The organism is Corynebacterium suranareeae (genome assembly GCF_002355155.1).
In the GTDB taxonomy this organism is placed as follows: Bacteria; Actinomycetota; Actinomycetes; order Mycobacteriales; family Mycobacteriaceae; genus Corynebacterium; species Corynebacterium suranareeae.
Genome location: NZ_AP017369.1, coordinates 230,686 through 461,371 on the forward strand (window position 1 = coordinate 230,686; position 230,686 = coordinate 461,371).

221 protein-coding genes, 7 tRNA genes and 1 other RNA gene (2 of these 229 running past the window's edge) are annotated in these 230,686 nt (G+C 52.8%); 126 read left to right on the forward strand and 103 right to left on the reverse strand.

What is annotated here, in order from left to right; translation table 11 throughout:
* Positions 1-305 carry the 3' portion of an MFS transporter gene (locus tag N24_RS01085; protein WP_096453563.1) on the forward strand. The gene continues 1,045 nt to the left of window position 1, outside the view, so only the last 305 of its 1,350 coding nucleotides appear in the window; the start codon falls outside the window, past its left edge; its stop codon occupies positions 303-305.
* Positions 306-328: 23 nt separating this feature from the next.
* On the opposite strand, the gene N24_RS01090 is transcribed toward N24_RS01085, so the two are convergent.
* On the reverse strand, positions 329-985 hold the full coding sequence (locus N24_RS01090; RefSeq protein ID WP_157736381.1) for a GntR family transcriptional regulator: 657 nt from the start codon (positions 983-985) through the stop codon (positions 329-331).
* A 40-nt stretch (positions 986-1,025) separates the two neighbouring features.
* Here N24_RS01090 and N24_RS01095 point away from each other — a divergent pair, with 40 nt between their 5' ends.
* Positions 1,026-1,826 (forward strand): carbon-nitrogen hydrolase family protein, encoded by an 801-nt coding sequence (locus tag N24_RS01095; protein ID WP_096453568.1) that lies wholly within the window; start codon positions 1,026-1,028, stop codon positions 1,824-1,826.
* On the opposite strand, the gene panC is transcribed toward N24_RS01095, so the two are convergent.
* From panC to N24_RS16690, 5 genes are all read right to left on the reverse strand, one after another.
* Positions 1,823-2,662 carry a pantoate--beta-alanine ligase gene (panC, locus tag N24_RS01100; RefSeq protein WP_096453570.1) on the reverse strand — a complete coding sequence of 280 codons (840 nt, stop codon included), beginning with the start codon at positions 2,660-2,662 and terminating at the stop codon, positions 1,823-1,825. The genes N24_RS01095 and panC overlap by 4 nt on opposite strands.
* Complete coding sequence (gene panB / locus N24_RS01105; protein WP_096459544.1) at positions 2,662-3,471, reverse strand: 3-methyl-2-oxobutanoate hydroxymethyltransferase; 810 nt, start codon at positions 3,469-3,471, stop codon at positions 2,662-2,664. Before panB ends, panC begins: the two co-directional genes overlap by 1 nt.
* Positions 3,472-3,532: 61 nt before the next feature.
* On the reverse strand, positions 3,533-4,453 hold the full coding sequence (locus tag N24_RS01110) for a Fic family protein (protein WP_096453572.1): 921 nt from the start codon (positions 4,451-4,453) through the stop codon (positions 3,533-3,535).
* Positions 4,454-4,667: 214 nt separating this feature from the next.
* A complete protein-coding gene (locus N24_RS16655; RefSeq protein WP_331713147.1) occupies positions 4,668-4,943 on the reverse strand; it encodes a type II toxin-antitoxin system RelE family toxin in 276 nt (91 codons plus the stop codon).
* A gap of 12 nt (positions 4,944-4,955) precedes the next feature.
* On the reverse strand, positions 4,956-5,096 hold the full coding sequence (locus tag N24_RS16690) for a hypothetical protein (protein ID WP_331713108.1): 141 nt from the start codon (positions 5,094-5,096) through the stop codon (positions 4,956-4,958).
* A 260-nt stretch (positions 5,097-5,356) separates the two neighbouring features.
* Here N24_RS16690 and N24_RS01125 point away from each other — a divergent pair, with 260 nt between their 5' ends.
* The 5 genes from N24_RS01125 (at position 5,357) to N24_RS01145 (ending at position 9,056) form a co-directional block, all read left to right on the forward strand.
* A complete protein-coding gene (locus tag N24_RS01125) occupies positions 5,357-5,806 on the forward strand; it encodes a helix-turn-helix domain-containing protein (protein WP_096453576.1) in 450 nt (149 codons plus the stop codon).
* The gene (locus tag N24_RS01130; RefSeq protein WP_096453578.1) at positions 5,803-6,369 is read left to right on the forward strand and encodes a PIN domain-containing protein; all 567 of its coding nucleotides are present in this window, start codon (positions 5,803-5,805) and stop codon (positions 6,367-6,369) included. The genes N24_RS01125 and N24_RS01130 overlap by 4 nt, the downstream gene beginning before the upstream one ends.
* Before the next feature lie 229 nt (positions 6,370-6,598).
* On the forward strand, positions 6,599-6,811 hold the full coding sequence (locus N24_RS01135; RefSeq protein ID WP_157736383.1) for a hypothetical protein: 213 nt from the start codon (positions 6,599-6,601) through the stop codon (positions 6,809-6,811).
* 219 nt (positions 6,812-7,030) lie between these two features.
* Entirely contained in the window at positions 7,031-7,501 is a 471-nt protein-coding gene (locus N24_RS16515) for a hypothetical protein (protein WP_231910793.1), read from the forward strand.
* 763 nt (positions 7,502-8,264) lie between these two features.
* Entirely contained in the window at positions 8,265-9,056 is a 792-nt protein-coding gene (locus N24_RS01145; protein WP_096453582.1) for an alpha/beta fold hydrolase, read from the forward strand.
* A 92-nt stretch (positions 9,057-9,148) separates the two neighbouring features.
* Here the strand turns inward: N24_RS01145 and N24_RS01150 are convergent, their stop codons facing one another.
* Both N24_RS01150 and N24_RS01155 read right to left on the reverse strand, forming a co-directional pair.
* The gene (locus tag N24_RS01150; RefSeq protein WP_167381978.1) at positions 9,149-9,718 is read right to left on the reverse strand and encodes a DNA-3-methyladenine glycosylase; all 570 of its coding nucleotides are present in this window, start codon (positions 9,716-9,718) and stop codon (positions 9,149-9,151) included.
* A gap of 119 nt (positions 9,719-9,837) precedes the next feature.
* Positions 9,838-10,842 (reverse strand): alpha/beta hydrolase, encoded by a 1,005-nt coding sequence (locus N24_RS01155; RefSeq protein ID WP_096453586.1) that lies wholly within the window; start codon positions 10,840-10,842, stop codon positions 9,838-9,840.
* Between the two features lie 89 nt (positions 10,843-10,931).
* Here N24_RS01155 and N24_RS01160 point away from each other — a divergent pair, with 89 nt between their 5' ends.
* Complete coding sequence (locus tag N24_RS01160) at positions 10,932-11,537, forward strand: HAD family hydrolase (RefSeq protein WP_096453588.1); 606 nt, start codon at positions 10,932-10,934, stop codon at positions 11,535-11,537.
* Positions 11,534-12,094, forward strand: a complete 561-nt coding sequence (locus N24_RS01165; RefSeq protein ID WP_096453590.1) for a gamma carbonic anhydrase family protein — start codon at positions 11,534-11,536, stop codon at positions 12,092-12,094. The genes N24_RS01160 and N24_RS01165 overlap by 4 nt, the downstream gene beginning before the upstream one ends.
* Here N24_RS01165 and N24_RS01170 read toward each other — a convergent pair.
* The 3 genes from N24_RS01170 to N24_RS16520 all read right to left on the reverse strand — a co-directional run bounded on the left by N24_RS01170 (position 12,078) and on the right by N24_RS16520 (position 15,650).
* Entirely contained in the window at positions 12,078-13,223 is a 1,146-nt protein-coding gene (locus N24_RS01170; RefSeq protein ID WP_167381979.1) for a winged helix-turn-helix domain-containing protein, read from the reverse strand. The genes N24_RS01165 and N24_RS01170 overlap by 17 nt on opposite strands.
* A 90-nt stretch (positions 13,224-13,313) precedes the next feature.
* On the reverse strand, positions 13,314-14,588 hold the full coding sequence (locus N24_RS01175) for an MFS transporter (protein ID WP_096453594.1): 1,275 nt from the start codon (positions 14,586-14,588) through the stop codon (positions 13,314-13,316).
* A gap of 36 nt (positions 14,589-14,624) precedes the next feature.
* On the reverse strand, positions 14,625-15,650 hold the full coding sequence (locus N24_RS16520; RefSeq protein ID WP_231910795.1) for a hypothetical protein: 1,026 nt from the start codon (positions 15,648-15,650) through the stop codon (positions 14,625-14,627).
* Positions 15,651-15,930: 280 nt separating this feature from the next.
* On the opposite strand from N24_RS16520, the gene N24_RS01190 reads away from it, so the two are divergent.
* The 5 genes from N24_RS01190 to N24_RS01210 are packed head-to-tail and all read left to right on the forward strand — an operon-like array spanning position 15,931 to position 23,769.
* Positions 15,931-17,853: a hypothetical protein gene (locus N24_RS01190; protein WP_231910797.1), complete on the forward strand. Its 1,923-nt coding sequence runs from the start codon at positions 15,931-15,933 to the stop codon at positions 17,851-17,853.
* 43 nt (positions 17,854-17,896) lie between these two features.
* A complete protein-coding gene (locus N24_RS01195; RefSeq protein WP_096453598.1) occupies positions 17,897-19,447 on the forward strand; it encodes a hypothetical protein in 1,551 nt (516 codons plus the stop codon).
* Positions 19,444-20,907 carry a glycosyltransferase gene (locus tag N24_RS01200; RefSeq protein ID WP_167381981.1) on the forward strand — a complete coding sequence of 488 codons (1,464 nt, stop codon included), beginning with the start codon at positions 19,444-19,446 and terminating at the stop codon, positions 20,905-20,907. Before N24_RS01195 ends, N24_RS01200 begins: the two co-directional genes overlap by 4 nt.
* A gap of 3 nt (positions 20,908-20,910) precedes the next feature.
* Positions 20,911-22,644 (forward strand): ArnT family glycosyltransferase, encoded by a 1,734-nt coding sequence (locus tag N24_RS01205; RefSeq protein WP_231910798.1) that lies wholly within the window; start codon positions 20,911-20,913, stop codon positions 22,642-22,644.
* A gap of 57 nt (positions 22,645-22,701) precedes the next feature.
* The gene (locus N24_RS01210; protein ID WP_096453600.1) at positions 22,702-23,769 is read left to right on the forward strand and encodes an ankyrin repeat domain-containing protein; all 1,068 of its coding nucleotides are present in this window, start codon (positions 22,702-22,704) and stop codon (positions 23,767-23,769) included.
* Here N24_RS01210 and N24_RS01215 read toward each other — a convergent pair.
* Positions 23,766-24,557, reverse strand: a complete 792-nt coding sequence (locus N24_RS01215) for a DeoR/GlpR family DNA-binding transcription regulator (RefSeq protein WP_096453602.1) — start codon at positions 24,555-24,557, stop codon at positions 23,766-23,768. The two genes, N24_RS01210 and N24_RS01215, sit on opposite strands and share 4 nt — an antisense overlap.
* Positions 24,558-24,713: 156 nt before the next feature.
* Between N24_RS01215 and N24_RS01220 the strand changes: the two genes are divergently transcribed.
* The 4 genes from N24_RS01220 to N24_RS01235 are packed head-to-tail and all read left to right on the forward strand — an operon-like array spanning position 24,714 to position 28,115.
* The gene (locus N24_RS01220; protein WP_003857197.1) at positions 24,714-25,349 is read left to right on the forward strand and encodes a bifunctional 4-hydroxy-2-oxoglutarate aldolase/2-dehydro-3-deoxy-phosphogluconate aldolase; all 636 of its coding nucleotides are present in this window, start codon (positions 24,714-24,716) and stop codon (positions 25,347-25,349) included.
* A gap of 2 nt (positions 25,350-25,351) precedes the next feature.
* Positions 25,352-26,671, forward strand: a complete 1,320-nt coding sequence (locus N24_RS01225; RefSeq protein WP_096453604.1) for an MFS transporter — start codon at positions 25,352-25,354, stop codon at positions 26,669-26,671.
* Entirely contained in the window at positions 26,668-27,300 is a 633-nt protein-coding gene (locus N24_RS01230; RefSeq protein WP_096453606.1) for an AAA family ATPase, read from the forward strand. Before N24_RS01225 ends, N24_RS01230 begins: the two co-directional genes overlap by 4 nt.
* A gap of 56 nt (positions 27,301-27,356) precedes the next feature.
* Positions 27,357-28,115 (forward strand): sulfite exporter TauE/SafE family protein, encoded by a 759-nt coding sequence (locus tag N24_RS01235; RefSeq protein WP_096453608.1) that lies wholly within the window; start codon positions 27,357-27,359, stop codon positions 28,113-28,115.
* 42 nt (positions 28,116-28,157) lie between these two features.
* Here the strand turns inward: N24_RS01235 and N24_RS01240 are convergent, their stop codons facing one another.
* On the reverse strand, positions 28,158-29,039 hold the full coding sequence (locus tag N24_RS01240; RefSeq protein WP_096453610.1) for an EamA family transporter: 882 nt from the start codon (positions 29,037-29,039) through the stop codon (positions 28,158-28,160).
* A gap of 125 nt (positions 29,040-29,164) precedes the next feature.
* On the opposite strand from N24_RS01240, the gene N24_RS01245 reads away from it, so the two are divergent.
* Both N24_RS01245 and N24_RS01250 read left to right on the forward strand, forming a co-directional pair.
* Complete coding sequence (locus tag N24_RS01245; RefSeq protein WP_096453612.1) at positions 29,165-29,902, forward strand: trimeric intracellular cation channel family protein; 738 nt, start codon at positions 29,165-29,167, stop codon at positions 29,900-29,902.
* Entirely contained in the window at positions 29,899-30,228 is a 330-nt protein-coding gene (locus N24_RS01250; RefSeq protein WP_096453614.1) for an META domain-containing protein, read from the forward strand. Before N24_RS01245 ends, N24_RS01250 begins: the two co-directional genes overlap by 4 nt.
* Here the strand turns inward: N24_RS01250 and panD are convergent.
* The gene (gene panD, locus N24_RS01255) at positions 30,225-30,635 is read right to left on the reverse strand and encodes an aspartate 1-decarboxylase (protein ID WP_096453616.1); all 411 of its coding nucleotides are present in this window, start codon (positions 30,633-30,635) and stop codon (positions 30,225-30,227) included. The two genes, N24_RS01250 and panD, sit on opposite strands and share 4 nt — an antisense overlap.
* Before the next feature lie 142 nt (positions 30,636-30,777).
* On the opposite strand from panD, the gene N24_RS01260 reads away from it, so the two are divergent.
* A complete protein-coding gene (locus tag N24_RS01260) occupies positions 30,778-32,439 on the forward strand; it encodes a DUF885 domain-containing protein (protein WP_096453618.1) in 1,662 nt (553 codons plus the stop codon).
* A gap of 874 nt (positions 32,440-33,313) precedes the next feature.
* Here the strand turns inward: N24_RS01260 and N24_RS01265 are convergent.
* Together N24_RS01265 and N24_RS01270 are read right to left on the reverse strand one after the other, a co-directional pair.
* On the reverse strand, positions 33,314-34,453 hold the full coding sequence (locus tag N24_RS01265; RefSeq protein WP_096453620.1) for an AbrB family transcriptional regulator: 1,140 nt from the start codon (positions 34,451-34,453) through the stop codon (positions 33,314-33,316).
* A gap of 35 nt (positions 34,454-34,488) precedes the next feature.
* Entirely contained in the window at positions 34,489-34,968 is a 480-nt protein-coding gene (locus tag N24_RS01270; protein ID WP_096453622.1) for a hypothetical protein, read from the reverse strand.
* Between the two features lie 133 nt (positions 34,969-35,101).
* Here N24_RS01270 and N24_RS01275 point away from each other — a divergent pair, with 133 nt between their 5' ends.
* Both N24_RS01275 and N24_RS01280 read left to right on the forward strand, forming a co-directional pair.
* Entirely contained in the window at positions 35,102-35,884 is a 783-nt protein-coding gene (locus N24_RS01275) for a TSUP family transporter (protein ID WP_096453624.1), read from the forward strand.
* Positions 35,885-35,951: 67 nt separating this feature from the next.
* A complete protein-coding gene (locus N24_RS01280; protein ID WP_167381983.1) occupies positions 35,952-36,329 on the forward strand; it encodes a hypothetical protein in 378 nt (125 codons plus the stop codon).
* A gap of 773 nt (positions 36,330-37,102) precedes the next feature.
* Here the strand turns inward: N24_RS01280 and hrpB are convergent.
* Both hrpB and N24_RS01300 read right to left on the reverse strand, forming a co-directional pair.
* Positions 37,103-39,493 carry an ATP-dependent helicase HrpB gene (hrpB, locus tag N24_RS01290; RefSeq protein WP_096453631.1) on the reverse strand — a complete coding sequence of 797 codons (2,391 nt, stop codon included), beginning with the start codon at positions 39,491-39,493 and terminating at the stop codon, positions 37,103-37,105.
* A gap of 614 nt (positions 39,494-40,107) precedes the next feature.
* Positions 40,108-40,746 carry a sugar O-acetyltransferase gene (locus N24_RS01300; RefSeq protein WP_167381984.1) on the reverse strand — a complete coding sequence of 213 codons (639 nt, stop codon included), beginning with the start codon at positions 40,744-40,746 and terminating at the stop codon, positions 40,108-40,110.
* A 26-nt stretch (positions 40,747-40,772) separates the two neighbouring features.
* Between N24_RS01300 and N24_RS01305 the strand changes: the two genes are divergently transcribed.
* The 7 genes from N24_RS01305 to N24_RS01335 all read left to right on the forward strand — a co-directional run bounded on the left by N24_RS01305 (position 40,773) and on the right by N24_RS01335 (position 45,302).
* Positions 40,773-41,465: an alpha-ketoglutarate-dependent dioxygenase AlkB family protein gene (locus N24_RS01305; RefSeq protein WP_096453637.1), complete on the forward strand. Its 693-nt coding sequence runs from the start codon at positions 40,773-40,775 to the stop codon at positions 41,463-41,465.
* A gap of 73 nt (positions 41,466-41,538) precedes the next feature.
* Positions 41,539-42,066: a DNA-3-methyladenine glycosylase I gene (locus N24_RS01310; RefSeq protein WP_231910799.1), complete on the forward strand. Its 528-nt coding sequence runs from the start codon at positions 41,539-41,541 to the stop codon at positions 42,064-42,066.
* An 11-nt stretch (positions 42,067-42,077) separates the two neighbouring features.
* Positions 42,078-42,758 (forward strand): LysE family translocator, encoded by a 681-nt coding sequence (locus tag N24_RS01315; protein WP_096453641.1) that lies wholly within the window; start codon positions 42,078-42,080, stop codon positions 42,756-42,758.
* Between the two features lie 34 nt (positions 42,759-42,792).
* Positions 42,793-43,086: an RNA-binding S4 domain-containing protein gene (locus tag N24_RS01320; protein ID WP_096453643.1), complete on the forward strand. Its 294-nt coding sequence runs from the start codon at positions 42,793-42,795 to the stop codon at positions 43,084-43,086.
* The gene (locus tag N24_RS01325; RefSeq protein ID WP_096453645.1) at positions 43,086-43,940 is read left to right on the forward strand and encodes a VOC family protein; all 855 of its coding nucleotides are present in this window, start codon (positions 43,086-43,088) and stop codon (positions 43,938-43,940) included. Before N24_RS01320 ends, N24_RS01325 begins: the two co-directional genes overlap by 1 nt.
* 27 nt (positions 43,941-43,967) lie before the next feature.
* Positions 43,968-44,318, forward strand: a complete 351-nt coding sequence (locus N24_RS01330) for an MGMT family protein (protein WP_096453647.1) — start codon at positions 43,968-43,970, stop codon at positions 44,316-44,318.
* Positions 44,319-44,408: 90 nt separating this feature from the next.
* On the forward strand, positions 44,409-45,302 hold the full coding sequence (locus N24_RS01335; RefSeq protein WP_096453649.1) for a hypothetical protein: 894 nt from the start codon (positions 44,409-44,411) through the stop codon (positions 45,300-45,302).
* Here N24_RS01335 and N24_RS01340 read toward each other — a convergent pair.
* Positions 45,299-46,207 (reverse strand): alpha/beta hydrolase, encoded by a 909-nt coding sequence (locus tag N24_RS01340; RefSeq protein WP_096453651.1) that lies wholly within the window; start codon positions 46,205-46,207, stop codon positions 45,299-45,301. The two genes, N24_RS01335 and N24_RS01340, sit on opposite strands and share 4 nt — an antisense overlap.
* Positions 46,208-46,382: 175 nt before the next feature.
* Between N24_RS01340 and N24_RS01345 the strand changes: the two genes are divergently transcribed.
* Positions 46,383-46,805 (forward strand): RidA family protein, encoded by a 423-nt coding sequence (locus tag N24_RS01345; protein ID WP_231910801.1) that lies wholly within the window; start codon positions 46,383-46,385, stop codon positions 46,803-46,805.
* Between the two features lie 652 nt (positions 46,806-47,457).
* A complete protein-coding gene (locus tag N24_RS01355; RefSeq protein ID WP_096453655.1) occupies positions 47,458-48,081 on the forward strand; it encodes a CG0192 family protein in 624 nt (207 codons plus the stop codon).
* Between the two features lie 79 nt (positions 48,082-48,160).
* Here the strand turns inward: N24_RS01355 and N24_RS01360 are convergent, their stop codons facing one another.
* The 7 genes from N24_RS01360 to N24_RS01390 form a co-directional block, all read right to left on the reverse strand.
* A complete protein-coding gene (locus N24_RS01360; RefSeq protein ID WP_096453657.1) occupies positions 48,161-49,000 on the reverse strand; it encodes an ABC transporter ATP-binding protein in 840 nt (279 codons plus the stop codon).
* Positions 48,997-50,058 carry a FecCD family ABC transporter permease gene (locus N24_RS01365; RefSeq protein WP_231910809.1) on the reverse strand — a complete coding sequence of 354 codons (1,062 nt, stop codon included), beginning with the start codon at positions 50,056-50,058 and terminating at the stop codon, positions 48,997-48,999. The genes N24_RS01360 and N24_RS01365 overlap by 4 nt, the downstream gene beginning before the upstream one ends.
* Positions 50,055-51,104 carry a FecCD family ABC transporter permease gene (locus N24_RS01370; protein ID WP_096453659.1) on the reverse strand — a complete coding sequence of 350 codons (1,050 nt, stop codon included), beginning with the start codon at positions 51,102-51,104 and terminating at the stop codon, positions 50,055-50,057. The genes N24_RS01365 and N24_RS01370 overlap by 4 nt, the downstream gene beginning before the upstream one ends.
* Positions 51,101-52,015 carry a siderophore-interacting protein gene (locus tag N24_RS01375; RefSeq protein ID WP_096453661.1) on the reverse strand — a complete coding sequence of 305 codons (915 nt, stop codon included), beginning with the start codon at positions 52,013-52,015 and terminating at the stop codon, positions 51,101-51,103. Before N24_RS01375 ends, N24_RS01370 begins: the two co-directional genes overlap by 4 nt.
* The gene (locus tag N24_RS01380) at positions 52,012-53,064 is read right to left on the reverse strand and encodes an iron-siderophore ABC transporter substrate-binding protein (protein WP_096453663.1); all 1,053 of its coding nucleotides are present in this window, start codon (positions 53,062-53,064) and stop codon (positions 52,012-52,014) included. Before N24_RS01380 ends, N24_RS01375 begins: the two co-directional genes overlap by 4 nt.
* A gap of 132 nt (positions 53,065-53,196) precedes the next feature.
* Positions 53,197-54,027: a helix-turn-helix domain-containing protein gene (locus N24_RS01385; protein ID WP_096453665.1), complete on the reverse strand. Its 831-nt coding sequence runs from the start codon at positions 54,025-54,027 to the stop codon at positions 53,197-53,199.
* A gap of 45 nt (positions 54,028-54,072) precedes the next feature.
* Positions 54,073-54,531 (reverse strand): YybH family protein, encoded by a 459-nt coding sequence (locus N24_RS01390; RefSeq protein WP_231910814.1) that lies wholly within the window; start codon positions 54,529-54,531, stop codon positions 54,073-54,075.
* Positions 54,532-55,375: 844 nt separating this feature from the next.
* Between N24_RS01390 and N24_RS01395 the strand changes: the two genes are divergently transcribed.
* Together N24_RS01395 and N24_RS01400 are read left to right on the forward strand one after the other, a co-directional pair.
* Positions 55,376-56,953, forward strand: coding sequence for an ABC transporter transmembrane domain-containing protein (locus tag N24_RS01395; RefSeq protein WP_096453669.1), 1,578 nt, complete (start codon positions 55,376-55,378; stop codon positions 56,951-56,953).
* On the forward strand, positions 56,950-58,659 hold the full coding sequence (locus tag N24_RS01400; protein ID WP_096453671.1) for an ABC transporter ATP-binding protein: 1,710 nt from the start codon (positions 56,950-56,952) through the stop codon (positions 58,657-58,659). The genes N24_RS01395 and N24_RS01400 overlap by 4 nt, the downstream gene beginning before the upstream one ends.
* Here the strand turns inward: N24_RS01400 and N24_RS01405 are convergent.
* Positions 58,645-60,573 carry a M13 family metallopeptidase gene (locus N24_RS01405; RefSeq protein WP_096453673.1) on the reverse strand — a complete coding sequence of 643 codons (1,929 nt, stop codon included), beginning with the start codon at positions 60,571-60,573 and terminating at the stop codon, positions 58,645-58,647. The genes N24_RS01400 and N24_RS01405 overlap by 15 nt on opposite strands.
* A gap of 89 nt (positions 60,574-60,662) precedes the next feature.
* Here N24_RS01405 and N24_RS01410 point away from each other — a divergent pair, with 89 nt between their 5' ends.
* A complete protein-coding gene (locus tag N24_RS01410) occupies positions 60,663-61,406 on the forward strand; it encodes a hypothetical protein (RefSeq protein WP_096453675.1) in 744 nt (247 codons plus the stop codon).
* Complete coding sequence (locus N24_RS01415; protein ID WP_096453678.1) at positions 61,403-62,338, forward strand: PrsW family intramembrane metalloprotease; 936 nt, start codon at positions 61,403-61,405, stop codon at positions 62,336-62,338. The genes N24_RS01410 and N24_RS01415 overlap by 4 nt, the downstream gene beginning before the upstream one ends.
* Positions 62,339-62,906: 568 nt before the next feature.
* Here N24_RS01415 and iolR read toward each other — a convergent pair.
* Complete coding sequence (gene iolR / locus N24_RS01425) at positions 62,907-63,668, reverse strand: GntR family transcriptional regulator IolR (protein ID WP_096453682.1); 762 nt, start codon at positions 63,666-63,668, stop codon at positions 62,907-62,909.
* 442 nt (positions 63,669-64,110) lie between these two features.
* Here iolR and iolC point away from each other — a divergent pair, with 442 nt between their 5' ends.
* From iolC to N24_RS01480, 11 genes are all read left to right on the forward strand, one after another.
* The gene (gene iolC, locus N24_RS01430; RefSeq protein ID WP_096453684.1) at positions 64,111-65,067 is read left to right on the forward strand and encodes a 5-dehydro-2-deoxygluconokinase; all 957 of its coding nucleotides are present in this window, start codon (positions 64,111-64,113) and stop codon (positions 65,065-65,067) included.
* A 1-nt stretch (position 65,068) separates the two neighbouring features.
* Positions 65,069-65,992 carry a class I fructose-bisphosphate aldolase gene (locus N24_RS01435; RefSeq protein ID WP_456297777.1) on the forward strand — a complete coding sequence of 308 codons (924 nt, stop codon included), beginning with the start codon at positions 65,069-65,071 and terminating at the stop codon, positions 65,990-65,992.
* 14 nt (positions 65,993-66,006) lie between these two features.
* Positions 66,007-67,521 carry a CoA-acylating methylmalonate-semialdehyde dehydrogenase gene (locus N24_RS01440; RefSeq protein WP_096453686.1) on the forward strand — a complete coding sequence of 505 codons (1,515 nt, stop codon included), beginning with the start codon at positions 66,007-66,009 and terminating at the stop codon, positions 67,519-67,521.
* A 15-nt stretch (positions 67,522-67,536) separates the two neighbouring features.
* Positions 67,537-68,421 carry a 5-deoxy-glucuronate isomerase gene (iolB, locus tag N24_RS01445; RefSeq protein WP_096453688.1) on the forward strand — a complete coding sequence of 295 codons (885 nt, stop codon included), beginning with the start codon at positions 67,537-67,539 and terminating at the stop codon, positions 68,419-68,421.
* A gap of 7 nt (positions 68,422-68,428) precedes the next feature.
* The gene (iolD, locus tag N24_RS01450; RefSeq protein ID WP_096453690.1) at positions 68,429-70,342 is read left to right on the forward strand and encodes a 3D-(3,5/4)-trihydroxycyclohexane-1,2-dione acylhydrolase (decyclizing); all 1,914 of its coding nucleotides are present in this window, start codon (positions 68,429-68,431) and stop codon (positions 70,340-70,342) included.
* A gap of 27 nt (positions 70,343-70,369) precedes the next feature.
* Positions 70,370-71,326, forward strand: coding sequence for a sugar phosphate isomerase/epimerase family protein (locus N24_RS01455; protein WP_096453692.1), 957 nt, complete (start codon positions 70,370-70,372; stop codon positions 71,324-71,326).
* A gap of 30 nt (positions 71,327-71,356) precedes the next feature.
* Positions 71,357-72,370 (forward strand): Gfo/Idh/MocA family protein, encoded by a 1,014-nt coding sequence (locus N24_RS01460; RefSeq protein WP_096453694.1) that lies wholly within the window; start codon positions 71,357-71,359, stop codon positions 72,368-72,370.
* Between the two features lie 12 nt (positions 72,371-72,382).
* On the forward strand, positions 72,383-73,255 hold the full coding sequence (locus N24_RS01465; RefSeq protein ID WP_096453696.1) for a sugar phosphate isomerase/epimerase family protein: 873 nt from the start codon (positions 72,383-72,385) through the stop codon (positions 73,253-73,255).
* A 96-nt stretch (positions 73,256-73,351) separates the two neighbouring features.
* Entirely contained in the window at positions 73,352-74,713 is a 1,362-nt protein-coding gene (locus tag N24_RS01470; protein WP_167381985.1) for an MFS transporter, read from the forward strand.
* 28 nt (positions 74,714-74,741) lie between these two features.
* Entirely contained in the window at positions 74,742-75,767 is a 1,026-nt protein-coding gene (locus tag N24_RS01475) for a Gfo/Idh/MocA family oxidoreductase (protein ID WP_096453700.1), read from the forward strand.
* Between the two features lie 84 nt (positions 75,768-75,851).
* Positions 75,852-76,310, forward strand: coding sequence for a type II toxin-antitoxin system Phd/YefM family antitoxin (locus N24_RS01480; RefSeq protein WP_096453702.1), 459 nt, complete (start codon positions 75,852-75,854; stop codon positions 76,308-76,310).
* A gap of 43 nt (positions 76,311-76,353) precedes the next feature.
* On the opposite strand, the gene N24_RS01485 is transcribed toward N24_RS01480, so the two are convergent.
* Positions 76,354-77,349, reverse strand: coding sequence for a LacI family DNA-binding transcriptional regulator (locus N24_RS01485; RefSeq protein ID WP_096453704.1), 996 nt, complete (start codon positions 77,347-77,349; stop codon positions 76,354-76,356).
* Between the two features lie 140 nt (positions 77,350-77,489).
* Between N24_RS01485 and N24_RS01490 the strand changes: the two genes are divergently transcribed.
* From N24_RS01490 to N24_RS01520, 6 genes are all read left to right on the forward strand, one after another.
* Positions 77,490-78,719 carry a Gfo/Idh/MocA family protein gene (locus N24_RS01490; RefSeq protein WP_096453706.1) on the forward strand — a complete coding sequence of 410 codons (1,230 nt, stop codon included), beginning with the start codon at positions 77,490-77,492 and terminating at the stop codon, positions 78,717-78,719.
* 15 nt (positions 78,720-78,734) lie between these two features.
* Positions 78,735-79,748 (forward strand): sugar phosphate isomerase/epimerase family protein, encoded by a 1,014-nt coding sequence (locus N24_RS01495; protein WP_096453708.1) that lies wholly within the window; start codon positions 78,735-78,737, stop codon positions 79,746-79,748.
* Positions 79,749-79,871: 123 nt separating this feature from the next.
* Complete coding sequence (locus tag N24_RS01500) at positions 79,872-80,303, forward strand: hypothetical protein (protein WP_096453710.1); 432 nt, start codon at positions 79,872-79,874, stop codon at positions 80,301-80,303.
* Positions 80,304-81,155: 852 nt separating this feature from the next.
* Entirely contained in the window at positions 81,156-81,359 is a 204-nt protein-coding gene (locus tag N24_RS01505) for a cold-shock protein (protein WP_074506186.1), read from the forward strand.
* A gap of 590 nt (positions 81,360-81,949) precedes the next feature.
* Positions 81,950-82,258: a winged helix-turn-helix domain-containing protein gene (locus tag N24_RS01515; RefSeq protein ID WP_074506185.1), complete on the forward strand. Its 309-nt coding sequence runs from the start codon at positions 81,950-81,952 to the stop codon at positions 82,256-82,258.
* A gap of 76 nt (positions 82,259-82,334) precedes the next feature.
* Positions 82,335-82,907: an O-methyltransferase gene (locus tag N24_RS01520; RefSeq protein ID WP_074506184.1), complete on the forward strand. Its 573-nt coding sequence runs from the start codon at positions 82,335-82,337 to the stop codon at positions 82,905-82,907.
* A gap of 108 nt (positions 82,908-83,015) precedes the next feature.
* Here the strand turns inward: N24_RS01520 and N24_RS01525 are convergent, their stop codons facing one another.
* Positions 83,016-83,432, reverse strand: coding sequence for a GNAT family N-acetyltransferase (locus N24_RS01525; protein ID WP_096453712.1), 417 nt, complete (start codon positions 83,430-83,432; stop codon positions 83,016-83,018).
* Complete coding sequence (locus N24_RS01530) at positions 83,429-84,445, reverse strand: LacI family DNA-binding transcriptional regulator (RefSeq protein WP_231910815.1); 1,017 nt, start codon at positions 84,443-84,445, stop codon at positions 83,429-83,431. Before N24_RS01530 ends, N24_RS01525 begins: the two co-directional genes overlap by 4 nt.
* A 105-nt stretch (positions 84,446-84,550) precedes the next feature.
* Here N24_RS01530 and N24_RS01535 point away from each other — a divergent pair, with 105 nt between their 5' ends.
* Positions 84,551-85,030: a hypothetical protein gene (locus N24_RS01535; RefSeq protein WP_231910817.1), complete on the forward strand. Its 480-nt coding sequence runs from the start codon at positions 84,551-84,553 to the stop codon at positions 85,028-85,030.
* 374 nt (positions 85,031-85,404) lie between these two features.
* On the opposite strand, the gene N24_RS01545 is transcribed toward N24_RS01535, so the two are convergent.
* Both N24_RS01545 and N24_RS01550 read right to left on the reverse strand, forming a co-directional pair.
* Positions 85,405-86,880: a sugar porter family MFS transporter gene (locus N24_RS01545; RefSeq protein WP_096453718.1), complete on the reverse strand. Its 1,476-nt coding sequence runs from the start codon at positions 86,878-86,880 to the stop codon at positions 85,405-85,407.
* Between the two features lie 788 nt (positions 86,881-87,668).
* Positions 87,669-88,106, reverse strand: a complete 438-nt coding sequence (locus N24_RS01550; protein WP_096453720.1) for a PAS domain-containing protein — start codon at positions 88,104-88,106, stop codon at positions 87,669-87,671.
* A 201-nt stretch (positions 88,107-88,307) separates the two neighbouring features.
* On the opposite strand from N24_RS01550, the gene gltB reads away from it, so the two are divergent.
* On the forward strand, positions 88,308-92,840 hold the full coding sequence (gltB, locus tag N24_RS01555) for a glutamate synthase large subunit (protein ID WP_096453722.1): 4,533 nt from the start codon (positions 88,308-88,310) through the stop codon (positions 92,838-92,840).
* Entirely contained in the window at positions 92,840-94,360 is a 1,521-nt protein-coding gene (locus N24_RS01560; protein ID WP_096453724.1) for a glutamate synthase subunit beta, read from the forward strand. The genes gltB and N24_RS01560 overlap by 1 nt, the downstream gene beginning before the upstream one ends.
* A gap of 740 nt (positions 94,361-95,100) precedes the next feature.
* Here the strand turns inward: N24_RS01560 and N24_RS01565 are convergent.
* From N24_RS01565 to N24_RS01590, 6 genes are all read right to left on the reverse strand, one after another.
* Positions 95,101-96,588 (reverse strand): glutamate-cysteine ligase family protein, encoded by a 1,488-nt coding sequence (locus N24_RS01565; RefSeq protein WP_157736384.1) that lies wholly within the window; start codon positions 96,586-96,588, stop codon positions 95,101-95,103.
* Between the two features lie 266 nt (positions 96,589-96,854).
* Positions 96,855-100,328, reverse strand: coding sequence for an arabinosyltransferase domain-containing protein (locus N24_RS01570; RefSeq protein ID WP_096453726.1), 3,474 nt, complete (start codon positions 100,326-100,328; stop codon positions 96,855-96,857).
* The gene (locus tag N24_RS01575) at positions 100,321-102,354 is read right to left on the reverse strand and encodes a galactan 5-O-arabinofuranosyltransferase (protein WP_096453728.1); all 2,034 of its coding nucleotides are present in this window, start codon (positions 102,352-102,354) and stop codon (positions 100,321-100,323) included. Before N24_RS01575 ends, N24_RS01570 begins: the two co-directional genes overlap by 8 nt.
* A gap of 154 nt (positions 102,355-102,508) precedes the next feature.
* Positions 102,509-103,270, reverse strand: a complete 762-nt coding sequence (locus N24_RS01580) for a decaprenylphospho-beta-D-erythro-pentofuranosid-2-ulose 2-reductase (RefSeq protein WP_096453730.1) — start codon at positions 103,268-103,270, stop codon at positions 102,509-102,511.
* 18 nt (positions 103,271-103,288) lie between these two features.
* Positions 103,289-104,755: an FAD-binding oxidoreductase gene (locus tag N24_RS01585; protein ID WP_096453732.1), complete on the reverse strand. Its 1,467-nt coding sequence runs from the start codon at positions 104,753-104,755 to the stop codon at positions 103,289-103,291.
* Positions 104,756-104,831: 76 nt separating this feature from the next.
* Positions 104,832-105,059 carry a hypothetical protein gene (locus tag N24_RS01590; protein WP_096453734.1) on the reverse strand — a complete coding sequence of 76 codons (228 nt, stop codon included), beginning with the start codon at positions 105,057-105,059 and terminating at the stop codon, positions 104,832-104,834.
* 35 nt (positions 105,060-105,094) lie between these two features.
* Between N24_RS01590 and N24_RS01595 the strand changes: the two genes are divergently transcribed.
* The 6 genes from N24_RS01595 (at position 105,095) to N24_RS01620 (ending at position 108,474) form a co-directional block, all read left to right on the forward strand.
* Positions 105,095-105,586 carry a hypothetical protein gene (locus tag N24_RS01595; RefSeq protein WP_096453736.1) on the forward strand — a complete coding sequence of 164 codons (492 nt, stop codon included), beginning with the start codon at positions 105,095-105,097 and terminating at the stop codon, positions 105,584-105,586.
* On the forward strand, positions 105,583-106,038 hold the full coding sequence (locus N24_RS01600) for a hypothetical protein (RefSeq protein WP_096453738.1): 456 nt from the start codon (positions 105,583-105,585) through the stop codon (positions 106,036-106,038). Before N24_RS01595 ends, N24_RS01600 begins: the two co-directional genes overlap by 4 nt.
* A 25-nt stretch (positions 106,039-106,063) precedes the next feature.
* Positions 106,064-106,960 (forward strand): hypothetical protein, encoded by an 897-nt coding sequence (locus tag N24_RS01605; protein WP_096453740.1) that lies wholly within the window; start codon positions 106,064-106,066, stop codon positions 106,958-106,960.
* A gap of 63 nt (positions 106,961-107,023) precedes the next feature.
* Positions 107,024-107,422, forward strand: coding sequence for a GtrA family protein (locus N24_RS01610; protein ID WP_096459571.1), 399 nt, complete (start codon positions 107,024-107,026; stop codon positions 107,420-107,422).
* Between the two features lie 10 nt (positions 107,423-107,432).
* Entirely contained in the window at positions 107,433-107,837 is a 405-nt protein-coding gene (locus tag N24_RS01615; RefSeq protein WP_096453742.1) for a hypothetical protein, read from the forward strand.
* A gap of 1 nt (position 107,838) precedes the next feature.
* Positions 107,839-108,474 (forward strand): MOSC domain-containing protein, encoded by a 636-nt coding sequence (locus tag N24_RS01620; protein WP_096453744.1) that lies wholly within the window; start codon positions 107,839-107,841, stop codon positions 108,472-108,474.
* On the opposite strand, the gene glfT1 is transcribed toward N24_RS01620, so the two are convergent.
* From glfT1 to wzm, 4 genes are all read right to left on the reverse strand, one after another.
* Positions 108,471-109,403 carry a galactofuranosyltransferase GlfT1 gene (glfT1, locus tag N24_RS01625; protein WP_096459574.1) on the reverse strand — a complete coding sequence of 311 codons (933 nt, stop codon included), beginning with the start codon at positions 109,401-109,403 and terminating at the stop codon, positions 108,471-108,473. The two genes, N24_RS01620 and glfT1, sit on opposite strands and share 4 nt — an antisense overlap.
* A gap of 21 nt (positions 109,404-109,424) precedes the next feature.
* A complete protein-coding gene (locus N24_RS01630; RefSeq protein ID WP_096453746.1) occupies positions 109,425-110,021 on the reverse strand; it encodes a VOC family protein in 597 nt (198 codons plus the stop codon).
* Positions 110,022-110,748: 727 nt separating this feature from the next.
* Positions 110,749-111,549, reverse strand: a complete 801-nt coding sequence (gene wzt, locus N24_RS01635; RefSeq protein WP_096453748.1) for a galactan export ABC transporter ATP-binding subunit Wzt/RfbE — start codon at positions 111,547-111,549, stop codon at positions 110,749-110,751.
* Between the two features lie 16 nt (positions 111,550-111,565).
* Positions 111,566-112,462, reverse strand: coding sequence for a galactan export ABC transporter permease subunit Wzm/RfbD (wzm, locus tag N24_RS01640; protein ID WP_167381986.1), 897 nt, complete (start codon positions 112,460-112,462; stop codon positions 111,566-111,568).
* A gap of 142 nt (positions 112,463-112,604) precedes the next feature.
* Between wzm and N24_RS01645 the strand changes: the two genes are divergently transcribed.
* Entirely contained in the window at positions 112,605-113,780 is a 1,176-nt protein-coding gene (locus N24_RS01645) for an aminotransferase class V-fold PLP-dependent enzyme (protein WP_167381987.1), read from the forward strand.
* Between the two features lie 7 nt (positions 113,781-113,787).
* Here N24_RS01645 and N24_RS01650 read toward each other — a convergent pair whose 3' ends face one another.
* Both N24_RS01650 and N24_RS01655 read right to left on the reverse strand, forming a co-directional pair.
* Positions 113,788-114,750: an NAD(P)H-quinone oxidoreductase gene (locus tag N24_RS01650; RefSeq protein WP_167382156.1), complete on the reverse strand. Its 963-nt coding sequence runs from the start codon at positions 114,748-114,750 to the stop codon at positions 113,788-113,790.
* Between the two features lie 20 nt (positions 114,751-114,770).
* Positions 114,771-115,298, reverse strand: a complete 528-nt coding sequence (locus N24_RS01655; protein ID WP_096453756.1) for a hypothetical protein — start codon at positions 115,296-115,298, stop codon at positions 114,771-114,773.
* Positions 115,299-115,391: 93 nt separating this feature from the next.
* Here N24_RS01655 and N24_RS01660 point away from each other — a divergent pair.
* A tRNA-Ser gene (locus tag N24_RS01660) sits at positions 115,392-115,476 on the forward strand.
* 53 nt (positions 115,477-115,529) lie between these two features.
* Positions 115,530-115,811 (forward strand): 2Fe-2S iron-sulfur cluster-binding protein, encoded by a 282-nt coding sequence (locus N24_RS01665; protein ID WP_096453758.1) that lies wholly within the window; start codon positions 115,530-115,532, stop codon positions 115,809-115,811.
* Here the strand turns inward: N24_RS01665 and N24_RS01670 are convergent.
* Positions 115,808-117,295, reverse strand: a complete 1,488-nt coding sequence (locus N24_RS01670) for an alanine/glycine:cation symporter family protein (RefSeq protein WP_096453760.1) — start codon at positions 117,293-117,295, stop codon at positions 115,808-115,810. The genes N24_RS01665 and N24_RS01670 overlap by 4 nt on opposite strands.
* Positions 117,296-117,954: 659 nt before the next feature.
* On the opposite strand from N24_RS01670, the gene N24_RS01675 reads away from it, so the two are divergent.
* Positions 117,955-118,848 carry a type IV toxin-antitoxin system AbiEi family antitoxin domain-containing protein gene (locus N24_RS01675; protein WP_096453762.1) on the forward strand — a complete coding sequence of 298 codons (894 nt, stop codon included), beginning with the start codon at positions 117,955-117,957 and terminating at the stop codon, positions 118,846-118,848.
* On the opposite strand, the gene N24_RS01680 is transcribed toward N24_RS01675, so the two are convergent.
* Genes N24_RS01680 through modA form a run of 7 tightly spaced genes read right to left on the reverse strand, consistent with a single transcriptional unit; the run spans position 118,840 to position 124,144 of the window.
* Positions 118,840-119,904, reverse strand: coding sequence for a ThiF family adenylyltransferase (locus tag N24_RS01680; protein WP_096453764.1), 1,065 nt, complete (start codon positions 119,902-119,904; stop codon positions 118,840-118,842). The two genes, N24_RS01675 and N24_RS01680, sit on opposite strands and share 9 nt — an antisense overlap.
* A complete protein-coding gene (locus N24_RS01685) occupies positions 119,901-120,359 on the reverse strand; it encodes a molybdenum cofactor biosynthesis protein MoaE (protein ID WP_096453766.1) in 459 nt (152 codons plus the stop codon). The genes N24_RS01680 and N24_RS01685 overlap by 4 nt, the downstream gene beginning before the upstream one ends.
* Positions 120,349-120,810: a MogA/MoaB family molybdenum cofactor biosynthesis protein gene (locus tag N24_RS01690; RefSeq protein ID WP_096453768.1), complete on the reverse strand. Its 462-nt coding sequence runs from the start codon at positions 120,808-120,810 to the stop codon at positions 120,349-120,351. Before N24_RS01690 ends, N24_RS01685 begins: the two co-directional genes overlap by 11 nt.
* Entirely contained in the window at positions 120,807-121,277 is a 471-nt protein-coding gene (gene moaC, locus N24_RS01695) for a cyclic pyranopterin monophosphate synthase MoaC (RefSeq protein WP_096453770.1), read from the reverse strand. The genes N24_RS01690 and moaC overlap by 4 nt, the downstream gene beginning before the upstream one ends.
* Before the next feature lie 16 nt (positions 121,278-121,293).
* Positions 121,294-122,478 (reverse strand): molybdopterin molybdotransferase MoeA, encoded by a 1,185-nt coding sequence (locus N24_RS01700; RefSeq protein ID WP_096453772.1) that lies wholly within the window; start codon positions 122,476-122,478, stop codon positions 121,294-121,296.
* 3 nt (positions 122,479-122,481) lie between these two features.
* Entirely contained in the window at positions 122,482-123,336 is an 855-nt protein-coding gene (locus N24_RS01705; RefSeq protein ID WP_096453774.1) for an ABC transporter permease, read from the reverse strand.
* Positions 123,317-124,144: a molybdate ABC transporter substrate-binding protein gene (gene modA, locus N24_RS01710; RefSeq protein WP_096453776.1), complete on the reverse strand. Its 828-nt coding sequence runs from the start codon at positions 124,142-124,144 to the stop codon at positions 123,317-123,319. Before modA ends, N24_RS01705 begins: the two co-directional genes overlap by 20 nt.
* 69 nt (positions 124,145-124,213) lie before the next feature.
* Here modA and N24_RS01715 point away from each other — a divergent pair, with 69 nt between their 5' ends.
* The gene (locus N24_RS01715) at positions 124,214-124,471 is read left to right on the forward strand and encodes a MoaD/ThiS family protein (RefSeq protein ID WP_096453778.1); all 258 of its coding nucleotides are present in this window, start codon (positions 124,214-124,216) and stop codon (positions 124,469-124,471) included.
* Positions 124,472-124,479: 8 nt separating this feature from the next.
* Here N24_RS01715 and N24_RS01720 read toward each other — a convergent pair whose 3' ends face one another.
* From N24_RS01720 to hisC, 3 genes are read right to left on the reverse strand one after another with little or no spacing between them, the layout of a single operon-like run.
* Positions 124,480-125,394: an ABC transporter ATP-binding protein gene (locus tag N24_RS01720; RefSeq protein WP_096453780.1), complete on the reverse strand. Its 915-nt coding sequence runs from the start codon at positions 125,392-125,394 to the stop codon at positions 124,480-124,482.
* Positions 125,395-125,396: 2 nt separating this feature from the next.
* The gene (locus tag N24_RS01725) at positions 125,397-125,819 is read right to left on the reverse strand and encodes a phage holin family protein (RefSeq protein WP_096453782.1); all 423 of its coding nucleotides are present in this window, start codon (positions 125,817-125,819) and stop codon (positions 125,397-125,399) included.
* Positions 125,809-126,834, reverse strand: coding sequence for a histidinol-phosphate transaminase (gene hisC, locus N24_RS01730; RefSeq protein WP_096453784.1), 1,026 nt, complete (start codon positions 126,832-126,834; stop codon positions 125,809-125,811). The genes N24_RS01725 and hisC overlap by 11 nt, the downstream gene beginning before the upstream one ends.
* 128 nt (positions 126,835-126,962) lie before the next feature.
* Here hisC and N24_RS01735 point away from each other — a divergent pair.
* Together N24_RS01735 and N24_RS01740 are read left to right on the forward strand one after the other, a co-directional pair.
* Positions 126,963-127,051, forward strand: a tRNA-Ser gene (locus tag N24_RS01735).
* A gap of 27 nt (positions 127,052-127,078) precedes the next feature.
* Positions 127,079-127,151 (forward strand) — tRNA-Arg (locus N24_RS01740).
* Positions 127,152-127,245: 94 nt separating this feature from the next.
* Here N24_RS01740 and N24_RS01745 read toward each other — a convergent pair.
* Together N24_RS01745 and N24_RS01750 are read right to left on the reverse strand one after the other, a co-directional pair.
* A complete protein-coding gene (locus tag N24_RS01745) occupies positions 127,246-128,535 on the reverse strand; it encodes a flavin monoamine oxidase family protein (RefSeq protein WP_096453786.1) in 1,290 nt (429 codons plus the stop codon).
* A 29-nt stretch (positions 128,536-128,564) separates the two neighbouring features.
* Complete coding sequence (locus N24_RS01750; protein WP_157736385.1) at positions 128,565-129,353, reverse strand: HpcH/HpaI aldolase family protein; 789 nt, start codon at positions 129,351-129,353, stop codon at positions 128,565-128,567.
* Positions 129,354-129,811: 458 nt separating this feature from the next.
* Here N24_RS01750 and N24_RS01755 point away from each other — a divergent pair, with 458 nt between their 5' ends.
* The 6 genes from N24_RS01755 (at position 129,812) to N24_RS01775 (ending at position 136,281) form a co-directional block, all read left to right on the forward strand.
* Positions 129,812-131,203, forward strand: coding sequence for an LLM class flavin-dependent oxidoreductase (locus tag N24_RS01755; protein ID WP_096459577.1), 1,392 nt, complete (start codon positions 129,812-129,814; stop codon positions 131,201-131,203).
* Positions 131,203-131,757 (forward strand): flavin reductase family protein, encoded by a 555-nt coding sequence (locus N24_RS16415; protein WP_197702366.1) that lies wholly within the window; start codon positions 131,203-131,205, stop codon positions 131,755-131,757. The genes N24_RS01755 and N24_RS16415 overlap by 1 nt, the downstream gene beginning before the upstream one ends.
* Positions 131,754-132,179: an ester cyclase gene (locus N24_RS16420; protein WP_197702367.1), complete on the forward strand. Its 426-nt coding sequence runs from the start codon at positions 131,754-131,756 to the stop codon at positions 132,177-132,179. Before N24_RS16415 ends, N24_RS16420 begins: the two co-directional genes overlap by 4 nt.
* Positions 132,180-132,191: 12 nt before the next feature.
* Positions 132,192-132,983, forward strand: coding sequence for a 2-keto-4-pentenoate hydratase (locus N24_RS01765; RefSeq protein ID WP_096453790.1), 792 nt, complete (start codon positions 132,192-132,194; stop codon positions 132,981-132,983).
* A gap of 20 nt (positions 132,984-133,003) precedes the next feature.
* Positions 133,004-134,473 carry an aldehyde dehydrogenase (NADP(+)) gene (locus N24_RS01770; RefSeq protein ID WP_096453792.1) on the forward strand — a complete coding sequence of 490 codons (1,470 nt, stop codon included), beginning with the start codon at positions 133,004-133,006 and terminating at the stop codon, positions 134,471-134,473.
* Positions 134,474-134,781: 308 nt separating this feature from the next.
* Positions 134,782-136,281 (forward strand): MFS transporter, encoded by a 1,500-nt coding sequence (locus N24_RS01775; protein WP_167381989.1) that lies wholly within the window; start codon positions 134,782-134,784, stop codon positions 136,279-136,281.
* 115 nt (positions 136,282-136,396) lie between these two features.
* Here the strand turns inward: N24_RS01775 and N24_RS01780 are convergent, their stop codons facing one another.
* Complete coding sequence (locus N24_RS01780) at positions 136,397-137,218, reverse strand: IclR family transcriptional regulator (RefSeq protein ID WP_096453794.1); 822 nt, start codon at positions 137,216-137,218, stop codon at positions 136,397-136,399.
* A gap of 162 nt (positions 137,219-137,380) precedes the next feature.
* Between N24_RS01780 and mgtE the strand changes: the two genes are divergently transcribed.
* From mgtE to N24_RS01795, 3 genes are all read left to right on the forward strand, one after another.
* Positions 137,381-138,691: a magnesium transporter gene (gene mgtE / locus N24_RS01785; RefSeq protein WP_096453796.1), complete on the forward strand. Its 1,311-nt coding sequence runs from the start codon at positions 137,381-137,383 to the stop codon at positions 138,689-138,691.
* A 383-nt stretch (positions 138,692-139,074) separates the two neighbouring features.
* Positions 139,075-140,634 carry an SLC13 family permease gene (locus N24_RS01790; RefSeq protein ID WP_096453798.1) on the forward strand — a complete coding sequence of 520 codons (1,560 nt, stop codon included), beginning with the start codon at positions 139,075-139,077 and terminating at the stop codon, positions 140,632-140,634.
* A gap of 127 nt (positions 140,635-140,761) precedes the next feature.
* Positions 140,762-140,834, forward strand: a tRNA-Arg gene (locus N24_RS01795).
* Between the two features lie 160 nt (positions 140,835-140,994).
* On the opposite strand, the gene N24_RS01800 is transcribed toward N24_RS01795, so the two are convergent.
* Complete coding sequence (locus N24_RS01800; protein WP_096453800.1) at positions 140,995-142,017, reverse strand: prephenate dehydrogenase; 1,023 nt, start codon at positions 142,015-142,017, stop codon at positions 140,995-140,997.
* Between the two features lie 37 nt (positions 142,018-142,054).
* Here N24_RS01800 and N24_RS01805 point away from each other — a divergent pair, with 37 nt between their 5' ends.
* The 4 genes from N24_RS01805 to N24_RS01820 all read left to right on the forward strand — a co-directional run bounded on the left by N24_RS01805 (position 142,055) and on the right by N24_RS01820 (position 143,828).
* Complete coding sequence (locus N24_RS01805; RefSeq protein ID WP_096453802.1) at positions 142,055-142,549, forward strand: tRNA adenosine deaminase-associated protein; 495 nt, start codon at positions 142,055-142,057, stop codon at positions 142,547-142,549.
* On the forward strand, positions 142,549-143,028 hold the full coding sequence (tadA, locus tag N24_RS01810) for a tRNA adenosine(34) deaminase TadA (RefSeq protein ID WP_096453804.1): 480 nt from the start codon (positions 142,549-142,551) through the stop codon (positions 143,026-143,028). The genes N24_RS01805 and tadA overlap by 1 nt, the downstream gene beginning before the upstream one ends.
* 100 nt (positions 143,029-143,128) lie before the next feature.
* Complete coding sequence (locus N24_RS01815) at positions 143,129-143,323, forward strand: CsbD family protein (RefSeq protein WP_096453806.1); 195 nt, start codon at positions 143,129-143,131, stop codon at positions 143,321-143,323.
* Between the two features lie 414 nt (positions 143,324-143,737).
* Positions 143,738-143,828, forward strand: a tRNA-Ser gene (locus tag N24_RS01820).
* 404 nt (positions 143,829-144,232) lie between these two features.
* Here the strand turns inward: N24_RS01820 and N24_RS16425 are convergent.
* On the reverse strand, positions 144,233-144,577 hold the full coding sequence (locus tag N24_RS16425) for a hypothetical protein (RefSeq protein ID WP_197702368.1): 345 nt from the start codon (positions 144,575-144,577) through the stop codon (positions 144,233-144,235).
* Positions 144,578-144,801: 224 nt separating this feature from the next.
* Between N24_RS16425 and N24_RS01830 the strand changes: the two genes are divergently transcribed.
* Both N24_RS01830 and tgt read left to right on the forward strand, forming a co-directional pair.
* Positions 144,802-147,207 carry an MMPL family transporter gene (locus tag N24_RS01830; RefSeq protein ID WP_096453811.1) on the forward strand — a complete coding sequence of 802 codons (2,406 nt, stop codon included), beginning with the start codon at positions 144,802-144,804 and terminating at the stop codon, positions 147,205-147,207.
* 11 nt (positions 147,208-147,218) lie between these two features.
* The gene (gene tgt / locus N24_RS01835) at positions 147,219-148,475 is read left to right on the forward strand and encodes a tRNA guanosine(34) transglycosylase Tgt (RefSeq protein WP_096459583.1); all 1,257 of its coding nucleotides are present in this window, start codon (positions 147,219-147,221) and stop codon (positions 148,473-148,475) included.
* Here the strand turns inward: tgt and N24_RS01840 are convergent.
* Positions 148,454-149,206 carry a queuosine precursor transporter gene (locus tag N24_RS01840; RefSeq protein WP_096453813.1) on the reverse strand — a complete coding sequence of 251 codons (753 nt, stop codon included), beginning with the start codon at positions 149,204-149,206 and terminating at the stop codon, positions 148,454-148,456. The genes tgt and N24_RS01840 overlap by 22 nt on opposite strands.
* A gap of 440 nt (positions 149,207-149,646) precedes the next feature.
* Here N24_RS01840 and N24_RS01845 point away from each other — a divergent pair, with 440 nt between their 5' ends.
* The 3 genes from N24_RS01845 to gluQRS are packed head-to-tail and all read left to right on the forward strand — an operon-like array spanning position 149,647 to position 153,052.
* On the forward strand, positions 149,647-150,729 hold the full coding sequence (locus N24_RS01845) for a DUF1611 domain-containing protein (RefSeq protein ID WP_096453815.1): 1,083 nt from the start codon (positions 149,647-149,649) through the stop codon (positions 150,727-150,729).
* Entirely contained in the window at positions 150,722-152,161 is a 1,440-nt protein-coding gene (locus tag N24_RS01850) for an ABC transporter transmembrane domain-containing protein (protein WP_231910820.1), read from the forward strand. Before N24_RS01845 ends, N24_RS01850 begins: the two co-directional genes overlap by 8 nt.
* Before the next feature lie 9 nt (positions 152,162-152,170).
* Positions 152,171-153,052 (forward strand): tRNA glutamyl-Q(34) synthetase GluQRS, encoded by an 882-nt coding sequence (gene gluQRS / locus N24_RS01855; RefSeq protein ID WP_096453819.1) that lies wholly within the window; start codon positions 152,171-152,173, stop codon positions 153,050-153,052.
* Here the strand turns inward: gluQRS and N24_RS01860 are convergent.
* A complete protein-coding gene (locus N24_RS01860; protein WP_096453821.1) occupies positions 153,046-154,026 on the reverse strand; it encodes an intradiol ring-cleavage dioxygenase in 981 nt (326 codons plus the stop codon). The two genes, gluQRS and N24_RS01860, sit on opposite strands and share 7 nt — an antisense overlap.
* Positions 154,027-154,704: 678 nt before the next feature.
* Positions 154,705-154,789, reverse strand: a tRNA-Ser gene (locus tag N24_RS01865).
* Positions 154,790-154,909: 120 nt separating this feature from the next.
* Here N24_RS01865 and ffs point away from each other — a divergent pair.
* From ffs to N24_RS01895, 6 genes are all read left to right on the forward strand, one after another.
* Positions 154,910-155,006: signal recognition particle sRNA small type (gene ffs / locus N24_RS01870), an RNA gene on the forward strand.
* Positions 155,007-155,078: 72 nt separating this feature from the next.
* Positions 155,079-156,377, forward strand: a complete 1,299-nt coding sequence (locus N24_RS01875; RefSeq protein WP_231910822.1) for an aminotransferase class I/II-fold pyridoxal phosphate-dependent enzyme — start codon at positions 155,079-155,081, stop codon at positions 156,375-156,377.
* 2 nt (positions 156,378-156,379) lie between these two features.
* Positions 156,380-157,012 (forward strand): suppressor of fused domain protein, encoded by a 633-nt coding sequence (locus N24_RS01880; RefSeq protein ID WP_167381990.1) that lies wholly within the window; start codon positions 156,380-156,382, stop codon positions 157,010-157,012.
* Between the two features lie 18 nt (positions 157,013-157,030).
* The gene (locus N24_RS01885; RefSeq protein ID WP_096453825.1) at positions 157,031-159,358 is read left to right on the forward strand and encodes a DNA polymerase III subunit gamma and tau; all 2,328 of its coding nucleotides are present in this window, start codon (positions 157,031-157,033) and stop codon (positions 159,356-159,358) included.
* A 125-nt stretch (positions 159,359-159,483) separates the two neighbouring features.
* On the forward strand, positions 159,484-159,795 hold the full coding sequence (locus tag N24_RS01890) for a YbaB/EbfC family nucleoid-associated protein (protein WP_096453827.1): 312 nt from the start codon (positions 159,484-159,486) through the stop codon (positions 159,793-159,795).
* A 102-nt stretch (positions 159,796-159,897) separates the two neighbouring features.
* Positions 159,898-160,554 (forward strand): recombination mediator RecR, encoded by a 657-nt coding sequence (locus tag N24_RS01895; protein ID WP_096453829.1) that lies wholly within the window; start codon positions 159,898-159,900, stop codon positions 160,552-160,554.
* A 928-nt stretch (positions 160,555-161,482) separates the two neighbouring features.
* Here N24_RS01895 and N24_RS01900 read toward each other — a convergent pair.
* The 5 genes from N24_RS01900 to N24_RS01920 form a co-directional block, all read right to left on the reverse strand.
* Positions 161,483-162,235: a type 1 glutamine amidotransferase gene (locus N24_RS01900; RefSeq protein WP_096453831.1), complete on the reverse strand. Its 753-nt coding sequence runs from the start codon at positions 162,233-162,235 to the stop codon at positions 161,483-161,485.
* Entirely contained in the window at positions 162,235-163,506 is a 1,272-nt protein-coding gene (locus N24_RS01905; RefSeq protein WP_096453833.1) for a Mur ligase family protein, read from the reverse strand. The genes N24_RS01900 and N24_RS01905 overlap by 1 nt, the downstream gene beginning before the upstream one ends.
* A gap of 29 nt (positions 163,507-163,535) precedes the next feature.
* Positions 163,536-164,618 carry a DNA polymerase III subunit epsilon gene (locus N24_RS01910; protein WP_231910823.1) on the reverse strand — a complete coding sequence of 361 codons (1,083 nt, stop codon included), beginning with the start codon at positions 164,616-164,618 and terminating at the stop codon, positions 163,536-163,538.
* A 546-nt stretch (positions 164,619-165,164) separates the two neighbouring features.
* A complete protein-coding gene (leuA, locus tag N24_RS01915) occupies positions 165,165-167,015 on the reverse strand; it encodes a 2-isopropylmalate synthase (protein ID WP_167381991.1) in 1,851 nt (616 codons plus the stop codon).
* Positions 167,016-167,273: 258 nt separating this feature from the next.
* Positions 167,274-168,143 carry a DMT family transporter gene (locus N24_RS01920; RefSeq protein ID WP_096453837.1) on the reverse strand — a complete coding sequence of 290 codons (870 nt, stop codon included), beginning with the start codon at positions 168,141-168,143 and terminating at the stop codon, positions 167,274-167,276.
* A 259-nt stretch (positions 168,144-168,402) separates the two neighbouring features.
* Between N24_RS01920 and N24_RS01925 the strand changes: the two genes are divergently transcribed.
* The 3 genes from N24_RS01925 (at position 168,403) to N24_RS01935 (ending at position 172,233) form a co-directional block, all read left to right on the forward strand.
* Positions 168,403-169,668: an aspartate kinase gene (locus N24_RS01925; protein WP_096453839.1), complete on the forward strand. Its 1,266-nt coding sequence runs from the start codon at positions 168,403-168,405 to the stop codon at positions 169,666-169,668.
* Between the two features lie 23 nt (positions 169,669-169,691).
* Positions 169,692-170,726, forward strand: a complete 1,035-nt coding sequence (locus tag N24_RS01930) for an aspartate-semialdehyde dehydrogenase (RefSeq protein WP_096453841.1) — start codon at positions 169,692-169,694, stop codon at positions 170,724-170,726.
* An 85-nt stretch (positions 170,727-170,811) separates the two neighbouring features.
* Positions 170,812-172,233 carry a hypothetical protein gene (locus N24_RS01935; RefSeq protein ID WP_231910824.1) on the forward strand — a complete coding sequence of 474 codons (1,422 nt, stop codon included), beginning with the start codon at positions 170,812-170,814 and terminating at the stop codon, positions 172,231-172,233.
* A gap of 310 nt (positions 172,234-172,543) precedes the next feature.
* Here N24_RS01935 and N24_RS01940 read toward each other — a convergent pair whose 3' ends face one another.
* Entirely contained in the window at positions 172,544-173,125 is a 582-nt protein-coding gene (locus tag N24_RS01940; RefSeq protein ID WP_096453845.1) for an RNA polymerase sigma factor, read from the reverse strand.
* A gap of 204 nt (positions 173,126-173,329) precedes the next feature.
* On the opposite strand from N24_RS01940, the gene N24_RS01945 reads away from it, so the two are divergent.
* Positions 173,330-174,880 carry a catalase gene (locus N24_RS01945; RefSeq protein ID WP_096453847.1) on the forward strand — a complete coding sequence of 517 codons (1,551 nt, stop codon included), beginning with the start codon at positions 173,330-173,332 and terminating at the stop codon, positions 174,878-174,880.
* 79 nt (positions 174,881-174,959) lie between these two features.
* Here the strand turns inward: N24_RS01945 and N24_RS01950 are convergent, their stop codons facing one another.
* Together N24_RS01950 and N24_RS01955 are read right to left on the reverse strand one after the other, a co-directional pair.
* Positions 174,960-175,253, reverse strand: a complete 294-nt coding sequence (locus tag N24_RS01950; protein WP_096453849.1) for a hypothetical protein — start codon at positions 175,251-175,253, stop codon at positions 174,960-174,962.
* Between the two features lie 51 nt (positions 175,254-175,304).
* Complete coding sequence (locus tag N24_RS01955) at positions 175,305-175,760, reverse strand: Lrp/AsnC family transcriptional regulator (protein WP_167381992.1); 456 nt, start codon at positions 175,758-175,760, stop codon at positions 175,305-175,307.
* 74 nt (positions 175,761-175,834) lie between these two features.
* Between N24_RS01955 and brnF the strand changes: the two genes are divergently transcribed.
* Both brnF and brnE read left to right on the forward strand, forming a co-directional pair.
* A complete protein-coding gene (gene brnF, locus N24_RS01960) occupies positions 175,835-176,590 on the forward strand; it encodes a branched-chain amino acid exporter BrnF (protein WP_096453853.1) in 756 nt (251 codons plus the stop codon).
* Positions 176,587-176,913: a branched-chain amino acid exporter BrnE gene (brnE, locus tag N24_RS01965; protein WP_096453855.1), complete on the forward strand. Its 327-nt coding sequence runs from the start codon at positions 176,587-176,589 to the stop codon at positions 176,911-176,913. The genes brnF and brnE overlap by 4 nt, the downstream gene beginning before the upstream one ends.
* Before the next feature lie 74 nt (positions 176,914-176,987).
* On the opposite strand, the gene N24_RS01970 is transcribed toward brnE, so the two are convergent.
* Together N24_RS01970 and N24_RS01975 are read right to left on the reverse strand one after the other, a co-directional pair.
* Positions 176,988-177,281 carry a hypothetical protein gene (locus tag N24_RS01970; RefSeq protein ID WP_096453857.1) on the reverse strand — a complete coding sequence of 98 codons (294 nt, stop codon included), beginning with the start codon at positions 177,279-177,281 and terminating at the stop codon, positions 176,988-176,990.
* A 108-nt stretch (positions 177,282-177,389) separates the two neighbouring features.
* The gene (locus tag N24_RS01975; protein WP_096459591.1) at positions 177,390-177,737 is read right to left on the reverse strand and encodes an ArsR/SmtB family transcription factor; all 348 of its coding nucleotides are present in this window, start codon (positions 177,735-177,737) and stop codon (positions 177,390-177,392) included.
* A 114-nt stretch (positions 177,738-177,851) separates the two neighbouring features.
* On the opposite strand from N24_RS01975, the gene arsB reads away from it, so the two are divergent.
* Positions 177,852-178,889, forward strand: coding sequence for an ACR3 family arsenite efflux transporter (gene arsB, locus N24_RS01980; RefSeq protein WP_096453859.1), 1,038 nt, complete (start codon positions 177,852-177,854; stop codon positions 178,887-178,889).
* On the forward strand, positions 178,886-179,275 hold the full coding sequence (locus N24_RS01985; protein ID WP_096453861.1) for an arsenate-mycothiol transferase ArsC: 390 nt from the start codon (positions 178,886-178,888) through the stop codon (positions 179,273-179,275). The genes arsB and N24_RS01985 overlap by 4 nt, the downstream gene beginning before the upstream one ends.
* 61 nt (positions 179,276-179,336) lie before the next feature.
* Here N24_RS01985 and N24_RS01990 read toward each other — a convergent pair whose 3' ends face one another.
* The 6 genes from N24_RS01990 to N24_RS02015 are packed head-to-tail and all read right to left on the reverse strand — an operon-like array spanning position 179,337 to position 185,200.
* On the reverse strand, positions 179,337-179,657 hold the full coding sequence (locus N24_RS01990) for a Na+/H+ antiporter subunit G (protein WP_096453863.1): 321 nt from the start codon (positions 179,655-179,657) through the stop codon (positions 179,337-179,339).
* Complete coding sequence (locus tag N24_RS01995; RefSeq protein ID WP_096453865.1) at positions 179,658-179,930, reverse strand: cation:proton antiporter; 273 nt, start codon at positions 179,928-179,930, stop codon at positions 179,658-179,660.
* 7 nt (positions 179,931-179,937) lie between these two features.
* The gene (locus tag N24_RS02000; protein ID WP_096453867.1) at positions 179,938-180,393 is read right to left on the reverse strand and encodes a monovalent cation/H+ antiporter subunit E; all 456 of its coding nucleotides are present in this window, start codon (positions 180,391-180,393) and stop codon (positions 179,938-179,940) included.
* The gene (locus N24_RS02005; RefSeq protein WP_197702418.1) at positions 180,393-181,919 is read right to left on the reverse strand and encodes a monovalent cation/H+ antiporter subunit D family protein; all 1,527 of its coding nucleotides are present in this window, start codon (positions 181,917-181,919) and stop codon (positions 180,393-180,395) included. The genes N24_RS02000 and N24_RS02005 overlap by 1 nt, the downstream gene beginning before the upstream one ends.
* Positions 181,920-181,925: 6 nt before the next feature.
* Entirely contained in the window at positions 181,926-182,309 is a 384-nt protein-coding gene (locus N24_RS02010) for a cation:proton antiporter subunit C (RefSeq protein WP_096453871.1), read from the reverse strand.
* The gene (locus N24_RS02015) at positions 182,306-185,200 is read right to left on the reverse strand and encodes a DUF4040 family protein (RefSeq protein ID WP_096453873.1); all 2,895 of its coding nucleotides are present in this window, start codon (positions 185,198-185,200) and stop codon (positions 182,306-182,308) included. Before N24_RS02015 ends, N24_RS02010 begins: the two co-directional genes overlap by 4 nt.
* A 174-nt stretch (positions 185,201-185,374) precedes the next feature.
* Between N24_RS02015 and N24_RS02020 the strand changes: the two genes are divergently transcribed.
* Entirely contained in the window at positions 185,375-186,838 is a 1,464-nt protein-coding gene (locus N24_RS02020) for an ABC transporter permease (protein ID WP_096453875.1), read from the forward strand.
* Here N24_RS02020 and madM read toward each other — a convergent pair.
* Positions 186,800-187,561 (reverse strand): malonate transporter subunit MadM, encoded by a 762-nt coding sequence (gene madM, locus N24_RS02025; RefSeq protein WP_096453877.1) that lies wholly within the window; start codon positions 187,559-187,561, stop codon positions 186,800-186,802. The two genes, N24_RS02020 and madM, sit on opposite strands and share 39 nt — an antisense overlap.
* A 9-nt stretch (positions 187,562-187,570) precedes the next feature.
* Positions 187,571-188,011 (reverse strand): malonate transporter subunit MadL, encoded by a 441-nt coding sequence (madL, locus tag N24_RS02030; RefSeq protein ID WP_096453879.1) that lies wholly within the window; start codon positions 188,009-188,011, stop codon positions 187,571-187,573.
* A 235-nt stretch (positions 188,012-188,246) separates the two neighbouring features.
* Here madL and N24_RS02035 point away from each other — a divergent pair, with 235 nt between their 5' ends.
* The gene (locus tag N24_RS02035; RefSeq protein WP_231910826.1) at positions 188,247-189,170 is read left to right on the forward strand and encodes a LysR family transcriptional regulator; all 924 of its coding nucleotides are present in this window, start codon (positions 188,247-188,249) and stop codon (positions 189,168-189,170) included.
* Here the strand turns inward: N24_RS02035 and N24_RS02040 are convergent.
* The 9 genes from N24_RS02040 to N24_RS02080 form a co-directional block, all read right to left on the reverse strand.
* On the reverse strand, positions 189,139-190,065 hold the full coding sequence (locus tag N24_RS02040) for an ACP S-malonyltransferase (protein ID WP_096453883.1): 927 nt from the start codon (positions 190,063-190,065) through the stop codon (positions 189,139-189,141). The genes N24_RS02035 and N24_RS02040 overlap by 32 nt on opposite strands.
* A gap of 2 nt (positions 190,066-190,067) precedes the next feature.
* Positions 190,068-190,697 carry a malonate decarboxylase holo-ACP synthase gene (locus N24_RS02045; protein WP_096453885.1) on the reverse strand — a complete coding sequence of 210 codons (630 nt, stop codon included), beginning with the start codon at positions 190,695-190,697 and terminating at the stop codon, positions 190,068-190,070.
* The gene (locus N24_RS02050; RefSeq protein WP_096453887.1) at positions 190,691-191,458 is read right to left on the reverse strand and encodes a biotin-independent malonate decarboxylase subunit gamma; all 768 of its coding nucleotides are present in this window, start codon (positions 191,456-191,458) and stop codon (positions 190,691-190,693) included. The genes N24_RS02045 and N24_RS02050 overlap by 7 nt, the downstream gene beginning before the upstream one ends.
* A 9-nt stretch (positions 191,459-191,467) precedes the next feature.
* The gene (locus tag N24_RS02055) at positions 191,468-192,595 is read right to left on the reverse strand and encodes a biotin-independent malonate decarboxylase subunit beta (RefSeq protein WP_096453889.1); all 1,128 of its coding nucleotides are present in this window, start codon (positions 192,593-192,595) and stop codon (positions 191,468-191,470) included.
* Positions 192,582-193,439, reverse strand: a complete 858-nt coding sequence (locus tag N24_RS02060; RefSeq protein ID WP_096453891.1) for a triphosphoribosyl-dephospho-CoA synthase — start codon at positions 193,437-193,439, stop codon at positions 192,582-192,584. Before N24_RS02060 ends, N24_RS02055 begins: the two co-directional genes overlap by 14 nt.
* A 5-nt stretch (positions 193,440-193,444) precedes the next feature.
* Entirely contained in the window at positions 193,445-195,106 is a 1,662-nt protein-coding gene (mdcA, locus tag N24_RS02065; RefSeq protein ID WP_096453893.1) for a malonate decarboxylase subunit alpha, read from the reverse strand.
* Positions 195,107-195,187: 81 nt separating this feature from the next.
* The gene (locus tag N24_RS02070; RefSeq protein ID WP_096453895.1) at positions 195,188-195,856 is read right to left on the reverse strand and encodes a response regulator transcription factor; all 669 of its coding nucleotides are present in this window, start codon (positions 195,854-195,856) and stop codon (positions 195,188-195,190) included.
* A complete protein-coding gene (locus N24_RS02075; RefSeq protein WP_096453897.1) occupies positions 195,834-197,327 on the reverse strand; it encodes a sensor histidine kinase in 1,494 nt (497 codons plus the stop codon). The genes N24_RS02070 and N24_RS02075 overlap by 23 nt, the downstream gene beginning before the upstream one ends.
* 37 nt (positions 197,328-197,364) lie before the next feature.
* The gene (locus N24_RS02080) at positions 197,365-197,766 is read right to left on the reverse strand and encodes a hypothetical protein (protein ID WP_096453899.1); all 402 of its coding nucleotides are present in this window, start codon (positions 197,764-197,766) and stop codon (positions 197,365-197,367) included.
* 190 nt (positions 197,767-197,956) lie between these two features.
* On the opposite strand from N24_RS02080, the gene N24_RS02085 reads away from it, so the two are divergent.
* Complete coding sequence (locus N24_RS02085; RefSeq protein WP_096453901.1) at positions 197,957-198,601, forward strand: DedA family protein; 645 nt, start codon at positions 197,957-197,959, stop codon at positions 198,599-198,601.
* 4 nt (positions 198,602-198,605) lie between these two features.
* Here N24_RS02085 and N24_RS02090 read toward each other — a convergent pair.
* Positions 198,606-198,679 (reverse strand) — tRNA-Pro (locus N24_RS02090).
* Between the two features lie 51 nt (positions 198,680-198,730).
* Positions 198,731-199,639, reverse strand: coding sequence for a metallophosphoesterase (locus tag N24_RS02095; RefSeq protein ID WP_096453903.1), 909 nt, complete (start codon positions 199,637-199,639; stop codon positions 198,731-198,733).
* A 36-nt stretch (positions 199,640-199,675) separates the two neighbouring features.
* On the opposite strand from N24_RS02095, the gene N24_RS02100 reads away from it, so the two are divergent.
* Positions 199,676-200,131: a GatB/YqeY domain-containing protein gene (locus tag N24_RS02100; protein WP_096453905.1), complete on the forward strand. Its 456-nt coding sequence runs from the start codon at positions 199,676-199,678 to the stop codon at positions 200,129-200,131.
* Between the two features lie 15 nt (positions 200,132-200,146).
* On the opposite strand, the gene N24_RS02105 is transcribed toward N24_RS02100, so the two are convergent.
* Positions 200,147-202,531 carry a transglycosylase domain-containing protein gene (locus N24_RS02105; protein ID WP_096453907.1) on the reverse strand — a complete coding sequence of 795 codons (2,385 nt, stop codon included), beginning with the start codon at positions 202,529-202,531 and terminating at the stop codon, positions 200,147-200,149.
* 517 nt (positions 202,532-203,048) lie between these two features.
* On the opposite strand from N24_RS02105, the gene whcA reads away from it, so the two are divergent.
* The 3 genes from whcA (at position 203,049) to N24_RS02120 (ending at position 204,318) form a co-directional block, all read left to right on the forward strand.
* A complete protein-coding gene (gene whcA / locus N24_RS02110) occupies positions 203,049-203,399 on the forward strand; it encodes a WhiB family transcriptional regulator WhcA (RefSeq protein ID WP_096453909.1) in 351 nt (116 codons plus the stop codon).
* 299 nt (positions 203,400-203,698) lie between these two features.
* The gene (locus tag N24_RS02115; RefSeq protein WP_167381993.1) at positions 203,699-203,854 is read left to right on the forward strand and encodes a DUF4177 domain-containing protein; all 156 of its coding nucleotides are present in this window, start codon (positions 203,699-203,701) and stop codon (positions 203,852-203,854) included.
* Positions 203,855-203,859: 5 nt separating this feature from the next.
* Positions 203,860-204,318 (forward strand): RidA family protein, encoded by a 459-nt coding sequence (locus N24_RS02120; RefSeq protein WP_096453913.1) that lies wholly within the window; start codon positions 203,860-203,862, stop codon positions 204,316-204,318.
* Positions 204,319-204,393: 75 nt separating this feature from the next.
* On the opposite strand, the gene N24_RS02125 is transcribed toward N24_RS02120, so the two are convergent.
* From N24_RS02125 to N24_RS02135, 3 genes are all read right to left on the reverse strand, one after another.
* On the reverse strand, positions 204,394-205,749 hold the full coding sequence (locus N24_RS02125) for an MFS transporter (protein WP_096453915.1): 1,356 nt from the start codon (positions 205,747-205,749) through the stop codon (positions 204,394-204,396).
* 37 nt (positions 205,750-205,786) lie between these two features.
* Positions 205,787-207,319, reverse strand: a complete 1,533-nt coding sequence (locus N24_RS02130; RefSeq protein WP_231910827.1) for an acyl-CoA synthetase — start codon at positions 207,317-207,319, stop codon at positions 205,787-205,789.
* A gap of 312 nt (positions 207,320-207,631) precedes the next feature.
* Entirely contained in the window at positions 207,632-208,099 is a 468-nt protein-coding gene (locus N24_RS02135; protein ID WP_167381994.1) for a MarR family winged helix-turn-helix transcriptional regulator, read from the reverse strand.
* Between the two features lie 191 nt (positions 208,100-208,290).
* Here N24_RS02135 and N24_RS02140 point away from each other — a divergent pair, with 191 nt between their 5' ends.
* The 5 genes from N24_RS02140 to N24_RS02160 all read left to right on the forward strand — a co-directional run bounded on the left by N24_RS02140 (position 208,291) and on the right by N24_RS02160 (position 212,874).
* Positions 208,291-209,226: an SDR family NAD(P)-dependent oxidoreductase gene (locus tag N24_RS02140; RefSeq protein ID WP_096453921.1), complete on the forward strand. Its 936-nt coding sequence runs from the start codon at positions 208,291-208,293 to the stop codon at positions 209,224-209,226.
* Positions 209,227-209,262: 36 nt separating this feature from the next.
* Positions 209,263-210,249: an amidohydrolase family protein gene (locus tag N24_RS02145; protein WP_231910829.1), complete on the forward strand. Its 987-nt coding sequence runs from the start codon at positions 209,263-209,265 to the stop codon at positions 210,247-210,249.
* Positions 210,242-211,438 carry an acyl-CoA dehydrogenase family protein gene (locus N24_RS02150; RefSeq protein WP_096453923.1) on the forward strand — a complete coding sequence of 399 codons (1,197 nt, stop codon included), beginning with the start codon at positions 210,242-210,244 and terminating at the stop codon, positions 211,436-211,438. The genes N24_RS02145 and N24_RS02150 overlap by 8 nt, the downstream gene beginning before the upstream one ends.
* 20 nt (positions 211,439-211,458) lie before the next feature.
* Positions 211,459-211,932 carry a MaoC family dehydratase gene (locus N24_RS02155; RefSeq protein WP_096453924.1) on the forward strand — a complete coding sequence of 158 codons (474 nt, stop codon included), beginning with the start codon at positions 211,459-211,461 and terminating at the stop codon, positions 211,930-211,932.
* Between the two features lie 114 nt (positions 211,933-212,046).
* Positions 212,047-212,874 (forward strand): MBL fold metallo-hydrolase, encoded by an 828-nt coding sequence (locus tag N24_RS02160; protein ID WP_167381995.1) that lies wholly within the window; start codon positions 212,047-212,049, stop codon positions 212,872-212,874.
* A gap of 504 nt (positions 212,875-213,378) precedes the next feature.
* Here the strand turns inward: N24_RS02160 and glxR are convergent.
* Together glxR and N24_RS02170 are read right to left on the reverse strand one after the other, a co-directional pair.
* Positions 213,379-214,062, reverse strand: a complete 684-nt coding sequence (gene glxR / locus N24_RS02165; RefSeq protein WP_096453928.1) for a CRP-like cAMP-activated global transcriptional regulator GlxR — start codon at positions 214,060-214,062, stop codon at positions 213,379-213,381.
* A 250-nt stretch (positions 214,063-214,312) separates the two neighbouring features.
* On the reverse strand, positions 214,313-214,498 hold the full coding sequence (locus tag N24_RS02170; protein ID WP_096453930.1) for a hypothetical protein: 186 nt from the start codon (positions 214,496-214,498) through the stop codon (positions 214,313-214,315).
* 45 nt (positions 214,499-214,543) lie between these two features.
* Here N24_RS02170 and nth point away from each other — a divergent pair, with 45 nt between their 5' ends.
* The 4 genes from nth (at position 214,544) to N24_RS02190 (ending at position 217,916) form a co-directional block, all read left to right on the forward strand.
* Positions 214,544-215,326 carry an endonuclease III gene (nth, locus tag N24_RS02175; RefSeq protein ID WP_096453932.1) on the forward strand — a complete coding sequence of 261 codons (783 nt, stop codon included), beginning with the start codon at positions 214,544-214,546 and terminating at the stop codon, positions 215,324-215,326.
* Positions 215,327-215,333: 7 nt separating this feature from the next.
* The gene (locus N24_RS02180; RefSeq protein ID WP_096453934.1) at positions 215,334-215,885 is read left to right on the forward strand and encodes a TlpA family protein disulfide reductase; all 552 of its coding nucleotides are present in this window, start codon (positions 215,334-215,336) and stop codon (positions 215,883-215,885) included.
* Positions 215,886-216,629: an NUDIX hydrolase gene (locus N24_RS02185; protein WP_096453936.1), complete on the forward strand. Its 744-nt coding sequence runs from the start codon at positions 215,886-215,888 to the stop codon at positions 216,627-216,629.
* Positions 216,630-216,719: 90 nt separating this feature from the next.
* Complete coding sequence (locus N24_RS02190; RefSeq protein ID WP_096453938.1) at positions 216,720-217,916, forward strand: MarP family serine protease; 1,197 nt, start codon at positions 216,720-216,722, stop codon at positions 217,914-217,916.
* Positions 217,917-218,323: 407 nt separating this feature from the next.
* On the opposite strand, the gene N24_RS02195 is transcribed toward N24_RS02190, so the two are convergent.
* The 3 genes from N24_RS02195 to N24_RS02205 form a co-directional block, all read right to left on the reverse strand.
* Positions 218,324-219,313 (reverse strand): alpha/beta fold hydrolase, encoded by a 990-nt coding sequence (locus N24_RS02195; protein ID WP_096453940.1) that lies wholly within the window; start codon positions 219,311-219,313, stop codon positions 218,324-218,326.
* Positions 219,314-219,329: 16 nt separating this feature from the next.
* The gene (locus tag N24_RS02200) at positions 219,330-219,881 is read right to left on the reverse strand and encodes a phage holin family protein (protein WP_096453942.1); all 552 of its coding nucleotides are present in this window, start codon (positions 219,879-219,881) and stop codon (positions 219,330-219,332) included.
* A 153-nt stretch (positions 219,882-220,034) separates the two neighbouring features.
* Positions 220,035-220,877 carry an HAD family hydrolase gene (locus tag N24_RS02205; protein ID WP_096453944.1) on the reverse strand — a complete coding sequence of 281 codons (843 nt, stop codon included), beginning with the start codon at positions 220,875-220,877 and terminating at the stop codon, positions 220,035-220,037.
* 478 nt (positions 220,878-221,355) lie between these two features.
* Between N24_RS02205 and ssd the strand changes: the two genes are divergently transcribed.
* Genes ssd through N24_RS02240 form a run of 7 tightly spaced genes read left to right on the forward strand, consistent with a single transcriptional unit; the run spans position 221,356 to position 225,724 of the window.
* The gene (ssd, locus tag N24_RS02210; RefSeq protein WP_096453946.1) at positions 221,356-222,423 is read left to right on the forward strand and encodes a septum site-determining protein Ssd; all 1,068 of its coding nucleotides are present in this window, start codon (positions 221,356-221,358) and stop codon (positions 222,421-222,423) included.
* Positions 222,420-223,556 carry a TadA family conjugal transfer-associated ATPase gene (locus N24_RS02215; protein WP_096453948.1) on the forward strand — a complete coding sequence of 379 codons (1,137 nt, stop codon included), beginning with the start codon at positions 222,420-222,422 and terminating at the stop codon, positions 223,554-223,556. Before ssd ends, N24_RS02215 begins: the two co-directional genes overlap by 4 nt.
* On the forward strand, positions 223,541-224,317 hold the full coding sequence (locus N24_RS02220; protein WP_096453951.1) for a type II secretion system F family protein: 777 nt from the start codon (positions 223,541-223,543) through the stop codon (positions 224,315-224,317). Before N24_RS02215 ends, N24_RS02220 begins: the two co-directional genes overlap by 16 nt.
* Positions 224,317-224,892 carry a type II secretion system F family protein gene (locus N24_RS02225; protein ID WP_096459594.1) on the forward strand — a complete coding sequence of 192 codons (576 nt, stop codon included), beginning with the start codon at positions 224,317-224,319 and terminating at the stop codon, positions 224,890-224,892. Before N24_RS02220 ends, N24_RS02225 begins: the two co-directional genes overlap by 1 nt.
* Before the next feature lie 20 nt (positions 224,893-224,912).
* The gene (locus N24_RS02230) at positions 224,913-225,113 is read left to right on the forward strand and encodes a DUF4244 domain-containing protein (RefSeq protein ID WP_096453953.1); all 201 of its coding nucleotides are present in this window, start codon (positions 224,913-224,915) and stop codon (positions 225,111-225,113) included.
* On the forward strand, positions 225,100-225,411 hold the full coding sequence (locus N24_RS02235; RefSeq protein ID WP_096453955.1) for a hypothetical protein: 312 nt from the start codon (positions 225,100-225,102) through the stop codon (positions 225,409-225,411). Before N24_RS02230 ends, N24_RS02235 begins: the two co-directional genes overlap by 14 nt.
* Positions 225,386-225,724, forward strand: coding sequence for an Rv3654c family TadE-like protein (locus N24_RS02240; protein ID WP_231910832.1), 339 nt, complete (start codon positions 225,386-225,388; stop codon positions 225,722-225,724). The genes N24_RS02235 and N24_RS02240 overlap by 26 nt, the downstream gene beginning before the upstream one ends.
* On the opposite strand, the gene N24_RS02245 is transcribed toward N24_RS02240, so the two are convergent.
* Positions 225,719-228,076, reverse strand: coding sequence for a DEAD/DEAH box helicase (locus N24_RS02245; RefSeq protein ID WP_096453957.1), 2,358 nt, complete (start codon positions 228,074-228,076; stop codon positions 225,719-225,721). The genes N24_RS02240 and N24_RS02245 overlap by 6 nt on opposite strands.
* A 315-nt stretch (positions 228,077-228,391) precedes the next feature.
* On the opposite strand from N24_RS02245, the gene N24_RS02250 reads away from it, so the two are divergent.
* Both N24_RS02250 and topA read left to right on the forward strand, forming a co-directional pair.
* Positions 228,392-228,595: a cold-shock protein gene (locus tag N24_RS02250; protein ID WP_003855831.1), complete on the forward strand. Its 204-nt coding sequence runs from the start codon at positions 228,392-228,394 to the stop codon at positions 228,593-228,595.
* A gap of 1,002 nt (positions 228,596-229,597) precedes the next feature.
* Positions 229,598-230,686, forward strand: partial view of a type I DNA topoisomerase gene (gene topA, locus N24_RS02255; protein ID WP_096453959.1) — the start only. Its footprint extends 1,908 nt past the window's final position; only the first 1,089 of its 2,997 coding nucleotides appear in the window; it begins with the start codon at positions 229,598-229,600; the stop codon falls past the right edge of the window.

A 230,686-nucleotide genomic window follows, 5' to 3' on the forward strand; every position in this document is an offset into this window, starting at 1 on the left:
CAGGTACTTGTCACTCATTTATGTTTGGCCCTCAAGCAGCGTTTGTGATTGAACAGTTTGAACCTAGACTCCGCTACACAGGTTCGTCCCTCGCCTACACAATTGGCGGCGTTTTTGGTGGTGCCATTGCACCGCTAATGTTCACTGTTGTTGCAGGTCCTGAAATTAACTTCTTACCAGTTTCCATTTACGTTACTGTTGCTTGCCTTCTGACTCTTGTGGGACTTTTTATCGGAAGAAACTCAGTGCCACAAGAGGACTTGGATTATATCGACAAGCTGCACGGTGCGAGGGTTCATCTGTGATGACATCTACCTCAGGCAGCGCATTAGTTGGGGAGATCTGCGAGCAGAACAGCAGTGGTCATTTCCAAGTGTTTGGAGATTGTTCGGTTAACTTGTTCTAAATCTCCTGACTCTAATGCATTCACAATTTGCTCGTGCTCTTCACATACTTCCCGCCAGCGAGATACGGCATAAAGTGCTTGAACACCCATGGCTCTTTGCCGAACTCGGAGGCGGTCATAAGTTTGGATGATTTCATCGTTGTCACAAGCTTTCAAGAGGTGAAAGTGAAACTCTCGATCAAGTCTGATGAATTCAATGGAGTCGGTGGCTTGAGGATCTTTGAGTATTTCTTCTTGCTGGCGCAGTGTTGCTCTCATTTGATCAATGGGAGGTTTGCCCTTGGAAATGCTCATTGACGCTGCGTGGTGCTCGAGAAGGTCTCGCAGTTCCATCACATCTAGGATTTGCTTTTTAGTAATCACAGGAACAAAAGTTCCTCGATTGGCTATTTGCTCGACCAGTCCTTCGGAAGCGAGCGTTCGTAGTGCTTCCCGAATGGGAGTTCTGGATACACCAATTTCTTCAGCGAGTTCCTGTTCATTAAGGAATTGTCCTTGCCTGGAGGGATCAACAAGAACTTTGGTGCATAAGTAGTCGTAGGCGCGACGCTGGCTGGTGGCTCGAGGAGCGGGTTTCATAAACATATTGTATACAACTCGTGTTAAGGAGAGGTTTATTTTGAAAATTGCACTTGCCCAAATAAATACAGACGATAACGTTGAACAAAATCTGGAGAAAGTCGCTGGCTTTGTCGAGCGAAGCTCAATAAGTGGCGCGAGGTTGGTTGTTTTTCCAGAAGCAACGATGACCGCCTTGGGGACTAATTTGGTTAGCGCCTGTAAAAACTATGGTTCTAGTTGGCGTGCATCTGTGGCGTCACTTGCCAAGCAGTTTGGCATCACGATTGTTATCGGAGAATTTGAAGAAGCCGCTGATGGCCGGGTTCGAAATTTGGCAGGTATCTACTTCCCAGATGGAACACGATCCGAGTATGCAAAGATTCATCTTTTTGATGCGTTCGGCAACAAAGAATCAGATGAAGTAGAACCTGGTACAACTCCCACAGTGGTAGAAGTTGATGGGGTTAAGGTTGGCGTGGCCATTTGTTACGACATCCGTTTTCCTAAACTATTCGCGGAATTATCGAGATCCGGCGCAGAAGTTATAGTTGCTCCCACATCTTGGGGAGCAGGTCCGGGAAAAATTGAGCAATGGGAAACCCTAGCCCGGAGCCGAGCATTAGACAGTAATAGTTTTGTTGTTGCGTTGGGGCAAGCTGATCCTGCCGTGACAGGAGTGAAAGCAGCTGCAAGCTCTCCCACCGGAATTGGGCACAGTTTAGTTTCGGATCCATTCGGACATGCAGTAATTGAGCTAGGAAAGGAAGAGTCTCTCGAGATCGTTGAACTTGACCTTGAACTTGTTCAGCGTGCTCAACAGACAATTCCCATTCTTGAAAATGCTCGGCTTGGGTACTAGAGCTCGATATTGTCGATCAACCGTACCGGCCCTACGAAGATTGCCGCGACCACCAACGCCGGCCTGGTGAGCGGTCCCTCGACTTCTAATGGTTCTAAGGTTGCGGGGTCGACGATTTCGAGGTGATCCAACCGCACGCCGTCGGCACTGGCCAAGGTGTCGCGCGCGCCTTGGATATCTAGTGCTTCACCAGCTGCTTTTCGACGCTGCAACTCACTCAACACACGCGGCAACACCAGGGCTTGAGCACGCTCATCTGCGGAGAGACGTTGATTGCGGCTGGATTCAGCTAAGCCATCGGCACCACGAATAATCGGAACGGGGCGGATCTCCACGGGAATGTCCAGGTCTGCAACCAAACGACGAATCACCGCAACTTGTTGAGCATCCTTTTGTCCAAAATATGCGCGATCAGGACGCACCAAATTAAACAGCTTCGCTACGACTGTCGCTACACCATCAAAATGCCCAGGCCTGCTGGCACCTTCAAGTTTCGATCCAATAGACCCGGTGCGCGCCCACACTAAAGGCAAGCCACCGGGGTACATTTCTTCTACATCTGGTGCGAACACAATATCGACACCAGCCTCTTCAAGGAGTGCTAGGTCGGCATCGAGCTGGCGGGGATAGTTGCGGTAATCATCGCAATCGCCAAGCGCTTCAAACTGTAAAGGATTAACAAAAATACTGGCGACAACAGTGTCGTTTTCAGCACGAGCCGCTTTAACCAACGAGGCATGTCCGCTGTGTAGTGCACCCATGGTTGGCACAAGCCCGACGGATGTGTGGTGGAGGAGGGCGTCGATAAGCGCCTTTTTAGTGGTTGCTACCTGCATTAAAAGGACTCCGCCTCGCCTGGGAAGGTGCCCGCGTGGATATCGGCGATGTAGGCCTGCGCGGCGTCGTGCAAGGAATCGCCCAAGGTGGCGTATTCGCGGACGAAGCGTGGCTTCTTGCCGCGGTTGAGGCCGAAGGCATCCTGCCACACCAAAACCTGCCCATCTGTGCCATTGCCGGCACCGATTCCGATAGTGGTGATGGACAAATCCTGCGTAACTTCACGCGCGGCCTCTGCCGGAACCATCTCCAACACAACCGCAAACGCACCCGCCTGCTCCACGGCGCGGGCATCGGCGATGAGCTTTCCAGAGCTCGCGCCACGACCCTGAACCACATGCCCACCCAGGGAATGCTCGGACTGCGGGGTGTAACCAATGTGGCCGACGACCGGAATACCTGCGTCAACAATGCGGCGAATCGTCTGCGCGATCTCTACGCCACCCTCGACTTTCACTGCAGCCGCACCGGTTTCACGCATGATGCGGATCGCGGACTCCACCGCCTGATTCGGGCTCACCTCATAAGTGCCAAACGGCAGATCAACCACTACAAACGCACGCTTAGCGGCGATCGTTACTGCCTTGGCCAGCACAATCATCTCATCCAACGTGATCGACAGCGTGGTGTCGCGGCCCAAAACAACGTTGGCGGCGGAATCACCAACAAGGAGCATATCGACGCCAGCCTCATCAAAAATGCGCGCCGACAGCGCATCATAGCTGGTGAGAACCGAAACTTTCTGGCCGTTTGCTTTAGCTTCACGGAAATGACGGGTGCGGATTTTCTTTGCATCAATGCCTGACATGGGCATGAGTATAGATGTGATAACCAGCTCAGAATAAATAAAATCCGATTTGATTCACTGTTTAGGGGTGGTGCTTGATTAAGTTCTCCAATTCTTGTTGTCCTGCGAGTTGTCCTGCGAGCAGAATTTCCAACAAGAAAATGACAAAAGGAGTGCAATCACTGCGGTTGAGCGGATGCTCAACATTTTGAAACGCCTTGTAGTACTTGCTGACATTCCGATTTATGGAGCTCGACAATGTCAGTGCAACGGCAGGGGAGAGCAGTTCGGACAAGCGCATGCTGAGGAGGAACCGACCAACCCTGCCGTTGCCGTCATAAAAAGGGTGCACTGTCTCAAACATGAAATGCGAAACAAGTGCATCGATGAGATTTCCGGTGTTTAAAAGATCAAGGCTTGTGTGGATACCATCAATGATTTTGACTTCGGGAAAGAAACCAGAGTGAACAGTTTTATGGTTGCCATCCACAATCTGAACAGGGTGTTTTCGGAAAAGCTCACCATCTAGTTTTTGATCAGGTGCCAACTCGTTGTGCATGAAAAGGTCATAGAAAGTACGCAGATCAGATGGTGTTTGAGGAATTATCGCGTTGTGGTGTGCGAGTTTTCCGTAGTGGTAGGAAATTCCATGAGTATTGGTGGCTTTTAATGAATCAGTGATGCTTGTTTGAGTTGTTGTAATTCCTTCAATTTCATTTGTTGCGATGACCTCGTGAATGACAAGTTTCTGCAGAATTTCTTCAGTTGTTTGATCGGGAAGTTTATTCCAGCTGTTTCGAAATTTAGAGTTGTGCGTATTTAGTTGTGCAGTTAGTTCCCGGATCTCTGGCGTAAGGATGTAAAACAGAGGATCGTTGTGAAGTACGAAAGGGTAGTGGACCGCATCTTCTGAATTGAACCGTTGTTGGTAGAGATCCTCCGCATAGGTTTTGCTTGAGGAAGAGGAGGAGTGGAATTCCTTTTGGAGAGTTTTGTACTTCATAAGCGGGTCTTAGTTTCTGGCCAGTTTTTGTGAGGATACCTTTGCAGCAAGAATTTTCCGGTGCTCTATGGCAGGTTTCCTCTGTTGAATCTGTCGATTTGGACCCCTGCCCTGCATTTACTAGTAGTGGTTTTGCCTAGTAGTGCAACAACCCCAAACGCAAGGCTTGGGGTTGTGAGGTAAGGCGCATCGACCTACATCGATGCTCACGGTGTTAAGGATAGTAGCAATATCGACAAGGTCCAAGGCGGAGCTGAAAGCTAACGTCATGTTCAGCTATCTTGAATTTTGAGCACTGCTGCGCGAATTGATTTTGTAGTGTGAATGAGCGTTTCCAGTAGATATCGTTGCGGTGTCCGAGACTTAAGACCAGGATAACCAGCTCACCGACTCTAGTGTCGTAGATTATTCGGTAGGAGCCCATCCTCAAACGGTATACATCTTCTCCACCGAAGAAGGTTTGTAGGTAATTGAATAGCGCGATTCTGATATCGGTGGGTGGTCAGCTCAGTCCGAGCTCAGCCTTTAGGTCTTCATGGGAGACTTCTTCAGCCTCTTGACGAGCAGTTGCTGCGGCGCGGATGTCTTCCATATCTTCTATCGCTTGGATCGCACGGTCATAGAAGCCAGGGGAGACAACCACCGCGCGACGATGAGTCCCGCGACTAAGGATGGTAACGGGCTCGCGTTGGGCGGCGTCGAGGAATCGACTTTGTTAGTTATGGAATTCGCTGGTGGTCGCGGTGATACTCATGATCCCCACCGGACATTTTGTACAAAATGTACATCAAGAGGTTCAGTTAAAATCACCGTAAAGACATTTCTCACAGAACTAATTATGCTGTCAGCTGTCTTTAAGTGGCGTACGTTTCGTTTATTTCATTTATTCGGTAATGTAAAGGCATGTCACACTTACAGGACAATGAACTCGCCAGCACGGCGGCAACAGCCCGTGAGGCTTTACAGAAAATCAACCGCGTCCTGAGAAATACATCTACCAACAAAGACGTCAAGGTCGCGGTGGAGGACTCTGATGAGGTCATCCGTCTACCCCGGGAGGTGGCCACTGTACTCCGGGAGATCCTGGTTAATTCAGCCGCCGGCAGATCAGTAGGCGTGATGCCCATGCGGGCCGAGCTGACCACTCAGCAAGCAGCTAACCTGCTTAATGTTTCTCGTCCGCATGTCATTAAATTGATGGATGACGGCATCTTGCCTGGACATAAGGTTGGCACTCATCGACGCATCTATGCGGCTGACGTGCAGGCCTACAAACACCAACGAGATATTGACACCCGCACAGCTGCAGACGATCTCACTGCCCTTACCGAGGAGATTGGGCTTTACGAGTGAGTGGTTTTACCGTTATCTACGACGCCAACGTCTTGTATCCCAATATGTTACGCGACATCCTAATCCGACTGGCAGGTACGGGCATTTACCAAGCCCGGTGGACCGAGGACATCTTGGATGAGGTCTTTCGCAACCTCCAGGCCAACCGACCAGATCTTGACCCCAGTAAGCTGCGCCGAACCCGGGAGTTGATGTGTCGGGCTGTGGATGACTGCCTGGTGACTGGGTATGAAGATTTAATTCAGTCATTGTCTTTGCCTGATCCTGAGGACCGTCATGTTCTTGCTGCTGCCATTAGATGTGGCGCCCAGGTGATTGTCACCGAAAATGCGCGGGATTTTCCTCAGGACGTGATGGAGCGATACGGCATCGAGATCCAGGGTGCTGATGAGTTTTTATGCGATCAGATTGATCTGTACGGTACTCGTGTCCATCAGGCTGTTACCTATGCCGCGGCAGCGTTTAAGAATCCGCCCAGGACCATTGACGATGTGCTTGATGCACTGGCTATAGCGGGAGCCCCGTCTGCGGCGGACTCCGACGATAGATTACCCTGCCTATGAGATGCTTAGGAGTTCTACTCCTATAAGCCACCCTGAGCTGGCTTCCCGTCTGGTTGAATGCTCTCGATGACGCTCCTCCCGTATCTGCGGCCTCCCACAGAACTTCCACACCCCCTCTAAACAGGCCTGTTTAGAAGGTGGGATCAACGCCCAGATTAAAGCCTTAGCCAGAAACCGCCGAGGAATGTTTGATGAGCACCAACGCATAGCAGTGGATTGGTGGTTATTGATGCATACGCAATTGCCTGGCGATCCAGTCGAGATCGCCAGGCAACAACACTGGGGTCAAGACAGACTCGCCAAAGTTGAAGTCTTGAGCAACCAGGAGGATCCGAGCTCCGGTCGTGAAGACGGGCGCCTGGCTAGGTATGACACCGGGGTCGATGCCACACCGACTAATTCTATCGGTATCAGACAGGGCTGGGTAGGGCGCTTCAACTAGCCAACTATGGGAGGATTCGTGGCGACCTGGGGAAAGTACACAAAATGTCCCTTATGGTCGACACTCCGTAAAAGCACACATTTTGTCCCTTAACCCACAAATAAAGCTAGCCGCCTCTCCATACGGAGAGAACGGCTAGTCGTGATAACGCCACTCTAGGTGATTCTTGCAGCATGGGCAATAGTACAGGTCCCGTGAAAGCTTGAGGAATAGCTTTTATTGAGTAGGGAGTGGGAAGGGGCGCAGGGGTTCCAGTCTTTCTCACTTTCTCTTGCCTTTTGGGGTATACCCCAAAAGGCTCGTGTGACGGACTCGCCCCAAGATGAGCTGCCTGATGGTGGAACCGATTTGGTAATTTTGAGAGTGACCTCAACTAACGAGCGGATGCGAAAAGCAGTCATCTTCCTACTTTTTCTTCTTGGATTAGTGGTCGGATTTTTTCTCCGCTATAGCCTGGTCTCACTCGAATCAGTTCTTGAGCAGAAAATGTTGTGGCTTTTAGGATTTTTCATCAACCAGATGATCTTGTTGAGCGTTGTAGTTGGCGCAGCTATCGTTTTGTACCATTTTCGTCGTGGGTACTATGCTGTCCGTGCTCTGGGGTGGGGAGTTTGGGCAGGGTTTCTGGTATCTAGCCTCTTTTTTATGGCGTTGATTCTAGCTGTGGCATTAGGTGGACTTACTCCCTGATGAAAAGAAAATTTAATTGCACAACTGGATTTAATCTGGCTCCTTACTGAGGAGAGGGAGTGAGCGCCTACGTTCAGTCGAATAATCTCGGCTGTGTTCCATCCCGCTCACTAGTGACAATGAGTGGGTATTTAGCTGACGCAGGCTTCACCTCCTTGCTAGCTGCGAAAAGACCGCCACAGGCCACACTAGTTTTACGGGCTTATTCCATTAGCACGGACATAGTGCTGATTCATTCTGAGCTGTTGATTTATACTCGCACCAAAACTTGATGATCTAGATTCAATCACTGCATCATCAATCGCAATGAACCCAAGCTGGCGGTTGGTGTCGTCAAGCGAGACTGCAAGTCGTCTAGCGAACTATATTTCTGGCTACTCCATATGCGTCCGCTGCGGAATACTTCAAGCTGCCATTGCGATCGTTGTGAAGTAACTCAAGTAGTTGCAGTGGTGCTCGCCATATTTATTAACCAAAGTAAGAAAAGTCATTGGTGTGTTATGTAGAACTTCTTATTCGCCGAGTTTCAGGGGGTGGGTATAATTTTGCATTTTTAAGGATCAAGCCTTAACTCAAGGCTCGATTTTGTCGAACAGACCAAAATAAGTGCAGTTAAACGCGCTTAAGGAAATTCTTTCCTAGTCAAATATTTGTAATTGCTCCAATGTTTCTACTTACCCCTGCTTGAATAATTTTTATCGAAACGTTCCCGTTATTTACCTAAAATTCGGGGGTACCTGAATCGTAAAGATAGGAGCTTTACATGAATGACGCCACCGTTATTTCGCCAGATGGTACCGAATTGAGTTATTTCCGAAAGGGTACTGGCCCCGCTCTGGTCATCACCCACGGCAGCATTGCAGATAAATCTGATTGGTTTCCTGTAATTGATCGCCTAGCTGATAACTTCACCTGCTTTGTCTATGATCGGCGGGGTCGCGGTGGCAGCATCGACACTGCGGAATATTCAATGTCCGCCGAGATCGCAGACATCAAGACCATGATGGAACTCGCCGGCGCAGATGCGCATCTTTTGGGACACTCCTACGGTGCCTTGTGCACTTTGGAATATGCATTACGAAATTCTCTTGGCAACGGCAGATTGGTTTTATTCGAGCCACCCCTCCCAGTGGATGGTCCAGTTGCCGGAGATGCACTACCAAAATACAAAGATGCAATTGAATCAGGAGATCCGGATGCAGCGCTGGGGATCTCTCTGAAAGAGATCGTGCGCGTATCTGATGCTGAAATTGCTGGTCTACGACAGTCTCCTGTTTGGCCACGACTGTGCGAACTGGCGCCAACATGGACTCGTGAACTAGTAGAAATTGACGCCTTAGGTGATGATTTCTCTCGTTTTAATGTGCTTGAGACCGCGAATGTTTCTGTCATCCGTGGCACGGCAACCTCGCCGATGCTCTTTGAATCTGCAACTGAAGTTGTTGATGCAGTTCCAGGATCACGACTTTATGAAATTCCTGAGGCCGATCACTTCGCGCACCTTATGGTTCCGGATACTTTCTCGGAAAATTTGAAACAAGCGCTCGGTGATTAATACTCGCTACACCGCGATGTGAAAGCCCTACTTCATGTGGGGCTTTTGCTCTGTTGCCACTCCTTCTAGATGTCTCAAGCAGAGTTGCAAAACTACATTTTCGGATAACCTCGGCGCCCGCTTACTGTTGGATCATTAGGAATCCAGAACCGTAGAAGAGCTTCGGTGTTTTTACTAATTCCAATACGAGGGCCTCGGACAACTTCAGGTACTTCTAACCGGTCAGTGATAAGAAATGAAGGGCCAAAAACTGAAGAATGATTATCACTGATTTCTAAACCTAAAGCTTGCCCCAAGTTTCCCGGACCTTGGGCAAGGCGTGCATGTGGAATGTTTTCCCCTCGACGACTTTGAGCAATGGATATGCCGGACACTACTTCTCCTGCGCGAAGCAGTACTCCTTGGCCTGTTCCTTCTGGCCCGCACACAATATTTCCTGCCCGATGGATGCCGTATGAGATATAGACATACATGTGTCCACCGGGACCAAACATCGCTGCATTTCTTGGGGTTTTACCTCGGTAAGTATGTGCAGCTTCGTCGGTCGAACCTAAATAGGCTTCAACTTCAGTAATCCGGATACCAACACCGGCATGGGTGAGTGTGCAGCCTAGAAGCTGTGGAGCAACAATATCGGCAGATTGAAGGAAGTCGATGGGCATGACACCGATCTTAGGTTGCGGTGATCAAGGGCCTCAAAGTGCAAAGCCGCGAATGCGTGCGCATGAACGATTAGTCAACCGCTGCTATCCCAAAAAGCAGACAAGCCGAACTCGGCCACTTAACAAAGCGCAGCTTCCAATTCTGCGCGGATAAACCGTCGAGCAGCCCTGGCGTCGGCGTTTATTCCTCCGAGGTTAATAAAAGCATGGATCTGTCCTTTGAATTCGGCCATCGTCACGGAGTTTCCAGCCTCTAGTAGAGCTTGCCCGTAGGCTTGCACTTCATGGGCTAAGACGTCGCATTCCCCGTACACAATGGTGGTTGGAGGTAGGTCGTTCAGGTCAGAAGCAAGTAGTGGTGAAAGCCGTGGGTCGGTGCGGTCATGTTCACCTGCATATTGGTTGATGTAGCGTTCCATCGCCTCTTTAGTCAGGTAGCAATCTTGGCCAAATTTGAGGTAGCTGGGTGTCGTTGTTGTGGAAACATCAGTCACGGGATAGATAAGAACCTGGTGAGCCAACGAAGGAGCCAATGCAAACCCCAACCCAGGCTCCACCCCAGATCCCAACATAGACCCCACCCCAGGCTCCACCCCAGGTCCCAACATAGACCCCACCCCAAGCGAAACAGCAGAATCCACAACACGTTTCCGCAGTTGTTGAGCAGTTACCGCCGCAATGTTTCCGCCGGCGCTATCTCCACCAATTGCCACGCGGAAAGTATCAATTTCTAGTCCGGACGCCCCACCCAACACAGCGTTGACCACCGCAAACGCATCGTCGATAGCTGCTGGAAAAGGGTGAGCGGGTGCAAGCCGGTAGTCCACGCTGATGGCGATGATCGGCAAGCCGACTACTAATGAGCGAACCGTGGCATCGATCATGTCCAAGTTGCCGCCGGACCAGCCTCCACCGTGAAAGTACACCAAGCACGGCAAAACACCGGCCCCAGCCTCCAGCGGCCTATACACCCTCACCGGCACCCCAGCGATATCTTGATCTACTGCCACATGAGTTGCATTAACCCCAGCGCCAACAGCGTCTTTACCGAAATTTACCTGCTCTTCCGCACTGAGCGTGGGCAAAGTGTCGATATAAAATTGGGCATCTGGATGAAGGAACATAACAGTAATCCTAGAACCACAAGAAAAACCACACGACACGTAATCACAATTCCACCTAGGCTTAGGTGCAGGTTAGAAAGGAGCCTTCGATGGCAAAGACTCGTACTTTTCTCTTTGATCTTTATGGTGTGCTCATCAAGGAACATGGTTCTGCACAATTTGAGCGGGTAGCTCGGGCGGTGGGTGAGCCGTCCAAGAACGATAAGTTGCATGAGGCTTATGAGTCGCTTCGCTTGGATCTTGATGCGGGTCGTGTGAGCGAGGTGAATTATTGGAATCAGGTAAAGCTGTTGGCGGGTTTGGAGTATTTGGATATCCAAGAGGTCATCGCTGCTGATTACAAGGGTTTGTATGAGTGCGATCAGGACATGGTTGATTATGTGTTGTCGTTGAAGGCAAAAGGCCACCGCATTGGAATTTTATCTAATATTCCAGAAGGGTTGGCCAAGATGTTGAAGGAGCACAATTCAACGTGGCTTGATCGGCTGGATGCGGTGGTTTTGTCGTGCGATATTGGGGCGGCGAAGCCGGAGCCGAAGTCTTTCCATGTAGCCCTTGAGGCTCTTGGTGAAAAGGCTGAGGATGTGACTTTTATTGATGATCGCCTGCGCAACATTGAGGCAGCGCGCGAAGAAGGTCTCAACACAATTCACTTCACTGGCTTAGATTCCTTAAAAGAAAGCATCCAGGAATGACACGTCAACCACTTATTTTGCCTTTCGGCGATAAGGTTCCGCGCATTCATGAAAGCGCATGGATCGCCCCGAATGCCACGATTATCGGGGATGTTGAAATTGGCCCGGATGCGTCCATTTTTTATGGCGTTGTCCTGCGTGGCGATGTCAACAAAATTACCATCGGTGCCCGCACGAATGTCCAGGACAATTGCGTGATCCATGTCGACGGCGATGCCCCGTGCACCCTCGGCGATGATGTCACGGTCGGCCACATGGCCCTCGTCCACGGCGCGACGGTGGGCAACGGCACACTCGTCGGCATGAAATCCGCGCTGCTTTCTGGCAGCATCATCGGCCCCGGTGCGCTCATTGCTGCTGGTGCGATCGTGTTGGAAGGACAAGAAATCCCGGCGCAAGCTTTAGCAGCCGGGGTTCCGGCCAAAGTGCGCAGATTGCTTGACGACGCCCAGTCCCAGTCCTTTATCCCTCACGCGGGTCGTTATGTGGAAACATCAAAAGCCCAGGCTTCCATCTCGGAAGCACTGAGCTTAGATGAGGTTAGGGTACGAGGGTAAGTGGTTCGTTGAGTAGTCGATCGAGTGCGACTGCTCGTGCTGCTGCGCGGACATTTTCCCGGTGTGTGGGAATCAACCGGAGTTCGATGTCTGCGTCGTATTCTTTCTTAAGCTGTGAAGCAAACACCGATCGTCCTTGAGGATCTTCCGAGAACGCGGATCCCGACAGCACTAGTGTGGATGGGCTAATTGTTTCGGCTGCTTCTGCGGCGGTATGGGCAAGTAGCGTCGCGCGATCATCTAGAAACGCGCGTGCTTTGTCATTATCTTTAGCGATGGTGACTAGCTCTCCAAGGCTATTGGCAAAAATACCTTGATCAGATACCCGGCTGAGGAAGCCTTGGGTGCTTAGTGCATCTTCAGCTGCCATACCTAAAGTATCCAGGCCAGATCCTTGGGTAGTAGCCAGTGATCCAATGACATGTACACCTAAGTCATTGCTGTAGGCAGCTCCCACAGAGTCATCGGCGTAGAACGTCAAGGTGATTGGCGTCGGCTGCTCAGGGTGGGGAAGCGGGGAAGCCTGTAGTTCAGAAGCAGCAATTGCGGGGATAGCCGAGGCAACAGTTGCTGGAACGCTGAATTGGTAGTTGAGCCGACCAGCGATATCCACGCTGTCCCAACCTAAGTTGTTGGCGGTGACAACACCAGCGTTGGTGACTTTGCCGGAGGTTGCCACACCAATGCCAACCAACGGCAGATCCAAGCCGGTGGTGAGGCGATTAACTCCAGCGATAAGGTGCTCGATGAAGGTGTCTGGATCAAGGTCTGCTGCAGAAATTTCCAGCATGGCATCACGAAGGGTGCGTCCCTTGGTATCAAACAATGCGACATAGGACGATTTCGTACCAATGGCTACGCCTGCATGAATCCATGGACTTGGTGCGAGCTCAAGTGGAATATTGGGACGACCAGGGCCTGAAGAGAGCGTGAGATCAGGGCGTTCACGCACCAAACCTGCCTGCATTAATGCAGTGACTGCACGTGTGACAGTGGGTTGGGACAGACCTGTGGCCTCGACCAGCTCATTTCTAATGAGTTGCTGGCCGAGGCGGATATGGTGCATACACTTTGCAGCCGGAGTAGATGGGCGGGCAAAGGACGCAGAGAAATGGGCCTGATTGGGCATAGGTAAACCATAGCCAATCATAGACAACGCTGTCTAATAAGTGCTCTATGATCTAGACCGCATAGTCTGTAAATGGGCAGGGATAAATACCTAGATGGCGGTCACCTTTGGTTTTTCATATTTCCAGAACTTAGGTACCGACACCATGCAAATTGCAGTCAATACAACTACTGCTACTCCGCCCCATAATACCGTCCAACCAGCACCTAGAGGCTCAGCTGCCCAGCCGTGTAAAACATCAGCCAGTCGTGGTCCGCCGACGACAACAATGATCCACACGCCTTGGATTCTGCCCTGGACATGCTCTGCCGCAGACTGCTGCAAAATAGCATTGCGTACTGCGGAGCTGAACATGTCAGCCATGCCGCCAATTACCATCATGATGATAAACATCCACGCCCAGGCAGTAACCGCGCCGGGGCTAACAACAATTGCCACACCTCCCAGCGCAACGGCTGCACCCCATGCAATGATGCACCAGTACACGGCAACACCTTGGCGGCTAATCCGGGAAACCCAACCAGATAACACACCACCCAAGACTGCACCGACAGCCATTGATGAATACATAAAGGCCAGCATCGTTGCACCGGCATCACCACCGCCGAAGTTGACTTCAGCAATTTCAGGATAAAGAGCTCGTGGCATGCCGAAGATCATGGCAATTAGATCCAAAACCATCACCATCATCAACACGGGTTGGCCAGCTAAGTATTTAAGCCCATCCACCACGCTGGCAAAACCGGCCTTCATCACCTTGCCTGAAGGCTTGATCGATGGCAGTGCCCATACCGCCCACAAGGTCGGGATAATAGAGACCACATCAAGGAAGTACAGCCAGCCAAAGCCAATCAGTGGAATCAGTGCACCTGCAATCAACGGCCCCACAATGGCACCGGTCTGCATCAGCAACATGTTCAACGACGTTGCGGACGCTAATTGATCAATCGGCAAAATGCTGCGCAAAATTGCAGTACGCGTGGGTTGGTTCACCGCGAAAAAGGCTTGTTGTAAAGCAAAGTTAATCAACAATAACCAGATATTATCATTGCCTAAAATGGTGAGAACCCAAAAACCAGCAGTGGTGACACACATGCCGATCGTGGTGCAGATAAGCACGATGCGCTTATCAAAAGCATCGGCAATCGAACCGCCATAAAGCCCGAAAATAATCAACGGGACAAGCCCGAACAGGCCAGTTAAACCTACATACCCTGACGAGCCAGTCATTTGGTAGATCTGGACCGGCACGGCAACAACGGTTAATTGGGCACCAATGACAGTGGCAACATTGCCTAACCACAGTCGTTTGAAGGCCGGTTCTTTCAGCGGTCTGGTGTCAGCGAAAATATCTCGGAAACTCACCAGGTAGAGCTTAGACCTCTTTGTTGGGCCTATTTGTTAGTAACCTCGGCGATCCTCCACAGACCAAGCGCCGCTGACAACGGCTGTGGTGTCACCGCGCAGCAGATCCTCAATTTCTGAGGCGGCGTGTAGAACAACATCTAGTCGGAAACCAGCAGGAAGTGGCGTCCCCTCTTTGAGAAGGGCATCGCCGAAGAAGGAACCACCTCGACGGGTCGGGCCGCCGACGCGAGCGATGGCCAATGCCCCAGCGGCCTCGGCTTCAATGAGCATCGTGGTGGGATCAGCGTCCTGAGATGCGCAGGTTGTCGACCATACCTGGGGGACATGATGGCAAAACACGTGGCCAAGGCACATGACGATTTCCGCGAACGCATCGCGACCAAGATGCTTGCCGACGCGAAACTGGTACCAGGCGTTGTCCGGCGTGACAGTCGAGGGCGGGGTATCCCCGACGATGACTGGTGGGTGGGGGAGTTCGGCCCAGCTTGCGGCGTCGACAAGCATCTTTTCCCAGGTGGCAACCGCGCCAATTTTGGCTATGTTGCCCAGCATGCGGGCGGTGTCGTCGGTAAATGAGGGGTGAAAGCCTGCGTAGCTGGGAGTGGCGTGGAAGGGACCGCGGCGGCGCCTGGAAGCGTCAATGTGTGGATCGGTGAGCGGAGCGTGGCGTGGATTGAGGTGGCACAGCAGTGGTGGCGTAAGGGGGTCGCGCAGGTCACTGAGCAAAATGGGCAGCGTGTCGGGGGATTCGGGAAATCCTATGATGTCCCATTCGAGGGCGGGGCGAAGATCGATTTGGTGGAGTGCGTGCTTGACGCCTTCAAAGCTCTGGAGCTCAAAAACCCGCATTGGCCTGGCTAATTGCACCGCGGCCTGGGCTGCGTGGGCAATGGGGTAGTGGGGCCAGGCGCTGGCGGTGGCGTAAATGAGCTGCTCGAGGCGGCTTTTACGGCGCGGATTGGTTTCGGTGCTAACCATGTCAGAGATGGAGCGAAGGACGGTTGCGGTCTCAGGGTGGTTCATGGCGGTGCGGGCTCCCAACTGTTGATTCACATTCATTGGGAATAAGGTTAGCCTAACCATTTTTTGTAGTCTAGGGATTTATTGAAGTTTCGCCGCGTGTGCGGTTTTTATTGTGTTTTTATGTATAAATAAGTTAATTACGCCTTTTTACCTAGGCCGACTAGCTGGTGATTCAGTAGGATTTCATTTCGAATAGATGTGGCTGAAGACAAGAATGAATAACATTCATCTCGTCGAATTTCATGTAGAAATTTGTCCCCTTTTTTTGATGTGAAAGTTGAATCGGTAAGCTCCTGTGAAAATTAAATCCGTATTTTTGAGCACCGCTTTAAGCGCTTCCTTACTGCTCGGGATCACCCCACCCGTGCTGGGAGCAACGATCAACCCCAGTTTGCCTCTTTCTGCGTTGAGCTCCTCGGACGATATCGCCGTACCCAACTTCGCTAAAGAATTACCGTTAGCTTTTGATGTACCAGCAGGCACTGTTCCCCAAAGCTTGAGTGGAACGCTGCAGATTCCTGCCGAGTTTTCTGGCGGCGTCGTGGAGTTTTATGACGGTGACCGGCTCTTTCACACCCTGCGCCTAGAAGTTAATGATTCCCGAGCACACATTGAGGTTCCGCTGCAAAGCGTTCCTGTCGAAGACGGCCGCGCCAACTTTTGGTTGCGCGCCATGTTGGATCCTGTAAACAACCAGTGGTGCTACGAGGAGCAGGAAGTCCGCTTCTTAGACGGAAAGGTCACCTTTGAAGGGGCGACGATTAACCCAGCTGTGGTGGCTGATTACTTCCCGTCAGTGCTGCGCGCGTTGACAATTTACGTCCCGGAAAACCCCTCTGAGGCAGTACAAGAAGCCACGTTAGAGGTTGCGACCTCCCTGGATTCGGTGTACCGAAGATCAGGTCTGGATGTCAACGTAGAAACGCTTCCAACCGGCACCGATGCTCCTCCTACACGTCCTCAAGATTTTGAACGCCAGATTGTGCTGGTTGACGAGGCAACAGAAAGTAACACGCAAAAAATCGAATTGGTCAATCCCGGCCAAGGCAATGCATTCTTGCGCCTGAACGGCAACGCCGACGAGCTTTACGATCAAGCGCGCTTGCTTACCGACGCAACCCTGCCACTTGCCGTAGACACCGAAGTAACGGCCTCAGGTTTTGGTGATGTGCCCAACCTTTCCACAGATGTGGCCACCCTCCAAGAACTGGGTATCACGCAGCTCACCTCTGAATCAGTTGCGCGCACAAGCGTCACCTTGGGCATTGAACGCTCCCGCCTGCGGACCTACTCGCAGTCCATTGACCTGCACATAACGGGAACTTACACCCCATTGCCACCCCAAAATGCAGGACAGATCACGTTCTCCATTGGTGACACCGTGTTGGACTCCTTGACCACCGATGACACTGGCATCATTGACCGTGAGTTCAACGTTCCTGGAGACTTGGTCAACCGCTACACGGCGATCGTCGTGGAATTCACCAGCACCGGTGATGTTAATTGTGGGGTCACCCAGCCCGTAGGCCTCAACATTGATTCCGACAGCCTTGTCACCTCCCAACATTCAGATGTTCCTGTACTCAACGGCTTCCGGTCCCTACCGCAGTCCTTCCAACCTCGTGTGGACGTGGCGTTTGCTGATCCCAGCGTGCAGGAACTCTCCCGCGCTGTCAGCGTAGTGTTGGGAATTCAATCTATGAGCTCCCAGCGCATCCGCCCACACCTGGTGAACTGGGATGAAGCCGTAGCCAGCGAGCGCCCAACAATTTTCATTGATGCTGCGGGCGCAAAGACTGATCAAGTGCCAAGCTACCTCGCCCAACAAGGCCAAACCCTAGAGATCACCAGCAAGAACGACCAAAATGCGGACGGCGAACAACTCACCCGATCCCTGCAAACCAACGCTGCGCTTGTTGTCGGTTCCATTCAGGCCGTGTGGGATGCCGATAAGAAGCGCACGGTGATTGTGGCAAGTTCCCAGGACAACCCCGCCGATTTGGATGCCTTGATTTCGTGGATGGGAGAAGACCGCGAACGCTGGAGTGATCTCAACGGCGACCTGATTGTCAAAGTCCGAGACCGCGAACCTGTGCAATTGACCACCGTGGAAGCCCCAGATCAGCCTGGTCGATCGGCCACAGTCTTTATTGCGATCGGCGTCAGCCTTGTGGTCATTGCCCTGATTGTCGCAGCCGTGGTGTCAGTGTCCAGGCGTTCGCAAAAAGGATACAAATGATTTCTTCTTTATCCAGTAGAACGCAGGGGAGGAGGTTGGGCACATGAGTAACCCGTCGCTAGAACCGCTAGAACCTCTAGAACCGATCGAGCTTTCTGACGGTACTGAGATTGAAGTTCCAGACGTTGATCCAGAACCTCAAGCTGGCAATGCGCAGATGGAAGTACCCAGCTTACGGACATATGTTTTTCGCGGAATCATTGCCATTGCCTGTTTGATCATTGGTTTTTATGAGAGCTTTGTGCTGCTGTGGCAAAACCTCCGAATCGGCGTGGCCAACTACTCAATACTTGTGGTGCTCATGGCGATCGTGTTGTTCATCGGACTGGACCGCAAGCGTGCTCGTGCATTGAACATTCACGACCGCGAAGTCGACTACATCATCGGTGGCATTGCCGTACTGATAGCCATCACAATTAAGAGCCAGCTTCTGCCACGTTTTGTGGACTGGGAAACCCTGCTGCGCTTGGATATGTTCGCAGTGTTAGTCTTTGCGTTTGGTATTTCTGGCCTGGTGTTTGGTATGCGCTCTACCTTTTCTTTTGCGCCCGGCTGGATTTTGCTGTTCGGTTACAACGCGGCGACACACCTGATCATTTCGGTGATGTTCGGTGGTGGCTTTTGGGGCCCGGTGATGGCCAACATCATTGGACTGTCTCTTGCGGTGTTGGTGTCCTCCAACAGGGACCTGGTTCAGGGCACCTATTTGGCACTGATGACGGTGATGTTTGGCGTTATTTTTGCCATCATCGTGTGGGCGCTGACCGATGGCAGTAAGTTCCTCACCTTGGTCCCAGCAGTGCTGGCAACCATCACTGTGGTGTTGGTGTCTTCGCGTTGGAGGCTTGGTCAGTGGAAGATTCGTCGTAGGCAACCCACGGTGGAAAAAGCCGGACCCGCGCTTATCGCGGTCGTGGTTGCGACAGCATTCTTGGCGTGGATTCCTACTCCTTACGTGGAGCGCGTCAACAACCTCCCCGGGCTTGAAATGCTGGCAAAGCCTGCCCCAGGTGTTATCGCACCTATCGGTTGGCACATCGACGATGTGCAGTATTACAACTGGGCTTCGCGCTACTTTGGCCCTGGCTCCTCTCTGCTTAGGCAGACGATGACGGCAGATCATTACAACGAGGCGTGGGATTCTGATGGACTCAACCGAACTGTTGTGGTGGATACCCTCCAATCGGCGGAACGGTTCCAGCAGCGTGCCTTTGGTGATGAGACGCTGTATTCCACGCTGAGAGGCCGAAAGTCAGATACCATCCAGGTAGACCTGGGATACGGCGTGGTCGGACGCGCCTACACGGTGCTCGATGAAACTGACTTCTTGACGTATACCAAGCTGGTTTTTGAATGGCAGACCACCAACAACACCGTGGAGAAGATCTCCATCATCGCGGTGGATGATCACCGCACAGAAGCGAAGTTCCCGGAGCTTGCGCCATCGGTTACCAGAATGTTTATCCAGGTGGCTACCATTTTGTTCCGTGGAAATGACGTGACCATCGATACCAATACCCAATTGAAAGATCTTGACCTGGTCAGCCAAGTTGGCCGTCAGATCGTGGCAGAACAACAGGTGGGGAGGTCATGATGGAACAAGATCTCAGCTACCGTGAAATTCTTCCCCTCAACGCGAGTGAGGAGCAGAAAAAGGCTGCACTGATTGATGCCATTGAAGGGTTAAGGGTGCGCGATCCGCTACTCTCTGCCTCGATTGCATTTACTAGAGGGCAGAAAGTCGCCTTCATTGCTGTGGTGGTGGGCTTTATCTTGATGCTCATTTTTGCTCGGCAAGCAGCACTTATTGGACTGGCAGCAACGTGTACGTTCATGTACCTCATCACATTGCTGGACAGATTTATCATGTTTTCCAGAGGTATCCGCGCGGAATCCATCATCCAGGTGTCGGATGAAGATGCACTGGCTTTCCCTGAGGACAAGCTGAAAACCTACACGGTGTTGGTGCCCGCCTATGGCGAACCTGAAGTGATTGCGCAGCTGCTGGCGTCTATGCGCGCTTTTGATTACCCTAAGCATCTTCTGCAGGTATTGCTCATGTTGGAGGAAGATGATCTGCCCACGATCGCCGCAGCAGAGGCAGCGGGAGTGGATCAGGTGGCGACGATCATTAAGGTGCCGCCAGCGCAGCCGCGCACCAAGCCGAAGGCCTGTAACTATGGATTGCACTTTGCCACGGGGGACATTGTCACGATCTTTGACGCGGAAGACATGCCAGATCCCCTCCAGCTGCGTCGCGTGGTGGTGGCATTTGAACGTTCGGCATCCAATACGGTGTGCGTCCAGTCAAGGTTGTCGTATCGAAACGCCAGGCAGAATCTGCTAACCGCGTGGTTCACCATTGAATATGACGTGTGGTTTAACTTCCTGCTGCCAGGCGTCATGCGCATGAACGCACCTGTCCCATTGGGCGGTACCTCAAACCATCTGCTCACGGGTGTTCTGAAAGATCTCGGCGCGTGGGATCCTTTCAATGTCACAGAAGATGCGGACCTCGGCGTGCGTATCGCGGCAAAGGGATATTCCACCGCGGTGTTGGATTCGGTGACGTGGGAGGAAGCAAACTCCGACACCATCAACTGGTTGCGCCAGCGTTCCCGCTGGTACAAGGGCTATCTGCAAACATGGCTTGTGTATATGCGCAGGCCAAAGTGGTTGGTCCAAGAGCTTGGCATCATTCCTGCTGTGCGTTTTACCTTCCTCATGGCAGGCACCCCGATCATTGCGGTGCTCAATCTGCTGTTTTGGTACTTGTCGCTCGCGTGGATTCTGGGCCAGCCCGGCACCATTGAGCAGATGTTCCCACCTGCGGTGTACTACCCAGCGTTGGTGTGTTTGGTGGTGGGCAATACTGCGACCATCTTTATGAATCTCATTGGCTGCCGGGAAGGCCGCGACCCCTTGTTGCTCATCGCGGTTCTCACGTTCCCGCTGTATTGGCTGCTCATGAGCATTGCAGCGTTGAAAGGCACGTGGCAATTGATCACGCGACCATCCTATTGGGAGAAAACTGCCCACGGATTGGAGGCGTAAGCGGTGCCCATCGTCAAACCAATGCCGGCCCTGCCCAGGCGCGCGCCCGTCCTGGCGAGTTCGCAGATCGAAGGGTTTGAACACCGTAGAGGGTGGCGTCGACAAGCAAATTTCTGGTTTGCTGCAAGCCTTGCCCTGTACTGGTGCGCCGCGCTGTGGATCGCGCTGGATGTTGGGTATTTCTGGGGCGACGCGCTCTCGCGCACCCAAGGCGCCCTATCCGCGCTGTACTCGCGCAACCCCACGTTGTCGGCGATCGGTTACGTGTTTACCCCTCTGACCACCGTGTTGCAGATTCCATTGGTGGCGCTAAGCCCCTGGGTCCCGGAATTCACGCGTGCCGGGTTGGCAGGCGCATTGGTGTCATCAGTGTTCATGGCGGCTTCAGTGAGGCAATTGTGGTTGATTGCCAGCGAGCGCAACATCCGGTATTGGCTCGCGGTGGTAGGCCTTCTGTTGTATGCACTTAACCCAATGATCATCCTGTACGGCGCGACGGGAATGAGCGAAGCTCCGTTCATTTACGCCACTCTCTGGGCGGTGCGCAGGCTGATTCGCTGGACTTCTACCGACGACGTCCACGACCTCATTACCTGTGGTTTTGCGTTGGCATTGGCGTTTTTAGCGCGCTATGACGCCCTCATCATGGCCTTCGTAGCCATGTGGACTGTCGGATTTATGACATGGCGCGCACGCTACCGCCGTGGCTTCCGCGACCGCATCGGATTCGCACTTGTCGACATGCTGCTCCTCGTCTGGCCGATCGGCTTCGCCTTCGTCGCCTGGACTGGCGCCAGCTGGCTCACCACCGGCGAACTCTTTGCCCAATTCACCTCCACAGACGGCAACGCTGCGATCATCGCAGCATCCGGCGGCGGCGCCACAGGACCCCAAGCGCTTTTCGACGCCTCCGTCCGCACCTTCCTCATCTCCCCAGCTCTCCTACTCGTCGCAGTAGTTGCAGTCTTTTTTGCTTATCGACGCCGCGACCCCGAACCCATCATCCCCTTAGCTCTCATCGGCTCCGTGGTCTTCTTCCAAATCATCACCTACTCACTTGGATCCACCTTCGGTCTGCTGCGCTTTTTCCTCACCGCCCTGCCGCTCACCATTATCTTGCTGTTCCAAATTATCCCGCCCCGCCACCGATTCCCCTCACTTCGACCAGGTGCGTGCTACCGCGATCGCGTCACCGGCAAGTACGTGCCCAAAACAATCACCGGTGTCTTAGTTCTTGCGATCTTCGGTGGCACCGGCATCACCCTGTACGGCATGAGCAGTGCTAACTGGGCACCCCAGGAATACGCTATCCGAGAACTAGTTTTCAACATGGAATCGCCATCGCAGGACGCCATCCACACCCTGAGCACCTTCTCCACTGAAATGGATGTCGCCGATTTCATCGACTCCCTCAACCTTGGAGACGGCGAAGTCCTTCTCTCCACCACCTATGGCTTCGCCGTCCTCACCGCATCAAACAACCAAAAGCAATTCATCATCCCCTCCGACGAAGACTTCATCACCACCCTCAACGAACCCGCTGAGCTGGGCGTTAAGTACATCCTCGCCCTCCCACGCGAAGGCCGCGGCGCCACCGATCCGATCAACCTGCGCTACCCAGACATGTATGAAACCGGCAGCCAGATCGCCACGATGGAAATCGAATTCATCAACCAAGGCCAAGGACAACCAGATTGGCGCCTCTATCGGGTGCTCACCACACCCGAACAGTCGTAGACTCTTTGTAACTACCGTTGTTGTTTTCCATAGTTGTTTTCCATATCCAGGAGAGTCATGGCCCGCAAGCTGAAGGACAAACTTCCCCGAAGTTTTGACAAAATCGTCGAATCGGGCGATTTTGACGCTTTCAAAGAGGTCTTCACCGAGCGCGCCCTCGACGCTAAAAACCGCCACGGCGACACCGCCCTCCACATGCGCGACGTCCCCCAAGAATATAAAGAATGGCTCCTCGACCAGGGCCTCGACGTTGACGTCCGCAACGAAACCGGTGACACCCCACTCCACATCCACTCCCACGACTGGAACCTGACCCCCGGCTTCCTCCTCCGCCGCGGTGCCGACGTCTGTGCCGTAAACAACGATGGCGAATCCGTCGCCTACGGCGCAGCTTTCTTCCCCCACAACCTGGAAACACTCATCGACGCTGGCGCCGACCCCTACGCCCGCGCCAACGACGGCAGCTCCCCACTCATGCGCGTCATCCGCAATGCCAACCCCGGCAGCATCATCGAACTCGCCACCATCACCCGCCTCCTCCACGACACTGACCTCACCGACGAAGAACTTCGCGAAACCCAAGAACGCATCATCCGCCTCGGCGAAGAATTTGAAGACATCCGCGACTCCTACAATGAAGAAGCCGTCGACCAAGCCTCCAGCGACATGATCTGGCTCTACGACCACTTCGACATCCCCGAAGAACTCCGAGCCAACACCCCCAAACGCCACGACGGCATCAGCCCCATCACCCTCCTCGGAACCACCTGGCAGGAACAATTCATCGAAGGCTACGATCTCCTTGTTCCCGCAATGGGCAAAGCGAAATCCCTCCAAGGCGAAGCCCTCCGAATTGCCGGACGAGTATCCAACGAATTTCACGGCAACGGTGGCGTCAACTGGGACAAAGACTTCAAACGCATGGCCAAATCTCTCAACCACATTTGTGAGCAGGGCGTTCCTTTGGGTGAGCCAGAATTAGAAGAACTGGCTGCGGCCGTTAAATCAGTGCGCAAAGGTGAACCCACCGAGGAGGAGATCGACACCCTTCCACGGTTGGCCACCAAATGGGTCGCACAAAACCCACAACCGCTGCCACTGGGAGAGGTTGACTACAAGCGCTAGATTTCTTGAGTGACCGTGAGATTAACTCCCAGCTCATGAATGCGCTCGATCGTTTGGGAATCTAAACCCCAGTCTGTGATGATTGCGTCAATTTCATCCAACGGGCATACCGTCACCATGGAGATCACGCCGTACTTTGTTGTGTCAGCCAGAAGAGTTGATGTGGTTGACACTTCCATCACCTTTCTTTTTAGAAGGCGTTTCTCTTCCGCGGGAGCGGTCAAACCTCGGTTCAGTGACCAACCTGAGGATGAAATGAAGGCGATGTCGAAGTTGAAAATCTCCACGCTGCGTGCAGCTAAATGTCCTTGGCATGCACCAATCTCAGGATCAATAGCGCCACCAGTTTGAATGGTGCGAATATGCGGGTAGTTGAACAACGTGGTGGCGACGAAAAGGTCATTGGTCATGACCGTGAGATTCTGTCGAGGCTCAAGATAGGGGACTAGAGCCTGCAGCGTTGTTCCGGCATCTAGAAAAATTGTCATGCCATCGGTAACTCGATCGGCGGCTTCCCTAGCAATAGCTTCTTTGCGGTGCAGTTCAAGGGCTAATCTGCTGGCACGGTCGAGGGGGACCGGCGTGGAAATGCCTTCAGAAAGTTTGACACCACCCTTGATGGAAACAACTTGGCCGGATTCTTCCAAAGCCGCAATATCTCGGCGAACTGTCATTTGGGAGACATTGAGGTGCTGAGAAAGTGCTCGGATACTTAACGCCCCACTTTGTTGCAGTGCTGCTGTGATTTTTTGTTGGCGTTGTTCCGGAATGAGTGGGGAGGAAGACATTGGAACCTTTCACCAAGACTATCAAATGTTAAAGATTCACAAATTTTAACAGGAGTTCGGGGGGTTTGGGGGTGATAGGGGACCGCCATGTGGCAGTTTGTGATTATTTGGGGTGAAATGGTTGCTTTTGTGAATTTGTGTGATAGTTTGTGAGTCATGTCATTCAAATTGCACACACTTAATGCACTTCACAGCACTGGAGCGTTGCTGATCATTCGCACACCGGATGCAGACAGCGCTTATCAGGTCGCACGTGCTGCTATCGAAGGTGGAATCCGCTGCTTGGAGATCCCTTTCGGAGTCCCTGGGGCACTTCAAGCAATTGAGAAAATTGCAACAGAGTACGGAGATCAAGGCGTATATGTCGGAGCTGGAACAGTTCTAGATGCACAATCCGCATATGCAGCGGTCAACGCAGGATCCTCATTGCTTGTCAGCCCCAATGTGAATGACGGGGTCTTGGAAATCGCACAGCGATACCAAGTGGTTTCCATGCCGGGAGCGTTCACCCCAACTGAAATTCAAACCGCCCTTGAAAAAGGTGCAGATGTGGTCAAGCTTTTCCCTGCAGAGCTCCATGGTCCGAAGTACCTCAAATCACTTCGCACCCCACTCGAGCACGCGCCAATTGCACCAACGGGTGGCGTTGATCTTGACACAGTCGGAGATTGGTTTGATGCAGGAGCCTTCTCTGTTGGAGTTTCAAGTTATATCTGCAAGGCAGGCAGTGCCGAAGCTATTACGGCAAACGCTGCGTCCTTGCTCCAAAAAATTGCTGATGTAAGGAGCTGAACATGAGTACTCAAGCAACCCCTCAAACGCAGAAAGCATCGTCTTCCTGGGATTTTACAACGATCAAGAAGATGCGCTGGTTCTTCATTGCACTGATCGTGATCGCTGGTGTCATTAACTACCTCGACCGTTCGACTCTGTCGATCGGCAACTCCACCATCGCGGAAGAACTAAGCCTCACCACCGTTCAGATGGGCCTCTTGCTCTCTGCGTTTTCTTGGCCTTACGCGCTGGCAAACCTTCCGGCTGGCTACCTCATTGACAAATTCGGCGTGAAGAAGATGTTCCTCGTCGCTGCTGTCGGTTGGTCGATCGTCGCCGTCGGAACAGCCTTCGCCAACACTTTCTTGGCGCTATACATCGCACGAGTACTGCTGGGTATTGCAGAATCCCCATTCTTCGCGGCAGGTCTTAAGGCATCACAAATGTGGTTCTCCAAGCGTGAGCGCTCTTTGCCTGTCTCAATTGTGAACACCGGTTCCCAAATCGGAAACGCACTTGCACCACCACTGCTTACCTTCCTGCTCTTGGGCTTCGGCTGGCGATGGATGTTTGCAATCGTTGGTGTTGCAGGTCTGATTATCGCTGCAGTGTGGTGGTTCAGCTACCGCGATCCAAAGCCCGAAGAAGACGCCCTGATCCACAACGAAATCGGCGACGATTTGGTGACCGAATCAGCGAACGAAACTGAGAAGGCTTCCTGGTTCTCTTTGCTGGCTACACCCAATACCTGGTTCATGATCATTGGTGCATTCGGAATTTTCTACACGGTATGGGTGTACCTCACCTGGCTGCCTAGGTACTTGGAAGAGTCTCGTGGATTCTCCCTGTCCACAACTGGTTGGGTCGCGGCGCTGCCATTTATGTGCGGTATTGCCGGTGTGCTTTTGGGTGGCGTTGTTTCCAAGAAGTTCATTGATGGCGGCATGAAAGCTATCACAGCACGCAAAATCCCTATCGTTGGTGGCGCAATCCTCGCCGCGATCGCAGTTGCTCCTGTCGCATACATTGAAAACACCACGCTCAACATTTTGCTTCTGTGTATTGGCTACTTTGCAGCTCAGATCCCAATTGCATGTATTTGGACACTTGCGTCCGATATTGCAGAACCACACCAAGTCGCATCATTGGGCGCAATCCAGAACTTTGGTGGCTTCCTCGGTGCGGCCGTTGCCCCAATCGCAACAGGCTACATTTTGGAAGTAACCGGAACCTTTAACTGGGTGTTCATTCTTGCCGGTCTCCTCCTTCTCATTGGTGCCTTCAGTTACGGTGTTCTTGTAAAGGACCGTCGAGAAGCGTCTTTGCAGGTGACAGCATGAGTCTAGGACTCGGAGAGGACGCAATCCCTGCAGTTTTTGTTATCGGGACAGCCGGGTCGGGCAAAAGCACTGTGGCCAAGAGCATTGCTTCTGCAATGGGAGCTTCCTACTTGGATAAAGACACCGTCGCCAACATTTTTACTGGCGCGATGCTTGAAGCCAACGGTGAAAGCCCAGCTGCCCGAGACGACAGTGAATTCTATACGGGCACAATTCGGCCGTTGGAATACTCCACACTTTTGGCTATCGGTAGCGAAAACTTGAGACTTGGCAATCCGATTGTTCTTGATGCACCATTTGGAGCGTACTTTCAACAAACTGATTACATCAGTGCAATCGCGACAGAGCACCAATGGTCTCCACATGTTTTTCCGTTTGTAGTCCGAGTGTCCAGTTCTGAAGACGTCACAAAACAGCGATTGCGCTCGAGAGGGCTTGATCGAGACTTATGGAAACTGAACAACTGGGAACAATTCTGGAGCGAGGTAGGTAAGGCGCACCCGGAATGGGACTCTGTTCAAATCGTCGATTTCACCAACGACGCTGATCTGCCCGCGCCGGAATTAGCAAGCGTGATCCTCCAAGAAATTGAAAAATCACTATCTGGGAAGGATCTGGTCACTCCGTAGAGGGGTAAAAGCTTACCTCTCGACTAGGTGGGGTGGGCGTAGAGCGCCTATTCTGATTGATCGTGTTAACCATCGCTATTGTGCTTCTCGCGTCAGTCCTCATCGGTGCTCTTCTCCAACGCATGACAGGATTGGGTGTCGGTCTCGTTACCGGCCCAGTCCTGACTTCTTTGTTAGGGCCGCTAGCAGGCGTGACTATGGTGAATGGTCTGTCCATCATCAATGCGGTGAACAATGCGTGGTCGGTGCGCAAACGCACTGACTGGGCCAAATTCCGAATTCTTGCCGGCGCTCTGGTACTTGGTTCTGTCCCTGCTGTTGCAGTGGTGTATTTCCTTAATGGACCATGGCTGTTGATTTTCGTTGGTGCGATGGTGCTGCTCGCGTTGGGTGTTTCTCTGTTCCCAACAGAGAAATTCGCACTCAAGCAAGAAGCTAAACTGCCTATGGTCATCTTCGGTGTGATTGGTGGATTCATGTCCACTGTTGCAGGCATTGCAGGACCATCCCTGACTGTTTATGCACGCCTGAGCCGCTGGGATTACCGCGACTTTGTGGCCACCTTGCACCCAGTTCTACTCGTGGCCAACACCGTATCGTTCCTACTCAAGGTTATCTTGATCGGTGGACTCGATTTCGGTGGCGCACCCGCATGGCTCTGGATCGGTGCCGTAGCGATGATCTTTGTCGGTGCTTGGTTGGGTGAAATCGTCAACGCTAAGGTGTCCACCCCAATGGCCAAGCGCATCGCTACGCTCCTGGCAGCAGCTGGTGCAGCAGTGGTGTTGTTCCGAGGCATCATGGAATTGGTTTAGCGGTCTTAATTGGTGGGAAGTCGATCGGAAGCGAATCGGAAGTTAATCGGACTCGAGGTTTTTGCGAGACCTTCTCATTCCATCAAATCCCAGTAATGCCAGGGCGCACGCAAGTAGTGAGTAGACAATGGCGTCGCTGAGATTCAACGTTTCACCAAGTAATAGTGCTGCAACGAACAGTAAGATTGGTTCACCGTAACTTAGTAGGCCAAACATTGGCATACTGAGCAGCGTTGAGGCAGCCAGATACAAAGCCATAGCTAAAGCGCCAGCGAGGCCGGCCAGAATAACCATCGACAACATGGTGTTAGACAGCGGATCCTCGACAGTGGCGAGCATGAAAAACGCCAGGGGACTCAACACTAAAACTTCTGCGCCGTAAGCAAAAGCGTTGTTCAGCCCTGAGTATTTACGAAGCGCAAAATACAGTGCATAACCCGCAGCGATGGCAAAAGTTACCCATGAAAGCTGCGCACTAATGACAAATTTCAAGGTCACTGCGATCAGCGCGACACCCACCGCAATCCACTGCAGCCTGGTGATGTAATCAGCGAAGAAAAACCGCCCCACAATTACTAGGAAAATGGGCAGTAATAGGTAACCAAGCGAGGCATCTAAAGCATGACTCTTTGGCGACCAAGAAAACAGCCACAGCTGAAGCGAAATAAGTACAACAAGGAAGATGAAGTACAGAATTTGACGAGGTTGGGGCCTTAGCGTGTCCCAAAATTCCTTAAACACCTTCCGACCAGCAGGGTGCAGAAGGGCAAGCAAATAGCATGCCGCTGTTAGAAGGACACGCCAAGCAACAAGTGTTTCCGCCTTTGCCTCAATCGCCCCAGAGATGAAAAAGATCGCTCCGAACAAAGCGGATGCGAGAACAGACGTGATGACTCCAGCGGAAGATGTACGATTTGTTGCCACTATCAGCTCCTTGTTTCCTTCATTAGCTTCGCATATGTCTGGATCTTATTGGATGTATGAGTCAGAGATCAGGGAGATCGCGCACTAACCGAACCTGGCCAGTGCAACAGGATTATGTTTAAGGCATGGATCTTGCACTCGCTCACGTTGATTCCACCGTTTCCGGGCTCTATGACTCCTTAGATCTCATTGGCGTGCTGCTCAACGGAATAATCGGAGGAACTATCGCCAGGCAACGAGGCTATGACATCATTGGCTTTTTGTTCCTGGCGTTGTTTTCTGCGCTGGGTGGCGGAATGATCCGCGACATGCTGATTCAGCGGGGGACTGTCGCGGCGATCGATAATCAGATTTACCTCGCCCTTGCTTTTACCGGTGCGTTAATTGCCGTGGCGGTGAACTTTAAAGGTCATCTGTGGGAGCTGTTTAAAGTTCACGGCGACGCGATTGTGCTGGGAGTGTGGGCTGTCACCGGATCAGTGAAAGCGATGAATTTCGGCGTAGCACCGCTGCCTAGCATTTTTATGGGCGTGTTAACCGCAGTGGGTGGTGGCATGGTGCGCGATGTGGTCACCGGGCAAACTCCATCGATTTTCGGCGGAGGAACTTTGTATGCCGTGCCTGCGACTCTTTCTGCCACCTCAATGGTTGTTTTTCACAGCTTTGATCAGGTGATCTTAGGGATGATTATTTCACCCCTGCTGGGCATTGCGTTGGCTGTTTTAGCGTATTGGTGCGGTTGGGTTATTCCAGTCAATACCGATTTCGCGCCGGTTAATCTCACGGTCAGCCAATTGCGCTCGATGTTGTCCAAGGCCGAAAAGAAGGGCTGGAAAGAGCGGGGAAAAGAGGATCTTTCATGAGAATTGTGCTTCTCGCGATTTCCGGCATGTTTTTAGCGGCGTGCAGCACGTCGGTGGCAGGCAGCTGGAATGCTGCTGAGCCCGCCGGAGCCCACATTGAGCTTTCCAATGATGGCTCGGTGGCAGGCTCCGATGGCTGCAATCAGTTCTCCGGCAGCTGGCATAAAGATGGCTCTACCATTACGTTTTCCAGCATCGTGCAGACCGAAATGTACTGTGACGGCGTCAACGATTGGCTCACTCAACTCCACGCCGCCACCGTGACCGATTCCACGATGACCGTATTCAACGAGGCCGGTGAGAACATCGGCGAGCTAAAACGCTAAATGCTTCTCGACGTCAAAAGCCCGGATCCTGGGATTGCCTCCGCAAGATCGTTGCCGAGCGCAACAATGCGGTTATCAGCGTCCACGTGCACAATCTTTGGCTCATACGCCTTGGCTTCAGCATCAGTGGCTTGAAGGTAACTCATGATAATCACAAGATCACCAGGATTAATAAGGTGTGCAGCAGCACCGTTGATACAAATATTGCCTGTTCCCGCATCACCGACAATGACATAGGTTTCTAAGCGAGCGCCGTTGGTGATATCCACGATGGCTACCTTTTCGCCTTCAATTAAACCAGCGGCATGAACCAAATCTGCATCAATGGTTACAGAGCCCACATAATCTAAATCAGCTTGGGTGACAGTAGCTCGGTGGATTTTGCTTCCGAGGATGGTGCGCAGCATGTAAATGGTGTCCTTATTGGGGGTTATCCTGCAAGTTTTAAAAAATCATAGCGTGAGACGACAAGGAAAGGAATATTTCGATCCTGCAACAACCCCCGGTCCAGGTGGGATTATGCGGGATAAATCGCTACGATAGCCACTTATGACTCTTCAGAGTTCTGATAAACGTTCTCCTTCACTATTAGACGCCTCCTCCGAGGTCTTTGTCCACGATTTGGCAGCTTTGTCGCCTACTGATGCAACCGCTTGGGGCATTACTGGCTTCGAAGGTGAGCTTCAGGATTTTTCACCTGACTATTGGAATGCCATCGCCGAACGCAACCGCGATATGGTTGCCGATGTCGATGCTTTTGACGACGGCACTGATGACAACGACGACGAAGAAGACTTCGACGACGTCGACCGCGTCACCGCAGACGTACTCCGTGACCGCGTATGCCTTGACCTAGCCCTCCACCACCAGGGCGAGACTTTGGCGAATCTCAACAATATTGATTCCCCAGTTCAAACCATCCGCGATACCTTCCTCATCATGCCGCGTGACACCGACGATGATGTGGAAAACCTCCGCGAACGCCTCTCCCGTGTCCCAGATGCCCTCCACGGCTACTGCGAATCACTCGCCGAAGCCGCCAGCCAAGGCCATGTGGCAGCCATCCGACAGGTTGAAGAAGTAGCCTCGCAATGCGAAGACCTCGCTGATGAAGACTCTGTCTTACAACACCTGGGCCTTGATGAAGATGATCCAGCTGTCCTAGAAGCCCAAGAAGCCTTCGCCCGTGTTGCAGGATGGCTCTCAGAACAACTAGCCCCACATGCTCCACATGAAGATGCCGTGGGTCGAGACCGCTACGAAATGTTCTCCCACCTCCACGTTGGTGAATTTGTGGACCTTGATGAAGCCTACAAATGGTCACTCGAGCAGCTACGCGACATCGACGCACAGCAGCTACAGGTAGCCCAACAACTTTACGGCGCAGGCACAACCATCCGTGAAGCGATGAAAAAGCTCAACGCTGATGAGCGCTACCTGATCACAGGCACCGATGCTTTACAAGAGTGGATGCAAAAAATCGCCGACCAGGCAATCTCTGATCTCAATGGCATCTCCTTCAACATTCCAGAGCCAGCCCGCGAAATTGAATGCCTGATCGACCCAGCCGGTACCGGTGGAATTTTCTACACCCCACCAAGCGATGACTTCTCCAGGCCAGGACGCATGTGGTGGTCTGTACCGAAAAAACAGGAAGTGTTCCACACCTGGCAAGAACTCACCACCGTTTTCCACGAAGGAGTACCAGGACACCACCTGCAGATCTCCCAAACCTTGGTGGAAAATGATCTGAACCTGTGGCGTCGTGTTGCCTGCTGGAACTCCGGCCACGGTGAAGGCTGGGCCTTGTACGCAGAATCCTTGATGAAGGAGCTTGGCTACCACGAAGATCCAGGCAACCTCATGGGATACCTGGACGCTCAGCGACTCCGTGCAGCGCGCGTAGCAATCGATATCGGAATTCACCTGAATAAGAAGAACCCAGAAGGCACCGGCCTATGGGATGCATCCTATGCCCGCAGCTTCCTCCGTGAGAACACCTCTATGACAGAAGCCGCTTTGTCTTTCGAACTCAACCGATACCTTGGTTGGCCTGGACAAGCAGCGTCTTATGCCATTGGTCAGCGCCTGTGGAAGAACTTGCGCGATGAAGCCATCGGCCAGGGACAAACATTGGCTGAATTCCACAGCAAGGCTTTGTCTTACGGCAGCATTCCGATGGGCATTCTGCGTGACCAGGTGCTGAACTAAAAGCCCCAGGTCAGGTGAATGCAGATCTCGCAGCAAATTAGACAGGTGTGACAAGAAGTCTCAAAAACCGAGAATCTTGCCACGCCTGTTTGTTTCACAGTTTGTTTCGCAGCAGGAAGCCCGAAAACTGATGGCATAAAAAGAGCGAAAGGCGTTTATCGCTTGTTTAATGCCTCGAGTTTTCTTAGATGAGCTTATGTATGCGCTTGACCTTGAAAACCCGTGAGAAGCGCTGCTGGGGAGGTGTGATCTTTCGGGTTAGAGGCTTAAATTTGAGGGCGGCCAAACCAGGAGACCCAGAATCTTCAAAAATTTAAATGTTGGGTCTCTGTGTTTGGTACCTAGCGCGATACGCCAAACCAGGAGACCCACAAACGTCGAAAACGTGATTTCTGGGTCTCTGTGTTTGGTCTTATGCCGGTCTTGTGCACGAACGCCTAGATCCGCACGGGGCAAACAGTTATTTCGGCAGCAATTTGGCCCAAGTCGGGTTTCATAGTTTGTTTCATAACCGCAGAGCCACCTTTGTCTGTGGGTTTCGGAGGTCTAATCGCGGTTGTCAGTCGGGGCAGCGCCTATAGACCAGCAAATACGACCAAATCCATCACCATTCCAGGGGTTCTTGGTCGCTAGATCAAATTTGCAGGCCGGGTTAACGCCATATCCGACCAAAGTCTTGGGCTTCGTAAGCTTCTTTGGTCGCCAGGTGAAGTGAGGTGCAAAACCTGTGCAAAACCGGCACAAGAGGCCAGAAAAAGTGACCTCACAGATTCGCGTGTAAAGCTCTCACAGACCCCGGTCGATACAAATGCTCATTTGAAAATTTTGACCCCTTAAATGGGCTGTAAAAGGCGGTAGCTAAAACTGGGCAAAGCTAGCGGTCCCTGCGCAAAATAAAACGCAGCAGCGCGGGGATTGAGCTGGCAATGGTCAAGATCGCAAGGAGGCGAATGATCTGGATCGTCACCACCACGGGACCTGCGGCACCTTCCGAAGATAACGCGAGAACAGTTTCCAGCGCACCCGGACTGGTTGCCAGGTAGGCCTCGAAGAAGCTGATATCAAGCCACCAGGTCAGCAGCCCCGCCGCACCCGCACACACGGCAAGCAGTGCGAAAATGAACAGGAACGTTGCTGGAAGCTGCTTGGAAAAAAGCTTCAGTGCCGTCATATTCAAAGCACCACCACACATCCAGCCGATCGCCATGAATGCAATAATCTTGAATACGGTCGGCGGCTGCACGGTGAGATCATCGGGCAAAACAAAACTAACCAGCACTGTCAGAATCAGCGGACCCATCACCGCAGGCGCCGGCAAGCGCAGCAACCGGCCTAAAGGTTCACCGGCCAGCACAATGCCGAAGAGCACCACGAGAGATAAAACGCTTATCGACGCCCCGAACTCTTCCAATCCCAACACGTCCAACCATCTCTCCGGTGGCGATCCCAGATCTGCACCACCTGGGACGAAAAAGTGCGTCACCAGCGGTAATGTCATGGAAACAACCAACAGCCTGAGGTATTGGGTTAACGCGACATAGCGGAAATCTGCCCCTAACTCACGAGCCAAAATGGGCATCACCGAAGCACCACCCGCAAGCATGGACAGCACACCTGTTTCTGGCAGAATTTCTGGTCTGGACCTAGCTAACAACAATCCACCGACGATTCCCACCGCGATGGTGAAAAAAGAAATCACAAGACCTGGGATGAGGAACCGTAAGAGTTCCGACCCGGAGGAACTAATGAGGGGCATTGCGGCTAACATCGCCACGATGGACCGGCCGAAAACGTGCACACCTTTAGCTAGTGGAAGATCATTTCCCGTAGTTAATGCACAAATGCCAGCCACAAGAATCGCCCCGAGAATCCAGGCAGCGGGTACACCCCACATGGTAAAAAGCCACCCCACGGCTAGCGATAGAGGCGCTACGATGCACCAACGTAAAGCAATAACCTTGCGGGATGGCTTCTGTGGTTCTTCTTCGTGGGAATCAGGTTCTTTATCACTCAATTGGGTACCGGACTCCTTGGTCTACATCTTATAACTTATGTCGCTCCCACTTTAGCAGCAGAATCCTCGACAACTTCATAAGAGTCAGGCGTGATCAGCACTGGATTAACCTTAGGATCGGTAGCAAAAAAGCGAACCTCATTGTCACCAGGTACGACATAAAGCCCGTTAATCACGGTAGGTTCGGTGATCTCAGTGGGAACAACCATCGTGGTTATCAGAGGTTCCTTGCTTGCATCAACACTCAACTCACCAGTTTCTGTTCGGGAAATGTCCAATTTGGCGGCTTGCTCGTGAGCGCCGTCGAGAAGCTTCCAGGTCACCGGGAAACCCGCAGCGCAGCTGGCGACGATGAGTGCTTCGGTGGAGGGTTCGTCGAAAAGCATGCAGGTAAGTTTTTGCTGCTCGCCTAAATCAATCGAATAAAGGCCTGGCTCTGCAGGAGAAGCTGCTGCGGGCGTACACGTGGTGAGCAGGACCAACGCTGAAAGAGCAGCGAGAATGTGATTACGCATATGAATCATCCTTAACCGTCCAGAAAACTGGTATTTCCTATGCTAATCCGCAAAAACGGCCACCAACAGGCTTATACTTTCAATGATCAAAACGATGTTGGACTGATGCCAGAACGTGATAGGAGCGCGCCACATGGGGTTGGAATTAGCAGCTAGTGGGTGGGCAATCCTTATTACAGGCGCAGCAGTAGCCGGATGGATCGACGCCGTGATCGGCGGGGGAGGACTAGTGCTGATTCCACTCATCCTCGCGGTCATGCCCCAACTAGCACCCGTAACAGCACTGGCCTCCAATAAATTGGCAGCTGTCACAGGCACAGCATCGGCAGCATTTACTCTGGTACGACGAGTAAAACCCGATAAAAAACTGTTTTTCTACTACGTGCCCATCGCAGCAATATGCTCAGGCGCAGGCGCCTTGGCAGCCAGCTTGATAGACAAACAAGTAATGCGCCCAATGATTATTGTGTTAATGCTGGTCGTGGGCCTCATCGTGGTGTTCAAACCCAACTTTGGCACCGGCGAAAGCAAAACACTACCCACCGGATGGCGGCGCTGGGCAGCTATTGTTGCAGTGGGATTAATCGCAGCCTATGACGGCATCTTCGGCCCCGGCACCGGAATGTTCCTCATCATGGCATTCACCGCATTGCTGTCCCAAAACTTCCTCTCATCGGCCGCCATGGCGAAGGTAGTAAACACCGCAACGAACCTGGGTGCACTAATTGTATTCATCATCGGCGGACACATGTGGTGGACTCTAGGGCTAGTGCTCGCCGTGGCCAATGTCGCAGGAGCGCAACTCGGTGCCCGAACGGTACTTGGTGGCGGTACCAGGCTAATTAGATACGCACTACTGACCTTGGTCGTCGTAATGAGCATCTACCTCACCTGGCAACAGCTCCAAGGAATGTAAATAAGTAAAGGCAAACTTTAAGAAATCATCCTGGTTTGTGCCAGTAAACATTCCTAGGATGGAAGCCATGACGAAGACAAAACTAGAAAGCATCTCCGAGCGCACCTCGGATGATCCGCTTAGTTACCCCGAACTGAATCTTGTACCAGCATCCACAACAGTCACCGTTGTGGTCGCCGAAGATTTCTCCGCCGATAACTTCTCTGAACTCCTTATCGGCGCAGCGGAATCCACCCGTCTCCTAGGACTGGATGAGCTCCACATCATTGCTCCCGCAGTCCACCTCCCTTCCCTTGCAGTAGCCGCCGCTGACATTGCGCACCTCCTGCCAGAGAAGTTCCAATTCTGCGAAGCCGAAACCTGCACTCATCTCCACCCAGACGATGACACCTACTTAACGGCTGAATCTGTTGCACAATTAGGAACAAAACTGAAGTCCGCGTAAGGGCTTTAGGCCTTTGACCCACCATGAATTAGCTATTTGTGGTGGGATTTGCTTTGTTGATTTGGACTAACGGTTGGGCTAAGGGTTGGACTAATGGTTTAGAATCGGGGCATCTGGTGCTGGGTATCAATTGAGTTACCTGGCTTTTAAATCGGCGCATAGAGCTTTCCGCTTTGTGGTCCCCGGGTGTGAGGATCTTGCCCCATGTTAGGATTCACCATTTTTTGAACTGGCCACGGAAAAATGGTGAATCCTAACGTTTCTAGCTCTAAAAAACGTGCCAATTCACCACTTTTCGGCACCCATCGCTCAAAAATGGTGAATTGGCACAAGCTTCCTTTTAGGCATATGGTCTTCTAGCGTTTGTTACGCTAGATTTTCAAAAACTTTCTACCTTTCACCGAGAGTCAACTCGGTTTTTTAGCCTTTCGCCTGATACAGGCTGTTTAAGCGACTGAGTTTTGAGAATGAGTGGTTATATCAATTTCGCGCTAAAAGCGTCTCAGAGGCGATTCTATTGCGGTTATTTTTTCTGGCCCTTTTCTTAAATCCCACACCCCACTTCAACTCACTACACCTGGCGACCAAGACTGCCCGTGGAAAAGGAGTCCTTGGTTAAATAAGACGTTATCGGGGCCTACAAATTTGACCTAGCGACCAAGGATTTTTGGGAGTCTTATGGATTTGGTCGAATATGCAGGTACTGGGAAATGCTTGAAGAGTGTCCTAACTTAGAACCACTTACAACACCCAGATCACGCTTTTTAGCACCACTACATTCGGTTTTTCGTCCGCGCCGTTGCAGGGGCACTCCAGGGATCTTCTGGCCAGGGGTGTTTAGGATAACGTCCTCGCATTTCTGCACGAACCTGGCTGTAGGCGCCGGACCAAAAACTTTGTAGATCATCAGTAACAGCCAGCGGCCTACCTGCGGGAGATAGTAGGTGGAACTGGACTGGAATCCCACAAAATGTCGGGGATTGCGCCAGCCCGAAACATTCTTGGAGTTTTACTTTCACAATTGGTCTGCCGGAAGAATAGTCCAGTCGGTGCCGATTTCCACTGGGAACTTCTAGGTGCGAGGGTGCGTATTCATTAAGGTTGTTTGCCTCAGGCCAGGGAAGTAGACGTTGTAGTGCGGGGTATATATCAATTTTGTGTAGTGGTGTGCCGTGGCTAAGTGCTTTAATTTCTGCAGATAACCAGAGGTGAGGGTCGGTGGATTCAATGTCTGGCCATGGTGCACCGCGATGGGCGTGGATGAATTTCAACCGGTCTCGCAGTGAGGAGGTTTTGTCGGAGAAGTGGAAAAGTTTCACACCTCCATCGGATAAAGCGGTGGCGATCGCGTCGAAGGCTTCTTCCGGGGTGGGTTTTGTGGGTGTGGAGCTGAGTTCGATTGCACCAGCAGCTTTAACTTTTCTGGCTTGTACTTTTCCGTCCACAAAGTGCGCGCGGGTTTCTTGTGTTACGCCGATGAGCTCCAGCGCATCCGCTTCTGAAATGCGCGCAGCAGCCCGAATGATGGCGGTATTGTTCGAGCGGTTGATTGCGGCAATGGCGAGCCAGTGGGCATCTTTGAGGTCGTCATCTAAAAGGCGGGCTCGGGTGCCGCTGGCTAGTAGGTATTCGCCGTGGTCGATTTTATGTGCGATAAGCTGCGGAAACGCCGCTCCCACGATTTCACCCGCGCTCGCTTTTTCAGAAGAGGCAGGTGCCAATCGGCGTAGGCGTTCAACTTCGCGCTTGTTAGGTTGTTGCTTTTCGACGTCCCCCTGCGGGTTCTCCGCCACCACCGCTAAGATTTTCGCGGCTTGTTCTCCGAAGCGAAGTAGTGATGCTCCCAGAGGTGGGGATAGCGGAAGTGTGGATAAACGATGACCCAGATCCGTGATTGTTTCCTTTTCAAGTGCGCCGATGTGGTGCAAGGTTTGCCTAGCGGCTGCCCAAGTGGAGTGTGGAGGTTGATCAAGTAGTGGCAAATCTTCAGGTTGTGTGCCCCATGAGGAAAGCCACAGTGCAGCTTGGGTGAGGTCGGCGGAGTTGATTTCGGGTGCCACAAATTGTGGAAAGTGGGAGAAGTCTTCTTGTGAGTAGCATCTGATTACCTCGCCTGGCCCTTCACGTCCAGCTCGACCTGCGCGCTGATTTGCGGAAGATTGTGCACAGCTGCTGGTGACCAGCCCTGTCATGCCGCGAGCACTATCTCTTTTAGGCATGCGTGACAGACCAGAGTCCACCACGATTCGAACGCCTGGCACTGTAAGAGAGCTTTCAGCAACGGGAGTTGAGACAATGATGCGTTGGGTAGAAGAACGTGTCAGGGCTCGGTCTTGTTCTTGTGGATGAAGTTGCCCGTGTAGTGGGAAAACATTGCTGTGTCCCAGTGCTTCAAGTTTGTTTATGACCCGATCGATTTCTGCCACGCCAGGAACAAAAACCAGTGCAGAATGCGGGGAACGTAGTACTGCTTCATGGGTTTTCTGTGCCATGTGGTCGAGGAAGTCCCAGTCCACTCCGCGCGAGCCTACACGTGGGTTGCGCGAAGGGGCATAAGTAATATCCAAGGGATGGATGGGTGCTTCGGCGCTTAGTACCTGGGCATCTAAAAGTTCTGCGAATTTTTCTGAATCTAAGGTTGCTGACATTGCGATGAGTGAGAAGTCATCGCGTAGTTGGCTTAGTTCGGTGAGCATTCCAATCAGAAGGTCAGAATCGAGTTGGCGTTCGTGGACTTCATCGATAATTACTGCGCCAACTCCGGGAAGGTCTGGGTTGTTGAGTAGCTGCCGAATCAACACACCCGGCGTCATAAATTGCACGAGGGATCCTGGAATATGTTCGCCACGCACACTAAAACCAACTTTGTCACCCAGGGTGCTGTTATCTAAAAAAGCGAGGCGACGTGCTGCGGCTCGGACGGCTACTCGGCGGGGAGCGGTGACTAGAACCTTGGTGGGAGAACCACTTTCGAGGCGTTGACCATTTAGCACATTAGCCACTAATGGGGGTAAAAGTGTTGTTTTTCCAGTCCCGGGCGGAGCTTGAATTACGAGGTTCGTAGGACCCGCAGAAAGCATTTTTCGCAGGTCAGGTGTAAGAATTTCTACGGGTAGATTCGGAGAAATGTTATCTATAAGAAAATTACTGATGCGTGAAGTCATTGAAAACCTGTAGATTAAGAATCTGCTGAACTTATCACTTGTTCTTCAAACTCTATGAGCTGGGTGAATGAGGGCATGTTAATGCGGAGTACGGTGTTTTTCCTAAGTTATTCATCAATAGACCTTGGTGAATATTTAAGGGCTCTATTTACAAAATGGAACCCTCGGGTCATTTTTTAACTGAGTGTACTTCCCCCGAGAGGGAACAGGTTCTGGTGTGCGTTGGTAGTCGTAGGCGCAGATAGGTGACATGTCACCATGGGTGCGAAAGTAAGGAAGTTTTCGTGAAGGTAGTCGAGAAAGTTAGTTTCTTTAAGCAGAAGCTAAAACGGAGACAACGGTGGGGGAATTCTTCGTTGATTTCTTGTATCTGCATTGTTGCGGCACTCGTCCTGTTGCTGCTTTTTGGCAACGACACCCAAGCAGGTTTTATCGGCAAGTTAATAATCCCACTTGGGCTAGGGTTGATCGGTGCGGTGGCAGGAATTTCTGCTAGAAACCCCCTACTTACCGGTTTGAACCTTGGTTTTGGATTTTTTCTCGTTCCCACCTATTTGATTATTTCCGGCAGTATTTGGTGACTTGCCTTAGCAACTCAGAAGACAAACCAGCAGCTACTCAGGCAGAATTCCGAGTGCATCTAGCGGAACACCTTCTGGAAGCTCATGTCGTTCCAAACGGGAATCATCGCGTTTTCTCACGACTCTCGCCGGATTTCCCACTGCAATAGAATCATCAGGAATATCTTTAGTTACCACTGCACCGGCTCCAATAACGCACCGATCACCAATGCTGACCCCACCAACAACCGTGACATTTCCACCCAGCCAGGTGTCTTCACCAATCGAAATGGGTGATCCATTTTCCCAGCCTCCGGATCGCATCTGCCAATCATCCACGGGGTGACCTGCAGTAAATAATTGGCAATTAGGCCCCAACATGCTGCGCGCCCCAATGCTGACTGGAGCAATATCTAAAATAGTTACTCCGAAATTGATAAATGCATGTTCGCCGATGGTTGTGTTGAATCCGTATTCGATAATTGCCGGAGCTTTGATTGTGCAAGCTCCACTGGCAGGGTTGAGTACAGTGTTAAGGATTTCGGCAGTGCGAGCAGGATCAGTGGGGCCGATCTGGTTGTATTCATGGAAAAGCAGAGCTGTTTTCTGTGCCGCTTCTTCGCGTTCTTTACCGGTTGCCACGTACCATTTCCCGCTCGTCATTGTTTCGATAGATTCAAAGTCTTTATCCATAGTCACCATTGTGCAGGAGAATTTACGTGCCTACGCTTTTCGACGACCCCCTCCACCAACTTCCCAGACCACCGCGCCGGGTGGCCAGCGGCGTGGTGCACCTACCTAATTTCCTCGGCATAGCCGAGCAAAAAGAACTTGTTTCCCAAGCTAGAGAGATTGCCCGTTCAGTTGCCAGAACACCTTTGGCGATGGTTCGACCCACGCTAAAAAGTGGCCAGATGAGCGTGCATATTTTGAGTTTGGGCAAGCATTGGGCGTCTAATCCTTATCGCTATGTTGATTCAGTTGGTGGCGTTTCGGTGCCACCGTTACCAAGTTCTTTTGTGGAATTAGCAGGCAAAGCGCTAGAGGCTGCAGGGGCTTTGAGTAATTCACTTCGAGCTTGGGTACCGGCTTATCGAGCAGAGGCAGCATTGGTGAATTACTATGCTCCCGATTCCTCAATGGGTATGCATCAAGATGCCAATGAAGAATCAGAAGCCCCCGTGATTTCCTTATCGATCGGTGACACCGGAATCTTCAGACTCGGCGGCACCGAAAACCGGAATAAACCCTGGGTGGATATCCCGCTTTTAAGCGGTGATCTCATCGTTTTCGGCGGAGCTCACAGGCGAGCTTTCCACGGTGTGCCAGCAATCGAAGCTAATACAGCTCCTGTCGGATGTGGATTAACAGAGGGGCGAATCAACATCACCATCCGGCAAGTAAACCTTTAAACAGGCAGGTCAAAAGCTATTGCGGGGGTAAAATAGCCCCGCAATGTCCCATGGTCGTTTTATGGTGCTGAGCATGACTACAAATAGAGCAAACCCAAACGAATTAGTTGTATGTGCGGACAAGAAGTTAAGGCCTAGATGGGCATCAAGAAGCAACTTGTGTTGGCAGTATTTTGATCATGAATGGGGAAGACCACCAACAGATCTCAATGCACTTTTAGAGATCCTAATATTGGTTGTTTTCCAAGTCGGTGTCACCTGGCATGCAGTCCTTGTAAAACGCGAAGGCCTCAAAGCAGCATTCGCAGATTTTGATGTTGCAACCGTCGCGGCATTTGATGAACGAGATATTGAACGCCTGCTTGAAGATCCACGCATTTTTAGAAACAGACGGAAGATAACCGCTGCGATAACCAATGCCAAGGCATTTTTAGCCCTCACGGAAACTAAGGGCAGTTTGGACACAATCATCGCTGATAGTGTTAGGGATCCCGGTGACATTGTTAAAGAGTTAAAGCAGTTAGGTTTCACCCACATTGGGCCCACGTCGCTGAGCATTCTCCGGCAGGCAATTGGGGTTGGTGATCTTAAAGCAGCCTAAGATATGAGCCGATGACGACAGCACAATTTTTAGCGCTTTTCTTGGTGTGGATAGCAGCCATTGCATCTCCAGGGCCCGATCTTTTTCAGATCATCAGGTTGGGGGCCAAGAACCGCCGGGACGGCATCTTAACTGCCGTGGGCATCATGGTGGGAAACTCGATATGGATCATTGCGAGTTTGCTTGGGCTTTCAGCATTGATATCCACCTATCCAGCAATTTTGAACGTTTTGCAAATCGTTGGTGGCGGCTATCTCACCTGGATGGGTATTGGGGCGGTGCGGTCGTGGTGGAAGCAACGCTCAACGCAGCAATCGGTGGCGGATTCCACTGCTGTGGAAAGCGCACTAGAAGCCCCTAGCAACCCGTCAGTGGGGGTGTGGCCAGCGATCAGATCAGGTATTGCCACCAACCTGTCTAACCCTAAAGCTGTGCTGTTTTTCGGTTCAGTTTTCGCGCAATTCATCAGACCCGATATGGGTGTTGGGTGGAGTGCGTTTATCGGTGCACTGCTTATTGTCACTGGCCTGCTGTGGTTTATTGGATTCGCCGTGTTGGTGCGCAAGCTGGCAGCCAGTATCACTCGCAACGGGGCCATCATTGATCTCATAACGGGGGTGATCTTTATCAGTTTGGGAATGTTCATGATCTTCGAGGGGGTTGTAGGAATCGGTGGCCGGGTAGTGGGTTAGCCCTGCTTCCCGGACGTCACTAGACTTAGGCACCATGCAACCTGAAGAAGTGCACATCAAGGATGAGACCATCAAGCTGGGTCAGTTCATCAAATTGGCCAACCTTGTCGAATCGGGAGGGGCGGCCAAAGATGCCATCGCTAATGGCGATGTCACCGTCAATGGTGAAGTGGATACCCGCAGGGGTAAAACACTTCGCGATGGTGATGTGGTGTGTATCGGCGACGCATGTGCGCAGGTGTTAACTGGTGATGACGCCGATGATGATTATTTTGACGAAGCCACCGCAAACGATGACTTCGACCCCGAAAAGTGGAGGAACATGTAATGCCAGCCTTTGAGGCCATGCCAGGAATGCCGTACTGGATCGACTTGTCCACCTCGGACATCGCAAAATCTGCGTACTTCTACGAAAATGTTCTCGGCTGGGAGATCGAAGAAGTCAATGATGGCTACCGCATGGCGCGACTCCAAGGACTACCAGTTGCAGGATTGATCGATCAGCGCGGTGAATCCAGCATCCCAGATACCTGGATTACCTATTTCCTCTCCTATGATCTGGATGCCACGGCGAAAAAGATCACCGAACTGGGTGGACGCGTATTGGCAGAGCCAACTGACGTGTACTTAGGCCGTATGGCGTTGGCTGTGGATACTGCCGGTGCTTTGTTTGGTGTTATTGAGCCTGGCAGTGAGGAATCATTCGTCGCAGCAGGCGAACCTGGTACCTCGGTGTGGCATGAACTGACCACAGTGGCTAAATATGCTGAAGCGATCGAGTTTTATGGTGAGCTTTTCACGTGGACTACCTCTGAAATGGCAAGTGAAGGAGACGATAGTTTCCGATACACCACCGCATTGGTCGATGGTGCTGCATTTGCTGGCATTTTTGATGCGAAAGGTCACTTCCCTCCACAGGTGCCAAGCTTCTGGCAGTCCTACCTTGGTGTGTTGAATGCCGATGAAGCTGTGGCAAAAGCCAAGGAGTTTGGTGGTGACGTTATTCGTGAGCCGTGGGATTCAGAGTTTGGCCGTATGGCGTTGATTGCTGATACCACTGGTGCCACCCTCACCGTGTGTGAAGTTGCTGAATACGTCGAGGAAGGCGCAGAAGGTGATGATCTTTTCGATATTGATTTAAGCGCCTTCGAAGAACAATTCCGCAACCAACAAGGTAAGTAAGAGGACTGTCACACCACGGAGGACACCATGGAGGAATTAGCGTTTGATGAGCTGACTTCCATGGTGTTGGATTGCACCGATCTGATCCCGCCTGGAAAAGTGGCAACCTACGGGGACATTGCCAAAATTGTGGGAACGGGGCCACGGCAGGTTGGTCGGATCATGGCTCAAGCTGGGCAATTCACATGTTGGTGGCGGGTGGTTCGCGCTGATGGCAGCTTGAAAGTAGCACAGACCGCACGCGCTAAATGGGAAGAAGAAAACATTAAGTTTTCCAAGCTCAGTGTGCTAAAAGTGGATATGAAAAATCATCGTGTAACGGAACGTGAGTTGGAACAAATAGCTCAAGAATTTCGGCAGGTTAGCACCAATCCGTAATTGGTAGTTTGCTAAAGATTTCCGCACAGTATGGCCACGGCACTGATTTGGAGTGCAAGTTTTCAATAGTGTGGCAGTAACGTCACATACATGAAAACTCCCCGTCTGCTGAAGACTCTCAGCGCGATGGTGGCTGTCACTGGACTTCTCGCACCGACGGTGGTTCTAGCGACCGCCGCTGATGCTGCTGAATTATCCGACAATGTTCCCGATCGCACCCAAATTGCCATTATTAATCCCGATGGCAGCGTGCAAGAATCTGATAATGCTGAAGAAACGCGCCCAGCGTTATCGCTGGCCAAGCTGTATTTAGGCTATTACGTATTGGGCAATGGCACGGAAGAAGATGCTGAATTAGTCCCCGATATGATCCGCTACTCAGATGATTACACGGCGGACTATTTGGAAAGCCAATACCCTGAGGCTATCCCAGAAGTTATTGATGCCTTTGATTTGGAAGACACCGAATGGGCTGGTTATTGGGGTAATGCCACCACCAGCGTGGTTGATATTGCCACTTTCGTGGACACGCTTATCGACGACCCCATCGCCCAACCACTGCTTGACGCCATGGCAGATACCGCCGAATTTGCCGCTGATGGCTATGCTCAAAATTTTGGCACCTACACGTTATCCGATGTCACCGGCACGAAATTTGGCTGGTCGGATGATTTGGATGTGCACGCATCGGTGAGCTTTGGGCCCGGATTTGTCATCGCCGCCAACACCTATGGCGATGCTGAGACCCTGACTGAAGACGTGCAAGATTCCGTGTCCTCGCTGTACCCAGAAGAGGTGACAGCCACCATTGAGGAGCAAGTGGAGCAGTTTTATCAGTGCGCCGCAGACACCGTGCAGGCAGGGATGCACACCGGGGCGGAGCTAAAAGAGCAGCTCAAAGGCACAACGTATGGAAAAGCTCTGAGCTTTCTACCTAACACCGCCCCAATACCTGCGTTTTTGTACAACCTGTTGGCACCTTAGCCGACAGTTTTGAGGAATTCCGCCACGTCAGTGATTTTCTCCCGCGCTACCTTCGGGGTGGAAATTCGGTGCCGAGAGACATATTCCTTCACGGTCGCGTCGCCAAGCTCGGCCGGACGCGCCGCGATCTCGTCTTGGGCTGCGATCTGCACAAACGTCGTCGGCCACGCATCCGCCGCGGGCACTACAGCGTCCCCACGAATTTCGGCAGGGAGCTTTTCGACGCTACCCAGGTCCGGAAAGGTGAGGACCAGGGCGTCGAAAAGCGATGCATTAATCGCGGCTAACGCCGCGCCCGAGGAATAACCCCAACCCGTGATCGAAACCGGATTGTGGTGGCGGGCGTAGCCGACCGCCTTGCCCACGACCTCATTCATATCGTGCAGCGTATGACCTGGTGCGAGCGGATAATCCAGGTCAAGGATGGTAGTGCCAGATAATTCTGCAGCTGCGGCTACCTCGGGGCGCCACTGAAACTCCAACGCATCGCCGGAACCGCGCCACCAGCCACCGCTGTGGAACGATACAGCCCAACGACCAGTCGGTTTAGACGGGTGGAAAATTGCGGCGCCAACCTCTGGCACATTATCCACGCGCACATCACCAATAAACGCCACGCCAGGCATTGAGTGATCAAGCCCAGAACCCAACATGATCATCGCGGTGTGCGTGGTGCGATCAGGAAGGTGCGCAATATAGCGATCTGCTGGATCCGGATCACCTGAGCCACCCGCCCACGGAGGGGTGAAATCTGGAACCGGATAATGCGCATCAAAATACGACCCGAGCTGCTCCAGCTGCTCCTCTTCAGATAGCTGACGATCCTTACCGCCAACCTCGAATTCCTCACGGAAGCGTGCTTCTTGCTCTTGTTCAGTTTCTTGCGGGTTGTTGTTTTCAGCCATGGGCACCACCTTAGTGCGTGTGTCTTCGATGCTGGTTTGAAAGTGAAAATGTCAACAGTGTTTTGGGGTTTGTTTTGGGGTTTGTCGGAAACGCGCCCGAGGAATTGCAAACCATGATAGACACAAAGGGCCAAGCAAAAATTGCTAGGAACTGATTATTGAGTAAGGAAAATCCATGAGTGAAACTCGGTCGAATTCGGTGTCAGCAGTTATGCCCGCGCAGCTTCCTCCAGGACCTGCTGAGCGCACCGTGTACTCCTATGGGGTGCGTGCTGGAGATCAACTACACATTTCAGGCATGGTGGCGTTTGATTCTGAAGCCAATATCGTTGGTGAAGGTGATATCGAGGCTCAGGCTGAGCAAGTATTTAAAAACTTGCAAGCAGTAGTTGAAGAAGCAGGAGGAACAATGAACGATATTGTTTCGACCACTACTTACCTCGCCGATGTTGCAGATGCTCCAGTTGTTAATGCCGCTCGTGCACGTTACTTCACGGGAGACGTACTACCTACCCACACCGTGATTGGGGTTGCGGCATTGGCTAGGCCGCAGTTTCTTTTAGAGATCTCCGCAGTGGCGTATCTGGGAGATCGCTAGCTTCAGCTAAAGCGATTGCTGCTATGAGTCATGTTCGTATGGCTAAAAAGCAGCATGCTTTTCTTATAGAGGACTGTCCTTTGAAGGGGTATTTTTGGAAAGAACGAGAGCTTCTTCAACTCTTGGGTTGTTATTGAAGCATTTGTGGAGATGAAATCTTTGTGGAGTATCTACCGTCGGAAAATAATTTCGTCGTGGAAGGGAAGAATTTATGCCATCTGCAAACAATAAGAACAGCAAATCAGAATCTTCGCGAGTCAAAAGATATTTCGGTGGCCCTGGAATCGTCGTATTTCTCAGCGCTGCGTTTGTAATCATGGTTTCTCTTATAGTCAATGCAACGACTGAGATTGATTCTTCAAGATACGTTGTTATTGGGGCAGCGATCATTTTTGTAGTAGCGACAGTGCGAAGAACAATTGTGGGTAATCGACAAGATCAGTAGAGGATTTGGGCTGAATCTAGGGAGTATCTCCGTTTAACTCCTTAACTCTTCCCCTCTAGTACGTACTCCTATCGGGGTAACTTCCAAAAGACCAAAAACTTCTATCTTTTTGAATCAACCCCAAGCAGGGGCAGTGCCCTCACACCTAAGAATGTAGAGATGCGTACGCTGGTGGCCAACTGAATACGTTTGAGGAGAAGGTTTTCTATGAGTGGCACCGCCATCATGTACGACACAACTGTTGTTCCATCAAAGAAGGAAATCGCGCAGGCCTGGACTGGTGATGTTGATCTTCAGGGAAGTTACCGCCTGGTAGATACCGTGGATGGGGAAGTCGGCGTTGAGGTGCTGATTTCCAAGGATCGGGAGGGCCGTTTGCTCCAGATTCCGTTTAGTTATCGTTCGGCAGAGATCAACCCTGAGCAAACACTTAGCACTCTAGAGCATGGTGTGTTGGGTACTCGCTGGGTTACTAATGCGTTGGGTGATCCGGTGGCAGTGCGGGAGTTTATTCGCACAATTTTAACGGGCGATGATGGCGCATCTCGTGATGATGGGGTGGAGGGCTACCTTGATATTAGGGGAACTGGTGATGCTGAATCGGTGGATTTACAGGATGTAAAACTTACTGAAGTGACAAGGCAGCGCGCGATTGGTTCGGTAACTATCAATGGTGAGCGGAAGCAGTTTTCGTTGCGTCTGCCTCAGTTGTTGAAGACTTACAGGAAGACTGCTGCTGGGCATACGGCAACAAAGTTGCGCCTGGTTGCAGCACATCCTGAAAAGGTGGATTCTGAGTTGCTTGTCGCAGAGTTTAACTGGATGGAGTAAGCACGAGAATCCTCGGCAAAGATTAAAAGCCCCTCACATGTGAGGGGCTTTTAGCAATTCTCTCCAGCACAAGAATGATTTAGTGGGGGATTTTAGCTTTGGGGATCACCATCGGTGTTCCGGTTTCTGGGTCGGGGACAATTCGGCAGGGGAGATCGTAGACTTTTTCAATCAGTTCAGCTGTGATGATGGAGGATGGTGGGCCTGCTGTGACGATTTCTCCGTCTTTCATCACAATGAGATGCGTTGCGTAGCGGGCTGCTTGATTGAGGTCGTGGAGTACTACAACGATGGTGCGGTTGAGGTCTTGTCGGAGTTTTTCAAATAGCTCCAAAAGACCGTATTGGTGCGTGATGTCTAGGAAGCTGGTGGGTTCGTCGAGTAGGAGCACTGGGGTTTGTTGGGCAAGGACCATGGCTACCCATACGCGTTGCCGCTGACCGCCGGAGAGTTCGTCGACAAGCCTGCCGGATAGGCTGGAAATCCCGGTGGCTGCCATAGCCTCGGCGACTATTTGTTCGTCTTTTTCAGACCACCGATCAAATATGCCTTGGTGGGGATGCCTGCCTCGAGCGATGAGATCTGCAACTCGGATGCCTTCGGGTGAAAGCGAAGACTGCGGTAGAAGCCCTAACTTTGTGGCCAGCTGTTTCGTTGGGATGGTCGAAATTTCTGTACCGTCGAGCAAAATGTGTCCATTTTTGTATTTCAGAATTCTCGCTACGGCACGTAATAAGGTGGATTTACCACAAGCGTTGGGTCCGATGATGGCGGTGTATCCATGTTCGGGAATGGAGAGGCTTAAATTATCGGAGATAATATGCCGGTCATAACCTACTTGTATGCCGTCGACCTGGATGATGGGTGCAGTGGTTTTCAGTAAAGAATCAGGATTATTCTGCGAGTGTGTTTTGGTCATCCTTTTCTCCTGTATTCATTGATGAGCAGCCATATCAGGTAGGCTCCGCCGACGATCACTGTGAGGACACCGACGGGGAATCCTACTAGTTGGGCTATTACGTCGGAAGCTAATAAGACGAATGCACCGACCAGTGCGGATGGCACGAGGATCAGCCCGGTGCCGCCGACTAAACGGCGGGCGATTTGTGGGGAAGCCAGTGCGATAAATGAAATTGGTCCTGCAGCTGCAGTTACCAGAGCGGTAAGAGCAACACCGACGATCACAGCAGCAGCGCGTGTGACATTGGCCTTTACTCCGAGCCCGCGGGAGGCGTCGTCGCCAAGCTCCAATTGCCGAACGCCTGGTGCAATTAGGGCGACAAAAACTAGGAATATTAAGAGCACAGCAACCATGGGCCAGAGTTGTTCATGGCTGAGTCCATTGAGGGATCCTGCTGCCCATACTGATGCCATCATGGCTTCATCCACGCTGACAGACAGCATGAGCATGGAATTTAAAGAACCAAGTAAAGCACCGACACCGATACCCATGATGATTAACCGGAAGGATCCAACGGTGCCACGTCGAATAGCAAGGAGATATACCACTGCGGCGGTGATGCAGCCGCCGATGAGTGATCCGCCAGCGATATCCAAGTAGCGGGTTGATCCGAAAAACAGCATGACAAAGATCGCCCCGGTATATGAGCCGGTGGAAAATCCGATAATATCTGGTGAACCAAGAGGATTGCGGGTTAAAGATTGGAAAATAGCGCCCGATAGTGCAAGCGCAATACCGCATGCAATCGCAAAAAGTGTTCGGGGAAGTCTCCACTGGAATACCGTGAGTCTGGCTCTGGGATCTGCATCTATGTAGATCAGTGCTTCGAGAACATCTGATGGCGATAACTTATAAGTGCCCAATCCCAGTGACACAACCCCGAGAACAAGGATCGCTGCCAGCAAAACGGCACATACAATCATGCTGCGTACGCTGAACCAGTTGGAAAAACGACCAGCTCGGAGTTTTACAGTGCGGTAACCGTGGTCAACAGATTCTGCAACAACAGTGCTCACAGCCCACTCACCGACTTTCTGCGTGCAAGGATAATCAATACAGGTGCGCCCACGATTGCGGTGACAAGGCCAACGCGCAATTCTCCATTAGGAAGGATGATCCTTCCAATGACATCGGATACCACCAGCAAAATCGCGGACACTATGGTGGTGTATGCCATGATCCAACGCTGGTCGGGGCCGGTGAACCAGCGCACGACGTGGGGCACCATCAGTCCGACAAACCCAATGGGGCCTGCCAGTGCGGTTGCGGTGCCAGCTAAGAGGGTTACTGCGATGATGACCCAGACTCGGATGTGATTGATTTTTACACCAAGTGAGGTAGCTAGTTCATCACCAAGCGCTAAGGCATTAAGTTGGCGCGATGCAGCAAAGGCAATAACGATGCCGATAACAATGAATGGGGTGAAGGCAACAACAACATCGAGCTGCCGTCCAGCAACGGACCCTACTCCCCAAAAACGCAGGTCATCAAAGGTACTACGGTTGGCTAAGGTAATTGCACTGGTCATTCCTCCCAGCAGAGCCCCAATAGCTACACCCGCGAGAGTTAGTTTCACCGGTGATGCTGCACCAGCTCCGATGGAACCCAACATGTACACCAGAATTGTTATCAAGGCTGCACCAATGAGAGCGAACCAGATATAACCCAATGCCGTCCCGATACCGAAAACACCAACTCCAACGGTGACAGCAAAGGATGCGCCAGCGTTAACGCCGAGGATTCCGGGGTCTGCCAGCGGATTGCGTGTAAACGCTTGGATGAGTGCACCACACAACCCCAGTGCTGGGCCGACAATGATGGCAACCAACGTCCTGGGGAGACGAAGCTCGCGGATCATCACATGTTCATCATTGTTGATATCAAAAGACCACAACGCATTCCAGATTGTCATGAGTGAAATATCTCGGGAACCAACAGCAATGCTGATCAAAGCGATGACAACAAGAACGACCAACGCAATGATCAGGCCGACCAAACGAGATGAATTATTACGCGCAATACCTGGAGCTTGTGGAGCTTTAGTGCTTAAAGCGTAGGTCATAGCCCTACTGATTCATAGAGTCGCTGCGTTTCATCGGTGATTTCTTCCGGGTCGCGGTCTTGATCAGCCCACAGTTCACGAAGCTTAGCGTGGAATTCTTCACCAAGTTCTTCATACCGTGCTCGCCATTCTTCCGCGTTGTCCGTCCAATAACCCATGGTTTTATACATTTCGCTGGAGAGTTTTCGCTCATGGCGGAGATATTTCCGAGCTTGTCGCGTGACGCGTGTTTCCGCTGCGACCCATACGTAGGTGTCATCGTCGATGTCGGTGCGTTCTAATGCAGACACCAATCCGCTGGGTGCAAGGCCGTTGCCCGTTCGGCGTAGCCAGGTGTAGGAGACACCGGGGATATCGGCAAGTAATTGGTAGCCAGCTCCTCTGACTTCAATGATGAGTTCCGTGTCTATCTCGGAAGCAGTCAGCTCAGCGATGCGAAGAGCTGCAGGTAGCGCGGGTTCATCGGCGAAAAGCACTTGTCGACGCGCCCCTACAGGGCGTAAATAAATCTCCTTCGGCGGGTTGATTCCAAGTTCTTGACCTTCCTGTGCTTGGAGCGCCCACGCAGAAGCTATACCGCCTTCGTGCTCAACAAAATCAACGTCGATTTCTCCGCTGCGGTGTTTGCGCACAGTGTAGGTGCGCATTTGTGATGGTTCGACACCTTCGGCGTAGTCCCAGCCACGATCTGTGACAAAGGGCAAACGAACTGGTTCATCGGGGTGGTCGGGGAAGAATAATCGCACGTATTCATCACCGATTCCCGTTGTGGGGTAGTCATGCATGTCCGGGCCACCGAGGGTAATACGGATCATGCCTTGCCCAAGCTTTCTTACCGAGGTGACAATGGCGCGATGAACTCGTGGCTCATAATCATCGGGTAGGCCTGGGTAGTAGGTGTTGTTGCTCATGGTGCACTCCGAATCACTGCGCCGCCATCAAGTGCTTCTTCCACATCATCAAGGAAGCCTTCTTCAATGAGCCATGGAATGCTGAGTACGTTTGGAGCGCTCATCGCCATGGTCATGTCTGAATCTTCAGTGAAGTAGTAACGTCCCTCAGCGATGGGTGCCCACCGTTGAGCAACCGGGTTGTCGAGGGTGCGTTGTGATTGTTCTGGTTTACCCCACGCCACAAAGACCTCAGCGTCGATGTCATTGAGATTTTCTAGGCTAATGCTGGAGGTGAATCCGTCTGCCTCTAGTTCAGACAGACCCGGTGCGTCTACCAAACCGAAATCGTGGATGAGTGCTACACGAGGATCCTCCGGTGAAGTATAAAAGGACAGTTGGTCGGAACCTTCAAACAAGTTCACGCCAAAAGCGATTGTTGTGCCCTGTAGCCTGGGGTGTTCAGCTGCAGCATCAGCGATAGTTTGCTCAGTGTCTTTGATCAGCTGTTCGGCCCGCTCGGACTCGCCAAGCACGGTGCCAGCAAATTCAGTGACATGCTGCCAGGTGCCAGAAAGCCATGCCTCTTGTTCATAAGGGACGGTGGGCGCGATCTCGCTGAGCCGCTCGTACTGCACTTCGGTGACACCGGAGTGGGGAGCGAAGATGAGGTCTGGTTCAAGCGCTAAGATTTCTTCATAATCTGGACCATCAGAAGTTTGGGTGAGAATAAGTGGAAGTTCATCGTTGTTCTCGTTTTCAACTTGATCTTCGAACCAAGGTGAATAGCCGTTTCCAGCATCTGATGATGTTGAACTCACCGCCACTGGCGTAACCCCCAATGCAGCGGTGATATCGTGAGCGATCCACCCAATCGTCACCACTTTCTCGGGCTTTTGCGGAATGTCTGTCTTGCCGAATGCATGCGACACTGACAGTGGGAATGCTCCAGAAGAGTTTTCAGATGTGTCGGTTTCCGGTGCAGCCGAGTTCGCCCCGGTACAACCGGCAACGAACAATAAGGTGACAAGTAGGGCGGCCGCGAACGATCGCCGTCGGACAGCGTGCATGATGTAGCTCCTGTGATCTCATGATGGATAGAGGCTCCCCCTAAGGAGAGCCTTACTTAATCACGATAGGAGTGCGACCAGCTTTGGGACTGCCAATAGTTTTCGTGAAACGGACAATTTGAAGGCTGCGCCTTAGATCAGGATGGATGTGCGGATCTTATGGTTCACTTTGGGAGTCTGAATGAAGTCAGTGGGATGTCGTCCAGTTGTTCTTTTAAACGCTGTGCTGAATGCGCTGACATTTGAATATCCCACTTTGCGGGTTACTTGAGTTACTGTCACGCCAGCGCCTAGAAGTTCAACGGCACTGGCCATCCGGACGTTGGTACGCCACTGAGTAAAAGTCATGCCGGTTTCAGTTTTGAAAGCACGGGCAATGGTTCGGGTGCTGGTAGAAGTAAGCCATGCCCATTCTTCGATGGTGCGATCGTCGGCGGGGTCGTCGATAATTGCCTGCATGATGCCGGTGATGCGCGGGTCTCTGGGGACTGGGACCTTGACCACTGGGTAGGTGTCTTCAGCAAGAAGCTCCAGGCAGACGACTTGGGCGCGCAGGCGCCGCTCTTTATGCATGCCCGTAAAAGCGAGATAGAGCAGCATCTCCCGAAGCGCGCGGTTGACCACCATCATGGTGGGGGCGTCGATAAGCTTATTCCAGGCCGAGGGCAGGATATGCAGTGCGATCAGCGGATTGCCCGGATCGCGGGTGATTGCGTGTGGTGTGCCCGCCGGAATCCAGATGCCCTGGCCAAGGGCGACGCGCCAGATTTCGCCATCGATGTCCACACTGCCAGAACCATATTCCGGCCAGACCACAAGATGTTCCGGATGAATGTGCGGATCTGGGCCGCAGCGATGCTCGTCGGTAACATACGTGTAGCGCATGACCGTGCAGGTGAGCAAGTAATCATCGGGAACTACCTGGTCACACACGTGAGGGTGAGTATCTTGTGCGTCATCCATCTGATTCCCCTTTTTCTATTAGTAAGGGGAACCTTAGCAAAAAATTTAACGTGTGTAATGCACCGGGGTTATACCGTCCTCACTGGCGAGGTGGGTTTGCATGCCGTCGATAATATCTGTGTTGTGTGCAGAAACTGCCAACCACGAATCATCGGCCTGTTTTTCGCACACAAAAGTCAGCACACCGCGCCGGGTTCCACCACGCTGTTGTTGATCTGGCGTTATCTGTCCAGTCATCTTCCACCGGGCGTGGACAACAGCTACTTGATCATTGCTGAGCATTCGGGTTTTAGTTTTCTCAAACACCATTTCTGTATCGGGGAACATATCCCGAAAACCAATCGCGTGGTTGTGACGGATTTGGCGGTGTCCGTGCCACCAAAAACCCACCACGTTGACAAAATCGGCGTCGTTTTTAAACACTGCAGTCAATGCATCAGCATCTGCGTTATTCCATGCATTGGCAAAACTCATGGCAACTGACTCGGGAGAATTCACGGGCACGGCTCCAGTATTTTTGGGAGGAATATCTTTTAGAGGAGTTTCTTTAGGTGCTACCGGTAATGCTATAACCAGCCTGGGCACGGTTGTGTACATCAACAAATGAAAAACGGCCCCGGTCTGAAGACCGGAACCCGAATTTCTTTTGATTTGCAGGTGATGCCTGCTCAGTAGGATCTAGCTTACCTTTCTTTTACTTAAAAAGCGCATCCTCGTTCCAAAACTGATTCTTAAGACACTTCTAGTTTGTGTCTAGTGCGATAGATATGAAACCGGCAGAATAGCGCAGCGTAAATTGTATCGCTTGCACGTTGGCTTTATGACTAGTTCGGACTTGATCGTGCCTTAGCCTTTCGGTGTTGTCGAAAATCTGACTCCCGACCCCTTAAAGTGCCCTTTCTGAAGCCGTTTTCTGGACCAAAGCCGCTAAGCCCTAGAAAGTAGGGACATTGACCACGGGTTAGGGAGGGTGGTTAGGATTCACCATTTTTTAGCGGACCCCCACAAATCATGGTGAATCCTAACGCTTTTGGCCCTGGAAAACGTGCCAATTCACCATTTTTCAGCCTTACCCCTTTCAAGATGGTGAATCCTTGCCCTGGAACCTTTACGCAATCTTTCAGATTTCACATCTGCCCCAATAGTCCCAAAACTGACCCCTTCTAGAATCGCTTTTAAACGCCCAACAAAGCCTCGACCACACTTAACCTCATTCGACAAAATTCGACCCCTTAAATCGCCTCCTACGCCCAAAGCGCTCAACCACCCCAACCATCCCAAAACACTGTCCGTTGCACGAAAATAGTCGTCTGCCTGCAAGCGTTCGAACTTCGTAGCGTTAGTGGGTATGCAAGAAATTGTCACTACTTCGCAGATGTTGCGTATCGCGCTCACCAGGGATGGTCGGGCTTGGCGGTTGGCGGCGTGCACATTTGGGCTGATTATCAGCAGTATGGGTGCGGCTGCCATTCCGATTCTTACTGGCCAAATCATTGACCGAGCTTTGATTCCTCTTGATTTAAGCGCATTGGTGCAGTGGTTGTGCATCCTCGCGGTGGTGTTTGCCATAAAGTCCATTGCGCAGCAGCGTTCCTCGTTGGGGATGGTGCGTGTGTATGGGCATGGTGAACATGATTTACGTCAGTTAGCTGTGGGAAGAGTGCTGCATCCGAGGCTGCATAAACGGCACGCAACGGGGGAGGTGTTGTCCATTGCGACGAATGATACGTACCAGGTCGCGGGTGTGGCGTGGAGCATTGTGCAGCAATTGTCCACGGTTGCGGGGTTGATTACTGCGTCGGTGGCGTTGCTGCTTATTTCAGTTCCGTTGGGCATTGGTGTGCTTGTTGGGGCTGTGGTGGTGTTGGTGGTGATGCAGTGGTTGTCGCGTCCAATGTTTTCGCGTGGTCGTACAGAACAGGCGGCGGTTGCTGCGGCTAGTGATATTGCGACTGATGCGATGGAGGGGTTGCGCATCATTCAGGGGTTGCGTGCGGAGGGGGAGATCACGAAGCGTTATCGCAAGGCAAGTGAGCATTCTAGGAATACGGCGGTGGATTCTGCGGTGGCGTTGCGTCTTTATGATGCGGTCAGTGAGATCGTTTCCTTGCTGTATTTGGCGGTGTTGGTGTTTGCCGCTGGGTGGTTGACCATGCGCGGAGATATAAGCGCAGGTGAGTTGGTGACCGTGATTGGGTTGGCGCAGTATCTGAAAAACGCGTTGGCGCATATCGGCACGTTTGGGGCGAATTGGTCATATAAGCGGGCCTCGGCAAAACGTCTGAGAGATTTTCTTTCTGAGGATTTTTTGCTGCCAGATGGCACTTCTCCCACCACTTCAACCAGCCCACCAGTCCTGCGCTGGCGCACCCTTGAAGCAACGCCGGGAAAACTTTTAGGCATTCGCGTCGCTGATGCCGCCATGGCGCGAACAATCAGCCAACAATTAGCGTTCACAGTCGCTCCGCAACCCGGTGAACTAAGCCTCAACGGCATTGACGCGCGCGTTTTAGGCCCACAGCTCTGGCGCCAGCACGTCATCGCCCCGCCGCACGATGCCACCTTATTTTCCGGAACGCTTAAAGATAATTTGCTTATCGACGCCACCCTCCACCCAGCAATCACCGCCGCCACCGCGCTTGATGATGTCATTGACCACCTCGGCAGCGTCGAGGAGCTAATCGGCGAGGGAGGCCACCGGTTATCTGGTGGCCAGCGTCAACGTGTGCTGCTGGCCAGAGCGATGCACACAAATGCTGATCAGGTACTTGTCCTCGATGAACCCACCACAGCCCTAGATCCTGTGACTGCTAGGGATGTGGCATCGGGGATATCTGAGCTGGTGCATTCAAAGAATCAGGCAGTGGTTGTGATTACGTCTGATCGTTTACTTCTAGAAGCGTGTGATGAGGTGGTGGAACTATGAGGCTTCCAGAAGCCGGGGCGAAACAAACCTGGAAAGAGGTAAAGGTCCTACTTCAGCCACAGGCAGCCACGTTAGTGGCTGTGACGGTGCTGATTACGGCTGGATCCGCGACTGGTTTGGTGGTGCCTGCTTTGTTGGGTCGCATCGTCGATAAGCAAGATCAGTTGTTGGAAACCGTCGTTGCCATTGCTGGCGCGGGTACGGTGGCTGCGCTGTTGACGTTGTGGGGTGGGCGGATTTTGGTGCGCACGCTGCAAGAAGCGCTGGCCACGTTGCGTGAAGATGTCTTTGCCACGGCCGTGCGGCTGGAGGCGGATCAGGTGGAAAATTCTGGTACATCGGATGTGGTTACGCGTGTGACAGGTGATGTGGAATCGGTGACGTCTTCGGTGACAGGAGTGATACCGAGGGTTGTGCAATCGGTTTTTACGCTGATCGTGACGGCATTCGGGTTTGCAGTGTTGGATCCTTGGCTGGCGTTAGCTGCGGTTCTTGTTGTTCCTGTGCAGATTATTTTTGGGCGCTGGTTTCTGAGTCGATCGCGTCCGTTGTATTTCCGGCAACAGCGCATGAACACTGCTCGTGGGCAAAGTTTGATTGAGACAGTCACCGGCGCGGATACTGTCCGAGCTCATGGTCGTGAACGACAGCGTTTGGATTTGATTGCTAAGCGCAGTTTGGCGTCTGTGGAAATCGGCCGAAAAGTCACCAAAGTACGAAATGTGTTTAACGGCGGTTTGGCATTTGCAGAATTTTTAGGGATATCCCTAATTTTGGGAGTGGGTTTTTGGCGAGTGGACTCGGCCGTACTCACAATCGGAGCGGTAACCGCAGGTGTGTTGTTCTTCCACCGATTCTTTGCACCGATCACCACCTTGCTTGCAAGTATTGATGATCTTCAACGCGCCGAAGTGGGTTTGTCCAGGTTATTTGGTGTTCTTCAAGTTGATATTCCACCGGAACGTCAACCTGTGGAGGGTGCCGATATCAAACTTATCAACGTCACGCACACCTACCCTGGGCGAGTACATCATGGTGTAGATGATGTTTCCTTGAACATTCCTGCTGGTAGTCGCGTTGTGTTGGTCGGTGCATCGGGATCTGGAAAATCAACAATGGCTCGGCTAATTGCAGGGTTTCTTCATCCTGACAAAGGCCGCGTTTGCGTTGGCGGTAAAGACGCGTCGGCGGTTGATTCAGTAATGTTGGTGACCCAAGAAATCCATCAGTTCACCGGCAGCATTGCAGATAATCTCCGCCTTGCAGCCCCGAGTGCTGATGACCACACATTGTTGGAGGCAATGGATGCGGTTGGGGCCTCGTGGATTTATGACTACGGGTTGGATAATGACAACCGTTTAGATGAGTCCCGCATTCAACAAATTGCTTTAGCCCGCGTGCTGCTTGCCAACCCGTCGGTTGTCATTTTGGATGAAGCCACCGCCCATGCCGGCACGGATCACAATCTCGATTCGGCTGTATCCGTGGTGGTCAAGGGCAGAACATCGGTGATTGTGGCACACCGGCTCACCCAAGCTCGTGATGCCGATCTTGTGGTGCTGCTAGATCAGGGAAAAATCATTGAGATTGGTTCCCATGAATCACTTATAGAAGCTGGCCAAGCCTATTCCACATTGTGGGAGGCTTGGACACAGCGTTCATCACAGCGCTCAGGGGCACAACCAGGACTTTTACCAGATAGCTAGGCGCTCTTCTGGCTTGATGTACACCGGGGCGTCTTCTGGAACATCGAAGGCTTCGTAGAATTCAGCGACGTTTCCAGCAATAACATTGCAGCGGAATTCAGCGGGGGAGTGTGGGTCAATCGCCAAGTACTGCACGGCCATTTGTGGTCGGATGGCGGTGCGCCACACACGAGCCCATGCCAAGAAGAGGCGCTGCAAACCGTTGTATTCCTGCTCAGCTAATGCTGGATCTGCGTCGGTGGCTTCAAAAGGCAGCACTGGTGAGGTAGCGAAAGTCAGTCCCTTATCAGCAAGGTACTTTTCATAGGCCACCACAGCGATACCCAGTCCGCCCAGGTCACCGATGTTTTCACCCAAAGTAAACTCACCGTTGACGCCGTCAGTTTCAATGCCTTCGGCAGTCAACACAGAAGGAACAAGGCCGTTGAATTGGGTGACCAGGCGTGAAGTGAGCTGCTCGAATGCGGAGCGATCCTCATCGGTCCACCAGGAATTCAAGTTGCCATCGCCGTCATATTGGCTGCCTTGATCATCAAAACCATGGCCAATTTCATGGCCGATCACAGCACCGATGGCACCAAAGTTTTCCGCAGCGTCCGCCTCCGGATCGAAAAATGGCGCGCGCAAAATGGCAGCGGGGAAGGTGATGTCATTGACCACTGGGTTGTAGAACGCGTTGACGGTTTGTGGGGTGGTTACCCATTCGTCGCGATCCGCAGGTTTGCCGATTTTACCCAACTCATAATTGTGCAGGAACGCAGATCCCTTGCGCACGTTATCCACCAAATCAGAGCCAAACTCGAGGCCCTCATAGGAACGCCACTTGTCTGGGTAGCCAATTTTTGCATTAAACTTGGCCAGCTTCTCCAGCGCGCGCTCGCGGGTGGCCGGCGTCATCCATTCCAAATTGGAGATGCGATCACGGTAGGCGGCAACCAGGTAATCGACAAGCTCAAGCATGTGCTCCTTTGAGCTTGCAGGAAAATGCTTTTCGACGAATCGTTGCCCGATTTCCTCGCCCACCATGCGCTCTGCCAAACCGACAGCACGCTTCCAGCGGTCTTTTTGCTCAGTTGCGCCAGATAGTTTGGTGCCATAGAAATCGAAGTTGGCCTGGCTAATTTCCTCCGTCAACAGTCCTGCCCTAGACCTTAAGACGTGCCACGTTGCCCAGAGCTGCCAATCGGGGAGGCGGTCGTCGACAAGCAAACCGTTGAGGTGGTCGAGGTATGACGGCATCATCGAGACCAGGCGCTGATCCGGCAGGCCCGCAGAGCTCACCAAGATGCGGACCTTTGGTGGAAGCGTGCCCAGCTCGGTGGGGTTGTACGTGGCCACGGCGTCGCGAGTTTTTACAACATCCCAGTGACCTGCAGCGATATCAGTTTCAAGCGCAACGATGCGTGCAGCAGCAGTGGCAGCATCGAGCCCGAAAAGGCGACTGCCATCAAGGAAACCGAGCATGCGCTCAACGTGTTCCTGGTACGCCGCCAAGGTTTCAGCGTGGGCTTCCTCGCGGTAATACGCCTCATCGGGAAGTCCAAGACCAGACTGGATGAGGTAGGCGACAGCATCATTCGAGGAGGAATCCTTTTCCACCCAGAATCCCACCGGCGCGCCAACACCCTCGCGGTCAAGCTCACCGAGTGCCGCTGCAAACAGTGAAGAATTAGCAACAGATAGCCTGTCTAAATCTGCATCAAGTGGAGCAACACCTGCGGCATTGATGGTATCCGTATCCATGAATGAGGCATAAAGAATACCGGCACGCCCAGAATCCTCCTTCACGATTGCATGGACGTCTTCTTCAGCATCATCACGCAACTTATGGAACGTGCCATCCACTGCGCGATCATCCGGAATGATGTGGGTGTCAAGCCACGGACCATTGACAAAACGATAAAGATCTTTCATGTGGCCTACTCTAGGGGATTTATCACCTTTAGGGTTGCGACAGGTAACAGGGTAGGAAGGATGCCCACCCCAGCAGGTAGCCTGTCAGTGTGAGTGGAATAGAGGGCAAGTACCAGCTGAAACCCCAAGGACGGGGCAGCCTGTGGTGGTCAATTGTCGGCGTAGCTGCCGTATTGTTGCTGCTACCAACGCTGATCAACCTGGTGATTCCAGATAAAGGCAATGATTATAAACAGCTAGAAATCGACCTTCTGGGTGTGGATTGGTCAGTGCCAATTACAACGGAGGAATCCGCAGCGGTGCTGTGCGAAGAAACCTCAGATGAAATCACACAAAAGTTTTGGAGCTGCAACGGCGATACCACCGTGGTCACCTTGATGGTGGAAGGAGTCAAAGACCCCTCGAACACCCTCCGCCGAATGATCGATGCAACACTGTTTACAGATGTGGATGAAAACCTCGAGGCTGTATCCAGCGAAGACGGCCGCGCCCACGCTCTTTATGTGCCGGCGCAACAATCCGGCGAATGGTGGACGCTTCCCATCGTGGCTTTAAGCGTGCAAGGCACCGGAGACTACGAAGGCATGACAGCGATTGCAATTGTTAACGGCAACTCTTTGGACTACTACAGCACCCATATTTGGTCCAGCATGGCCACCGAACGCGGCTTGCCCTACCAGCAGGAATTCCCCCTGACGTTAGAAGAAGACCCATGGGCAGGCACCCCAGACGGAGATCTCCCCTTCGAGCTGCCACAGGATTTCCTCGATCAATACCCAGAACTATTCACCCCCGGCTCAGCCTTTCCCAACCCTGAAGGAGAAAACCTATGAGTCGCCTCTTTAGCATCACCTTGTGGGTTGCCCTCCTTCTTGCCATACCCGCAGTAATTTTCAGCTTTGCCACTTTCGTGTTCGTTGATCCACTCTCCAGTGTCTTAAGCTTTGTCTTCGCCGTGATCTACATGGCAGTGGTACTTTTCGCCTTAAGCAGAACTCCGCTATGGCCCAACTTCAAAACCCCAGGAGCCACGAAACGCGCCGGGTTGAAATGGGCAGTGGCCTCCCTATGGTGGGGTGCATTTGTCAGCTTTGGGCTAATCATGCTGCTAGCCGGACCAATCCTATCCATCACCGACAAACTCAATTGGGACTTCGTTTCCATGAGCTTTGGTGGCGCATACCCAGAAGAAATCGCCAAAGCACTAGGCGTTGCCATCATCTTGTTAAGCTTCCGCCAACTCAACCGCCCCTGGCATGGTTTTATCACCGGCACCCTGGTGGGCTTAGGTTTTGAAGTCAACGAAAACATCCTCTACGGCGCCACCGGTGCGATGATGGATCCCAACTCAGACATCGAAGGTGTGCTCATGATGTGGCAATACCGCACACTTCTGGGCCCTTTCATCCACACACTGCTCACCGGATTTGCAGGATATGGCATCGCATTAGCATTTTTCCGTGCGCGTAAAACAATTGCCTGGCGATGGGGAGTAGCCATCGGATGGACACTCATCGCCTTCGCACTGCACTTTGCATGGAACCTGCTGTGGGAAGATGACATCGCATCCATCATTAACATCGTGGTGGTCAGCGTGATCATGTATGGCCTGGCCATCTACATATTCTGGAGTAATTGGGCCGAAGCTCGCGATGATTCCAGCTATGCATTTGCTCCAGGGATTATCACCAATACAAAAGACTTAGCGCTTGTGGAAACACCTGCACGCAAACCTGAGCTGGTGGAAAAGAGCGAAACCTCTTAGAAGTTTGGTGGCGCGTTTAAGTTCGAGACCTTAACTGCGATTTCACCCTTTCGATTTCGCGTTTCCAATTCCTTATCCTCAATTTCGCACATTCGATACCAGTCGGTTTGGGTGGAAATACGACTGAAATCGGTGTTAAGAAATTGAGCTTGAGGTATCGGAGGTGCGGTATCGAACTTAAGGAATCGCACTTTAGTGACCGACACGCTCAAAGGTGTTTTAAGGCGTCGAAAATCTGTGATAAGCATTGGTATGGGTAGGGCCTTGAAAAGCCCTTAAAAGCGATTCTGGAGCCTTAAGATTTTTGAGGTCAGCCACCAAAATTTCGACCACCCACGCCAGGCCAAACATGGGTGACAAGGAATCTCGAAATCCCGAAATTTTGGCACGTATGTTTGGTTTACCTCGCCCCAAATCGGATAGTGATGCCAAGGATTCGTGAAAACCCGAATTCTTGGCACGTATGTTTGGTGCGAGTCAGACCACGGTGTCCAAGACCCTCAAAAAGTCGAATGTGGGGCATCTGTGTCTGGTCCCGAGGCGAGAACGTCAAACCAGGAGGCCCGGATTAGCGCGCCACTAGGGTGGTTTCGAAGTTGTACATGTCTGGCCTGTAGCAGTGGCTGCCCAGTTCGATTACTTGGCCGGAGTTATCAAGTGCTACGCGTTCGACGGTAAGGAGGGGGCCACCGTCTTCGATGTCTAGGAGGGTGCTTTCTTCACCAACTGCTCGGCGGGCACCGATTTTTTGGTTTGCGATTTTTAGTACAACGCCACGGTTGCGGAGGGCGTCGTAGAGTCCGCCTTGCTCTAGTTCCTCGAGGGTAACGTCGTTGAATGCTGGTGGGAGGTAGTTTTCCAGGATTGCTACGGGGATGTCGCCGGTGGAGCGGAGGCGGCGGATGAGGAGGACTTCGTCTCCTGCGGACACACCTAGTTTTTCTGCGATTGCGGAGCTTGCTGCGAGTAGGCGGTGTTCTAGAACTTTGGTTTTGGGATCTAGGTTGGCGTTTTTGAGGTCGTTGTAGAAACTGGTGAGTTCGACAGGCCTGGTGACGTGGCTTTGTACGACTTGGGTTCCAACTCCGCGGCGGCGGACAAGGAGGCCTTTGTCTACTACTTCTTGAATGGCGCGTCGCACGGTGGGGCGGGATACATTGAGGTGTTTCGCTACGGCGATTTCGTTTTCGAGACGAGCCCCGGGGGGTAGTACGCCGCTTCTAATGCCGTCTTCTAGGCGTTGGGCTACTTGGAAGTAGAGGGGGATTGGTCCGTTTCGGTCTAGGTCTTCGAAGAGTTCGGCGGGCCAAACGGGAGCTTCGGTGGTCATGGTGTCTCCTTCTTTCCCGTCCTACAAGCTCATGTAAATGTGTTAGGACATTTGAACAATGTAACTGAATTGCGGGCTGTGGTCATGTTCTGTCCGTGCTCACGCAGGACTTTTGTGTCATCCAGAGCTTTTATTGATCAGACATTATCACTTCCTTCGGGAAATGCGTAGTGAAATTCCTGCAGAATCTTAAAAAATGCAGGCAGTATGGGGTGACTTTGTTAGCTTTGTCAGTCATTGTCGCGCCGAAGCGGTGGGGGTTTTCGTCGAAAAGCAATGCTTTTTAGGGGCTTTAAGCTGGGCTTTTGCGCTATCTAGTGAATCGGTCAAGAGAAATTTTTATGAAACCGTTGCTTTGTCAGGACAATGTGCTATTGTCATTACATGCGATCGTGAGGGTCGCCACATTCCATCGAAAATGAGTGAAGGGTTGCATCGCCACATGACTAACTTGACGAGCACTCACGAAGTCCTAGCTATCGGCCGCTTGGGCGTAGATATTTACCCGCTGCAAAGCGGAGTAGGCCTGGCCGATGTTCAATCTTTTGGCAAGTACTTGGGCGGAAGCGCTGCGAACGTTTCAGTCGCTGCAGCCCGACACGGACATAATTCTGCGCTGTTGTCTCGCGTGGGAGATGACCCATTCGGCGAGTACCTTTTGGCTGAAGTGGATCGCCTGGGTGTGGATAACCAGTACGTTGCCACTGATCCAACATTTAAGACTCCAGTGACATTTTGTGAAATTTTCCCACCAGATGATTTCCCACTGTACTTCTACCGTGAGCCAAAGGCTCCAGATCTAAATATTGAATCCGCAGACGTCAGCCTCGATGATGTGCGTGAGGCCAATATTTTGTGGTTCACACTTACTGGTTTCAGCGAAGAGCCGAGCCGTGGCACGCACCGTGAAATTTTGTCTACTCGTGCAAACCGTCGCCACACCATCTTTGATTTGGACTACAGGCCAATGTTCTGGAAGACCCCAGAAGAAGCGACCTTGCAGGCGGAATGGGCGTTGCAGCATTCCACCGTGGCGGTTGGCAACAAGGAAGAATGCGAAATCGCAGTGGGTGAGACCGAGCCAGAGCGCGCTGGTCGAGCACTGCTGGAACGTGGTGTGGAGTTGGCCATCGTGAAGCAAGGACCTAAGGGTGTGCTGGCGATGACCAAGGACGAAACCGTTGAAGTTCCACCGTTTTTCGTAGACGTAGTCAATGGCCTTGGTGCTGGCGATGCATTCGGTGGTGCTTTGTGCCACGGTCTGCTGTCTGAATGGCCGCTGGAAAAGGTTCTCCGTTTTGCCAACACCGCGGGTGCGCTTGTTGCCTCCCGTCTTGAATGCTCTACCGCAATGCCTACTACCGATGAGGTGGAAGCCTCCCTCAACCAGAAAGTCTGATATGACTCCTCCGATTATCTCCCCAGAGAGCTTTGAAGCCCTAAGACGGATGCGTGCGGCTGAACCCACCATGGTTGCGGAACGCTTCAAGCAGCGCCGTAAGCGTGAACTGCTTGGCGAGGACGGCAAGCTGTTCATCGTGGCCGCCGATCACCCAGCACGTGGTGCACTAGCTGTTGGCGATAATGAAACCGCCATGGCTAACCGCTATGAACTGCTAGAGCGCATGGCTATCGCTTTGTCCCACCCCGGTGTGGATGGTGTGCTGGGAACTCCAGACATCATTGATGATCTGGCGGCGCTCGGACTCCTCGACGACAAGATCGTGGTTGGCTCCATGAACCGCGGTGGACTGCGTGGCGCAACGTTTGAAATGGATGATCGTTACACCGGATACAACGTGGCATCCATGGTGGATCGTGGCGTTGACTTTGCAAAAACCCTGGTGCGCATCAACTTAAGTGATGCCGGTACGGCACCAACGTTGGAAGCCACCGCCCATGCAGTTAATGAGGCCGCCGCAGCGCAGCTGCCCATCATGCTCGAGCCGTTCATGAGCAACTGGGTAAACGGCAAGGTAGTCAACGATCTTTCTGCTGATGCGGTTATCCAATCAGTCGCCATTGCTGCTGGTCTAGGAAATGATTCCTCCTACACCTGGATGAAGCTGCCCGTGGTGGAAGAGATGGAACGTGTTATGGAATCCACCACCATGCCCACCCTCTTGTTGGGCGGCGATGGCGGAAATGATCCAGATGCCACTTTCGCTTCTTGGGAGCACGCACTGACCTTGCCGGGTGTTCGTGGCCTAACTGTTGGCCGCACCTTGCTTTACCCGCACGACGGTGATGTTGCTGCTGCTGTTGATACTGCAGCGCGACTTGTTCACACAGATATTCAACAATTCACTTCGCAGAGCATTTAAGGAATTTTTCACACATGTCTGAACCACAAATCATCTCGCACTGGATCGACGGCGCAATCTCCCCATCTTCTTCCGGTAAGACTGCTCCGGTGTACAACCCAGCAACAGGCCAGGTCACCGCCAATGTTGCGCTGGCAAGCCAGGAAGAAATTGATGCCACCATCGCTTCTGCCACCAAGGCTGCCAAGGCGTGGGCGAATCTTTCAATCGCTAAGCGTCAGGCTGTTATCTTCAATTTCCGTGAGCTGCTCAATGCTCGCAAGGGTGAGCTGGCAGAAATCATCACTTCCGAGCACGGCAAGGTGCTATCTGATGCGATGGGTGAAATCCTGCGCGGTCAGGAAGTAGTGGAGCTGGCAACCGGTTTCCCACACCTGCTTAAAGGCGCGTTCAATGAGAACGTCTCCACCGGAATTGATGTGTATTCCTTGAAGCAGCCACTGGGCGTTGTCGGCATCATCAGCCCGTTCAATTTCCCTGCGATGGTGCCGATGTGGTTTTTCCCAATCGCAATCGCTGCAGGTAACGCAGTTATTTTGAAGCCTTCTGAGAAGGATCCTTCTGCAGCGTTGTGGATGGCTCAGATTTGGAAGGAAGCTGGACTTCCAGATGGTGTATTCAACGTGCTCCAGGGCGACAAGCTCGCTGTTGATGGTTTGCTAAATAGCCCAGATGTCTCCGCGATTTCTTTCGTGGGCTCCACCCCGATTGCACAGTACATCTACGAGACCGCAGCGAAGAACGGCAAGCGCGTCCAGGCTTTGGGCGGTGCGAAGAACCACATGCTGGTGCTGCCAGATGCTGACCTGGATCTGGTTGCTGATCAGGCAATCAACGCAGGTTACGGCGCTGCTGGTGAGCGTTGCATGGCGGTTTCTGTTGTGCTGGCCATTGATTCTGTGGCTGATGAGCTGATCGAGAAGGTCAAGGAGCGCATCGATACCCTGCGCATCGGCAACGGTGCCGGCGACGAGCAGGGCGAGCCACACATGGGCCCACTGATCACCGACGTCCACCGCGACAAGGTCGCTTCCTATGTCGACATCGCAGAGGCCGACGGTGCAAAAATCATCGTAGACGGGCGCAACTGCTCCGTAGACGGGCACGAGGAAGGCTTCTTCTTCGGCCCTACGCTTATCGACGACATCCCCCTCACCTCCCGTGCCTACACCGAAGAAATCTTCGGCCCGGTCCTCTCTGTCGTTCGTGTCTCCTCCTTCGATGAGGCAATTGAACTGATCAACTCCGGTGAGTTTGGCAACGGAACCGCAATCTTTACCAACGATGGTGGTGCGGCACGCCGCTTCCAGAACGAAATCGAAGTCGGCATGATCGGCATCAACGTGCCCATCCCAGTACCGGTTGCGTACCACTCTTTCGGTGGTTGGAAAAACTCCCTCTTCGGCGACGCCAAGGCATACGGCACCCACGGATTCGATTTCTTCACCAGGGAAAAGGCTGTTACAAGCCGTTGGCTCGACCCAGCAACCCACGGTGGCATTAACCTCGGTTTCCCACAGAACAACTAAAAGGAGCACAGGATTATGCGTTGGTTCCATAAGAAGGGCGAACTGGCCAGAGATGGTTGGCAAAGCGTTGTAGATGCAACCACCCCAGGGTGGGAGTACACCGGCATCCGCATCGCAGAGCTAGAAGATGGTCAAACACTTGAGCTGAATGAAACAGGTGTAGAACGCATCTTCATCCCACTTCAGGGAAGTTTTGATATCACTCATCAGACCTATGTGACTCATCTTCACGGTAGAAAGTCAGTCTTTGATGGACCAACCGATGTGCTCTACCTTCCCACTGGATCGACAGCGTCGATCAGCGGGCAGGGACGAGTCGCAGTGGCGGAAGCTCCAACAAAAGAACCCAAGGAGTGGAAGTACATCGCTCCGGCAGAAACTCCTGTGGAGTTGCGTGGAGCTGGCCGCTCAAGCCGACAAGTCCACAACTTTGGCACCCCAGAAGCACTCGATGCTGCACGGCTTATTGTGTGTGAAGTAATCACCCCAGGTGAAAACTGGAGCTCTTATCCACCTCACAAGCATGATGAGCACATTCCAGGACATGAGTCCAAGCTGGAAGAGATCTACTACTTCGAAAGCGCACCATCTCGAGTTGGTGGCAGAGAAGATGCAGCAGACGGTGCGTTTGGAATGTTTTCTACCTACTCCTCACCAGCGGGGGAGATCGATATCAACGCCATGGTGTACAGCGGCGATATCGCGTTAGTTCCTTATGGCTATCACGGCCCTGCTGTGGCAGCACCTGGCTATGACTTGTACTACCTCAACGTCATGGCAGGACCTGATCCAGAACGAATCTGGCTGATTAATGATGACCCAGCACACGCCTGGGTTCGAGACACATGGACTGGGCAAGCTTTTGATGATCGCTTGCCATATGAACGCAAGGAGGGATAAAGAATTTATGGCTGCAACAAAGAGAATGACAGTTAGCCAGGCACTGGTTGAATTCCTTGGTCACCAGTGGACTGTCGATGGCGATATCCGCGAGCGCACCATTCCGGGCATGTTCGGAATCTTTGGGCACGGAAACGTTGCTGGCATTGGTCAGGCACTCAAGCAATACAACGTTGAAGAGCCCGATCTCATGCCGTACTACCAGGCTCGTAATGAGCAGGCAATGGTGCACCAGTCGGTGGGATATGCACGCATGCACCGCCGTCGTGGCACCTACGCATCTGCCGCATCTGTTGGTCCCGGCGCGACCAACCTGATTACCGGTGCGGCACTTGCCACCACCAACCGTTTGCCAGCATTGTTGCTGCCCAGTGATACTTTTGCCACCCGCGTGGCAGATCCCGTGCTGCAGCAGTTGGAGCAGCCATGGGATATTGGGCTGACTGTAAACGATGCTTTCCGCCCTGTATCTAAGTTCTTTGATCGTGTGCAGCGCCCTGAGCAGTTGTTCTCTATTGCGTTGGCTGCGATGCGTGTGCTTACTGATCCAGCGGAAACCGGTGCGGTGACCATTGCACTTCCAGAAGATGTGCAGGCTGAGATGCTGGATGTACCAGTGGAGTTCTTGCAGGATCGGGAGTGGCACATTAGGCGTCCACGCCCAGAGCGTGCTGCGTTGGCTCGTGCTGTTGAGGTGATTAAAAACGCCAAGAACCCGATGATTATTGCTGGTGGCGGAGTGTTGTACTCAGATGCGGAAACTCAGCTGCAGGCGTTGGTGGAGCAGACTGGCATTCCAGTGGGTACCTCTCAAGCTGGTGGTGGCGTGTTGGCGTGGGATCATGCACAAAACTTAGGTGGTGTGGGTGCGACCGGAACGTTGGCTGCTAACCGCATTGCTGGTGATGCTGATGTGATTATCGGTATCGGTACTCGTTACAGCGATTTCACCACTGCGTCTCGTACTGCATTCCAAAACCCTGATGTCACCTTCATCAACATCAATATCGCGTCCTTTGATGCCTATAAGCACGGCACTCAGTTGCCTGTGATTGCAGATGCACGTGAGGCGATTGTGGAGCTTGCTGAAGCTTTGCAGGGGTTCACCGTGGCAGAGGATTACGCGCAGCGCATTGCGAAGGAAAAGGCTGCGTGGGATGCAGAAGTAGATAAGTCTTTTGCGCCCTCCGGTCTTGAGCTGCCTGGGCAGCCGGAGATCATTGGCGCGGTGCAGGCGTCGACAAGCGAAAAAGACGTCATTGTGCAGGCGGCAGGATCCTTGCCTGGTGACCTGCACAAGCTGTGGCGTGTGCGCGATGCGCTGGGCTACCACGTGGAATATGCGTTCTCGTGCATGGGCTATGAAATCGCGGGCGGTATCGGCGCGAAGCGTGGCCTTGATGCGGCAGGCGATGACCGCGACGTGGTGATCATGGTTGGTGATGGCTCCTACCTCATGCTCAACACTGAGCTGGTCACCGCGGTGGCAGAGGGCATCAAGGTGATTGTGGTGCTCATCCAAAACCATGGTTATGCCTCCATCGGGCACCTATCTGAAACTGTTGGATCGCAGCGTTTTGGTACCTGGTACCGCGAATATGACGCTGAGGCGAAAAACTTCCAGGGCGAGCAGATTCTGCCTGTTGACCTGGCGATGAATGCACGCAGCTACGGCATGGATGTCATTGAAGTAGAACCAAGCGCGAACGCGATCGAGGATCTTAAAGCCGCGATGGCAACGGCGAAGGCATCGGAGAAATCCACCTTCATCCACATCAACAGCGATCCGTTGATCTACGCACCAGATGGTGCCGGTTGGTGGGATGTGCCGGTATCTGAGACCTCCACTTTGGACAGCACCAACGAAGCTCGTGAAGATTACCTGAAAAACCAAGCCCGCCAGCGTCCGCTGCTTGGCTAAACCTGAACGTATTTAAGGAGAAACACCATGACCACTTCTGTACCTGCATCAAGCAAAGCCGCAACCGTAGCCGGCGAAAACCCAGGCCTGCGCATCGGCACCGCCCCTGACTCCTGGGGCGTGTGGTTCCCAGAGGACCCAAAGCAGATCCCTTGGGACCGCTTCTTGGATGAGGTTGTCAAAGCCGGCTACACCTGGATTGAGCTTGGCCCCTACGGCTACCTGCCAACCGATGCCAACCAGCTTGAAGATGAACTGGGCAAGCGCGGCCTGAAGCTGTCCGCTGGCACCGTGTTCACCGGATTCCACAAGGGTGAAGAGCAGTGGAAGCGCGCCTGGGATCAGGCTCTTGACGTTGCAGGTCTTGCCTCCAAGCTGGGCGCTGAGCACCTCGTTGTCATCCCTGACCTGTGGCGTTCCGATGCCACTAGCGAAGTACTAGAAGCCCGCACCCTTGATGATGAGAAGTGGGCAAAGCTTGCAGCAGGACATGACCGCCTGGGCAAGGCGCTGCTGGAAGAATTCGGCATGAAGCAGCAATTCCACTCCCACGCTGACAGCCACATCGGCACCACCCGCGAAGTACTGCGCTTCCTGGAAGAAACCGATCCTCGCTACACCAACCTCTGCCTCGACACCGGTCACTTTGCCTACTACGGCGGCGACAACGTCAAGCTGATTGAACAGCACCCAGAGCGCATCGGCTACCTGCACCTCAAGCAGGTCGATCCGACTTTGCTTTTCGACGTACTGAAGAACGACACTCCATTTGCTGAAGCCGTAGCCCAAGGCATCATGATCGAACCACCACACGGTGTCCCAGACTTGGCCCCAATCATCGAAGCCGTATCCAAGATCGACTCCGAGATCTTCGCCATCGTGGAACAAGACATGTACGGCTGCGACATCGATTACCCATTCCCAATCGCTGAGCGCACCCGCAAGCACATCTTCGGCTGCACCCACTTCGCACGCGTCAACTAATCACACTTATCTTCAAGGAGTACAAAAATTATGACCAAGAGCCTTCGCGTTGGAGTTGTCGGTGCAGGAGCCATGGGCGCTGACCACATCGATCGCATCAACAACCGCACCTCTGGTGCTCACATCTCCGCCATCATCGAACCAGACGCAGCCCGTGCCGCCGCAGCTGCAGAAAACGCACCAGGTGCACAGGCTTTCACCCGCATTGAAGATGCCATCGCAGCTGATGCTGTTGACGCAGTGCTCATCGCGGTACCAGGCCAGTTCCACGAGCCAGTACTTATTCCAGCACTGGAAGCAGGCCTTCCCATCCTGTGTGAAAAGCCACTGACCCCAGACTCTGAGTCCTCACTGCGCATCGTCGAGCTGGAGCAGAAGCTGGATAAGCCACACATCCAGGTTGGTTTCATGCGTCGCTTCGACCCTGAGTACAACAACCTGCGCAAACTGGTGGAATCCGGCGAAGCTGGCGAACTGCTCATGCTCCGCGGCCTGCACCGCAACCCAAGTGTTGGTGAGAGCTACACCCAGTCCATGCTGATCACCGACTCCGTAGTCCACGAATTCGATGTCATCCCATGGCTCGCAGGCTCCCGCGTTGTATCCGTCGAAGTGAAGTACCCAAAGACCTCCTCACTGGCGCACTCCGGCCTCAAGGAACCAATCCTGGTGATCATGGAGCTGGAAAACGGCGTGCTTGTCGACGTAGAGATGAACGTAAACATTCAATTCGGATACCAGGTAGCAACCGAAGCGGTCTTTGAAAAGGGACTTGCCCGCATCGGCCAGCCATCCGGAATGCAGCGCTGGCGCGACGGTGAGTTCTTTGTGAAGGACCATGAGGACTTCACCACCCGTTTCGCCACCGCTTATGACCGTCAGATCCAAAGCTGGGTCGACGCAGTCCACGAAGGCACCCTGGTAGCAGGCCCTAATGCATGGGATGGTTACCTGGTTGCACTGTCTTGTGAAGCCGGTGTGAAAGCCCTAGAGGGCGGCGTTATCCCAGTTGATGCAGCACCTCGCCCAGAGTTCTACGCTTAAGGAGTTTTGAACGTGGTTCGTATTGCCCTTGATCCAACACCTTTCCACCATGATTACGATCTGTTGGATTTCCCCGACGTCACCGCACGATTGGGATATGAATACATGCAGCTAACCCCTCATGTAGATTTCGGTCCTTTCTTCCGCCACCCCAAAGCAGACGATGATCTTGTGGCAGCACTGAAAAAGCGCGCCAAAGATGCCGGAGTCACCATCCCTGCGCTGTTGCCAGTGCAGCGTATTTCCTGGCCAGATGAAACCCAACGTGTTGCAGCAGTACGCAACATCAAGCGCATCATCCAGTTGGCTGTTGATCTGGAAGTAGACACCCTCAACACTGAGTTTTCTGGACGCCCAGAACGCTCTGAGGACTCTGAAGACGCCTTCTACCGCTCCATGGAGGAACTACTTCCCATCCTGGAAAAAGAGGGCATCAAGTTCAATATCGACCCACACCCTGATGATTTCGTAGAAAACGGAATTGAAGCATGGCGAGTCATCCGTGGACTGAACTCCAAACAGGTGGGCTTTGTCTACGTGGCACCCCACTCATTCCACATGGGTGATCAGGCTGAGGCAATCCTGCCAGCAGTAGGCGATCGTCTCGGTGCTGTCTACCTGTCGGATACTTTTGATCATCATCGCTCCCATGGCCTGCGCTACATCACCAACCCTCCAGGCAATGCAGTGCGTGTGCACCAGCACCTGAAAATCGGTGATGGCGATGTGAACTTCGAAGAGATCTTCTCACTGCTGCGTTCCACCGGTTACCTTGACCGCGAAGACGCACTGTTGGTCTCCAACGTGTTTGCAGAAGATGAAGCAGCAGAAGAAGTATCCCGCTACCAGCTGGAGAAAATCCGCTCACTCATCGACAACGCATAGAGTTATCTCGAAGCTACAAAGACGGTTTCTTATCTTTAGATTTTAAGGATGAGAAACCGTCTTTCACCCTTTTAATCGTGATTGGAGATTGAAGCCATGCGCAATGATCGATCCTTTAGCGTTCCCATTGCGCTGCTTGCCGCGGGAGCACTATTCCTCGAAATTCTCGACGGCACCATCTTGACCACCGCCGTCCCAGCCATTGCCCGTGACTTCGGCATTGATGCAGTAGATGTCAGCATTGCTCTGGTTGCCTACCTGGCAGCTGCAGCAGCTGGTATTCCGGCAGCAGGGTGGCTGGCGGACCGATTCGGGGTGCGTAAAGTGTTGTTGCTGGCTCTGACTGTTTTTACTGTCGCCTCTTTGGTGTGCGCGGTCGCGCCGGGGCTGACTGTGCTTACCGGTGCTCGCGTTATCCAAGGTCTTGGTGGTGCACTACTTGTCCCAGTCGGCCGATTAGCAGTAATCCGGGGAACTGACCCCAAAGATCTCCTTGATGCCATTGCGTTTTTAACCTGGCCAGCTCTGGTTGCCCCAGTGATCGCCCCACTTCTGGGAGGTCTTCTTGCAGACACCATTGGTTGGCGATGGATCTTCCTCCTCAACGTTCCCTTGGGAATCATCGCGATCGTTGCCGGACTATTCATCCTGCCTAAGAACACTGCCGTGAATGTGAAACGATTTGATCTCCCAGGTTTCCTCGGCGCAATGCTGGTGATGGTGGCGCTGACTGTGGCTGCGGAGTTAATTTCTAGGGGAAGTTCGGCAGAGCTTACTGTCGCTGCATGCCTCGTCTTAAGTGCCGCCGTGGTCTGCGTTTTTATGGTGCGCTGGCTACGAGTCCCAGGCAGGCTTTTTGATCTCAGCATCATGCGCATCCCAGGCTTCCGGGTGGGTAATTCCTCCGGAAGTGTCTACCGATTAGTGATTACAGCAGCACCATTCATGTTCACTCTGCTCTTCCAGGTGGCGCTTGGGTGGTCTGCAACATTAGCGGGTGCCATGGTGGTCGCACTATTCGCAGGAAATGTGGCGATCAAACCTTTCACCACACCGATCATTAAACGCTGGAATTTCAAACCAGTGCTGGTCTTTTCTAACGCAGCTGGTGGCCTGGTATTGGCATCATTTTTGTTTGTCAGCGCAGATACTTCACTCGTGCTCATTGCGCTGCTGCTCTTTGTTTCAGGCGCATTAAGATCCCTAGGTTTCAGCGCCTACAACACCTTGCAATTTGTTGATATCCCACCCGAGCAAACCAGCAACGCCAACGTGTTATCAGCAACCCTGCACCAACTTGGTATGTCTTTAGGCATCGCCGTGGCAGTTATCGCGATGTCCCTGTCACCCACTGCCAACTGGGCATTCCCCCTGGCAGCAGCGTTGTTCCTCATTCCTTTAATCGGCGCACTATCTTTGCCTCGCGACGGCGGTGCCCGAGCCTTTTCCTCCTCTTAGAAATCCACCTTTGAAAGGTACAAAAATCATGACAATCCGAATCGGACTCGTTGGCTACGGTGTTGGTGGCAGGCTCTTTCACACCCCTTACATCCAAGCCTCAGAACACTGCGAGCTGGTAGGTGTAGTTGCTCGTTCCGAAAGCACCAAAGCAGCCGTTGCCGAAGATCTTCCAGACGTAGTCACAGTGGGATCGCTGACAGAACTCCTCGAGCTCGGTGTAGATGCCGTGGTGATCTCCACGCCACCTGCCACGCGCCGGGATCTAGTGCTGGAAGCGATCAACGCAGGTGTGGCAGTGGTGGCAGATAAACCTTTTGCACCCACAGCTGCAGACGCCATGGAACTTGTTGAAGCCGCCGAAAAGGCTGGAGTACTGCTCAACGTTTTCCACAACAGGCGCAACGACACCCACATCGTCACAGCACTGGGGATCCAAGAAGAACTCGGCGCGATGCGTGGACTGGACCTACGCCTGGACCTGATTGAACCAGAATCTTTGGAAGCAGGCCCTGAAGGTGGATTGCTGCGTGATCTGGGTTCACACGTGGTGGATCAGGCTTTGGTTCTCATGGGGCCGGCCACCTCTGTGACCGCTCACCTTGGATCCATTGATCTTCCAGAAGGTCCAACCAACGCAAGGTTCCGCATCTCTTTGGAGCACGAATCCGGTGCTGTATCCAACATTTCTGCCAGCAAGATTGACCGTTTGGAGTCCTGGGAAATTCGCCTGGTAGGCGAGCGCGGCTCCTATGTGTCCAACTACACCGACGTGCAGACCGTGGCGATCAAGCAGGGACTTCGACCCATCAATGACCGTGAGCACTGGGGATATGAATCGAAGGAGCGGTGGGGCACCTTGGTTACTGATGAAGGCTCAAAGGTAATTCCTTCAGCACAAGGTGATTACACCCGCTTTTACGATGCCTTTGCCTTGGCCGTGGAAAATGGTGGTGCAGGACCGGTGCCTGCACGTGAAGGTGTTGCAGTGCTCAAGGTGTTGGATGCTGTAGCCCAGAGCGCTGCGGAAAAGCGCACCATTGAATTGAGCTAAGGGGTGGAGCTGCGAAGTGATGGGCGACAACTAGGTACCATCCCATCCTGTACTTCCGAATACGTTCCAAATATGGTGGGGGATATGAGCATGCCAGCTGATCTGCGCTATTGGACCCGGAGTTCCTCAGAGTTGAGTAAACACCCTGCTGAAGTTTTTGCCGAGGCTGAAGAGCATCCCATTATTGTGACACGTCGTGACGGCGAAGCACTGGTATTGATGTCCCAGTGCGAAGCTGACAGGCAATCCCACCTGCTGGAGTTGGCTGCGCAGTTAATTTCTGTGGTCACCGATGATCACGGCACATTAGCTGAGCGTATGGCTAAGGTTTTTCCTTGGATGCTGGCCCTGTCAGTGGCAGATCGTGAGGCGTGCGCCCGTGAGATTCTTGATGCTGCACGAGCGTCGTTTGCAACTGAACAACCTCACCTTGCTCTTGCTGAATTGGCCTCGTGGAAAGAAACGGCAGCAGCTGTTGCCACTGGATTGGGTAACACTGATTTGGAGTGGTACAGCGAGCCACATCTGGTGGCGCGTCCCTAAGCACGACACCGCTGTAGGCCACGTAAGACGACGTCAAAGCCAGTTATCTAAGTGGCGCACACGTACCCCTTTCAATCAGCGAGGGCTGCAACGTATGCATGATCTCCGGGTGGGGTGCCTGAGGATCAAGCATGCTCAGCAACAATAAAGCGGCGTTGTAACCGACGCCGATGCTGTTGTCATCGATGGTGGTGAGGTTGATTAATCGGGTTTGGGCGAGGGGAGTGTTGTCATATCCGATTATTGATAGATCTTCAGGTACGCGTAAACCTAGTTCACGGGCGGCGCCGAGTGCTCCGATGGCAGTGATGTCGTTTGAGGAGAAAATGGCGGTGACCTCGGGGTGTTCTTTAAGAAGTGAGAGGGTTTCGGTGTACCCGGCGTGCTCTACAGCTGGTCCAAGGTAATCGTTAGACAATGGTTCCAGGCCGTGTGCACGCATGGTTGCCTCGAAGCTTTCAAAGCGTCGTAAGCCAGCGCCACTTCCCACGCGCAGGTGTGCGATGTGGGTGTGTCCAAGATCGATGAGGTGTTTTGTGGCTAATTCTGCGCCGAGGAAGTCATCGTTGGCCACTGAATAATGGGTGCTGGCTTGCGTGATTCTGGTGCCTGCGATGACAAATGGGGGTAGAGAATCGGGGACAGTGAAATCGGGAATGTCTTGGGCGATGATGATTCCATCGGGGCGCATCGATAGCGCACTGGTGAGGGGATCGGTGCCTGCTTGAGAGGTTAAAGAGTCGATGACTGAAAGCCGGTACCCCTTGGGGGTGAGTACGTCGCTGAGGCTTTGAATCAGGTCGATGAACCAGGGGTTGGAGTAGTCGTCGATAAGCACTGCAATGAGCTGCGTGCGCTTGGCCGCAAGGTCTGATGCGGCGCGATTTGGCTGGTAGTTGAGCTTTTTTATCGCGGTCTTGACCGCGGCTTCGGATTCTTTGCTCACGTTGGTGGAGCCGCGAAGCACGAGAGAAACTAATGATTTGGAGACGCCTGCGGCTTTGGCAACGTCATAAATTGTGGGGCGGGATGTGCTCATTTTCTGCGATTTTCTCTTGAACTATTGACAGGACATTTAAACAAATATAACTTGAGTTGGAGCGCTCCAATTGCGTAGTGGATCACAGTACCGGATCCACATGGTCTAACAACACATCATCTTTTCTCGAGGAGGTCATAGTGACTCAGCAAGAACTTCGCGTAGCTGTCATTGGTGCAGGCATGGCAGGTAAAGCACACGCAGCGGGTTACCGCACCGCATCCAGCATCTACTCCACCACTTTGCCCAACATCCGTCTGGTTTCCATCGCGGATGCCAACGTGCAGCTAGCTGAAGAAACCGCAGCACGCTTTGGCTTTGAGCGCTTTGATACCTCTTGGCAGGCGATCGTTGAGGCCGATGACATCGATGTTGTCAGCGTCGTGGTGGCTAACTTCCTGCACCGCGAAATCGTGGAAGCGCTCCTGGCATCCGGCAAGCATGTGCTGTGCGAGAAGCCTTTGTCAGACAACATCGAAGACGCAGAAGCCATGATTGAGGCAGCCGGCCGTGCAGCAATAAATGGCACCATCGCCCGCATCGGACTGACCTACCGCCGTTCCCCAGGCGTGGCACACATCCGTGATCTCGTGCAGTCCGGCGAGCTTGGCAAGGTTCTACACGTCACCGGCCACTACTGGACCGACTACGGATCCAATGCACAGGCACCAATCAGCTGGCGTTACAAGGGGCCAAACGGCTCCGGCGCACTGGCAGATGTGGGAAGCCACCTCACCTACCTGGCAGAATTCGTTGCAGGATCTGACTTCGCTGACGTTCGTGGTGGCCAGTTGTCCACCGTGATCACCGAGCGCCCCAAGCCACTCGGCGCGATTGTCGGCCACGAAGGCGGCGCAGTTTCCGATGAATACGAAGCAGTGGAAAATGATGACATTGCATCATTCTCCGGATCCTTCATCGGCGGCGGAACCGCAACCCTCCAGGTCAGCCGCATTTCCCAGGGACACCCAAACACCCTAGGTTTTGAAGTGTTCTGCGAAAAGGGCTCCGTCCTCTTTGATTTCCGCAACTCAGGCGAATTCAAAATCTTCACCCCAGCAACCTCCGGTGACATCAGCCAAGAAGCCGGCTACCGCACCATCACCATCGGACCAAAGCACCCATACTGGCGCGGCGGCCTTGCAATGGATGCACCAGGCGTGGGAATTGGCCAAAACGAAGGCTTCGTTTTCCAGGCACGTGCATTCCTCGAAGAAATCGCCGGAATTCCTGAAGAGGAAAGCCTGCCACGCTGCGCAACTCTGGAAGAAGGACTGCACAACATGCAGCTCATTGACGCCGTAGCTCAGTCCGCAGCAGCCGATGGCGCAACCGTTGCTGTCCCAGTCCTGGCACCAGTTCAAAACTAACAAGAAAGCCTCACCATGAAACTCGGTCTCTACAACGCGATCTTCCACGATCGCACCCTGCCAGAAGCGCTCGCAGCCATCAAAGCTGCAGGTCTCACCGGAATTGAACTGAACACCGGCGGATTTTTGCCTGCAACCCACATCCCGACCATCGATGACATCCTGGTCAGCGACGATGCCCGCGATGAATTCCTCGGGATTTTCGAAGGCACCGGCGTGGACATCTACGGCCTTAACTGCAACGGCAACCCGCTTCACCCCAACAAGGCGATCGGGGACAAGCATGCCGAAGACATTCGACGTTCCATCCGCCTCGCAGAGCGCCTCGGCCAAAACCGTGTGGTCACCATGTCTGGTCTGCCAGGTGGCGAGCCCGGCGCGAAGTACACCAACTGGGTTGTCAACGCTTGGAACTCCGCAGCTTTGGATGTTCTTGATTACCAATGGGATATCGCAGCTGATTTCTGGCGCGAGACTGACCGCCTTGCCGCAGATCACGGCGTGAAAGTGGCTCTTGAGCTGCACCCGCAGAACATCGTGTTCAACTCCGCTGACGTGCACAAGCTCATCGAACTCACCGGCGCCACCCACGTGGGCGTCGAACTGGATGCATCACACCTGTTCTGGCAGCAGATGGATCCAATCGCTGTGATTGATCACCTGGGCGAACTCATTTTCCACGCCGCCGCCAAAGATGTCCGTATTAATAAGGAATGGGCTCAGCTCAATGGCGTATTGGACAACAGCTTCCGACGCCTTGACCCATCCGAAAACCGCACCAACCTGGGCGGTGATGAGTGGGCGAATGAATGGCCAAAGAACTCTGCTTGGGATTTCGTCGCCCTGGGCCGCGGCCATGACGTTGCTTACTGGACCGAATTCCTCCGCGCACTTCACCGCGTTGATCCAAACATGCTGGTCAACATCGAACACGAGGATGTTTCACTCGGCCGCGAAGAAGGCGTCAACGAAGCCGCCAAGGTGCTGATCGAGGCCAACAAGGCACTCGAAGAGTCCCTGGTTTCTTAAAAAAACTACGCCTGCCCCGCAACGCTTGCGGGGCAGGTTGCGCTTTTAAAAAGATGCTTATCGACGCACCCCTCCTACTCCATATACGATCGAGCGCATCTAACAAAAGGCAGGGGTTCAGGCATGTATTCCAACAATTTGTTTCTCTTATCCGTGTCTGAAGATAGCGAAGAATATGAATGCTGCGTCGGCCTATTAGATGGTTCAGATGGGCTTGCTTATATCAAGAAGCTCCTCAAAGGACGAAGGTTGAAGAATCATCATCTAGTGTGGGATCAGATTGATAAGGCCACTATCGCTCGTGAACCAATACACAAAGGGCAATTGGTTCATCTGATATTTTTGACCGCACTAACCACACCTGGCGAATTCTCCTTTGTTTACCCAGGCCAAAACCTTATCGAAGCAACACTTGAAAAAGATTATGCTGCACTTGTACTTGACGAAGAGCGCAAACAATTTGTACCTGAACTGATTCAAATGTGGTCACTCCCCGTCGGGTGGGTAGCTCCTGGGCTTGAAGATTTCTTGTATCGCAATTCGGAGTGGTACTAAATCTAACCTGACTTTCACCATTTTGCTTAGTCCCCAAGTTCCGACCTGATCAGAGCATTGATTGCACACTGAAGTTCGATTTCTCACCTTCGATACCGCTAGGGAAACAGCCAAAAACGGCACGAAATTGGAGTTGAGAAATTGAGCTTGCGGTATTGCTGTTGCGAACTCGGTATCGTGAATTCGAACTTAAGAAACCATGGCGTTTATCGCTTGTTTAAGGCGTTGAATTTTTCCAATGGGTGCTTGTATCACTCGACGTCTTAAAGGCCGTGAGAAGCGATTCTGAGAGGCCACTTTTTCGGGGCCCTTTGAGCAGTTTTTCGTCGCTCTTTATTTGGAGACCAAGGACGCTTGTAGTGGACTTAGTTTTGGTCATATATAACGTTTCTTGGGCCTACATATTTGATCTGGTGACCAAGGATCTTTGATTATCCTATGTATTTGGTCGTATATGCCGGTTTTGGAAGATTGCCCCAACCAGATCATCAATTTTCTTGTGGCTCAGGAAAAACATTGTGTGTGAGGAGTGGTGAAGTGTGCTGACCTTGCAATACTGGGAGATAAAACGACATAAGTGCGTTAGGAAGTGTGCCGGATTGTCTGCTTTTACACCCCAATTTTGAAAAGAAAGTTTCCCATCAACGCAGATTCATGGCAGACTAGACGTTAGTCGCGATTTCTATTCGCAGTGTTTAGGCGCTGATAAGAGATATAACTGTGAGCGCCTAGTTTTCCTTTACCCTGCAGCATCTGTGAAGGTAGATGGTTTGACGAGGAGTTCCAACGACTCGGACGCTGGTGAATCATGCTGGCGAACGTAGCATCACCTGATTAGGAAAAGGTACAAATATGGCACAGGGTACTGTGAAATGGTTCAACGGCGAAAAGGGATTTGGTTTCATCGCTCCCAACGATGGCTCCGCTGATCTCTTCGTCCACTACTCTGAGATTCAGGGCTCCGGTTTCCGTAATCTTGAGGAAAACCAGGCAGTTGAATTTGAGGTCGGCGAGGGTGCCAAGGGCCCACAGGCTCAGCAGGTTCGTGCTCTCTAAGCTCTAGCTGCTAGCTAAAAATTCCGCTTCGTCCTTTTTGGATGGGGCGGTTTTTTAATGGGTGGATTGTGTTCCTCGAGATTGCTCACTCGTCTTTCTTTCCAATTCATTAAGTTGTTGACAATTCGTAAAATTGCATCTAGAACTAATGTTATGACGGGAAGAATGGAAAGTTTTACGCACACTGCTCACTTGGCGCAGTCTGGAAATCCGAGGAATATTTCACAAGCAGAGGGGTGGTTGCTTGTAGTTCAATCTATGGGAATTGCTGTATTGCTTGCAGTTAGTTTTCAATCCCATTTGTGGGAGTGGGGTGGGATCATAAGGATGCTCGCCCAAATCGTATTTATTATCTTGATTATCTTGGTATCCAGAGGGCTTGCGAAGACTAGGCGGGTTCATCCTCGGGGATTTAAATGGCGTCTTACCTGCGCAGGAATTTTACCGGTAGTTGTGGCAGTGATTGGTGGATGGTTCTGGACGGCTCCCACATTTCATGACACATCGTGGATAATTACAACAGCAGTGGCAGTGGGAGCAAGCCTTCCTGGTGCTTTGGTTGGTTTGGAATTAGTGGTTAGAGGAAATAAGTGAATCTCGAAGAAGCACGAATCGCTTTGAATGACACCATTCATTCACCTGTTCGTCTGGCGTTGATGGCCGCGTTAAATTCTGTAGATTCCGCTGATTACCAAAGTCTTCGTGAAGAGCTGGGCGTAAGCTACTCGTTGCTTTCTAAACACGCTGCGATACTTGAACAAGCTGGTTATTTGAAAATTACCAAAGCTTTTGATGGACGAACACCCATCACTCATCTGAATTTAACTCGCGATGGACGGCAGGCTTTTCAAAGTTACCTTTCTGCGCTGGATCGGTTGGTACGGGGTTTAACAACCTAGCTTTGTATCTGAAGGCTTCGGAGATTTCCTGTAAATATCAACAATTGCCCTTTAACCAGGAGTATTCTTAGCTTCTATGACTCCTGATCTTGCAGCTTTTCTGGACAAACTTTATGCCGAGGGGCAGGAATTTGATGCAGAGCAATCGGATCGGCTTGATCGCAGGAGAAACCTTGAACCGGAAAGCGCTGCGCTACTTCGCTCGCTCATCGACGGAATTAGTCCAAAGTCAGTACTCGAACTAGGCACATCCAATGGTTACTCGACTATTTGGATGGCAGATGTCGTGAATTTAACAACAGTAGACAATGATCCTGAGCGGTCTTTGGATGCTGCAGAAAATCTTCGTGCTGCTGGAGTGGAAGATAAGGTCGTACAGATTGTTGCTGATGGAGCAGAAATACTCGCAGACTCCGTCGATGAACAATGGGATTTCATTTTTCTCGATGCAGAGCGATCCCTTTATGTAAATTGGTGGTCTGACCTGCAACGAGTTTTGGCCAGCGGTGGTTTATTGGTTGTTGACAATGTGCTTTCACATGCGGATCAAGTCGCCAAATTCAGGGAAATCATTGATCAAACTCAGGGGTTGCGATCCTTGGTTCTTCCCATTGGTGCGGGACTTTTAATTGTGGCTAAACAGGATTAATCAGAAGTGATTAACACCATATTTTGATTGGATAAATATATATAAAAACAAAACTAGGTGCCTCGCCCGTCCAGGGAGCATGAAGTGCAGTTGATCTGAAATCTCTGTTTAGTTCTTTCTCCACACGCACGCGTAGCGTTCTCGATCTGGCCAGCGCGGATCTCGGTCCTTCGGTGCAATGGAGAAACCCTGTTTGCGATAAAAATCTACCGCGTCATCATCTGTCTCTAAATAAATTTCCGGGTGGGTTTTTGCTACTGCGTTAAGAAGCTGACTTCCCAAGCCCATACCTTGGTGGGTTTCCTTTACAGCAATGTATTCAATCACTGCGCGGGAGGGTTCGTGGATGTAGGACGCAAAAGCAATGGGTAATGTGCCATCACGGAATCCGATGGTGGCCATCTGGGAAATTTCATGCGTAATGGTGTGTTTGAGCTTTTCTGCAGAATATCCAGAAGCAAGCCATAGAAGGTGAGCGAACTCGGCAGAACGCGTAGCTGCAGGGCTGAAAATTTCAATTTTCATGTATCGTGCGTCTCTCCCTTTAAACCTTTGGGGTTGTCCCGCGGACAATGAGTTGCCCTGGAATCTTTACGTTGTTGTTGGGGAGGGGGGGAGGCGTCGAGAAGCGTTAAAACCTGCGTGGCAGCTGCCGCGCCCATGGCTGGGAGGTCGGGCGCGAAAACGGTGATGCCAGGGCCCCACACGGCGAGCCATTCGGCGACACCATAACACGCAAGCGCCAGGTCATTTGGTATTTCAATGCTGTTTTCTCGGGTGGCTTTGAGGACGCCTAGGGTTAATTGCGTACTCAGGGGCACGATGATTTCGGGGAGATCGTTACGGAATTCGGTGAATGCTTCATAACCACCGGCGGGGGAATAACGGGAGTGAATAACGCGGAAGCGCAGCTCTTCGCGAATTCCTCGCTGTGTGGCTTCGGATTCGAGAGCATTGAAGAAACCTGATTTGCGGTCGCGGGCGGTGCTGAGCTCGGCAGGTCCGACGATGATGCCGATGTCCCGATAACCTTGATCCAAAATATGAACCGCCAGCTCTTTCAAGCCAGTGGCATCATCGCTAGTTACAGTGGGACGATCGAGGTCGCTGCGGCGATTAAGCTCCACCACTTTGAAGCCTTTTGGGAACTTGGCTTGGGGATTAACTGGAACATGCACCACTGCATCTACCTGGCGGTTGAGCATGGATTCAATTGCTCGACGTTCTTTGTCTGCGTCGTTTCCCGTTGTGGAAACAACCACCTGGTATCCGGATTTGTCTAACTCATTTTGGAGGACAGCGGCGGATTCGGTGTAGAACTCATTGATAATGTCGGGAACGATCAGGCCAACGGTGCGGGTTTTGTTTTCTCGAAGTGCACGAGCCATGGCGTTGGTTCGGTAGCCTAATTTTTCAGCGGCAGCGAGTACTTTGTCACGGGTTGCTGCATCAACGGAACCTCGTCCAGAAATGGCGCGAGAAGCAGTACCGTAACCTACTCCAGCTTCACGGGCGACGTCAGTTAACTTCACATTCACACCGTTAAGCCTATGCGTTGGGGTAAAAATGTGGTGGATTGATGCTTAAGTAATGGACTGTTTTCACTCCGTAAAGTTTCTGGATTTAAACACGAAGGGTTTTCAGTGGCACGGTTTAGTGGCTTGTCAAAAGCTTGCAAACACCACTACTACTCTGATGACGATGAAGGTAACTTTACTATGAGTCGAAAATTTAGAAGACTCCACGACCTCGGATATTTCATCATTCCGTTTATTGAACTTTTAAGTATTGCGACAGGCTACTTTCTTATTAAAACTGCAGCCGATGAGTTTGGAAAGCTTAATTTTATCGGGATGACACTAATAATCGGAGGGGTCGTTTCCCTGTTTATTGGGTGGCCACTTCTATTCGCAAGAGCGAACAATTTTAAGTGGGATGCAGTTTACCTTGTAGGCGGGGCAGCGTTTTGGGCATACTTTTTGCTGGGGCCGAAGGAAATGACAGTCCTCGGGTTGGTGGCGATGTTTGCTGGTCCTGGAATGCTATTAGCCGGCTTTTCATCTCTGAGTCGTCGTCTTATTGCGTATTTTGTGGAATTGAGACGATTGCAACCTAGTGATTAAGAGGCTGTGATCACACCATGGCTCGAATCAAATGGAGAACCGCTTGAAGCGCCACAGATGCTAATACAGTGTCGGCAAGAAAGACATTTGTAAAGCTGCTGGCAACCCAGGTAAAAAATGAAATCACTGCATTGGGTGGATGGTCCTGGGAAAGACACTCACGGTAGCGGTTGAATTTAAACAAAAGTGTTGCACGTGTGGCACCGAAAGTGGTGGAACTACCTATTGGATATGTGTGTGCTTCGCTCCCGAATGTAGTGGTTTGGAATCCAAAATTTAAAGAAAACGCCACTGCCCCTCCACCTGCGCGAAGCGGGGGAGGGGCAGCGGCTGAGAAAAATCTGGAGAGTGTTATCTGTGCGATGTCTGTATCTTTAGCTCACCTTTCCTTTTCGGATGTCCTTGTTGAAAATGACACCGGAAGTAACATCTTCATCAATCTCCTCCAAGGTACGTCCACGAGTTTCAGGAACCTGGGTGTAGATGAAGATCAAGGCAACCACACCGATTCCGGCGAACATGAAGAAGGTTCCGGTTAGTCCAACTGCTTCCATGATGGTTGGGAAGAACAATCCGAGGAACGCGTTTGTGATCCAGAGGAAGAATACTGAGATACCGATCGCGAAACCGCGCATTGCCAGCGGGAAGAGCTCAGAGAGCATGACCCAGGTAGCTACGTTGAGGAAGGTCTGCATGGAGCCCACGAAGATCACAACCAGAGTCAAGATAACGTAAGGGCGAAGAGGATCGCCGACTGGGAATGCTACGGATGCGATACCGATCAACACATGGCTAATGGTGGTAAGGGAATAACCGGTAATAAGGGTGGTACGGCGGTTGATGCGATCCATCATCCACAGTGCGATAAATGCACCGACAACTGCGATAACTCCAGGTGCCACGTTGGCGATCAGAGCTGCATTCTCGGAGAAACCAGCCTCAATGAGAACAACCTGGCCGTAGTACATGATGGAGTTAATGCCGGTCAGCTGCTGTGCGACACCCAATCCGATACCTACCAGGAGGATGCGCACAAGCCACTTGCTGGACAAAATTTCCCTTAAGCCCATGGACTTCTCGGAAATGGCATGTTCTTCTTTTGCTAGGTGCTCAACATCAGCAACTTCTGCGTGGGCACGTTCTAGAGGGCGAATGGTTTCAAGAACTGCGCGAGCCTCATCAATGCGTCCTCGCTCAACAAGCCAGCGTGGGGATTCTGGGACTCGGAGCATTCCAAAGAAGAGGAAAATTGCTGGGATTGCGGCGATCGCTAACATGTAGCGCCAAACACCCTCATGGTGTCCAAAAACATTTCCAATAATCGCATTGATAACGAAAGCTGCCAGCTGACCAACAACAATCATCAACTCATTACGGCCGGCCAGTGAGCCACGGATTTCAAAAGGAGCAAGTTCAGCCAGGTAGACAGGGACAACAGTGGAAGCGCCACCAACTGCGAGTCCAAGAAGCACACGTCCGACAACCATTACTGCAAAAGATGGAGCAAACACGCAGATCATGGTGCCGACAAAGAAAGCTACTGCAAGTGAGATGATTGTTTTCCGGCGACCCCAGTTGTCGGAAATGCGACCGAAAAACATCGCACCAGCTGCTGCACCAAACAGCAGGGAAGAAGTTACAACACCCTCAGTGAACGCGGTTAGTCCGAGCTCACGTGTCATTGGGTTGAGTGCACCGTTGATTACGCCGGTGTCATATCCGAAAAGCAGCCCACCAAACGTCGCAACTAGTGCAACGTAGAATAGCCGCTTTCTATACGGACCTTCTGTGAGTGGGGGCAGCTTCTTACTTTTTTCAGGGCTGTCGGCCTGAATGAAGGTACTAGCCATCTTGTCTCCTAAGTTTGTCGTGCCCTTACTTGGAGGTGCAGGGTCACGAAACACGATGTAGTAGGCAGTGATTCACATCACCAATGCCTTTAATCGTGGCAGACGCGATATGTCCCGTCAATCGTACATAACAAACTTTTTTTGAATGTTTTTGAGTATTTGGTAATACTTAGAGGTGGGGGTGTCTGCTTGGACATGTTTGCCTATTTGGAATTTCCCGCGCTGGGGTGGCTGTTAGCTGCGGGTTAATGCAGGAGTTTTGTGTTTTATGTCAGAAGCTGCCCCTTCTGTAAATGTTGGAGCTTGAGAGTTCTTAGATGGGAGTGCGGGGGTGGAGGGGGTAGTGATTGGGGCTGTTTGACACCTTTGTTAGGTGACATTGTCACCTCATCCACCGCCTAAAGATCCTAATGTCATTACAAAAAGTGTGCGAGGGGCGGGCATTCGGAGTGTGGGGGCGGTAATCGCCCGTTTAAGCGGTTCAAGGCGCTGATTGACTACTTATGTCAAAGTGGGTTCCAACTGCCGTCAGGCGGCGTTCTGGGATGCCATCATTTTGGGGTTAGTGGGGTGGATGTGAAACCTGGGTGTTTGCTGATCAAATTTTCACCACAACCGTGAGGCCTGGCCACAAAATCGAACGAATTTTTGCATCAACCCGGCGCTTTGATATAAAAATCCACCACAAACATGTGGTCATGCCACAAGAATCGAACTATTTTTTGCATTTGGAAACCTGCGTGCCCCGCTACTATCAAAAAAGCCTCACCGCGCACCCAAAGATCCTCTTACTGACCCTCGATTTGGCGTTCCAGTTCCTTGATTCGGATCCGCAGGGACTTTTTCTCATCCCAATTGGCGGTGACATCACGAAGGAAAGCTGCAACGCCTTCAATTTTTCCTGAATCATCTTTCAAGATGGTGATGGAGAATTCCAAAGACATTTTTGAACCATCGGCACGAATGCCTGGAACGTTAAGTGGTTCGGAGCCGTAGCGGGTTTCGCCGGATTCCATGACGCGGTCCCATCCGTCCCAGTGTGCCTTGCGGTGTTTTTCGGGAATGATGATGTCGAGTGATTTTCCAAGGGCTTCGCCGGCTGCGTATCCGAAAAGTTTCTCGGATCCTCCATTCCAGAGTCTGATGATGCCATCGCGGGTGGCGTAAATGATTGCTTCTTCTGTTTCGGTGACAAGGCGGCTCGCGATGGTGTCAAAATCGACCATTTTTCTCTTCTTTCATAGCGAAAAGTAGTGGGCTTCTTCCACCATATCCTGTGATGTGTAACACAGGAGCGTTATCTGACCTCCCGTTTTCCTATTGGTTGATCGAAAATAACTCTTTTGTCACTTGCGCTGCAGGTAGTATGCCTGATTTTCTTATTATCGAACGATTGATAGAAACAGGATTTAAGTGAGGTATCCCGCATGAAACCACAAGGACTCTACAACCCTGCGCATGAACATGACGCCTGCGGTGTGGCGTTTATTGCGGATATCCACGGTCGCCCGAGTCGCAGCATTGTTGATCGCGCACTAGAGGCGCTTCGCAATATTGATCACCGAGGTGCGGCCGGTGCAGAGAAGAACACTGGCGATGGTGCGGGTATCCTCATGCAGATTCCGGACAGCTTCTACCGTGAAGTATCTGGCATTGAGCTACCTGAGGCAGGGAAGTATGCCACGGGTATTGCTTTCCTTCCTCGTGGTCGCATGGCTATGTTGGATGCTCAAAAAGAGATTGAACGCATCGCAAAGCAAGAAGGTGCGGATGTTCTTGGTTGGCGCATGGTTCCGTTTGATTCTCGCGATTTGGGGTCCATGGCTGAAGAAGCCATGCCTAGTTTCGCGCAGATTTTCCTTACTGTGCCTGGAAAATCTGGTGAAGATCTAGACCGTGTGATGTTTTTTATCCGCAAGCGTTGCGAACGTGAACTGGGTACCACCAATGGTCGAGATACGGTGTACTTTCCATCGCTGTCGTCACGCACAATCATTTACAAAGGCATGCTGACAACTTTGCAGCTTGAAGGCTTTTTTGAAGATTTGGGTGATGCGCGTCTGGAATCAGCGATCGCGATCGTGCACTCACGTTTCTCCACTAACACCTTCCCGAGCTGGCCGTTGGCACACCCATATCGCTTTGTCGCTCACAACGGTGAGATCAATACTGTGCGCGGTAATGAAAACTGGATGCGCGCCCGCGAGGCGCTTATTAAAAGCAACAAACTGGGTAGCTTGAGCAGCGTGCTGCCTATCTGCACCCCGGAGGGCTCGGACACTGCGCGTTTCGACGAGGCCTTGGAGCTTTTGCACCTGGGCGGATACTCACTTCCGCACGCTGTTGCGATGATGATCCCGCAAGCTTGGGAACACAACAAGACGCTCAGCCCAAAGCTGCGTGATTTCTACGAATACCACTCCTGCTTGATGGAGCCATGGGATGGTCCAGCTGCGTTGGCGTTTACTGATGGTCGTTTCGTGGGTGCCGTGTTGGACCGTAATGGCCTGCGACCTGGTCGAATCACCATAGCTGATTCGGGTTTGGTTGTGATGGCTTCTGAATCGGGTGTGTTGGACTTGAAGGAGGAGAGCGTCGTAAAGCGTACTCGCGTACAGCCTGGACGCATGTTCCTTGTTGATACGGCCGAGGGCCGGATCGTGGAAGACGAAGAAATCAAGCAGAAATTAAGCGAAGCGCAGCCATATGGCGAATGGATTCGTGATAATTTTGTGCACCTGGATCGTCTGCCTCAGACACGCTACAGCTACATGCCTCACTCGCGTGCTGTGTTGCGCCAGCGAGTTTTCGGAATCACCGAAGAAGATGTGGATTTGTTGCTGCTGCCGATGGCTCGTCAGGGCACAGAAGCAATTGGTTCCATGGGGTCAGATACTCCCATTGCGGCACTGTCTCAGCGTCCGCGCATGCTTTATGATTTCTTCGCGCAGCGCTTTGCCCAAGTGACTAACCCACCTTTGGACTCCATTCGTGAAAAGCCAGTGACCAGCATGTATACGCTGTTGGGCGCGCAGTCTGATGTGTTGAATCCTGGTCCTGATGCTGCGCGACGCATCCGTTTGGAATCACCGATCATTGATAACCATGAGTTGGCCACGTTAATTAATGCCAATGCGCATGGTGAATGGGAATCCTTCGGTGCTGCTGTGATTTCTGGCCTGTACCCAGTAGCCCATCACGGCGCTGGCATGAAAGCTGCGATTGCACGTGTACGCCGTGAGGTTTCTGAAGCAATCCGCAATGGCAAGACGTTGATTGTGCTGTCGGATCGTGAATCCGATGAGCGCATGGCACCTATCCCTGCGCTGCTGCTGACTTCCGCTGTGCATCAGTACTTGGTGCAGCAACGAACCCGCACCCAGTGCTCCCTGGTGGTGGAATCTGGCGATGCCCGCGAGGTTCATCACCTGGCGATGCTCATTGGTTTTGGTGCAGATGCGATCAACCCGTACATGGCGTTTGAAACCATCGATGAGCTGCGCATGAAGGGTCAGTTGGATGATCTTTCTCTGGATGAGGCATCCCGCAACTACATCAAGGCAGCCACCACTGGTGTGCTGAAGGTGATGTCCAAGATGGGTATCGCGACGGTGTCTTCGTACCGTGGCGCGCAGCTTGCCGATGTCACTGGTCTGCATCAAGATCTCCTGGACAACTATTTCGGAGGCATTGCTTCACCAATTTCCGGCATCGGACTGGATGAGGTTGCAGCTGATGTGGAAGCTCGTCACCGCAGCGCCTTTTTGCCACGACCTGAAGAGCACGCTCACCGCGAATTGGATTTGGGTGGTGAATACAAGTGGCGTCGTGAAGGTGAATACCACCTGTTCAACCCAGAAACCATCTTCAAGCTACAGCACGCTACTCGTTCTGGCAGCTATGAGATTTTCAAGGATTACACTCGCAAGGTTGATGATCAATCCACTCGCCTGGGTACCATTCGTGGTCTGTTTGAATTCAGCACGGATCGCAAGCCAATTCCAGTGTCTGAAGTGGAGCCGGTCAGTGAGATCGTGAAGCGTTTCTCTACTGGCGCGATGTCTTATGGCTCGATTTCCGCTGAAGCCCATGAGGTGTTGGCCATTGCCATGAACCGCCTGGGTGGCATGTCCAACTCTGGTGAAGGTGGCGAGGACGCCCGCCGTTTTGATGTGGAACCCAACGGTGATTGGAAGCGTTCTGCCATTAAGCAGGTAGCCTCGGGTCGTTTCGGTGTGACCAGCCATTACCTAAACAACTGCACCGATATCCAGATCAAAATGGCGCAGGGTGCAAAGCCTGGTGAAGGTGGCCAGTTGCCACCAAACAAGGTTTACCCATGGGTTGCTGAAGTTCGTATCACCACCCCAGGTGTTGGTTTGATTTCGCCTCCCCCACACCACGATATTTACTCCATTGAGGATCTAGCGCAGCTAATCCACGATCTGAAAAATGCCAACCCTCGCGCACGAATCCACGTGAAGCTGGTGGCAGAACAAGGTGTGGGCACCGTTGCTGCAGGTGTGTCCAAAGCACACGCTGATGTGGTGTTAATTTCCGGCCACGATGGCGGAACGGGTGCATCGCCTTTGACGTCTCTGAAGCATGCTGGTGGTCCATGGGAGTTGGGCTTGGCTGAAACCCAGCAAACGTTGCTGCTCAACGGCCTGCGCGATCGTATTCGAGTGCAATGCGATGGTCAGCTAAAAACTGGTCGAGATGTGGTTATCGCAGCTCTGCTCGGTGCAGAAGAGTTCGGTTTTGCCACCGCACCGTTGGTGGTGGAAGGCTGCATCATGATGCGCGTGTGCCACCTGGATACCTGCCCGGTGGGTATCGCTACCCAAAACCCAGATCTGCGTTCCAAGTTCACCGGCAAGGCTGAACACGTGGTTAACTTCTTTACCTTCATTGCTCAAGAAGTCCGCGAGTACTTGGCACAGCTTGGTTTCCGGTCTATCGATGAGGCCGTGGGACAAGCCCAGGTACTGCGTAAGCGTTCCGGAATTCCAGCTGATTCCCGTGCAGCACATCTAGATCTGAGCCCAATTTTCCACCGACCAGTTACTCCACACTTCCCAAGTCAGGATGTGCGGTGCACCAAAACCCAGGAACATAGCCTGGAAAAAGCCCTGGATAATGCGTTTATTGATAAGGCCTCAGACACGATCACGAAGGCCGCAGCAGGTGTGGAAACCAGCATTGTCATTGATAGCCCCATCAGCAACGTCAACCGTTCAGTTGGCACCATGCTGGGTTCCGCAGTCAGCCGAGTAGCTGGTGCTCAAGGTTTGCCAGATGGCACCATCACCTTGAACCTGGAAGGTTGCGCCGGTAACTCCTTCGGTGCGTTCATCCCACGAGGTATTTCCATCAACCTCACCGGCGATGCCAATGACTTTGTGGGCAAGGGACTATCTGGTGGAAAGATTGTGATCAAGCCTTCCGCTCAGGCACCAAAACAGCTGAAGAACAATCCAAATATCATTGCCGGAAACGTGCTTGGCTACGGCGCAACCAGTGGTGAACTGTTCATTCGAGGCCAGGTCGGCGAACGTTTCTGCGTCCGAAACTCTGGTGCCACCGCAGTTGTCGAAGGTATCGGAAATCACGGATGTGAATACATGACCGGTGGCCGCGTCCTGGTGTTGGGCCCGGTCGGTGAAAACTTCGGTGCTGGTATGTCTGGTGGCATTGCGTACCTGGCTAATTCCCCGGATCTAAACCAGAAGATCAACGGCGAATTGGTTGATGTTCTTCCACTGAGTGCTGACGATCTGACCTGGGCTGATGAGCTCATTGCTCGTCACCGCGAACTCACCGGATCCGACACCAAACTGCGCGCACAAGATTTGGTGAAAATCATGCCGCGCGATTTCCAAAAAGTACTCAACATCATTGAAACCGCCCACGCTGAGGGCCACGACCCAGCAATCAAGATCATGGAGGCAGTGAGCTAATGGCCGACCCACAAGGATTCATCAAATACTCCCGACGCGAGCCTGCACACCGCCCGGTTCCGCTGCGCCTCATGGACTATTCCGAGGTCTACGAAAAGGCACCGGCAGGTCAGATCGAGGAACAAGCCGCCCGCTGCATGGATTGCGGTGTGCCGTTCTGCCACGAAGGCTGCCCACTTGGAAACATCATCCCCGAGTGGAATGATTTGGTGCGCCAAGGTCGGTGGAAGGAAGCCTACGATCGCCTGCACGCGACCAACAACTTCCCCGAGTTCACCGGCCGTTTGTGCCCCGCACCCTGCGAAGGTGCCTGCGTGCTCGGCATCAACGATGACGCTGTCACCATCAAAAACGTCGAGCTGGAAATCGTCGAAAAGGCATTCCGCGAAGGCTGGGTGCAACCAGTCATCCCATCCATGTCCACCGGCCTGTCCGTCGCCGTCGTCGGTTCCGGCCCCGCCGGGCTTGCCGCCGCGCAGCAGCTCACCCGCGCAGGCCACAGCGTCACCGTCTTCGAGCGCGACGACCGCCTCGGCGGCCTCATGCGCTACGGCGTGCCGGAATACAAAATGGAAAACCGCTGGATCGACCGCCGCATCGAACAAATGAAGGCAGAGGGCACAACTTTCCAGGTAGGCACCTCGCCGCGTGCAGCTGAACTAGCGCTTTTCGACGCCATCCTCCTCGCCACCGGCACCCCCGTTGCCCGCGAACTCACGGTTCCAGGCAGCGACCTCAAGGGCATCCATGCGGCAATGGATTACCTCACCGCCCAAAACCGCATCAACGAAGGTGACGGTGACGTTTCTCCCATCAACGCCAAAGGCAAGAAAGTTGTCATCATCGGCGGCGGCGACACCGGCACCGACTGCTTCGGCACCGCACTGCGCCAAGGAGCAGAATCAGTCACCCAATTTGATATCCGCCCCCGCGCACCTTTCCAACGTGCCGATTCCACCCCATGGCCGATGTACCCCAACCTCTTCCGCACCGCAACGGCCCACGAAGAAGGTGAATACATCATCACCGGTGATGAATCAGCCGATGAAATCGCAGCACTAGGCCTTGCAGAACGTGCCGCAGGCTCCACTCTTGGTGAACGTAAATTTGCCGTCAACACCGTGGAATTCCACGGCACCAACGGCCACGTCACTGGACTTACCGGCAACCAAATCCGCGTTGTCAACGGCAAACGTGAACCAATCGAAGGCACCGAATTCCCCTTCGAAGCAGACCTCGTTCTCATCGCACTTGGTTTCACTGGTGCAGAACAAGGCGGATTGGCACACGAACTCGGTGTAGGTTTCGACGACCGCGGCCGCATCCTCCGCGACTCCGAATACCGCAGCCCCACCAACTCCCGCGTTTACATCGCAGGTGACAACGGACGTGGACAGTCCCTGATCGTGTGGGCAATCGCCGAAGGTCGCGCATGTGCCGCAGCTATCGACGCCGACCTCATGGGCGAAACCGCACTTCCAGTAGCTGTTTCACCACAGGATGTTCCGCTGGCTGTTTAAGCAGATGTGCTCTTAAAAAACCACTCGAGACTGCGGTTTCGAGTGGTTTTTTACATTCAGAATTTAAAGAAATACTTCAAAACTATCTATATTTGTTATTTTTGAAGCGTACTAATGCCGAGTTTCAATTAGCCGCCGACCAAACTTAGGCCAATCTCACTAGAAGATCATTTTGATTCTCTGACCAGTGCAGATTTTTGGCATAGGGGACAATTTCGGCACTAATGTGGCCCAACTCGGCAAACCCGATAACTGATGAAATGAAAATACGCGTGAGCGTTTATCGCCTTGTTTAAAGCCTCGGGTTTTTCTGGGTGAGCTTTGGTATGCGCTCGACCTCGAAAACCTCTTAAACGGGCTTCTGGGGAGGTATGACTTTTCAAGGTAACGGCTTGAATTTGAGAGCGACCAAACCAGGAGACCCAGAATCTTCAAAAACTTAAATGTTGGGTCTCTGTGTTTGGTATTGAGAGCGATACACCAAACCAGGAGACCCACAAACGTCGAAAAAGTGATTTCTGGGTCTCCTGGTTTGGTCTTATGCCGTCGAGTGCACGAACACCTAAATCCACACGGGTCAAACAGTTATTTCGGCACTAATTTTACCCAAGTCGGGTTTCACCACAGGATGTGCCGCTGGCTGTCTAGGAGGAGTGGTTTTGTGCATTCAAAATCAATAGGACATGCTTCAAAACTATCTATATTTGTTATTTTTGAAGCGTACTAATGCTGAATTTTAATTAACCGCCGATGCTCCATGTGTGGACAGGTTCGCCGGTTTCTTGGTTTCGCAAATACTCTTGCAACATTGCTGCAAGACCGGCTTTTCGGGCATCGGAACCTGGCATGCTTCCGTGTGCTTCCAACTTGTTGAGAGTTCGCAGTTGCCACGTCGCACCGTTTTGCCGGGACTTTGCGCGTTCGGTGATGATACCCAGGTATTGGTCGATGAGGTCGTTATTTACATCGAGGCGTTCAAGGCCAATGCGGGCCTGTGGAATGAGATGTTCTTGGACTAAATCTGCGACGTTTACTTGACCAAGTGTCGGCCAGGTCATGCGGGCAAAAAGTCCTGAACGAGCACCGGATTGGAAGTTCTTTTCCGCATCGTTGAACTGGAGACGTGACCACACAGGCCGGTTTTCCTCTGCCAAGTATTTGACCAAACCGTAGTAGAAAGCGGCATCAGCCGTGATGTCGATGGGGGTTGGACCTGCAGGTAGAAGGCGGTTTTCCAAACGGAGGTGGGAGCGTTCTTCACCGGGAGCGTAGATGGGTCGATTCCAGCGCCACACCGTTCCGTTGTGCAGGTTGAGGTAGTGAAGGGCTGGGGATTTCCCCTTCATCATTGGTGTGCCGGAGAGTGCTCGCGATTCAGCGATGAGAGGGGAGAAGTAGCGGACGTTTTCTTCGAAAAGGTCGAAAACGCTGGTGATCCACCGTTCACCGAACCATACCCTGGGGCGGACACCTTGATTGACAAGTTCAGGGGTGCGGGTATCGATAGCTTGTTGGAAGACCGGAATGCGGCTTTCATGCCATACTCGACGGCCTAAAAACAGCGGGGAGTTGGCGGAAAGAGCTGCTTGAACACCAGCTATTGCTTGGGACGCGTTCCAGGCCGCCGCAAATTTATTGGGCGCTAATTGCAGGTGAAGCTGAATGGATGTGCAGGTTGATTCGGGGGCGATATCGGTGAAATCGTGGATGATTTGTTCACGGTCGGCAATGTTGATGTGCACTAATTCGCCGCGCGATTCCATCACCGCATTGCTCAGCGCACGGTAGCGGTTTTCCTGGGTCATCCAGGTAGAATTTTCGAGAAATTCCGGGGTGATGGTGGGCAGCGTTCCGATCATCGCCACATTCACGTTCTCCGATGTGGCCGCAGCACGCACGCGCCCTAGGCGCGATGTGATGCCCTGCTCCAGGCGTCGTAAAGCATCGCCTTTAACAGAGAGCGGCGGGTGGTTGAGCTCCACATTAAAGTTGCCGATCTCGGACTGGTACTCATCGTCCAAATGGGAAAGCACAGTGTGTCCTGCCAAAGCAGGCTGCATATGCTTATCGACGAGGTTGAGCTCCAACTCCAGCCCAATAGAACCTTGATCTTCAAAATCGGAATGCTGCAAATGCCGATCAAAAATCTCAAGGTCTTCCGTGAGCAACTGGCGATAACGCGTGCGTTGCTGCGGAGTGTATCTGTCAGTGCTTACTGATTCGCCCATAACTAGAGCAAACCATAAAAGATGGTGCTGGGTGTGGTTACTAGTCAGGAAATCGCAAAGCGATAAACCTGGGCTTCTAATTGAGTACGTGACCTGACTTTAGAAATATCCAGCTGGGACGGGGTTTTTATAATTCGACAAGAGCAGTACGCAGAGAGCTTAATACCTGCCCCAGCAGACTGCCTTAAACCACAAAAATGCGGCCACCCCTTAAAAGGGAGTAGCCGCATTCTTTCAAACTAAGATTTCTAAACCAAGAAAATCTCTTAGTCGTCTACCTTCATATGCCCTGGATTCCACAGTCCGGAACGTTGGATGGTTTCAAGGTTGATGTCAGCAACCTTAGGTGCATCGCCGTTGGAGTTGGTGCGCAGGGAGTAGCGTTCGATGGAACCCCAGTCGCGGCCCCAGTCGTTGCGGAGGTAGGAGGGGATTTCGTAGGCGTTGTTTACTGCTTCGGCAGTGCCCATGGATCCGCCGCCTGCCCAGTCTTGGAATGGGGAGAGGGTGGATTTTCCGCCGTGGTCTGGGGAGATTCGGTATTCAGGAATCTCGGTGACTCCGGCGTAGTGGTCGAAGGTGCGTTGGCATGGGAATTGCAGGCCAACTGCCCAGTCGAGGAGACCTGGGGCTTCGGATCCGATGACGTTGTTGAGCGAATCGAGGTTAGGTACTCGTGGTGGGGTGATGGCTACCCATTGGTCTTCGTCGAGGTTGACATCGGATGCGACGATGCGCACGGTGTTTGCTTCCTCTGGAAGTTGGTCGAGTGGGTAGCGGAGGTTACGCCAGGAAGGCTCGGGGCCGATGTCGTACATCATGGCTTCGCCGAGTTCTTCAACTGTGCCATCTTCGTTGAGGTGGCCGTATTCGAGCATGACGGATTGTCCGGATTGGTGGACGCCGTTGATGTCGTAGTGTTCGATGCGGCCAGCTGCCGATACCACGATGATGGGTGCCTCTTCGGTGGCTTCTGGGATTTCGTACCAGTCGGTGGTCAGGTGTGCTGGGTTTTGTGTGCCAGCTGACCAGGAACCTACGACTGGGACTTGGGTGTAGTCCAGGTTGAATGGCAGTCGGGCATTGGAGCCGTTGATGCCTTCGGAGCCTCGGACACCGCCGGTGTTACCGGTGGATTGTCCAGAAGATTCATCAGATCCGCCGGTTTCGGTGGAATCATCAGTGTTGGCGATTGCACCGACTTGAGAGAGGTTTGCTTGGTCCTGGCTGATGGAAGATGGGATTCCGGAGGCACTGAATCCGCGGATTTCATCGGATTCGAGCGATTCGCCCAGGCTGGAGTTGACTGGGGTGAGGAAGGAATCGTTGGAGTTAGTTTCCAACATCGCATCGGAGGCAAGACCGCAGGTTTCGCCCTTGAGTGCGCGGAGGTTGCCTAGCCCTACTGAGTAGGAAGGGTATTGATCAACAAACGCTTTGCCCATTGACGCGCAGGTGATGAAGACAACCAGGGCGGATACCACAGCGATGGGGGAGGCTTGGAGGCCTTTGAACTTGGAGGCGCGTTCACGCTTTGCAGCATCTTCGGCAGCAAGTTCACCCATGGAGTGGTGTGTTTCTGCTTGTGCGGTTTTTACGTCGCGGACAAACGATTGGATTACGCCGATGACCAGCACAATCACAGAGATCACCAGCACCACGGTGGATGCTTCAATGCCCTTGAGCTGGATGGTTTTATCCCACCATGGCACGGCGTAACTGGAGGTGTACCAGAATCCGTTAACGCCAGCGAGTGCCAGCGCTAGCAGGAAGAGGAATGCGCCGATAGAGAAGGTGCGCATGCGTGGTGATTTCACCGCAACGTATGACAGCCCAACAGCGGCCAGACCAGCAAGGGCGCCGGCAAGACCTGCGTAAACACCGAAGTGGTGGGTCCACTTGGTTGGGGTGAACATCATGAAGAAGATCGTGCCAAAAATAACCAGCATCAAACGCAGGGACGGTCCCTTGGCAGCGCCTGGGATGCGGCCGTAGCGCAGGATCGCGGTGACCACAATAGCCAGGCAGGCACCGAGGATCAGCACCGCAAAGCGGCGGGTAAAGGAACCATCAACAGTTTGCTCCATGACAGTTTGGTAGCGCACATACTCGTGGTACCAGGTCAGCGCTGGGCCCTTCGCGGAGCGCACGCTGATGGATTCCAGGACGGTTGATAGAGTCTGATCGCCAAAAACAGCGATGAGAATTGCGGTTCCGGCCGCCAGGAATGGTGACAGCATGGCTAGCGTTGCGCCAAAGATTTTGCTTGTCGACGCCCCCCTCGGCGCTCCCACTAGCGGCAAGCGCCTATAAAGAATGCGAATCAACGACGACAAACTGACTAGCAGTGCTGCAACTGCCATCAAGCCAGTTGGGCCCGATGCTAGTGAAATAGTCGCGATGATGACACCAACAGCAGCTGGCAACAACCTTGAGGTTGCAATCGCACGCTCGAAAGAAACCCATGCTAGAAGTGCACCCATGGCGATGATCGGTTCAGGTCGGGTGCCGTTGTTGTACGGCAACCAGAATGCCAGGAACACCATTGCTGCAGACCAGTGCGCAACGCGGCGTCCATCAACCAGTGGACCAAACCGTGGCATGACTTCGCGGGTGATCACAAACCACATGATCAAGCCGGCCAGCAGTGCAGGGAGTCGAAGCCAAATTGATGATGTAGAAACGTAGGCCATCAGACCTAGCAAGTCATAATAAGGAGCACCGAAAGGTGATTCAGGGACACCAAACCAGCGGTAGTAGTTGGCCATATAGTCCGCATTGTGGGAGACCCTAGCCATGTTCATGATGAAGCCATCATCAGAAGTATTGGCGCCAATGAAGTGCCAGAACACCAAAATGGCTACAACGACACCATCAAGTGGTTTGAACTTGTACCAGTTGGCAGGCAAGAAGCGGTGGGTTTTCCTGCCATCCAAAATATCCATGCGGTGCAGTGCCCACAGGGAGACCACCAAAGACGCCAGGCCGATGAACATGGCGGCGTACTTGATAAAGCTTGGCGAGGACGTGAATCGGGAGTTGATTTCAATATCAACCCCAAGGCCCGCTGACTCCAGGGCGGAAGCGGTGGAGGGGTCGTCGATAAGCTCGCTGTAAACGCCGGTGACCTGGGGCCGCTCGTCGCCTTCGGTCTCACCGGCAAATGAGGTGCCGGAGATTTCCGCGGTGGTGGTTTCCTCGGTGGAGGAAATCTCTAGGATGGCATCGCTTGGTAGGCGATCCACCTCAGTTGGTGAAAGATCTAAGAGCACCTCACCGCGAACAATCACATCAAGATTGCCGTCGATGGTGCGCACAAATAAACCACGGTTGGTGGCATCCGTGCTGTCGAGCGGCAGCGTGCCCATCACCAACGTCTGATTGTCATTGAGGCTATCCAACGCAGACACAGGGATGGAAGCATCCATCGACTGAGGTGCGTAAGAAATCAGTGGAGCATTAACACTGGACAGCTCACCATTCTGTGGCCATGACAGCGAAGACTGCACTTGGTTGACTGGTAAAAATGGCAGCAAAACAAACATCAAAAGGCCTAGCAGACCTGATGAAATAGCCAGTTTCTTTAACCAGCCCGGGGCAACCTGCGGGGGTTGGGCCCCTGAACCTTTTAGTTTTTTCGACTCAACTACATCTGACACGTTGATCGAGTCTACGTGATGGCCCTGTTTAGCACCGAGTTGGCGCTGCGGGTTATGGCTGTTTGGTGAGGAATTACTCATTGTGCGTCACCACCACGAAAGGTCCCACTTGCTTGGCCTCCCACGCTTGATCAAAGGAAGATGGGTTGAAGAACACGCCACGGAAACGCACATTCGGGTTGTTGGGATAAAGATCCTCAGCGATGTCATACTTCCAACCCGCATCAGGATCATCCACAGAACCGCGGAAAATAAAGACCTCAGGAGGTGTCCACGGTGATTCATTTAACGCATCGTTGAAGCTTTGTGGATCAGCCAACTCATCCCAGCTACTTACCGCAAGCTCCTCGATGAACGCATTACGATTACCAAACTCACCAAGCGGGTTAGCGTAGTGAGACGTAAAAGCCTGGAATCCGCGATAAGGGTAAAAACTCAAGAAATCCAGCTCATCTGTGAGCACGACAGTTTCTGAAGGTTCAAAACCCTGATCAAGCAAATGAGTATTGATCTCGTTGTAATAACGTGCAGATCCTGCCGGATAAAGATCAGCCCGCTCGCCATAACCATCAGTATCGGTGTACGCCAAATCGATCGGATGAGCATTCTTCTGTGGCAGATCCTGCGCGTAGTGCAAACCACCAAGCAGCATGGCAATAACAATGATGGTGGTGAGGTTTGCTGCAGTGCGTTCCTTAATCTGGGTGGGATAGAGCTGATAGACACTAACTAGGCGATAATCAGCAATTCCCAGCACACCTGCAGTAGCGAAAATAAGCACCAACACCGTATCCAAACGGAATCCCAGCAACGTGTTGCCAATCAACGTCACCGCCATGGACATTCCCATCCAGGCATAAAACACCGCGAGACCTACCCACAGCGCACGCACATCACTGTCATGGAAACGAACCACCAAATAGGCCAGGCCAAACAGGCACAACAGACCCAACACACTAGGTGCTAAAAACGGCACTGGGAATTGGGTGCCTTCTAGGGGAAGATAATGCGTTGCCGAATCACCTGAACGCTCCGCACCATTTAACGACGCCAAAAGAAACGGACCCCACGACACCAGCGCAATCAAGATGGAACCCACACCCAGCACGGCAAGCCACAGCACAGGTTTAATCGAGCGCTTTAATACCGCAGCAGTTAACAAACACACCGCAACCGCAGATAGCGCGATAGCTCCGGTGAACAAAGTATAAAAAGTAGCCGAAACACCCAGGTAAATAATGCCTCCGGCAAGCGCGAACTTATCACCCGTGGCAATCCGTGAAGCAAGCACCAACATGGCAGGAATACCCATGGCAACGATTGCTGCATACGGTTCCTCGGCATTCATGGCCAAAATAACTGAGGTAGTTACCAGTGCAATCCCTGTTGCAACTGGCAGTGAACCAATGATGCGTTGCCATACCGGAACCAACACCGATGCAGCCACCGCCATAGAAATAATCGCCCATGGTTGGAAAGCTTCCCAACCGGGAATCCCCAACATGTTGGCAAGACGCCCACCAAGCCAAAACCAGCCTGCTGGATAGTAGGTGGGCATATCGATGTAGTTCATGTCCGACAAGCTGACTTCATCGGCCATTCGGGTGAGGAACTGTGTCCTAAAGCCCTGGTCAACGCTGATGCCATCAAGATACAACCGAGTTGCTGACAACGGTATCGCCAGCACCGCAACCACAAGTGCAGCAGGGCTTAAATAAGACACCAAGTATGTCAGTACCGTGCGCCACTTCGGCCGTGGTTTCACGTTTTCTAACTGCCACCGTGGATTATTTTGATGCTCGTCACGTACCCACAGCCACGTTAATCCACCAGTAACCACCAGCACCGCAGCAATCGTGGCAGACGACAGCGCCCTTGTGACATTGGATGGTCCAAACGCTGGCAGATTTGTTTGCTTCAACGCCAGCCACAACACCAAAGCAAACGCGAAGGCGAGGACAGCAGCTGCCACAATCGCACCAAGGGTAGCTGTTTTGCTTAAGCGGTCAGGCCGATACACTTCGCCTTCAGGTGTACGAGAAGGCCCATAAGGATTCAAATCCTGATGAGCCACAACGTCACCTTCATGTTCAGAGGTGTTAATCATGATAAAAGTCTTTCATACTCAACCGATATTCCTGAGTTGGAGGAGCAAAATAATACGTTGGTGGTGTTCAACCGCATTAAGGCGCGGCATACGCAAAACCCGCCATCCAGCATGTGTGAAGGACGGCGGGTAAAAAAGTTTTACCGCAAAATTTTTAAAACGGCAGTTTGCGGAAGATTGCGCGCGGAATGAATTGGAACGCAAAAGATACGTATTGGAACAGTGGGTGGACAAAGATGATGTCCTTTTTGTTCACCACTGCATCATAAACAGCATCGGATACGTCTTCGCGGTTGACAGTCAGTGGGGCTTCGCCACCGTCTGCGGACATCTTGGTGCGCACCTGACCTGGACGAACAACCAACACGTTGGCGCCGGATCCACGTAGGGCTTCACCAAGTTGGGTGTAGAAACCATCGAAACCAGCCTTCGCGGAGCCGTAGACAAAGTTGGAACGGCGAACTCGTTGACCTGCAACAGAAGACAAAGCAACGATGGTGCCGTGGCCTTGGGCTTCAAATTTCTGGCCGAGCAACACACCAACGGAGACACCAGCGGTGTAGTTCACGGTGGTTGCTTCTACTGCAAGTGCCTGGTCGCGCCACTGTGCTTCATTGTCACCGAGGATGCCAAACGCCACGATTGCTACGTCGACGTCGCCTTGTTCAAAAGCTGCATCGATTGCTGCGGGGTGCGATTCGGTGTCTAGTGCATCGAAGTCAATAACGGTAACGGATGCGGCACCGGCTGCTTCGATTTCTTTGACTGCGGCATCAACACGAGGGGAATCTTTACGCGCTGCCAATGTCACATGGGATGGACCCTGCTTGAGGAAGCGAGAGACAATGGAAATGCCAATTTCTGATGTGCCACCGAGGAGGAGAATGTTTTGGGCCTTGCCCACTGCATTAAGCATTTTTATTAAAGCCCTTTCTTAGGAAAGCTCGAGTCGGCGGGACATGTCAGAGGCAAAGACACCGGTTGGGTCGATCTCGTGTCGGGTCTTCAACCAACCTTCCATACCTGGGTACATGGTGTGGAAGTTTTCTGCAGAAGTGCGAGATTCCTTAGCCAGGTAGAGGCGTCCACCGAATTCCATGACACGCTTGTCCAGATCATCTAGGAAAGCTCCTAGACCTGGGCGGATGGGGAAGTCCACGCAGACGTTCCAACCAGGCATTGGATAAGAAAGTGGTGCACGGTTGCCTGGACCAAACAGCTTGAACACGTTCAACGCAGAGTAGTGGCCGGACTTTTGCATATCGCGGATGATCTCTTTGAAGGGCTCAACGGCATCCATTGGAACCACAAATTGGTACTGCAAGAAACCTTTAGATCCATAGCCACGGTTCCACTCACCAATGAGGTCGAGTGGTTGGTAGAACTGGGTGAGGTTTTTCACCTTGTTTTTCGCTGGTGCTCCCATGGCGTAGTAGGCTTCGCCGATTGCCATGAGGGAGAGCTTGTTCATGGTCCAGGATGGGAAGATATCTGGAACCTTCATCAGCTGTGGAGCATTGAACTTCAGTGGATCTTTAGCCAGTTTTGGTGCGAGTTCTTCAAGCTGAGCAAGGGTGGCTAGGGAACCACGGGAAATGGTGGAGCGACCAAGTTTTGGTTCGGAGCTGATCACGTCGAACCATGCTGATGAATAGGTGTAGTTGTGCTCAGATCCATCGGAGTGGAACGCAACTGTTTCATCGAGGTTGTTGGTGCGGTCAGTGTCTGAAATGAAGTAAGCGGTCTCAGTTTTGGTCATGCGGATGCGTGCGCGCACGATGATGCCGGTAAGCCCCATGCCACCAACGGTTGCCCAGAACAGGTCTCCCTGTGGATCTTCTGCGGTGCCTTCGGGTTCAAGGTGGAGGATGCGGCCGTCGGCGACGAGCAGCTCCATGGAGACAACGTGATCGCCGAAGGAACCAGCAGAGTGGTGGTTCTTGCCGTGGATATCAGGGCCAATGGCACCGCCGATGGTGACTTGGCGAGTACCAGGAAGGACAGGAACCCACAGGCCATAAGGCAACGCGGCCTTCATCAGCTGATCTAGGGTGACGCCACCGTCAACATCAACAATCGCGGAATCCGGATCAATGGAGTGGATTTTGTTCAGTGGCTGCATGTCAATGACAAGGCCACCGGCGTTTTGGGCTGGATCACCGTAGGAGCGTCCCATGCCACGGGCAATAACGCCACGCTTGAGGTAGTCCGGCTTGGAGTCGTTTTGCTCAGCGACCTGGCGGACAGCATCCACAATGATGTCTAGATCTGGGGTGGAAAGTACCTCAGCAGTGGTAGGAGCGGTGCGGCCCCAACCGTTCAGTTTCTTAGCTTCTAGGGGAAGGGCTCCGTGGGCACCGGCCGAAGCGCCGGAGCTGGACGTGCCGTGAGAACTGTTCATCGCTTTTAAAGGTTACCCCGCAAAGTTTTCAGGTGTTGTAGACAAGCGTGAAATCGTTCAATCTCACATTAAATACCTAAAGATCCATGAGCTCACGGATTTCGGCTGGAATTTCTTCCTGGGAAGTGATGGTGGGGCCGTCGTATTCGCGGAGGAGGCGGTACACCTCGGATCGTGAGGTGCTGTCAAGCAGTGGAAGTTCCTGGGCGAAGAGGCGGGTCATCAAATCATTAAGCGGCAGGTTGGTGCGTTCTGCTGCGATGTGGACCTCTGGCTGCTTTGCCTTTTTGAATTTCTCAAACATGCCCACCACTTTAATCAGTGAGTAGTCTGGGCAGCATGGATACCAGGACGAGATTGCGGGTAGCAGCAGGTTCTGCGCTGGTTGGTGCAGGTGTTGCGGTTAATGATTATGTGGACAGCCCAGTTCGCCGAGCCCTTGGATATGGTGCGTTGGCGTTGTCTGGTGCCTCAGTGATAGCGGTGGCACAGGATGGGTCGGGGGAGCAGTCCATCATTGCTAAAGATTCCGCGACGATGGTTGATCAGCTCCGTCAAGAAATCGGGGATTTGGGTGTTACGCCTGGGCCAGAATCGGATGTGGATGCGGTCAGTGAGCGTGGTCCGCTGGTGACGTGGCTGTTGCTTGCTGTGTTTATTATCTCTTTTGCAGTAATTGCTTATCTTTCTTTCCGCCTGGATATGGCGGTGATGAATAAGATCGCTAAGTTCTTTGAAAAGCGTGGCGCTTCCAAGCCTTATACCTGCACAGGCGTGGTGTATGCCGCGATTGTTTATGCCATGTGTGAGTGGGAGGTCCGCAAAAAATGACCTATCCCGTGTTGAGTGTGTTGGATAATTCCGGCGAGCACAACATCATCTGGCATGTGCAAACTTTTCCCGCAGCTCTGCCCACTGGGGCATGGATTGCCGATGAACAACAACTCACTGACCTGCTGAAAGGCACAGTTGTTGTACTCACCTCTGGAAGCAGCGTCCCGGAAAATGCCCGCGTGGCGAGCGTGGAAGGGATAAGGGGTGGCGTCGAAAAGCAAATTGCGCAATACAACAAGCATGGAGTCCGCCTGCCCAGCTTGAGCGCGCGCAACGTTGAGGCGCAATATCGTGGCGAGCCGGAGGCGGAAGCCGCGTGGCGCACCGCAATGGAATTAGCTGAAATCGCAGGTAGCTGGCTAGAAATTGAATCCAAACGCCGTGGTAGAAAAGCGCTGGCTGAAGCCTTCGGTGCGGAGGTTCGTGCGTTGCCGCTTGACACCGAGTAGAGAAAATGAGTCTATCCTGGGGCGCATGCCCACGAATTATGCACGCGATAACGTCATTTCCTTGGCGTCTGCCCGCGAGCAGCGTTCCGGGAAGCCCGAGCTCAAGCCTGAATTAACGCTCATTCTGCGCGCCACCAACGTGCAAGCGGACAACGAGGTGTATCGGCAAATCGGGTTGAATTCGGCAATGCCCCTGGAGGAGCTGCACAACGTGCTCAACATCGTTTTCGGTGTGGGCGGCGAGCAGTCACCGTGGCGTTTTGAAAACCAATTCCATAACCCCTGCCCAACCGAAATGCAGGTGGGGGAGCTGCTGGCTGAATCCGGCGATTTCCTGTTTTATTTTTGGGGCCTGTGGCAATTCAACCTGCAATGCGTGGAAATTTACCCGCGCGACAACGGCACCCCGCGCGCACTGTGCATCGGCGGCTCCGGCGGTTTCGGCGACGATTTCGACCAAGCCACCATCAACGCCGAACTCACCGGCACCGACACCATCCGCGACGTCCTCTCCGGCGTGCGCCCCGAAGTCATTGACCTTGTCGACCGCACCGGCGTCTTCGATTTCATCCCCCTGCTCCAAGCGCTCGACCTTAAAAAAGAGCCGCTTATCGACGCCACCCGCCACCACACCTGCCGCACGCTCCCAGTGGAAAACAGCGCCGAAGCCTCCGACGCTTTCTGGTCCTGCGTCCTCGCACTATCGTGTCTTGGAAACGAGGAACTTTTCACCGAGGTGATCGAATCCACAATGAGCACCCTCGGCTGGGTCGCCGACGACGGCTCGCCACTGCGCGCACCAGAGATCACCAGCGCCTGCGAGGCATCATTGAAGGTGCTTGCCGAACTAGGCGGCTACGGATCCAACCAACTTGCCCCCGTTGATCGCCTTGATATCTATAGGGAGCTTTTAAGTTTCTAGGTATTGTGTAACCTCGTGCCCGAAAATGCTTCCGAAAATCTTGATGTAACGATCATTCGACCAATGAGCCTGAAAACCCAAGCATTCCGGTTCATCATCACCGGTGGCATCTCCGCCGTCGTTGACCTCGGCCTGCTGTCACTGCTGCAGCTGGTGTTCGGCCTACCCGTGCCCGTTGCCCGCACGATCTCCTTTATCGCCGGCACCACCACCGCCTACATGATCAACCGCCGCTGGACTTTCCAAGCAGAAAGCTCCACCTCCAGGTTCTTAGCCGTTGTCGCCCTGTACGCCGTGACGTTCGGGATCAACATTGGTCTGCAAACCCTCTGCTCTGCGTTGTTTGAAGGCTGGGGTTGGAACGAAGCCGTTGCCATGGTGTGTGCCTTCGTGATCGCCCAAGGTACTGGCACCGTCATCAATTTCATTGTCCAAAGAACCATCATTTTCCGAGTGAAGTAAGGTACACCTCATGAAGACCTTCAATCCCACCATGATTGCCGGACTCATCGGCGTACTCTACTTCGTGTTGCTCACCTTGTTCTTCTCTATCCAAGACATGGAACTAGCTGCCGAAATCGCCTTCGGAATCGTCACCATCGTTGGCCTTATCGCAGTGTGGGACAACTTCCGCGACCGCAACAACTCCACCTGGGCAACCTGGACGGGCCTTGTCGGTGGATTACTAATCGCAGTCCCAGGAATCTGCCTTCTGCTGGGCAACCTCGTGCTCCTAGCTGTTAACGGCAACCCCTCAACCATGGTGAACACCCTACTCAGCGTGGCAGCAATCGGTGCGCTCTTCCTCCTGCCGATCGGTATCATCATGTGCTTGATCGCAGGATTTAGCCGCTTCTACACAGCCCGCAAGGTCTAAGATGTCTGGTTTGGTACTTTCCACAAACATCGCCCAGATTCAACAAGACCCAGGTGGCGACGACCGCATCAGCGGCATCAACAAACTCCCCGTCGACACCGGCATCGACGTCTTCATCCCAGGCCCCAACTACGGCGACGGATCCGGCGTAGTCGGTGACGTTATCGGCGACACCCTCCACCACGGCGGCGCACACAAAGCGGTATACGCATTCTCCCGCGAAGAACTTGACTTCTGGAACCCCACCTACCGCAACGGATACTTCGGCGAAAACCTCACCACCAGCGGAATCGTGCTAGAAGATCTCCTGATCAACCAACAGGTACGCATCGGCACCACGGTGCTGGAAGTCTCCATCCCCCGCAGGCCCTGCCGCACATTCGCCCAATGGTTAGAAATCAAAGGCTGGTTAAAAACCTTCACCCAACGAGGCCTACCCGGCAGCTACTTCCGCGTCATCGAAGAAGGCCACATCAACCCCGGCGACCGCATCGACATACTTGATGCCCCCGACCACGACATCACCATGTCCATGGCTTTCCGCGCAAAAATGGGCAACAAAGACTTAGCGCGCCGGGTCGTTGCAGCACACTGCCTCCCTTCGCGCTACCACGAGGAACTGCTGAAACTGATCTAAGGCCTATTAAACTTCTCGTCGCGGCCCAACTTGTGCAAGCGCAGCCACTCCCGGAACCCCTTCACATCGCGCTTCTGAACCAGGAAGAACCACGCAAAACGCGCATATTCCTGCGGGAGAAGCTTGCGCATTCCAGGCTGGCTCATCAAGTAACCACGGTTGCGGTAGGTGAAAAACCTCTTGAAATCATTATCCGGATACTGCGTATGCATCCGCCCACCCAAAATCGGCTTGAACTCATCAGAACCATCCGGGTGCAGATACGCAGTGGTCAAACACGTGCCAAACGGCAAACCTGAACGCACCAAACGGCGGTGATACTCCACCTCATCGCCGCGAATAAACAGTCGATAATCCGGCACACCAATGCGCTCCATTGCATAAGCACTGATCAGGGCGCCATTGAAAAGGGAGGCGATGCCCGGCAACAAATCATCCTCCGGCTTGGCTGGATCAATCAACTCACTGCGCATCCGACGCCACTCCAAACCCCGACGCAGCGGAAATGCCAACCGCTCCGGGTCATCAGCATTGCACACCACCGGGGAAACCTCCTCAAGATTGTGCCGAGAGGCGGCGTCGATAAGCGTCTTTAACACCTCCGGACCCTCAGGCCGGCCGTCATCGTCGGCGCACCACACAGCGTCCGCCCCCAGCGCAAGCGCCGTCAAAAAACCAAAAGCAAAACCGCCACCGCCGCCCAAATTAGTGCGCGACGGCGTGTAAACGGCGCGGTCTCCCGCGACCTCTAAAACCAGCTTTTCGACGTCCGGATCCGCCCCATTATCCACCACCACAATATGCTTCACCGGATAGCTTTGCGACACCACCACCTCCAAAGAATGCCGCAGCAACTCAACGCGATTATGCGTCACAATCACCGCCGCAACATCAATGCCGTGCTGAAGATGGGTCCCGGTTTTAGCCATGGCATACATCTTGCCACGCCATCACAAATCACTCAGATTAACCCGACCCTTCGGCGACTCCAACACCAATTCCAGATACGGCTCCCCCTGCTGAAACTTCGCGGGTTCTGGCAGCTCATCAGGCTTTGTGGGGCCGTAAACTGTGAAACTATGGATGCTGACCTGGAGCTCTGTCACCTTCGACGGATGCGGCGAATCTAACCAATCAATCGCAAACGGCACCGGCGCGAAATCCACACCCGGCTCCGGCAGAATCAACCGCCACGACAGCGTCGTCCCCTCCGGAGTGTGCCTGCTCATCGGATGCGACTGCGTCCCGCGCTGTTTTGCGAGAGCCTCCAAATCATCCGGTCGCACACACCACGCCGCCACCCTCGGCTCCGTCGACGTCGTTGTCGCGATCGCGAAATTGTCCCGCGTTACCGCGGTGGCCTCCGGGTCCGGGCCAATCAACTCAAGATACGACTTTGTGCCGGCTAGCGGCACCAGCGCATTCGCCGTCCCAGTATCGTGACGACCTCCCGCCACCGCCTTAACCCCCGTCAACTTCTCAAACCGCGACACCAAGTCCTCCAAGTTCGGGGCTGCAATAACAATGTGATCAATGTGAGTTCCCATGCGGCCATCCTATGCGGTGCGTGCGTGCACAAGTGGGTGGGTTTGGTGTTGGGATGGTCGGTTTCGGTGGGGAGTTCGCCTTGTTTGGTGCGGTGCCGTGCGTAAGTAGGCGGGTTTGTGGTCAGAACGGTCCTCTCGAGCAGCTAACTCGCCTTGTTTGGTGCAGCGCCGATCGAAAGTGGGCGAACTTTCGATCAGAACGGTCAGTTTCGGCGGGGAGTCTGCCTTGTTTGGTGCGGCGCCGTGCGTAAGTAGGCGACCTTGTAGCGAGAAGGGGCCCTTCGAGCAGTTAACTCGCCTTGTTTCGACCGCCTGCGAACACAAGTGGGCAAACTTTCGATCAGAACGGTCGGTTCTGGCAACTAACTCGCCTTGTTTGAAACGCCCGTGAACACAAGTGGGCGGGTTTCGTTCTGGACTGTGCAGTTTCGGCGGGGAGTCTGCCTTGTTTGGTGCGGCGCCGTGCGTAAGTAGGCGACCTTGTAGCGAGAAGGGGCCCTTCGAGCAGTTAACTCGCCTTGTTTCGACCGCCTGCGAACACAAGTGGGCGAACTTTCGATCAGAACGGTCGGTTCTGGCAGTTAACTCGCCTTGTTTCGACCGCCCGCGCGCACAAGTGGGCGGGCTTCGCTTCGGAACGGTCAGTTTCGGCGGGGAGTTCGCCTTGTTTGGAACGGGAACGGGAACGGGGCAGTGAACGACAGCCCGAACACCCGAAACGGAGAGGCTACGCTTCCGTTTCCTCTTCTTCCATGCGGGTGAGGAGTCGGCGGACGTGATCGCCAGCGCCTTTGCCTTCGTAGGCTTCGACGATGTCGGGGACGAGGCCGGCGTCGCGGATTTGTCCGTGGTCGACCCAGAGGGCCGTGTTGCAGAGTTGGGCGAGGAAATCGTTGGAGTGGGAGGCGAAGACGAGGATGCCGGAACGTTCGACAAGGGCCTGCAGGCGGTTTCGGGCTTTGGCCATGAAGGCGGCGTCGACGGCGCCGATGCCTTCGTCGAGAAGCAGAATTTCGGGCTCGATGGAGGTGACCACGCCGAGGGCTAGGCGGATGCGCATGCCGGTGGAGTAGGTGCGTAGTGGCATGGAGAGGTATTCGCCGAGTTCGGTGAAGTCGGCGATTTCTTCCATTTTGGCTTTCATCTGTTTGCGGGTTTGGCCGAGGAAGAGGCCGCGGATGATGATGTTTTCGTAGCCGGAGATTTCAGGATCCATGCCGACGCCGAGGTCGAAGACGGGGGCGACGCGTCCGCGGATGTCGGCGGAACCGCGGGTGGGTTCGTAGATTCCGGACAGTAAACGCAGGAGGGTGGATTTACCGGCACCGTTGTGGCCGACGAGTCCGACGCGGTCGCCTTCCCGCAGGTGAAGGTTGATGTCCTTGAGGGCTTCGACGACTACGACGTTGTCTTGGTTGCGTCCGATTGCGCCGCCGGCTGCTCCGAGGAAGGCTTTTTTCATGGAGCGGGATTTGGCGTCGAAGATGGGGAAGTCGACGCAGGCGTTGTATGTATCGATGGATACCATGTGCGAGTTTTTCTCCTTATACCCAGTAGCTGACGCGGAATCGCCATTGCTTCATCGCGAGGAGTGCAAGGCCTAAGCCGACGAATGTGAAGGCGATGACAACCCACCAGTGGTAGGCGGGGAGGTCGGCACCAATCATGGGGGCGCGGACGATTTCGAGGTAGTGGTACAGCGGGTTGAGTTCGGCAAGTCGTGCGCGGCTGCCCATTTCGGCGCTGTGGTCTTGGAGGGTGGAGGTCATCCAGACGATGGGGGTGACATAGAAGAGTAGTTGGGTGCCGGCTTCAAGAAGTGGGGAGACGTCGCGGTATCTGGTTGCGACGATACCGAAGAACATCACTACCCACACTCCGTTGATGACCAGGAGGAACATGCCTGGGATGATCAACAGGACGTCCCAGCCGAGGGGGCGGGGGAAGATCAGCATGAGCAGAAGCCAGATGACTAAGTTGTGAGCGAGGAAGAGGGCTTGTTTCCACACGAGTCTGTAGACGTGGACTGACAGCGCCGAGGGGAGCTGTTTAATCAGGCCTTCGTTGTCGATGAAAATGTCGGCGCCTTCTTTGATGCATCCGGAGATGAAGTTCCAAAGGATAAGGCCGACGGTGACGTGTGGCAGAAATTCCGCGAGGGGGATTTTGAACAGCACTGAGTACAAAAGGCCGAGGGCTAGTGCCATGACTCCTGTTGCGATGGTGATCCACAGGGGGCCAAGAACGGAGCGTCGGTAGCGTTGTTTAATGTCTTGCCAGCCGAGTTGCAGCCAGAGTTCATGTTGTTTGAATCCGCGGACGATATCGTTCCAGGCAGCCTTGATGGTCATTGACTGTGAATCCGGAGCTGTGTCCGATGTCACGGCAGTGATTCTGGCGATGTCTGCCTGGAGGTCTTTCTGCTTAGATTGTTCCTGCACATAAGACACCCTAGTGGTGGTGGAGTGATTTTTGGGTATCGACGACCGCTGAATTTGTGTGCGTTTGTGTGTCCCGAGTGTGGGGTAATGTTGTCCGAGAGAGTGCAAGGAAGTGCTGTGGTGGTTGAAGGGAGTGCATTTCGTGGGTTTTGATGTGGCCAGGGTTCGGGGGCTTTATACCTCTTTGGGCGATGGCTGGACGTACCTTAATTCACATCAAATTCCGCAGGTTCCGGAGCGGGTTGCGTCGGGAGTTGCGGCGGCTTTTCGTACGCATGCGCAGATTTCGGAGGCCACGTTGCAGCCGATTGCGGTGGATCAGTTGGAGGCTGCTCGCGAAGCGGTTGCGGGGATGGTCGGTGCGGATCCGGCGTGTGTTGTGTTGGGTCCCACGAGGCAGTTTTTGGCCCATGCGGTGGCGCGCGGTTTGGGTGGGTTTGTGCGTCGAAAAGCGGGCGTGGTGTTGTCGCGCGCGGATGCCGGCTGGCTGACGGCGCCGTTTCGCGCACTTGATGGCTCTTTTAGCTGGGCGGAGCCCGATTTAGGCACCGGCCAGCTGCCGGATTGGCAGTACAAAGAGCTTGTCGACGGCTCCACCCGCCTTGTCGTGCTCAGCGCCGCGCACCCCCTGCTCGGCACGGTCGCCCCAGTGGGCAAGATCGTGGATACAGTGCGGGCGCGTTCGCGTGCCTGGGTGCTTATCGACGCCACCACCTACGCCACCTACCGCCCCTTAGACCTAGACGAGTGGCAGGCCGACATCGTCATGCTTGATCTCGGGGAGATGGGCGGCCCCCAAATTTCGGCCCTGATTTTCCGCGATACCTCAATGTTCCCGCGCATGGACCAAACCATGCCACTGGAACTTCCCGCAAGCTCCCTGCCTCATGGGCTGCTCGGCGGTGTGCCTAATTTGGTGCGTCACCTGGGCAATCTGGATGAAGAGGCCGAGTCTGTGGCCGAGGCGATGGGGTCGATGGCGGATTTTCACAAAGGACTGTTTGAGCATCTTGTGGAATCACTCGAAGGACTCCACGCGGTGCATATCGTTGGAATTTCAGGCGACGCCGCTGGCCAAGACGCCGCATTCCTGGATCGTGTGCCCCGCCTGACTTTCACCGTGGAGGGCGTGCCAGCGGAGATGGTGTACCGACGATTAGTAGACAACCGCCTGGTCACCACCGTCAGTCCCGCCGATCCACTCCTCGACGCCATGGGTGTGACCGAAGCCGGTGGATCAATCACGATCGGACTAAGCCCATTTAGCACCCACTATGAAGTGGACCAGCTGACCCGCGTGCTGGCGTCGCTGGCTTAAACCGTCTTTAAACTGTCAGGACGAGTTTGCCGGTGACGGTGCCGTCCTGGATTTTCTGCAACGCATCGGCAGCTTCGGCCAATGGCAACGTGTGGTCAATGTGATGAGAAATCTTCTTGGACTCAAGCAACGGCCAAATATTTTCGATCGTGCTGCTCACAATCCGTGCTTTATCCGCCTCATCACGACCACGCAGCGCAGTGGCGGAAATCGTGCCCCGCTTAGCCAACAGGTGACCCAAATTCAGCTCACCTTTCACACCACCCTGCATGCCAATAACCACCATATGTGCATCCTTGGCCATGGCTTTTACGTTCTGTGACAAATACTTCGCACCAATGATATCGAGGATGACATCCGCCTTATTCTTCAAAACCTCGGCGAAATCCTCTTCCTTATAGTTGATGAGTATGTCCGCACCCAGCTCCTTGCAGGTTGCTAGCTTTTCCGCCGAACCCGCCGTGACTGCCACCGTTGCTCCCAGCGCTTTACCCATTTGAATCGCAAACGTGCCAATGCCGCCCGCTCCGCCGTGGATGAGGAAGGTTGGGTTCTGCCTGCTTCCGAGGTTCGCGAGCATCCCGATATTTGACCACACCGTGCACGCAACCTCCACGATCGAAGCTGCCTCCACAAAGCTATAACCTGCTGGAATAGGCATCAACTGCCCCTCTGGAACCGCCACGTATTCCGCATAACCGCCACCAGTGAGCAGGCACGCAACTTCTCGGCCAACGGTTTGCCCAGTGTCGCCAGCATCCACGATCACTCCTGCGCACTCCAACCCAAGGATCTCCGAAGCTCCCGGTGGAACAGGGTAATTTCCCTGCGTTTGCAATAAATCCGCACGATTAACGCCCGCAGCCTTCACCTCTACCAAAACCTCACCAGGCTTCAACGTGGGGACTGGGATTTCTTGCAATTCCAGAGAAGCAGTGACCTTCTCCTCAGTTTGCACGATGGCTTTCATTGTCTTAGTCATATTCTTTGTCATGTGTTCGAGGGTAGCCGGTTATGCCACATCGTCGCGCAGATTGACGTAATGGCCGCCACGACGTTTAGTCCCATGCCAACTCCAACAATCACCATCAATAACCCAAACGCTGACAATCCAGTTTCATCCTGAGGCAGCGCATCCATAGCCCACGCGAAACTAAACCCCGACGTACCACCCAACGCCGCATAAAACGGTCCCGACGCAGTCCACCTAGTCCACAAACCCAAAAGCACAGTGACTGCGACCATCGTGACACCACACGCAACAACCTGCCACGGCCGATACGGACCTTGCATCTGCCCAAAATCATCCTCGTAATACCCACCCCAACTCAGCCACACCAACCACACGATGACCCCCGCAGCAAAACCAAGCAACAACCCCAAAACTGCGCCAGGTCGGCGTTCAGACCTCGGCATTTCCTTAGCTAATCTGTGTACCGCAAAGACAAAGAGGAACACCACTAAAACCGGCACACCAATCATGATTGCAGCGATGAAAGCCACCTTGAACACATCCATGTAATTCCCCCTGATTAGGTGATTTAGTATGTTCGAGCCTATCGGGTATGATTGCAACTTGTCGCAAATATCATCATCGATGTTTGAGTCGCTGGAGACGTGACAGAGCGGCCGAATGTACTGGTCTTGAAAACCAGCGATGGGAAACCATCCGAGGGTTCAAATCCCTCCGTCTCCGCAAATAACCCCCGTTTACACAGGTAAACGGGGGTTTGTCCTAAGCTAGGGCCCATGGCCCTCCACACGCACAAGATAGATGGCGAGACCTACGCTTTTTCGTGGTCACCCACGCAAACGCTTCTCGACGCCCTCCTCCAGGCCGACCTCCCCGCCCGCTATTCATGCATGGAAGGCCACTGCGGAAGTTGCCAATGTACGTTGACTGGAGGGCCTTCGCACATGCTCAACAATGAAGTTCTGAGCACCTACGAAATCGTCACAGAACACCAGGTGTTGGCCTGCCAGACAATCCGCGATGCTGACGGGCCTTACCACTGTTCCTTCGATGACTAATTCTTCTTAATCACGTCCATTGCTTCCTGGTAATTCGCCGTAGCTGCATCCTTACCGTTCCAACACGCAATATTGCGGACTTCTGGCAGCATGTCGCGGTGGAACACCGGATCTAAACCAGCCTTCTTTTGTTTGGTGTAATTCTTCAACAGCTTCACGGCCACACCACCCAGCGGAATAATTGCCGACAGGTTAATCAGCACCATGATGCCCGCGAAGGTATCTCCCAAAGCCCAGATCAGCGGCACAGATGCCACAGCACCGGAGAACACACTGAGAAGCACAAACACACGGAAAATGGTCAAGACCGTCTTCGAATCGGTGAAGTACTGAATATTTGCCTGCGCCAGGTAGTAGTTACCCAGCACCGATGAAAACGCCAGGAAGAACATCACGGCAGTAATAAAGTGAGTGCCCCACGCACCAACAACATTAGCCAGCGCGGACTGCGTCAACGAAGAAGACTGAATATCACCAGTCGCGTAATCGACACCAGACAGCAAAATGATGAAGGCCGTGATACTGCAAACCAGCAGCGTATCGAAGTACACGCCCAACGTCTGCACCAAACCCTGCTTTACTGGGTGAGACACCGTCGCGGTAGCAGCTGCATTCGGAACAGATCCCTCACCAGCCTCATTGGAGAACAATCCGCGGCGCATGCCATTCATAAACGCCAACCAGAACGCACCCCAGACAGATGCAGTGGCCACCGGACGGAAACCAAAAGCACCAGCAATAATGTCATTGATCATGGTCGGAACCTGCTGAATATTGATCACAATAACCAGCACACCAACGATGATGTACGCACCCGCCATGAACGGAACCATCCACTGGGTAACATTCGCGATGCGCTGCACACCACCGAAAATCACCAATGCAGACAGACCCGCCATGCCCAAACCAACAAGGGCCTTAGCAGTGGTAGACGGAGTACCAAGCGACACAGTAATCGCCTCAACGACCGCATTGGACTGCAGCGCGTTGTACACAAAACCGAAGGTCAAGGTGATGGCGACACCGAAAATAACCGCAAGCCATCGGGCATTCAAACCAAGCGTCATGTAGTACGCAGGTCCACCACGGTAGCTATCACCGTCTTTTACTTTCCACAGCTGAGCAAGCGTTGACTCAATAAATGACGTTGCTCCACCAACCAGCGCAATGATCCACATCCAGAACACCGCACCCGGTCCACCAAGGGTGATCGCCAACGCAACACCAGCAACATTTGCCGTGCCGACGCGTGATGCCGCAGAAATCGTAAACGCCTTAAACGCTGAAATGTCCTGCTTGTCGGCAAACTCACCCTCCTTGGCAGGCTTTTCGACGACCGCCTTGAACATCTCCGGAATCATCCGAATCTGAACCAGCAGTGTGCGTCCACCAAAGTAGAGCCCAGCGGCTACGAGCAAGAAGGGCAAGATCATCCACAGATTGTCATTAATCACATCCGTGAAGAAGGTCTCCAATAAATCCATGCGAGAAATATTACGCGGAACACACCTATTTTCTTGCACTCTCCGAAGTACTGACACTGGATTGTTATAGCCAGCCGGTACACAACTGGGCGGATTAGCTTCCTAGACGGTTGCTTTCGGTGCCAAGTCCGCCTTGTTTCGCGCGGGGCGGGTTGGGGGTGCGAAACAGGGCGAGTTTCAGCCGCGGACGGTCCCTTTGGCGCGGAAGTCTGCCCTGTTGTGTGCGGCGGTGATGCAAAGTGGGCGGGTTAGCAACCGGAGGGGTACATTCCAGCCCCTAATCCGCCTTGGTTGGCACGCAACTGAACACATCTAGGCAAACTTGCTTCCGAAACAGCACTCTCGGCGCGGAAGTCTGCCCTGTTTTGCGCGGGGCGGGTTGGGGTGGTGCGAAACAGGGCGAGTTTCGGCCGCGGACGGTCGCTTTGGCGCGGAAGTCTGCCCTGTTGTGTGCGGCGGTGGTTCAAAGTGGGCGGGTTAACAGCCGGAAGGGCACATCCCAGGACCTAATCCGCCTTGGTTGGCACACGAGTGCACGCAACAAGGCGAACTTGCCACCGAAACCGCCCCCTCACCAAAGAAATTCGCCTTGATTTGAGTCAACAGGGAACCTGAAGCCAAGTTTTGCGGTCTAACTAGGTATGGGAGAAAAACGGCGGATGCGGACGGCGAAGGAGTTGATCAGGATGAAGTATTCGCGTCGGAAGATCAACAGTCTGGTGAAAGAGGGGAAGTTGTATCGCGTGCTTAGGGGTGTGTATTCGATGGATCCGCCATCAGGGGAGGTGGTGTGGTCGGCGATTCGGCTGGTCAGGCCGGGTGCTCTGTTGGATGGGAAGTCGGCGGTGGAGGTTTATCAAGGTGTGCCGTTGTCGTTGCCGCTGCGGGTGAGGGTGAGTACGTCGAATGTGTTGAGGGGATCTGCGAATGTGGTTGCCCGAAGGTCACAGCGAATAACTGGGGTGGTTCATCGGGGGTTTCGGGTGGTGTCGTTGGTGGATGCTATCGCAACGTGTTTGGAGGAAAAGAGCTCTGACCTTGGTGATCTGCGGAGGTTAGTGGAGCAGCGGTATCAGTCAGGTAGTGGTGTGAACCAGATGAAGCATGATCTGAAGGCGTTGAAAACTCGGAGGAAGAAGCAGCTGAGGGAGTTTTTGGAGGAGTGCATTTATGGCACGGATAGTGGTCTAGAGAAGAAGTTGGTCTATGAGTTGCGGGATGCTGGGTTTAAGACCAGGCAAAACGTGATGGTGGAAGGCTATCGGTGGGATATTCAGGTGGTGGGGGTGGCGTTGATTGATGTCGATAGCAGGAAGTATCACCAGGCGAATGGGCGGAATTTCATCATTGATCGCTGGAAGAGCAATGAAGCCCTGGTACAAGGCCACGTGCCGTTGAGGTTTACGGATGATTGTGTAAATTATGCGCCGGGGGAGATCATTAAGCTGGTGAAACAGATCGCGGAGTTTAAGCGGAAGCATCCGCGCAAGAGGGTGAAAACCCAAGGTGTTGGGCCGGTGTTTAAGTGGCACAACGCCTTGGTTTTACCTTAAGGAGTCCAGCCATCCTTCGATGCCACCGTCGAGGCTGCTCATGTTGGTGTAGCCGGCGGATTCTAAAATGGCGATGGCTTGGGCGGAGCGGACACCGGCTGCGCAGTACACAATTACTTCTTTACCTGCAGAAACAGCGTCGGGGACTGTGCCTTCGCGGATGGCAGAAAGTGGAACGTTGTGGGCGCCTGGGATGGAGTAGGCGGAGAATTCGGATGGTTCGCGGACGTCTATCAGTTCTACGCCGTCAACCAAAGAGGAAACGCGAGGAACATCGAGTTCCTCAGAAGAAGCCGGAGAAACCCCAGAAGACCCAAGCACCCGTTCTAATACCTCCGGTGAGCCGACGACGGGGATGTATTCCCAGGTGCCGTCGAGGGAAGAGTAGTAGCCAAGTTTTCCGATCAAGGGCGTGCCCACACCGGTGATGATTTTCAGTGCTTCCATAGCCATCGCGGAACCCAGCACACCTACGACTGGCCCTAAAACCCCTGCTTGGGAGCATGAGGGGACAGATCCTGGTGGAGGTGGGGTGGGGAAGAGGTCTTCGTAGATGGGGCCGTGGCCGGCGTGGAAGACGGAGAGTTGGGCGTCGAAACCTAAGATGGAGGCCCACACGTGGGGGATACCAAGTTTGGCGGCGGCCCAGGAGGCGAGGTGTCGGGTGTCGAAGTTGTCGGAGCCGTCCAAAATTACGTCGGATCCTGACAGCTCAGACAGTGCGTTTTCCCATGTCAAACGCGTGACCGAAACTGTTACTTTAATGTCAGGATTCAGCGCCAGCATGGCGTCGCGGGCGGACTCAGCCTTGGGTGTGCCGACTCCAGCGGTGGTGTGGATGACTTGGCGGTGGAGGTTTGAGAGGTCTACGAGGTCATCGTCAATGATGTGAATGTGGCCGACGCCAGCTCCAGCGAGGTAAAGTAGGGCGGGTGAGCCGAGGCCGCCGGCGCCGACGACGGAGACCGTGGCGTCGAAAAGCGATTGTTGTTTCTGTTGGCCGATTTCGCCGAGCATGATTTGGCGGCGGTAGCGTGCGATGTCGAGGTTTTTCATAGGCCGACCCAATCGGTGGAGCCGTCGAGGCGTGTTTGTTCTTTCCAGATGGGGACCTGGGCTTTGACGATGTCGGCGAGTTCAGAGCAGGCGGCAAAAGCGTCGCCGCGGTGGGCGGAGGCGGCGAGCACGAGGAAGGCTGCGTCGCCGATTTTTAAGGCCCCGGTGCGGTGTGCGGTCCACAGGCGGGTGCGTGGATGTTTAGCAACTACAGCGGCAGCCACGTCTTTAATTACCTGGTCAGCGGTGGGATGCGCGGTGTAATCGAGGGAGGACACGCGGGCGCCGCCGTCGTGGTCGCGGACGATGCCTTCGAAGGTGACAAGCGCGCCCATGGCGTCGGTGAGGACGGCGGTTTTGGCGTCGGAAAGCAGCGGCTCTAGCGGGTCGGAGGTGATGAATGCGTCGATGAGCTTGCCGGTTTGTGCGGCAACGTAGGCGGGATCAGTGTTCATGGTGGCCTTGCAAAGTTTGGGTGATGTGGTTGATGAGGGGGTCGAGGACTGCGGTGGCATCGCGCGCGGCACCTGTGGAACCGGGCAGCGCCATGATAAAACTGCGGCCGATGGTGCCTGCGACGGTGCGCGATAGCACGGCAGTGGGCACGGCATTCATACTGTGAGCCCAAAAAGCATGCGCAATGCCGGGGATTTCTTTGTCTAAACGCGGCAGCAACGTGTCCACGGTGATGTCGTCAGGTGTGAGGCCAGTGCCCCCAGAAATGAGCACTACCTGCGGAAACTCCAGCGTGTCCAGGTATGCAGGCAAGTCGGCGTCCGCCACGATGACAGCATCAGGCGTATCAAAACCCTTGGAACGCAGCCAGTTCACCAGGATCGGCCCAGAGCGGTCCTCATACACTCCGGCCGCCGCGCGCGTGGACGCAACGATAACCAGGGCCGTCATTGCACAGACCAGTCGCCAGATTTACCGCCGGATTTCGACAGCACACGAATGCCATCAATCACAGCCATTTTGTCAACAGCCTTGATCATGTCATACACCGTCAGCGCCGCTGTGCTCACGGCCGTTAACGCCTCCATTTCCACGCCCGTAACCCCACGAGTTTTCACCGAAGCCTCAATCCGAACACCGTCTTTAAGCTCAAAAAAATCAACAGTAATCTTGCCCAACGGCAACGGGTGGCATAAAGGAATAATGTCCGGCGTCTTCTTCGCACCCATGATACCCGCAATCCGCGCTACAGGCAGCGCGTCGCCTTTAGGCAGGCCGGCGCTAAAAAGCTGCTTTACGACGTCCCCCCTCATCCTCACAAACCCCTCCGCAACAGCAGTCCTCGAGGTTTCATTTTTGCCCGTCACATCCACCATATGTGCCGAACCGTCTGCTCGAACGTGGGTAAGCTCGCTCATTTTCTAGTACTTCCTTTTAATCAAATGGGTAAATCTGCACAAGAGAGTTTTCCTCCACCGTAGTCCGCGCCGGGATACGGATCAGACAATTAGCAGTTGCTGCCTGAACCAGCAGGTGAGAGCTGGTGCCTAACAGTGGAGTGACAATCAGCTTTCCGCTTTGGTGGCTTAAGATTCCGCGCAGGAATTGCTCACGGTTATCCTTCAGACCGTGGACGGTTTCAGTGATGTGCGCGTGAGAGCTGCAAAGCGGTTGGTGGTTAAGCGCTGGGGCGACAAACAACGTGAAACTCACCAATGTGGAGATCGGGTTGCCGGGCAATGAAATGACAGGAACATCCTGAAATACTGAGATACCTTGTGGCCCACCAGGTTGTTGATCAACGTGCCCAAACCAAGCCTCAGGAGTGTTTTCCAGAATTTGCCTAAACACCTCAAACTTGCCGTGGCTAATACCTCCTGACGTAATGATCGCATCAGGTTGATACTGGTCAATGGCTTGTTCTAGGTCGAATCGCAAGCGCTGGGGATCGTCATTTGTTTTAAGCCCTGTGATGACGTCGATATTGTTGCGCCTGCACAGTGCACGAAGAAGTGGGCCGTTGGCATCGGGAATGGTGGCGGCGCCAAGTTTTTCGGAAATTTCCGATCCACCGGTAACGATTAGCACGCGCGGTTTCTTATATACCTCGACGCTTTTCTTGGACTGGCTTGCCAAAACTCCCAGGTGCACAGAATTTAAAACAGTACCCGCAGGGATGATTTCCTCACCGGCTGCAATATCCGAGCCCTGCAACCGCATGAATTGTTTTTGTGGGGTGGCAGGTATTTCTACCTGTTGGGCATCGAAATGTCCTGGTTTGGTTTTCTCGACAGCAATGACTGCAGCTGTATTTTTAGGCAGGCGTGCACCTGTCATAATTGGTGCGATATCTTTTCCCAGCCCGCGTGGGTACAGCGTATCTGGGTCGTGGCCTGCAGGGATGGTGGGACCGACTGAGAATGTGCCGCCGCTGAGGTGACTAGGTGCAAGCGCGAAGCCGTCCATTTGTGAATTATCAAAACGTGGGGAATCCCACGCCGCAGTGATCGCCGAAAAAGTGCGACGCCCATGTGCCTGTTCCAGATTCACCAGCTCTGGTTCAGGTGTTGGCAGTAGCGCCTTAATTTCTGCCAAGTGTTCCTCCGGCGAACGCGACATGTGCTAAACCTTTCTCACCTTGGAATACATGCGTAAAGCTCCGATGGCACCAATGATAAGTACGTAAACGGCCAAGAGCATGATCACTGCTCCTAGGGCTTTGTCCATGTCATTGGAACTCAAACCAAGTTCGATGTGTAGTGGGATCGTGCGGGTAACGCCTGCGATATTTCCGGCAAAAGTAAGTGTGGCACCGTATTCACCTAAAGCCCGGGCGAAACCTAAGATCATGCCGGTGAAAATACCGGGCATGGCCAGCGGAATGATCATCTTGTGCATAATTTCCCACTTGGTTGCGCCCTCAGTGGCTGCGATTTCTTCGAACTGTTTCGGAATACCCCGAACAGCGGTCGTGACCGTGGAGATGAAAAACGGCAACGCCACAAACACTTGGGTAAAAACCACAGCGGTGGTGGTAAATGCGATCGGCAAGCCAATTTGATCAAGCCACGACCCTAAGATGCCGCGCCTGCCCCATAAAAATGTCAACGCTAAACCAGATACAACCGGCGATAACACCAGTGGCGCATACACTAACACGGTAAGAACCGAGGTCATTTTGGGGAATGAACGCTCATACAAATGCAGCGCCAACGCCAACGGGAACCCCACCAATGCGCACACCACGGTGGAAAACAGTGCAGTGGCGATGGACAGCCTGGCTGTTTGCAAAGACTCCGGAGAGGTTAATAACTCCCAGGAGCGAGCCCATGGGATTTGCAGAAGGAGGGCAAAGATGGGGCCGATGATCAGCAGCATCGCAAAGGTGGCAGGGATGAGCAGCCACCCTGGGAGAATGTGATTCTCAGCCCTGCGTGCCCTTTGAGTGTGGCGATCTTTAGTTTGTGCCAAAGCCATAGCTGGCAAGGATCTCCTTGGCGCGGTCGCTGGTGAGGAACTCTGCGAATGCCTTGGCAACTTCGTTGTCTTCACCAGAGGTCGTCAGTGCCATGGGGTATTCGTTGGCGTCGATGCCTTCGAGTTCAATGACGGTGTTGTCCTGAGTCTTGGCTAGGGACTGTGCATCGGTTTGGTAGACAAATCCTGCATCGACAGCGCCGGTGGAAATCTTGGTTGCCACATCGGCGACGTTGGCTTCTTCAGAGCTGGTGGACAGTTCAATGTTTGCGTAGTCGAGTGCTTCGTGGGTGATGGTTCCGCAGGGAACTTCAGGGGCACAAATGGCAACGAGGGAGTCGGAAACATCAGACAGTTCTGAGATTTCACCAGGGTTGCCGTCGGCGGTGACAAGGACGAGCTTGTTCGTTGCGATCACTTGGGAGGTTGCGCCGGAGAATTCTGGAAGTGCCAGGGCATCGTCCATGTTGGCGATATCGGCGGAGATGAACAAATCGGAAGGCGCACCCTCGCTGATCTGGCGGACCAAAGCGGAAGATCCAGCGAAGTTGAACTCAAGCTGTGCATCAGGGTTTTCTTCGTTGAATGCGGCGGCCAGATCTTCTGCGACGTTGGTCAGCGATGCTGCAGCGAAAACGCTCGCGGTTCCGGAGACACCGGTAGCATCAGATGACGAGGTTGATCCGGGTGCTTCTGCAGTGGAGCTGGTGGAATTGCTTGCGGTGTCTGAGGAAGAACATGCGGCAAGTGAAATTCCCGCTGAAATAGTCGCAAAACTGTAGAACGCTCGGCGGATGCCTTGATTCATCTGAATGCCTTTCCTACGATTAGTTCAGTACTTATTCAGCATAACTGTGGTGTGGAGAAGTTTCAGTAAATGGACATTCATTATTTTGCGGCAGCGAGGGCGGCTCGTGGAGTTGCACAGGAAACTGTGGCATCAAGTGACAAAACTCTCCATGACCTGCTGAAAGATCTCGGAGAAAAGCACACTGAAACCACTGCTGCGGGCATGACGCTGGCGCAGGTGTTTGATCGTTGCACTTTTCTCATCGACGGCCGCTCCGCAGATTCTTCTGCGTCCTTGAGTGGTGCGTCACGCGTTGATGTGCTTCCTCCTTTCGCGGGTGGTTAAAAACTTGGTTAGAAACTAAACACCTTCTTTTGCGTTAACGTCACAGCTTCGCCGACCTCGAATTTTTCCTCGGACACTGCCTGGCCTTCAGTGGTGCGCACCAACCATTCGCGGCCCAAATACGTCACGGATTCCACAATGGCGCTGCCACCTCGGGTGAGCTGGGTGTCTTCAGGCCGCCACGCCTCCACGGCGTCCCCACGCTGGCGCACATTGAGCTCAGTGGGGGATAAAAACTCGGCGATAGTTAAGGTTTTTGGCTTTTCGACGAGCTCCTCCGCCTCACCAACCTGCGCCACTTGGCCATCGACCAGCACAACAATTTGATCAGCAAGCGCAAATGCCTCTGCTTTGCTGTGGGTGACATACACAAAGGTCAGGCCCAATGATTGTTGGATTTTACGCAGGTCAATCACGATATCGCGGGCTAAAGCTTGATCAAGGTGGGCCATGGGTTCATCGAAAAGGTAGACCTCCACATCACGAACCAACGCACGAGCAATGCCGACGCGTTGTTTTTGCCCACCGGAAAGCTCGGTGATTTTCCGCTGGGCTAGGTGATCAATTTCTAGCATTTCCAGTACTTCACCGACCCGCTTTTTTAGCACATCATCTGCGGTGTTGGTGGCTTTAAGTTTTAGTGGAAATGCCACGTTATCCCACACATTCAAGTGCGGATACAACGGTGAATCTTGGAAGCACAGGGCAGTATCACCAAGCCTTGCGACCTTATTTCCAATTCTCACGGTGCCTTCATCAGGTGAATCCAGCCCAGCAAGCAGCCGCAACAGGGTGGTTTTTCCACTTCCTGAGGGGCCAATGATGGCGGTGATGGAGCCCGATGGGACGGTGAGGCAGACATCGTTTAGCGCAGCAGCATCCCCAAAAAACCGTGATACGTGATCGATGTGCAAATCCGCCATGACTAATCCTTATTCGCGCCTAACAGCCCGGTGATGGGGCCAAGAATCCAGTTGACCAGCGCCAACACAATTGCGCCGATAAAAGCTGCACCGAAGGTTTCAATGTGCAAACCAAATCCCATGATATTGGAAACGTATTCCGCCAACAGCATGATGACAGCATTGATCACGAGTGAGAATAACCCCAACGTAATAATCGTCAGCGGCAACCCAAGCAGCTTCAACACGGGTTTCACCGTGGCATTTAGCACCACAATGATCGCTGCGACCGCCAGGAATGTCAGCAATTGATCGTGCTGACCGTCCTGGTAGAGCGGCGTGGCGGGGAAACTCAGGGAGATGCCGTCGATAAGCGAAATAACCACCCACAACGCCACCGCGCCTGCTGCGGTGCGCACCGCAAAACGCCATAAACTACCCAGCATTGATGGCCTCCCAGGCCTGCAGCAATGCTTCAGTTTCCTGCGCATTGGTCACCGAAATCCGCGCGCCCTCCGGAAAAGCGCGGATAACCACGCCGTGCTCGGCAAATTTGCCGGCCAAATCCGCAGCATCCACGCCCGGCAGCCAGACGAAATTGGCCTGCGTAGGCGCAGCCCCAAGTGCCTGCGCCACGGCCTTTCGCTTTTCGACGGTTTCCTCCACCCTTTCCATCAACTCATCGGCTGAATTCAAACTCGCAAGCGCTGCTGCCTGTGCCGTCGAGCTCACCGCAAATGGAATAGCCACCTTGTTCATCGCCGCAATTATCTCAGCGTTGCCGAAGGCATAACCCACGCGTAGCCCCGCTAAACCATAAGCCTTAGAGAATGTACGCAGGCCAATCACATTGTTGTGGCGGTGGATTTCCTCCGTGGCAACCGGGGTGTCTTCAGCGCGATTGAACTCGAAATACGCCTCATCCAAACCAACCACGACATCTCCTGGCACCTTGGCCATGAACTCATCGAACTGCGCCTGCGTAATCGTGGTGCCCGACGGGTTATTGGGATTGCAAATGAAAATCAGACGCGTTTTATCCGTAATCGCGGCAGCCATGGCATCAAGATCATGATTCTGATCCGCGGTCAATGGAATGGCAACGGGCTTTGCTCCTGCGACCTGAGCGAAAATGGGATACGCCTCAAAGCTACGCCACGGGAAAATAACCTCATCGCCCTGAGCGCACGTTGCTTGGACTAACTGCTGGCACAGAGCAGACGAGCCGCAACCCACTGTTACCTGGTCAAACTCCACCTCTAAATGCTCCGCCAGGGCCTCACGAAGCTCAACCGCACCCATATCTGGATAACGATTAGCCCCCTGCGCAGCCTTTGTCACCGCATCAATCGCTGCAGGTAGGGGTGAAAAACTGACCTCATTACTAGATAACTTCGTGGCATCTTCAAGACGACGACCTGGGACATAAGAAGGGATGGTGGCTAAATCTGCTCTAATCATGATTAACAGCGTACTAGTCCCTATGGACACGAACCCGAATGCTCATTTGACCTGCTAGTTTGCTGAAATTTAGCAAAAGAGGGTACTGTAACTAATCGGTTCTATCGGCCAGTCCGAGAAAACCAAAAGGAGACGTGCCAGAGCGGCCGAATGGGGCTCACTGCTAATGAGTTGTCCTCTTAACGGAGGACCGGAGGTTCAAATCCTCTCGTCTCCGCTCTAGCTTGATTTATCAAGCTAGATTGCGCCCGTAGCTCAACGGATAGAGCATCTGACTACGGATCAGAAGGTTGGGGGTTCGAATCCCTCCGGGCGCACAAATAAAACCCCAGGTAAACGTGATGTTTGCCTGGGGTTTTGGTGTTCCATGCTGGTGCTGGGGAATGTAATGGGGCTTGGTTAGTGCGGGATTTAACCAAGTTCCTTATTTACATTTCGTGCAGTTTCCAAGCCACTTTCAATTGCGCCATCGAAGAATCCAGCCCACAGATTTGCGATGTCTCCACTAGCGAAGTGAAGTGCTCCTTCTGAACGACGCAGTTCTTCCTGGCTGCGTGTGTAGGCACCCGCCCGCTGAATGAGCCATGTTTCACGTGCATAAGGATCACGACCCCAAGGGTGTGCTGCGATTTCAAGAACCTCTAGATCATCACGCCATACTTTTAATGCTTCAGAAACCTGCTCGATGTCTTCGAAATCGAAACGGTCGATATCAGCACCGAATGCGACCAGCACTGCGTCTTCCTCGCCGACAAACTCGGTACGAATGACAGACAGGGGGTGGTGCTGAGTGGAGTAAGCAAAAAATGGCTTGATCGGTCCTTTGACTCGGATCCACAGTTTAAGTCCCTTGGAGGCCGTGCCTTCTTCACTCGCAGCGCGTTTGATGAGGTTAAGGGCAGGTTGGATATCAAGTTCATGCAGGATATTGAGTGGCAAGGTGCTGATGATTCTTCGCGCTGTAATCACCGTTCCATCAGCAGTAGTAACCTCGCCGTTGTCATCTGAGTGTCTCACTGACACGACTGGGGTTCCTAGCCTGTATTCGGCGGCCCCATCGGCGGCTATCGCGTCGACAAGCGTATTATTGCCGTCTTTAATGCGAAGGACCGAGGTTGCGGTGTGCATGGTGGTCCATTCGCCTGCGGTGGCTGCGGTCCAGCGCAAGGCTGCTGAGTAGCCGACCTCATCAAGCGGGCCATTGCAGTGCCCGACCCATGCGCATTCGTTGGCATCACGCTCTTCATCGCTGAGATCTAAAGAATCAAAGACCTCTTGCAGGGTGAGTTTGTCGGCTTCTTGGAAAGCCTTACTGGTTTCGATGAGATCGGGGCGAGGCATGAGACGCGCTGCATGCTCGGTGAGTTTACGTTGGCCCGGATCAATGAATTTGAGAAAGCCTTCAAGATCATTCTTTACAACTTTTCCATTTTGAATCCAGTAGGTTTCTTCAGATTTTGGACCACGATCCACACCTAAGCCATAGCGAGTTACTTCTGCCCATACGTGAGGTTGGAGCCAATGGATCCAGTTGCCTCCCAGCTCAAGGTGCACACCCAGCCGGTCTGCGGTGTACACACGCCCACCGAGACGATCGTTGGCTTCGAGGACTAAAACACTGCGCCCAGCGTGGCTCAACTCGCGTGCTGCTGTAACTCCAGCGAGACCAGCGCCAATAATGATGACATCGTAATCAGACATTGTGGAAAATCTTTCTGTGAGGGGGGAAATTAGTGAGCTCGGAGTTCTTCTTCTAGACGACCCGCTGTGCATAAGCCGGCTTCGGAAACTACTGACAGTTGTGCGCCCATGACTTCACGCAATGCGCTCATATCGTGGCAAGTATTGATCAGGTTGAATCCCTGTTGTGCTCTGACAATGGCATCGTCACCAGTTCCGCAATAGATTCCAGCGATTTTGCTGCGAGAAACGGCGGCGTTGCGGATTGTGGTTAATGCTTCTTCCAGTTCTGGTCGCACAGCCTCTTCGAAAGGAATGCTTGCCCCCAGTCCAAGTGAGAGATCATAAGGGCCAACGAACACTCCATCGATGCCCGGAGTATCAAGGATGGCCTCAACATTTTCCAGGCCTTCACGTGTCTCGATCATCGCTAATACGAGAACCACATCATCTGTTTGACCAGGTGTTAGTCCAAAATGAATGCCGTGCCGAACAGGGGAGTAGGAGCGTTGGCCACCGGAGGTTGCATAACGTGCTGCCTTAGCAAGTTCGGCCGCTTCTTGTGCAGTGTTAACCATCGGCACGATAACTCCGCGGGCGCCAGCGTCTAAGACTCGCCCGATCTCCCCAGGGTCATTGGTGCTCACCCTTGCGATAGGTAATGGGCAGCCACCGGCCGTCAATGCAATAAGGCTGTCACGCATCTCTGTATATCCAATGAGACCGTGTTGACCATCGACCACGACAAAATCAAAGCCAAGCCGAGCTATTTGCTCGGATGCAACGGTGGAATTCAGCGTGATCCACGCGCCGAATCGGGGTGTGGTGTATTCGGGCAAGAGGCATTGTCCTTTCTGGTTTTTCATTGGTGGAGGGGAGATCAGTTTCCCATTGAGCAAATAAGTTCAACCAGTGATCTGGTAGTTCATTGGTCGTACGGTGATCCTACGCTGAGGTTTGGGCCACATTCCACGAATTACCCCCGCAGGCTTTCACATTCGACACTTTGCAAATGTGTCAATGTGTACTTGGGGTGATGAAACTAACGAGGTAAAGCGGTGAAAGCGGGGGTTTTGGATTCTGCCAATTCGCTTTGCTAGGGGTGATTCCGTGAAGAACTTTAGGGGGAGTTAGGGGTTACTTTTTCCCGCTTAAGTGATGTGGATCTCCAAAATTTGTTGACTTGGGCCACTTCTCGCCATATGGTCAAGATCACTGTTTGAACGACTTGTTCAGCTAGTGACTAAAAAAGTGTTGAACTTATGAAGGAGTGACAAAGAACGTGAATGCGAAGAAGATGAAGATTTTTGCTTTCGACTTCTCTGGCCCTGCCCACCTCTCTGCAGGTCTGTGGCGACACCCAAAGGATCGTGGAAGCGAATATAAAAACATTCAGTTTTGGGTTGACTATGCGAAGCTTCTTGAAGAGGCGAATTTTGATGGCATCTTCTTCGCAGACAACATCGGCTATCACGACATCTATGAAGGCTCAGTTGATGCGGCGCTCCGCGATGCAGCACAAATTCCGACGAATGACCCCGCTTACCTCATCCCAGCCATGGCAGCTGCTACCACAAACCTCGGCTTTGGCGTCACCACCTCCACCGCATACGAACAGCCCTACACGGTTGCCCGAAAGTTCAGCACACTTGATCACTTGACCAATGGTCGTATTGGTTGGAATGTGGTCAACTCCTATTCAGACAGCGCTGCTCGAAACCACAGTGCAGACAAGCAGCGATCCCATGCTGATCGATATGATCGTGCAGCAGAATTCGTTGATGTCTGTCTCAAGCTTTGGGAAGGTTCTTGGGAAGACGGAGCTGTAGTCAACGACGTTGAAGCTGGCGTTTACGCTGAACCAAGCAAGGTTCATGAAATCCACCACGAGGGCAATAGTTTTACCGTCCCAGGTATTCACCTCTGTGAGCCTTCAAGCCAGCGCACTCCTGTGATTTTCCAAGCAGGAGGATCGAGTCGTGGTGTTGCTCTGGCCGCAGCCACCGCTGAAGCAGTGTTCATGAACTCCACCACCAAGTCTGGTTTAAAGAAGTGGGTGGACAACCTTCGCGCTGCAACAGTTGAGGCAGGACGAGACGCAGATAGCCTTGCGGTGCTTCAGATGATCACTGTCATCAGTGCAGCAACCGATGAAGAAGCACAGAAGAAATATGAAGAGTACCTGTCGTATGTCTCCTACGAGGGCGCGATGGCTCGCTTCAGCGGCTGGACCGGAATGGATACAAGCACCCTTGAGCCAGATGTGCCTTTGAAGGATATGAAGGTTGAGGGTACTCAAACCATGATTGATGTATTCACCAAGATGGATCCTGACAAGGAATGGACCCCTCGCGATATCGCAGAGTACATCGGTATCGGCGGAACCTCCCCGGTTATCGTCGGTGGTCCTGAAACCTGTGCTGATGAGCTTGAGTCTTGGATTAATGAAACAGGCATTGACGGATTCAATATCGCCCACGCCGTGAAGTACCAAGACATTGCAGATTTTGCGCAGTTTGTTGCTCCCGAACTACAGCGACGTGGCGTGATGAGGACTGCGCCAACTGGTGAAACACTGCGCGAAAACCTATTCGGAGCAGGACAAAATCGACTTGCAGATAACCACCCAGGTGCTGCCTACCGTGTGTCCACTGATAAGAGCAAAGTTAAAGAAGGAGTACTGAGCTAATGAGTGTTATTCAAATTGCAGAAGACGGTTCAGTTGATCCTTTGGACTACCGAAAAATCTTTGGTCTATTGCCTACAGGAGTGACAGCGATTACTGGTACTTCGACTGAAGGGAAACCGGTGGGGTTTGTAGTCGGAACCTTTCAGTCATTGTCCATGGACCCTCCGCTTGTCGCATTCTCTGTTGATAAGGGGTCAAGCACATGGCCTACAATTCGTACTCTGGAAACACTGACAGCAAATATTTTGTCAACAGATCAGCTTCCAGTATGTCGTGCATTGTCTCGTCGAGGTGTCGATAAATTCCAAGACTTGGAATATGAAAAGGGTCCAAACGATAATCCTCGTCTGCCAGGATCAACAGCCTGGTTGGATTGCACAGTCTTGTATGAAGTTGTTGCAGGCGATCATTACATCATCGTTGCCACTATCAATGGCATGGAAATTGGAACCGGTGATGCCCTCATCTTTAGAGGAGGAAAGTTCGGCGAAGTCCAGATTTGGGAAGACCCCGCCCCATCACCAAAACCAATTGCAGAGGAGACCACGGTATGAGCACAATGTTGGAAAAAGTTGGCCAAGCATGGTTGCGAGCTTGGTGCGCCGGCGAAACAAAAGCTTTTGAAGATATTGTCGGACCGAACTATGTACGGCACTCTAAAACTGCCGATGAAAACCTCGATGATGTGATTAAACAGATTGAGGCATCGCACGGAGCGTTCACTGATTTCAATGTTGAGATTCTGCACTCTGTTGAAGATGACGAGAGCATTGCAATTCATTGGCAAGCCGGAGGCATGCACACCGGAGAGTTCATGGGTGTACCTCCCACTGGGCGAAAAGTAGTGGTCAGTGGTGCTGCATTTATTAAACATGCCGACGGCAAAATTCTTGAGGAGACAGCAGTATGGGATCCCCGAGAGTTGCTGACCTCGATGAAAATCGTGCACTTGGGCACGTCATCGAAGAAAGGCTAAGGAAACAGCACGATGACCATCAACATTAATCAGATTGCTGATCGAATTGAAGAAGCACACCGTACCCGGACTCCGGTGGACGTATTAATCGGATCGGGGAACCCAGAAGACTCGAAGCATGATGCCCTCCGTGTTGCTCAGGAAGTAGTGCGACGCCGAGTGCAAGCTGGAGATCGCCAGGTTGGGTTCAAACTAGGAAACATTGCTAAGGCAATGCAGGATAAATTCGGAGTTGATGAGCCAGACTATGGGCCATTGCTTGCCAGCCAGTTTTACTCTGAGAATCTAGAGATTTCTGCATCAGAGTTTATTGAGCCATTCGTCGAACTTGAACCCGCATTCGTGCTCAAAAAAGATCTAAGCGGTCCAAATGTCACCCCTCATGAGGTGATTTCAGCAACCGACTATGTTTTGCCAGCAATCGAGATTATCGATTCACGAGTCACGGACTGGAAGATTGGTCTGCTCGATACCATCGCTGATGGCGGTTCCGTAGGTGGAGTTATTACCTCTGCACAGCCTCGATTGCTCAGCGAACTTAATCTATCCAATCTTCGTGGGGAGATCCGTTACGACGGCAAAGTTGTGGCATCTGGAAATACCTCCGCCATCTACGGAAACCCGGTGTCCGCCATCGCATGGCTTGTGCGAAAGATCTCGGAGTATGGACTCGGCCTTCATGCCGGTGACTTTGTCCTTCCCGGAAGTTGTCTTGCAGCAGAAAAACTGGTGCCAGGCGTTCAAGTTTCTGGAGTTTTTGAAGGCTGGGGCGAAGTGAACTTTGACTACAGTGCAACGAACTAAATCTAAAGAAGGATGAATCAATGATTAAGCTTGAAACTACTGAAGATACAGCACTAGAAGGAATTTTGACTGCGGCAACTACTGCAGCTGATGTTCTTCGAAGAACAGATCGATCAACCCGAGCTTCGTATCTTAACGCTGTAGCAGATGGTCTTGATGCTGCTGGAGACGTTTTGGTGCCTATAGCTCAAAGGGAAACAAACCTCCCTGAAGGGCGTCTTCGAGGCGAACTGAAAAGAACAACTTTTCAGCTTCGACTTTTTGCCGAGACCATTGTAGATGGTGGATATCTTGATGTTCGTATCGATCACGCCGACGCTGATTGGCCAATGGGAGCACCACGTCCAGACCTTCGTCGCACCCACATTCCGCTCGGCCCGGTTGCAGTTTTTGCAGCTAGCAACTTTCCCTTTGCATTCTCTGTAGCGGGTGGAGATACGGCATCAGCGCTGGCAGGTGGCAACCCAGTTGTTGTTAAGGCACACAGTGGTCACCTTGAACTATCGAAGGAAACAGCACGCGTTGTTAACCAATCACTTGGTGCTGCGGGAGCACCTGAGGGTACCTTTGGAATCGTTTATGACATCGATGCTGGACGGAGCATAGTTTCAGATCCTCGCATTAAGGCAGTCGGATTTACAGGATCCATTCCTGGCGGCCGTGCACTTTTTGACATCGCTCAACAACGTCCAGATCCGATCCCGTTCTATGGAGAGCTTGGCAGCAACAACCCAGTCTTTGTTACCGAAGCCGCGGATAAAGCTCGTGGTGCAGCGATTGCTGAAGAGTTTGTTGGCTCTTTCACCATGGGCGCAGGTCAATTTTGTACTAAGCCAGGAACAATTTTTGTTCCTGCAGGATCAGCATTTCTTGCAGCACTCCGCGAGATTGACTTGCCAAGTGGAGCTGCCTTACTCAATGAACGAATCCGCGAGGGATACGTTGGCGCTATTCAGGATTTGAAATCTGCTGAAGGAGTCGAAACTCTGCTTTCAGGATCGGATCCTTTTGGTGAAAATCCATCACCAATTCTGCATTTGACTACTGCCAAACAGGTTCTTGAAAATGCACACGTACTTCTTGAGGAATGCTTTGGTCCTGCAGCTTTGGTTGTTGAGTATGAAGGTGAAGAAAGCCTCGTCGATTTGGCCAATGTATTTGAGGGACAACTGACAGCTTCACTGCAAGCAGAAGACAGTGATCACCTCGCTGAACTGATTGATGTACTGGCGACAAAAGCTGGCCGAGTGTTGTGGAATCAGTGGCCAACCGGAGTTTCTGTCACATATGCACAGCAACATGGAGGCCCATACCCGGCATCCACTCATAGCGGCTCCACTTCAGTTGGAACTGCTGCTATAGCTAGGTTTATTCGACCAGTCGCATTCCAGGGATTCCCACAACAATTCCTACCCGATGAACTACGAGATGAACTACGAGATGAACCAGATGCTCGGGTATCTCAGCGCCTTGTGGATGGTCGCGCTTAAAGACATCTAAATGTATGACACAGGGACACCTTGTTCCCTGTGGCTTTAACCCCGCTCCCTGCGAGCATTGCGCATAACGGCGCACCCCATCGTCGATAAGCATGCTTAAAAGTTGCCCTGTTTTGGGCCAATAAGCTATTGCCAGCTCCGACGATTACGAACACAGGTGCCGCGTCTAAGAACAGAAATCTGCATCTGGGTTTGTGGTTGCCGGAGCATATAGACAGACCCGGGACAACATCGCATTTTCTAAAGATCCATTGCTTGAACAGTATTTCTATCCCGTATCAAAACACCAGGAGGACTATATGTCCGGGAATCGTATAAATACAGCGCCCAAGAGAGACTTAAAGATAGATGATGTCATCGTCGCAGACAAAAAGGCTCTCAGACAAGCACAGGTAGGTGCCGGAGTTGGTAACTTCATTGAGTGGTATGACATTGGAGTATACGGTTATCTTGCGGTAACCATGACAGCGGTGTTTACAGCCGGAATGGACCAGTCAATGGGCCTGGTTGTAACACTTCTAGGCTTCGCGGTTTCATTTGTTGTTCGACCACTGGGCGGCATGGTTTTGGGGCCTTTGGGAGATAGGATTGGCCGTAGAAAGGTCCTCTTTTTCACCATTGCATTGATGGCTGCTGCAACAACCGCAATTGGTTGCCTTCCCACCGCTGAGCAAGTTGGATTGTGGGTGATTGTGCCGCTCTACCTGCTGAAAATGGCCCAAGGGTTCTCCACTGGTGGTGAATACTCTGGTGCTTCGACCTATATTTCGGAATTCTCGCCAGATAATCGTCGTGGATTCATGACAGCGCTCCTGAATGCAGGTTCCATGCTCGGATTTGCGGCTGGAGCAGGTGTGGTTGCTTTGACTTCGGCCATCGCAACGTCAAACTGGGGCGAGACCGCCATGGTCGACGGAGCTTGGCGCATACCTTTCCTCATCGCACTACCTCTGGGCATCGTAGCAATTGCACTTCGCAGCAAGACACCCGAATCCCCTGCGTTCGAGCTTTCTGAACAAGTTGGCGGAAAAGCCAAACGAGAAGAACTACACCCAATGTTCGAGCGCCACGGACTGAAAGAAATTCTGCGTCGCTACTGGCCAATGATTCTCATCGGCATCGCACTTATTGCAGCTGATGGTTCAGCATCCTACATGCTCACCAGCTATCTACCCACATACATCGAGGTAGAGACAGGTGTCCATGCAACTCAGACAGCATTGGCAGCCGTAATTATCTTGATTATTCAAGCGATCCTCATTCCGTTCTTTGGACTCCTCAGCGATAAAATCGGCAGACGCCCCGTGTATTTTCTGGGAGCAATCGGAAACCTAATTCTGCTCATCCCAGCCTTTGCTATCGCCCAACTTGGAACTGCTTGGTCTGCATATGTAGCTTTACTCATGCTTGCCGTGCCAAGTGCACTCTTCCTTGCAAACACTGGTGCAGTAATGGCTGAACTGTTCCCAACAGCATCCCGATACGGTTCAGTAGGTTTCACACACAACATTGCGATTTCCGTGTTTGGTGGAACAACCCCACTCTTTAGCCAGATGTTGCTTAATGGAACAGGGAATGCATTTTCCCCGGCTCTCTACGTTATGTTCTTTTCAGCAATTGCACTGGTGGCCATTTGGAAGATGAAGGAATCTGCCCGACGTCCACTTCTTGGATCTGTGCCTGTCGTGGAATCTATGGCAGACGCCGAAGCGCTTGTCGCAGGACAATATTCGAATCCGCATATTAATACCAGCACTATGCCACTGATTGGTGTGGAAAAGGAGAAAGCCTTTCGATAAAAAGGAAGATCAAGAACCGACGTAGATGTGATTTTCTAGCCTCAGGAATCTATTTTCCTGAGGCTAGAACTTTCTAACTGGAACCCCAAACTCCTCAAATCCGCAGCCTCAAGCCCTAGGCCTCAAGCACAGTGTCAAGTAGCCGACCCGCAGCATCTTGTAGTTGGTTTACGTAGCCCGAAATCTCGAGTGCTTTCATGCGTTGATCTAATCCGGATACTGAAAGAATTCCGATGAGGTGGTTGGACCGATCTCGAACGGGTATCGCGAGTGCAAATAGTCCTTCTTCAAGTTCATTGTCTAGAACTGAATATCCTTGTTTCCGAACTTCCGCAATTTCTTTAAGCAGCTCATCGCGTTTGGTGATGGTGTGCGATGTAAAAGATTCGAGTGTTTCAGGCAGGAGCGAGGCGATTTGTTCGTCACTGAGTTCTGCCAGCAGTATTTTGCCCATGGCACTGGCGTGGAGTGGCATGTCTTTTCCGATGTAGCCCATGGCGGTGGACAGCATGTAGGACCCTGGCGCTTCAGCGATGAGGTGAATTTCTGAGGGGCCTTCGACTATTGAATATGCACTTGCTTCGCCGAGTTCTGCGGAGAGGCCGTCGACAAAAACTTGGACGCGTGGTTGAAGGGTGCGGTATGGGTCGGCGATTCGTCCGAGGCGGGCTACTTCGAGTCCGAGGGAGAAGCGTTTGTCATTTTTTAGAACCATGCCGGCATGTGCCAGGCTTTGGAGCAGGCGAAATACTGTGGGGCGGGCAAGCCCGGTGATGGATGCCATTTCTGCGGCGGTGGTGCCATTGGGATGGTTGCCCAGCTCTGAAAGTATTGTCATGGCTCGGAGGACGGAACGGTTCATCAACTCGGGGGCAGAGTCGTCGTTTTCTGTGCCCTCTCCTTGGTTTGTGGGCTCTTGCTGGCTAGTAATGCTCATCACCTCAGATTATTTGTTGACCGTCTCGTTAATCATAGGTTGTTTTTCATGGATTTAAACCTCAAGGACGAGCCAAAATTTGATTTTCCATAGTCTCGTATTTCTCTTGATAAGCTCAGGTGCGCATAAAAATCAGGCCTGGTGAGAAAGAAGGTGTGTGCGATGAAGGAATTGGAGTTGGGTGAGGCTCGTGACGTTGCTGCAACGTTGGAGGCCATGCCGATCCAGGAGGTCATTGATCAGGTAGAGCGAACTCCGATTACTAAAGGTGCGGTGTTGCTGCGTCTTTTGAGCAAGGATCGATCGTTGTTGGTTTTCGATGCCCTTAATCCGCGCCTCCAGGCTGATTTGATTGGTGCGTTCCAGGATGCGGAAGTGTTGGATTATTTCGCGGACTTGGACCCGGATGACCGCGTTTCGCTGTTGGATGAGCTGCCGGCGTCGATAGCCGATGAGCTGCTGCGCAGCCTTGACCCGAAGGCTAAGCAGGTCACGGAGCTGGTCTTGGGTTACGCAAAGCGGTCGGTTGGGCGCTGGATGTCGCCCCAGGTTTTATTGCTTTTCGACGACATGTCCGTCGCCGAAGTCTTAGATTTTGTGCGCAATCATGCTGCTGAGGCTGAAACGATTTATGCCTTACCTATTGTGAACCGTGCTCGGCAGGTTGTGGGCGTGGTGTCGTTGCGAAAGCTGTTTATCGCGGATCCCACATTGAAAGTTTCAGAGGTTATGGTCCGCCCAGTGTCCGTTTTAGCTTCGGCTGATGCGGAGGAAACAGCCCGTTGGTTCTTGCAGCTAGACCTCGTGGCGATGCCCGTGGTGGATGAATCGGACATGCTTGTTGGTGTTCTGACCTTCGATGATGCGCAAGATATTGTGGAGCAAGCAGACTCGGAAGACTCTGCGCGTAGTGGTGGTTCGGAACCTCTGCAGCAGCCGTATCTTTCCACGCCGATTCGTAAGCTGGTGAAATCGCGCATTGTGTGGTTGTTGGTTCTGGCGGTTTCTGCGATTTTGACTGTTCAGGTTTTGGATGTTTTTGAAGCAACATTGGCGGAGGCAGTGGTGTTGGCCCTGTTTATTCCGCTGCTTACCGGTACGGGTGGAAATACAGGAAATCAGGCCGCGACAACGGTAACTCGTGCGTTGGCATTGGGTGATATTCGAAAATCTGATGTTTTTAGAGTGCTTGGTAGAGAAATCCGGGTTGGTCTTATGCTCGGGGCTTTGTTGGGCGCCGTTGGTTTTGTGATCGCTTCTCTTGTGTATGGCATGCCGGTGGGGATTGTCATCGGGTTGACGTTGCTTGCGGTGTGCACCATGGCGGCATCGGTTGGTGGAGTCATGCCCATTATTGCCAAAGCGATTGGTGCGGATCCTGCCGTGTTCTCCAATCCTTTTATTTCCACTTTTTGTGATGCAACCGGACTTATCATTTATTTCGCAATTGCCAAGGCGGTACTTGGAATCTAAAAGCATTTTGCTTTTCGACGCCCAGTTTCAGTTCTTAACAGTTTAGGCAAGCCTGTTCGCTACTGTGTTTCTTCGATGGGATTCCAAAGGTTGTAGCTCCAGCTGGATCACCAAATTTGGAGCATTATTCAAAAAACTTTTTCTTGCCTAACCATTGCATAGTGGGGTAGTGCGGGTGTATTGCAAAACTTTGCAATATTTACCAAGCGTTTAAAAAGTAGTGGTCAGGCCACTTCTCTAAAAAGTATGATTATTAATGGGGGAGGGGATAGGTCTGATGTTTCTGCGAATTCGCACACCGAACGTTAATATTCCCCTCGAAAGCTTTCTTGAGCCTCGGGCTGTCCCAAGGGAGTCGGCAGAAGAAAAGGATTGTTCAGTTAATGAGCACATCTGAAATGAATGAAACAAAAGTAGTTGGAAACTCAAGGGAGTGGCGTCGACAAGCAACCGGCATTATCACCGGCCTCGTCCTAGCCACACTGGTCTACCTCCTCTTCCCTTCGAACTCCGTGGAAACCGTCATGCAATCCACTGGCGTCGACCCGGATGCTGAATACAGTCACAATGCAATGCGCCTTACCGCTGCGGTCACCGTTTTGATGGCAGCGTGGTGGATGACAGAAGCAATCCCACTAGCTGCAACCGCACTGATTCCATTGGTGGCATTCCCCGCTTTCCAGATTGTGGACTTCGGGGTTGCGGCAGCGCCTTACGCGAACCCCACTATCTTCCTCTTCTTGGGTGGCTTCCTTATGGCGCTTGGCCTGCAGAAATGGAATCTGCACCGCCGCATGGCGCTCGCTGTCGTGCTAGCTGTTGGTACCAAACCAAAGCAATTGGTCTTGGGCTTTATGGTGGCAACCGGCTTCCTTTCTATGTGGGTGTCTAACACCGCAACTGCCGTGGTTATGCTGCCGATCGGTATGTCCGTGCTGTCGCTGACCGCTGAGACAGTCGGGGGAATGAAGAACCAAAAGAAATTCGCCACCGGACTCATGCTGGCGATCGCCTATGCTGCTTCGATCGGTTCGCTGGGCACCCTGATTGGCACGCCACCAAATGCACTGCTGGCTGCATACATGTCAGAATCACACGATATCCACATTGGTTTCGGTCAATGGATGATCCTCGGTGTGCCGATTGCTGTTATCTTCACGATCCTCGCATGGCTTGTGTTGACCACCGTATTCAAGCCAGAAATGAAAGAAATTCCAGGTGGTCGTGAACTGATCAAACGCGAAATCGCTGAGATGGGTCCCTGGACTGCACCTCAGGTCACAGTGGGTGTTATTTTTGCGGCAGCTGCACTGGCTTGGGTCTTCATTCCATTAACTCTAGATTGGACCGGTTCCCAGCTCTCTATCAATGACTCCCTCATTGGCATCGCTGCCGGCCTGCTGATGTTTATCGTTCCCGCTAACTTTAAAACCGGCGAACGCATTCTTGATTGGCGTACTGCAGGCGAACTTCCATGGGATGTTCTCTTGCTTTTTGGTGGCGGACTTTCACTTTCTGCGATGTTTACCAGCACGGGACTTTCCCTATGGATCGGTGAACTAGCTAAGGGACTCGATGCCCTTCCAATCTTCATTCTCATCTTCGCTATTGCTGCCCTGGTGTTGTTCCTGACCGAGTTCACCTCCAACACCGCAACTGCCGCAACATTCCTCCCAATCATGGGTGGCGTTGCAGTAGGTATTGGACTAACCGCAGGTGGCGAACAAAACGTTCTTCTCCTGACAATCCCTGTTGCACTGTCTGCAACTTGTGCCTTCATGCTTCCAGTGGCAACCCCTCCAAACGCGATCGCATTCGGCTCCGGCTACATCAAAATCGGAGAAATGGTCAAGGGTGGTCTGTGGTTGAACATCATCGCAGTCATTCTCATTACGATCTTCACCTACTTCGTAGCGATCCCACTCTTCGGCATCATGCTTTAAGTGCTTTAAAAGTTAACGGGCCCGCAGTGAACGTAAACGGCGTTGAACTGCGGGTTTGTTGTTCTTTCTGAAGCTGTGTAAAGTAATCGTCGTTGCAGAGAACGCCACACGGTAAACAATCTGCACTGCGCCCGTAGCTCAACGGATAGAGCATCTGACTACGGATCAGAAGGTTGGGGGTTCGAATCCCTCCGGGCGCACAAGTAAAACCCCAGGCTGATTAAAAAATCAGCCTGGGGTTTTGGCGTGTGCCCAGAGAGCCATCCGGACGTGCATTAGGCAACAAGATTTCGGCAAAATAGTGGCTAAATTGAAGAAATCTTGTTGTCTAATGCACAGGATCCATGCGCACCCGGTGGCTTAGAACACTTCAATCCGTGCACCGAGGGTTTCAGCGTGGATAAGCTGCTTCTCCCAATTTGGTGTGCCCGGGTGGAGGCGGAGCACTGGCCTGGATGAGGTGATAGTGGGGCTGACTGATTCTTTGGCGCGTCGTTGACCGGAGCGGGCTTCGTAGCGGATGCGGGATCGGTAGCCGTTGTCTGCCAGCTGTTCGATGTTTGGTTCTTCAGCTGCAAGACTGTCGCGGGCCTCGTGGAGGATTGTTAGGGCCTCGTCGAGGGCTTTGACGAGCGCATCGGCGTTGCTTTCGCACATGGCGCGCACGAGTGCTGGGTCGGTGCCTGCAACGCGGGTGGAGTCGCGGTAGCTACCAGCTGCTAAGGAGAGGGAGAGCGCGCCGCCGTTGTCGCCGACGATGGCGAGTGTTTCAGCCAGGATGTGTGTTAAATGAGACACGCGTGCTGCTGCTGCATCGTGTGGGCCGACGCGGGATGGAACAACTTCAGCGCCCACGGCGAGTGCCATTTGGACGACGTCTTTCCAGATGCTGATCCAGGTGGAGTTGATGTCGGTGCCGTCGAAAAGCTGGTCGAAGGTGACCACCCATACAGCTCGTTTGAACAGTCCGTCCATGGATGCGCCCCAGCCGGAGTTGGCGGTGCCAGCCATGGGGTGGGATCCCACGTAGCGGTGTTGCATGTTGCGGGCTTTTACGGCGTCGTAGACGGCGGTTTTTACGGAGACGACGTCGGTGAAGCCGTTGTTGGGGGCGTGGGTGAGGATGGCGTCGAGAAGCGAATCTATGGCCGTCATGGGCACCGCTAGGACGATGAGTGCGTCTTCGCTGGCTGCACGCTGGAGGGTTGCTTCAAGGTCGGCGGAGACGTCGAATCCTTCATCGACAGCTGATTTAGCGCCGGAGCGTGAGCGGTTGTAGCCGAAGACGGGGTGGTTGGCTGCATGGAGGTCGCGGAGGAGGGATCCGCCGATGAGGCCGAGGCCCAGGATGCATACTGGGCGAGAAATGTCTTTGGTAGTCACCTGACAAGTGTGGCACATACCTACTACGGTTATCTCTATGAACACTGAAGAGGATGGCCTGAGCTTTGCAGTCACGGCTACCTTAGTTGAAGGTAAATGGCAGGTACGAGAGTTTAAGGATGAGTTTTCCAAGCTCTCTACCTCTATTAATGCAGTTCGCTCGTTGCGTAGCGAAGGTCCGGCGTTTGCGCTGTTGTGCGTCGACGATGAATATTTTGTGGTGGTGCGCCCTACCCCAAGTAGGGTATTTGTCTTCTTGTCGGATGCCCCCATGGCGGTCGATGATGATTTCGCTGCCGCCGTAATGGATGAGTTGGACGCGGATATTCCAGATATTGATCCGGATGATTTAGATGACACGGATCCGTGGCCGGAGGGTGATTTCGATATTCTCGCGGATATGGGCCTTTCTGAAGAGGTTCTTTCTGTCATTTGCGATGATTTCGATTTGGATCCATCGGAACAATTGCTTCGTATTGCAGAAGAACTTGGTTTTGATAATGACTTAGCCAAGGTGGTGGGGCTGGACTAGTGGGCGTTTTACCTCAGCAGGCGCGCACCAAAGACGATGAGCGCCGGATGCGCCACGCCCTGGACATTGCCCGCCAAACCCCCGACGGTGACGTCCCCGTTGGGGCCGTAATTTACGCGCCCACAGGCGAGATTCTGGCGAGCGCAACGAATCGTCGAGAAGCAGACCGCGACCCCACAGCCCACGCCGAAATTATTGCTTTACGACGAGCCGCCCGCCGTTTTTCCGACGGCTGGCGGCTGAGCGACTGCACCGCGGTTGTCACCCTAGAACCCTGCAGCATGTGCGCCGGCGCTTTGGTAGGTGCCCGCATCGGAAGGATCGTATTCGGCGCTTTCGAACCCCGAACCGGCGCCTGCGGATCCGTATTTGACGTGGTCAGAGACCCTGCCGTGCTACACAAAGTGGAGGTTAGTGGTGGAATCCTTGAACCCGAGTGTGCTGCCTTGATGACCGAATTTTTCGAACTTCACAGGTAACGGATTTATATCAATTTATCGCGCAGCAAGCTTTTAGCGATGCACGCTCCTATGGTGGGGGTCACAAATACCTCAAGAAGAAGTAGGAGATGAGCACCAAATGAGCGATTTTTCCAACAAGGCAGAGGACCTCGCAGGTAAGGCCAAAGAAGGTTTCGGCGAGGCAACTGATAACGAGTCCCTAGCAGATGAGGGTCGTGCAGACCAGGCGAAGGCAGACATCAAGGATGCTGTTGAAAACGCCGGTGAAAAGGTAAAGGACGCAGCCAATAAGGTTTTGGGCGCGTTCAAGTAGGACGATTAACCACTAGCATTTTAAGTTAATGGCCAACTTGGCCTTGATTATGCTGTGGACTTTTAGAAACCAAACAGGCGTGTCAAGATTTTCGATTTTTGCGAAATCTTGACACGCCTGTCTGGTTTGGAGAGTTGCGAACCAAACAGGCGTGCCAAAGATTTGTATTTTTAAGGATTTTTGTCACTGGTGTTTGGCCCCAGCGGTCGCTCGGGAAAATCTGACCTTGGGTCTTTAAAAAAGTACCCCTTCTAAAATCGCTTTTAAGAGCCTTTTGAAGCCCTAGTGATACAAATACCCATTCTGGAAATCGAGTGGCTTAAACGGCAATAGGGAAACTCGACTGCCCGTTGGTTTGTTATGGCCGAATTAAGGATTTGTTTGGTGTACAACCATTCCGATACACTGATCCGCGGTGGCGTGTCCGAGCGGCCGAAGGTGTTCGCCTCGAAAGCGAATGTTGGGTAATCCCCAACCGGGGGTTCAAATCCCCCCGCCACCGCCATTAAGAACCGGTTCTTAAGTAGTTTGTAGCTACTGAAGGGTCGGTTCTTTTGTGTTGTCAACATAATCTTAAATACTTGGCCAATAATTACTGCTCTCGACTTGGGTCAAATTAGTGTCTAAATAGCTGTTTGCCCCGTGTGGATCGTGCTTGGCAGCACAAGACCAAACCAGGAGACCCAGAAATTACGTTTTTGACGTTTGTGGGTCTCCTGGTTTGGTGTATCGCTCTCAATACCAAACACAGAGACCCAACATTGAAGTTTTTGAAGATTCTGGGTCTCCTGGTTTGGTCGCCCTCAAATTTAGGACGTTACCTTGAAAAGTCATACCTCCCCAGAAGCCCGTTTAAGGGGTTTTCAAGGTCGAGTGCATACATAAGCTCATCTAAGAAAACTCGAGGCCTTAAACAAGCGATAAACGCCTATCGCTAATTTTCATGCCATCAGTGTTCAGCTTCCGGGCAAATTGAGCCGTAATCAACAGCGTGTAGGTCGGGTTAAATACTTGGCCAATAATTACCGCTGAGTTGCTATATTCTGTGGCTATGAACCTTGCGCTTTTCTTTGCAATTGCTGTGACCGCTTTGGTCGGTGTTTCTTTGCTGCGGAAGCAAGCCACAGAGGAGCGGGTATTTCCGTGGTTTTGGGTGTTCTTTCCGTTGACGCTCATGTCGATTTCCGGAATTTTCGTGAAGCCTGAGTCACGGACTTCTTTCGATTTTGGATGGACAATGTATGAGCCGTCCATTTACTCAAGCGAGTTCCAGCCAGATTTTTTCGATCTCTTTAATTCCTCCACAATTTCGTTAGTCACTTATATTGTCACTTTAATTGTGGGCTTAATTGGTTCTGTGATTGCGTGGAAGAAGCGCCGGCTGTAAGGATCTAGGGTAATTTTCTAGGATTCACAGCAACCGCAGGTAAGTTAGTGGGGCATTAAAAAATAGCCCATTTAAGAGGAGAAGCAACCCCGTGGCAAAGCTGCTGTTTAGGTTGGGGCGATGGTCCTATAATCGCAAGTGGATTGTGATTTCGGCATGGCTGCTGATTTTGGCCATTGTTGGTGGTCTCGCTCTGACGATGCAGAAGGGGTTTAGTAACTCCTTCACTATTGAAGACACCCCTTCGATTGATGCCACGGTTTCTTTGGTTGAGAACTTCCCAAATGACACGAACCCGGTGACGGCTGCTGGAGTCAATGTGGTTTTCCAAGCGCCGGAAGGTATGACGCTTGAAGATCCGCAGATGGTGACAGCGATGGATGCTGTCGTGGACTACATCGAAGAAAACTTGCCTGACTTTGGTGGGGGAGAGCGTTTCGGCAACCCGGTTGAGGTGTCTCCTGCTTTGGAAGAGATGGTTATCGAGCAGATGACCAGCATGGGACTTCCAGAGGAAACCGCCATAAAAGATGCTGCCAATCTGGCGGTCTTAAGTGAAGATAAAACCATCGGCTACACGTCGTTCAACATCAACGTTGAGGCTGCGGAATATGTGGAGCAAAAGCACCGCGATGTGATCAATGAGGCAATGGAGATCGGCGAGGACTTAGGTGTTCGGGTGGAAGCCGGTGGACCTGCTTTTGGTGATCCGATCCAGATTGAAACAACCAGTGAGATCATCGGCCTTGGCATTGCTTTTATTGTTTTGATTTTCACTTTTGGTTCTTTGATTGCAGCTGGCTTGCCACTGATTACTGCGGTAATTGGTGTGGGCATCGGCGCATTGGCAATCGTGTTGGCCACGGCTTTTACTGATCTGAACAATGTGACTCCAGTGCTGGCCGTGATGATTGGCCTGGCAGTGGGCATTGACTATGCGCTGTTTATTTTGTCTAGGTACCGTGCGGAATATAAGCGCATGCCTCGTGCAGAAGCAGCCGGAATGGCAGTGGGTACGGCTGGTAGTGCGGTGGTGTTTGCTGGTGCAACGGTGATCATCGCGTTGGTTGCACTCGTCATTGCGGATATTGGATTCCTTACCGCGATGGGTATTTCTGCCGCCTTCACGGTGTTCGTGTCTGTGCTCATTGCGTTGACGTTTATTCCTGCGCTGTTGGGTGTTCTTGGCGGTCGGGCATTCAAAGGAAAAATCACAGGAATTGGTGGTAATCCAACACCGAAGCAGACGTGGGAGCAGGCACTTAACCGCCGGTCAAAGGGCCGTACGTGGGTAAAACTTGTGCAAAAAGCACCAGGTCTTGTGGTGGCGATTGTGGTGTTGGGGCTTGGTGCGTTGACGGTTCCGGCGATGAACCTTCAGTTGTCTTTGCCTTCTGATTCCACGTCCAATATTGATACCACCCAACGTCAGTCAGCTGATTTGATGGCTGAAGGATTTGGGGCGGGCGTGAATGCGCCGTTCCTGGTCATTGTTGATACACACAACGTCAATGCTGATTCCACTGCGTTGCAGCCACTGATCGAGGCGCAGGAACCTGAAGAGGGTGAATTTGATCGGGAGCAGGCGGCTCGTTTTGCCACCTATATGTATGTTACTCAGACGTACAACTCCAATATCGATGTGAAAAATGCGCAGATCATCAGCGTCAATGATGATTTCACTGCAGCTCAGATTTTGGTCACACCGTACACAGGGCCTGCGGATGCGGAAACCCCTGAGTTGATGCATGTGCTGCGTGCTCAAGAAGCCCAGATTGAGGATGTCACCGGAACGGAGCTGGGTACTACTGGTTTCACAGCCGTGCAGTTGGACATTACTGAGCAGCTTGAAGATGCAATGCCGATTTATCTTGCGGTGGTTGTGGGCTTGGCTATTTTCCTCCTTATTCTGGTGTTCCGTTCCCTGCTTGTTCCACTGGTCGCGGGCCTTGGCTTCTTGCTTTCTGTGGGCGCTGCTTTCGGTGCCACGGTGTTGTTCTGGCAGGAGGGCTTCGGTGGATTTGTCAATACCCCTGGTCCGCTGATTTCCTTCATGCCAATCTTCCTCATCGGTGTGACTTTCGGTTTGGCGATGGATTACCAGGTGTTCCTGGTGACGCGTATGCGCGAGCACTACACCCACCACGGCGGCAAGGGACAGCCTGGTTCCAAGTACACCCCTGTGGAACAATCCGTAATTGAAGGTTTCACACAGGGTTCCCGCGTGGTTACTGCAGCTGCATTGATCATGATTGCGGTGTTCGTGGCGTTTATTGATCAGCCGTTGCCGTTTATTAAGATTTTTGGTTTCGCATTGGGTGCTGGCGTGTTCTTTGATGCGTTCTTTATCCGCATGGGTCTTGTGCCTGCATCGATGTTCCTCATGGGTCGCGCTACGTGGTGGATGCCTAAATGGTTGGACCGTCTGCTTCCGCCCTTGGATATTGAGGGCACCGCCTTGGAGAAGGAATGGGAGGAGAAGCACGCAGCGCGTTAGACTTGGCACTTATGTCAGATCTTTCATTCACCCTCAACAACAAGCTTGCCGACGACGCCCCCGGCAAGCATGGTCGTACGGGTGTTATTCACACACCTCATGGTGATATTGCAACCCCTGCTTTTATTCCGGTGGCTACCAAAGCCACGGTGAAAACTTTAACTCCGGAGCAGATTCGTCAGACCGGCGCGCAGGCAATTTTGTCTAATGCGTACCACCTGTATCTGCAGCCAGGCCCAGACATTGTGGATGAGGCCGGTGGCGTGTCCAAGTTTGAAAACTGGCACGGCCCAACGTATACGGATTCGGGTGGATTCCAGGTCATGAGCTTGGGCTCCGGCTTTAAAAAAGTACTGGCTATGGACACCACCAACTTGACGCGCAATGACATTAAAGCGGCTAAAAAAGAGCGCATGGCGCTTGTCGACGAAGACGGCGTGGATTTCAAATCTGTTATCGATGGCTCAAAGCACCGATTCACCCCAGAAGTTTCCATGCAGATCCAACACCAATTGGGCGCAGACATCATTTTCGCTTTTGATGAGCTGACCACCCTGGTGGATACCTACGACTACCAGGTGGAATCAGTAGAACGCACCCGCAGGTGGGCACAGCGCTGTCTCTTGGAACATGAACGTTTGACCAAGGAACGTGTGGGAAAGCCACTGCAATCCCTATGGGGAGTGGTGCAGGGGGCGCAGTTTGAAGATTTGCGTCGACAAGCAGTTCAGGGCCTGTTGGACCTGGATCGCCAGGCTGCCGATGAAGGCCGTCGGGGCTTCGGCGGCTTCGGCATCGGTGGCGCGCTGGAGAAAGAAAACTTGGGCACCATCGTGGGATGGGTGTGCGATGAATTGCCAGATGAAAAGCCACGCCACCTGCTGGGTATTTCCGAGCCAGATGATTTGTTTGTGGCGATTGAGGCAGGTGCCGATACCTTTGATTGCGTTGCGCCAACCCGCCTTGGCCGACGTGGTGGTGTGTACACCCTTGATGGTCGGATGAATCTCACCGGTGCCAAATTCAAACGTGATTTCAAAGGCATCGATGAGGAAGTCGGTGGATACGCCAGCGAAAACTACTCCCGCGCGTACATCCACCACCTGCTCAAAGCCAAGGAATTTTTGGCAGGCACGTTGTGCACCATGCACAACTTGTACTTCATGATCACCTTGGTGGATAAGATTCGCGCCAGCATCGATGATGGCACGTACTACGAATTCAAGGAAGAATTCTTAGGCCGGTACTACGCTTCAAAGGCTAAGTAACCTTCGCGGCGTTTCACCCAGCCAATGACTGCGTACGTGATGGGCATCAGGATGACTTCCAACACGGTTTTCCAGATAAAGCCCACCACAACGTAGTTGATGAAATCTGGGGTGGTGGCAATACCGATGACAGGTGCTGCGATGGCACAAAAGAGCAGCGTATCGGCGAATTCACCAACAACAGTGGATCCGATGAGCCTTGCCCACAAGGATTTTTCACCGGTGCGCTTTTTGATAGCCACCAAAACTTTCGCATTAAGCAATTGGCCCACAATGTAGCCAGCAAGGGAAGCCACAACAATTTGAGGAACGAGACCTAGCGTTGCTTCGAAAGCTTCCTGGCCCTCCCAGAAACTCGCACCTGGAAGCCAGATTGAAATATAAAATGACAGTGCCGCAAGAATGGTGATGCCAAAACCAGTCAAGATGGCACGTCGTGTGGATTTATAGCCGTAACATTCGGCTAATACATCGCCTAAAACATAAGAGATGGGGAAGAGGAAGAAAGCGCCGTCTGTGACCAGCGGGCCGATTTCCACACCCTTGGTGGCGGTGATATTTGAAATTAAAAAGACTGCAACAAACAGCGCCAACAAAATAGGGTACAGGCTTGGCTGGATGTGAATGAAGGTGGTTTTTCCGGACGCAACGGAGGTTTGTTCGGTTGCGCCCTGCCCAGGTTGGGGCTGGGTTTTTGAGGTCTGCGGTTGATTTTGCACGTCCACAACCATAGCCAGAAAACGTTATTGAAAAAACTCTGGCGTGGCTTTCGTGTGCCAACTCAAGGTTTTAAAATACTCCGTTTTATTAGTATCACTTGGGGTTCAAAAGAGCGTGGGAGAGGAGTCCGTGCGGTCACTTTTTCGGCCTGCTTTATTAAGTTTTATATCTCAATTCACCTCACTTCACCTGGTGACCAAAACCGCGGCTGGAGAGCACGTTCTTGGTCGTATGTGCCGGGATCTGGGCCTATAAAGTTGCTCTGGCGACCAAGAGCATTCCAGATAACCTATGGATTTGGTCGAATATGACGGTATCCGGCACTGTCTGCGTTCATCCCCAGAAAGCAGATGAAAAAACTCTCATATTGATCTCATTGTGGTTTCATAAGGCGGAATTTAACTAGAGGTTGTTAGCCAACAGGCACTTCATCTAGGAAAGGTTCATTCTCATGACCATTGCTCTTGAATACCCAGCTCTAAGCTCCACTGCGATCTCGTTGCCTGCTCGTTTTCAGGCGAGCTATACGACGAGGTTGGTGGCGGTGGGCGTCGAAAAGCGTCGTGGTGATTTTTGGTTGGAAACTGCCAGCACGCCGCAGGCGGGCGATGTGGTGATTGCGCGGGTGACAAAGATTAATAATCACAAGCGGGTGGAGACGCCGGAGTCGCGCAAGGCCATTTTGTTTGAGGGGGCGTTGGTGATGTTGGCGTATGGGCATCGGTATGCGGCGGATCAATTTTTGGCGCATGTGCCGGGGGATTTGGGGCCATGCCATTTGGTGGCTGCGGGTGGTATCGCCGGGATGGTTACTGCGCTGCATGACCAGATGGATGAACCGACAGAAATTGAGCCACTCGGGTTGCTCACTAATGCCAACGGTACAGTGAACGTGCGTGATTTTGCTGCTTTTGACAATCCGTTGAAAGTGGAATCGTCAACCAAGAATGCGCAGGTGATTGCGGTGTTGGGGACGTCGATGAACTCTGGAAAATCTACCACGCTTGCGTGTTTGGTCAATGGTTTGACTGCTGCTGGGCGCAAGGTGGCGGCTGGAAAAATCACTGGTACCGGTGCTGGAAATGACCGCATGATTTATCACGATGCCGGTGCGCACAGCGTTATTGATTTCACTGACTTCGGCTATCCCACTACCTTTAAGCTGAATTTCGCGGAAATTCGGGCGCTGAGTGTCAACATGATCAATGTGTTGGCTGATACTGGTGCCGATACCGTGATCGTGGAAATCGCGGACGGTATTTATCAGGGCGAAACATCGCGATTGCTTCGGGATCAGGTGTTTCAGGAAGCCGTGGATCATGTGGTTTTTTCTGCTGTTGATGCCCTGGGAGCCAAGGCCGGTGTGGAGGAGCTGCAGTCCGCGGGGCTTGATGTGGTGGCTGCATCGGGAATCATGACGGCATCACCACTGGCTACTGCTGAGGCTGCCGCTGTCCTTGATGTGCAGGTTGTGCCTACTTTTGATCTCACCAACCCGAAGATTGTCACAGCGGTGCTAACGGATCATGCCTAGGTTATGGCGTGCTCGCTGCAGGCTTTTGCTCACTGCCCTAGGTGTCCTTGGTGTGCTGCAGGCGCTGCTGGCGATCATGGTGTCGTTGAGCGTAGCCACCACATTAGAGGGAAACCGAGCACTTGTTGGATTGCTGCTTGCCACCACGTTGGGATTGGGGGTGGCGCAGTGGATTCAAAAAGTAGTGGCAGAAGATCTAGGCCAGCATTATGTGCATGAGGTGCGTCGTGAATTGGTGGGTGCTGCGCTGGTGCCGGGGAATGCTACTTCTCTGGGGGTGACTGTAACCAGGGCAAGCAATGATCTTACTGCGGTGCGCAATTGGGTGACGTTGGGAATCGTTTCGATTGCCACCGGTGTGCCGTTGATCGCGACTGTGCTGGCAGCATTGTTTGTTCACGATTTTCGCACGGGAATCGCGGTGGCTGTACCACTTCTCATGTGTGTATCCGTGCTGCCGGTGGTGGCGCGGTGGACTTTGATAAGAGCACGTGAACTGCGCAAAAAGCGTGGACGCATGGCTGCGCGGATTGCAGATTCTGTCATGGCAGGAGAATTACTGCATGCAACAGGAGCGATAGACCGTGAGCTCAATGCCGTCACCCGAGAGTCCGACCGAGTGGTGATAGCTGCTGTAAGACGTTCCTGGGCCACCGGTTTTAGCCGCGCATTGATGGCAATGGCAGCCTCGCTTGGCACTGTCAGCATTGTGATTTCTGGTCACCTGGAAGTAAGTGAGGTTGCGGGAATAATGATGCTTCTTGGCGTTCTTGCCACTCCAGTTGCAGAACTTGGACGCGTGGTGGAATATCGCCAAAACTACAAAGCGGCAACTCGCATCCTGATTCCACTTTTGCAAAAAGGCTCAGAATTTAAACACTCCCAACAAAAACTGCCCGGATTGCAAGCAACAGAAGGAATTCCCGGTGTCTATGTCAAAGGTATTTCTGCACTTCCTGGAGAACGAATCTACCTCCACGGCTCTGCAGATGCGACGAGAAAATGGGTTGCCTCATTATCTGCAATGGAGGAAGGCGCAGATGCAATAGTCAACGGTCAAAGGCTCTCGCAGCTTCCTTTGAAACAACGACGCGCCCTCATCGGAATTGCTTCAGCACATCACCACTTAAGCCGTGGTTCAGTATCGCGCCTGGTTGGTTTGCGGGTACCGGATGCCACTGAGGAAGAAATTGAGCAAGCACTGGAACAAGTTGGTCTGAACAACACCGGGAAACAACGCTTGAAAAACGGCGGACAACCCTGGAGTACTTCGCAGATCAACAAACTGAAAATCGCCAGCGCCACCCTTCGAACCCCACCGCTTTTGGTAATCGAAGGCATCACCCCTGAAAATCTCCACAACTATCCAGGAGTGATCATCTCCACCGTTCAGGAGAACCCATCCAAAACATGGCGGCAAGTGAACATCTAATCTAGAAACATGGCAGGACGATACGCACCATCACCAAGCGGCGACCTTCACTTCGGCAACCTCCGCACAGCACTGCTGGCCTGGTTGTTTGCCAGGTCCGAAGGCAAAAAATTCCTCATGCGGGTTGAAGACATCGATGAACAACGCTCATCACGCGAATCCGCCGAAAGTCAACTCGCGGACCTGTCAGCGCTGGGACTTGAGTGGGACGGCGAGGTGCTCTACCAATCCACACGCTACGACGCCTACCGCGCAGCATTAGAAAAACTCGACACCTACGAGTGTTATTGCTCGCGCCGGGACATCCAAGAAGCCTCGCGGGCTCCGCATGTAGCTCCGGGGGTGTATCCGGGAACGTGTAGGGATTTTGGGGAGGAGGAGCGCGTCGAAAAGCGGGCAAGCTTGGCTGCTCAAAACCGCCACCCTGCCATCCGCCTGCGCGCGCAGGTGTCGTCTTTTGATTTTTATGACCGACTTCGCGGGCCACAAACCGGGCCTGTGGATGATTTTATTTTGCTTCGCGGTGGCCAAGAACCCGGCTGGGCGTACAACTTAGCAGTCGTGGTCGATGATGCCTTTCAAGGAGTTGACCAGGTAGTTCGTGGCGATGACCTGCTTGATTCCGCCGCGCGCCAAGCCTACCTCGGCTCGCTGCTGGGTGTGGCTGCCCCCGAATACATCCACGTGCCGCTCGTGCTCAACGCCCACGGCCAGCGCCTCGCTAAACGCGACGGGGCGGTCACGCTTAAAGAAATGCTTATCGACGCCCCCCTCCACACCATTTTCTCTCGCCTCGCATCATCGCTCGGCTACGAGGGGGTAAATTCTGCACCCCAATTGTTGGAAATTTTCGATCCCACAACCCTAAGCCGGGAGCCATTTATTTACTGAGCATTCTGAGGTGGAGCCATGCCATCTGGAGGAGTCATGCCGCCGGGACCTCCCTGACCACCGGGACCTCCTTGGCCTCCACTTGGCATGTTCATGGACTGATTCTGCTCCGTCGTTGGATCAATCGGCACATCAATCGAGGCGATAAAACCGCTGGTTGCATCGCCGGTGAGGTTAGCCATCTGCTGATCCCAGCCATCAGAAAAGACATTGTCAGTATCCAGAGAAATGTCATTCAAGTTGGTCAAGGAATTTCCATACACATCAAGTGCATACACCGATGCTGCTGATGCTTCATCCAAAGCAATCTGCGACGTCAAAATGTTGTTTGTGGAATCCGTGATGCTGTCTCGATCAGGGAACACCTCGAAATGAATATGTACCCACCGGCCCGCATAACAACCAGGGAAAATGGTATCGAAAGTGACCTGACCATACTTATCGGCAATCTGCACACCACGTAAATAGGTCTCATCTTCCAGCTCAGAGTCGTACATTGAATATCGACCCGGCGCGTCACAGTGCCACACGTATACCGCAGCACCCTCCATTGGCTGATTGTTGTTGCTCATGTCCAAAAGGGTCATGGTCAACGTCAATGGCACACCCTCGGCCACGGTGTCAGAATCGATCGACTTGGTGATGTCCTGGCGTTCCACCCCCGAAATTTCCAACACATCCGGACCATTGGAACCATCGCCAGGGTATGGGCCAGCAGTCTCGGAGTTCATCTCAGTCAAGGTCTCTGCTGCAGCCGAAGTTGCTGAGGTTGCACTCGACGTGCTGGATGCGGATGAGGAACCAGAAGGCGCACAAGCAGCAAGTGCCACACCAGCACCACCGACACCGATGAATCCCAAAACCTTCCTCCGGGAGAAAACGGTCCCTAGATCAAATCCCAATCCCTGATCTTCCAGATCCTCGGACTGGTTGGGAAGTACCCTGCCTTCAAATTGACGCAACTGCTCAGCCATGACTTTTCTAGCCTTTCAAGTTCGGATGTTTACGCTGATAGGAACATGCTAAGCCTGTTGTCTGAATGGTCCCTGAATGCTTGCTGTATTGATTTCTCTAGATTTTCGCCAATTGACCTCTTGGCTGAATGGGATTTTGGGAGCCTCTGTGAGAAAGGTGCGTGAGCTGTCATTTAGGTAGGGGGCTTTTGGGATTGTGCTGTTGTCGGCTGGTGCCGTTTGTGGGCTATTTAAGGGGTCGGAAATTTGGGATGGGTGTTTATGTCACTGTCGGTCTAAAGAGCTCTTACAGGCGATTCTGGAAGGGCACTTTTCCGACGGTTCGTGGTGAGATTTTGCGCGGCGCCAGAGAGGCCAAACATACGTGACAAGAATCTTCAAAAATCCAAATTTTTTGACACGTATGTTTGGTTTGCGTGATCTTAAACCGGACAGGCGTGCCAAAGATTCTGGAAAATCGAAAATCTTGTCATGTGTGTCTGATTTTTAAAAGTCCACCGCACGGTCGGGCCCAAGGTGTGGGTAAAACCGGAGCGTGAAACCCCGAGCAAGCCTGCCGGTTTCACATTAGCCACATCTGTCACAGTGGAAGACGTTCAAGAACGCACAGTCCTAAGCCCTCAACCCAAGACGTGAAAAAACCAGCTTCCCACCGAAGTGAGAAGCTGGTTTAGTTTGCGGAGGATAGGGGATTTGAACCCCTGAGGGATTGCTCCCAACCCGCGTTCCAGGCGAGCGACATAGGCCGCTAGTCGAATCCTCCAGCTAGAACGGCTGCAACGCATGGCTGCTTTGTTCTGGGAATTAGATTACACAAAAGTCGTTTAGAAATTCAAATCCGCTCGCAGTTGGCGTTTTCTGTGGGTGTTCCGCTAGAGTTATGCGCAGGATCCCGTGCGGCGTTTATCTTGTGAACTCCCCCAGGGCAGGAATGCAGCAAGGGTCAGCGAGCTCTGACGGGTGCGCGGGATCCCCTAAAACGTCTAGAGTAGTGGCTTGAGGTCACTGCTCTTTTTTTGTGCCCTTTTTTGGTCCGTCTATTTTGCCACCACATGCGGAGGTACGCAGTTATGAGTTCAGTTTCGCTGCAGGATTTTGATGCAGAGCGAATTGGTTTGTTCCACGAGGACATCAAGCGCAAGTTTGATGAGCTCAAGTCAAAAAATCTGAAGCTGGATCTTACTCGCGGTAAGCCTTCGTCGGAGCAGTTGGATTTCGCTGATGAGTTGTTGGCGTTGCCTGGTAAGGATGATTTCAAGGCTGCGGATGGTACGGATGTCCGCAACTATGGCGGTCTGGATGGCATCGTTGATATTCGCCAGATTTGGGCGGATTTGCTGGGTGTTCCTGTGGATCAGGTGTTGGCTGGTGATGCGTCGAGTTTGAACATCATGTTTGATGTGATCAGTTGGTCGTACATTTTCGGTAACAATGATTCGGTTCAGCCTTGGTTGAAGGAAGAAACCGTTAAGTGGATTTGCCCTGTTCCTGGCTATGATCGTCACTTCTCCATCACGGAGCGTTTCGGCTTTGAGATGATTTCTGTGCCTATGAACGAAGACGGCCCTGATATGGATGCTGTTGAGGAATTGGTGAAGGATCCGCAGGTTAAGGGCATGTGGGTTGTGCCGGTGTTTTCTAACCCGACTGGTTTCACGGTGACAGAAGACGTCGCAAAGCGTCTAAGCGCAATGGAAACCGCAGCTCCGGACTTCCGCGTTGTGTGGGACAATGCCTACGCCGTTCATACGCTGACCGAGGAATTCCCTGAGGTTATCGATATCGTCGGGCTTGGTGAGGCCGCTGGTAACCCGAACCGTTTCTGGGCGTTTACCTCTACTTCTAAGATCACTTTTGCTGGTGCGGGTGTGTCGTTCTTCCTTACCTCGGCGGAGAACCGCAAGTGGTACACCGGCCATGCGGGTATCCGTGGAATTGGCCCAAACAAGGTTAATCAGTTGGCGCATGCACGTTACTTCGGTGATGCAGAAGGTGTGCGTGCGGTGATGCGTAAGCATGCTGCGTCGTTGGCTCCGAAGTTCAATAAGGTGTTGGAGATCCTCGATACCCGTCTTTCTGAGTTTGGTGTGGCGCAGTGGACTGTTCCTGCTGGCGGTTACTTCATTTCCTTGGATGTGGTTCCTGGTACGGCGTCTCGCGTGGCGGAGTTGGCTAAGGAAGCCGGCATCGCGCTGACCGGTGCGGGTTCGTCTTTCCCACTACGCCAGGATCCAGAGAACAAGAATCTACGTTTGGCACCGTCACTGCCTCCAGTTGAAGAACTCGAGGTGGCGATGGACGGCGTGGCTACCTGTGTATTGTTGGCGGCAGCGGAGCATTACGCTAACTAAAAGTGAATACAGCGGAGACAGCACATTGGATTAACCGTCTGCTTCCCGGGACACCGGAATTCCACCAGGTTGGCGCGTTTAAAGTGGCAGGTTACACGCTTGAGGATGAATCAATTGCGTGTTCTGTCGATTTCGGGCGCGTCAACACTGGGCTGGTCACAGAGGGAGGCGCGGAAACGGTCGATGTGCGCAGCGAGATTTTGTGCCTGGCTAGGGCAGAGGTGTCAGTGCCGGGGCGCGCCGTCGGCGCTGCTGCAACAATGCTTCTCGACGCCTCCCTCTCCTTCAAATCCGCCCCCGATTCCAGTGTCACTCCCATGCATGCCCAACCAGGGCAGATCCTTCCTGGTGTGGGCATCATGGCGAATCTTCCCCAGCAGGGCTATTCAGTAGTTCACGGAATTTTGGCGGATCCCCGCATTTGGGGACCTGAGATTCCCTATGTCCGCGAAGAAGCAGGGCAGGTCAATGTGGAAGCTCCCGATGAAGCTGGAGACCTTGCCAGATTGACGTTGCCCCTGCAGCTTATTTTGCTGACTGAGGAAGAGTTCGCCTATGCAATGAGCAACGGCAGTGATGTGTTGTTCCAGCATATGGCGGAGCAAAATGTTGATCTTCTGGATCTGAAACGTTAAAACGGTAGGCTCAATTCCGTGGCTTTGTATAGCAAGTATCGACCGGCAAGTTTTGGTGAGCTAGTAGGGCAGTCGCAAGTTACTGATCCTTTGTCCGCGGCTCTGGATAGCGGACGCATCAATCACGCCTACCTATTTTCAGGGCCGCGTGGTTGTGGCAAGACATCGTCGGCACGTATTCTTGCTCGTTCACTGAACTGCGTGGAAGGGCCTACCTCCACGCCGTGTGGGGTGTGTAATTCTTGTGTGGCGTTAGCTCCTGGGGGGCCTGGAACCCTCGATGTCACAGAGCTTGATGCCGCGAGTAACAACGGTGTCGATGACATGCGTGAACTGCGTGAACGCGCCAACTATGCTCCAGCGGAATCTCGCTATCGCGTATTTATCATCGACGAAGCCCACATGATTTCCAATCAGGGCTTCAACGCGTTGCTGAAAATTGTTGAAGAGCCACCAGCCCACCTGATTTTCATCTTCGCCACCACTGAGCCGGACAAAATGATCGGCACCATCCGATCACGCACCCACAATTATCCTTTCCGTCTGCTCACCCCGGGTGACATGCGTAAAGTGCTCAAAAACGCAGTCGACGGCGAAGGCGTTCACGTTGATGATTCCGTCTACCCCTTGGTCATCCGCGCGGGTGGCGGCAGTCCCCGCGACAGCCTGTCCATCCTGGACCAGCTGATTGCAGGCTCAGGCCCAGAGGGCTTAACGTACGAGCGCGCCTTGCCGCTGCTCGGTGTCACAAGCTTCACGCTTATTGACGATTCCATCCACGCCCTCGCCGCCAAAGACAACGCCAGCATGTTCACGACCATCGATAACGTCATTGAAGAAGGCCTGGAACCTCGCCGATTCACCATCGACCTTCTTGATCGTCTCCGTGATCTCATGGTTCTTCAAGCAGTCCCGGAAGCCATCAACTTAGGTCTTGTCGACGCCCCCACCGACCGCGCCGAAGCCCTCCTTCAACAATCCACCCTGTTCAAAGGCAATGAACTAGCCAACCTTGCCTCCATGGTGAACTCCGGCCTTGACGATATGCGCGGCGCCACCTCACCACGCCTACTCTTAGAAATCCTCTGCGCTCGTTTGCTGCTCGCCGGCAATACTGTCGTTGTACCGCAGCAATCCGAAGCCGCTCCAGCTGCAGCCGGTGGACTCACAGGCGCTGCAGCTGCACGCGCGAAAGCTCGCGGATACGGGCAAAAGAAACCAGCTCCTGAACCTGCGCCGGAACCAGCTCCTGAACCTGCGCCGGAACCAGTCGTGGAAACTCCGCCGACACCGGCACCCGAACCTGCACCGACACCAGCACCTACCCCGGAGCCGGTTGCGGAGGTGCGGGAGGAAAGCGTCGAAAAGCAGCCTGAAAGCGGTGATGTCCTAGAGACAATTCGAAACCGCTGGTCGCAGCTGCGCAGTGCTGTGGGTAAGCAAAGTGTGCGTACAGAAATCATGCTGACTGAGGCACGTGTGCTGGGGCTTCGTGGCGATACGCTTGTTCTCGGACACAGCACTGGTGCGTTGGCTGCGCGCCTCAACGCCGCTGATCACAACGGCATTTTGGTCAAAGTGCTCGCCGAAGAAACCGGCCAGCAACTAAAAGTCGAATGCATCGTGGGCACCAACCCGACCGATGCGGGATTCACTGCGCAACCACCTGTGCAGAAAAACACCTGGAATCCTAATCACACGTCCAAGCCTGCCTCGACTGCGCCGGCTGCACCTGCTTCGCCCGCGCCTGCCCAACAGCAAAAGCCTGAATCTGCGCCCGTCGAGCCAGAGGAGCCTGAGAGTCCGACTGAATCTGCCAGAGGATGGGGCCAACCAGTAAAAATTGGGGGCCCGGCACCTGAACCTGTTGCTCCGGTTGCCCCAGTTGCTCCGGCTGCTCCGGTCGTGCCACCGACCCCAACGGAGAAGCCCTCCTGGAAGGAACGCGCCCAGCAAGCAGCAGCGAATGCGGCTCAGCAACGACAAGCTCGACAGGGAAGCTCAGAGCCCTTCGAGCGCGGCGTACCTTTGCCACCGGAACCTGACCTGCCACCAGATCCTTATGGCTACGCGCCAGATGAAGGCATCCCAGAAAACCAGGGATACCAACAGCCGCCTGAGCCGTCGTCTGTGCAGTCGGAACCGGCACCTGCGCCCGTCGTGGAGTCCGCGCCTGTGCAGCCTGTTGCGCAGCCCGTTGTACAGCAGCCAGAGCCTGAGCCACTGTCTGAAGAAGAACAACTGATTCGGGAAGCAGATGAAGAACCAGGCCAGATGGATCGGCGTGATGCAAAAACCATCGCGATGGAACTTCTCGCCCAAGAGCTCGGCGCGAAACCTTTGTAAGCGCCGTTTGTAAGCGCCGTTTGTAAGCCGAGAGCGAACCTGCCAAAAGTAACAAGACAGGTTCGCTTCGACGTCGGTAGGATCGGGCACAAGAAACCAACAAACTTTATTTAGGAGCCACATTCATGTCACAGCCAGATATGTCCCAGATCCTCGCGCAAGCACAGCAGATGCAGGCACAGCTTCAGGCAGCTCAGCAGGAAATCCTGGCAACCACCGTCGTCGGAAACGCTGGTAACGGCCTAGTTACCGTCACCATGGCCGGCAATGGTGAAGTTTCTGCAGTCACCGTCGACCCAAAGGTTGTTGACCCTGATGATGTAGAAACCCTCCAGGACCTTCTCCTCGGCGCGTTCAAAGACGCTCACACTAAGGTCGCTAACGTGGCAGAAGAGAAGATGGGCCCACTATCCCAGGGCATGGGTGGCCTGTTCTAAATACTCCTAAAATGCAGCGCCGGGTTCTGATGAGCCCGGCTTTTGTCATGTATGCGATACTGTTCTTTGTCCATTTTTTCGTCCAGATAGGTTGTGTAAGACGTGTTTGAAGGCCCACTCCAGGATCTCATCGACGAACTTTCTCGTCTCCCAGGCGTCGGCCCCAAAAGCGCGCAACGCATCGCATTTCACCTGCTCAATGTAGATCCCATGGACATCACCCGCCTCCAGGAAGCACTCGGAAGCGTCCGCGATGGCGTTCAATTCTGCCGCATTTGCTGCAACATTTCCCGCGAAGAAGTCTGCCGCATCTGCTCCGACTCCGGCCGCGACGGCGGAACCATCTGCGTCGTCGAAGAACCCAAAGATATCCAAGTCATCGAGCGCACCGGCGAATTCTCCGGCCGCTACCACGTCCTCGGCGGCGCCCTTGACCCGCTGGCCAACATCGGCCCCCGCGAACTCAACATTTCCACCCTCCTGCAGCGCATCGGCGGCGTCCTGCCCGACCGCGAGCTCGCAGACTCGACGCCCGAAAATAAGCTTTTCGACGCCACCCCCAACGTCCACGAGGTCATCCTCGCCACCGACCCCAACACCGAAGGCGAAGCTACCGCCTCCTACTTAGCCCGCCTCCTCAAAGATTTCCCGAACTTGGTAGTTTCCCGACTAGCCTCCGGAATGCCTTTGGGCGGCGACCTCGAATTCGTCGACGAACTCACCCTCTCCCGAGCATTGAGCGGCCGCCTGCAGATCTAACCCCTCCTTTTGCGGGCCGGCTTTTGGTTGAAGCGGCCCGTTCGGTGCGGGAGGTCTGCCTTGTTTGGTACGTGGTGTACGTAAGTGGGCGGGTTTGAGGCTGGAGTGGTCAGTTCTGCAAAGAAGCTTGCCTTGTTTTGCACGCGGTGAACGCAACAGGGCAGATTGCTGCTCTGAATCGTCCGTTTGAAGAGTTAACTTGCCTTGTTTCGCACACGGGTGAACGTAAGTGGGCGATCTTCACTCTGAAATGGTCTGTTCCGCAATGGAGTTCGCCTTGTTTGGTACGCAGGTGAACACAACAGGGCAGATTGCTGATCTGAATCGTCAGTTCGGCGGGGAAGTCTGCCTTGTTTGGTACGTGGTGTACGTAAGTGGGCGGGTTTGAGGCTGGAGTGGTCAGTTCTGCAAAGAAGCTTGCCTTGTTTTGCACACGGTGAACGCAACAGGGCAGATTGCTGCTCTGAATCGTCCGTTTGAAGAGTTAACTTGCCTTGTTTCGCACACGGTGAACACAAGTAGGCGATCTTCACTCTGAAATGGTCTGTTCCGCAATGGAGTTCGCCTTGTTTGGTACGCAGGTGAACACAACAGGGCAGATTGCTGATCTGAATCGTCAGTTCGGCGGGGAAGTCTGCCTTGTTTGGTACGCGGTGTACGTAAGTGGGCGGGTTTGAGGCTGGAATGGTCTCTTCGGTCGGGAAGTTTGCCCTGTTTCGCACAAAGGGCGGTGAACACAACAGGGCGAACTAGAGCTCTGAACGGACAGTTTGAAGAGCTAACTTGCCTTGTTTCGCACACGGCGGGGCGACCACAAGTAGTCCAGCTTCACCTCGAAACGGTCCATTCGGTGGGGAAGGTCGCCTCGTTTGGTGCGCAGGTGAAAAACCGGGCCTTCTCAAAATGAAAAGACCCGGTCTAGAAGGGGTTAGGCCAGTCGTTCGGCGCGGAGGCGGTCGATGACGTCGATGTCCAAAGGTGCCAATTCCTTTAATGCCATGCCCATAGCTTTGGCGAGGAGAAGGTCGGCGAGTTGTGGGTTTCGGGCAAGGGCAGGTCCGTGCATGTAGGTGGCAATGAGGCTTCCTTGGACTGCGCCTTCGGCGAATTGTTGGCGTTCGTCGTCGGAGTTTTCGGAAGCTGCCCAGATGTCGGTGTTGCCTTCGCCGCGGACTACTCGGCCGAGGGGTTCGGCGTCGGGGCCAAGGAGGGTGGCGCCCATGTGGTTTTCGAAGCCGGTGAGTCGTTCGGTGAGTTCGGAGGTGAAACCGGCGCGGGTGGGTGTGGTTTCGACTTCACCGATGGCGCGTTTTTGTAAGGAGACGGTGGTGGCGTCGAGAAGCCCGAGACCGTCGACGATTCGGCCGGCGGCGCGGAAGGAATCGCCGAGTACCTGGAGACCTGCGCAGACTGCGAAGATGGGGCGACCGGCTGCGGCGGCGGTTTGGAGTCCGTTGTGTTTGGTGAGATGCTCGGTGGCAAGGATTTGTGCGGTGTCTTCGCCGCCGCCGAGGCAGTAGATGTCGAGGTTGGAGGGGACAGCGTCGTCGAGGGTGATGCGTTCAATTTCAGCGGAGATGCCGCGCATGCGGGCGCGTTGGCGAAGGACTAGGGCGTTGCCGTCGTCGCCGTATGTGCCAAGAACGTCGGGGAGGACGAGGCCGATATTTAGGGTGGTCATTAGTTTTCGGTCCCTTTCTCCAGGGCTTTTTTCAGGTCGCGGAATGCGGTGTAGTTGGCTAGGACTTCGATGCGGCCGGAAGGGCAGGCGGCGATGGCGTCGACGGGGTTGGAGATGAGTTCGTGGTCGATTTCTGCGTAGGTGAGTCGGACGGCTAGGTCGGTGCCGCGTTCACCGGAGGCTTTGACAGAGAGGTGTTCGAAGTCTTCGAAACGAACGTCCCAGAGCCAGGAGAGGTCTTCACCGTCGGCGACTTGACCATTGACTGCGATCACGAGGCCGTCGGCGGTGCGGTCAACCATGGACAGTGCTTCTTGCCAGCCTGCGGGGTTTTTGGCGAGAAGGAGGTGTACTTTGTGGTCTCCGATGTTGATGGTGGAGTAGCGGCCAGCAACGTTGTTGACGGAGTTGACGGCCGGTAGCGCGGAGGAGACGGGCACGTTGAATACGGTGGCTGCGGCGATGGCTTGGGCTGCGTTGCCGCGGTTGGCTTGACCTGGGAGGTTGAGGTCTAAAGCGAGGTCGCCGGATGGGGAGTGGATGGTATCTCCGTCGACTTCCCAGGAGGGGGTGGGGCGGGCGAAGGTCCGGCCGTCGAGAAGCGTCTTTTGGGCGCTCCAGTGGCGTCCGTCGTGGAGGATGCGGGATTCGGTGCGTGGGCAGGTGACGGATTCACCTTGCCAGCCGGTGCCGGCGCCGACCCAGATGACGTTTTCGGCGTCGAAAGCCACGGAGGTGACAAGGACATCGTCGCAGTTGGCGATGACGGTCATCTCAGGCCGCGAGCGCACGGCATCGCGTAGGACGCGTTCGATTTTGTTGATTTCGCCCACGCGGTCAAGCTGGTCGCGCGACAGGTTGAGCAGGACAAGCGCGTCGGGTTTGAGGCGCTCAATGGCGGCGGGAACGTGCAGCTCATCGACCTCGAGGACCACGTGCGAGGCGTTTCGGCCGGCAAGAAGAGCTGAGATGATGCCGGCGTCCATGTTGTCGCCGCCTTCATTGGTGGCAACGGTGTAAGTGCTGCGCATCGCGGCGGCCAACATGCGGGTGGTGGTGGATTTGCCGTTGGTGCCGGTAACGAGCACTGTTGGGCGGTTGTTGATGAGGTTGGACATGATGTCCGGATCTACCTTGCTGGCCACTAGGCCGCCGATCATTCCGCCGGAGCCACGACCTGTGGCTTTGGATGCGGATGTCGCAACTTTTGCTGAGACGATGGCGGCAGCGCTGCGTAAACGGCGTAGGGGTGCAGGCAGTGAAAGCTTCATGAAGAATGAGTCTAGTGAAACAGTCGCCTCTAACGCTTTTCGACGTCCACTTTCTTTCCTTCTTTTACCCTTTTAACAGCTGCTAAGAAGGCAACATCTGAAAGCAGCGGAATTCCTTTGCGTTGGGCGTGCATGGCTTTGCCGTCGATGTCGCGGGTTTGATTGCACACCACCACTGAGGTTTGCCGAGTCAGCTTCTCAGAATAGGACAAATCCGCATCGACGCACGCTTGGATAATGATGTCCGGATCCATCTCAATTTCCGGCGCGACCACCACTTCCATCCCAGCGATCAGCGTTTTGCCCGGCTCATACGGACCAGGGTTGACCAGCGTTGGCGTAGCTTCCTGCGCCTGCACCCGGATGATCGAGCGCTGTAAACCGAACTTGTCGGCACGCAAGGATTGCGGATCGATTTCCGCCAGCGGCCCCGTCTCCTTCAGGGCTCCATAAAGCCGTGCCACCAGCAACGTTTCTTCACGGCACAGTTCACGGTGCGGTACCTGCGCGCGGGCCACCGAGGCTTGTGCTGCAGGCGCCTCAATGCCCAAGGTGGCTGCCACGCCCCGGGTTCGGACGTCGTCTAAAACAATTGCTTGTCGACGCGCCGATGCAAGCGTATCGACGATCACCAGCGGCTTCGGGATGTGCCCCACGCGCTGCCTGCGGCGTCCGCGACCCCCACGGCGATTCCCACGATTGTTATTACGATTGGCCCGCGCAGCATCATTCATAGCGCGCTTGGCTTCGGAGACAATAAAACCCCAGCTCCGTGCAGCATTATGAATAAGGAGGGTGCGCCCATCGATGAGGCGATCCAAGCTTTTCAAGATCTGCCCAAACCTTTTGGCGCCAGCGAACTCTTCCTCGGTCACACCATGAAGATGGAAAGGACCGGGATCAGTTTTGGAATCCAATACCGCATGGAATGTTTCCACCGGCTCCAAACGAGGAGACAATGTCACCAGATCAATGGTGATCATGCGTGAAGTGGACGGATGAATGCCACTTGATTGGATGGTTACGGAAACATAAGGAGCCGCCTCGATAGCTTGTTGGCGTTCAGCTTCGATTTTTGCGGCGTGATCTTGCGACTCCTGAGTAGTGCTCATTTTTATCACTCTAGTTGTTTGGTGAGTTTTCACAGCATTTCTAGGCATGCAAATGGTAGTTGATGGTTGTAGATGACCAAATCCATAGGAGGCCCCGAGCATTTTCGGTCACCTGGTGAAGAAAGGTTTAGAAAACTGATGGCTGCGTGCCCTGTTTGCGTAATTTCATGAGTGGAAGACGCCGAGACCAAACCAGGAGACCCAGAAATCACGTTTTTGAAGTTTTTGGGTCTCCTGGTTTGGTGTATCGCGCTGAATACCAAACGTGGAGACCCAACTTTCGGATTTTTGAGGATTTTGGGTCTCCTGGTTTGGTCGGGTTCAAAAATTGCCCCTGACCTGCAAAGGTCACACCTCCCCAGCAGCACTTCTAACGGGTCTTGAGGGCCTCGTGCATACAAACACTCATCTGAAAAACTCGAGGCCTGAAACGGGCTTTAAATGCGTTTCCTGCACGAAGCCGGCGGCAAGAGTTTTCAACAACTTGAAAAATTCTTGCCGCCGGTGTGGTTGCCTTAGGGGGAGGCGTCGAAAAGCAAAATCTTTTTAGACGCCGCCAGCCAGGACAGTTTCGTGGTTGACATCCAGTGCGCGGTTAACGGCGGAGGTTACGGCTTTCAGGGAAGCGTAGGTGATCGACCCTGCGATGCCGACACCCCAAACCTTGCGGCCATTGACCTCAGCCAGGACATAAGCTGCTGCTTCTGCATCGTCGCCGGAGGTGCGGGCGTGCTGGCTGTATTCCTGGATTTCCACGTCGATGTTCAGCTTCTCCAGCGCGTTAGCGTAGGCAGCCAGAGGGCCATTTCCGTGGCCGTCGACGGTGATGTCTTGGCCGTTGTGGATCAGCTCAGCGGTGATGGAGGCATCTTCGTTTTCGGTTTGAGCGTTTTCCACACGCAGCGCAATCTGCTCGACTGGGGCGGTGCGATCCAGGTATTCGGTGGCGAAGATATCCCACATTGCCTTGGAGTTGACTTCGCCGCCTTCAGCGTCGGTGACGTTTTGTACAACTGCGGAGAACTCAACCTGCATGGAGCGAGGGATCTGCAGACCGTGGTCGGTCTTCATGATGTAGGCAACGCCACCCTTGCCGGACTGGGAGTTTACGCGGATCACGGCTTCGTAGTCGCGACCGACATCCTTTGGATCGATGGGCAGGTATGGAACCTCCCATTCGGTGTCGCGCAGCTGTTCCCAAGAAACGTCGGTGGAGTTTGCTCCTGGCTGGACCTTGGCGGCCATGGCGTCCAGACCCTTGTTTACTGCGTCTTGGTGAGAGCCGGAGAACGCGGTGAAGACCAGGTCGCCGCCGTATGGGTGGCGCTCAGGAACGCGCAGCTGGTTGCAGTATTCCACGGTGCTGCGGATTTGGCGGATGTCGGTGAAGTCCAGCTGAGGATCAACGCCCTGGGTCAGCATGTTCAGCGCCAGGGTGACCAGGCAGACGTTACCGGTGCGTTCACCGTTGCCGAACAGGCAGCCTTCGATGCGGTCTGCGCCTGCCATGTAGCCCAGTTCAGCTGCAGCAACGCCGGTGCCGCGGTCGTTGTGTGGGTGCAGGGACAGGATGATGGAATCGCGACGGTTCAGGTTGCGGTGCATCCATTCGATGGAGTCTGCATAAACGTTGGGGGTGATCATCTCAACGGTGGAAGGCAGGTTGATGATGATGGGGTTTTCAGGAGTTGGATCCATGACGTCTACCACGGCGTCGACAACTTCCTTGGCGTATGCAACCTCGGTGCCGGTGTAGGACTCAGGGGAGTACTGCCAACGCCAGTTGGTGTCTGGGTAGTCCTGCGCGATGGTCTTGATCAGTTCAGCGGCATCGGTGGCCAGCTTCTTTACCTGATCCTTGTCCATGCGGAACACAACGTTGCGCTGCAGGATGGACGTGGAGTTGTAGAAGTGCACAATAACGTTCTTGGCGCCTTCACATGCCTCAAAGGTACGGCGAATCAGGTGCTCACGAGCCTGAACCAGGACCTGAATGGTGACATCGTCAGGAATCATATCCTTTTCAATGATCTCACGCACGAAATCAAAGTCAGTCTGCGAAGCGGACGGGAAACCGACCTCAATTTCCTTAAAGCCCATCTGAACCAGCAGCTCAAACATGCGGCGCTTGCGTTCAGGTGACATCGGATCAATCAGGGCCTGGTTGCCATCGCGCAGGTCCACGGCGCACCACTGAGGTGCGACGGTGATTTTCTTATCTGGCCAGGTGCGGTCAGGCAGGGAGATGTCTTCTACCTCAACCTCAAAAGGCATGTAGCGCTTAACTGGCATGGAGGAGCCACGCTGTTTATTCCATGCTGGCTGGCCTTCATTGCGAGGCCCAACTGGGGTTTCGATCTTGGCAGGTGCGGAGATGAATGCGTCATTAGGGGACATGGTGTTCAACCTTCTTAAAAAGTTTTGTGTGGGTCCACGACCGGCAACACTAAACTCCGCGACGGGATGCCGGCCGTGTTAAGACCTCTGGGACCCGCCGCGGCGAAGAAGAAGTAGATTCGCACGCGAAGTCATGTGGTGAAGCATACATCAAGATTGTGGCGTGGGTAGCAATTAGGGGGAGAAAAGCATTAAAAAATGCTTTTCGACGCCCCGTTTCACCTGCATACAGCAGCCGGGGGTAGCGTTTAGTTGCTGTTATTTTTTAGCTGTCGCCGGCATTGTTCTGGTGCGCGACAGTGCAATGGTGGAAATAATCATTACTAATAAAGCAATGCCCATTGCGATCCACTCCCAGTCCACTACTTGGAATTTTTCCCCCAGAACCAAATAGCCCAAACTAAAGGCAACGATTGGTTCAGCAATTGTCATCGCAGGTAGAGATTTTTGGAGTTCGCCGGCATTGAAAGAGTATTGCTGCACGATGGTGCCCAGCAATGCAGTGAGAATAAGGCCGTAACCTTCCCAGTTGAAAATTAATCCGGAAATGCCCTGGTGCACAAAAATATCTACGGCTGCCTTAGACATCACCGCGACATAGCCAAACAGTGCACCGGTAATCAGCCCTAAAATCAGTGCTCTGTCTTTTTTTAAGATGTATTGCGCAACAAGCCACATGCCACCCATGACTGCAACCCCAGTGAGAAGGGCAGGAATCCACCGATCAAGTGGCGGGTGAGGGTTTCCAGGCAAAGGTCTGCCCAACACAATCATGATTCCAACGGCAATAGTAAGAAGTGTTGCCCAAGAAATTTCAGTTTTGCGTAAGCGATATCCGTTGAAACGCGCCGAAAGCGGCAAAGTGAACATGAGGGACAAAACAAGCACCGGCTGCACCACGAGCAGTGTGCCAAAACCCAAAGCAACAGTCTGTAAGAAATAAGCCAACATCGCGGTACTCATGCCAGCCCACCACATTGGAGTCATGAGTGCATTGAGCAAAGGTGAGCTTCGAAGTGAGCCATCTTTTGGGGTGCGGAGTGCGATCCGGTGCCGAACGACGGTACCCCACGCGATTGTTAAAGCCGATGCTAAGGCGAAAAGCACGGCGAGCAGATTGCTTTGCACTTGATACAGGGTAATGGACTAGTACAGTGCGTGCGAAGTTGCTCAGGTACCTTTTGGTGCAAAAACTACTCTCGAGTATCAAGATGCGGGCCATGGGGCAAGGTCTATCCCATGGGCTGAGACGTGCTCGTTAAACTCCCAAGTGAAGTCTCAGGGATGAAAAACCGAAAGAAAACACTCCTCCGGCTAGGTCGACGCAGTTTATAAAGGTAGAGTTGTTCGAGTAACTGTCAGCACGTTGATCGAAAGGTGCACAAAGGTGGCCCTGGTCGTACAGAAATATGGCGGTTCCTCGCTCGAGAGTGCGGAACGCATCAGGAACGTTGCTGAACGGATCGTTGCCACCAAGAAGGCTGGAAATGATGTTGTGGTTGTCTGCTCCGCAATGGGAGACACCACAGATGAACTTCTAGATCTTGCGGCCGCAGTGAACCCCGTTCCGCCAGCGCGTGAAATGGATATGCTCCTAACTGCTGGTGAGCGTATCTCCAACGCGCTCGTCGCCATGGCTATTGAATCCCTGGGTGCAGAGGCTCAGTCCTTTACTGGCTCCCAGGCCGGAGTGCTCACCACTGAGCGCCACGGAAATGCTCGCATTGTGGATGTCACGCCTGGTCGTGTGCGCGAAGCACTCGATGAAGGAAAAATCTGCATCGTCGCTGGTTTCCAGGGTGTAAATAAAGAAACCCGCGATGTCACCACTTTGGGTCGTGGTGGATCAGACACCACTGCAGTTGCTTTGGCAGCCGCACTAAACGCCGATGTGTGTGAGATTTACTCAGATGTGGACGGTGTATACACCGCCGACCCACGCATTGTCCCCAATGCACAGAAGCTGGAAAAGCTCAGCTTTGAGGAAATGCTGGAACTTGCTGCAGTTGGCTCAAAGATCTTGGTCCTGCGCAGTGTTGAATACGCCCGTGCATTTAATGTGCCACTGCGCGTACGCTCGTCATATAGCAATGATCCCGGCACCCTAATTGCCGGCTCGATGGAGGATATTCCTGTGGAAGAAGCAGTCCTTACCGGTGTCGCAACCGACAAGTCCGAAGCCAAAGTTACCGTTTTGGGTATTTCCGATAAGCCAGGCGAAGCAGCCAAGGTGTTCCGCGCGCTAGCTGATGCAGAGATCAACATTGATATGGTCTTGCAGAATGTGTCCTCTGTTGAAGACGGCACCACCGACATCACCTTTACCTGCCCACGTTCCGATGGACGCCATGCAATGGAGATTCTGAAGAAGCTTCAGGTGCAGGGCAACTGGAGCAACGTGCTTTACGACGACCAGGTAGGCAAAGTCTCCCTCGTGGGAGCTGGCATGAAGTCCCACCCAGGTGTCACCGCAGAATTCATGGAAGCACTGCGCGATGTCAACGTGAACATCGAATTGATTTCCACCTCTGAGATCCGCATTTCCGTGCTGATCCGCGAAGACGATCTGGATGCTGCTGCACGTGCACTGCACGAGAAGTTCCAGCTTGGTGGCGAAGAAGAAGCCGTCGTTTACGCAGGCACCGGACGTTAAAGTTTTTTAAGGAGTAGTTTTTCATGACCACCATCGCAGTTGTTGGTGCAACCGGCCAGGTCGGCCAGGTTATGCGCAACCTGTTAGAGGAGCGCGATTTCCCAGCAGATGCTGTTCGTTTCTTTGCTTCACCACGCTCTGCTGGCCGCACGATTGAATTTCGTGGCGCCGAAATCGAGGTAGAAGACGTTACCCAGGCAACTGAAGAATCCCTCAAGGGCATTGATGTTGCACTGTTTTCTGCAGGCGGTACTGCATCTAAGCAGTACGCTCCACTGTTTGCAGCTGCAGGAGCAACAGTCGTGGACAACTCTTCAGCATGGCGCAAGGACGATGAGGTTCCTCTGATTGTCTCTGAGGTTAACCCTTCTGAGAAGGATTCCCTGGCCAAGGGCATTATTGCCAACCCGAACTGCACTACCATGGCTGCGATGCCAGTGCTCAAGCCACTGCATGACGTCGCTGGTCTAGTAAAACTGCACGTGTCCTCTTACCAGGCTGTATCAGGTTCCGGCCTAGCTGGCGTGGAGACCTTGGCAAAGCAGGTCTCTGCAGTTGGCGATCACAACGTTGAATTCGTTCATGACGGACAAGCAGCTGACACAGGCGATTTTGGACCTTATGTTTCACCAATCGCCTACAACGTCCTGCCCTTTGCTGGCAACCTCGTTGACGACGGTACCTTTGAAACCGACGAAGAGCAGAAGCTGCGCAACGAATCCCGCAAGATCTTAGGCCTTCCAGACCTTAAAGTTTCAGGCACCTGCGTCCGCGTGCCGGTCTTCACCGGCCACACGCTGACCATTCACGCCGAATTCGAGCAGCCAATCACCGTTGAGCAGGCGCAGGAAATCTTGGGTGCCGCTTCAGGCGTTAAGCTTGTCGACGTCCCAACCCCACTTGCCGCAGCCGGCATCGATGAATCCCTCGTCGGTCGAATCCGCCAGGATTCCACCGTCGACGACAACCGAGGCCTCGTTCTCGTCGTCTCTGGCGACAACCTCCGCAAGGGTGCTGCGCTAAACACCATTCAGATTGCTGAGCTGCTGGTTAAGTAAAAACCTGCCGCTAAAAACCCCGCTTGAGTGCTACACTTCAAGCGGGGTTTTAATGTGTGAGGGGCGACGGGGTGGGGGCGAGCTTGTGAAGTGGAATTTTCCAGAATTTTTTAGTTTCTCTAGCAGGGAAAACACTGCTGATAGTACTAGCGATAAAGAACATGAAAATGCAACGGAGCTAGCGGCCGAAGCTTTAGCGGATGTCATTTTTCAGTGGAAAAACTGGGTCTACCGACGCGTTGATAGTGTGCATCCATCCGAAGGAGCTCGAGGGAGACTCAGACACTCCATGGATTGCGAAGCTCCACCGGACCCACGGCTTGCGTACAACGAAGTTGAACGCCGTTATAACGATATTAATGACGTAAAGGGACAACTAACGGTCCCGCTAGCGTTCATTGAAAAAGGCCCGATGCGTCATCTTGATGTCTGGAGAAATGATGGGACGAGCATTCCTATCCTTGGTTCGGAAGAAACTAGTGAACTAATGGTGGCTGTCCTCATGCTGTTTTTGAAGAAAAATGGCATCGAGCGAACATCCGAACTTGAAGATGCGATGCGTGCCCTTGTGGCATCTAGAGAAAAAGGAAACCTAGCAAAAGCAACGAACTTAATTGAAAGTGGGATGTGGGAGGGTAAAACATTATGGGATAGTAATGATCCTGCAGTGAGGTTTGATGTGGGAACAAAAGACTTGCTTTTGAATCTATCTACTGATTTTTTGTTGATGGGTTTGTTGCCCACAGAAACTTCTGGAGTCAGGCAAGTTTTAAAATTTTCATATCACTGGGTGGTTGAATTACCTGATAGAGGGCTTCTTAGGTCATTGTGGGGTAGCGTATGTGTCGCATTTCGAGCAGCTCCAATGGAAATTGAATTACCAACACATATGCCGACAGAGGCGAAATCATACCATCTTGAATTTCATACACCGCCTGAGTTAGATATTCAGGAGTTATCGCTTCCAGTTGAGCCCATCAATCAAGGTCATCAGGTCGGCTATCCAACTGACTCTAATAGGACGCCCATTGCCCATGTGCACTCGAATTTTTCCGAGATCATGACCGCAAATGCAAAGGTAAAATTGGAGGTTCCCAAAAGGGGAATTTGGGTTACTGCACTTTTATCGAATACATTAACTGCCGGAATTTTTATACTTGCTTTGTTATTACCCAATGCAACTGATGCTCTGCGTAGCGTCGGTGGAAATGCAGCGGCCCTAATGCTTGCGGCACCAGCAGTATTTGTAAGTTTTCTCATCTTTCCTAAAGAACATATTTTTGTATCTTCTATGCTTAATCCACTTCGTATCGTTGTAGGAGTATGTGCGCTACTGCTCTTTACGATGGCAGGAAGCCTTGTGGGTGGACTGGAGCGACCACTACTTATTCTTCTGTGGTCATTTGGGGCTGGGTTTTCAGTGCTAGTTGTTAGTGCACTAGCATTAGGTCCACTCCTAGGAAAGCTTTTTGAGAGGTTGCACCTGCGCCCTAGTACTAAGAACTGATGTAGAGTTTGTGGAAAGATGAGTTAGAAATCCCAGGTTGTAGACGTCATGGGCGATGCATCATTACTTTTAAATGAGTAAGAACCTTAAGGATAAATATGGGAAAGATTAAAGGAAGCGCACCTCGAAGAGCTGTCGTTCGGGGCGGGGTTATTACTTCTATTGCCGGAGGAAAATCATCTGCGAGCGTAAAAATTAAAGATTCAGTTTTAGATAAACACAAAGTATTAATGCGGTCAAAGGATTCTAGGGTGGGTAAGAGTCGTTTTGATCGCGTAGCTAAATAGGTCTGACAAATGGAACCCATCCACTAACCTTGAGCGGATTTACCATCTTCTTCAGATGAATCACCGGCAGCTGTGGCAGAGATAAGGTCAGCTCGTGCCCTCGCTACGCGGGAACGGATTGTTCCTACTCGCACGTCGGCAATTTTTGCTGCTTCTTCATAGGTATAGCCCAATACTTGGGTGAGGATTAGGGCTTCGCGGCGTTCTGGGGGGAGGGCGTCGATAAGCGTGCGGACGTCGATCCACTCGGACCAGATGCCCGCATTGCTAGCGTCGGTGGCACCTGTGTTTTCGTATTCGACGATGGATTTGCGGGGGCGTGCCATGTCATGGCGGATGTTGTCGACCCAGACGCGTCGGGCTAGTGATAGCAACCAGGTGCGTGCTGAGGAACGCGCGGCGAAGCGGGGGAGGGCTCCCATGACGCGTAGGTAGGTTTCTTGGGTGAGGTCATCGGCGATTTCGTGGCCGCCGAGGTGAGCTAAAAGGCGCCAAACATCATCTTGAGTTTCTCGAATGAAATCGGTGAGTGCTGCGCGATCGCCACGGCCGGCGGCAAGGGCCAGCTCGGTGACGTGGGCGTCGTTGCGCTCTTTTGACTTCACAATGGCTCAGAATACCAGCTCAGGGAGGGGTCATCATAAAGCTCCGGAGGGGGTGTCAATATAGGCAAAAAGAATCATACTTTTGTCTTTTTGCTGGCAGTTTGTAAAAGACTTACTTGGGCGGTGGCACTAAGTGACATTCTCGGGTAGACTATCAATCAGACTCAATCCATAGGTAACCCGCATAAAAGGAAGGTAAGGCTAATGTCTGAGCAGTCAGCAGTAGACCAGATCGTGGATCGCGGAATGCGTCCAAAGCTTTCTGGAAACACCACCCGCCACAACGGAGCGCCAGTTCCATCTGAGAACATCTCCACAACCGCAGGCCCACAGGGGCCTAACGTTCTCAATGACATCCACCTCATTGAGAAGCTGGCACACTTTAACCGTGAGAACGTTCCAGAGCGTATTCCTCACGCAAAGGGCCACGGCGCTTTCGGTGAACTGCACATTACTGAAGACGTTTCCCAGTACACCAAGGCAGACCTTTTCCAGCCCGGCAAGGTCACCCCACTGGCTATTCGTTTCTCCACCGTTGCTGGTGAGCAGGGCTCCCCAGATACCTGGCGTGACGTTCACGGTTTCGCTCTTCGCTTCTACACTGAAGAGGGCAACTACGACATCGTGGGTAACAACACCCCAACCTTCTTCCTTCGTGACGGCATGAAGTTCCCTGACTTCATCCACTCCCAGAAGCGCCTCAACAAGAACGGTCTGCGCGATGCAGACATGCAGTGGGATTTCTGGACCCGCACCCCTGAATCAGCACACCAGGTGACCTATCTGATGGGTGACCGCGGTACCCCTAAGACCTCCCGCCACCAGGATGGTTTCGGCTCCCACACCTTCCAGTGGATCAACGCTGAAGGCAAGCCAGTATGGGTTAAGTACCACTTCAAGACCCGCCAGGGCTGGGATTGCTTCACCGACGCTGAGGCAGCAGAGGTTGCTGGCCAGAACGCTGATTACCAGCGCGAGGACCTTTACAACGCAATCGAAAACGGCGACTTCCCAATCTGGGACGTCAAGGTTCAGATCATGCCTTTCGAGGATGCAGAGAACTACCGTTGGAACCCATTCGATCTGACCAAGACCTGGTCTCAGAAGGATTACCCACTGATCCCAGTTGGTTACTTCATTCTGAACCGCAACCCACGCAACTTCTTCGCACAGATCGAGCAGATTGCACTGGATCCAGGCAACATCGTTCCAGGTGTTGGACTGTCCCCAGACCGCATGCTTCAGGCCCGTGTCTTCGCATATGCTGATCAGCAGCGTTACCGCATTGGACCTAACTACCGCGATCTGCCAGTAAACCGTCCAATCAACGAGGTCAACACCTACAGCCGCGAAGGTTCCATGCAGTACATCTTCGATGCTGAAGGCGAGCCATCCTACAGCCCTAACCGCTACGACAAGGGTGCAGGCTACTTGGACAATGGTCAGGACTCTTCCTCCAACCACACCTCCTACGGCCAGGCTGACGATATCTACGTCAACCCAGATCCACACGGCACCGATCTGGTTCGCGCTGCATACGTTAAGCACCAGGATGATGATGACTTCATCCAGCCAGGCATCCTTTACCGCGAGGTTCTGGATGAGGGCGAGAAGGAGCGTTTGGCAGACAACATCTCCAACGCAATGCAGGGTATCTCTGAGGAAACCGAGCCACGTGTCTACGACTACTGGAACAAGGTTGATGAGAACCTCGGCGCACGCGTCAAGGAGCTTTACCTCCAGAAGAAGGCGTAAGTCCTTCTGACCTAAAATGAGGGCCTATCCGCCAATGGTGGATAGGCCCTCATTTGTCTTTGAAGCTAGTTGAGAAAAATTAGCTAGACAGCAGATCCGCAATTCCCAAGGTTACTGCGGTGGAACCGATGGCGGTGGAGCCGAGTCCAACGGCAAAGAAGCCAGCGGTGCTCTGAATTGCACCTTCAACCTGTGCAGCTTGAGCGGCAGGCAGGAAGCTTAACAGATCAGTGACTTCTTGTGGAAGCTGGATCCCAGAGCTGAGGTTGGAGGAACCAGTGGTCGAGCCAGCTTCCTGCGCGCTAGCGACTCCAGTGCCTCCAGCCAGGGCTGCGGTAGTGATTGCAATTGCTGCGATAGATTTCATGCGCATGGGATCAGTCCTTCACTAGATAAAAAAGATTCATGTTCCAAACTACATGTTTCACACTTGGGGACGCGCTGGTTTGACCACTTTCATGGCAAAACGTGATGAGATCTTTGCAATTCCTGGCACGGTTTGGATGTGGTTAGACAGAAATTGTTCATACGCTTCCAAATCGGCAACACCAATGCGGACAAAATAATCGGGCGAACCAAAAAGCCTATGTAGCTCCAACACTTCATCGTGCTGCGCAACGGAGCTTTCAAAGTTATCTACTGTGGAGCGGTCAAAGTTGCTGAGTGTAACATCCACGGTCACCTCAAATCCACGATTCATCACCGCGGGGTGAATGTCTGCACTGTAGCCCAAAATGATTCCCTCGGCCTCCAAACGCTGCACCCTCCTCAAGCAAGGTCCCGGGGTGAGACGCACTTTGTCAGCTAGTGCGAGATTTGAGATACGTGCATTCGCGCTAAGCTCAGCAATAATTGCGCGATCAATGGAATCAAGCTTCATATATTGCACAATAGCCTATTTGAGGTGCGCAAACTGGCAACAAAACTACCCGGTATTTGTGTGATGATTGTAATGTGCAAAAAACGCAAGAGATTCATTCAAGCCTGGAGGTTTCAGCGTCCAAGGCGGCCCTGGAACCAGGGGATAAAGGTTATCGGCGCTACGAAATCGCGCAAGGTCTAAAAACCTCCCTTGCTGCAGGTTTGGGTATGTATCCGATTGGTATTGCGTTTGGTCTCTTGGTTATTCAATACGGATACGAATGGTGGGCGGCTCCACTATTTTCCGGACTCATCTTCGCAGGTTCCACGGAAATGTTGGTCATCGCCCTTGTTGTCGGTGCAGCTCCCTTGGGCGCCATCGCGCTCACCACATTGCTGGTGAACTTCCGCCACGTATTCTATGCGTTTTCATTCCCGCTGCATGTGGTCAAAAACCCCATTGCTCGCTTCTATTCGGTTTTTGCGCTTATCGACGAAGCCTACGCAGTCACTGCGGCCAGGCCCGCAGGCTGGTCAGCGTGGCGACTTATCTCGATGCAAATAGCGTTTCACTCCTACTGGGTATTCGGCGGTCTCACCGGAGTGGCGATCGCAGAGTTAATCCCTTTTGAAATTAAGGGCCTCGAATTCGCTCTTTGTGCTCTCTTTGTCACGCTGACTTTGGATTCCTGTCGAACGAAGAAACAGATCCCTTCTTTGCTGCTCGCAGCTTTGAGCTTCACCATCGCTCTTGTGGTAATTCCAGGCCAGGCCCTATTTGCAGCGCTGCTGATCTTCTTAGGGCTGTTGACTATCCGGTACTTCTTCTTGGGAAAGGCTGCTAAATGACAACTGATTTCTCCTATATTCTCCTTGTTGTCGCGGTGTGTGCAGTCATTACTTTTGCGCTCCGGGCGGTTCCGTTCTTAATCCTCAAACCTCTGCGTGAATCACAATTTGTGGGCAAAATGGCGATGTGGATGCCTGCAGGAATCCTTGCAATTTTGACCGCCTCTACATTTCGCGGCAACACGATAGATCTAAAGACTCTAACTCTTGGCCTCATTGCTGTTGTGATTACGGTGGTGGCGCATCTTCTTGGTGGTCGGCGCACGCTGCTCAGCGTTGGCGCTGGCACCATCGTTTTTGTTGGACTGGTGAACCTGTTCTAAAACTGTATAAATAACAAAAATCCGCGTGCCCTCAACCTGAAAGGGATGCGGATTTTTGTTTAATTCGAGAGGTCTTAAGCAGACAGAGCTGCAGAACCGATGGCTCCCAAACCGAGGAATGGGAGAACGATTGGAAGGATGATGCTAGCGGTGCTGTTTAGTGCAACCGAACCTGCGGTGCTCTGGATTGCAGATTCAGCATCGGCGTAGGAGATTCCTGGCACGAAGTTCTGCACGGTCTGGACGAATTCTTGAGGGATCTCAATCATGGAACTAGGGCTAACCTGCTGAGCATTAGCAACACTTGCGGTTGCGCCCATAATTACTGCGGTGGAAAGTACGATAGCTGCAACTGACTTGAAACGCATAGGGACTCCTTAAAAAATACTGCATGGAAAATGAGCTTGCCCCTACGAGGCTAATGTATGAGATTTGATAGTTCTCTGCATTGGCATGTGTTCTACATCTAATTATTTTTAGCCGATTTGAAGGATTGTGCGCAGGCTGGCGAACGTCTCCGGTTGAACTTGGTGGAAGACGGTACGACCTTCAGGGATTCTTACCAATAGACCAGCGTCAGTCATCTTTTTCAGGTGGTGGGAGATGGTGGGTTGACTAAGTCCCATGATCTCGGTGAGTTCGTTGACCGTAGTGGGGGCGCAACCTTCTGCTGCAAGGTGGGACAGGATTCTCAAACGAACTGGCTCCCCGAGCGCTTTGAAAATCTCGGCGTAACGTTCGGCATCGTCCTCACTGAGAGGTTCTGCCGCTAGTGAGCAGCATTCTGCAGGGTTAATGAGCGGTAGGTCGATGGGTGTGGTCATGTTCGTCATTATATATTGACGTGCATCGATATTGAAGGTATTTTTATATCGACAAACATCAATATGATTGAAAGTTGGCTCATGACCCTTACTAAAGAGCATCCGACAAGCTCGATGTCGTTCCTCGACCGCTGGTTAGCCGCTTGGATCTTCTTGGCGATGGCGGCCGGATTGATGATCGGCAAGGTTTTTCCAGGAATTGGGACGCTTTTGAGTGCGGTGGAAATCAGTGGAATTTCCATTCCAATTGCCATTGGCCTGATCGTCATGATGTATCCACCTTTGGCCAAGGTGCGCTACGACAAAACTAAAGAAATCACCACAGACCGCACTCTCATGGTGGTGTCGATTGTGTTGAACTGGATCGTTGGACCAGCACTCATGTTTATCCTGGCGTGGCTGTTTCTTCCCGATCAACCAGAGCTTCGCACTGGGCTAATTATTGTCGGCCTTGCGCGCTGTATCGCGATGGTTTTGGTATGGAGTGATCTTGCCTGTGGCGACCGGGAAGCAACTGCTGTGCTGGTAGCCATTAACTCGGTGTTCCAGATCCTCATGTTCGGTGTGCTTGGTTGGTTTTACTTGCAGATTCTTCCCTCGTGGCTGGGGCTTGACACCACGTCGGTGACTTTCTCTGTGATATCAATCGTGACATCCGTTCTCGTGTTCTTGGGCGTACCACTTGTAGCTGGTGTTTTATCCCGCGTCATTGGTGAAAAAGCAAAGGGACGACGCTGGTACGAAGACACGTTCCTGCCCAAGATTTCACCCTTGGCGCTGATAGGTTTGCTGTACACAATTGTTGTGCTGTTTTCTTTGCAGGGGGATGAAATTACAGCGCAGCCATGGACGGTGGCTCGGCTAGCACTGCCATTGTTGATTTATTTTGTGGGTATGTTTTTCATTTCCCTGGTGGTATCCAAACTATCCGGGTTAACTTATGAGCGTGCTGCTTCCGTGTCTTTTACTGCAGCAGGAAACAACTTCGAACTAGCGATTGCAGTATCGATTGGCACATTTGGTGCGACATCACCGCAGGCGTTAGCCGGAACGATCGGCCCTTTGATTGAAGTCCCAGTATTAGTTGGATTGGTTTATGTCATGTTGTGGCTTGGACCAAAAATCTTTAAAAAGGAGAATGCAGGATCATGAAATCAGTTTTGTTTGTGTGCGTCGGAAATGGCGGAAAATCACAGATGGCGGCGGCGCTGGCACAGAAGTATGCGTCAGATTCAGTAGAGATCCATTCTGCCGGAACCAAGCCTGCCCAGGGGCTAAACCAATTGTCTGTGGAATCCATCGCTGAGGTGGGTGCTGATATGTCGCAAGGAATTCCCAAAGGGATTGATCCGGAGCTGCTGAGCACTGTCGATCGCGTGATCATTTTGGGCGATGATGCGCAGATAGATATGCCTGAAGCCGCAACAGGCACACTTGAGCGTTGGTCAATTGTGGAGCCGGATGCTCAAGGAATGGAACGCATGCGTATTGTGCGGGATCAGATCGATAATCGAGTCCAAGCTTTGCTAGCTGAATAAGAGCAATAAAAAGGGGCGTGCCAGCAATAACTTGTTGGCACGCCCCTTTTTTAAAAGCAGTTTATTTGGATCGTCTATTATCCACCACGGTCACACCATAGATAGAGCGTCCCATGTAGTAGGAACCAACGGAACCGATGACCCACACGCCGATGATGGCGATGATCGCACGGATGAAGTTGTTGGGGTTAAATCCATCAACGGACCAGCTGTGAATCAGCAGCGCAATGATGAGCAGCGGAATGGAAACACCCACGGTGGGGCCAAGCAGATTGGCTCGGGTGAGCGGATCCGGTGCTCGCCACAAAGCGATTGCAGTACCTAGAGAAAACAGACCTGCGAGGATCACGAGGATGGAGACGATGATCTCTGGAATGGTCATTTACCTGCGTCCCTTCGAAATGATGCGAGCCATGGACAGGGTTGGGAGTACGCCACCTAAGACTGCGGCAAGAAGTGCAATCTCAAAGGCGATCGAGGTTGGGTTGTTGAGTACCCAGATGAGGTAGATCGCGATCATGGAGTAGAAAACCATGTCGGAAAGCACAGCGCGGGTGAGGAAATCTTTGGTGCGCAGAATAAGAACCAGGGCAGATAAAAGGGAGAGCGCAAACATGCAGATGCCAACTGTGGTGACAATTTCAAAAGCAGTCATGTTGTTTTTAAAACTCCCTCTTGTCTTTGCTGACGGTGTTTTGGGCGGTGTCAGCGATCTCGCGGCTTGGCCATTCGGCATCGCCTGGGCGGATCTCCTTGTAAGGGCCTTGGCCTGGGACTCCATGGTCAATTGAAGCGACCGACGGGACGAGGCGCTGTTCCATGTCAGCGATGGATTCAAAAACTTCCACGGGATCGGAACCAAACACTGCCTGGATCAGCAAAATAGTGGGGTCGCCGGGATTGCGGGGTTCGCGCAGTCCGAGGGACAGGGTGGAAGGTGTCGCGGTGATGCAGGTGGACAGGGCGGCGATTTGGAAGTCCGTGGTCACTCGAAGTGGGTAGCGGATAACAACGGGGTTGAAGCCAGTGTCTTTTTTCACCGCGGCGGTGATTACGCTGAAGCCAGAGAGGAAAATCTGGCCGATCAGCCACGGAATGAATTTCAGGGCGTTAAGCATTAGTTTCCTCCCTGGTAGCTAGGGCTTGGCACACCAATGGCATTTTCACCGAGCACGGCCTGCTGATATGCATCGGTGTTCAAGAGGCCGTCGGTGGCGGTGAGGGTCGCGTCGATAAGCGGGCCCGCGAAGATGAACATGCCTACCGATAAAATGACAAGGCTGAGTGCTGGGGCGATTTTTGCGGCGCTGATGCGCAGCTGCGGCGAAACGCCGCGCTGCTGCATCGAGCCACCCCAAAAGACTTCGCGCCACACGCGGATCATGGAGAACAGCGCACCGATGCTGGCGATGATGATTGCGGCGATAGCGATCCATGCTGCGACATTGCCGACGCGGGCGATTTCCAGCAGGATCAGCGCTTTGCCCCACATACCCGAAAACGGTGGGAAACCGACAACAGAGAAGGCACCTGCGGCGAACACTGCTGCGACGACGGGCTCGCGGCGCGCAAGGCCGGACAGTTTGGACAGCATGCCGGTGCCGTAGGTTTCTTCGATCGCGCCGGAGGTCAGGACCAGCGCGCCGATGGTGATCATGTGGTGCAAGGTGTACAACAAACCAGCGGCGAGTGCGCGCTGTGGATCGTCGGAGGTAAACGCCATCATGATGAGAATGAATGGCATGCCGTTGACCATTTGGTAGGCAAGGACGCGGCGGATGGAGTTTTCACCAAGGCCTGCGAAGCCACCGACCAGCATGGATACCACCATGAAGGCCACGATCAGCCAGTTCCAGGTGGGATCGATGTCAAAGATGTGCACCCAAATGCGGTAGAGCATGTAGACCGCGACTTTGGTGTGCAAACCAGAGAACAAGCCCATCACGGCAGCAGAGGTACCGGGGTAGGTGCGGGGCAGCCAGGTGTGGACGGGGAAAACTCCGGCCTTAACGGCGATGGCGATAACCACGATGCCCATGGCGGTGGCAGCCAGTGGGTTGCCCTCTACGACATCTTGAAGCGCTGCGATATTTACAGAACCGACAACGCCGTAGACAATCGCCACACCTGCAACCAGCAGGGTCGACGCGGACAGGTTAACCAGCACGAAAATTCGGCCAGACGCCAGGCGTGCCCAAGTACCAGTCATGGCGATCAAACCGTAGGACGGCAGCAGCATGACTTCGATGAACACGAAGAAGTTGAACAGATCGGCGGTCAGAAGAGCACCGTTAACGCCCGTGATCAGCATCAATGTGAGCGCTGGGTAGAAACGTGCGCGGGTTTCACCAACGATGGTGGCAAACCAGTTGGCGGTGACAGCCACGATGGAGGTGGTGATCAACATGATGGCGCTGAACGTATCGGCAGCAAAGGGGATTGCCACGCCACCAACATAAAGGCCCACGTTGTGAGCAATCGGGCCGTGTTCAGCGGTGTGTGCAAACAGCCAGATGCCAGCAAAAATACCCGCGAAAGGCACGATGATGTGCAAAATATCGCGGATGAGACGCCACGGCAGAAGCACCGCAATGGCAGAGGCAGCAAGGGGAACTGCAACGAAAATAGGAAGGAGAACATCCATGGCCATTTAAGCTTTATCCTCCTGGTCAGTTGGGTTGATCACGGAGCGAGCTGAAGTGGTCAAAGGGGATTGATCATCATCCGGTTCGATTGAGCGGGTGTCATCGCCACGTCCCAAAGCTGCCAACGCCAACATGATGGTGGTGGTCGCCATGGCGATCACGATCGCAGTCAGCACGAACGCCTGGGGGAGGGGATCGGCGGCGTCGGCAAGCGCGGTGCGGTCTGGGAATGCTTCGCCACGCCACGCTGGAACGCCGGAGTACAAAATGGTGAGGTTGGCGGCGTGGCCGATTAATGACATGCCGAAAACGATGCGCACCATGCCGCGCTGCTGGATGAGGTAGACACCTCCGCCGAATAGGATTGCCACGGTGAATGCGAGAATCATCGGGTTACCTCCTTAGAGTTTCCACTTGCTGGGTTCATTGGCTCCGGCCAGTCTTCATCGCCATCTGGTTCAGGTTCCACAGCTGGGGTTGCCGGAAGTGGTCCGCTTTGGCGGGCGTAATCCAGATCCTTGATGTCAGAGCCTGGGCGCAGGTAACCGCCGAGGCCGTTGATAGCCATGGACACCATGCCGAGCACGGCGAGGTAAACGCCGAGGTCGAAGATCATCGAGGTGGTCCAGTGCTGGCCTGCGAAGTTGAAGTGGATGGCGTAGAGGAAGGAACCGTGGGTCAGACCCAAAACGCCGGAGAACACGGCCATCAAGATGCCGATTCCGGTGAGGATGAATGGGACGTTTTGGTTGAATATGCGACCATCGCGGGCTTTAGATAGGTACAGGTACATCAGCGCTGCGCCAGCAATCAGTGCTGCGATGAATCCACCGCCTGGATCGTTGTGTCCACGCATGAACACAATGAAGCTTAAGAAGCACAGTGCGGGAACAAGCACTTTAACCAGCATGCGCAACGGAATGGAGTTGAGCTGGGATTGACCAAATGGGCGAGGGTGGGTGCCCTTGGCAAAAGGATGGCGAGGCATTGATGCCACGACAGCGCCGATAACCACAGCAGCCATGCCCAGTACGGAAAGCTCGCCCAAAGTATCAAGTGCACGGAATTCCACCAAAATGGTGTTCACTACGTTGGCACCGGAGGTGATCTCTGGTCCTTCGTTGAGGTACCACATGGCTAGTTCGGAGCGTTCGTGTCTTCCAAGCAGACCCCACACGGCCATGAATGCTGCGAAAGCAGCCAATACGGAGACCAAAACGGTGCTGCGTCTGCGGCTGTGTTTGATGCGCTTGAATTTGTTGGGTTGGTGGCGGATGACCATCATGATGATCACCACTACGAGGCCTTCTACCAAGAACTGGGTCAGCGCAACATCGGGCGCGCCAAGCAGCAACATTTGGAAGGACACACCCACACCAACGGTTCCTACTAGAACAGCTGCACTCAAGCGGTTACGGGTGGTCACCAGGCCGAAGACAGACAAACCGATGATTGCCAGTGGAATCAGATCCACCCAGTGATCAATGCCTGGCTGTTTCGGTGCAAGCTGGATAGAAGGGTGGAGGGTGGCAAACGCTGCCAGCGCCCACAGCAGCACGATGAGGCTAACTAGGTGCCTACGGGGGCTCATGGAATCGGCCATGCGGCCAAAAGTTTTGCCCAAAAGGTTCGCGCGGTAGACCAGCATAGATAAGGTGTCGTTGCCGGTTGCGATGGGAAATGGGCTGGTTTCTGCGATCTTCCACAGTTCTTTTCGGAAGATAACTCCTAGAACACCAGCTGCCAGCACACCTAAAGAAATCAGCAGCGGGGTGTTCACACCATGCCAAAGCGCAAGGTGCAGGTGCGCTGACTCCCCGGCAGCGGAGGTGGCGGCGGCGGAGAGGGGGGCGTCGAAAAGCGAAAGGACAAGCACTAAAGGCAACGACATGAGCCCAGGCAGCGCTGCTGGAAGCCACAGGGAAACCGGGGCTTCTTTGACATGTGACATGTTGCGTGGGCCGTCGACGAAGGCGCCGAGGACCAATTTAGCTGAATATGTGAAGGTTAAAACTGCGCCGATTGCCGCTCCGACCAGCAGTAATACCACATAAGAGTTGCCGATTGGGGCGTCTAGGAACGCGGTGAGCATGCCTTCTTTGGACACAAATCCCAGCAAAGGCGGGACCGCAGCCATGGATAGTGCGCCGATTAATACCGAGACGAACGTGAACGGCATCTTTTTCACTAAGAATCCCAGGCGGCGAATATCGCGCGTGCCGGTTTGATGGTCAATCACGCCAATGAGCATGAACAAAGAAGACTTAAACAGCGCATGGCTTAACGTGTGCACAATGGCAGCGCCGAGGGCGAAAGGCGTGCCCACGCCGATGGTCGCCACGATCCAACCCAAATGCGACACCGTGGAATACGCGGTGAGTTTTTTCAGATCAGTTTTCTGCACCGCGAAATACGCCGACATAATCGCAGTGCCCATACCAATGATGATGAGCAGCCAATTCCACACTGCAACATCGTGGAACACAATGCTGAAACGCAGAAGTAGATAAATACCGGCCTTGACCACAGCAGCAGCGTGTAGGAAAGCAGAAACTGGAGTTGCTGCAGCCATCGCCTCAGGCAGCCAGAAGTGGAAGGGGAATTGTGCAGATTTAGTGAATGCGGAGATAGCAATCAATACCGCAATCACCGCAGTTACAACTGGCTTGTCCGCCCAGAAAGTAGAGTGCAAAATGCCATCTAAACTGGTGGTTTCCGCCTGCACCGCAGCGATAGCCACCGCAGTGAGCAAAGTCAGTCCACCGAAGAACGTCAAAATCAATGTGCGGATTGATCCTGATTCACCGGAAGAACCAGAGCGCGCAATCAGCATGAACGAGGCGAGTGAAACCAGCTCCCACGCAACGAAGAGAACAAAGACGTCATCGGCAAGAACAAGCAGCAAAATGGCGGCGGTAAAAGCCGTCATGATGGTGTAAAAACTAATATTGCCCTTTTTCCGAGGCAAATATTCTGCAGAATAAATAAACACCACGGCGCCGATAACCAGCGCTAGAAGTGCAAAAAACAGACTCAAAGCATCCGCGCGCAACGCAAAATTAACGTCTATGCCAGTGCCCAAAACATCACGAACCCACGTGACATCCCAGGTCAGTGCTTGACCATCCAGGATCGGCCCGGCTTCACGCACCAAAAAATATGCGGCGACTGCAAAGATCGCAGCCAGAGGCCATCCAGCTTTTCGATCAATCACCTTGACCGAAATTGGCGCAAAAATCACTGAGATCACAGCAAGCGCCACAACAAATAGCAAACTCATGCAATATCCCTAATTACCCATTGAACCCGACCTATAACGAAGGCTTTCGCTGTGATGCAGGAGGGTATTTACCTTAAAATTTGATCAACTACAAAACTACTTCAGTCGGTTAGCAAGAGCACATTTCGGTGCGCCTCCCTGATAAACCTCTAAACAATAACTAAATTGCACACTATGTCTGCTGCTACACGATCAAGAAAAATCTTGACTGCCCTCCTGCTCTTAATCCCGCTCATCGCGGGCACCATTTATGCCGCCGCCATCAATCTGGATGTCTCACGCGCGTGGTCATCAGCAGACGAGGTCACCGGCGCGCCTGCAGCATCCGTAGCCACCAACAATGAGGAGCTTATCGACGCCCGCCGCGCCGCCGGTGAAGCCGGTGTTCAAGCTGGCTTCCTCGCCTCAGGCACTGAGGAATTAACCGCAGGAACACAACAGCTTATCGACGGCGCCGCCCCGCTAGCCGAAAGCGTTACTGCCGCGGCTGACGGTGCAGCACAACTCCACGATGGTCTTGTGCAACTCCAAGCTGGTACTGGACAAATGGGCACCGGCGCAACCGAGATCGCCGATGGTGTCCAAAATGCCGTTGAACAAATCGGCGGCCTTGTGATTGTGCAGCAGCAACTCGGGGCCGCTCTTGATGAAGCAGACAAACAACTCGCGGCAAGCAAAGTTCCCGAAGCGCAAAACCTACGCAAGCAGATTTCCGATGTTCGCAGCCAACTAGAAAACTTAGGTATCTCCGTAGAGATGACCGACCAACTTGATCAACTGCGCACCGGTACCCGCGACCTGGCCAACCAATTAGCTGTACCTGGTTATGGATTCCACGACGGTATTTACAGCGCCACCAACGGAGCAGCGGAACTATCTGCAGGTTTGAAAGAACTAGAAGCAGGCGTTGGAACAGCGGTTGAAGGTTTTACCGCACTCGATGAGGGCGCAAACCGACTAGAATCCATGGCTGCACTCAATGAAGAGAAAACCTCCGCCGTCCAACGCGCTCTCCCAGTACCCCAAGTTCCAGCCGGTGCGATTGAAGCCGCAGCAGATGAAGAACGAACCAGCGCACTAGCACCGATGTACGCCTTCTTGATCTCTGCACTGGTCATGCTTGCTGGTGCTGCACTTGGATGGGCAACGCTGAAAAACTACTGGCTGCTGGCCTTTGCTGTCATTGGTGTCACTGCAATCGGTGGCATCATCTTGTTCACCGTAGCTCTAGGTATGTCGGTAGCGGCACTCTTCGGAGCTCTAGGCATTTTGCTTCTTGCCACCGTTGTTGCCGGAATTCTCTCCCGCGTACTTCTTGACATGATGGGAACTACCGGCGCCATTGTGGTTTCTGTGCTGGGATGGGTAGCCCAAGCTGCAGTAATTGGCCATGTATGGAGTGTTACCGCAGTATCCGATATTGCCCTTGTGTGGCGGGTAGTTGCTGGCATGATGCCACTGCATTACCCCACATTTGCAGTGACCTCCATTGGTAATGGTGGATCAGCTGCAGCGATCTGGATGTCTGTTGCTGTGTTGTTAGCAATGGGTGTGATTGGGGCTGTGATGCTTCGGAAGCCTAAAGCTGCTGCAGCAGTATCAGCCGAAGAAGAGTCGCATGATGAAGTAGAAGACTGATGGTGCCAACAGGCAACCAAGTCCGGTGTAAAACGTTGCGGTCATCGCGCCATAAGGTACAAGTCGCTGATCTGTCGCAGCAAGACCTCCGGCCACTCCTGAGGTAGTGCCCATGAGTCCGCCGAAAGCCATGGCAGATTTTGGATTATTCAATCCGATGTACTTTGCGGCAAGCGGGGTGCCAACCATGACTAAAACGGATTTCACCAGACCAATAGCTACTGACAGTGCGATGATTTCTGAACTTGCACCAATTGCTGTGCCTGTGACAGGTCCAACGATATAGGTGGCAGCACCTGCACCGACCGTGGCTAGGGATTCAGGGTCACGGTAGCCAAAAGCAAACGCAATGATCGCGCCGATGGCAAACGAACCGAAAATTCCGATAAATAGTGCAATCGCACCCGCAGCGCCAGCTCTTTTGATTTCTCGAACATCCACACCATACGCGGTGGAGATGATGGCGAAATCTCGCAACATTGATCCGCCGAGGATTGCCATTCCGCTAAACGCTGCAATATCACTGATACCTTTTGTGCCACCCGTGTAATTTCCGGCAAAGAAGGCTAGAACCAAGGCCAATGTGATGGCGATAGCTGATCCGTGAAGCCGTCCCTTGGTAGCTTTTCGGGAGATAAAGTTTGACACCAGCATCAATGCGCCGACGCACGCGAAGGCAAAAACCAAACCATTTTTTTGAATGATCTCATTCACGATATCCATGGTGATCTCCTAGCTTTTCTCTGCCGAGTTAGACACAAGCGGTTTTTCTACTTCTAATTCCGTAGCTTCTTCATGCAGCGGTGGGAGTGGTTCAGAAGGCTTGCCGATCTTTGAAAGAATTGGAACCATGCCGGCGCAGCACACCACGGTGACTACTCCTGCGACAAGTGCCATTACTCCGCCGTCAACAGCGCCGGCGACGTTTTGAATTGATGACATTCCCACGACGATGGGGATATACATTGAGGACCAGAACAGGATTCCTTGTTTGGTGGGTTCTGGCATAAGTCCCTTTTTGCGGAGCCAACCAGTGACAAAAATCAGCATCACCATTGCGAATCCGACGCCTCCGATATCTGCGTCTACTCCCATGAGGTTGCCGAGGAAAGTGCCAAGGATTTGCCCAATCAGCATGCATATTGCCAGGGCGGCTGTGCCATAAAGAATCATTGTTGTTCCTAAGTCTCGTGCCTTATTAAAGGCGAGATGTATTGATGGACATTTGGATACTCACAGTTTGAAAAATAGTGTGCTCTACAACAGTGTGAAGCATCTTAAGTGAGCTTGCCCACAATATTGCCAAGGTGAGTGGGCTCACACTAATATGAAATCCGAAAGATTCATGCAAAAACGCATGGAATATAGATTGCGGATCAATCGCTTGATTGGAGTCGAAACAAAGTCTGTGAACCTACCCATTGATCACTACTTATCCCAGCTTGTAGGTATTCTTCCTGTCCTTCGGGAGCTACGCAGGGGAGAAACCATCACGCAAACAGCAACACGTTTAGGCATGTCCCAGCCTGCGTTGTCGCGCACCATTTCACGGTGGGAGTCTGAACTGTCAGTGCGTTTGGTTGAACGCCGGGGTCGGGGAATAGAACTAACTGCTGAAGGCGCAGCTTTAGCCGATGCAGCAATTGAAGCGCTATCAGTGTTTCAACCTGCATTAGAAGATCTTTTGGGAGACAGGAATTTAAGGCCTGTGCGGCTTGGCACGCTTCGTTCCATCGCAGGTGAGCTTGGTCCATTAATTGGCAGAAGTAGTTTGCCTGCCAATGTCAGCATCACAGAAGGTTCATCGGATGATTTGCTGTGGCTGATTGAACGTGGGGAGATCGATGCGGCAATAATTGGGCCGAAGCCAACAGATGCCCGATTCACGTGGCAATTTATCCGCAATCAGGAGATTGTGTTGGTGGTGCCTAAAGATCACAGGCTTGCCCGACATGATGCGGTTGAATTGAAAGAAGTGGAAGGCGAACACTTTGTCGCCATGACTAATAAATACACCACGCGGGATCTTGCCGATCAGCTGTGTGCGGAGGCCGGAATCTCCCCAACGATTTCGGTGGAATCAGATTCTTCCTACACGTTGCGCACCTACGTGGCTTCTGGATTGGGTTTGTGCATTTTGCCGGAAATTATGGCCGATTTAGATCCTAATATTGCAACGGTGCAGGTTAGGCGCCCCAACGGGGAGCTAGCCACCAGGGAGATCGGTCTGGTTAAGATGGCAGGGCGCCCGCTGCCGACGCAGGTCAACGCGACCTTGCGCATGCTGCTTGCACGCCCCATTAATGCTTTTCGACGCCCACCTTCACCATAGTTTCCTCCACGCCGACATTATCTACGCACCATCCGGTGTAGTCGGTATCCAACCCCCGAAGCAGTCCAATCAAAGTGTTGCCGGGGGAGACCTGTATCCAGTCAGTCACTCCGCGTTCTGCAAGTGAAGCGATACCAGGTCCCCACTTCACTGGTTGATCGATTACTTCTATTAGGTCATTTTTAACCTGTGGTCCAGTGCGGATCATTCGGCTGGAAGAGTTAGCAAGCAGCGGATACCGGGGTGATTCTACGGTTGTATGCTCCATTGCTTTTGCCACTGCGATCCTCGCAGGCGACATCAACGCGCTATGAGCGGGGACTGCAACTTTAAGCCTCTTTATTTTCCGTGCTCCGAGGCTTGCACCAAGTGCTTCCATCTTCTCTAACGCTGCATGCGAACCAGAGACCGTGGATTGCTCTGCTGAATTAAGATTGGAAAGCCAGATCTCTTCGCCTTCTGCACGCAAGGAATCCACCGCTTTAGACAACGCCACTCGGTTAAGCCCGATCACCGCTGACATACCGTAATCACCCGGGGCAGCATTGTGCATCGTGCGAGCACGGATATCAACCAACCGGACAGCATCCTCGAAGTTTAGTGAACCAGCCGCAACAGCTGCACTCCATGCCCCCAAAGAATGCCCCGCTCCAAATTGTGGCACCAGCCCACGTTGTTGAAGTTCCAAAGCCATGCCAGATTGCAGGATTAATAAAGAAAGTTGCACCCCACGGGTGTTGGCAAGTGACTCTTCCCGATCAAGTAAAAGCGCATCCTCGCCCAACACATCACTTGCAATGGTGACGCATTCCTTGACTTTTTCCAGTGCTAGCCAATGATGCAGCATGCCAATTTTTTGGCTACCTTGGCCACCAAAAAGCAGTGTGAGAACCATGACTACCTCCAAATGATGTTGCTGAGTTCCGGGCCTTGATGTGTGCGAAGCATCATCGAAGGCATTGGTGAATACGACATAGCGCGCTCAAGCTCACTAAATGCCACACCTCCTAGTGGAGTTTCGATGAGGATATCCACGGTTGCAAAAACAGCAGCGCGTTGGTGAAAATGACGAATAGTGCGGATATCGTGAACCGATAGCGGGGAATCGGCGTAGATCACTAAATCAAGATCGCTGTCTGGGTGAGTTGACTGTATTCCTGACGCTAGCTCAAACCCAACGCTGCCCCCGGGACCAAACTTGTAGGGCATTTCATCGAATGCGTTAAAAGCTTGAAAGGCAGCGCCGTCGGGGAGAACCTTTGAAGAAATTTCATACGGCGCAGCGACAGCTGTGATGTATTCTGCTGGGATTTCAGTACCCCAACGCTGATTTCTAGACGATCCCCGAAAGCCCACCGCAACATGTCCTGATGTGGTGGGGCGTGCTCGTCGAACCACAGCCCATGATGCTTTATCACCCGAATTTTCCAGCCACGCATTGTTTTCTATGCGTGCTTGGTACACCACCTGAGGGATGGCGTCAGGGTGCAAGCGGACAAGGTCGTGGACGCGAGGAGTTTTTACCATTGGTCATTTACTGCCGAACGAATCAGGATGGATTGGGCACGAGTTTTTTGTGCTTCCGCAGACTGCAACCGAGAAACAATCTTCTTATCTGAAATATCAGACAATGCACGTTCAAGTGCTCGGATTACCCCTGTGGTGCTGTCATCAGTAATTACTTCATGGATTGCACCAAGGGTGACAAAGGATCGCCCATCAAAGGCCATTGCTGGAATGGATTCCGCTGCCTTGTCTAGTTCCTCAATGGAACGTTGGGTGATGCGGGCAGCTGCTTTTTTACTCATCACCTGCACCTGTACTGCATCACTGTCCAGCATGAGGATTCGATTTGATTGCAAACCAGTGGCCAAAAATGCGCCCGAAATTGCGTTTCCCACAATGAGGCTGACTAGTGGGTGGCCATCTAGTCGGGCTTCGGCAAGCGCATTCACCGAGGTTGCCAGCGCAAAGTTAATACCAAAGAGCTCCTCAAAGTAACCATATGCCTGGCTGGGAACATCAATGATCAAAATGATGGGCTGTTTAGGATCTTCAAGAGTTTTAAGCCATGCGGCAAGTTCCAGGGACTCTTTGATTCCTACTTCTCCATGACGAGCTCTGGGGAAAGGACTGTCTGGGTCAGGAACAATCGCGGCAACCGCAGCAGTTTGGCCATTCAGCGGCATGGTTCCGGTTCGTAGTGATCCTTCACTTGAGGTGATCTGGGTGGATAGCGTGTTGAACCAAGTTGTACCAAGTTCAGTGGAATTAAGCGTGGTGGTCATGGTGTACTCCTATGCAGAAACAGTGCGAAGTTCTTCGGCGGTGGGGCGGGCGCTGGGGTTGAGGCGTTCAAGTTGGGCATTGAAACTAGCGAGGTTGTTGGCGCGGTGGTGGGTGTATGCCGTAACTGGTGCGGCAACAACTGCGGCGCGGATAGATTCAACTGTGTCATCGGAAAGAACATCTGCACGACCAGTGGCAACACGTTGCTCACCACCGATCATTTTCCAGATGGCAGGACGATCAGAGGCGTTGAGTTCTTGGACTCCGGCTTCAGTTTCAATAACTTCCGGGCCATTAAGAGCAAGACGTCCCTCCCTGGTCATGATGATGTGATCGCACAATCCGGCGGCGATTCCCATTCCGCCGAAGCAACCAACCATGCCGGCAACAACGCAAACCACCGGGGTGTACCTCTGCAGTTCCACAATGGCGGAATGGATTTCTGCGATGGCAAGCAATCCCAAATTGGCTTCTTGAAGACGAATGCCACCGGTTTCTAGCAGGAGGACAACGCGAATGTTGTGTCCGGCTTTAGCGTCGACAAGCGCTCTTTCAAGCGCTGCGGCGATTTTCGCGCCTGAGACCTCGCCGATGCCGCCTCCCTGGAATTTGCCTTCGAGGCCGACAACGATTGCGGAGTCGCCGTTGATGGTGCCGCGACCCAGCACCGCGCCATCATCGAGCTGCGGGACGATGCCCTGCGGCTCAAGGTGTGGAGATTGGATTTCTTGAAAGGGATCAAGCAGTTCGCGGAACGTCCCCGGATCCAAAAGTGATTGCACACGCTGCCGGGCGCTGAGCTCAGTAAACGGTGAAGAATCTGAAATTTCAATTGTTTGCGGTGACGTTGCCTGCTCAAATGCCTGGGTCAGACGCAGCATCGCCATGCCTGGGGTGGCGCCGAAATCATTGATCGTGATGTCTGCTTCCAAAGGATTTCTGCCGAAGAACCGCTTGAGCACATTGCGCCACACGGTATCAAAACCATCAACGGAGGTGGCAACTTTAACCGTGGTTTTTCCAGCATTGCGGGGCGCAGAAATCAGAATTTCCATATCGCCCGAGCCCACGACGCCAACGTGAATATCGTGTTGAAAAGGGATAGTTGCAGGGAAAGTTTCATTAATGATTTGCATGAGATTCTCCAAAAATCGAGGTTAAAAATAAGGCGCCAGCAAGCAGGTCAGCACTGCCGCCCGGGGAAAGGTTGCGGTTGGTCAGGTGTTGATCAAAAGCAGATAGCTTTTCGACGTCCAACCCCTCATTCGGTGGGCTTTCCACCAATAAATCAGTGGCGCTCTTATGCACAAAAGCTAGAGCTTCCGCGCCGCCTCGGTGCAAAATACACGTGTCATCAAGGCTGCTCATACACGTTATTAATCCTTTGATTTGCAGCTCGTAAGACGGAGTGAAATCGCCCGCATAAAAGCCCATGGCCTGCAAGATGGCGATGACATGAGGAAAACCTGAGGCCGCTTCCGATACGGCACCTCCCACTTTGTACTTCTTCCTCGCAGTTGCTCCTGGTCGAGGGGAACTATCAATAAAAGAATCGGGAATGGATGCCAGAGAGCCTGCACGCTGCGCAATGGAAAAAGCGGTGAATGGCTGATCTTCCCGTGTCATCAAACCTGAGGCAGCAGTGACCAAAAGCCCCACATTCCAGATCGCCCCGCGGTGAGTATTTACCCCGCCAGTTGCATCCATCATTGTGGCTTCACCACGCCGACCAATCTTGCCGATCTCATTCCGCAACTCTTGACCAAGCTCAATTGTTTTGCCGGCTTCTGCAAGCTCTGAAAACGTTGGCTCCAACACCTTCGCTGATTTCCGCATCAGCTCGATATCCATGTCCTGGTGTCCGCGAGAACCGTCAGGGCCAACCAAACCTGGTTTATGAGGAAGATTAACCTCAGCCAATAAAGCCTGTGTAGCTAAACGGCCAATTGATGCTTGTTGAACTTTTACAATGTTGTGCATCGTTTTTACCTACTCTTGAACTTGGCTGGTGGCTCATACAATCCGCCGGACCATTCGACAAGTGATTCCATGGAATGCGCAGCAAGCAATGTGCGACTTGCCTCTGAAGGATTGACACCGATATCTTCTGGGAATCCCACCAAACCATTTCGACGAAGCTCTGCAATATCATCAGCATTGGCAATCCCGCCGAGCGGCGACACACCTGAAATCGCTGACACTGCCATCCGTCGTTCTTCCAAAGACTGTGCTTTATACAGATAAGCAACGCCTTCTTCAGAGACCAAGTGGGTGACATCATCGCCATAAATCATCACCGGTGCGATCTCCATGCCGGCTTTCTTGCCCACTGCTACCGCGTCCAATTGCTCCACAAACTTTGGATCTGATCCTGCGTTGAAAGTTTCTGCAATCTGAACAACAAGCTTTTGACCTCGCTGAATGCCGAGCTGTCCTTCGCCTTGAGCCATATCCAACCATGCTGGGCTGGAATGCCTACGACCACGGGGATCAGAACCAAGGTTTGGTGCGCCACCAAAACCTGCAAGACGTCCCGCTGTGACGGTGGAAGAGTTTCCATATGGATCAATTTGCAGGGTGGAACCAACAAACATATCAGTGGCATACAAACCAGCAGATTGAGCAGCCATGCGATTGGAACGCAAACTTCCATCAGGCCCTGTGGTAAAAATATCCGGCCTTGCCGCAACATAATTACTCATTCCCACTTCACCGCCGAATGCAGAAATGCGCTGCACCCAACCAGTTTCAATGGCTGGAATCAGATTTGGGTGTGGGTTTAGAGCCCAGTGCGTACAGATTTTTCCTTTCAGCCCATAACGCTCCGCATAGGTAGGAAGCAACAACTCAATTGCGGCTGTATCCAACCCAACTCCGTGGTTGAGAGAAGTGACCTGGTGCTTTTCATAAACACCACGAATGGTCAACATTGCAAGAAGCACATGAACATCAGTGAGCTGCCGGGGATCACGGGTGAAAAGTGCTTCGACTTCAAAAGGCTTATCTGCCTCAACAACAAAATCTACCCAGCTTCCAGGGATATCGACGCGGGGCAAAGAATCGACAATTTCATTTACCTGAGCAATGACAATTCCGGAACGGTAGGCAGTTGCCTCAGAAATCGTTGGAGTATCTTCAGTGTTGGGGCCGGTGAACAGGTTTCCATCTTTATCCGCAGAAACAGCTGCGACCAAAGAAACACGAGGGGCAAGATCCAAAAACATCCGCGAGTACAACTCGAGGTAAGTGTGGATAGCGCCAACCTGCATCGTGCCATCTTCAACAAGCTGCGCAGTGCGTGCAGATTGCTGACCAGAAAAAGCGAAATCTACTTTTGAAGCAATACCATCTTCAAAAAGATCTAAATGCTCTGGCCGTGAAATCGACGGGAACAGCATGTGCAGGTCATGAATGCGTTCCGGATTGACCTTGGCCAAAGATCGAGAGAGGAAATCTGCCTGTTTTTGATTGTTGCCTTCGAGAGCTACGCGATCACCTGGTTGGATGAGTAGTTCGAGAGCCTCAGTTATTTTTTCGGTCGGAATGAATTTTCCATTTACCAAAGAAGAGACCGCATCAATGCGTTCTGCTTTGTTTCGTCTGTCAGTATCCCAAAGGGTTGGAGCTTGAATAGTTGAAGTGGTCATGCTCACAGATTATGGGGATAGTGATCTATCGACTACGTCCAATTAGTAATCATTCATGCGAAAACGCATTGATCTAAAATGCTATCTCAACCTGTAACCAGAACCGCGAACAGTTTCAATTCGGTGAGCCCCAATTTTCTTCCGTAATGCACGCACATATACATCGACGACATTTGACCCAGGATCCCAATCCATATCCCACACCAACCGGAGAAGCTGCGCGCGGGAGAGAATCTGTCCTGGGTGACGCATGAGAGTTTCTAAGAGATCTACTTCGCGCCGGGAAAGATCGTGCCAGGAGCCGTCGATAAGCACGCGCTGGGTACGAAGATCAAGCTCAACATCGCCGTTGCGCAGCACACGCGCATCGGTCGGCGATTCTTGAGCAGTATGTTTAGCAAGACGAAGTTTGATACGCGCTAAAAGCTCAGCGAATTGAAACGGCTTGGGCATATAATCATCAGCGCCTCCCTCAAGCGTGCGGAGACGATCCTCAATGTTGGTGCGTGCCGTGAGCACGATGATAGGTAGTGTGACCTGCAGATTTCTTAATTGCTCAAGAACATCTGTGCCGTCCATGTGTGGAAGACCTAGGTCTAAAACCATCAGATCGAAATCACCAGAATGTGCGCGGGCAAATGCTTCGGCGCCAGATTCTGTGACTTCGCAGTCAAAACCCTCGCGGATGAGGCCGCGAACGATGAAATCAGCAATGCCAGCGTCATCTTCAGCGAGCAGGATCTTGCTCATGGGTGTATTCCTTTGATTGTTGTGGTGCGGGAATTTCTAGTCCGAAAATAGAACCTAAACCTGGTGTGGAATTAACGAAAGCTCGACCGCCATGAGCCTCGCCGATTGCTTTGACAATAGATAAGCCTAGGCCGGCGCCACCGGGACGCCGTGAATTTTTTTGGGAGCCTCTGGAGAAACGGTCGAACAGGGTTTCTTGTTCATCGAGGTCGATGCCTTTGCCTTTGTCTCGAACCCAAATGCGGAAAATGCGGTCGGGTCCTGAATGTCGGAAATCTGAACCCAACTCCACCACATCGTCGCTATAGCGCAACGCATTGCTAAACAATTCCAGCACTGCCTCGGTGACCCGCTGCTCGTCGAGGTTGACGAGGCCCTCGGCGGCGTCGACAAGCAAAATTCGGTCGCTGATGGTGCGGGCCTTGTCCTCAATATCAATGGTCAAGTCTGTGACATCCGTGGGGAGTTTATGGATGAAGGTGCCGGAATCAGCGACTGCGAGGGTGAGCAGATCATTGACCATTCGCGACATCCGGTCCAGCTCAGTAGTGGCCAACTCAATCGATCGTGCTTGTTCCTCCGGTGGGGTGGTGGTGAGAAGCTCCAACTGGCCACGCACCACAGTGATCGGCGTGCGTAGCTCATGTCCGGCATCATCGACGAACTGACGTTGATCGTTATACGCCAGCTCGATGCGATCCAACATGGCATTAAACGTGCTGGCTAGCTGCGCGATCTCATCACGGCCCTCCACCGGAACACGACGGGTGAGATCGGAATTATTAATTTTCGCAGACACAGAACTCAATTTTCGGATCGGCGCGATGATCTGCCCAGCGATCAACCACGCAATCAGAATTGAAGCAATTAGCCCTCCGGTGCCGATCAATATAAGGATCTGAATCTGGCTATTGACCTGACTTTTAAGATTATCGGCGAAGAAAGCGACAACGAACTCACCATCGGCCTCGCCGGATGCTGTCTCAAAATTCACCTTGCCCCAATGAGCCGCTCCGCGGTCAGGATCGTTGAAAATTCCAGAATTTAAAGTGGACTGTCGGATTTCAGAAACTAACGGGTCAGAGTGTTCTAGGGGAGCAGGATGGGCACCACTGAGCTGAGAATAATCAACCTGAATCAGCTCACCTGGAAAAATACCCACGATGGCTTCATTTTCATCCGGAATCTGCCTAGATAAATAGACCTCCATCAAACGATGCCCTGAAGCAAAAGGCTGCGCAGTTGTTGGATCCACACCTTCCGTTGCAAATCGACGAAACTCCTCAATCTCCTGCTCAACGGCAGAATTTGCTGTATTTGTCACGTCTGAAAGCAACACGGAACGGGTAATGATCACCACGCTTGCCAGAGTTAAGAAAACAACCGCTGTCATCCACAAAACGATTCGCCAGCGTAATGATGCCTTTAGTGTTGTCTTCATCGTTGTGTTCAGCGGGGTTGATTTGGCCATGAAATAAGAGATGCCTCAAGGTTGGTTCTGGGATGGGTTAATCGTCGTCGAAGTCGTCGAGGTCGTCATCCCAGTCGTCGTCATCATCGAAGTCGTTGTGGTCGTCGAGGTCGTCATCCCAGTCGTCGTAATCATCATCGTCATAGTACTGATAGTTCAGCGGCACCTGCGGGGGTTGTTGCACCTGAACAGGAGGAGAAACTGGTGTTTGTACTGGGGTTTCATGCACTTCCTGGGTGGTTGGGGGAGTTTCTGCAGGTGCAGTATTCGGCTGTTCTTCAACAGATGTTGTTGAAATAGGAGTGTGGGTGATGGTGGCTGGTTCACTTTCTACGTTGGGAGTAGATCTGTTATTTGCCAGTGCAGATCCACCGATGGCAACCAGAACAAGCAAAGCCAGAATCGTAATTAGTGGAGCGTAACGGGGGAGTGTTTTCATGGGCTGTCTTCCTCTATCCAAATCATCTTCCACTCCATTGTCGGATACTAAAATGAAATGAACATGAGAACTTTGTCTATTGGGATCGCCAAGGGTTCTGCACGGAATTGCCAGGAATACTCAATACGATCGATCCTGTTCAAGGACAGTGTTGGGTAGTGTTGATCGCACGCTTTAAGAAGGAAGCATTTTGAATGATCAGTTGGTGAGCTGGGTGGAAACGCTCATGGCTGCTGCAGTGTTTTATCCGGTGCTGTCAGTAGTTGTACTCTTCGACTGTATTTTGCCGCTTATTCCTAGCGAAACTGTTCTTGCTTTAGCGGGAGCTTGGTCAGGTGCACGAGGAACACCGAACCTGTGGTTGGTTATTGTGGTGGCCACAGTAGCTGCGATTGTTGGCGATAACCTGTGTTATTTCTTTGGCACTCGGTTAATCAAAGTGGTGAATCGAGTTCCCGGAAATTCCAAACGTGGGAAAGCGCTGGGGTGGGCGCGGGAAAATCTCAATGAACGGGATGTCTCGACGATTATCATCGCTCGTTTCATTCCGTGGGCGAGGTGGTTTGTCACCATCATTTTAGGATCCGTGGGATATTCCTGGACGAGGTTTCTTATCTGGGATTCCATTGGTGCGTTGATTTGGGCGACCCAAGCAACCTTGTTGGGATATGTGGGTGGATGGCTTTTCCAGGATCAACCACTGATTGGTTTAGTGGTTGGAGCCACCTTGGGAATTTTCTTCGGGTTCTTTTTACAGTGGCTTAACAAAGTGTGGGAAAATCGTCGCCAGAACACAAACAGGCCAGATAGCAAAACACTATCTGACCTGGCTTAACTAGTCGGGATAACAGGATTCGAACCTGCGACCTTACCGTCCCGAACGGCACGCGCTACCAAGCTGCGCCATATCCCGAATGACTGGAATCAGTACGGGAAATCACTGTAGTCCTGTGGGTTTTTCAGGTCAAAGTGCCTGTTCAGTGATCTTGATTAAGGTGGCGCTTGGTCGGCAGAAGATGCGGAATGGCACATATTTGGAGGTGCCGAGACCGTTGGATACGTGCATCCACATAGCCCCAAATTTGTTGAGGCCGGTTGCTCGTTTCCTATCGATTCCACAGTTGGTGACGATCGGTTTGCTGCCTGGCAGACAAAGCTGACCGCCGTGGGTGTGGCCAGATAGGGAAAGCTGGTAGCCATCGGCTTCAAATTGTGCGAGCACTCGTGGCTCGGGAGCATGAAGCAATGCTATGGCGAGATCAGCGTCCACGTTTGGTGCACCAGCGATTTCTGAATAGTCGTCGAGGTTGTGGTGGGGATCATCGACACCAGAAATAGCTAGGCGTACAGAACCGACTTGGAATTCAAGGCGTTTTTGGTTGGCATCTTGCCAGCCGTGTTCGATGAATGCAGCTCGCATGGCTCGCCATGGTAAATCGATGTGGCTGACTTCGCGTTTTTTGCCAATAAGGTAATCAAAAGGATTGACGGGGCGGGGTGCCCAATAATCATTGGTGCCAAATACAAACGCGCCGGGGCGTTTCATCAAAGGCCCAAGTGCGCGGAGGACATCGGGTACTGCTTTTTCATCGCTAAGGTTGTCGCCGGTGTTGATTACTAAATCAGGGCTTAATGAATCCAGCGCGGATACCCATGCCTTTTTGGTTTCTTGACCTGGGATCATGTGGAGGTCAGAGATGTGAAGAAGACGAAACTCTTTTTCTCCACGCAGGGTTCCGGGCTTTAAAATCGGAAGCTCAATTGTCTTGAGTTCAAATTTTTCTAGCTCTGAATATCCCCATGCTGCGGTGGCGATACCGGTTCCGAGCAGTGCTGCGGCTGAAAAAGTGAGTGTTTTAATCGTAGTTGACACCTTATTCACCCTACCCGGGGAGTACTCTGGGCAAACATGAGTGAACTAAAAGATAAAATCCGCGCAGATCTAACTACCGCTATGAAGGCTCGCGATAAGGACACCACCGGTACCTTGCGCATGCTGCTTTTTGCATTGACCCAGGAAGAAACCACCGGAGCTAAGCACGAGCTTAATGATGAAGAAGTGCTGAAGGTGATTGCTCGCGAAATTAAGAAGCGTCGCGAGTCAGCTGAGGTGTACACCGAAAATGGTCGTCAGGAATTGGCAGATGTGGAGCTTAAAGAGGCTTCCATTTTGGAAAACTACCAGCCTGAGCAGCTTGATGATGATCAGCTAAACGCATTGATCGATGAAGCTATCGCTGAAGTTGGTGGTGAGGCAGATATGAAGAAGATGGGCCAGATCATGAAGGCTGCTACTGCGAAAGCTGCTGGTCGTGCAGATGGAAAACGACTCTCCACCGCAGTGAAGAGCCGTCTAAGCCAGTAACCAGGTTCCAGCTACTTAGCGGAAGAATTGACTGATGGCGTCATTGATGGCGTCTTCAATCGTTGTTCCACGGTTGTTTGTTGATGGAGCAGGGGAGTCTCCAGCATCATCGTCATCGTTGTTTGTTGCCGGAGCTGGGCTTGAGCCGTCGGAAATTTCAAGAATGACGGTCGATCCGTCGATAAGCACTGCACCCTGCGGGTTTGCACTGACAACCGTGCCGCGCGCACTGCCGGAGCCGGATACCGAGCGCGTGGTTACCTTGTAGCCCTCTGCCTCGAGTGTGCGACGTGCGGAGGCTTCGCTTTGTCCGATTACCTTGCTCAGCAGCTCGCCTGAAGCGCCGATGCGGAAGGCGTCGCTGCTATCTGGCAGTGAACCTTGGGCTGCCGCGGGCACGTTGCTGGCCATGTTAAACCATGTTTGAGCTGGTTCATTACCGCCGAAGAGGTTGCCGCTGCTGCACTGGCGAACAGGTCCACTGCATAGTGGGGTGGTTGTGGTTCCATCGTTGTAGATATATGGGACAGCCGCGAAGTTGCTGTTAAAGCCCATGAATGATGAAGATTGGTTGGACTCGGTGGTACCTGTCTTAGCTGCAGTCGGTTGAGACCAGCCGTACATGTTGGCAGCTGATGCTGCAGTACCGTTGACGATGTCCTTGCTCATGCCGACAGCTAAAGCTTCAGCAGTTTCAGTTTCTACGGCGCGTTCACAAGTTGGTCGATCAATGTAGACTTCATTGCCTTCGCGGTCATGAACGCTAACGATTGGATTTGGCTCGCACCACATGCCGCCAGAAGCAATTGTTGCAGCAACATTGGATAGCTCAAGTGGGTTTACCGCAGTAGGTCCCAAAGTATAAGAGCCTAGATTGTGGTCCTTCATGTAATCCGCAATGGAGCTTTCACCATCAAAGGAACCTTCGTCGGTGTAACTGCGCAGTCCCAATTTCACGGAAAGATCAACGACCTTTTCCACACCAACTTGCTCAATCATCTCCACAAACGCGGTGTTGGGTGACTGTGCAAGTGCGTCCTGCAATGTCATACGTGGTGCATAAGTTCCAGCGTTTTCCACACAGTAAGTATTAGCTGGGCAGTTTGCAGCACCGCCAGAGCCCATCCCTTTCACCTCATATCGGGCAGGAACATCCAGCATGGTGTCAAGGCCTGCACCTTCCTGGATTGCGGCAGCTGCGGTAAAGATCTTGAAAATAGAACCTGCACCATTACCAACGCGTGATGTTGCTTGAGGGAGCATCGTTTCCCCAGCATCAAGGTCGAGGCCGTAATTGCGTGAAGATGCAATAGCCAAAATGTCACGGGAATTTTCACCCGGCTCAATCACATTGACTACTTCGGCAACGCCAGGAGTTGTGGGGTCAACATGGGAAGCAACGGCATTTCGAGCTGCATCTTGCACATCAGGATCTAAAGTGAGCTTGATGGTGTAGGAATCTTTAGCCAGCATCTCTTGGGTAATGCCCTGTTCAGAGAGATACTGCAGTGCGTAATCACAGAAGAAACCACGATCCCCGGCACCAATGCAACCATTGGCTAAGCCTTGAGGAGTTTCCAAAACTCCCAATGGTTCCTGCTGGAAGGCGGCGGCTTCCTCAGGTGAAATTGCGCCAGCATCAGCCATTGCTCCTAACACCGTATTCCGACGCTCAAACACAGCATCATGATTGGTATAAGGATTGAGATAAGAAGAAGACTGCACAATACCTGCAAGCATTGCGGACTGCGGAATGGTGAGCTCGGCTGCTGAAGAATCAAAATACGTCCGAGCGGCAGCTTCTACGCCATAAGCGCCATTTCCGAAAGGAACAATGTTGAGATAACGAGTAAGAATCTCATCCTTAGATAACGTCTTTTCCAAATCAGACGCCATCTTCATCTCACGGAGCTTACGAGGAATAGAGGTTTCCACCGCTGCTGCTTGTTCTGCCTCATCATCAGCTTCCACCAACAGCAGGAAGTTCTTCACATACTGCTGATTGATGGTTGAAGCACCCTGCTCAACACCACCAGCCACCAAGTTGGTCAACATTGCGCGACCAAAACCCTGAAGGTCTACTCCGTCATGCTCATAGAAGCGACGATCCTCAATGGAGACAATGGCATCCTTCATTGCCTTAGAGATTTCATCACCACCAACCTCGAAGCGCCGTTGCCCATAAATATAAGCAATCGGCTGATCCGTTGAATCCGTGATCGTCGTGACACCGGGACCGCGACCATCTGTGAGATCTGAAAGGTTGGTTTGCATCGTGTCATTGGTACGCGCAACTGCAACACCAGACAGGCTGGCGAAAGGCACTAATGCGAGCGCACCAAGGACGCCTGCGGCGACTGTCGATGCAACGAGCTTTGTCAGAGAATTGGTGGTGGACACCCCAACAGCCTAGCGATATCCCCGTGAATCGTGAACCCGAGAGGTTAATAATGGCAGCTTTTCTTTAATAATTTGCTGAATTTTTAAAGTGCGGAGTAGCAGTGCGTCCGGTGATCGTAGCTTAGGGCTTTACAAGCGCATTGGGAATACCAAACCATGTAAGGGAGCATATTTGAAGCCCGCCCTGAGCATTACGAAGTGACTTTTGTGCTGTTTTTTGGATTGAAATAGGCGGTGCACAGGGGAGTGCGTGGGGAGTGTATTGGGTCAGTTTCGGGGTTAGTGCAAATTCCTTGCTTAAACAACGTGGCTGATTAACAAAATTGTGGTATGACCAGGTTATTGGGGGAATCCTGGACAATTGTAAAGTCAGCCGCTCGCAAAATTTGCATAGATGTTGCACGGCAATTGCCCCCGTTTCTGTGATGCATTCGACACTGATTTAACTGTGTGACTACACTTACGAGTGTATTAGGTATTAGGCCGTGCATATGTAGCGCATTCTAAGGAGATTGTGATGACGTCTGTGATTCCAGAACAGCGCAACAACCCCTTTTACAGGGACAGCGCAACACCTGCTTCCTCTGACCATGCAGAGCGCGGCGAATGGGTGACCCAGGCAAAGTGTAGAAATGGCGATCCGGATGCATTGTTTGTTCGCGGTGCAGCGCAACGTCGAGCAGCAGCGATTTGCCGCCACTGCCCAGTAGCAATGCAATGTTGTGCTGATGCTTTAGATAACAAGGTGGAATTTGGAGTGTGGGGAGGCCTCACCGAGCGCCAGCGACGCGCACTACTTCGCAAGAATCCACATATTACTAATTGGGCTGAGTATTTAGCCCAAGGCGGAGAGATTTCCGGAGTATAAACACTCGGTATAAAAATTTTGAGAGGCTGACTATTTGCATGGTTGGCCTTTTATTTTTCCCTAACCCGTTTGGCAAAAGTGCGCAGTTATTCTCCCGTGCGTACATTAGACAACAAGATATTGGCAAAAAGGTGGCCAAAATCAGGAAATCTTGTTGTCTTATGTACATCTGGGTGAGGGGCCAAGGCAGCGTGACTACCCGCCGGACGAAAACGGTAGTGACACGGCACTAGCATTACCCGGGTACTACTCAAGTATGGAGGAAACCTATTCGTTCGTTCCCCGGTAGGATGATCAGCATGACTAAATGGGAATACGCAACTGTGCCACTGATTACGCATGCTACTAAGCAGATCCTTGATACCTGGGGTGAGGATGGCTGGGAATTGGTCTCAGTGCTTCCTGGAATGAATCCAGAAAACCTCGTTGCTTACATGAAGCGTGAGGTGGCTTAATACTTATGGCTTCTAACTCCGAGCGCCTCGCAGAATTGGGCATTTCTTTACCTACCGTTGCAGCACCTGTGGCCGCATATGTGCCAGCAATTCAAACGGGAAATCAGGTGTGGACTTCCGGTCAGCTGCCTTTTGTTGATGGCCAGCTGCCTGCCACTGGAAAAGTTGGCGCAGAGGTATCTGCGGAGGATGCGGAAAAGTATGCTCGCGCAGCTGCGTTGAATGCGTTGGCTGCCATTGATGCTCTCGTTGGCATTGATCGAGTCACCCGCGTTTTAAAGATTGTTGGTTTCGTTGCGTCTGCTGAGGATTTCAGCGGTCAGCCTGGCGTGATCAACGGTGCTTCCAACTTGATGGGCGAGGTCTTCGGCGAGGCAGGCGCACATGCGCGTTCTGCCGTGGGCGTTGCGGAGTTGCCGCTCAACGCGCCAGTCGAGGTTGAGGTTATCGTCGAAATCGCTTAATACTTTTGCTTTTCGACGCCAAGGGCCACCCTCACACTTCGTGCGAGGGTGGCCCTTTTAAAGTTCAGTATTTATTTAGTGCTCGTAGGTAGCCAAGTCATGGTCCTTTGATTCCCTGGTGATTGCGATCGCGATGATCGAGACCAGCGACATTGTGGCGAGGAAAATAATGACTGGGGTGACTGAGATTCCACCGCCTGGTCCTGCATAGAGGCTGGCCAGGATAGTTGGGGTGAATCCTGCACCGATCAGTGTGGCTAATTGGTAGCCCAGCGATGCTCCAGTGTAGCGGGATGATGTACCAAATTGCTCTGAGATAAATGCTGCTAGTGGGCCATAAAGCATGGCGTGAAGAGCTAGCGCGATGGTAAATGCAGAGAGCAAAATGAACCAGTTATCTGAAGTGAGCATGCGGAAGAATGCCGGTAGGAATGCCACGAACAGCACGAGGGCGATGATCATGACGGGGCGTCGTCCAAAAAGATCGGATACTCTGCCAAAAAGAACCACAAAGAATACAGAGAAAACAGAGGCGACTGCAAAGGCATACAAGACGCTTGATCGTGCAATACCTGATTGGGTGGCGTAGCTGATGGAGAACGTCGAAAGCAAAACTTGCAGTCCGAATCCTGATGCACCACCAAGCATGGTCAGCAAGAGTGCCTTTGGTCGACGCAGTACCTGGAAAAGAGGGACTTTGCGTTCGGTTGGTTGGTCTTTTTCTGCAGCCACGGCAGCTGCAAACAAGGGGGATTCACTAACTTTTGCTCTGATGATCAAACCGACGATCAGCAAGACAAAAGAGATCAGGAATGGAATGCGCCAGCCCCATGAGAGGAATTGCTCTTGAGTAAGCACCGCTGAGGCAGTACCGAGTGCAAAAGTACCAAGTGCTGCACCGGTGGGTGCACCAGCATTTGTAAAGGATGCAGCAAAGCCTCGCTTTTTAGCATCCGAATGCTCGAGTGCCATCAAGGCAGCGCCACCCCATTCACCACCGACAGCAATACCTTGGCAAATGCGGAGGAAAATAAGAATAACCGCACCCATGCTGCCGATCATTGCTGCACTTGGTACCAAACCAATACAGGTTGAAGCCACACCCATGATGAGCATGGATAGCACCAGCATCTTTTTACGTCCAAGACGGTCACCAAAGTGCCCAAAAATTGCGCCACCGAGAGGGCGTGCTAAATAACCTGCGGCGAAGGTGCCATATGCTGCGATGGTTCCTGCCAGTGGATCCAGGTTGGTGAAAAATACCGCTGGGAATACTGTCGCAGAGGCCGCAGCATAAAGCAGGAAGTCATAAAATTCGATGGTTGAACCGAGATAACTAGAAACGATTGCGCGCCGGGATTCCTTTTTGCGCTGTTCAGGATTAAGTTTTAGCAGTTCTGGGGACGGAGAAACCGTCGAGGATGTGGTCATGGGATGCTCCAAGTGTGGTCAAGGTGGTGGTGTGGCTTTATGAAACGGGGATGGTGAGGTCACGCAGGATGTTCTTTTGGATTTTTCCTGTGGCATTTCGAGGGAGTTCTTCAATGATGTGGATTTCCCGTGGCAGCTTGTACCTGGCTAGTACTTTGCCTAGAAGTTCTCGTAGTTCAGGTCCTGTGGGTGGGGTAGACAGGGGGGTTTCTTTGATGGAGACAAAAGCGATGCCTGTTTCTCCCCAGCGTTCATCGGGGACTCCAATGACAGCTGCATCAAGGACAGGTTCGAGTTCTTGCAATGCATGTTCGACTTCAGCGGGGTAGATGTTTTCACCGCCGGAGATGTACATGTCTTTGATGCGGTCTTTGATGGTGTAGTAGCCGTCTTTGTCTTTGATGGCGATGTCTCCTGAGTGGTACCAGCCGTCTTGCAAAGCGTTTGCGGTGTCTTCGGGGCGGTTCCAGTATCCGGCCATAACGTGTGGGCCTCGGATGAGGACTTCACCGGGCGTTCCTGTGGGGACTTCCTCGCCAGTTTTGGGGTCTACTAGTTTGATGTCGGTGAAAAAGTGGGCTCGACCTGCAGTTCCAAGGTGGGTGCTTGTGTCGGATGCCTCGAGTAGACAGGCACCCGGTGCGGTTTCTGTCATGCCGAATCCTTGGACGATTTTTACGTCGCGTGCCTGCCATGTCAGCAGCGAGCGTTCGCTTAAGGGGGAGCCACCAACCATGATGGCGCGCAGTGAAGATAAATCGCGATCGGCAAAGGAAGGATCGTTGGAGAGCATATCAATCATCGCTGGCACCATGAAAGATTCAGACACTTTGGATCGTTCAATTTCTTCAAGCACATGGGCGGGGCGGAAGTCTCGGTGAATAATTACTTTTCCACCTTTCATCATCACAGGAATGGTGGTCATGTTGAGTCCCGCGATGTGGAATAACGGTGCAACGGATAGCAATACCGCGCCTTGTTCGATTTCCTGGCCAAGCAGGGCGTTGAAGTAATTGAAAAAGAGATTTCGGTGGGACAGCATCGCACCTTTGGGGCGGCCAGTGGTTCCAGATGTGTACATGAGTAGCGCGATGTCATCATCGCTGACGTCTAAGTGAATATCGGCGTCGGCGGCTACGCGCATAATTGCTTCTCGACGCAACCCCGGACCCTCAGTGTTTTCAACGCCCACCATGATGATTTCTGGGTGAAGTTCATGCAGGTAGTTTGCGTGCTCAATGAGGTCAATTCCATAAAAGACGACACTCGCACCACTGTCTTGGATGATGTAGTCGATTTCGCCCGCTGATAAACGTGGATTAACCAGTACTGGTGTTGCGCCAATGAGGTTGGCCGCAAAGAACACTTCGAGTAGCGCTGGGTGATTAAAACCGACATAAGCGACTCGATCTTGGTGTTTAACGCCGAGGTCTAGAAGGGCATGTCCTAGCCGATTAACTCGTTTGCTGAATTCTCCGTATGTGACACTTGTGCCTTCGAATTCAATGGCAGGGGATTCCGGACGAACAGTTGCCCTGCGGCGTGGGTAGCTTCCTATTCCGAGGTTCACTTTCAATCTCCTTTGTGTTTTGGATCACGTTTGAAGTCATTAAAAGCGTAAACGTTTAAAAAGTCAATGGTTTAAAAAACGTTCTATAGAAAAATTCATCACTTAATGGGTGTATGGGGGTGGCTGCTATGGCGACTACCAGGTATTTTGTTAATCGTTGCAATTTGTTTGCCCCCGATCTTCACAGTTGTGCGGGGCTGCTTAGCTTTGTGGGGGCCCGTTAGGGGGGTGGTCTTCAGGTGCTGGTGTGTCCGGCTGGCGAAAACAAAAAACCGACCATGTGTGCATGGTCGGCTTGTGCGGTAAGTGTTGCTAAAAAGCGATCTTGAGCAGTAATTGTCTTAACTGTTCTTGCTCGTCGGCGGTGAGATTTTTTAATGACTCACTTTCGGCGACAAGGAGGCGCTTGGTGGCTTCATCGTGAATAGCCAAACCTTCTTCTGTTGCGACGATGATCTTTGAGCGTCGATCTCGGGGGTCGGCCTCCCGTACTACCAGGCCACGTTTTTCTAGAAAGTCGACGAGAGCAACAATCTGGCTGGGGTCTAGGTCGAGGAAGGCTCCCAGTTCTCGCTGGGTTGGTTTCAGTCCGCTGGCCGCTATGGACAGGGTGGAATATTGACGAACTTTAAGTCCGAGGTCGACCAGTGCTTCGTTGCCTTTGGCGGAACCTTTGGCTCGGGCGCGGGCGGTGAGGAATTGGATCTGCTGGGACAATTCGGCCTCAAGGAATCGTTCTGGTCCGCCAATGATCTCGGCGGTGGGGTTGCTGGCGGTCATGATTGCTCCATGTGGACTGGCTGAAAAATAGTTTCGATCTTCAATCATTTGAACATGCACATATTCTGCACGTCAAGCACCTCTTGTAAGATTTCAAAAATTAATAGTTGACATTTTCAACGTTATACGTTTTCATTGAAGTCACGCCCAGATGAAGTGTCTGGGATCACAAATACTAAAAGGAGTTTGATATGTCTCTCAATGGAAAAGTTGCCATCGTTACCGGATCCGGCGCAGGTCTGGGTCGCGCTTTCGCTCAGGAACTTGCTCGTCAAGGCGCTTCCGTCATCGTCAATGATGTAAACCAGGAAGCTGCGGATGCCACAGTCGCAGCGATTGAAGAATCCGGCGGCAAAGCCGCCGCTGTTATCGCCCCCGTTGGGTCCTCTGAAAGCGCTAAATTGCTGGTGCAGGGGGCCGTCGATAAGTTTGGTTCTTTGGACATTCTTGTCACAAACGCGGGAATTCTCCGCGATAAGTCGCTGCTCAAGATGACAGATGATGATTTCGACGCAGTGATAAACGTCCACCTTAAAGGTACTTTCACATGTGTTCGTGAGGCATTTGGTTACTTCAAAGAAAATGGCATCGCTGGACGAATCGTCACCATTGGTTCCCCAACTGGTCAGCGTGGAAACTTCGGACAGTCCAATTACGCTGCGGCAAAGGCCGGCATCGTGGGCATGGTTCGTACCTGGGCTTTGGAGATGAAGCGAGCTGGGGTAACCATTAACGCCATCATTCCGGAAGCTGCCACCGATATGACAAAGACTGTTCCGTACTTCCAAAAAGCTGTTGAAGCCGATGAGCGCGGCGAGGCAATGCCAGCGTTCTTCCGTGAGACTTTAGGTTTTGGCACACCACAAGACGTTGCCGGGCTCGTGGCTTTCCTTTCATCCGATGAAGCAGCAGGGATTTCAGGACAGGCTATCGGTGCGGGCGGCGATCGCATGCAGGTCTGGCATCACCCTGAACCAGCTGTTACCGAATTCAACCCAGGTGGTTGGACCTACGAGGCGCTGCAAGAACGCGGCAAGAACATTATTGAAGACAACCTGCAGTCCGTTGGTGTTGTTTTCCCTGAACTGCCAGCTGAGCTGCAGCCACAAATCCCAGTCAAGGCTTAGAAAAACTGCACACTAACCACTACTTAAGGAGAAATTATGGGGAATCACGCAGTGAAATATGAGTGCGCAGTTGATGTCGATCAGATTGTTGCTGTAGACATGCACGTGCACTTAGAGGTGGATAGTTGTGGGCATGAATCAATGCCGGCAGATATCATGGAAGCTTCGTCGAAGTATTTCAAAGCAGAGGAACGAACACCTTCGGCCGATGCCATTGCCGATATTTATCGCAAGCTCAACATGGCTGCCGTGGTATTTACCATTGATGCGCGCACGCAGATGGGGCATCTGCCCAACTCGATTGATGATTTGGTAGAAAGCTGCGCCCGCAACAATGATGTGCTGATTCCTTTCGGCAGCGTGGATCCTCGCACAGGTGAAGACGCACTGGTGGAAGCTCGCCGCCAGGTTGAAGAACTCGGAGTTCGAGGATTCAAGTTCCACCCTTCGGTTCAAGGTTTCGATCCATCTGCCCAGGAGTTCTATCCACTGTGGTCACTGCTGGAAAGCTTCGGACTGCCATGCGTATTCCACACTGGTCAAAATGGCATGGGTGCGGGCCTTCCCGGTGGACGTGGAATTAAACTGCGGTTTTCCAATCCACTGTTGCTTGATGATGTGGCCGCTGATTTCCCGAATCTTCCCATCATCATGGCTCACCCGTCTGTGCCCTGGCAGGATGAAGCCAATTCGATCGCCACACACAAAGCCAATGTGTTCATTGATCTTTCTGGTTGGTCACCAAAGTATTTCCCTGAGTCCTTGGTTAAGCAGTCCAACAACGTGTTGTCCAAGAAAGTGCTGTTTGGCACAGACTTCCCATTGATTACTCCCGAGAAGTGGTTGGCAGCGTTTGCTGAATTGCCTCTTAAAGATCAAGTACGGCCGGGAATTTTAAAAGACAACGCAGTAAAGGTTCTGGGTCTAGATGCTCCGGCTGCTCCCGCCGCTCCCGCTGCTCCCGCTGCTCAAGAGCCAAGCAAAGCCGCTCCGGAGCAAAACAAGGCAGCTCAACATGCGTGATCCCATCCAAGGCACGGTCATTCCTTCTGATCTTTTTGGTTTCGCCGAAGTCCTAACAGATGCTGAGCGTGCAGTGCTGTTTGATACCCGCAAGGTTCTTGAAGAAAAGGTCAAGCCACATATTAATGAGGCATGGGATAGGGCAGTATTTCCTGAAGAAATTGTGCAGCCCTTGCAGGATCTTCAACTGCTTGACCCACCGACATTACGGGAGGCGGGGGAGTCTGTACGAGAAATCTTTACCGGCTTCCGCAATTTCGAGCTCGCGCGCTGTGATATCAATGTTGGTACCTATTTCAATGCGTCAGCAGGGTTGTTCCGCACAGCTTGTGTGGTTGGAGGGTCTCCAGAACAAGCAGCTCGGTTAGATGCCCAGATTAAATCAGGCGAGGTGAAGGGTGTCTTCGCACTCACTGAACCTGACCATGGATCTGATGTGGCTGGAGGTTTAGCTACTAGTGCCACCCAAGATTCGGCCACCGGTGAATGGATCATCAATGGAGAAAAGCGGTGGATTGGTGGTGCAGCAACATCTGATCTGATCGCTACATTTGCCAGGGATACGGCTGATAATCAGGTGAAATGCTTCCTGGTTTCACCTCACGCTGACGGCGTATCCATGGAAATCATTGACCGAAAAGCCTCCCTGCGCATCATGCAAAACGCGCACATTACTTATAACAATGTCCGGGTTGCTGAGGATGCTCGGTTGCAGAACATCAATTCTTTCAAGGATGTCTCTGAATGTCTGCGCCGCATGCGTTCTGATGTTGCCTGGATGGCAGTCGGAGCTCAAGCAGGAGCGTATGAAGCAGCAGTGAAGTATGTGCGCAGCAGGGAACAGTTTGGTCGTCCGATCGCAGGTTTCCAGCTCATCCAGGAAAAGCTAGCTCTCATGTTGGGTAACCTCACGGCTTCGCTGGGCATGATGGTGAAACTCACCGAGCAGCAACAGGCAGGAATTTTCAAAGAAGAAAATTCGGCACTTGCCAAAATGTTTACCTCGCTCAAGCTTCGGGAGACTGCTGGTTGGGCGCGGGAAATCTGTGGCGGCAATGGCATCATTTTGGACAACGATGTCGCCAGGTTCCACGCCGATGCTGAAGCTGTCTATTCATATGAGGGCACTCATGAAATCAATGCACTAATCGTTGGCCGCGCCATCACGGGCGTCAGCGCTTTCATCTAAAACACATTAAGGAGAACACCGTGACTACTTCCACCACCCCAAACACCATCGTTTCTTTAGAGGACGCTCCAGGCCTTACCGGACAAGACCTCGGATTCTCCGAGTGGCGCACAGTTACTCAGGAGATGGTGAATACTTTCGCCGACGCCACCGATGATCAGCAGTGGATCCACACCGATCCGGAACGAGCAAAGGATGGTCCTTTTGGCGCCCCGATTGCTCACGGTTTCCTCACCTTGTCCATGATCATTCCGTTCTGGGGCGAGCTGCTCGATGTCACCGGCGTGACCACCAAGGTCAACTATGGCCTGGACAAGGTACGTTTTACCTCACCAGTTAAGGTTGGTTCCCGCATCCGCATGGGTGCCGTCGTCCGCGAGATCACCGAGGTCAAGGGCAACGGCCTGCACCTGGTTGCTGATGGCACCATTGAGATTGAGGGGCAGGAGCGCCCAGCCGTCGTAGCTACCTTCCTCACCCGCTTCTACGCCTAAGAATTCGCTTTTCGACGCAAAAACCCATCCGGCGCATCCCATTAATTTATGGGATGCGCAGCGACTTTTCTCCCCAGTTCTACGAAATGGCTTATTGTGACTAAGCTTGAGCCCATGGAGCATCCTGCTTACAGCCAATTGCGGCCGGTTACCCCGTCCGCATCTGTTGTTTTGTGCCCTAATCCCGGTTATAGCTCGCTGGAAGGCACTAATTCTTGGGTTATCCGGGCACCAGAAGACCCCCGGAGCATTGTCATCGATCCAGGTCCTGAAGATGAGGGCCACCTGAATGTTTTGAACTCTAAGGCAGATGAGGTGGGTCTTGTTCTTTTGACTCACCGTCATCATGATCATGCTGACGGAGCGCAGCGTTTCCGTCAGCTCACCGGTGCACCTGTGCGTGCAATGGACCCTACTTACTGCGCTGGTGCAGGTGAAGTCCATGACGGTGAGATCATCACGATTGATGGTGTTACCCCACAGATTGAGGTAGTGGCAACCCCTGGCCACACTCGTGATTCTGTGTCTTATTTCATTTGGAGTGGAGTTCCCCATGAGTCCACTTTGGAAGGAATTGTTTCCGGTGATACTATCGCTGGCCGCCACACCACGATGATTTCAGAAACCGACGGTGACTTGGGCGAGTACCTGAATTCCTTGGCTATTTTGGAGGAGCGCGGTAAGAACATTCCGTTGCTTCCTGGACATGGCCCAGATGGTGAGGATGTCTCATCGTTTGCCCGTAAATACATTGAGCGTCGTGAGTTGCGTTTGGCTCAGATCCGCGAGATCTGGGAAACCCGCGGCCGTGATGTTTCTATGAAGGATCTAATCGACGCCATCTATGACGATGTTGATCCAGTTCTGCGTGGCGCTGCAGAGCAGTCCACTCACGTAGCGATTCGTTATCTGCAGGCTCAGGAAGCTGCTGCATCAAACTAAACAAACTTAAAACAAAACCACATTGCCCCCAACACCTCCAGTAAGAGGTGTTGGGGCAATGTGGTTTGGTGGACTTATTTCGTCAAGCCGCTTGACGATAGAAAGAATGTGCGAATATTCGTCTCGAATCGACTGCGAACCCACGAAACTGATCGAATATTTGCACGAATGACTGCCGCCGGTGCAAAAATTCTTTCGATTTAGAGCTTCACTTTTGATAGATGATCGAATTCTTGATCAGCAGACTTTCAGGTTTCACATTTACCCCACGAGCCTCAAAATTAACCACTCCTAGCATCGCTTTTAAGCGCTTCAAAAGCCCTGATCCATACTTTGAGTCATGCGAGGAATTTGAACCCTTTGAATGGCCTGCTGGCAAAATCGGCTAACCACAACTGGATGCTTAAAGGAAAGCACACATTTTTCCCTTAACCCAACAAAGAAAACCGGACGCGCATCCCAAGAAATCTTGGGACGCCCGTCCGGTTTTGGGTGCGACTTTACTTAACGTGCGCGACGTGCCAGGTGCTCGGTATCCACGATGAGGACAGACTTGCCCTCGAGGCGGATCCAGCCACGGTGTGCGAAGGTGGCCAAAGCTTTGTTCACGGTCTCGCGGGAAGCGCCAACAAGCTGTGCGATTTCTTCCTGGGTGAGGTCGTGGTTCACGCGCAGTGCGCCAGCTTCTTGGGTGCCGAAGCGGTTGGCTAGCTGCAGGAGAGTCTTGGCGACACGGCCTGGAACATCAGTGAAGATGAGGTCAGCTAGGGATGCATTGGTACGACGTAGACGACGAGCCAACACGCGCAGAAGCTGCTCTGCGATAGCTGGGTGATCAGCCACCCAGTTGCGCAGCATGTCAGAGTTCATGGTTGCTGCGTGAACTTCGGTGACACACACTGCAGAGGAGGTACGTGGGCCTGGATCGAAGATGGAGAGCTCGCCGAACATATCGGAAGGACCCATGATGGTCAGCAGGTTTTCGCGGCCATCCGGTGCGTGGCGTGCTAGCTTCACTTTGCCGGAGGTGATGATGTAAAGGCGATCACCTGGTTCACCCTCATCAAAGATGGTTGCTCCGCGTGGGAAACGGACAGTTTCCATGTCATGGATGAGGTTATTGACTGCCGTTGGGTCAACGCCTTGAAAAATTCCGGCGCGCGACAGGATTTCCTGTACACCTTCCACTGCTTTTCTCCTTCATCTGCACACATCTTGTTTGAGTCCGGATGAGTGGCAACACCTGGGGTGTTAGGGTTTGAGATAAAATCCGGATGACACCTAACTGGAGGTATCTATTAATGTGGCAAAGACCACTCTACTATGCAATTGGTCACCATATTAGTGCATTTGGCTAAAATGTCACAGTTTAAAAACTATGTTTTCAATATTCACAGATTGCTAGCAGCCAAAGTTTATTCTGCGAAAAACTTTAAGTTTAAGCTGCTGATGCTTCCTGCACTTCATACTCTTCTATCCCATCCGCACTGACAGTATCCTTCGCTAACTTTACCTCAGTGTTCTTCGGTGCGTCGGAGTGCAGGAAAGAGGACTCGATTCGCTCCATAGCAAATGCAAAAAGCATTAATAAGAGCGGGATGATCACCACAAGCAAACCTGTCATAGGTGTCATTCTAGTGCTGAATCAATTCCGCGCTAACTTAAGGGTATGGGTTCGATTACTCCGCAGAAAAGGCCTCGTGTGGGTTCGCACATTGCCAACAAGGGCCAAGAGACTGATATTGGGCGTAAACGTCGTGCTCGGCGCATTAATCGCACGTTAACGGTTGCATATCCCGACGCGCATTGTGAATTGGATTTTACTAATCCTTTGGAGCTGACTGTGGCCACGATTTTGTCTGCACAGTGCACCGATGTCCGGGTTAATCAGGTAACACCTGCGTTGTTTCGTCGTTATCCCACGGCTGCTGATTACGCCAACGCTGATCGCGCCGAGTTGGAAGAGCTGATTCGGCCGACGGGGTTTTATCGCAACAAGGCGACCGCGTTAATCGGTCTGGGGGAAGCCCTTGATTCGCTTTACGACGGCCAGGTCCCCAGCACCTTAGCGCAGCTGGTTGAGCTGCCGGGAGTCGGGCGTAAAACTGCCAACGTAGTGCTGGGTAATGCTTTTGGTGTGCCGGGAATAACGGTGGATACACACTTTGGCAGGTTGGTCCGACGGTTAAAACTCACTGATGAGGAAGACCCTGTGAAGGTGGAAAAGGTGATGAACGAATTGATCGAAAAGCCTGAGTGGACCATGTTTTCACATCGACTCATCTTCCACGGACGTAGGATATGTCATAGTCGACGCGCCGCCTGTGGAGCCTGCATGCTTGCAGCTGATTGCCCCTCCTTTGGTTTGGAAGGGCCAGCGGATCCATTTGAGGCGCAAAAACTTATTAAAAGTGATGATAGGGAGCACCTGCTGAAAATGGCAGGAATGTAGAAAACAAATGACAAGCAGTGCAAAGTGGTCCATCGTTGGTGTTGTCATCATCCTGGCAGTGTTGGTGGTGTTAATCCCGCAGCTTGTGGGTGGGAATAATGCTGAAGAAGATCGGGGGGAGGCGTCGATAAGCAATATTGCAAAGCGCCCGGACTGCGTTGCCTCCGGTGCGGCGGGTGTGGAGCTGCCCTGCCTGGGCGGTGAAAATGGCGCGGGTAATGAGCTGCCGACCGTGGTGAATCTGTGGGCGTGGTGGTGCGAGCCATGCCGCGCGGAGCTACCGATTTTTGATGAGTTTGAACAAGCCCACCCAGAGCTCAACGTCGTGGGTGTGCATGCGGACCAAAATGCTGCCAATGGGGCTGCACTGCTGAACGATTTGGGCGTTAATCTATCCAGCTACCAGGATGATTCGAATCTTTTCGCAGGCACCCTAGGGCTACCCGGCGTTGTACCGATCACGATTGTTGTCTCCCCGGAAGGAGAGGTCGTGGGCACGTTCCCGCAGCCTTTCGAATCAATCGAGGATCTGGAAAACGCTGTGGCAGGGGTGCTATAAGTGCACACTTTTCCCGATTTGCCCCACGATTTTCCCGGGCAAAACACAGAGCTAGCCCCAGATAAAGCGCCCGTGTGGATGCATCGGCTCATCCACCGAATTCAAACCGGGCGCATGGCCGACCCCTTGGAAGGATCAGAGCCTATAGGTACTACCGATGCGGAGAAAAGAGCCGCGGTGCTCATGCTGTTTTCCGGGTCGGAAACCTCCTTTGATCTACCCAATGATGCTTCCGTGCTGCTGACGCACCGCACTCCCACGATGCGCTCACATGCAGGTCAGATTGCTTTTCCCGGTGGCAGAATTGATCCCACCGACGCCAACGCAGTGGACTGTGCATTCCGTGAAGCGTGGGAAGAAACCGGCCTGGATCGCCGGACCGCAACCCCATTAGCCCAGCTCAACGAAGTCCATATTCGTGCAACCGGCTACCCGGTCTACCCAATCCTTGGACACTGGCACACACCCTCACCTGTGGCAGTCGCCAGCCCCCACGAAACAGACGAAGTCTTTGATGCCCCGTTATACGATCTCATCGACCCTAAAAACCGGCTCATGGTTGGCTGGCGCCAATGGCACGGACCAGCATTTAGAATCAACGACTACATCATCTGGGGATTCACCGGTGGGCTGCTTTCCGCGATCTTAGATACTGCGGGTTGGGCAGCAGAATGGGACACCAACCGCATCTACGACCTGGAAAATACTTTGGCAACATCGAGAAATAATGAGCGGATGCGTTAGGTTGCCACGCATTGGTGGCCTAAAATCGAAACGGTCTAAAAATTAAGCAGTACATTTAATCAATTTTCGAAAGCGTAGAACACCAAACAATTGTTGAGCCCCAGCCTGGTCGTCGATGCCATCATCGTCCTCGTCATGGCATTCGCCTTGTGGGGCGGTTGGCGTCAAGGAGCCTTCACCTCACTGCTATCCACCGTCGGTGTCGTCTCTGGCCTGGTGGTTGGTGCAGCAGCAGCTCCATTCGTGATGAGCCTAACCGACTCCACGGCCCTTCGCTTCCTCCTTGCCATTGGCACCGTGGTGCTCTTGGTGGGACTCGGCAATCTCATTGGTGCACATCTCGGCGCTGCAATTCGAGACAACATCAAATTCCGCAGCTCCCGAACACTAGATTCCGGACTCGGCGCGATTTTCCAAGTACTGGCGACGCTCATCGTAGTGTGGCTCGTTGCGATTCCCCTGGCCACAGGCCTGCCGGGAACAGTTGCAAGTGGCATCAGAGATTCTCGAATCCTGCATTTCGTAGACGGACACACACCCCAAGGCCTGGATACACTCCCGTCCAAAATTGCAGCCATGCTCAGCGAATCGGGCCTACCACCACTGATTTCCCCCTTCACCGGTGGATCATCAGTAGAAGTAGACGCTCCAGAAATCAACGTTGCGGATGTGGAATTGGTAGAGGCAATGCGACCATCGGTGATCCACGTGATGGGCGATGCCCAAGAATGCAGCCGACGCCTCATGGGGTCAGGATTTGTAGCAGCACCTGATTACGTGGTGACCAACGCTCACGTGGTTGCCGGAACATCCATGGTTAGCTTGGATACAATGATCGGCACCCGCTCAGCCGAAGTAGTGTTCTACGACCCAGACCTTGATATCGCAGTGCTCTACAGCCCAGGACTTGGCCTAGATCCACTCACGTGGGCATCTACGCCACTAGATACAGGCGACGAAGCAATCGTCATGGGATTCCCACAGTCCGGACCATTCAATGCTTCAGCCGCCAGGGTGCGCGAAAGAATCATGATCACTGGCAGCAACATTTACGCCAACGGCCAACATGAACGCGAAGCCTACTCAGTGCGCGGATCCATTCAGTCCGGAAATTCCGGCGGCCCGATGACCAACGAAGCTGGCGAAGTAGTCGGCGTTGTTTTTGGTGCAGCAATTGATGGATCAGATACCGGATACGTCCTTACTGCAGAAGAAGTCCAAAACCGCATTGGAGATATCTCGATGCTCACCCAGCCGGTCGATACCATGCAGTGTGCTGTTTCCTAATCTGATTGGGTGCATTTTTGTGGTTAGGCGTTTATCGCTCGTTTAAGGGCTCGAGTTTTTCGCATGAGTGTTTGTATGGGTAGGGGCTTGAAATCGTCTTAGAAGCGCTCCTGGGGAGGTATCACCTTTAGGGTTTGGAGGCTGAATTTGAGCCAGACCAAACCAGGAGACCCAGAATCTTTAAAAAGTGGAATGTTGGGTCTCTGTGTTTGGCATTGAGGGCGATTCACCAAACCAGGAGACCCACAAACTTCGAAAACGTGATTTCTGGGTCTCCTGGTTTGGTCTGCGCATGGTCTTCGCGCAGACAGGACGCTCAGACCAGTTCAGACCAGACACAGAGGACAAGATTTTCTATTTCCTCAGTTTTTGTCACGCCTGTCTGGTCTTCTGACTCGATGTCCGCACTACTGAGGCTTAAAAGCAGAGCGCGCAAATTCAGCGATGGTCTTTGCGAATTCACCGGGGTGCTCAAGATAGGGCAACTCAAATCCGCCGGGGATTGCAATGGCGGTGAATGCTCCCGTTGCTCGAGATCGAGCGATGTTGGCTAAATGTTCCCAGCGTCTGGTGTTTGTTTTTAAAAGCCACACGGGTGCCGAGACTGTTTTGTTAGGTACCGAGCCGACGAGGTAGCGGTTGGTGCGGATGATCGGCGTGGTGGTGCGATCGATGGATAGTGCTTTTTTCCGAAGCAGCACAGTTTCTATAAAGGCATTGCTGCGTTGGTACGAGGGGGAGGTATTGCTGACGATTTCCCGCCGAGCGGCGCGGGTGACTTTGATTTGGAAAAGTGGGTGGAGGAATGACGTAAGCCGGCTGATGTCGGTGAGGTGGAGGTAGGGTTTTCGTCGAATAGCGCGGCGCATGTCTGCAGGGTGAATGGCACCGAGGGAGACAAGTCCACGGGTGCGTTGGGGGTACATTGAGGCGGTGGCCCAGGCGATGCTGGCGCCGGTGTCGGAGCCGACGAGGAGGGCGTCGTCGTGGCCGAGGGCTGCGATCACGCTGTTGATTTCACCGGCGGCGTGGCGGAGATCGTAGCCTGTTGGTGGTTTGTCGGACATTCCGTATCCGCGCAGGTCAATGGCGGCGACGTGGTAGCCTGCTTGGGCAAGTGGGTCGATGACATCGCGGTAGTCGTACCAACCACCAAAAGCCCCATGGATCAAAAGGATCAAGGGGTCGGTGGGGGAGCCTGCTTCTGCTAAATGGAGGCGGATGCCGCGCACGGAGACGTGGTCGTGGGTGAACGGGCCGTCTAGGGCAATGATGCCGGGGGAGCGTTCAATTGATGCGATGGTGCTGGCCAGGCCCCGTTTGGAGCTGGCGGTTTTGGCGCGGCTGCCGGTGATGAGGCGGGTGAGGGGAGACGTCGAAAAGCTAAAAAAGGCCATCGAAGTCTCCTCTTTTTTAGTTCTTGCCGGTGACAGCGCCAGGGCTGTGGAAGGACGCAGAGGTGTACAGTCCACGCTTGTTGGAGCGCTCGAGTTTTTCCGTTGCCTGGCCAGGGACGAGGTTTTTCAGCTCATTGACCGACTGGATGGTGTTCTTTGGCGCACCCATCTTCTTGACCTTGCGCCAGCCGAAGAGGGCTAGAGCTGCGGCGAGAACCAGCATGAATAGGAAAACGATGAGGAAAGCAGCCCATGGCTTGATCCATTCGCTCAGCAGGGCTGCAACGAAGAAGAAAAAGAAGAAAGAGCTGTATAGCGCGATAACTCCAGCGACGCTGAATGCGCCACCGCCCACGGCTGCTTTCTTGGCTTCGCCTGCGAGTTCCGTCTTTGCCAGCTCAACTTCAGCACGGAAAAGGCTGGACATTTGGGATGTTGCGTTGGAGATCAGCGTGCCGATGGACGCCTCACCGCTCACGCTGGTGTCCACATCGCTGAGGGGAATTGAATCAACTTTTGGTGCAAACGCGCTGCTACCGTCAGTAAAAAGTCCGTCTTTGTTGCTCACGTGGAAGCTCCTCCGTGTCTAAAATTAGCGTTCGTTATTCCCAATCGTGCCACGAAATCTCATCTTGGGTGAAGTTTAGCGTGTGAAATACATATTAAACGATGCTTGTCGACGCACCCACCCACCATGCCACTTAAGCCTGTCAGGTGAGGCTCAGGCCGATCCGCGCCGAGCGCGTTTTACCCACCAAATACTACCCGCAGCAACCGCGGCGATGCCTGCAACCACTCCGGTTCCGATACTTACCTCGCGTGTGCTGGGCATTTGAAACAGCGGCTCAGGGTTTTTGAAGCTCAAAATTTTCCATCCGCGTTCCAGCGCGATCTTCTTCAACGCGCGATCTGGATTTACTGCGGTTGGGTTGCCGACCATCTCCAGCATGGGAAGATCAGTAAAAGAATCCGAGTAGGCGAAGCTTTGTGAGAGGTCATAACCATTGGATTTTGCTAGATCAACCATCGATTGAGCTTTGGCCTCACCTTTGCAATAAAACAGCACTTCACCTGTGTACATGCCGTCTTGAGCTTCCAAAATGGTGGTGACTGTTTTGCTCACACCAAGCTCTTTGGCGATGGGTTCTACAAGCTCTTTAACCGACGCGGAAATGATGATGACGTCATGTCCAAGTTCTTGGTGATGCTCAATTAGTTCCCGGGCTTCAGCGTAAATAGTCGGTGTGACCACGGTGTGCATGGTCTCCTCGGCGATGGAACGTACCTGTTGAACTTCCCATCCACGGATCATGGCGGTGAGTTGATCACGAGTGTTATCCATCTGTTCACTGGTGTGCCCGGCGAACATGTAGGTTGCTTGCGCGAGGCTTAATTGCAGAGCCACAGAGGGGGAAATAAGGCCACTGTTCATGAATTCGCGACCATACGCGTAGGTGGAACTCATGGCGATAATTGTCTTGTCCAGATCAAAAAATGCAGCCACCTTTGTGGGGGTAGTCGCATGGGTGCCCTGAAGATTTTGGGCTGGATCTGGCTGATTCACACAGCACAGTTTAGCGCTTTTTGCCAGTAATCCAAGACCTGTGGCGAAACTAAAGTTGCTGATGTGACTGAAGTTGCTTGCAGGGATTGTGGATATAGCCCTTGGAGCACGTGCCGGAGGTGTCATTTGCCACACCTGTCCAGATTCCAGTTATTCGAATAAATAATCGGGTTAGATGTTGTCATGTGGCGTTTAATATGCCATAATTTCAGGTGCAAGGCCCCGATATACAGTGTGGCCTGCCCCGGCACAATCCCCCCCCGTTGCCGGGTTACTGACGGCCCGCGCACACCCCCCCCGAGGCGCGGGCCGTCCCTATTTCCAAAACAAGTTGATATAGCAGAATTTTCTAGCGTGCGTGGAATATTGCTAAAACTATCCACAGTTGTCGGAGTATTTTGATGCTGTGGGGAGAGTTATCCACAGGCTTTTTGGCAGGTCGTTGAAAGGGAATGATCAACGCGTCAGAGTTGGGGACATGAATACCACACACTCTGCAATTCTTATCGCCGTCGAAGACCCCGTCCTTCATCCAGAAGCCATGCACGTGGCTGCGGCCACCGGTCGCCCAGTTATTGAAACTACAAATATTGGGGATATCACCAGGCACTTTCATCGCGCATCGGCAGTTCTTGTGGATGTTGCGATGGCTTCAAAACTTAGCAACAACAAGCGCCGCGACCGAGTGTTTTTGCTTGATTCTGATCCAGGGCCGTCTGATTGGAAAACAGCGATGGCGATCCATGCGGAGCAAGCCATACTTTTACCGGCTCAAGCTAGCGAGTTGCTTAGTGCTTTAGGCAGAGAAGACACCAAACGTGCCACAACGTCAGGTCACGTAATCGGCGTGGTGGGCGCTGTGGGTGGAACTGGAACAAGCACGCTTGCCGCTGCGCTAGCTAGAAAACGTGGGGAATCAGCAACCACCGTGCTCATTGATGCCGTTCCGGCTTCAGGAGGGATTGACCTCCTCTTGGGCATCGAAGATGTACCCGGCGCGCGGTGGCCTGATGTGGGACTGCGTCGCGGGACTGTGCATGCAGCTGATGTGTTAAAAGCGTTACCTCGCACGGCGGATGCTGTGGCGGTGTTATCTACTGCGCGTTCGAATATTCTTGATCCGTTTGAGCTGTGTGCCGCTGATATCGCTGCCGCGATTGCTTGTTTCTTAAATGCCGAACAGTCCATTGACGTCATTGTTGATCTGCCAACCGCAGGGCTTGATCCCACGATTCTAGAACAGTTGACCCACTTAGTTTTGGTTGTTCCAGCTGAGGTTCGTGCGGTGGCAGCGGCACGGGCACTGTATCTGGAATTACAACAATTTCATATGTCGATCACTTGTGTTTTAAGGCATCGCGGGTGGTCTGGATTAGATGTGGCAGAAGTAGAAGAGATTCTAGGGACCGATATCGTGGCGGAGGTCGGTTCGATTCACAGGCTTGCTAAATCGGTGGAAATGCATGGTCTGACTGGTTCACTGCCACGGGTTTTAAGCTCCGCGTGTGTTGCCGTGCTGGGAGAGCTGGCGGAGGTGGCGGCATGACTGATATTGATCAAGTGGTTGAAAGCGTGCAAAGGATTATTGCCACCTCATCAGAATCGCTGAGCTCGGCAGAGATTGCCGGCATTGTCCGCGAACAAGCAGGGGTGATCAGCAATGAAGATATTGTGATCATTTTGCGGCGTCTGCGCAGTGATTCTGTAGGTGTTGGCCCTTTGGAGCCACTGCTGGCCACACCTGGTGTGACTGATGTGCTGGTTAATGGTCATGGCAGCGTGTGGATTGATAGGGGTCAAGGAGTTGAACAGGTTGATATAGATCTTGGATCTGAAGATGCAGTGCGCCGTCTTGCCACCCGGCTTGCGCTGAGCTGTGGAAGAAGACTTGATGATGCGCAACCTTTTGCTGATGGCAGAATTTCCAGAGACGACGGCAGCGTGCTGCGCATTCATGCGGTGTTAGCTCCGTTGGCTGAATCGGGAACATGCATTAGTTTGAGAGTGCTTAGGCAAGCTCATTTAAACCTTGAAGATCTAATTGGAAACGGCACTGTACCAGGTGATATCGCTCCAGTGCTTCGGAATATCATCGCCCAGCGACGTTCGTTTCTTGTCGTGGGTGGCACCGGAACAGGTAAAACCACCTTGCTGTCTGCCATGCTCACAGAAGTTCCACCTGATCAGCGCATAGTGTGCATTGAAGATACAGCTGAGCTTCACCCCTCACACCCAAGCATGGTTAATTTGGTGTCTCGCCAAGCAAATGTTGAAGGCGCAGGCGCAGTGAGCATGGCTGATCTGTTGAAACAATCACTGCGTATGCGCCCGGACCGCATTGTTGTCGGAGAGATCCGTGGGGCAGAGGTCGTGGATTTATTAGCTGCGATGAACACCGGCCATGACGGAGGTGCCGGCACAATCCACGCAAACTCGATTACTGAGGTACCTGCACGCATGGAGGCATTGGCCGCAACTGGTGGATTAGACCGCTTGGCTTTGCACTCCCAATTAGCTGCTGCAGTGGACATTGTGCTGGTGATGAAACACACCTCCCAGGGACGCAGGCTTGCTCAGCTGGGAGTATTGACCGGAAACCCAGTAAAAGCGCAGGTGGCATGGGATATTGACCACGGGATCCACGAAGGTTTTGAGGCCGAACCATGGTTTACGCACTAGCTCTTTTAAGCGCAGCCATTGTGGTTTCTGCACCACCAGGGCCACGCAGACGAACACACTCATCCACAGCAAAACCAAGCTTTCTTATCCCGGCTTTAGTAACCTTATTCTTCCTGGCCACACTGTTATTTATCGTGGTTGACGCCTACACCATGATTGCTGGGATCATCATTGCGGCAGTGTTGTTGTGGTATCTGCGCAGTCGCCATGACATCGCACAGCATGTAAAACAATCCGAAGTCTTGGCCAGTTTTCTAAGCCTTTGTGCTGGAAACCTACGCGCCGGGGTGGCCATGGTCGATGCCATGGAGTACGCACTGGCCAACAGCCCAACAGATAAAACCATCAGCGTGGCACTGCAGACCGCAGCCAGGCAGGCGCGGTCAGGTGGAAGCGGTCCGAAAGTGCTTATCGACGCCACCTCCCCCGACCTTCAACGCCTCGGCTATTTATGGGACACTTCCAGTCGCCATGGCATTCCGCTCGTTGCACTCATTGATCAAATGCGCTTAAGGATTACCGCCAAACAACGTCACGCAGAATCCACTCGAGCAGCACTTCAAGGACCACAAGCAACCGCAGTGATCCTCACCGTACTTCCGCTTGCTGGAGTGCTGATGGGAACAGCCATGGGTGCACATCCTCTGGGCGTTCTCACCGGCGGTGGAATAGGTGGCCTGTTGCTAGTCATTGGTGTCGGATTAGATGCGGCAGGTTTTGTGATCACCCACAAAATCCTCCAGAGTGCGAGCCCACAATGATCATCACAGCACTTTTGATTGCAGCATGTGCACTCCTGATTAGCGCCCCAAAGCCTCTTGCGCGTGGTGGCCTTTGCACTGGGAAACGAGGCAAAAGCCTGCGTATCCGAGCAGGGCCGAAGAAGCTTCGCAGTGCTGATCCAGTAGATGTCTCCGCAGATATCGAACTGTTTTCAGCATGCTTGGATGCAGGTTTAAGCACACGCGATGCAGCCCAGGTGGTAGCCCACGTAGCCGCACAATCTCACCGAGAAACCTGGTCACAGGTGGTGGCTTTGCTCTCGATTGGAGTCAGTGCCCCACAGGCATTTTCTCTCATGGCAGCCATAGATGGGTTAGATGAACTGGCCAATCTAGCCACCGTGTCCTATCGCTCAGGCAGTGCACTCAGCGAGGGCTGCAAAAACATCGCAACCTCATTACGTGCAACTGCAGGTGATAAACGCACCGCTGCCGCAGAACGTGCCGGGGTGTTCATTGCGTTGCCTCTCGCACTGTGTTTCCTACCTGCATTCATGATCGTCGGGCTGGCACCCGTGGTGCTCAGCTTGGGTACGCAACTAATTAATTTCTAACTTTTCAAGGAGAGAAAACAATGTCTATGTATCTACACCTTCTTCGTCAACGCACTCATGCAGTTTTACGCCAAGATGATGGACTAACCACTGTTGAATATGCCCTGGGAACACTGGCTGCAGCAGCCCTAGCAGCAGTGTTATACATGGTGGTCAACAGCGATGCCGTGTCTTCAGCGTTTGAATCCATCATCGAAGACGCCTTAAGTGCAAGACCTTAAACAGCTACGACTCGGCGACGATGACGGCTCCGTCAGCATTGAGGCAGCACTTGCACTGTCCTCATTGGTGATCGTGTGCGGCTTGATCATCGCAGCCATGGCCACATTGGCGGCATATCTTGCAGCAGTTGATGTTGCTGGGGCTGCAGCCAGAGCACATGCCATTGGTGAAGATTTCACGCCAACCAGGGGAGAGGTGAACATGCAAGAATCTGCCGGCATGATGACAGCAACGGCACACATACCAGCACCGTTTGGGCAGGTGAGTGCCAATGCAGTTTTCCCGGTGGAAAACTAACGATGACGGTTACATAACAGTTGCAAGTGCTGGATGCGCAGCAATCATGATCAGCCTTTTGATTGTCCTTGCCTGGCAGGCGGGAAACCTCGTGGCTCGTGAACAAGCACAGGTAGCAGCGGATGTGTCAGCCGTTGCTGGTGCCTACGTTCTAGCCCGCGGCGAACTGGCTGCCGCCGCATGCAGTGTTGCTCAAGAAACTGCGCTAGCTAATGATGCAGAAGTAGAAAACTGCACCATAGAAGGAGAAGATCTCACGCTAACCATTAACGTTCGAGGCCAACAAGCTCAAGCAAAAGCAGGGCCGTTATGACGTGCCCAACAAGGTCACCATCGCACCCAACAACTTGATGGCACCTGCCTTATCCAAAGGGTTATTTCCATTGCCACATTTTGGAGATTGAACGCAACTGGGGCACCCAGATTCACAGCCACAACTGCGGACAACTTCAAATGTGGCCTCAATCCACTCCGCAAAACGTTTAAAACCAGAATCAGCAAAACCAGCCCCACCGTCCATGCCGTCATACACAAACACAGTGGGGTAACCAGTATCCGCATGAAGGGCTGTGGATACGCCACCGATGTCCCAACGATCACAGGTAGCAAGCAGCGGCAACATGCCAATAGCTGCGTGTTCTGCCGCATGAAGAGCACCAGGGATATCAGCAGCAGGAATACCCATGGCCTCTAAAGCTAACGGATCGATCGTGTACGCAACCGCCCGAGTATGCAGAATTTGAGGAGGAAGATACAACGGAGTGGCATCCAAAGTGGTGCCATCAGCAAGCTTGGTGACATAGCCTGTGACCCGGTCAGTGACCTGAACATCTACGTTGGCAACCCACAAACCGCCACCGGCATCAAACACCTCATCGTCCAAAGGAGCAGATGTAATCCGGATATCAGTGTCACTTCTGGCATAGGTGGTGTAATCAGGCAGCTCTGGCCTGGCCAAGGCCAAATGCTCGTCCAAATCCAGCTCATCGATGACAAAAGATTCCCCCTGGTGCAAATACACCGCACCGGGATGCGTCTGAGACATCGCTTTGGCTGAATCAATGGTGCCCAAAAGACGACCATCGCTGATATCAACAATCATAAATTCCGAGCCAGAACCACCACGCAAACTCACCTGCTGATGAGCACTATCAGGACTAAGCTCATCCGGATCATCTGAATGAGGCTTCTCCACCGCAAACCATCCCCGCGGCCGACGACGCAAAAACCCCTCAACCTCCAGCTTCTCCACGACTTTTTGCGCACCAAAAGCCGAAACCTCTGCTTCCGTCAACGGTTTTTCCACCGCAGCGCAATAAATATGACCACGAATCACATGCGGATTAGTCGGATCAAACACCGCAGCCTCAACCGGTTTATCCAACAAAGCAGCCGGATGATGCACCAAATACGTATCCATCGGTTCATCACGAGCAACCAACACCACCAATGAACCCTGACCCCGGCGCCCAGCTCTACCAGCCTGCTGCCAAAAAGAAGCCACCGTTCCAGGAAAACCCGCCGTTACAACAGCATCCAATCCGCCAACATCAATGCCCAGTTCTAAAGCATTGGTGGAGGAAACACCGAGGAGGGTGCCGTCGTCAAGCAATCTCTCCAACCTGCGGCGGTCCTCCGCCAAGTACCCCGCCCGGTAGGACGCCACGCGCCGGGCGAAATCCGGGCGCCCGAGTGTGCTGAGCTCTTCCTGCGCGCGGAGGGCAACGATTTCTGCTTGTCGACGAGACCTCACAAACGTTAGGGTGCGCGCACCCTCGGCAATCAACGTAGCCATAATATTCGCCGCCTCGGTGCTGGCCGCACGGCGCACAGGAGCGCCGTTTTCACCCTCTGCGCCTTCGATGAAACCAGGCTCCCACAGCATCACCGTGCGCTCACCAGTCGGAGCGCCATCTTGTGTGACCGCTTCAACCGGAGCGCCAATCAAACGAGACGCATGGGTTGCTGGATTGGAGCTAGTTGCAGACGCCAAAATGACCGTTGGAAAAGATCCATAAAACGCAGCGATCCGCAACAAACGACGAATCACCATCGACACGTTTGCCCCAAAAACACCACGATACGCATGGCATTCATCAATCACGATGAACTTCAAATGGCGCAACAACCTGGCCCAACGAGCATGATTAGCCAACAAAGACGCATGAACCATATCCGGATTGGTGAATACGAAACGGCTGAGATCACGAATCCCGGCGCGTGCTTCAGAAGGGGTATCGCCATCATAAGGAGCTGGATTTATGGGATGAAATTCTGGAATGTCCTTAAGCAGCGCAGAAGTAAACGTCAACTGATCCGAACCAAGTGCCTTAGTGGGAGTTAAATACAACGCACACGCGGTAGGGTCCGAGCTCAAGGAAGACAAAATAGGCAGCTGGTATCCCAAAGATTTTCCCGACGACGTACCCGTTGCCACCACCACATGCTGGCCGTTCCACGCCAGATTCGCAGTCTTAGCCTGGTGGGAAAATAACTTCTCCACACCACGCACTTTCAGAGCATCCACCAAACCTGCGGGCACCCACTCTGGCCAACCGACAAACTGAGCCTTCGACGCTGGCAGCGTGACCAGGTGGGTTAACTTTGACTCGGAGTAACGTTGTGAAATAACCGCAGCTAGATCTTCACCGAAGCTTGGTCTCATAGCCTGAGTCTTTTCACTCTCAAAATCGGGGGTAGTCAAGAAATTACCCCCTTTCGCTGGGCTGGATAAATGGGATTGACCTGCCAAAACTTAAAACTAATCTTAATAGACTATCGCTCGGGCCTTAAACATGAGACACTTGTTGCCAGGTCGCAGTTTCAGTGCGCAGTGTTCAACGCTCGCAAGGATAGACGTGAGCGTTCGGCATTCATACCGTCGGCGTTCGTTTAAAAAACGGCCAGATGTGCTGTTCAAGCTCACGCAAGAGTGGGACATCGAACCCGGTAGTAATTCCAATCAGTAAAGGTAAGACAAATGGCACAGGGCACTGTTAAGTGGTTCAACCCAGAGAAGGGCTTTGGCTTCATCGCTCCTTCCGACGGATCCGCTGACGTTTTCGTCCACTACTCCGAGATCCAGGGCAACGGCTTCCGTACCCTCGAGGAGAACCAGCTCGTCGAGTTCGAAATCGGCGAAGGCGCTAAGGGCCTTCAGGCTCAGGCTGTTCGCGCAATCTAATTGCAGCTGAACTTTTAAAACCGGTAACGATTGTTGCCGGTTTTTTCAATTTCCAAAATGGGTGGGTCTGAGTTTGGCCCTCTTAAGTTCGATTTCATGATTTCGAGACCTTACCTGCAATTTCACGCTTTCGATTTTTTGTTAGCAATTTCGCATCCTCAATTTCTTAACACCGATACCAGTCGGAAAATGGGTGAAAACCTAGTGGTATCGAACTTGCGAAATTGAGCGCAAGAAATTGAGTGTGGGAAATCGAAACCGTGAAATCGAACTTAAGGAATTAAGTGAAAAGTGTGCAGATTGTCTAATGGCCACTTAACTGTAGGAGGCGATTTAAGGGCTCGAAGTTTCCTAATTGAGTCTTTGTATGGGGGAGGGTGAATTGGGTGCTTAGGGGCGATTTTAGAAGCTATCCATTTTGGGACTAATGGGGCGCATGTGAATTCTGAAAGAATACTGATCAAGGATTCACCACAAACGGGCCCAAGGAGGGTGGAATCGATCAAAAATTTGCATTTCACCGGCCTCGAAATGCAAATCCCCATCACAAAACTGAACTTTCCGCCGATTTGTGGTGTATTTTAGAATATTTATTCCATTGTCCACCGACCCCTTGCCTGAAGTATGCGGTGCGGTCAGAGAAACCAGAAAATCGCTCGAAAATATTGCACAAACCACGAAAACTAGTGAATTTAGCCTAGTGTGTGCAGGAGCCCCTATTAATACTGTGTACCGTGTTAGTGAAACGCATCATGTAATACTGTCGTGTACAACGGTTACGTGAAGTGAAGTTCTTCCCCCGTGAAGAGCACCGGATTCGGTGAAAGCAACTCACTTATGGTTATGCTTTCCAAGAGTGAACGTTTACTTGTTCGAAAATATTCGACATAGTGGGCAGTGCACGCATAAGAAGACATAAGAAAACGCAATAGAAAACAGTGGCTTTTGGGTGTTTGTGAAAATTCCCTGGGCCAAGGCAGTTAACGAGAGGGATGCATTCCCGTGGCAGATACCGCAGGCACAGCAGGATCGAAGAAGTACTTGGTGATCGTCGAGTCGGCGACCAAGGCTAAAAAGATTCAGCCTTACCTTGGCAATGATTACATTGTTGAGGCTTCCGTTGGTCATATTCGTGACTTGCCTCGTGGTGCTGCCGATATTCCTGCGAAGTACAAGAAGGAGCCTTGGGCTCGTCTTGGTGTGGATACCGATAGTGGTTTTGCTCCGCTGTATGTTGTGAGCCCGGATAAAAAGAAGAAGGTTGCGGACCTTAAGGCGAAGCTCAAACAGGTTGATGAGTTGTTGCTGGCAACAGACCCCGACCGTGAGGGTGAGGCCATTGCGTGGCATTTGCTTGAGGTGTTGAAGCCGAAGGTGCCGGTGCGTCGCATGGTGTTCAATGAGATCACGAAACCTGCGATTTTGGCTGCGGCGGAGAATACTCGTGAGCTGGATGAAAATCTGGTGGATGCGCAGGAAACTCGTCGTATTTTGGACCGTTTGTATGGTTATGAAGTCTCACCGGTGCTGTGGAAGAAGGTTATGCCGAGGTTGTCGGCTGGCCGTGTGCAGTCGGTGGCTACTCGTGTGATCGTTGAGCGTGAGCGCGAGCGTATGGCGTTTATTTCGGCGGATTATTGGGATTTGTCGGCGGAATTCAGCACCGATTCTGCAACCGACGCAGACACTGACAATCCAACTGCGTTTACTGCGCGTTTGTCCACGATTGATGGCAACCGGGTTGCTCAGGGCCGCGATTTTAATGATCGGGGTGAGTTGACGTCGGAGGCGGTGGTCGTCGATAAGCAGCGTGCTGAGGCGTTAGCCGAGGCGTTGGAAGGCCAGGAAATGGCCGTGGTTGGCGTGGAGGAAAAGCCTTATACGCGCCGCCCTTATGCACCGTTTATGACCTCTACGTTGCAGCAGGAGTCGGGCCGCAAGCTGCATTTCACGTCTGAGCGCACGATGCGTATTGCGCAGCGCCTGTATGAAAATGGTCATATTACCTATATGCGTACGGATTCGACGTCGTTGTCGGCGCAGGGTTTGAAGGCTGCGCGTGATCAGGCGCTGGAGCTTTATGGTTCTGAG

What these genes read in the sequence shown, in the direction of transcription:
- N24_RS01135 (WP_157736383.1), top strand. Translation starts at nt 6,599, where the DNA reads ATGCATACGCAATTGCCTGGCGATCCAGTCGAGATCGCCAGGCAACAA.
- N24_RS02220 (WP_096453951.1), top strand. Translation starts at nt 223,541, where the DNA reads ATGGTTTACGCACTAGCTCTTTTAAGCGCAGCCATTGTGGTTTCTGCA.
- N24_RS01300 (WP_167381984.1), bottom strand. Translation starts at nt 40,746, where the DNA reads ATGGATAAAGACTTTGAATCTATCGAAACAATGACGAGCGGGAAATGG.
- N24_RS01630 (WP_096453746.1), bottom strand. Translation starts at nt 110,021, where the DNA reads ATGGGAACTCACATTGATCACATTGTTATTGCAGCCCCGAACTTGGAG.
- N24_RS01165 (WP_096453590.1), top strand. Translation starts at nt 11,534, where the DNA reads ATGACACGTCAACCACTTATTTTGCCTTTCGGCGATAAGGTTCCGCGC.
- gltB (WP_096453722.1), top strand. Translation starts at nt 88,308, where the DNA reads ATGAAACCACAAGGACTCTACAACCCTGCGCATGAACATGACGCCTGC.
- N24_RS01685 (WP_096453766.1), bottom strand. Translation starts at nt 120,359, where the DNA reads ATGAACACTGATCCCGCCTACGTTGCCGCACAAACCGGCAAGCTCATC.
- hisC (WP_096453784.1), bottom strand. Translation starts at nt 126,834, where the DNA reads ATGATTAGAGCAGATTTAGCCACCATCCCTTCTTATGTCCCAGGTCGT.
- N24_RS01355 (WP_096453655.1), top strand. Translation starts at nt 47,458, where the DNA reads ATGAGTGGCACCGCCATCATGTACGACACAACTGTTGTTCCATCAAAG.
- tgt (WP_096459583.1), top strand. Translation starts at nt 147,219, where the DNA reads ATGTCAGATCTTTCATTCACCCTCAACAACAAGCTTGCCGACGACGCC.
- ssd (WP_096453946.1), top strand. Translation starts at nt 221,356, where the DNA reads ATGAATACCACACACTCTGCAATTCTTATCGCCGTCGAAGACCCCGTC.
- N24_RS01470 (WP_167381985.1), top strand. Translation starts at nt 73,352, where the DNA reads ATGCGCAATGATCGATCCTTTAGCGTTCCCATTGCGCTGCTTGCCGCG.
- N24_RS02140 (WP_096453921.1), top strand. Translation starts at nt 208,291, where the DNA reads ATGTCTCTCAATGGAAAAGTTGCCATCGTTACCGGATCCGGCGCAGGT.
- N24_RS02135 (WP_167381994.1), bottom strand. Translation starts at nt 208,099, where the DNA reads ATGACCGCCAGCAACCCCACCGCCGAGATCATTGGCGGACCAGAACGA.
- N24_RS01440 (WP_096453686.1), top strand. Translation starts at nt 66,007, where the DNA reads ATGTCTGAACCACAAATCATCTCGCACTGGATCGACGGCGCAATCTCC.
- N24_RS01550 (WP_096453720.1), bottom strand. Translation starts at nt 88,106, where the DNA reads ATGGTCGATTTTGACACCATCGCGAGCCGCCTTGTCACCGAAACAGAA.
- N24_RS01435 (WP_456297777.1), top strand. Translation starts at nt 65,069, where the DNA reads ATGACTCCTCCGATTATCTCCCCAGAGAGCTTTGAAGCCCTAAGACGG.
- N24_RS02250 (WP_003855831.1), top strand. Translation starts at nt 228,392, where the DNA reads ATGGCACAGGGCACTGTTAAGTGGTTCAACCCAGAGAAGGGCTTTGGC.
- N24_RS01890 (WP_096453827.1), top strand. Translation starts at nt 159,484, where the DNA reads ATGTCACAGCCAGATATGTCCCAGATCCTCGCGCAAGCACAGCAGATG.
- N24_RS01160 (WP_096453588.1), top strand. Translation starts at nt 10,932, where the DNA reads ATGGCAAAGACTCGTACTTTTCTCTTTGATCTTTATGGTGTGCTCATC.
- N24_RS02100 (WP_096453905.1), top strand. Translation starts at nt 199,676, where the DNA reads ATGAGTGAACTAAAAGATAAAATCCGCGCAGATCTAACTACCGCTATG.
- N24_RS01705 (WP_096453774.1), bottom strand. Translation starts at nt 123,336, where the DNA reads ATGGCTTTGGCACAAACTAAAGATCGCCACACTCAAAGGGCACGCAGG.
- N24_RS01455 (WP_096453692.1), top strand. Translation starts at nt 70,370, where the DNA reads ATGACCACTTCTGTACCTGCATCAAGCAAAGCCGCAACCGTAGCCGGC.
- N24_RS02010 (WP_096453871.1), bottom strand. Translation starts at nt 182,309, where the DNA reads ATGATTCTCGCATTCACCGTGGCAATCCTATTCGGCGGAGGTGTCTAC.
- N24_RS01590 (WP_096453734.1), bottom strand. Translation starts at nt 105,059, where the DNA reads ATGTTTGAGAAATTCAAAAAGGCAAAGCAGCCAGAGGTCCACATCGCA.
- N24_RS01620 (WP_096453744.1), top strand. Translation starts at nt 107,839, where the DNA reads ATGTCTGGTTTGGTACTTTCCACAAACATCGCCCAGATTCAACAAGAC.
- N24_RS02070 (WP_096453895.1), bottom strand. Translation starts at nt 195,856, where the DNA reads ATGAGCAAGATCCTGCTCGCTGAAGATGACGCTGGCATTGCTGATTTC.
- N24_RS01595 (WP_096453736.1), top strand. Translation starts at nt 105,095, where the DNA reads ATGGATACCAGGACGAGATTGCGGGTAGCAGCAGGTTCTGCGCTGGTT.
- N24_RS02055 (WP_096453889.1), bottom strand. Translation starts at nt 192,595, where the DNA reads ATGCAAATCATTAATGAAACTTTCCCTGCAACTATCCCTTTTCAACAC.
- N24_RS01845 (WP_096453815.1), top strand. Translation starts at nt 149,647, where the DNA reads ATGACCATTGCTCTTGAATACCCAGCTCTAAGCTCCACTGCGATCTCG.
- N24_RS01415 (WP_096453678.1), top strand. Translation starts at nt 61,403, where the DNA reads ATGAGTCGCCTCTTTAGCATCACCTTGTGGGTTGCCCTCCTTCTTGCC.
- N24_RS01375 (WP_096453661.1), bottom strand. Translation starts at nt 52,015, where the DNA reads ATGAGCAACAACACCTACTACCCAGGCCTACCCGATGATTATGAGCCA.
- N24_RS01675 (WP_096453762.1), top strand. Translation starts at nt 117,955, where the DNA reads ATGCGGACGGCGAAGGAGTTGATCAGGATGAAGTATTCGCGTCGGAAG.
- N24_RS16425 (WP_197702368.1), bottom strand. Translation starts at nt 144,577, where the DNA reads ATGGACGGCTCATACATTGTCCATCCAAAATCGAAAGAAGTCCGTGAC.
- N24_RS02005 (WP_197702418.1), bottom strand. Translation starts at nt 181,919, where the DNA reads ATGGATGTTCTCCTTCCTATTTTCGTTGCAGTTCCCCTTGCTGCCTCT.
- N24_RS01565 (WP_157736384.1), bottom strand. Translation starts at nt 96,588, where the DNA reads ATGGGCGAATCAGTAAGCACTGACAGATACACTCCGCAGCAACGCACG.
- N24_RS01930 (WP_096453841.1), top strand. Translation starts at nt 169,692, where the DNA reads ATGACCACCATCGCAGTTGTTGGTGCAACCGGCCAGGTCGGCCAGGTT.
- N24_RS01145 (WP_096453582.1), top strand. Translation starts at nt 8,265, where the DNA reads ATGAATGACGCCACCGTTATTTCGCCAGATGGTACCGAATTGAGTTAT.
- N24_RS01900 (WP_096453831.1), bottom strand. Translation starts at nt 162,235, where the DNA reads ATGACCACCCTAAATATCGGCCTCGTCCTCCCCGACGTTCTTGGCACA.
- N24_RS01200 (WP_167381981.1), top strand. Translation starts at nt 19,444, where the DNA reads ATGATGGAACAAGATCTCAGCTACCGTGAAATTCTTCCCCTCAACGCG.
- N24_RS02170 (WP_096453930.1), bottom strand. Translation starts at nt 214,498, where the DNA reads ATGACAGGTTTGCTTGTGGTGATCATCCCGCTCTTATTAATGCTTTTT.
- N24_RS02215 (WP_096453948.1), top strand. Translation starts at nt 222,420, where the DNA reads ATGACTGATATTGATCAAGTGGTTGAAAGCGTGCAAAGGATTATTGCC.
- N24_RS01680 (WP_096453764.1), bottom strand. Translation starts at nt 119,904, where the DNA reads ATGAAAAACCTCGACATCGCACGCTACCGCCGCCAAATCATGCTCGGC.
- N24_RS01990 (WP_096453863.1), bottom strand. Translation starts at nt 179,657, where the DNA reads ATGACCATTCCAGAGATCATCGTCTCCATCCTCGTGATCCTCGCAGGT.
- N24_RS01335 (WP_096453649.1), top strand. Translation starts at nt 44,409, where the DNA reads ATGAAAACTCCCCGTCTGCTGAAGACTCTCAGCGCGATGGTGGCTGTC.
- N24_RS01245 (WP_096453612.1), top strand. Translation starts at nt 29,165, where the DNA reads ATGGATCTTGCACTCGCTCACGTTGATTCCACCGTTTCCGGGCTCTAT.
- N24_RS01370 (WP_096453659.1), bottom strand. Translation starts at nt 51,104, where the DNA reads ATGACCTACGCTTTAAGCACTAAAGCTCCACAAGCTCCAGGTATTGCG.
- N24_RS01360 (WP_096453657.1), bottom strand. Translation starts at nt 49,000, where the DNA reads ATGACCAAAACACACTCGCAGAATAATCCTGATTCTTTACTGAAAACC.
- N24_RS01715 (WP_096453778.1), top strand. Translation starts at nt 124,214, where the DNA reads ATGGACATTCATTATTTTGCGGCAGCGAGGGCGGCTCGTGGAGTTGCA.
- nth (WP_096453932.1), top strand. Translation starts at nt 214,544, where the DNA reads ATGGGTTCGATTACTCCGCAGAAAAGGCCTCGTGTGGGTTCGCACATT.
- N24_RS01580 (WP_096453730.1), bottom strand. Translation starts at nt 103,270, where the DNA reads ATGCTTAATGCAGTGGGCAAGGCCCAAAACATTCTCCTCCTCGGTGGC.
- N24_RS01945 (WP_096453847.1), top strand. Translation starts at nt 173,330, where the DNA reads ATGTCTGAGCAGTCAGCAGTAGACCAGATCGTGGATCGCGGAATGCGT.
- madL (WP_096453879.1), bottom strand. Translation starts at nt 188,011, where the DNA reads ATGATTCTTTATGGCACAGCCGCCCTGGCAATATGCATGCTGATTGGG.
- hrpB (WP_096453631.1), bottom strand. Translation starts at nt 39,493, where the DNA reads ATGACTTCACGCATCAGTAATTTTCTTATAGATAACATTTCTCCGAAT.
- leuA (WP_167381991.1), bottom strand. Translation starts at nt 167,015, where the DNA reads ATGTCCCCTAATGACGCATTCATCTCCGCACCTGCCAAGATCGAAACC.
- N24_RS01975 (WP_096459591.1), bottom strand. Translation starts at nt 177,737, where the DNA reads ATGACCACACCCATCGACCTACCGCTCATTAACCCTGCAGAATGCTGC.
- N24_RS01815 (WP_096453806.1), top strand. Translation starts at nt 143,129, where the DNA reads ATGAGCGATTTTTCCAACAAGGCAGAGGACCTCGCAGGTAAGGCCAAA.
- N24_RS01840 (WP_096453813.1), bottom strand. Translation starts at nt 149,206, where the DNA reads ATGGTTGTGGACGTGCAAAATCAACCGCAGACCTCAAAAACCCAGCCC.
- N24_RS01950 (WP_096453849.1), bottom strand. Translation starts at nt 175,253, where the DNA reads ATGCGCATGAAATCTATCGCAGCAATTGCAATCACTACCGCAGCCCTG.
- N24_RS02240 (WP_231910832.1), top strand. Translation starts at nt 225,386, where the DNA reads ATGCAGTTTTCCCGGTGGAAAACTAACGATGACGGTTACATAACAGTT.
- brnE (WP_096453855.1), top strand. Translation starts at nt 176,587, where the DNA reads ATGACAACTGATTTCTCCTATATTCTCCTTGTTGTCGCGGTGTGTGCA.
- N24_RS01700 (WP_096453772.1), bottom strand. Translation starts at nt 122,478, where the DNA reads ATGTCGCGTTCGCCGGAGGAACACTTGGCAGAAATTAAGGCGCTACTG.
- gluQRS (WP_096453819.1), top strand. Translation starts at nt 152,171, where the DNA reads ATGGCAGGACGATACGCACCATCACCAAGCGGCGACCTTCACTTCGGC.
- N24_RS02000 (WP_096453867.1), bottom strand. Translation starts at nt 180,393, where the DNA reads ATGCTTAACGCCCTGAAATTCATTCCGTGGCTGATCGGCCAGATTTTC.
- N24_RS01615 (WP_096453742.1), top strand. Translation starts at nt 107,433, where the DNA reads ATGAAGACCTTCAATCCCACCATGATTGCCGGACTCATCGGCGTACTC.
- N24_RS01805 (WP_096453802.1), top strand. Translation starts at nt 142,055, where the DNA reads ATGAACACTGAAGAGGATGGCCTGAGCTTTGCAGTCACGGCTACCTTA.
- N24_RS01270 (WP_096453622.1), bottom strand. Translation starts at nt 34,968, where the DNA reads ATGCGTAATCACATTCTCGCTGCTCTTTCAGCGTTGGTCCTGCTCACC.
- N24_RS01330 (WP_096453647.1), top strand. Translation starts at nt 43,968, where the DNA reads ATGGAGGAATTAGCGTTTGATGAGCTGACTTCCATGGTGTTGGATTGC.
- moaC (WP_096453770.1), bottom strand. Translation starts at nt 121,277, where the DNA reads ATGAGCGAGCTTACCCACGTTCGAGCAGACGGTTCGGCACATATGGTG.
- N24_RS01570 (WP_096453726.1), bottom strand. Translation starts at nt 100,328, where the DNA reads ATGAGTAATTCCTCACCAAACAGCCATAACCCGCAGCGCCAACTCGGT.
- N24_RS01475 (WP_096453700.1), top strand. Translation starts at nt 74,742, where the DNA reads ATGACAATCCGAATCGGACTCGTTGGCTACGGTGTTGGTGGCAGGCTC.
- wzt (WP_096453748.1), bottom strand. Translation starts at nt 111,549, where the DNA reads ATGGTATCCATCGATACATACAACGCCTGCGTCGACTTCCCCATCTTC.
- N24_RS01485 (WP_096453704.1), bottom strand. Translation starts at nt 77,349, where the DNA reads ATGAGCACATCCCGCCCCACAATTTATGACGTTGCCAAAGCCGCAGGC.
- N24_RS01790 (WP_096453798.1), top strand. Translation starts at nt 139,075, where the DNA reads ATGAGCACATCTGAAATGAATGAAACAAAAGTAGTTGGAAACTCAAGG.
- N24_RS01495 (WP_096453708.1), top strand. Translation starts at nt 78,735, where the DNA reads ATGAAACTCGGTCTCTACAACGCGATCTTCCACGATCGCACCCTGCCA.
- N24_RS01505 (WP_074506186.1), top strand. Translation starts at nt 81,156, where the DNA reads ATGGCACAGGGTACTGTGAAATGGTTCAACGGCGAAAAGGGATTTGGT.
- whcA (WP_096453909.1), top strand. Translation starts at nt 203,049, where the DNA reads ATGACGTCTGTGATTCCAGAACAGCGCAACAACCCCTTTTACAGGGAC.
- N24_RS01125 (WP_096453576.1), top strand. Translation starts at nt 5,357, where the DNA reads ATGTCACACTTACAGGACAATGAACTCGCCAGCACGGCGGCAACAGCC.
- N24_RS01780 (WP_096453794.1), bottom strand. Translation starts at nt 137,218, where the DNA reads ATGAGCATTACTAGCCAGCAAGAGCCCACAAACCAAGGAGAGGGCACA.
- N24_RS01765 (WP_096453790.1), top strand. Translation starts at nt 132,192, where the DNA reads ATGACCATCAACATTAATCAGATTGCTGATCGAATTGAAGAAGCACAC.
- N24_RS01910 (WP_231910823.1), bottom strand. Translation starts at nt 164,618, where the DNA reads ATGAGCACTACTCAGGAGTCGCAAGATCACGCCGCAAAAATCGAAGCT.
- N24_RS02230 (WP_096453953.1), top strand. Translation starts at nt 224,913, where the DNA reads ATGTCTATGTATCTACACCTTCTTCGTCAACGCACTCATGCAGTTTTA.
- N24_RS02060 (WP_096453891.1), bottom strand. Translation starts at nt 193,439, where the DNA reads ATGCACAACATTGTAAAAGTTCAACAAGCATCAATTGGCCGTTTAGCT.
- N24_RS16520 (WP_231910795.1), bottom strand. Translation starts at nt 15,650, where the DNA reads ATGAATGTGAATCAACAGTTGGGAGCCCGCACCGCCATGAACCACCCT.
- N24_RS01775 (WP_167381989.1), top strand. Translation starts at nt 134,782, where the DNA reads ATGTCCGGGAATCGTATAAATACAGCGCCCAAGAGAGACTTAAAGATA.
- glfT1 (WP_096459574.1), bottom strand. Translation starts at nt 109,403, where the DNA reads ATGGCTAAAACCGGGACCCATCTTCAGCACGGCATTGATGTTGCGGCG.
- N24_RS01670 (WP_096453760.1), bottom strand. Translation starts at nt 117,295, where the DNA reads ATGGATTTATTGGAGACCTTCTTCACGGATGTGATTAATGACAATCTG.
- N24_RS02020 (WP_096453875.1), top strand. Translation starts at nt 185,375, where the DNA reads ATGTCTGCTGCTACACGATCAAGAAAAATCTTGACTGCCCTCCTGCTC.
- N24_RS01525 (WP_096453712.1), bottom strand. Translation starts at nt 83,432, where the DNA reads ATGAAAATTGAAATTTTCAGCCCTGCAGCTACGCGTTCTGCCGAGTTC.
- N24_RS01755 (WP_096459577.1), top strand. Translation starts at nt 129,812, where the DNA reads ATGAAGATTTTTGCTTTCGACTTCTCTGGCCCTGCCCACCTCTCTGCA.
- N24_RS01600 (WP_096453738.1), top strand. Translation starts at nt 105,583, where the DNA reads ATGACCTATCCCGTGTTGAGTGTGTTGGATAATTCCGGCGAGCACAAC.
- N24_RS01400 (WP_096453671.1), top strand. Translation starts at nt 56,950, where the DNA reads ATGAGGCTTCCAGAAGCCGGGGCGAAACAAACCTGGAAAGAGGTAAAG.
- iolR (WP_096453682.1), bottom strand. Translation starts at nt 63,668, where the DNA reads ATGACCACCGAAGCTCCCGTTTGGCCCGCCGAACTCTTCGAAGACCTA.
- N24_RS01905 (WP_096453833.1), bottom strand. Translation starts at nt 163,506, where the DNA reads ATGAAGCTTTCACTGCCTGCACCCCTACGCCGTTTACGCAGCGCTGCC.
- N24_RS01860 (WP_096453821.1), bottom strand. Translation starts at nt 154,026, where the DNA reads ATGGCTGAGCAGTTGCGTCAATTTGAAGGCAGGGTACTTCCCAACCAG.
- N24_RS02180 (WP_096453934.1), top strand. Translation starts at nt 215,334, where the DNA reads ATGACAAGCAGTGCAAAGTGGTCCATCGTTGGTGTTGTCATCATCCTG.
- N24_RS01210 (WP_096453600.1), top strand. Translation starts at nt 22,702, where the DNA reads ATGGCCCGCAAGCTGAAGGACAAACTTCCCCGAAGTTTTGACAAAATC.
- N24_RS02150 (WP_096453923.1), top strand. Translation starts at nt 210,242, where the DNA reads ATGCGTGATCCCATCCAAGGCACGGTCATTCCTTCTGATCTTTTTGGT.
- N24_RS02050 (WP_096453887.1), bottom strand. Translation starts at nt 191,458, where the DNA reads ATGACCACCACGCTTAATTCCACTGAACTTGGTACAACTTGGTTCAAC.
- N24_RS01720 (WP_096453780.1), bottom strand. Translation starts at nt 125,394, where the DNA reads ATGGCGGATTTGCACATCGATCACGTATCACGGTTTTTTGGGGATGCT.
- iolC (WP_096453684.1), top strand. Translation starts at nt 64,111, where the DNA reads ATGACTAACTTGACGAGCACTCACGAAGTCCTAGCTATCGGCCGCTTG.
- N24_RS01605 (WP_096453740.1), top strand. Translation starts at nt 106,064, where the DNA reads ATGCCCACGAATTATGCACGCGATAACGTCATTTCCTTGGCGTCTGCC.
- iolB (WP_096453688.1), top strand. Translation starts at nt 67,537, where the DNA reads ATGCGTTGGTTCCATAAGAAGGGCGAACTGGCCAGAGATGGTTGGCAA.
- N24_RS01170 (WP_167381979.1), bottom strand. Translation starts at nt 13,223, where the DNA reads ATGCCCAATCAGGCCCATTTCTCTGCGTCCTTTGCCCGCCCATCTACT.
- N24_RS01500 (WP_096453710.1), top strand. Translation starts at nt 79,872, where the DNA reads ATGTATTCCAACAATTTGTTTCTCTTATCCGTGTCTGAAGATAGCGAA.
- N24_RS16415 (WP_197702366.1), top strand. Translation starts at nt 131,203, where the DNA reads ATGAGTGTTATTCAAATTGCAGAAGACGGTTCAGTTGATCCTTTGGAC.
- N24_RS01575 (WP_096453728.1), bottom strand. Translation starts at nt 102,354, where the DNA reads ATGATTAACACCTCTGAACATGAAGGTGACGTTGTGGCTCATCAGGAT.
- N24_RS01395 (WP_096453669.1), top strand. Translation starts at nt 55,376, where the DNA reads ATGCAAGAAATTGTCACTACTTCGCAGATGTTGCGTATCGCGCTCACC.
- N24_RS01770 (WP_096453792.1), top strand. Translation starts at nt 133,004, where the DNA reads ATGATTAAGCTTGAAACTACTGAAGATACAGCACTAGAAGGAATTTTG.
- N24_RS01110 (WP_096453572.1), bottom strand. Translation starts at nt 4,453, where the DNA reads ATGAAGTACAAAACTCTCCAAAAGGAATTCCACTCCTCCTCTTCCTCA.
- N24_RS01995 (WP_096453865.1), bottom strand. Translation starts at nt 179,930, where the DNA reads ATGACTGCTTTTGAAATTGTCACCACAGTTGGCATCTGCATGTTTGCG.
- panC (WP_096453570.1), bottom strand. Translation starts at nt 2,662, where the DNA reads ATGCAGGTAGCAACCACTAAAAAGGCGCTTATCGACGCCCTCCTCCAC.
- N24_RS02195 (WP_096453940.1), bottom strand. Translation starts at nt 219,313, where the DNA reads ATGGCCTTTTTTAGCTTTTCGACGTCTCCCCTCACCCGCCTCATCACC.
- N24_RS01260 (WP_096453618.1), top strand. Translation starts at nt 30,778, where the DNA reads ATGACTCTTCAGAGTTCTGATAAACGTTCTCCTTCACTATTAGACGCC.
- N24_RS01195 (WP_096453598.1), top strand. Translation starts at nt 17,897, where the DNA reads ATGAGTAACCCGTCGCTAGAACCGCTAGAACCTCTAGAACCGATCGAG.
- N24_RS01585 (WP_096453732.1), bottom strand. Translation starts at nt 104,755, where the DNA reads ATGAACAGTTCTCACGGCACGTCCAGCTCCGGCGCTTCGGCCGGTGCC.
- N24_RS02145 (WP_231910829.1), top strand. Translation starts at nt 209,263, where the DNA reads ATGGGGAATCACGCAGTGAAATATGAGTGCGCAGTTGATGTCGATCAG.
- N24_RS01215 (WP_096453602.1), bottom strand. Translation starts at nt 24,557, where the DNA reads ATGTCTTCCTCCCCACTCATTCCGGAACAACGCCAACAAAAAATCACA.
- panD (WP_096453616.1), bottom strand. Translation starts at nt 30,635, where the DNA reads ATGCTGCGCACCATCCTCGGAAGCAAAATCCACCGAGCTACTGTCACC.
- N24_RS01320 (WP_096453643.1), top strand. Translation starts at nt 42,793, where the DNA reads ATGCAACCTGAAGAAGTGCACATCAAGGATGAGACCATCAAGCTGGGT.
- N24_RS02080 (WP_096453899.1), bottom strand. Translation starts at nt 197,766, where the DNA reads ATGAAAACACTCCCCCGTTACGCTCCACTAATTACGATTCTGGCTTTG.
- N24_RS02040 (WP_096453883.1), bottom strand. Translation starts at nt 190,065, where the DNA reads ATGGTTCTCACACTGCTTTTTGGTGGCCAAGGTAGCCAAAAAATTGGC.
- N24_RS01405 (WP_096453673.1), bottom strand. Translation starts at nt 60,573, where the DNA reads ATGAAAGATCTTTATCGTTTTGTCAATGGTCCGTGGCTTGACACCCAC.
- N24_RS01150 (WP_167381978.1), bottom strand. Translation starts at nt 9,718, where the DNA reads ATGCCCATCGACTTCCTTCAATCTGCCGATATTGTTGCTCCACAGCTT.
- N24_RS01520 (WP_074506184.1), top strand. Translation starts at nt 82,335, where the DNA reads ATGACTCCTGATCTTGCAGCTTTTCTGGACAAACTTTATGCCGAGGGG.
- N24_RS01665 (WP_096453758.1), top strand. Translation starts at nt 115,530, where the DNA reads ATGGCCCTCCACACGCACAAGATAGATGGCGAGACCTACGCTTTTTCG.
- N24_RS01955 (WP_167381992.1), bottom strand. Translation starts at nt 175,760, where the DNA reads ATGAAGCTTGATTCCATTGATCGCGCAATTATTGCTGAGCTTAGCGCG.
- N24_RS02045 (WP_096453885.1), bottom strand. Translation starts at nt 190,697, where the DNA reads ATGGTAAAAACTCCTCGCGTCCACGACCTTGTCCGCTTGCACCCTGAC.
- N24_RS01985 (WP_096453861.1), top strand. Translation starts at nt 178,886, where the DNA reads ATGAAATCAGTTTTGTTTGTGTGCGTCGGAAATGGCGGAAAATCACAG.
- N24_RS01380 (WP_096453663.1), bottom strand. Translation starts at nt 53,064, where the DNA reads ATGCACGCTGTCCGACGGCGATCGTTCGCGGCCGCCCTACTTGTCACC.
- N24_RS01315 (WP_096453641.1), top strand. Translation starts at nt 42,078, where the DNA reads ATGACGACAGCACAATTTTTAGCGCTTTTCTTGGTGTGGATAGCAGCC.
- modA (WP_096453776.1), bottom strand. Translation starts at nt 124,144, where the DNA reads ATGAATCAAGGCATCCGCCGAGCGTTCTACAGTTTTGCGACTATTTCA.
- N24_RS01560 (WP_096453724.1), top strand. Translation starts at nt 92,840, where the DNA reads ATGGCCGACCCACAAGGATTCATCAAATACTCCCGACGCGAGCCTGCA.
- madM (WP_096453877.1), bottom strand. Translation starts at nt 187,561, where the DNA reads ATGGATATCGTGAATGAGATCATTCAAAAAAATGGTTTGGTTTTTGCC.
- N24_RS01650 (WP_167382156.1), bottom strand. Translation starts at nt 114,750, where the DNA reads ATGAAAGCCATCGTGCAAACTGAGGAGAAGGTCACTGCTTCTCTGGAA.
- N24_RS02245 (WP_096453957.1), bottom strand. Translation starts at nt 228,076, where the DNA reads ATGAGACCAAGCTTCGGTGAAGATCTAGCTGCGGTTATTTCACAACGT.
- N24_RS01090 (WP_157736381.1), bottom strand. Translation starts at nt 985, where the DNA reads ATGAAACCCGCTCCTCGAGCCACCAGCCAGCGTCGCGCCTACGACTAC.
- N24_RS02075 (WP_096453897.1), bottom strand. Translation starts at nt 197,327, where the DNA reads ATGGCCAAATCAACCCCGCTGAACACAACGATGAAGACAACACTAAAG.
- N24_RS16420 (WP_197702367.1), top strand. Translation starts at nt 131,754, where the DNA reads ATGAGCACAATGTTGGAAAAAGTTGGCCAAGCATGGTTGCGAGCTTGG.
- N24_RS02120 (WP_096453913.1), top strand. Translation starts at nt 203,860, where the DNA reads ATGGCTTCTAACTCCGAGCGCCTCGCAGAATTGGGCATTTCTTTACCT.
- arsB (WP_096453859.1), top strand. Translation starts at nt 177,852, where the DNA reads ATGTCGTTCCTCGACCGCTGGTTAGCCGCTTGGATCTTCTTGGCGATG.
- N24_RS01460 (WP_096453694.1), top strand. Translation starts at nt 71,357, where the DNA reads ATGACCAAGAGCCTTCGCGTTGGAGTTGTCGGTGCAGGAGCCATGGGC.
- N24_RS01545 (WP_096453718.1), bottom strand. Translation starts at nt 86,880, where the DNA reads ATGGCTAGTACCTTCATTCAGGCCGACAGCCCTGAAAAAAGTAAGAAG.
- N24_RS02160 (WP_167381995.1), top strand. Translation starts at nt 212,047, where the DNA reads ATGGAGCATCCTGCTTACAGCCAATTGCGGCCGGTTACCCCGTCCGCA.
- mdcA (WP_096453893.1), bottom strand. Translation starts at nt 195,106, where the DNA reads ATGACCACTTCAACTATTCAAGCTCCAACCCTTTGGGATACTGACAGA.
- N24_RS01155 (WP_096453586.1), bottom strand. Translation starts at nt 10,842, where the DNA reads ATGTTCCTTCATCCAGATGCCCAATTTTATATCGACACTTTGCCCACG.
- N24_RS01745 (WP_096453786.1), bottom strand. Translation starts at nt 128,535, where the DNA reads ATGTCTGATTACGATGTCATCATTATTGGCGCTGGTCTCGCTGGAGTT.
- N24_RS01310 (WP_231910799.1), top strand. Translation starts at nt 41,539, where the DNA reads ATGACTACAAATAGAGCAAACCCAAACGAATTAGTTGTATGTGCGGAC.
- N24_RS01850 (WP_231910820.1), top strand. Translation starts at nt 150,722, where the DNA reads ATGCCTAGGTTATGGCGTGCTCGCTGCAGGCTTTTGCTCACTGCCCTA.
- N24_RS01655 (WP_096453756.1), bottom strand. Translation starts at nt 115,298, where the DNA reads ATGGATGTGTTCAAGGTGGCTTTCATCGCTGCAATCATGATTGGTGTG.
- N24_RS01275 (WP_096453624.1), top strand. Translation starts at nt 35,102, where the DNA reads ATGGGGTTGGAATTAGCAGCTAGTGGGTGGGCAATCCTTATTACAGGC.
- N24_RS01875 (WP_231910822.1), top strand. Translation starts at nt 155,079, where the DNA reads ATGCGGAGGTACGCAGTTATGAGTTCAGTTTCGCTGCAGGATTTTGAT.
- N24_RS01480 (WP_096453702.1), top strand. Translation starts at nt 75,852, where the DNA reads ATGAGCATGCCAGCTGATCTGCGCTATTGGACCCGGAGTTCCTCAGAG.
- N24_RS01325 (WP_096453645.1), top strand. Translation starts at nt 43,086, where the DNA reads ATGCCAGCCTTTGAGGCCATGCCAGGAATGCCGTACTGGATCGACTTG.
- N24_RS01610 (WP_096459571.1), top strand. Translation starts at nt 107,024, where the DNA reads ATGAGCCTGAAAACCCAAGCATTCCGGTTCATCATCACCGGTGGCATC.
- N24_RS01280 (WP_167381983.1), top strand. Translation starts at nt 35,952, where the DNA reads ATGACGAAGACAAAACTAGAAAGCATCTCCGAGCGCACCTCGGATGAT.
- panB (WP_096459544.1), bottom strand. Translation starts at nt 3,471, where the DNA reads ATGTCAGGCATTGATGCAAAGAAAATCCGCACCCGTCATTTCCGTGAA.
- N24_RS01690 (WP_096453768.1), bottom strand. Translation starts at nt 120,810, where the DNA reads ATGACGGCCCTGGTTATCGTTGCGTCCACGCGCGCGGCGGCCGGAGTG.
- N24_RS01225 (WP_096453604.1), top strand. Translation starts at nt 25,352, where the DNA reads ATGAGTACTCAAGCAACCCCTCAAACGCAGAAAGCATCGTCTTCCTGG.
- N24_RS01970 (WP_096453857.1), bottom strand. Translation starts at nt 177,281, where the DNA reads ATGCGTTTCAAGTCAGTTGCAGCTATCGTACTTTCCACCGCAGTAATT.
- N24_RS02015 (WP_096453873.1), bottom strand. Translation starts at nt 185,200, where the DNA reads ATGAGTTTGCTATTTGTTGTGGCGCTTGCTGTGATCTCAGTGATTTTT.
- N24_RS02125 (WP_096453915.1), bottom strand. Translation starts at nt 205,749, where the DNA reads ATGACCACATCCTCGACGGTTTCTCCGTCCCCAGAACTGCTAAAACTT.
- N24_RS02115 (WP_167381993.1), top strand. Translation starts at nt 203,699, where the DNA reads ATGACTAAATGGGAATACGCAACTGTGCCACTGATTACGCATGCTACT.
- N24_RS01725 (WP_096453782.1), bottom strand. Translation starts at nt 125,819, where the DNA reads ATGCTGGGTAGTTTATGGCGTTTTGCGGTGCGCACCGCAGCAGGCGCG.
- N24_RS01345 (WP_231910801.1), top strand. Translation starts at nt 46,383, where the DNA reads ATGAGTGAAACTCGGTCGAATTCGGTGTCAGCAGTTATGCCCGCGCAG.
- N24_RS01385 (WP_096453665.1), bottom strand. Translation starts at nt 54,027, where the DNA reads ATGGATGACGCACAAGATACTCACCCTCACGTGTGTGACCAGGTAGTT.
- iolD (WP_096453690.1), top strand. Translation starts at nt 68,429, where the DNA reads ATGGCTGCAACAAAGAGAATGACAGTTAGCCAGGCACTGGTTGAATTC.
- N24_RS01220 (WP_003857197.1), top strand. Translation starts at nt 24,714, where the DNA reads ATGTCATTCAAATTGCACACACTTAATGCACTTCACAGCACTGGAGCG.
- N24_RS01340 (WP_096453651.1), bottom strand. Translation starts at nt 46,207, where the DNA reads ATGGCTGAAAACAACAACCCGCAAGAAACTGAACAAGAGCAAGAAGCA.
- mgtE (WP_096453796.1), top strand. Translation starts at nt 137,381, where the DNA reads ATGAAGGAATTGGAGTTGGGTGAGGCTCGTGACGTTGCTGCAACGTTG.
- N24_RS01230 (WP_096453606.1), top strand. Translation starts at nt 26,668, where the DNA reads ATGAGTCTAGGACTCGGAGAGGACGCAATCCCTGCAGTTTTTGTTATC.
- N24_RS01250 (WP_096453614.1), top strand. Translation starts at nt 29,899, where the DNA reads ATGAGAATTGTGCTTCTCGCGATTTCCGGCATGTTTTTAGCGGCGTGC.